Genomic DNA, 230686 nt, shown 5'->3' with positions numbered 1-230686 from the left:
GATACTATCCGCAGCCACTTAAAGGATATCCACTACTATGTTTCCATCTTTTCTCCTGATGCAAAAATTCATTTTTTGGATATATTCTAAGATGCTTTTACCCTTCACTTGGTCCTATAGATATATGTTTAAAGGGGACGCTTCCTGTCCCCCTTGTTTTTATTCTTTTCTCTTTTCCGGCCGGTTTCTGTTTCCGTCAAATCCTGGATTGTTAGGCCCTCCAGGCATAGGATTTCTGCCGGTGGTTACCCCTGCTTCCGACAGCCATGTTACGGAATCTGTAATGGTAAAATCTACGATTTTGCTTCCACCCTGATAAGCACCATTGGTGTATAAACCATCCTTCTCATTTCCGGTTGATGTTCCTCCTGCATAAAGGGTATACGATGAATCTTTCTTTAGTTCCGGTGAACTTATCACAATAGACTGATAGCTCTTCTGCGGCGCAAAAGTTACTATGGTATTCCCTTTACTGTCCTGCAGATGAACAATTCTGCCGGCCTCCTGCATTTGTGAATACATCATATTGATGCTGTACTGCTTTGACTGTTCGGAAGGTGCTTGCACCATTCCTGAGCTTCCTGCAGCTATCAGCATTCCTCCGTTTATCTCAAATACACCGTCATAATCCAGGGCGCCGTTCCCGTTGTTCATTGGACCATTTACAATAACCGTCCCCGCGTTCATATAAATGGACCCGTTTGCATCCAGTCCATCCCCGGCAGCGTCAATCACAACATATCCGCCATCAATATCGAGCCTGTTATTGCCGGAGGAACGGAAATTATTTTGTCCCGGGCGCCCTTGCAGCGCTGATTGGTCTTTTCCTCCAGCAACGTTGATTCCATCATCCTTAGATACAACATAAATCTCGCCGTCTATGATAGATATAAGCGCACTCTCTATACCCTCATAGCTTTTCGTAATATTGATTTTCCCACCTTCTATTTTTATAGACGCGTCTCCATGGATGCCATCATCCCCAGAGGCGATAGAAATATCTCCTCCTGCTATTGTTATACTGTTATTGCTGTGAATGGCATCGTCAGCAGAATCAATATTGAATTTGCCGCCTTTAATTGTGATATCTGCTGAAGCTTTGATTCCTTTTGTACTTTGAGACTCACTTTCATCGGTTTCTGCAGTCAAAGGACTTTCTACGCTTTCAAAGGACCGCTTTCCCATATTTCCAGCTTTCTCACTGGCATTTGCACTGCCGCCGCCAGAAACAATATCAAAATCTCCGCCGGTGATCAGTACCGATGTTTTGGCCTGTATTGCATCAGCTCCGGCCGTTATATCAAAACGACCTGCTTCTATAGCTATAAACCCCTTTAGGGGATCCGTATCATTGGTAGATTTGATTCCGTCTCCTCCAGCTTCTATCCTTATATTTCCCTCTTTAACCAATACTTTGTCTCTTCCCATTAAACCATCATCGGCTGAAGCAATATGGATATTTCCTCCTAGGATTTTTAAATCGTCCTTACTGGAAATTCCATTGTTATAATTTCCCTTAACCCTTAGGGTCCCTGTTCCGTTTATAGTAAGGTCCGCTTTGCTAAAAATTGCGGCATTGGGCTCATCCTCTGAAGCCTCAGAAAAAATATAATTTTCTCCGTCGGTTACCATATTCTCAGTTCCATCCTGCAAAGAGATAATTGCTTTTCCTGCCTTTTTCACGTAAATCGGTGCACTATCCTTATTATGGATTTGCATCTCGTTTAAAACCAGTTTAACGATCCCTTTATTGGCAACCTCAACGACAATCTAGCCATTGTCCAGTTTGCCGCTGATGACATAGACTCCTGCTGCTGTAATAGTAATCACATTATCCTTTACGGAAGCACCTGAACCTTTTATACTGGCTGTACTTCCCTTTAATTCAATATAATTTGGATTTTCACTTTTCCAGTCACTATAGGCATCATTCTGGTCGTAGGTAATCTGATCTGCTGTAACCGTACCGCTATTTGTATGGTCCTGAGTATTTGAATTGGCTTCGGCTTTCTCTGCCTCCTGGGCAACAATATTGGGCTCCAGTGCAGAGTTTGTTCCGCAGGAAGCCAGAAAAGCTACACACAAAAGCATTACCAAAAATTTTGAACGGGTAAATTTTTGATTCACAACAACATCCTCCTTTTGATGACTCATCTTCTTGTATTTATGTTTTTATTCTATAACCGAAACCTTAAACGAATCTTAAAATTTAATATTTTATATTAAAATATTTCTCGTCAAAGGGGTTAATTTTTGCAAAAAAAAGCCCCCTTAAGGGGCAAAATCAGGCTTGCTGAAGACAATTCCATACAGTCATGATCACAATACAAGAGGATTGAAAATATTCACTTTGTTTTCTACTTATAACGAACTACTTCGACTCCTTCATTTTTAACTGCTTTGCATAGTTCCCTTATGTGTTCCGGTGAAGGCCGTTTAAACTGCCTGGAGGGCTTTCTCAAACCAAGGGCTTCATATTTGCTGTCCCCAAATGAATGATAGGACAATAATTCTATTTTCGGTGCATCTACATTTCTTTTCACAAATTCAGCTGTTTTCCGAATATTATCGATGTCCGAATTTACCCCCTCAATCACCGGTATCCGTACGACCACGGGTATTTTTAAGGTCTTGAGCCGGGATATATTCTCTAATATCTTTTCATTTCCAACACCTGTATAAAATCTGTGTTTATGATCCTCCATATGTTTTATGTCTACAAATATGAGATTTAACTTTTCCAAAATGTCCTTCACATCATCAAAATCAAAGTACCCGGATGTTTCAATGGCTAAATCTACAGCTTGATCATAGAACTTATACACAAGGTCCCTCAGCATATCCTTCTGAAGGGTTGCTTCTCCGCCGGAAAAGGTAACCCCGCCGCCGGAATATCTGTAAAATATTCTTTGCTTTTCTATTATTTTTAGCATGTCTTCACTGGTATAGCGGTAAATCAAATTCTTCCTGCTTTTCGTTGGACATGCCTTTACACAGCGTCCACAGGACTTGCACCGGCTCCGTTCACCGGAATTGTTTAAATCAATACCTACCCCATTTGGGCATCCCTGCGCACACCTTCCACATGCAATGCAGGTCTTTTCATAATGTGCAACTTTATTTTCATCCGTATACCCCTCCGGATTGGAACACCAGTGGCACCGGAGCGGACAGCCTGCAAAAAAAATAATTGTTCTGATTCCATTTCCATCATTCACAGAAAAATTTTGTGGTTCCATAAAATATCCGCTTATAGGCTTCATCTAAAGGCCTCCTGGCTGATCATCGATATTGGAAAGGCACAGCCTTCTAAGACTATGCCTTTCCGCCAATGTTAATAGTTTTCGTGAGCCGTTCTTGCAATGATGGCGTCTTGCATGGATCTGGACAGATTCACAAATTGTGTACTGTATCCGGCAACACGAACCAACAAATCTTTATAATCTTCAGGATTCTGTTGTGCTTTGCGCAATGTCTCCGTGGATATGGTATTAAACTGAACATGGAATGCACCTAGGGAAAAGAAGGATTGAATCATCGCCCCTAAGTTGCTCTGCCCTCTTTTTGTATTTACTAAGTCTTCATTCAGCCGTAAGTTTAATAAGGTTCCGCCGGAGTGTACATCCTGATTGAGTTTTGCGGCTGAACGCATGGCTGCCAATGGGGTGGAGGTATCAGAACCTGCAAAGGGGGATACCCCTTCAGACAATGGTTCTCTGGCTTTTCTTCCGCATGGGGTAGCCCCAACCACCTTACCCGTTGGCAGGTAGTTGGAAATTCCCATGAAAGCCGTGTTAAAAGGATTGCCATTGATGTCCTTATATTTGTGCCCTTCTTTGTAATAGTGATTTGCCATTTTAACCGCAATATCATCTACATAATCCATGTCATTCCCATATTTGGGAACTGCAATGGCCAACTGTCTCAATGCTTCATAGCCCTCCCAATTTGCATCCAGCGCCTTTATCAGTGTTTCCATGGTAGTGACCTTATCTTCAAAAACAAGTTTTTTGATGACCGCCAGGGAGTTCGAGGTAACCGCAAGGCCGATCCCTGTAAGCACCGGTCCCAGGTTGTATTTTGCACCGGCATCTACCAAATCTTTGCCCTTTATCATACAATCTTCTATGCAAGAGGATAAAAAGGGCCTTGGAACCATTTCCTTATGAAGTTTTTGCGCCAATAAAGTGGCTATAACGGAATGCTCTATTAAGTTGTCAAATTGCTTGTAAAAGGCTTCTTCAACGTCCTCATAGGATTCAAAGGCAGCAGGATTTTTTTCATCCAGCCCTATTTTTTCACTTGTTATCCGGCTTTTGCCTTGGTTTAGCGCAAATTCCAATGCTGCAGTAAAATTGATATTCACTGCGGAAGTCCATTCTCCGGTTTTGCGGAAATGGGGCACTACACAGCCGCAATTGTTCCAGTCTCTGGCATCTTCCGGCTCATAGCCTGCATTGATCAGCATTTGATAGCCGGCAGTATCATTATGAATAGCCGGAAATCCGGTGCCCTTACTCACCAGATGGGTAACCGCATCCAAAAAGCTGCTGGGACAATCCTGATGAATCCTAACGCTCAGACCTGGTTGGTGGGTTTTTACCCTTTCAGTGGCTTTCAAACACATATAGGAAAGATCATTGGCAGCGTCTTTTCCTTCCCTGGTTTTCCCTCCCACGGTCAGGTTTTGAAACTGGTTGTATCCGGCAAAAAATTCAGCAGTATTTGCGGAGATTGTCCAAACCCACTCGGACAGCTTTATCCAAAGTGCTTCAATAAGCTCTTGGATTTGATCCTTTGTCATCACTCCCTTATCCATATCCGCTTTATAGTAAGGATACATAAATTGGTCAAACCTGCCCACATTTAAGGCCAGGGGATTTTCTGACAGAATTCCGCCAACTTGTGTAAACCAAATAAACTGAATGGCTTCGTAAAAAGTGGTGGGTGGATTTTCCGGTACTTTACTGCATATTTCAGCGATTTTTAGCAATTCACTTTTTCTGGTCGCGTCCTTTTCTCCGGCTGCCATCTCTCTGGCCTTTGCGGCATATCGGTTTGCTAGGGTAATGATTCCTTCTGAGGTAATGATGATTGAATGATAAAATTCCTGCTTTTTTATATCCTCCGCAGCGGTAAGGGAAAGCTTGGCAATATTTTTTCTGGCTTCCCGGATAATCCCGCCAAACCCCTTTTTAAACAGCACATCCTGATAATCAGGGGTGATCTCCCCAACAGCCTGCCTCCATTTTGAATCATTATCAATAATACCGGTATCCACCGCAATCTTTGCAGTCTCTTTCGGCAACTGGGCTAAAAATGCTTCTTCTAAGGATTTTCCCTTCCAGTAGGGAAATATATTTTTTCGGACAAAGGCTCTTTGTTCATCGGTCATAACATATGGATCTTGAACTCTTTTATCGAAATGGTCCATTTCCCTGTCTACCCAGGTCCAGGAGAACTCCGGTGTCAGGATGCCGCATTTTCTGAATTCGCCAATAGCACCCACGATGAACTCTCCCTCAAAAATAGATACCTCAATCTGTTCACAGGTATCCCTGAATGCCTTGGCTCTTCTTATGGCAACAGATTCCCCTTCCGTCTGCTTATGGGATTTCGTCCAAATCCTTGCTCTTTCGTAGGAAATTGCCGGTTTTGCATGGATATAATTTTGTCTTGCCCGTTCAATTTTTTCTGTAAGCATAAATATCCCCCTTCGTTTTCATGTATTATGTTTTAGTATATGTTGTGCGTTATAACATCCAACATTCTTAAAATAAATCCAGCCTATATGGCTGGCAATATGCTGGATTCATTTTAGTATTTAACGATATTTTGGAATATGACTTCGGTGTCGTATGGATTACTATAGGTATGATTTTTATTGGACTTGAATTTTAAGGCCGATGGTGCAGCAAGTTCAAAGGTCTGGTCTTCTACTGTCAGCACCAAGGTCCCTTTGGTTACCACAATATATTCTTCCGTTGAGTTTTGATGGGGTGTAGAAACATGTATCGCACCGGGAATTAATTGAATATAAAAATACTCAAAGCCTGCCATTGGACCGAAAGGAAATACGTTATACAATATCATTTTTCCATCGGATTCATATACCGGATCCAGATCGTCTATGGATATTGCTTCATAACGATTGGTGTCACTGCCTAACAACTCAGAGAATGAAATCCGCAAACCTGTAGAAATCTTCCACAAGGTTGATATGGTAGGATTGGATTCACCTCTTTCGATTTGACCCAGCATGGCTTTACTCACTCCGGTTAGATTCGCCGTCTCCTCTAAAGTCAATCCTCTTTCAAAGCGCACCCTTTTCAATACAGAACCTATATTCAATGTTGGGTCATTCAATTTATATCCGCCTCACTTAATACTTTTTTTCCATCTGCTATACTGCACAGTATGCGTTATAACATATCTTGCCATTAGCATACCACCTGGATCATTTCATGTCAATATTTATTTCATCTATGTCAAGCTCCCCTTGCACAGATTTGGCAATCCCAGTGTCTCTCTTATTTCATAAACATCTTTTAAGATACCCTCCATATCTTCTCTGCAGCCCTTACCATATTCAATCACTAAATCTGCCTTCGGTGTATATTTTTTATAGCTTTCGAAAAAATCATTGATGTTGAATTTTCCGTCTCTTATCCGGTTATGGTGATCTTCTACACCATCATTGTTATGAAGATGATAGGATACTATTTTATCTTTTAATGCACTGATCACATAATCTAAATTCCAGTTGTTTGCAAAGGCATGGCCAATATCGATCAATATCCGGTTATCCATATTTTTTGCCAGCTCAATAAATTGACTTTCATCAAAGAGCATATTGCCCCTGGAAAGAACACCGGCATTTTCTACCACAATCGCCACATGATAATCCTTTGCCAATGCATCTAACTCCAGCAGATTTTCCACTGAATTCTTTAGTATTTCATCTCTATTTTCAGGATTTACCGGGCAGTTGTTATGATGATACACAATGTATTTGCTGTTTAATTCTTTTGCCAGCTCAAGGGTTTTTATAAAATAGGCCTTTGCAGTCTCGTATTCTGTACACCCCTTTTTCTTTGCGTGTTCTGTGTAATAATAGGGCCCATGAAGGGCAGAAGGATATGCTTTAAACCGGTCTAAATTTTTGCTGAGGGTGTCTGCAAACCGGCTGTCATGCCACTCTGGAAAAAGCTCTATGCCTACAGCCTCATCCTGAATTCTTTCCATCAACTGAAAAATCTGCTCCAGCTCGTTGGCCGGGTATAAATTGGTACTAATATAAATGTTCATCCTATCAGCTCCTTTGGATATCCGATTGAATTTGTGGTGCTTCGATCAAATAAATGAATTTTTGCAAAGTCCGGCTGAAAATATACCGTATCATTGGCGCTTAGATCATTTTCATCAGCCATGGCGATAATTTCATTGCCTTCTATTTCAAAATAGATGCCAAACCGGTTTCCATAGTTTTCAATATACTTTACCCGTCCCTTAAAAGCATTTGCTATAGGGGCCTTGCTTAACTGGATGTGTTCCGGCCTTATACCGAAGGCAAATTCATTTGATCTGCTTTTCTTCACTTGCTCTATCCACATTTCCGGCAGCAATAGTTTTTGTTTTCCTACAATAAGACCATTTTCCCAGTAATCCGCATCCAATACATTGGCAGCCGGAGCACCAATAAATTTAGCGGTGAATACATTGGCTGGCCTGTTGTATACATTATCCGGTGTATCCACCATTTGCAAAACCCCTTTATTCATTAAGGCCACTCTGTCCCCAATCGTCATCGCTTCTACCTGATCATGGGTAACATATACAAATGTCTGGCGGTACATTTCATGAATTTTAACCAGTTCTTTTCGCGCATGACCTCTTAGCTGTGCATCCAGATTGGATAAAGGTTCATCCAGTAAAAAAAAGTCACTTCTTTTGACTACAGCACGGGCAAGGGCTACTCTTTGACGCTGGCCTCCCGATAATTCTTTAGGCTTCCGTTTCTCCAACCCTTCCAAACGAAGCATCTGTAAAGCAGATTTTAGCCTTTCTTCAATATCCCCTTTCGGTACCTTATGGACCTTCAAGCCATAGGTGATATTCTCTTCTACGGTCATATGGGGAAAGAGTGCATAATTTTGAAATACCATGGCGATATTTCTGTCGCCACTGGGCACATCGTTGACGCATTTTCCGCCCATATAAAGTTTTCCGGAGCTTATATTTTCCAAGCCTGAAATAATTCTAAGGGTTGTTGATTTGCCGCAGCCCGATGGACCCAACAGTATTAGCCGTTCTCCCGCTCTTATGGTCAGATTTAAATGATTGACGACCAGGTTTTTACCATAGTGTTTGCATACATTTTCAAAGACAATTTCTTTCATTCCAGTCCTCCTACCCTTTTATTCCTGATGATGCAAAGGTGTTGATAATATACTTTTGAAAAATAATATATAAGGTCAATGGTATGATCATCGTCATAACCGACACGGCCATGGCAATGGTAAAGTCTGTTCCTCCTTCTGCACTGATAAACAACTGCAAGGCTAGGGGCAGGGTAAATTTTTCTTTTGATTTTAGGATCAATACAGGCCATACATATTCATTCCATGCGTTAATAAAAAATAGGATGGCTGAAGAAATCACAGCCGGTTTTACCAGCGGTACGACAATATCTTTTAAAGTTTTAAAATGACCCGTCTTTTCTAATTTTGCTACTTCTATCAAAGAGGGTGGGATGGTCCGCATCGCCTGCCGAATGAGAAAAATTCCTGTGGCATCACTGAGCTGGGGTAAAATAACCCCCAATAATTTATCGCTGAAACCCAGCTTTGAAATGGTCAGGTAATTGGGTATCATGGTTACGGTAAATGGGATAAAAATCGTGCTGATGAGGACAAAATATAAAATGTTTTTATATTTAAAATCAAAATATACAAAGGCATAGGCAGCAAAAATAGCTGTTATGGTTTTAAACAGGGTTACAGAGGCTGCAATAAAAAAGGTATTGCCTGTGATTTGCAAAAAGGGCAGCCTTGTAAATACCTGCATATAATTACCTAGGGTAGGATTACGGGGAATTAACCCAAAGGCATGCTGATAGGCTTCATTCAAGTCTTTAAAGGAACTGGATATGGCAAAGACAATGGGAAAAAGGGAAAGAGCCACAAACAGGCCCAGCATCACATGCCACTTGAGCTCCGCTGTACATCTAATTTTCATAGTACACGCCCCTTTCCACAAACTTAAATTCTAAAATAAGCAACAGGACAAATAGTCCCATGGTCACAATGGCAAAGGCCGATGCCGTACCCGTCCGGTATAGTACAAAGGCCTCCTGATAAGCATTATAAATGGCATTGGAGCTGCCATTATCTGGCCCTCCCTGGGTAATCACCTTGATAGGGGTAAATACGTATTGAAGGCCCTGCACAATGGTCATAACGAAAACATAAATTCCCGTTGCACTGCTCATAGGCAGTACAATATCAAGAAATATTCTATGCAAGGGTACATGATCCAGCTTTGCAGCCTCAATCACCTCACTGGATACCCCTGACACCCCTGCAAGGATAACAATAAAGTTATAGCCAAAGATCTTCCAGCTTGTTATGATACTCAATACTACAATGACAAGCCCCTCTGTTTTACTCCATATGGGCAGGGTTATCCCCAGCATCTTCGCAATGATTGCCAAAGGCCCTGAAATAGGATTCAGAATCCATAAGTATAGAATGGACCCTACGACTAAGGAGATTACACTGGGTAAAAAAATCACACTTTTGTAAAATTCTTTCCCCCTTTTGATCACCGCAGAGAGAATAAAGGATAATATGTAGGGTGCAACGCAGTTTACTATGAGCAGAATCAGTATATAGGCCAATGTATTCCCCATAACCTTATAGGTAAGGGGATCTTTGAATAAAGCAGCATAATTATCAAACCCTACAAATGTCTTGGTGGGTTTAATCATATTCCATGAAAAAAAGCTTAAGTAAATGGTTCTTAGCAAAGGCCAAAACATAAATAGGGAAAAAACTGTGAAGGATGGCAAAATAAACAGGTATGCAATTATTTTTTCTTTGGTCCGAAAATCTAGTATTTTTGCTTTCTGGACCCTTTCTTTTTTTCTGTATAGCAGTATTTCTTCTCTGCTTTCCATATATATACGCCCCCTTTAAGTATTGTAAAAGACAGAGGGGAACTCTGCCTTTTACAATGAATCTGTTGGCAACTATTGACTGAGTAGTTGATTGATTTTTTCTTGAGCTGCTACCAATCCGTCTCTAGCAGATACTTTACCACCCAGGATTTGATCCCTGGTATCCAGCAATACTTGTTCTGCTTGAAGACCTGCATCCCCTGGAAATGAGGTCCAGGATACAACCCCATCCATTTGTGTGGTGGCTGCTGCCATCATTTTGTTTTCTTCTAAGAATTGCTTTAACCCATTCTCTGCTGTTGCTACATCTTTTCTTGGCGGTACGTACCCCGTACCCTTTGTCCATTCGGCGATAGACTCGATGCTATATAAATATCTTTCAAATTCCCAAGCGGCTTTTTTCTCCTCTTCTGTTTGGGCCGTTATGGCCAGGAAGCAGCCCCCCGCAGGCAGGCGCTTTGGTTTTCCTTGCCATGAAGGAGCGTTAATGGCTGCAACATCAAAGGCAGCGCCTTTTTGAACATTTGCTCTTTGGGCGATGGTTGTAAAAAGCATGCCCACGTTGCCGTCAATAAAGGATTGAACCCCTTCACCCCAAGAAATATGTAATGCAGATTTTGTTTTTACCACCATATCTGCATAGGCTTCATAGGCCTGAATGCCTTCTTCAGAGGCAAAGCTCGCCTTTCCGTCGGTCATCATTCTGGCACCGTTGCTTTCTAATAGCGCCTGGGTTGCCCAGTTATCTGCCGGTTCTTGCATATAGAAACCGTACTTGCCTGTTTTTTCTTTGATTGTATTTGCGAAAGCTACAAGTTCTTCCCAGGTCTTAGGGCCATTTTCGTCTAAGCCTGCTTCCCTTAAGATATCTCTATTGATATAAAGCACTGGAGTACTCAGGGAATAGGGGATACCCACCTGGATGTTTTCCTTATTTTTTGCAAGGTCCAGTATATTGGGCAAGAAGTTATCCTTTATAAAATTCTTGTCCTCCGGAAAATAGGTATCGATAATTTCCTGGGGTGGTGTATAATCAAAATTATTGGAGAAATAGTCCAAAAATGCCCAGCCAACTTGCACGACCGCTGGAGATTTTCCCGTTGCAACCTCCGCCTGCAGGTTTTGCAGCAATCCCTTATACATATCCGGATTAAATCTGGCCACAACCTCTACGGTTTCGCTTTGTGCATTAAAATCATTTACCAATTTTTCTACCGTTTGTCCCCCTTGGGTTTCTGCATTGGGATGCCAGTATTCAATCCGGATCTTTTCAGTTTTTGCCGCAGATTGTCCTCCATCTGCCTGGGAACCGGGTACAGCCGTTCCACATCCTGCCAGGAACAATGCAAGCATAGTCGTTAGTGAAGCTGCTTTTAGAATGTTTTTTTTCATTTTCTCTCCCCCTAAGTAAATCTATTTTTTATTTTTTTATGGTTAATCTTCCTGTTTACTCACCTGTAAAGCTTCTTTAATTTTTAATAAAACAGCAGCAAAAAAAATGAAGACTGAATAAACGATAGAACACCCTCTTTCTTTGTAACAGAGTTTATAATTCATACACTTTACAAGTATGTTTTATTAAAGAAGATGACTAACGGTTTTCTCAAATCTCCACCACTAACCATGCATGCTTATTCAATTAGATTTATTATGTATGCTGTCTCTAAAAATTTAATTTCTTCAACAGAAAACCTCTATATCAACCTTCACTGCTTATGTCCATATTCCATAAATCAACTTTACTGCTGGATATGCCATAGGAACCGTATTTTATGATATCCAATACCAGCTTTTTATGATTGATTAATCCACCCAATACGATGGGTTTATTGGTTTCTTTTTTTATGCCTTCAGCAATGGGATAGACCCAACCGGGCATAATTTCTACTACATCCGGATTATTTTCTTTTATACTTTCGATAGCGCTTTTTAACGAATTAGAATCGATAAGAAATATCCGCTGAATTGTAGTAAGTCCCTGTTTTTTAGCAGCCCTTAACAGGGTGCTTTTCGTTGAGACAATTCCTGCAGGATTGATATATTCTTTGATAAAGTTTATAGCTTCTCTGTCATTGGACAATCCCTTTATCAAATCGGCATGCAACAATATAGGTTTTTTCTTGTTATACTTTTGAAAATCCCGGCCCATGAGCTCGTTTAGTTTTCCATTCATTAATATGATAGACGATACTTTAGATGCTACAGCAAGTTCTAAAGTATCATGCTGAGCCGCAGCAATTAAAGGATTTTTACTTAACAGTTCTTTTATATCCAAATTTCATCCACCTTTTATACTGAAGTTTTACATTTTAATTGTAATACTACAATGTTAACTCCATATTATATCCAGCTTAAATTTAAGTTAAGGGCATTGGGAATAGGAGCTAACCTGTACACTCTTGAAAAGTGGCAGACAACTTCTAAATCAGAAGTTTAAAATCCCAAAACCTATCTAAATATTCCCATATATAGCGGCGAGATAAGATACCTATTTCTACGACAAAAAATAAAAGCACCCTGAAAAGGATGCAATAGACTTTGTATTTTAAGTTTTAAAGCTCACATTTTTACCGCCCATCCTTTTAAAAAGGTACTTTTTTCAGCAATTCTCAAATAGCCTGCTCATCTGTTCAAGACAAAAGAACCGTCCCCTTGTCTTATCTTATCAAAATCAGTTTTTCAGGACTCAGTTTCAAATGCCATGGCTGCGGCATGTCTTTTATCTTATCCCACTTTTCTTTGGAAATTTCCCACTGAAGATGATACGCTCCACTGTTTAGGAGCTTCTTTTCCACCGATAGGTATACCGTCTGTCTGAAAGGTGTTTCACTGGTAAAGCCCGCCCAGCACTTAAACACATTTTCCGTATCATTATCCTCAGCCAAGTCAATGTGATGACTGCGAATACCGACATACTGGCTGTCCCCTCTGCATTCATGATTTACTTTCAGCTTAATTCCCCAGTCAAGAGCCTCTATTTCAAAGGGAGATAAGTGTTTTATGGAGGAAAAGTTCCTACATCCGGTTAGCTGGGCCGTTTCAATAGTTGGCGGCCTCGTAAATATAACCTCTTTTTCTCCCTTGGCCTCAAGCTTTCCGGAGGAAAGCACCACCAGTTCTTTGCTAATCCTGTATGCTTCCTCCATATTATGGGTTACGAAAAGCGTGACCCCTCTGTAGTTGGAAAGGGTTTCAGACAACTGCTTCAGCAGGTTGTTTCTTAAATGCTCATCCAATGCGGAAAAGGGCTCGTCCAGCAGCAACGCTTCCGGATCTATGGCTAAAGCTCTGGCCAATGCAACCCTTTGCTGCTGTCCACCGGAAAGTTGACTGGGATACCTCTTTTCCAAGCCTTCCAGATGCACCATGGATATCATTTCATCTACCTTTCGCAGTTGTTCTCCGAGCTTCAAATCTCCTAATCCAAACCGGATGTTCTCTTCCACCGTCATATTGGGAAACAGGGCATAGTTTTGGAATAAAAACCCGATTTTACGTTTTCTACAGGGTAGATTGATACCCTTTGCAGAGTCATACAATACTCGTCCGTTCAGTATAATTTTTCCGCTATCCGGTGTTTCAATTCCGGCAATGCAGCGAAGCGTCATGCTTTTTCCCGAACCTGAAGCCCCCAAAAGCCCCATTGTATCGATCTCCGCTTCGAAACACACATTCAAAGAAAAACCGGGAAGCTTCTTTTTAATATCCACATACAGTCCCATATCATTTCCTCCACATAGGTGACAGAACCTTGTGCTGGTATTCCATCCAATAATTCATCAAAACCATGACGGTCAAGGATATGCCGGAAATCAACAATACCCAGATCAATGCCTTGTCCATTTCCCCGCCTTCTGCTGCAAAGAAAATGGCGATGGGAATGGTTTGGGTTTTTCCCGGAATGCCCCCCGCCACCATAAGGGTTGCTCCAAACTCCCCCAGCGCTCTTGCGAAGGCCAGCACAGTCCCCGCTGCAATACCCGGCCAGGCCAGGGGAACCGCTACCTTCCAAAAAACCTTCCATTCTGAGACACCCAGTGTCCTGGCAGCATTGAGAATATTTTCATCGATTTGCTCAAAAGCCCCTCTTGAGGTTTTATACATCAACGGAAATGCAACTACGGCAGCAGCTATGACGGTAGCCGGCCAGGTGAATATAACCGTAGTACCCAATGCAAATAAAAGCTTCCCTATAGGACCATGCTTTCCAAAGATCAAGAGTAAAAAGAAACCTACCACCGTAGGCGGCAATACCATAGGTAAGGTTAAAAATCCATCCATCAGCCCTTTGAATTTCCCATGATAGCCGGCAACAAACCAGGCTGCTGAAATCCCAAAAAAGAATGCCAGCAGGGTAGCGGTCAATGCTGTTTTTAAAGATATCCATAACGGAGAAAAGTCTATCCCCAATGCAATCACTCCACGACTTGTCAGTTATTTTCCTATAAACACAAATCCATACTTTTCGAATATTGACTTTGCCTTATCGCTGCACAAAAAATCTAAATAGTCCTTCGCAGCATCCATATTTCTGCTGTCCTTAATAACAGCCGCCGGATATACCACAGGCTTATGAGATCCCTCCGGCGCCTTTGCCACCACTTTAACCTTATCAGATACCTTCGCATCCGTTTCATATACCAACCCAGCATCTGCATTGCCTGTTTCTACCCATGTTAAAACCGTTTTAACATCTTTGCCGAATACTGCTTTGGGTTTAATCCTATCCATAAGGTTGAGATTTGTCAATACCTCCTCAGAATACTGCCCCACAGGAACACTTGCCGTTTCACCTAAAGCAATTGTCTTTACCTTATCGGTTGCAAGGTCATTAAAGTCGTTAACTGCTTCAGTGCCTTTCGGTACGATCAGAACAATTTTATTTTCTAATAAATTTTTTCTGGTTTCTTCTGCAATAAGCCCCTTTTCCTGCAAGGCATCCATTTGCTTGGCTGCAGCGGAAATAAATACGTCGACCTCTGCTCCCTGCTCGATCTGCTGCTGCAGAGAGCCTGAGGAGCCAAAATTGTATGTAAAGGTCACATGGGGTTTTTCCTCTGCATAGGCCGCTTGGATTTCATCCATTGCTTCTTTAAGACTCGCAGCAGCGGAAATAGTCAATGAAACCGGTGCTTCTCCTTTCTTCGGCTCAGATACGTTGCCTTCCTGCGCATTCCGAGCAGTACCTGTTTGACCACAAGCCGTTGAAAATAAAATGACAGCCAAGATCAAAGCAAGTAATAACATCTTTTGATTATTTTTCATAATGAATCTCCTTCTCTGAACAGGTTGTGTCAAACGCTTCTTTATTTACCTTATTTTTCACTACAAGATTCAATAAGAACCTCCATGATCCCTCCGCAGACCATTCCTTCATCCTCAGCGATTTGGCCGGTCATGTCTATCTGATGAATTCTACAGCCTCCATCCCGGAGGATATCCCGGGCCATATGAATGATCTCTCCTTCACTGCATCCGCCGCCAATACTGCCCAGTGTCCTTCCGCAGGGCCACACCAGCATCTTGGCTCCTGCTTTTCTAGGAACCGAACCTTTTGTAGAAATCACTGTAACCACTGCCTTGGGATCATTCTCTCCTTTGCCCAGTTCTTCCAAAACAGCCCGGTCAAGCTCCGGCCAATTTATTTTGGAAGCGGAGGCATTTCCCGATGCGGCACCAGTGAGCCTTCTATAGCCAATGACTTGTGCAATAATGGAAATGGCGATCTCATCAGGTGTAACTGCACCTATGTCCAGACCGATCGGTGCATTCACCTTGTTTAGTTGCTCTTGAGAATACCCTTCACCAAGCAATTGCTCTTTCACGCTTTTAACCCGCCGTTTAGAGCCAATCATCCCAATATAGGCAGTACGATACTTCAGCACCTGTCTGAGACAATCCAAATCATGCCGGTGCCCTCTGGTTACAATGACAACATAGGCAGATTCATTGACAGACAATAGATCAAAACACCTTTCAAAGCTCTCACAAATCACTCTTTCAGCATCGGGAAATCTTCCCTCGTTGGCAAAAGATGGACGGTCGTCGATAACCGTCACTAGGAATCCTAACCGGGCACCAAACTCAACTAAAGGTTTTGCAATGTGTCCTCCACCTAAGACAATCAAACGCGGCTCCGGAAAGTAAGGCTCCATCAAATGGGTTATGGTATCTTGACCTTTTACAAACTGAATATTCCCGGATTCCAATGCAAGCTGAGCCTTTTGATAGATTATTCCATCCAGGTTATCTATGGAATGACAGACCCGCAGTTTTTCCTCCGTAATCACAATTTTCTCTGGAGAAGCATTCCGCTCATTCTCTTTATCATTCATAATGGTGACCATAACAGCCTTTTTCCCTGCATCCAATTCATTGAGCAGGCTTTTATAGGCATTGGTATTCATTATATTTCACCTCCAAATACAGTATCTATTTATCCACTACACTTCTATCCCATACTTTTTTATCTTGCTGTAAAGTGTATTTCTTCTTATACCCAAGGCCTGAGCCGACTGAGTTATATTCCCGCTAAATTTTTTCAGTACCCTTACCAAATGCTCTTTTTCAACATAATCCATATTTAAACGATCTTGATTGCTGTCTGGGTATGTTGTATCATCGCTTACATCCTGACCGAAGTATCCCGGCGGTACTGATTCTGTATTGATAATAAGCTCCACAACATTTTCCAACTCTCTGATATTTCCGGGCCAGTTGAAATTCATCATCATGTTCAGATATTCTTCCGGTAATTCAACCTCTCTCTTATTGAGGCTTTCAGCTATGTTCTTCATAAAATATTTTATCAGCAGCAATATATCGCTTTTCCTTTCCCTTAATGGCGGAAGGTATAAAGGCAGAACATTGAGCCTGTAAAATAAATCCTTTCTAAATCTCCCTAGTTCCACTTCTTTTTTCAAATCCTTGTTGGTTGCAGCAATGATCCTTACATCTACCGGGATGGATTTCTGACTTCCAATTCTCGTGATAATACCTTCTTGCAGCACTCGTAAAAGCTTTGTCTGCATATCCAGGGGCATTTCTCCGATTTCGTCCAGCATGATGGTGCCGCCATGAGCCAATTCGAATTTACCCAAATTTCCTCCCTTTTTAGCGCCTGTATAGGCACCCTCTTCATACCCAAAAAGCTCAGATTCTATCAGTTGATTCGGTATGGCCCCGCAATTCAATGCAATAAAAGGACCATCCATTCTTTTACTGAAATTATGAATCGACTGTGCAAACACCTCTTTTCCAGTACCACTTTCGCCTAATATCAGTATGGTAGATTTGCTATTCGCAATTTTTTTTGCATACTGTACGATTCGCAAGAAATTCTCATCTTTTCCTATAATTTTATCAAAAGTATAATATGCCTGATATTCAATTTTCTTTTTTACCTTTTTGACTTCTTCAAACACATACACAATCTCAATACTATCATCCTGCGGATTGTAAATAGGGTTAACCGTCAAATAACATGGAAACCTGTTTCTCAATGCCATGATATTTATTTCTCTTGAGACATTTTCACCTGAACATATGGCATCTCTTATGTTATCCCACTCCTCAACAATCTCTTCCATTGTCTTGGCTTTTAACTGATTATCTTTATTCCCCAGTAACTCCAGGGCTTTTTTATTATGAATTTTTATCTTTCCATCGATATCGGAGGTGACGATAGCTACCGGCATGGAATTGAATATGGTTTTGATATGTTTGTTATTCATGTTTTGAAGTCTGTTAAATTCTTTTACCTTCATCATCTCTTCTATTGCATTCGAAGCAGCTATGACCATGCCCAGCGTATGGGGATGGACCAAGTCTGTATATCCAGTGAGATCCAGAACGCCTATAAGATTCCCATGATAGTCTTTGATCGGTGCCCCGGAACAGGTCCATCGATGATATGCCTTGATAAAATGGTCTTTGCCTGACAATTGCACAGGTTCTCCGGTCTTAATCACAACAGCCATCGCATTCGTCCCTATGCTCTCCTCGTTCATATAAGCACCGGGAACCATCTTTAGGTCAAAAGCTTCCGAGAGTATTTTTTCATCTCCGATGGCATTTAATATGCATCCCTCTCCATCGGTAAGCAGTGCAAAAAAATTATGGCCCTTTACAAAATTAATCAGCTGTTCCATATATGGCGATGCAGTTAAGATCATATCCCTGTTTTCAGCAAACTTTTCCTGTAGTTCCGTCTGCCCGATAATCTTACTGCTGAAAACTTGATCTTCTTTGACTCCCAGTTTCCTGCATCTGTCATGAGAAAGTTCTATGACGGATTTATAATCAGCATTCATCATATGATTACCCCTTTACCCTACTGTTTTACACTGCCATCTTTGATAGGTTTGATTCCAGAAAAGTTCATTAACACAGCCATAGGGCTGGTATACATTGAGTATCTCCTGTAAAGGCAAACCTAAAAAATTGCTTAATATAACCCTGTTAACACCAGCATGGGCAATGACAAGAACATTCCCGACAGTGCTTCTGATAATGCTTTCAAAGGCTGGCATCACCCTTTGTTGAAGTTGATAAAAGCTTTCCCCTCCCGGAGGTATGAATGTATCGATATGTTTCCCTCTATTCTCGTACTGCTCAGGAAACCGGTTTTTTATATATGCAAAGGATTTTCCCTCCCAATCCCCCATATTGATTTCTTTTAGCTCCTCAAGCAAAACGCTTTCTATATTTCTACTCCCTACAATAATTTCCGAAGTCTGTACACATCTTATTAAGGGACTTACGTATACTTTTTCTATGCTGATGTGGAAAAAATATTCGCTTAACTGCCCGGCTTGATTGATCCCCTCACTGCTCAACGGCAAATCAGTGATCCCTATGTAACGTTTTTCTTCACCTACGTCGATTTTGCCATGCCTTATCAGGTATATTCGTTTATCCATACATAAAACCTTTCCCCGGTATTTTTTTAATCTTTTTCATGATTTTCTCGGCGGCATCATATCTCTTTTTTATTTTTCTCAAAGCTTCAAGATCGTCGCTGTATACCGTTAAGCACTGCTGCAGCCTTTCTTCCAGCGACATGAATTGATCTTCCTTTGACAGCTTATCTGCCAGGTACAGTATTTCATTTTCCGTAATTTTCTCATGCTCATCTACTTCTATGTCCGTATGTGTAGATATGATATGGCCCACATACCCATATCCAATCTCTTTCAATATCATAGCTCCCGCTTGGGCATGATTTTTTTCCCGCCTTACAACATCATGCAGCAAGGCAGCAGCTTCCAGCGCTGCATCGTCGAGTTCATACCCTGAACCTTTTAGGTTATTTAGAATATCCATGGATATCCTGGCTACTTTTATGCAATGTTTGACGATATGGTCCGGAACGTTATAATGATTTAAAATGGCATAGCATTCCTTCCTGCTTGGTGCGCCCCTGTGAAAATAGCTTAATAATTTTTCATAATCCTCTTGAGTATCCATATCCATTAAAATCGCCTCATCCAATACGGGAACACATAAAGCGTCATGGGAAAAACTTTCAAGAAGTCTCTTCAACCCACGCTCTCCATCGCCGTTTACGATTGCATGCTTATATTTGCAATTAATCAGCGGAGGATGTCCCTGTTTTCCGAAAAACGTGGGATAAAGAATACCAGTACCGCATTCGTGATACTTATTTTTCAGCAGCTCCAGCGTATGTTTTTTAACAAGGGGAATATCCACAGGCTGCATAAAAAATGTCTCAATATCATCATCCAATGCTTCCACACCTTTTACCACAGAAGAATACATACCCTGGGAATAGTTTTCATTCACTACACATACTACACCGGAATGCTTGAGCCTTTCTGTTATTTCAGACCCACGGTGCCCCACCACAAGGATAATGTCCTCCACACCAGCATTCCTATGGGTGTTGATCACGGTCTCCACAACGGTATGTGTACCAAATTTTAAGAGCGGTTTAAAGCTGCCCATTCTGGAGGAATATCCTGCAGCCACAATAATGGAAGCAATTTTACCCTTTTTCATTTTCAGGCCCTCTTTTCACCTTAATCAGTTCTGCCGCAATGCTTACCGCAATCTCCTCCGGCGTATCTGCATAGATGTGAAGCCCGATGGGACAATAAACCCGTTCTAAGTCCTTGTAAGTAAATCCTTCCTCCAAAAGGCTGTTATAGACATATTCCCGTTTATTCCTGCTGCCTATCATCCCGATGTATTTGGCATCGGTTCTGAGGATTTGCGCCAGAGCATCCTTATCATAGGCATGACCTCTTGTTACAATGATAATATAGCTGTTATGATTTATTTTAACATAGTCCGCCAGGTTGTCAAAAGACGGAACCACCTTTACTTCATCTGCAGTATTAAATCTTTCTTTGTTGGCGAATTCCTTACGATCATCCATAACAACAACATGAAATCCCAGATTTTTTGTGATATCTGCAATTTTTTGCGCCACATGTCCGGCCCCTATAATATAGATGGTTTCATAGTTGAAAAAAGGTTCTATCAGATATTTTTCTTTTTCAATGGCCATCTCACGTATTTTAATTCTATTGAAGTTTTCCCTGATTTCTTTTATAACCTTTTGGATCTCTTCATTTTCCAAGCCATAAAACCCTGTTTCCGTACAAATCCATTTATCCAATCCTGTTACCTTCTTCTGGCCTTCCGATATTTTCGTTATCAAAACAAAATCTATGCTGCTTTTCTTTAGTTCTACAGCCTTCTTATAAAGCTCTATCATTGGTTCATCATCACAGTCCACATATTCCAGCAATACACTTACGCTTCCGCCACATACCATCCCCAGCAGCTCAGCATCCTTATTGGCCAAAGCAAAATTCTTTATGGCACATTTTTTCGTATGAAAAACCTTTGCCGATAATTTGATGGTCATTGCTTCCATCAATCCACCGCCAATGGTTCCATCGATGGAAAAGTCTTTTTTTATGATCATTTTTGTTCCTTCTTCTCTAGGCGCAGAACCGGATTTCTTCATGATGGTAGCCAGCACAAAATTTTCTTTTTTATCCAAGGATTCATCGATCCATTCAAATATACCGCCCATCCTTCATCTCACCTTCCTGTAATCATGAATTTTCCTTTTTATCATGCTATTGGCTATTTGATTCGGTTTGTTTTCTCCATTGAATATAAGTTCCATATCCATGCCGTATCCAAGCTTACGATATAGAATATCCTGTAGCCTATGGGCTATTTCACTCTTTAAACTTTGGAAGTCTTCCACATTTTTCGTAGTAATTCCCACGATGAGTATACTTTCGATATCCATATAGGCTTTATAATCCATGACAGCTTTAAAATCCAGAATGATTTCATCCAGTTCCCGCAAATAGAGGGACTGATTTTCCCTTAGTTCAACCCTATTATCCATTCTCCCCTGCGCTTTTTTCATGGTCTTGAGAAAAGTACCACAAGGACAGGTGGTGGATGAGAATGCAGCAATATCTCCTGTTCTATATCTGATCAAAGGCATTGCCTGTCTTGTCAGGGTCGTGAACACGACTTCACCGTACTGTCCGTTTTCAACAGCCTCACCGGTATCAGGATTAATAATTTCAAAATACAGATCTCCCTCCCTCATGTGGTATCCGTTTAAGGCTTCGCATTCCACACCTCCCCCGTATCCCATTTCCGTCATCCCATAGTGGGTAAAGACGCTGCACCCATATTCTTGTGTTAATTCATGGATCAATACTTCCGGCACATAATCCGTACTTAACAGCACCTTTTTAATCCTTTTTTTAAATACCTCGCTTTTCGCCCTGCTTAAATAGAGTACCTGCATGGGAATTCCTACAATACAGGTTATGTTTCTTTCTTCGATACACCGTGCAGCTTCTTCCGGGTCTGCAAGGACACCATGTACCGTACATCCTATGTTGGACAGAGCCAAAGTCTTTTTTAGCAAATCGCCTATACTTCCATAGGCATTGCCCGGGAGAAGGACAAGCACGCGGTCCCCACGGTCTGTCAGACAACTCATGCCATATCTGAAAAAATCAATAGTATCATCAAGATCTTTCTCTGTAAAAAAGATTCTCTTTCCTTCTCCGGTTGTTCCGGAAGTATTCAATGTCACGATCCTTTTGACCGCACGCTGGGGTACACATAAAAAACCATAGGGATTTTGTCTGATATCTTGGGGAAATGTGAATGGCAGGTTCTGTAGATCCTTTAGAGACCGGATGTCTTCTGTTCGAATATCTTTTAGCTGCTTCCTATAAAATAAACTGTTTTTCTTTGCATATTCCACGGTTTCTCTTACTTTCTTTACTTGATATGCCTCTAATGCCCTCCTGCTCCTCTCCTGAATTCCCGTTCTGTCTACAATCCAGCTTTCAAGGGGTGTCAGTTTCATAACGAATCCCTCATTTCAAGACAAGGGGACGGTTCTTTTGTCTCATTTCTTTTTCTGTATAGGTACCTGCCTTCTATATCCGACAGATTGTAAAGACAGAAGGGGATCAATCTTCCATCTGGATTTACCACATGAATACAACAATCCTTCACTCTTTCCAGATCGACGTTCCATACATCTTGAAAAGCCATGGCCGATATACTGAAGGAATGGTTATGAATACGATTGAGTATTTCATCCCACCCCTGCATTTCAACTGTGTTCGACTTCTCTTGCAGATGATCTTCTTTTCTGTAAGACCAGTTCCTGGAGACATACGCCTTTGCTTTTACGGCTCCCTCCTCTGCCTTTCCACCTTCACAGCCGCAGCCTGAACGTTTTGTTATATTCATTAATTTCCTTTTTTCATCCAATAGGTAACTGCCGTGGAATGAACATAAGGCATTTTCGCATCCCGGGGGCTTTAGACTCTCTTTTCTGATTTTCCCTGCCGTTTGCATTTCTATGGCTTCCATGACTTCAGGCAGTGTCACCCTATCTTTGTCACTTGGCGTGGAGGGCGCTCTTCCAAAATAACTGACCGGCTGAAAATGCACGCCCCTTACCGCTGGTGCATGTTCCAATGCAAAATCAATAATACTGCCTATGTTATCCAGATTTATCCCCGGAACCAGTGTAGGAACCAACACAACCCCTATGCCGTATTTTTTACAATTCTCTATGGCTCTGATTTTGACGTCCAGCAGCTCCCTGCCCCGGAGTTTTATGTTTATATCATCATTCGTACCATCGAACTGTAAAAAAATCGAACGAAGTCCGGCATCCTTAAGCGCTTTGACATAGCTTTCATCTTCTCCCATGCGTATCCCGTTGGTATTCACCTGTATGAAAGGAAAACCCAATACTGTGCCCATCTTTATAATGAGGGGCAGGTCCTTTCTTACCGTGGGCTCTCCTCCGGATAACTGGATATTACATCTTCCCGAGGCTTTCAATACGCTTTTATACTGAAGCTCGATCTGTTCCAAATCCGGATCTTTCTCCCTACATCCATTAGAATCTGCAAAACAGAAGCTGCAGTGCAGGTTACAGTTTTGTGTAACCTCGATTAATGCCGTACAGGTATGCTGTCTGTGCCCGCTGCATAACCCACAGTCAAAAGGACATCCCTTTTCTGTTGCCGTAATGGGATTCTTTATATATGCCCTTTCTTTTTTTCGAACCCATTCTTCCATGGGAATGCTGCCCTTCCATACAACGGTCTTAAAGACGCCATGTTCCGAACAGGATTTGACCATATAGGTATTACTGCCCTGGTTATAGATCTGTGCGCCAACCTTTTTAAGACACACAGGACACAGACTTTGCGTCTTTGAAATGATTTTTATACGATCCATCTTCATTCCCTGCTTCCAAATTCATAGTCATGATCCCGCAATATTTCCTGGATCTTTTCGTAGCTCCGCAATAATATGTCACCACATTTTATATTGTAGGCCATATTGCTTGTATCGTCGGTAAAGCTGTACACACCGATAATATCCATACATTCCGTACTCCTAAACACGTTTTCAAACCAGGTCATATATTCTTCCACCATACTTCCATGGTCTTCCCTGGCATATTCCGTTTCCTTACCTTTCCCTGAATAGAGCCCTAGAATTCCGATGCCCCCGGTAAGAACGCCGCATGTTTTCTGACTGCCCCCTATTCCCTTGCACAACCCGCTGACTGCCCTGATCAAATCTGCATTTTCCTTTTCCTCCTCCTCCAATGCCAACTTGATCATGACCTGTGTGCAGCAAAGCCCTGCAGATATCATTCTCAGCATTTTAAAAGCCGTTTCATTCATGATTTGCTCTCCCCTTTCCTTGCCATCATCGTAAAGTATCCGGGTTTACAAACCTTCAATATTTTCTGGAATCTATACCCATCTATGCAACCATCCGTAGTTTTATTCCAGAACCCTCCCATAGATCCATGTAAAAACACAATTTTGACCAACAATGCCTTTAGCAAATCACTGCAGTCTTCTAAAACCATAATCTCAAATCCCATGCTTTCCAGGCTTTCCCTTAACCGGTTCAGATCGTGCAGTCCCCGCATACAGCTCTTAAACGAAAATTTCTCCAGTTCTTTAACAGCGTCTGGATTTCTGGCATATACATCCGTTGCGACAAACCATCCGCCTCTTTTTAATACCCTGAACACTTCTTTTACTGTACGATTGACGTCATCCATAAGGGACAGGGTACATTCTGCAAATACACCTTGAAAGCATTCATCGGCAAAAGGCATATGCTCCCCTGAACCTTGAATAAAATCTGCAAAAGGATATTTCATTTTTGCAATACCCAGTAATTTTTCCGACGGATCGATCCCTACAGCCTTAATATGGTGTTTTTCAAACAGATAACCTACCGTAGCGCCCCGTCCGCAGCCCAAATCAAGTACTGCATCTTCCACCGAAAATTTGCAAAACTGTACGCCTCTTTCTGTCAGGCTAAAGCCTCCCGGCCTCAAGGTTTCCCCCATCATTTCACACATGCTGTTATTTTCATAGGCATTGCAGCACTTCATCTTATTTATCCTCCAATCCCTTTTCTACCTCCAGCATCTTACCAAGGGCCAGTTCCTCATCAATGAATACGATACCGCACATGGGGCATTTCATCAGTTCCACTTCAAAGTTGCCTTCCAGATAACGTACCTTTACCTTGTGAACTGCCAACTTTTTTTGACATTTGTCGCATACCCATGGCATATCCTGTTCTTTCCCTTTATTCATGTTCATTCCTCCACCACTTCCATTCTGTGGCTGTAAACACTGCTTACGACAACACCTTCCTCTTTTTCCTCATACCTTACCCAGTAGGTAACATTATCCAGCCTCAACCTGGCCAGATAGTTTGAATCTTCCGGGTTGAAGAAACGTTCTTTATTCTTTTTTGTATTGTCAATGACCCTTTCGATATCCTCTACCAGAATATACCGCTCTTCCATAACCTTCACGACATCTTCCGGGATGATTACCTTAAAATCATAGTTCCTTTTTAAATCCATATCCTGTATCTCACCCCATATTTTTTTTAAAAGCTTACGCTTCAACCGCGTCCTGTTTTCGTGCCTTTCCGATAAGGTCGGCATTTTCTTAAGGGCAAGCCCCTCCCTATCAACGCCAAATATCAAGTCCAAGATGTGATAGGTTCTTTTTCCACCTTCCACGAACAAGTCCTTGCACATTGCACAATAGACCAGTATATCCTCCGTGCTTTCATTGGTTCTATCTTTTACAAATTCTTTTGCCTGTTCCCGATTGGAATAATACACCAAACCACCGTATCCGCAGCATTTTGTTTTCTCCTTGGTGTACGCAAGCTCTTGTATTTTGTAGCCCAATGATGCTGCAATGTTTCGAATGCTGTCATGAATTTTTGTGTTATATCTTGTGGCACATGCATCATGAATATGTAAGACACGTCTTCCAGGTACTATATTTCTTTCAGGCAATCCATATTTTTCAAATATTTCCCATAAGGATACCACATCTATTTCAGGCAAATATTTTTCAAAAATGGCAACACAGCTGGAACAAGCCAGGATAAAGGTAGGCTTATCCATCTCCTCCCATACCTGCTTGATTTTCAGGACATTTTCTTGCATAAGGTCCTGCCTTCCGGCCCAGTCAGCGGGTGCCCCGCAGCATCCCAGATAAATGCCCACATCCCCTTCAATAGTGGTTTCCTTCATGACACCTACCAAATGTTTATAGATATCTCCCATATGCTCGGAATGCGTTGCTGAAAGCTGGCATCCGGGATAGAACAAATATCCTGTCTTGCCTGAACCTTTATATAGGCCCCTGGCATATTTGGAGTAGGATAAAACCGGATAGTAGAATAAGTGCTTTGATTGCTCTTTACCGGGCTGCTTTCTCACCATTGAAAATCGTTCACTATTGCTGAAGGCCATATCCTTTAAGGCAAAATCGTGGGCAGATACAGGCATTTTCCCTTTTTGCACCATACTCTCCCTGGTTTCTTGTATAACGTCTTTCATGCTTATGTCCAAAAAGCACTGCTCCTTACACAATCCGCAAAGGGTACAGGAGTTGATCATTTTATTTGCATAATGGGTTCCCAGTATAATCCGCTCATTATGATTGATCTGTCTTACATAGGCATTGGGAGATATATTGAATTTTTTCATATGACTGCAGGTTTTGATACATGCCCTGCACTGGCATTTCAAACATCTTTCAGCTTCCTTCACGGCTTCTTCCTTTGTGTATATATCAAAAGCTTTTTCCACTTTTCCTATGGGTTGGATATCATCATCTTCATACTTCAAGGGTGTATCAAATACCCCCTCCCGTTCTCTGGAGGCTGTAAGGGAAACCTTCCCCAGGTACCTGTCAATGGATATGGCGGCTCTTCTGCCTGAGCTTGCAGAATATATAATGGCGTTATCCCTGTTGACAAGGCTCCCTCCGGCGAAAACAGAGGACTTTTCTACCTGGAATGTATCTGGATGTATCTGAAGGTTTTCTTTCCATTCACCGGTTCCCAAGTAAACGGCATCATACTCCTTCACAATTTCTTCCAGGCCCTTTTTATCAATCGTTGTTTTTCGTTTTATCTGAACGCCCTGTTTTTCTATGATTTGGAGTTCTTCCTCTATAACTTCCTTTTTCAGGTCTTTTCCTACATACGACCAAATACGTCCTCCTAATCGATCTGATTTTTCATACAGGGTGACCTGGTAACCCTTTTTATCAAGATCATAGGCTGCTGTCATGCCGCTCATGCCTCCACCTATGATGGCCACCTTTCCTTTATTCTTCGGCAGGGGCAACGTCTTTTTAGAAGGGGTAAATCCATGACTTATCACGGCTTTTTCCAGTTCTGCTATGCTGATGGACCTACCGGATTCATTCCTTACACAAAGGCTTTCACATGGGTGGTCACATATCATACCGACGATCCTTGCAAAGGGGATCCTCTTCTCCATCAGCTTATAGGCTTTTGCGAAGTCACCCTTTTCAATTTCCCTTACGAATGCGATGACATCCATATGAACGGGACAGCTTGCCGTACATGCCGGTGGCTCATCATGAATACACCGGTCACCGGTTTCCAATAACTTATCCAAATCCACTGCCTTCACCTCCTATGTCAAAAATAGGAATTGGGAGCCCTATTTGCTTACATGCAAACTAAGGCTCCTTTCCTAATTCCATATTTCCAGCCAGCTGCTTAACTCATTCTATTGATTCAGTTCCTTTAAACCGGCCAGAACCTTTTCCGGATAGGCAGGCAATTTGGTGATGCGTACGCCACAGGCATTATAAATGGCATTTCCTATGGCTGCATGGGGTGCCGAAAGCGGCATCTCTCCGGCACCGGCTGCACCATAAGGCCCATGGGGTCTTGGAGTCTCTTGATGAATAAGTACCATATTATCCGGTGCATCCTTAATCTGTGGAAATCCACAGCCAGTAAGGGTCGTATGTTTTTCCAAATCTTCAAAGTCCTCGCTCAATGCCAAGCCTATTCCCTGGACAAGACCACCATAAAGCTGACCTTCCAATACCAGTTTATTGATAATGGTTCCACAATCCGATACCAATGTAAGTTTTTCAACCGTAGTTTTTCCTGTAGTAGTGTCCACTGTTACTTCTGCCAGGAGTACACCATACATATAGGTCGAGAATGGATCTCCTTGTCCGGTAGCTACATTGCAATCGGGAGCATTTGGCGAAGTCCATTTCCCTTCATATTTTAACGGTAATCCTTCAGCAACCATTTCATCATAGGTCCTGTATGTACCATCATCTTTTTTAAGGGCAGCCAACAGATTTCTGCATCCAACCACAATGGCATTGCCGGTTACCACATTCTGGCGGCTTCCACCGGAAGGTCCGCTGTTTGGTGTGAATTCCATATCATTCATGATCAATTTAATCTGTTCCGCTTTTAATCCCAAAGGTCTCAAGGTCTCGTAGGCATAGGTTAAAGTCCCCATATCGGCACCTTGACCATGGTCTTCCCATGAATTTCCAACCGTTACACCTTCAGGTGTCAACTCTACCCAACATTCTGAAGAATCCGGACCGTCAAGGCCGCAACCATACATATTCAAGGACACACCTACACCGTATCGAACATTTCCACCTTTTTCATTCTTGGCTTTCGCTCTTTCTTTTGCTTCTTTATACAATGGTCTTATGGTATCAATGGCCTGTGGAAATGCAATAACATCAGGTGCACAGCCTGTCGGTGTGGTAGACCCTTCCCGATATACATTCAGGTATCTGAACTCCAGGGGGTCCATGCCAACCTTTTCTGCCAGCATATCCATCAGTGTTTCTGATGAAAACAAGCTCTGGGGTGATCCGTAAGCTCTAAAAGCAGAGCCCCACGCGTGGTTTGTACATACGGTCCTTCCCTCACCTCTGATATTTGGAATATGATAACCCGCACCGATAAACTGAGTACCCCTCATGGTGACCAGGTCGCCAAACTCGCAGTAAGGACCGTGGTCTACCGACCAATCCGATTCCATGGCTACCAGCTTACCGTCCTTATCAGCGCCAAATCTAAGATGAATAAAGAAAGGAGATCTTTTTCCCGTATAGGTAATCTGCTGATACATATTAAATTCAAGGAATACCGGTCTTTTAGTCACAAGGGCAGCAACACCCAGCAATGCTTCATTGGTCGGACTGAATTTGTATCCGAAGGTTGCTCCCGTAGGATTCTGTACGATGACATATTTATCAGGATCGATGCCAATACCTTCTGCTGTCATTAAGTGGTGGAAATGCATGGCAATACTCTTCGAATGTACGATCAGCTTCCCTTCTTCATCCATATAGGCAAATCCCACGTCCGGTTCCAAAACAAGATGGGGCTGTCTTCCCACATAAAAATCATCCTCGATGACATAGGGCAGACTTTCCATTAAAGGTTTTGTATCTTCTCCCTTTACCATCTGGGTTTCAAAATATACATTGGGCGTTCCCGGATGAATTTCTATGGCATCCTCAGCCATAGCCGCAGGTGCACTCATATATGCCGGTAATACCTCCAGCTCCACCTTTACTTTCTTCGCCGCCTCTTCTGCCTGGTGCGGTGTATCTGCCAGTACCATGGCAATGGCATCACCAAATTGGAACACCTTCTTGTCATTTAATATCGGTCTTTCCTTTCCATCCCCCTTATTTTGCGGGAATGCCAGACCGTTGATTCTGTTTGTACCAGGAACATCCTTGTGGATTATAACCTTAAAAACGCCTGGCATTTTCTCTGCTTCAGAAGTATCAATAGACAATATATTGGCATGGGACACCGTTGCTTGTACCAGCTTAATATGCAGCGTATTTTCCGGAAGCTTCAAGCCTAAATCTGCCCCAAAGTCCCATGTTCCCGTTACCTTCGCCATGGCCGATGGCCGTACCATTGAGCTGCCTAGCATGCTGGCCCCTTCTTTTAACTGGAACCATAAATCTTCTTTGGTGACTTCCCCTCTCATCAACCTGGCAGCATCCATCACTGCATCTACCAGCGGCTTATACCCTGTACACCTGCAAAGATTCCTGTTTTTCTGAAACCAGTTCCTTACGTCTTCCCGTGTTGGATTTACATTTTGATCCAGCAGGGCTTTTGCAGACACGATGAAGCCCGGTGTACAGAATCCGCATTGGGCACCGCCATGAACCATCCACGCAAGCTGTAGGGGATGAAGATTTTCCTCGGTACCTACACCTTCAATAGTGATGATTTCAGCTTCGTCCGGAACCCTTTTCATTTTGACAATACATGACCTTACTACCTTGCCATCCATAATCACAGAGCATGTTCCGCATTCGCCTTTTCCGCATCCCACCTTGGTACCTGTAAGACACATTTGTTTTCTTAATAGCTGTGCCAAGGTTGCTTCCGGGTCAACAACTACCATTCTTTTGATACCGTTAATGATTACTGTTTTCTTAAGCATTTCAAAACCTCCTTTTAAATTCAATCGCTATATTAAGTTTAATACAGCCCACCTTTTCCAAATCCGCAGTTAGGGTATCTGCAGTCACCACAGCTCAAACACAACCCGCCATGACCTAGTTTTGCAATATCTTCTCTGGTCACTTTTTCTCCCGCTGCCAGTTTTGGAACTACCAAATCAAAAATTGTCCGCCTGCTGTACATAACACATCCGGGTAATCCCAGTACTGGTATGTCACCAATATAGGAAAGTAAAAACATAGCACCGGGCAGTGTGGGTGCACCGTAAGTCACAATCTCTGCACCTGATTTTTTTACGCCACCGGGTGTAACGTCGTCTGGGTCTACAGACATTCCCCCTGTTACCGTTATGATGTCTACCCCTTCATCCATCAGATCCTTTATGGATTGTGCTATCATATCCGGATCATCTTTGGAAAATATTTGCCTAACCACTTCAGAACCTAATTCCTTAAATTTATCATAAAGCACCGGACCAAACTTATCTGGAATTCTGCCGTAAAACACTTCATTTCCTGTTGTTACGATACCAGCTTTCAGCTTTCTTAAGGGAACTACCTGTATGACCGGGGCATTGTTCCGGCAAATATTTTCCATACATGCAAGCTTGTCATTTTGTATCACCAGGGGTATGATTCTTGTTCCGGCAACCACCATATCCATACTCACCATCATATCTGTGTGCAGTGCTGCCATCATCAGTTCTCCCATGTTGTTGACCTCATGCAGCGCTTTATAGTTGATTTTCAATAAACCGGAATACGCTGCGATAAGATTGACCTTCCCCTCTGAAGGCTCGGAAAATGTGATTCCCTGCCCCGCTGCTGCCTTGGCCATCCTGATGGCTGCTTTATTTTCATGGATGTCACCTTCTTTATATTCAATAATGCCGATGTGCTCCTTTCCCATGTTCAGTAATCTGGGTATATCTTCTTTTTTAATAATGTGTCCTTTTTTAAAAGCAGGGCCTTTTGATTTTCCGGGAATAATTTCCGTCATATCATGGGCTAACAGCATGCCTACGGATTGTTCCACTGCTATCATTTTCATGTCTTATCCACCTCCGCTATTTTATAACGCTTTTATTCAGTTGAATTTTTTGAAATGTCAGAATGATATTTGTAATTATATAAAGCAAATTTTATACCAAAATATAAAGCATTGATTTTCAAGGGGTGTATGGAAAATCAAATTTAATAGTTGTTCGATTTTTGATCGTTTTTTAAATGGACACTGCTCATTTTTTGAGCAATGTCTATTTTTTTCTAGCCGCTTCGCTTTAATTATTCATCTATAGAAATACCGCCGTTACTTATACTAAGGTTTCCTTTACCTTTGTATCCCAGAATCTCAAAACCTATTGTAAAGGCCTTTCCCCCTCCCTCATATGAAACTGCAGGCAAAACACCTGGCACTTTACTTTTGTAGTAAAAAAAAGCACCCTATATAAGGATGCAATACATTTTGTATTTTAAGTTCTAAAGCTCGCATTTTCTGCCGCTCATCCTTTTTAAAAAAGGTACTTTTTTCAGCAGTTCTCAAACAGTCTCCATCATCTGTGCTTATTCCTTTTCATTCATAAGAATGTCTAACATCTTCTCTGTATTGTTTAAGAAAGATTTCATAACTACATAGTTTTCGGTTTCTTCATATTTAACTTTTTTAAAGCTCTCATCTGTAATCTCATAGATAAGTGCATCCGGATATGCCATGATAATAGGGGAATGGGTTGCAATAATAAATTGCGCTTGTTGTCCGACCAGCTGATGGATTCTACTGATCATGCTCATTTGCCGTAAAGGTGAAAGAGCTGCTTCAGGTTCATCTAATATATACAAACCGTTTCCTCTGAACCGATTCATGAAGACTGCAAAAAATGATTCACCATGGGATTGCTCATGCAGAGAGTAGCCGCCATAAGAATCTATAACCCTTGGTCCTCCTATCCCATTATCTAATTCTTCAATGGTAGTTGCAAGATTATAAAAGCTTTCAGCCCGTAGAAAAAATCCATCTGCTGGTTTTTTAATGCCTTTAACCAATCTTATATAATCATATAATTTTGAGTGGGATGCCCTCGAAACAAAATTGAAATTCTTTGTACCCCCTTCAGGATTAAATCCATAGGCTACGGCAATTGCTTCTAAAATCGTTGACTTTCCCGTTCCATTCTCACCGACGATAAAGGTAACTTTAGGATGAAACTCTAAATTCGAAATATTTTTTATGACAGGCAGAGAGAATGGATACCGGTCATAAGAATCTATTTTTTCCTTATGTAATTGTATACTTCTTAAATATTGGCTTTCTTGCATCATTCATTTTCCTTTTATTTGATATTGTATCATTTTAAAATTAATCGGATTTGCCATTTTTTGAAAATGGCAGGAAGTAAGGGATTTCTCTTCTTACTTATCCCCATGTGACGATTTACTCTTTTATGACAAGTCCAAATAATTTTGAAAAATCTACTGCTTGCATAGGAGAAACGATTGCGCCTTTAATATCTTCAGGTCCCACACCGGCTCCTTCGAAATCGGAATTACTCAAGTCTATTCCTGACAAGCTAGTTCCAGACATTTGACTTAGTTTAAAATTACATTTTCTAAACTCAACCTTATCCAGTTTACTGTGTTGAACATTACTGTTTTCGAATATACAATCCGATAGGATCACATTTTTCATTTGAATATAATTCATTAGAATAAATTGGCCATTACAGTTATTCATATAAATATTCTGGAATGTAGCATCATTGAGATTTAGACCCATCAGCTTACAGTCTAAAAACTCAGCTCTATGTATAATCGCCCCAATAAAATTTGCATTTGATAAATCGCAGTTTTCAAATCTTACATCAGTAAGCTCTAATGCGTTTAATGTAATACCTTTAAAATTTACTTTACTGAAAATCACACCTTCAAAGCTTACTTTGTTAGCTTCCCGTGTCTCAATCGTGTAATCTGATATATGGATATTCTTAATGGTACCTTCATCTTCAAGATCAATATTTTTCACACACGTTTGTTCAATACTCTTTATGAATTTTGGTTTGATTACTTTTGGCAGGACTTGTTTATTATTCATAGTAAAATCTCCTTAAACTTATTTTTATACTTATATGAAAACACAGGATTTTATTAATCACTCATATAAAAACATCATTCCGTAAGGGCATGGAAACAGGTTATTATTCCGCTGCGCTCATTAATGATGTAGTTGAATGATTCTTGATAACTTCATTATATCAGATTCATCTATATACCTGAAAAATTGTTTACATTTATTACTTTGTTCCTTATTATTGTAATAAATGATTGCCTAATGGACAGGGTGCATAAGGAAGCAAAAAGTAAAACGAATATGAAGAAGCCAACAGACGGTAATGCTACTTCAAACGATTTGTCGTATAAAAAGCTTTCACCATATGTAAGGTTAAGTTGACACGAAAATGATATTATGCTAGAATAGTATTGTAAGGTTAGCATGACATGACAGGAGGTTGAGTAACCATAATGAAAAACAGAATTCGACAGTTACGAGAGGCGTTGGGTATGACGCAAGAGCAATTGGGTGAAATGGTCGGAACATCAAGACAGGCCATCAACGCAATTGAAACAGAAAAAAACGAGCCTTCCATATGGCTTGCTTATGACATAGCTCAGGTTTTCAATGAACCAATTGAAAGCGTTTTTCTGTTTGAGGAAAGTGAACGAAAATCCCGTGCAGATATCAGTAGGAGGCATGCCTGTGGCCCTCAGAGAGATTAGAACATTTGATGATGAATTTTTACACAAAGTAAGTAGGCGTGTTGATAAGGTTGATGACCACATCAGAGAAATCCTTAACGACATGGCGGAAACAATGTATAGTACACAGAATGGCGGGGGCTTAGCTGCTTGTCAAGTCGGCATATTGCGCCGCTTAGTTGTTGCCGACATGGGACAAGGCCTATTAAAATTGATAAATCCTCAAATTGTTGAGTCAGAAGGAGAACAACTTGTTATTGAGGGTTGCTTAAGTTATCCCGGTATCTGGGGCAAAGTGTTGAGGCCAAAAAGAGTATTGGTTAAAGCCCTTAACGAAAACGGAGAAAACATTACTATTGAGGCTTTTGATGAACTTGCAAAGTGCCTTTGTCATGAGACTGACCATTTAGATGGAATTTTATTTACGGATAAAGTAATCGAGTATGTGGAAATCAAATAGAGTTCGGCCTGCATTTCAAATGGTGGTCAACATCTAAAATGTAGTAATAACTGCCAATAACATGGCGGTTTGTTAAATGTGCGCTTTTAAAAACCTTCCAATGGCAATTATGTGATTGGAGGGTCTTTTTATGCGCGCAAGTGTTTTGCGTTGGCTGATGGATGAGCCGCCACCTTAGCGTGACAGATTGACATAGCTGATGTTTTAGCTCTACATCATTTTAAAAAATCATATCAATTCATGGGCGGCTACTGCACCCATTTTTCATGAGACACCGTTCGAGGTTTTTCTCGGATAGGTGTCTTTTTGTTTTGCTGGCTTTTGGACCAAGTTGGCCCGAAGTTCCAACCTTACGACTGAAAGGAGATTATCATACCTGAAATCATAAAAGCAGAAAACATCAATATCTTCTCATTTACCGTTTATCTTTAAATACTTATATGCTAAGCCTTCATTATAGAAACCTAATTTCTCAACCAGCTTCAAAGATTGTTTGTTTTTAGGCATAATGTTCGCTTCTATTCTTATGTAGTTTTAAATCATCAAAAATATTATTCACCAAAATTAGATTCAAACAGGGCAATAAGTGACTCAAATGCTTCTCTTTCATCTTCTCCAAGTATTTCTAAAGAGACTTCTTCCCCTTGTTTACCGCCCATACTTAGGATACTCATAATACTCTTACAGTTAAACTTATTTCCTTTCTTTATAACAAAACACTGGGATTTAAATTTGATCGCTTCTTTTGCTAATAAACTAGCTGGTCTTGCATGAATTCCTAATTTATTCTGAATAGTAATTTTTCTTTCTAGCATTTTATCACTCCTATGGGTCTATTTTTATTTGATTTACTGCTCTTGTTATTTTTCTCTACCAATATAGACTTTTAGCAGCTTACAGCCTCCACCAATTTCATATATTGCCATGCAAGCCAACAATAAAGCATTCTCTCCTATCTTCGCTTGTTCTCTATTGCCTTCCCCATAGCGATTCCATACTTTACGACTTGGAGCATCTCAATATCATTCATTCCATCACCGAAAGCACAAGTGTTATCTATGCTTATGCCAAGGTTATATGTTTTAGTAATTTTAATAATATTTTCCGATTATGGAGTACTTCCTATCTCTACAGAATATTTGTACTTATCCGCTCTGTAGTAACAGATAGAATACTCTATTACCTTGCCATTCATGTCATAAGATATCCTTGTTCTTTTTAGGACCGGAGCATAAAGACCTACCTCTAGTAAACTACTTACTTGCTCATCTGCTGCTGCGGCTTCAAAATACTCCTTAGCTCCTACCACTTCTATATTATTATTTTTCTTTAGCAACTCGTATAATGATCCCATGTATTCACTTTCATCAAGGGGAAGGCTCAGCTCTTTGCTTAGGTACGTTGTAAAGAAAACCATAGGGCTATCATCTGCACACCTTAATCTTTCAATTTTATATACTTCGTCCTTTGAGCTCAATTCCAAGTGATTTGCAATGAATTTATTCGCTTTAACGATGCTGACCTTTACAAGTTTTGTTACTGGATTAAACCCCCTTAACTTCATTTCTTCAGTATAGCTCATAATTCTGTTTAAAGGCTCTTCAATTTTACTTGATGCTACTACTGTGCCTTTTCCCCGCATTTTACACACATATCCTTCATTTACAAGGTCGTTTATTGCCTGTCTTACAGTTATTCTACTAACACCAAACATTTTCTGAAGCTCTATCTCTGTAGGTATAGTATCTCCAGAAGAATACTCATCATTTTCAATTTTTTCTTTGATGAATTCTTTGATTTGATAGTATAAGGGAGGCGCCCCTTTGGCATGATTTAATAAACTAATAGTAATCACCCTCTCATATTTTGTTCAATGATCAGAACAAGCAAATTTATAGATATAATTTTCAAATCATATACAAATAGTATTCATATCTGTCTAAATACAGATAGGTTCGTGTAAGAGGTATTCTTATGCTAGAACCGTACATAAGCTTTTATTGTAGCAATTTCTTTTCCTTTACTTGGTCCATACGGTGTAATGGAATATTTTCCAACTGCAGCTGGCACAATAAAAGTTTCTGCATAATTTACAATAAAAGGTTCGAATTTTCCTTCAGGCGATTCAACAATAGCCTGTTCTCCTTCAATTAAATTCAATACATTAAGCTCTCCCTCTGTGTCATGAAGAACTGGTACGCTAAACCAATGTCTTCTCGTCTCAATAAATTCTCTTTCATGTAAACCTGTTTTTTCCTCTCTCCACCCTTTCCCCTCGTTAACCTTTTTCACTTGATTTACTAAATTATTCATTGTCCATTCTGTATCTCTGTCAAATTGTAATACCTTAGAACCATGTTCTATATGAATTGGTCTTGGTTTGCCATCTAATCCTGCTCTTCCCCAATCCCATAATTTAAAGGTAAAAATATATGGTGTAGATGAGATTTCAAGAACCATAGAGTTAACACCTGAGCAATGTGCAGTTCCAGCTGGTATTAAAAAGTGATCATGTTTTTGGGCTGGAATTTTATTAATGTATTTTTCAACAGAGAATTCTATTTCCCCTTCTTGGGCTTTCGCTAAGTCTCCAAAAAACTTCTCTTTTGTTGTTCCTGTCTTGACACCAAGATATACATACGCGTCTTCTTTAGCATCTAATATATAATAAGATTCATCCTGTGTGTAGTGCATTCCAAAGTTTTCTTGGATATATTCTGTTAGCGGATGTACTTGTAAAGATAAGTTTCCTCCCTCTATCGTATCAAGAAAATCAAACCGAATAGGAAACTCTGTACCAAATCTGGCATGTACTTTTTCCCCGAGTAAAGGCCGGGGATATTTAAGCACTATATTAATAGAAGGAACTTCCACAATTACTTCTCCGACCTTCAATAAAAGCGAATTTTCCTCCGGGACACAATTAAAACACCAAGCATAATTCTCTACACTTCGGTCTAAGTCGCAAACTTCCTTCATCCACTGCCCCCCCCATACGCCCGGATCAAAGAAAGGTACTACACTAAACGGTTGCTTTGTTGCACTTTCCAACCCAACTAAGAAGGATTTTGCTGTGATCATCCTAGGTATATCCTTTAAGTTTGTATCTAAAATATAATGGAAATTTTCAAAATGATCTTTTTTATAGCGATCTGCCATTCTCCATTCGAAAAAGAAACCTCTCTTATATTTTCTTAAAATATCATCATTATAGTTATTATGTTTCCAGTTTGGAATCTCTCCCCTTCGATATCTTTTTTGAATTTCCCATCTAGCTAGATCTAAATAAATATGCAAATCCGGTTTGGTAAGAAGACTAGCTGCTACTCCATAAACAAGGATTAAACCTTTTGCTTCTTCTATTTGCTTTCTTGTTGCATGAAGCTTGTCTTGATCAATAAAGTCGATAAACTGGCAAGGACTCATAATACCGAATACTCTGTCTTCTGTCATGTAATCCTTTATCTTATTAGTCACAAACTCATTATCAAAAAAAATCTCTTCATCGGTAAAGATTGAAATTGCTTCCGGAAAATTCTCAATAATATTTTCCCGTATTTCATCTACTCTAACGCCGGGATAAAAATCCATAGCAACAATTTTCTTTTCTTTGTCTATAGCGTCAATCTTTCCTTTTATTTCCTTTATTATTTGCTCATAGCCTTCCCATGAGTGATTCTTTTCATAGCCCTTTACTTCGATCAATGGCTGCTTATTAAACTTTGACTTCATCTTATTTCCCCCATTTACATTTTAAACTACGCTATATCTATTTTCCCATCTTTCTTATAAACTCTATTTGGGAAGGGCTTTTCATCAATTGACTTGTAATCATGGCCTGCAGCTTCTCTCCAACAGGCACCTACTCTTAATGTATCATCCCCGGTATTCACGAGTCTATGGGCGTAATTACCGTGAATGTAGTGTAGAGACCCTTTAAATACTTTTTCTGCAAATATCTTTCCCTGTGAATCCAAGTACAATAATAGACCTTCTCCACTGCATCCAAAATATATTTCGGGTTCTTCCCGATCTTCATGAAAATGTCCTCTTGTCATATTACATTCTCCATTTATCGTGATCGGGTAAATGACCGTAAGTCCCCAAAGCAGTATATTACTGCCTCCTTCATTAAAAGAATATACTTCATACATTACCGTATCAGGAGAAAGCTGATTATCCCTGGTTTTATAAATAAAATCTATTTCCTTATAAAGCTTTTTATAATGCTTTACATTCTCTCCTTGAATCACTCCATTAAAAAAATCATAAATATATTTAGGGCTTTTTATCTGCATTTTTTAACCTCCTATGGAATAAAAGTCTGCCATAACTCATTGTATTGACAAGGTTGAGTAATGAAGCTAAATTTGTCCTTGTGCTCTATAAATTGCTGATAAATAGGTATCCCCTTATCTATTTGAAATTCCTTGTATTCTCTTGGTTCTTTGATAATTAAATTATTTTTCTTATATGCAGTGTTATGAATAAATTCAATTTCATTTCTAGAAAAAATAGGAAAATAGGCTAAACCTCCGTTTTTTCTTACACCAGCATAGTCAAACCCAAAATCTCTTATACACCAAGCCCCAAAAACCATATTTTCATCAGGATTGGTATTGATAGTACAATGGGCCCAACCAGGAGGAACCAGTACCACATCCCCTGGCTTCGCTTTCACTGCAAATACTTTTCCAGGGTCGTATTTTGCTGTCTCTTGCATAAATATAATCGCTTCACCATGCCAGATTTCGTAAAGTTCAGGGGTAGATGAATTGCAGGATTTAGAAACTGCATGGACATGTCCTTGAGATCGTACCGGTTCGTTGCCTAACCTTCCTTTAGCATATATACAGGCACCATATAACAGGCTTCTATTTTCCAAATCCTCTTTATCTTCTTCTCTACCTACATCCATAGCTATTGTATATACTACATCAGGCCCATCACAGTTAGGGTCTTTCAGGCTTTGACGAATATCGTCCAATCTCCGTTTTTCCATCTCTGGCCCGAATACACCTTTACTATAAGTAAATTCTTTATTTTCTAAGTTATAGTGTATATCGAACCCAGGATAAAATGTCATTCCCATACCTCCTCCATCAAATAAAGTATTTAAAAAGAAAAATAAAAACGGATGTGACTAGAATAGGTGCTATTAAAATTGTCAAATATATCATTGCTAGCTTATTTGCAGTTTTATCCCAAAAACTTTGATCAAACCACATGCGCCCATCGGCTTTTACTTTTATAAAATCATCTTTTATTAAATTATTTAATAAAAAGTATTTTTCATTATCAGGTAAAGCTAAATCTATATCCTCATATGAAAGGCTATTATTACTATTTATCGCACCTTTCGATATAAAAGCATCAATAATCATCCTTGTATAGCCTTTTTTATTGACCGGTGTCTTATTTTCAATCATCTTTTTATATACTCCTTAATGATATAAATCCTATAAAATCTATCAATGGATATAAAGATTTAAATATATGAAATATATGAGATTAAGGTAATTATACCTTAATCTCATTATCCCCTCATTTAGAAAAGGTTTAAGAATACTCCCGTCATCGCAAGCAAAACCAAAATTCCCATTACTTTCAATGGGGACATTTGTTTCTTCGCCATTAAACTCCAGCAAAATATAACAAGTAATAATGTCAAGGATTTTGGAAATATGCCATTTAGAACATCGTTAACGATAATTTCTTTTTCCGCCCCTGTGCTTATTCTCAAAGTAGTTTGCAAATTAACATATGAAGCAGCTACTCCACCAACTACTATGGATCCTAATAAATTAAAGGCTTCTCGTGCCCTCTGTGCCGCTTCTCCAACAATCATATCTACAGATTTTGTACCTAATTCATACCCCTTGAAAAACACAAAGTAGCTTAATGCGGTTATTGTTGTCAAATAAGTTACTATGTAGAATATAGGCCCTAATGGGCTCCCTCCCTGGGCAAGACCTATTGCTATAGACAATAGTAAAGGAATATACATTCCCGGTATCATTGCATCGCCTATACCTGCCAATGGCCCCATTAGGCCTACCTTGATCCCATTCATTACCTCATCGTCTATGGGCGCTCCATTAGCCCGTTCCTCTTCCATGCCACACATAATACCATTAACCGCTGCACCTAGTTGGGGCTCTGTATTGTAGAAAACAGAGTGTCTTTTCAGAGCTTTTATTTCCTCTTCTTTATTTCCACCATACAACTTCTTAATTACAGGAATCATTGATACTGCGAAACCAAATGATTCAAGCCATTCAAAGGACATAGAAGACAAGTTGCCTACATACCATGACCACCAGGATCTTCTGAGCGTAGCCTTATCTAGCTTTTTTACGGTTTCCCTATGTTTAGCTTCCATATTATAACTCCTCCTCTTCCTCTACAGAATTCCCGGAAAATGCTGGCTTTACATTCATGTATCTAAAATGTAGAATTGCAAAGAAGCCCCCTATTATTGCTAAAGAAATCATGTTTATGCCCATTGCTGCGACGAAAGTAAATCCTAAAAGGAATTGTATCAGGTCTATATCCCGCTTTGTTACTTGCCTTAGCAAAATTGCAACCCCAACAGCCGGCAACATCCCTCCTAAAGCCGTTAATGTACGCATTACAAATGAATCAACCGGGAAATAGGCTATGATGTTTGTGGCTAAATTACTCCCCAAATATACGATTGCAAATGTTGGAATAAATCTATATAAGAATTGTACAGCCTGTGGTCCTATATAATGATTAAATACTAACCCCTTATAATCGCCCTCATTAATATTTTTAATTGCTCTGTGATTCCAAAATGAATTCGTAACCATCATAAAGTTATGGAATATAGTTCCTACAGCACCTACCGCAGTTGCCACTGCAACTGCCGATTGAACTGAAGACCCTGCCCTAACTGCCAATACTCCCAACGTAACACCTATATATGCTGCAGAATTTAAATCTTGCGGCATTTGTCCGCCAGGCGTAACAAGGGCGATATACACTACTTGCACTGCTACGCCTACAAGTACCCCGGTTTGGACATCCCCTAATACGAATCCTATTAACAAACCCGATACGATGGGTCTAGTTAAAGTGTACCATCCTCCCGTTAAGCCTAAAAACCATGGTACCGAAAGAGATCCTAAATAAGCTAAAGCTGCTATTATGCCTGCCTGTAAAATACTAACTTCCATACTCCGCTCCCCCTACTTGTTAAATTTTTTTCTAGTTTCGCTCCACAATACACTTTTACTATCTGGAACCAATCTGAAATCTATTTCATAACCATGCTGAAAGATTTTCTCAAATGCTTCAGCTTCTTCTAAGGTAATATCTGCATTTTTATTTATGTTAATAGTTCCTTCTCTTGCGCTCTGAGGTCCTACATTTACAACTTTTGTTTCAACTTTCATATTATTGTCTACAAGAATTTTTGCCATCGTCGCAGGATTCTTAGTGATTAAAAAATATCGTTTTTCACTATTACTGGCTTGATCTATCTTTGTTAAAAATTCATCATAACTATAGATAAACGTCTTTCGCGTCGATGCTGCTTTTAATGCAGATTTTAATACGGGTTCTTTTGCTGCTTTATCATCAACTGCTATTATGCCATCACAAGGGTTTTCCATTGCCCATCTAGTTACAACCTGTCCATGAATGATTCGATCATCTATTCTTATAAAGCTTATTGCCACAGGAATACCTCCTTTATAGGTTGTCTTCTCCATCATCTTCCAGCTGGAATTTGCTAATACCCTGCCTTGCTTCGTCAATGATCTCATCTAACCCGTCTTCGCTAAGTTCTTCATTTCTAAATAATGTAGAAAGTAGTAATGTTAGATTTAATCCTGCAATCATTTTAAAATTATGTATCATTCCCATACTAAGAAAAACATTTACCGCTGCTGTATAGGGAGACCCACCGCTTATATCTGTTAACACAATGATTTCATTCGAATGATCTAAGCCTTTAATAAGCTCTTTTAGTTTTTCCTTGAAAGCTTCAATCCCCATTTTTTCTTCTAAACATAAGTAATATACGTTTTCTAAATCACCATATATCATACTTGCAGCTTTATATACTCCCTCTGCCAGCGTACCATGACTCAATAAGATGGTATTTCTCACTGTCTCCCCCCTCTCTCTGTGCGAAAAGTGATTTCAAAATCCAACTTTCTTATTATTCAAGACTTTGATAATATTCTATTTGAAGACCTTCTTTACTAATCTTAGAAATACATTAATGCATTAGGTAATCCATAGCTCTTATTAGTAGAGAAAAAAGAAATCTATACAATTATTTACTGTAATAAAGATTTCCAATAGAATAATTATCATTATTACATCATTACATTATTATGTTATAACGTTATAACCTTTAATGAAATTATATTATTCAGTCTCTGCTATGTCAATACATTTTTTAATTTTCTGAACCTTTTTATATCTCTTGCTAGCTCCCTAAGTATTTCTAATTTATGTTATATTAAAGTTAGGAACAACTTCTACAGATTATTTATTAGAAATTACAATAGTAAAGAATATTTTTAACAAACTAAAATAGAAGGGAGGTTTTATCAATAAAATCTTTATAAATCAGCCTCCCTGCATTCCACGCTCCATAAAAAAATTAAGGCAAGCAGAAACTTCCCCGCTTGCCTCACGCCTGTGCTTTAAGTCCTAGAATCTTGCCAAATAATTGCGATGCTATCATAAAGCAAATAAAAGCACATAGTTCTGAGATCTCCTCATCCGAAAACTCTTCTTTCAACACAGTTATAATTTCATCATCTACTTCCTGTGGATTCTCTGCTACCAACAGAGCAAAGTTTACAGCCAAAGACTCCCTTGCATCTTGATAGATATCTTTGGGTGCACCCTTTGACATTCAATAATCGCACTGATTTTTATAAGCTAAACTTCTTCTAAGCTGTTCTTTTAGTTCACTATTTATCTTTCCCTGGTGGAATAGTGTTTCGGCAAGATTTTCCCAGTTTGTCAATATTCGTTCATTATGTCCTAAAAGGTTTTGAAATGGAGTTATTCCTATTTTAGAAGATTTAATTCTTGGCATATTGTATTCCCTCCTTTATAACCTTCTTTTATTCTACCTTCTATTATCGTGGATAGGCAAAATTCGTTGGTGTTTCTTTGATTCCGCTTATTTTCCAAATTTTATCAATAAATTTTGTTGCGTTTATACAGCTATTACTCCTAATAGCTGGCATGATACACCCCTCAATCAATATAATATCATATTATTATGGATTTATGACTAATAGAAGGTCATTTCCATCAATCCGTTACCCTATTTCAAATAAACATTGATTGATGTTGCACTATATCATTGATTGACAGGTAAACTATATTCAAACGCTTACTATTAGTAATGATGTACTTAGCTTTTAATTAATAAGAACGATGCATTCATGTTAAACCCTCTTTATCATTATTTAAAAGAAATACTTGCATTAAACATCTATTACTATGCTTTTTTAAAACCGCCGTTTTATGATAAGGTTCACTGTACCGTTGTAACTGCGTTTTTTTGTATAGTAAAAGTAAATATTGTATTTTAATGCAATATAATGTATAATTATAAAAAGTTTTAAAATATCTTCTATAGAAAGTAAAAGATTAATACAGTTCATAAAAGTAGTAAATCCTTAAATGCCTTAATCCGGCGTATATTTATGAAAAATAAAATAAATTGAGGTAACAATACATGAATATGATAATTAGGAAAGCCGATATTTCAGATATAAAAGATATATGCATGATTACAAGAGAAGCCTTTAAAAAATATGCCTTGGACCTCGGTCTTCCCCAGAAGGTCTCTGCACTTAAAGAGACGGAAGAAACAATAAAGAATGAGTTTGCCAATAAAAACATACTGATTGCATGTTCAATCAATGAAGCCATTGGTTGTATACGCTACGAAATAATGCCGGGGAACATTGCATATATTAGTCGTTTTGCCGTTAAACCGACAATACAAAACAGTGGCATAGGCAAAGCCCTCTTTCTAGCAGTGGAGGATGCTCTTATAAAAGACAACATGAAAGCTGTAGCCCTCCACACTGCATCAAAGATGACAGCCCTTATGCGCTTTTATTATAGTCTGGGCTTCCATATTCATTCAACCGCTTCAGATAGAGGGTATACAAGAGCATTATTGTGCAAGGAATTCATTCAAGGTGAATCACCGGATTTATCTCATGTGCAAAACATATAATCAGGCAGATAATGGGACAGGAGAAAGTATTTGATTGAAGTGCTGAGGTCTTCCCCAGCACTTCTGTTGTTATATCCATCACTATTTATTTAAAAATATTGTAAATGTCTCTCCAACTTGCTCATAATCATTACTCATCCGACCACTTTCTTCCGGAAGTTTTGCAGCATATGGAGTTAAGGTAATTGATGTAATTTCATCAGAAAAGTCTTTATAGAAATTCTCATATTTAAATACTAAATCTTCATTTGATTTCCTGCTTAAATAAAAGTTTATTTCATTTCCTAAATTGTCATACCCTCTTAAATCTATTTGATAAAAACTCTTAAACTCTCCTTCTACGCTTCCTTCTATTTTTTGATTTACAGGATTGTATCTAAACGCTTCTAAACTGTAGGTTTGATTAGCTATTTGGAATGAATAATCTAATGGAAGCACATGAGTATCTTTCATTAGCTCACTACCATCTGCTGTGAATTCAAATATCCATTTTCCTTTCACCTTCCCTTCTACTATATTATCATTTTGAGTGGTAAAGTAATTCAACTCATTAAAAGCAATTTTTATATCTAAACTTTCTTTAGTATCAATATCTTTAACAACAATATAATCAATTTGGGTAAATATCGTTTTAGAATCGTCAACTTTTCCACATGAACCAGTGCCACCCCAAACTCTAATCTTTTTTCCATTAATAAAAATGTTATAATCCAACCTAACCCCCTCTACAGGCCTATTCGTATTTACAACTGTACAAATAATCAATTCATCTTTATCAATAATGACATCAGTCAATTTTACTTCTACACCTTTATCCTCTATTACTTTGTTAACCACATTGCTATAAATCTCCACATCTCTTTCAACACCTAACGCTCTACCAATAGAATAAGATATTTCTGAAATCATTGATTGGGTGCTGGCATAAACTTCCCTTCCAAAACTTGTTTGACTAAAAATTCCTATAGTTAATACTAGAGCTGCTGCAATGCCTCCAAATTGCTTAATCTTGTACTTTTTTGCCTTATTATTTTTTAAATTATTTTTTATGATATTTTTCAAATGTTTCTTTTCAATATCTGTAAGGTCTTGTTTTTCATAGTCATTAATATCAAAATCCATTTCATTTAAAAATTCATATATGTTGTTAGTATCATTCACTTTTATACCCTCCCTGCATATTAATTTTATCACGTAGCTTCTTCTTTCCCCTAGAAATCCTATTGTAAAGGACCGATTTGCTAAGCCCCATATCTTGAGATACTTCATCTATGTTTTTATCTTGTAAATATAGCTTTTTAAAAATTATTTGATCCTTTTCCGATAAAGTACTTAGGATTTTTTCTGTTTCCTCCCTAACTTCATTTATAAGAACTTCTTTAAGGGACTGATCTTCTACTGCAATAATTGCTTCTTCTATATTTTGATTTTCCATATTTTTTAAATATTTCCTTATATAGTCAATTGACTTATATTTTGCAATTCCACCTACCCAGTTTTTAAAGGTAGATTTTTTAGGATTATAGTAATGAATATTTTCCCAAATTGCAAGCAAACAATCATTCATACATTCCTCATAAAAGTCCATGAGGTGATAGAGGTGCTTTTTTAAAACCGTTTTAATAATCCAAGTATGGTTGTCAATAACATATTCTAAAGCCCTCTCGTTTCTCTTCTTCAATTCATCAATAAAATTTTCCTCTGTTATTTTCAATGTTTCACCTTCTTTGAATTTTATTTCTACATGTAGATCATTTTATATACTTATCTTTTCACTTAATATTTCGTAACAAAAAAGTAAATCTATCAAGGCAGTTTATGCTATTAAGAATTTGACTATATGGAAAAGCTATTGGTATCATAAAGCTAGTTTGAATATGGAAATTTTTACAGGTAGGTGATTCATTGAAGAAGATAATTATTATTACCCTATCAATAACTATATCTATAATTCTGGGTATACTAGCGGTATTTACTTTGCCCTGGGCTATTTTATTTGTTGGATTAAATATGTCACCAAATCCCCCTAAACCCACAATAACACATGGGGAATTTCCGTTTCATTTGGTCTATGAAGTGGATGGTAAGCAATATACTATCGATGATACAATAATTTGCGACTATGCCGGAACTGGTATGAATGAAGCAAGAGGAAAGCACATTAAATGGGAAGAACGCTTAGCGAGCGGAAATAAGATTTCAAAATTCAATTTTTCTTTCACTGAGGATGACCAATATGGAATTAAATTATTCGATGGCATAATTCAAGGTCAAGGTAGTACGACAATTATTTGTGATGTAGGTAATCCTCAATATTACTTAGGGTACAAGAAGTACCCTAAGTACACACTCATACGATGTTTCGCTTTCCACCAGATTCCGTCCACTGACATCAAGAACAAAATTCATCGCCCTATATTGTCCCTCTCCGGTCAATATGGGTCAAAAATCCAGCCAAACCTTCGCAGTTACTTGTGATACGTCTCACCGTACCGTTTAACTAGCGGTTTTTTGTATAGTAAAAGAGTCAAAAAGAACGATCCCTTTTGACTATAAAATCCTTCAATTAACTTGTTTAATTCCTTATAATAGTTATAAGATATACTTGTATTGAACTTTAATATAATCATATTTTTATATGTAGCATTTTTTACTTTTAGCAAATCCTCAAACTCATTAAGATAGGAGTGTAAATAAATGAGGCTTCACAGACTTTTAGGAATTATTATGCTGCTTGATTCACGAGGGATAATAACAGCAAGAAATTTAGCTAAGATACTTGAAGCCTCTGAAAGAACCATATATAGAGATATTGATATATTGTGCGAAGCAGGCATTCCTATTTTTTCAATTCCAGGTCCTAATGGAGGGTATTCCTTTATGGAGGACTATAAAATTAATTCAAATGTCTTGGAAAGTGGAGATGCCGTTCATCTTTTACTTTCAAGCATGGGTATCAGACCGGAAAAAAACACTGAAATGGCCCAACAACTAAAAAATGCGATCATTAAGCTTGAAAATAGTATTTCTAAAGAACATAAAGAAGAAATCATTAAAGCTAAGGAAAGATTCTTTATTGATTCAGAACCATGGTGGCACAAAAGAGTACAGAGCAAAAATATAGACATAATTAAAAAATCAGTACTCAATTTGAAAAAGTTAAAAGTGCGTTATAAAAAATTTAATGGAGAAGTATCAGAAAGAATTCTAAGACCTTATGGTGCTGTAGTTAAAAATTTAGAGTGGTATGTAATAGCTTTTTGTGAACTAAAAAATGATATTAGGGTTTTTATGTGTAACAGAATTGAAAATATTGAAGTTCTAGATGAAAGTTTTAACATAGCAGAGAACTTTTCACTAGAAACGTTTTGGGAAAATAGTAAACAACAATTTGTGAAGCAGGCCTCCTCTAAAATAGAGCATAATGCATATCCTGTTAAGCTTAAATTCTATGAAGAAAAAAAACAAACCCTTCAAGGTTTTTATATACGTTCTTCCAGTAAGGTGGGAGAAACTTGGATTTATGATATAGATATGATAAGTTTTCAAACTGCCTGCAATGTAATATTTCCTTTGAGTGACAGAATGGAGGTTTTAGAACCTGTAGAACTTCGAGAATACATAGTTAAAAAATGTAATAGAATCTTAAATTTATATAAAACTAGATAAATTCCTGACATGCTATTGGCAAGATTTACTTGGTATAATTTAATATATCAAGTAGATGAAGGGAGTTAATAAGATGGAAGGAAAAATTACAAGCATCAAAGAGTTTAAAGCTGTAGGCATAACTTACTTTGGAGACAACAAGAATGGAGAAATTCCTAGTCTTTGGGAGGTATTTAACAAACACTACAAAGACATAAAGCAGAAAAGTAAATCTATGCGGTATTATGGTATATGCGATGGTGAACTAGATTCAGAATGTAGATTTCACTATACTGCATGTGCAGAAGTAGACAGCTTTGAGGATGTGCCTGAAAACATGGAGACAAAGGTCGTCCAATCGGGTAAGTATGTCATGTATACTTATACTGGTGCTATAAAAGATCTAGGGGAATTTTATGATAATATATTTACCAAGTGGATTCCAGCTTCAGGCTATAAAATAGATTGTAGACCTCAATTGGAATTATATGACGAGAGATTTATGCGCAATGGTGAATTTGACATTTATATCCCTATTAAATAAATATATATGCTTTGATGTATTGATGGATCTGAGCCTATGAGTAAATTGGGTGGTTACTCATAGGCTATTTGTTTAAACAAAGATAGATAACCTATCCATGATTCGCATGAATAATACTATATAAGCATAAATGCATCCGTCAAATACAGTAAGTCTTTTAGCTGCTCCCTTCTCTTTTAATATCAGGGATAGAAATCATCCGTTCTTTTATACTTTATATTTCATTTTAGAGCCAACTATTGCAAGGTATTTGCAACTACTGTATAATCTTGCGTCTCATAAACTAAGACTATTCGTTTACCTTAACTGTAAACTCTGTTTTTAGTTCTACCCTTTGTTTTTGCTCTTCATCCAAGGAAAAAGCTGTGCTTGCTATAAAGGAGTATTTTCCCTTAGGTAATTTTAATTCTTTCTCTGAATAATACTGCTTCCAAAATTCAGCCTTTGGATCATCCGCACTATACCCTCCGCTTTTTGAAAATGGGATAGTATATATTTCCCCTTTCTTTAAAACTGTTTCCTTTAACAAGTCTAAGGTTAAGCTCTCATTGAAATATTCTTCCCCGCTAAAAATTATATGGTGAAAATATGGTTCTCCTGACCATATATTAATACTGTCTTCATCTCCGATATATTCGATAGTAGAGTAGATGTTAATTTCTTCATTTTCTGTAAATTGCAGTTTGTTAATAAATGTTTTTACCTTAAAATTCTTATCTTCTGCTAAAAAAACTTGATACTCTGTATTCTCTGCTTCCTGACTGACCGGATTTTGATAACAAGCGGTCAGAAATAGTGCTGCTATTACAATTATTACATATATCTTTGTCCTTTTCAAATAAGTCCCTCCTATAAACCGTATTTACTATTAAGACGATCAAAATTTAGAATAGTTCCAATTGCTTATTTTATTATATGTAAAATACTATTTCTTCACTGAAACTCTGCAAAATCCCCATTGCTTTATATGCAAGCATTTAGTATTCATCACAACTAAGTTTTGAGAAGCCAAATTCATTTGCGGCAGTGAAATATTCTAACCGATCCACTAGTTGTATTTCATCTTTAGCTGGTAAATAGATTCCCCCCTGCTCCGGACTAATCCGCAGATAATCCCCTCCAACTACCCTATCCACTGGAGGCAAAATTATAGGAGGATCCCAGCTTCCTAAGCTTACAATAGCATCAACTTCCGGCTCGCTGTAAAACAAAGAGTCGTCAACGCCTTCAGCTCCACCGTGCTCGAAGGTCATCAGGGCTGTTTTGATTCTTTTCTCTTCACAAGCCTTAAGGCTTAGCATTGTTTCGATAAAGGCATTACCATCTCCCTCCCAAGTAGCCACTACACCATTGGCGTTTAATAACTGAGCTGATGCTGCTACGATATTGGCACAGCGTTTTTTGCCCTCCATTTCCTCGAAACGGCCTCTAAATAATACTACACCAACAAAATTTAGGGATTTCCCGTGTCTTTGATACAATTCCCTAATTAAAGGGTTATTCGTATGAAACCAGGTAGGTGTTTTTACATTGGGGTGGCTCCAATTGCCGTCAACTATAGCCCCATCCAAAATTTCATTGGGGTGAACAATTATAGGCAGTAAATTATCGAAGCGCATGTTATAGAAGAAACTACTTAGATTAAGCCCCACCGAGTGTACCTGATAGATGTAGGCCACATTGGGAAGACCATCCTTTGCTCCTTCCAGGGTATACGGTGTGATGCTGTCCGGTACCTGACCTCGCAGAACCTTACCCAAATATCGGGCCGCCCGAATACCGGCAATTCTTACCGACTGTTCGTACTGGTCCTCATCCATTCCCGTCTGTAATTTCAGAATACATACCACATTAATCGTTGTACTAAATGGCGTGATGGGTCCGGCCGGTCCTACCATATCCAGGACACTGTCTCTCACAATATTCAACCCTCCGTGTCTGGTTAGAGGAAATTCACAGGAGGTGAGCACCGCAACACCCTCCATCCGGTAAGTTGTCCCATCACCCAGTTGTCCGACCGGGGAGTCCACGCCTGCATAAGGTGCTGTATTACCGTCCTTGAACCGAGGCTCAACGGCATCGATCACGTGAACAATCCTAGCATTTTCTCCCGGAAGGACAATTTCAATATCAGCTTCAGAAAAGGTTTTATCTTCCAAAAGATAGGCAATCAACTCTTCCCGATTGATTTCTAATATCCTATTGTTTAAGCATGTTTTATCAGTAAATATAACTTGTTTGATTTTAAAAGTACCCATTTCTAATTTCATGATCCAACCCCCTATCAATCTACTATCACAATTTGAGGTGTTTCCAGTCTTTTCTCCAGTAACCTAAGTGCTGTTAACAATACTTTGCGGCTGATTTCTCGATCACGCTTTGCCGGTAATTCAGGATTACCGCAGGGGTGAGGAATCTTCGTACCTGCAACCACCCGATTGGCCCCTACATTGGAGGCTAAGGTATACATGGCGGTAATAATGCTTGTTGGTATCCCATTTCTCTCTAGTTCTCTGGCAATCGTTGCCCCGCAACGAGTACAGGTACCTCAGGTAGAGGTAAGTATAACGCCATCCACCTTTTCCTGGCGCAATAATGCAGCTATTTCCTGACCGTCTTTTTGGCAGGCGTTAACTGCCGCCCCCACCCCGGAAGTCGAATAAAATCTGTTGTGCAAACGCCCGATTAAGCCTTCGGCTTCCATTTCCCGCATGATGCCAACCGGCACTACATAATTTGGGTTCATATTGATAAAGTTTGGATTGTAGCCCCCGTGAATCGTCTCATATTCCGAGCTATCCAACATCTGTTTTCCGGATATTTCATAGGTTTTCCAAATCTCAGCTCCAAAAGAACGTATCCGATCAGGGTTCCCTCGGGGTACTAGTCCCCCAGTCGTCACAAGGGCAATTGTCGCCTCTTTAAGCGAGGCTACCGGTAGTGCCGGTGCCACTTTATCAATCTTTTGGATTGGCAGCTCAGTAATAAAGGGCTGTCCCTTCAACTTTGCTTCCAACATATCAACCAACCGTTTTGCAGCCTCTTCCTGTCGATAAACCAGTTTCCTGATGCCCCGTGGGATGTAACCTTCTTCCCTGGCAGGGCCCAGGGGTTCATTGGCGGCAATTTTTTGAATAAACTTAGCAATTTTGAAAAGTGCTTCCTTCATCCCTGTTGCTTTTGCAGATGTTGGCAAAATGTAAACCTGTCGGCGGTAGCTTTCTACCATCGGATTATCTTCATACATACCGGTGATCCCAGGTATTTGAAGTTCTTTGGCAGCTGCCTCACATATAGCTCCACAGGCTTGGCCATATCTGCCCGAGTTAAATGCGGGTCCTGCTATAATTATATCCACACGATACTCCTTGGCCTTATCAACTATCCTTCGTAAAACTTCATCTTTATTACTGTTGAAGTAGTTATCTCCGCATACAGCAACAACCGGCACAGTAAACTTTTCATCTAGGAGCGAGCAAAGACCAGCAGCCGGCCCAATTGGCTCTTCCACGAAAAACAGGGAACTATCGGCCTTATCTTCACCACCTATTCCGGCAAAGAATTGATTTATATAATAAAGTATCCTCACAACTACACCCTCCTCCTTAAGCCTCAATTCTAGAAAAGTAGGTTTCTCGATATTCCTGGAAATAGCTTTCATTATTTGCAGGCTTGACCAAACTCCATATGATCGATACAGTCAGGACGACTAAAAGAGTCCCAGGAAGTTCACCCAACCCGGTAATTTTAACCAAATAGATACGCCACAGCATATATATGATTGGTCCTATAGTGGTACAAAAAAGAGCTGCCTCACGGTTTGCCTTATCCCAAAACAATGCAAGAATCATTGGTACTCCAATCACAATAACAAATGCGCCAAAACCAAACGCGTTAAGAATTGTAATCAGCGGCATCTGAATTTTGCTCAAAATTAAAGCCAATATGCCTATAACTACAGTAGCTATCTTTGAATAACGCAACTCCTCACTTTCTGTAAAGCTTTTCCCTTTTATGCGGCCAATAATGTCATGCACAATACTGGATCCGGCCGCCATTAACAAAGTATCTAAAGTCGTAAAAATGGCCGCCAACAGGCAAAGTACCAACAGGATACCAACGATTTCCGGAGCAACATTCGTAGCAAATACAGCAAAAGCTTTGTCTGGAATTTCTATGCCGATGCCTAACGCACGAGGAACCAAACCAATTAAGACTGCTGCAAAAGTCCAATAAAGGGAGATAACAACCCCTATTGGGAAGGCTAATCGTGCAGTCCTGCTGTCTTTCATCCCATAAAAAGTAGGAATAATATGAGGGCCGCTAAATAAGCCAAACAGATATACAAAAGCTAAATTATACCATAGAGAGCGGGGCATTTCTCCAAAAAAGGTGGTCAAGCTGCTATTCTGCTGAGCTAATAAATAGTCCATCCCGGAGATACCGCCAACGGCTTTTAGAGCAACTATAATAGCTACAGTAACGCCAATAATCATAATCATCCCCTGAACAGTGCTTAGATAGGCAATGGCGGAGCGGCCACCAAGAGAAGAGAAAATAACTAACACCGTGCTAAATAGGATTAGTGCCCAAGAATACGATAGACCCAGGTAACTTTCTATTGTTAGTGCTGCTGACCTCATTTGTACGACAAGCATGGGAATGGTAAAAAATACAATCCAAAATGCGACGATAGAGTAAAAGCGGTTTGAGCCATATCTTTTAACAAAAAGTTCTGGGGTCGTAATGGCTTTTGTTTTATGAGATACTTCCCTAATTTTGGGAGCAACTACAAACCAACTGATAAAAACACCAAATGCAGCTCCAATCTGCCATGTACCGCCGCCCCACCCATACTGATATGCCATACCTGCACCACCGACAAACAGACCGGCACTAGTCGCTGCAGTTGCTGCTGTAAAAGCGGATGCCACAGGGCCCAATACACGGCCACCCAAAACATAGCCTTCAACATTTTTTAAACCGCTTCTTGTGTAATATAACGCCCAGCAAGGCAATAATATCAAAAATACAAATAATGCAACTAATTTACTTGTTTCCATAGAGGATTCCCCTTTCACTTAAAAAGATTTAAAATTAGTCAATTGTGTCTAATCAAATTTTTTAAAGAAACTCTCACCAAATACAGATATTCCTATTGCCAATCCACAAAAAAATAATAATATTAAGATAAAAATAGTACTCGTATTCACTTTTTTCTCCCCTTTCAAAGATAATTTTTCATACTTAAATGCTTTAATGTTTTATTCCCCCTAACATAAATAAAAAAATCCACATCCCAATAGGGTGTAGATTTTTCCATCATCTTCACCTAAGCCGGCTTATTCGCGAAGCCGACATAGAAATTTTACAGGCAGGTCTCCTGACTAGGATCACAGCATTTTACGCCCTTCCCCCATAATGGATGGGGTGGTATAAGTAAAAGCTCACCTTCACAGTGGCGGGTCCGTCCGGGAATCTCACCCGGTTCCCTATTCTCCCTAAAATGGGCACCTGTAAAAATTTATTAAATTTTCTCAAATTTAAGATTATCTCAAATAAATGAAAATGTCAATATTCAGAAATAACAATTACTGCGTTATATCCTATTGAAAATAAACACGCTGTACACTGGCTTCTTACACTCTTCTATTGAGGCAAAAGAACTATTCTTTTTTTTACTTACTCCTCAACCTGATTTTTTACCTTGCCTGCGTCAAAGATACTGGGTGATGAAAGCAAGCTCTAGTCTACCGATACCCACCCTTTAGCTATTGAAGAAACACAAGAGAAACTGAAGTTTTAATTTATTGAACCCTTAGGCAAGCATAATCTTTGATTTCTTCAAACACCGTCTTAAGGCCGTATCTAATTTGATCTATAGAAAGATGGGATATGGCTATCCTAAAACTATTCTCATCCAATTGTTTTACTGTTAAGAATTCTTTTGCTGTTGAAATAAGGATGTTTTTCTCCTTAAGCCTTCTGGCCAAGATATTGACATTCAATTCTGGGGGCAGCTTCACCCAAATAAAGAAGCCTGTAGTCGGAACAAAATATTCCATTCCCTCAATACTTTTGGTTTTCAGTAATTCACGTAAACAAGCCATTTTCTTCTCATATTCTCGTTGAATCTTTCTAACGTGATTCTTATACATACCGCTGTTTATAAAAATCTCCAGTGCACCTTGAGCCAATACCGATGTGCTTTGGTCATGACATCTCTTGTGTTCAAAAAATTCATCTTTCAAATGATCATGTAACACAACAGCACCAATTCTAATTCCCGGCATAAAGGTTTTAGAAAAGCTTTTAATATAAATTACCTTTTTAGAGGTATCATAGTAATATAGGGGCAGTGCTTTTCTGTTTGTTTCGATATCAATAAAATAATCATCCTCAACAATATAGACGTCATATTTTTGGGCTAATTCAACAATTTTCATCTTTTCTTTTTCAGAGTAGCTCGTACCCAAAGGATTATGGAATCTTGGAATCGTGTAGAAGAACTTGATGCTTTCTTGTTTAAATAGCTTTTCCAACTCTTTCAGATCAATCCCATGAAAATTTCTCTTTATTCCAATCAGTTTGTTACCATTTAGAAGCGCCATATCTTGCATAAGGCGGTAAGTAGGCTGCTCCACCAGAATATTCTTTTTATCATTGGGAAAAGACATGTTTGATAAAATACTCAATGCCTGCTGTGACCCGGAAGTAATAAAAATCTTCTCTTCTGTAGTAAATACCTGGTATTCGCTGAAATGATCCTGCAATACCTTTCTTAAGGATTGCATTCCCTGTGTTTCTGTACATAAAAACAGACTATCACGATATGTTTCCACAGCCTTGTTAATACAGTGATTAAACTCTTTGTAGGGCAGTAACCTCGGGTCTGGAATTGCTTCAGAAAAATCAATAAGTTTTGATTCCTCTTTACCGGATTTATTTGTCTCTACAAGGTAATAGCCGCTTTTAGGTATAGTATATAACTTATGATTCATTACAAGTTCGTCATAAGCTCTTATGATTGTCGCCTTATTGCATTTAAGCTTATCTGCCATCAATCTTATGGAGGGTAGTCGTTCTCCCTGTTTCAACTGATTTGATTCAATCAGCTTTTCAACATACTTTATAACCCTTTCATATTTTTTTTCCATAGATGCTCCTCGCTTTTCAAATTGCTCGCTGCTATTATATAGATTATTAAAGTGTTGTACTGGTACAGATATGTTTTTTTGATATTGTATCACACGTTTGCAGGATGTACAATTTCATTAATATATGAAATTAAATAAGGGAGAGAAGTATATGAAATTGTCCTATATTCAATTGGCTGTATCAATGTGTTTAGTCGGTATTAATATCGCTGTAGGCAAAGTGATTTCACAAACAGTTCCTGTTTTTTTATTCGCCAATATCCGTTTTTTTATCGCAGCAGTTATATTAGTCCCTATGGTTTTTATGGAAAAAGATACGAAATTCAGTCTTAATCGAAAGGATTGGATGCTGCTTTTTTTACAATCGTTATTCGGTGTCTTTCTATTCAGTATTTTTATGCTCTGCGGTGTCCGGTACACTTCTGCCATTTCCGCCGGTATTATTACAAGTACTACACCAGCATTCATAGCTCTACTAGCCTTCTTTTTTCTTAAAGAAAAATTCAATTTTCATAACTATATGTCTATATTACTTGCTGTTTTAGGAATCACCTTAATTTCAATCGAGACAAGGGGTATTGCATCTTCAAATTCAGCCAATATGTTTGGGAATATCCTTATTCTATGTGCAGTGATTTCAGAGGCACTGTTTACTATTTTTGCAAAACCAGTGTCCACCAAGCTTAAACCTTTGCAAATGACTGCAATAGTAAATGTTTTCGGATTTTTGTTATTCATTCCATTTTCAATATATTCTTTAATGACAACAAGAATAATCATAACATCCCATATATGGCTACTAATGATTTATTACTCTTTGACGGCAAGTATATTCTCATTTTTTCTCTGGTTTAGAGGAATAGCTGATGTTCCTGCTAATATAGCAGGGCTGTTTACAGTATTTATGCCTGTCTGTTCAGCATTTGTAGGTATTGTCTTCTTAAATGAAAGTTTCACAACAAAACAAGCTGTCGGTATGATCTTTGCAATTGCTGCAATTTATTTAGGCATACGCAAGCCTAAAGAATCAACTTCAAATCCTTCACTATTTGATTGACGCTTTTAGCTAAAAGTTTAGAGTCAAATTAGTATATGGATATGCGCTCCTAAACATGAATGTACGTAGAGGAGGATCTGCGTGTCCCCTTGTAAATGAAACGGGCAGACACACAGGCCTGCCCCTACGAAAGAAAATAGATTATATTTTAAAGGCGCATATCTCTATTAGCAGAAACCGCATTCATTTATAATACGATTCACCGTACTGTTGTACTAGCGGTTTTTATAAAAGTTAATATGCTAATACCTCATGTCCATCGCTTGTAACTAATACCATGATTTCCTCTTGAGCTGAAGGCTGACCATCTGCCGTATAAGTAGTCCATCCATTCCTCTTATCTAAAAATATTTCGTCCGTACCTGCATTAATCATTGGTTCTATGGTAAATATCATACCTGGCACCATCAGCATCTCCGTTTTTTTCTTGGAAACATAGCTTACCCATGGTTCTTCATGGAATGCCAATCCAATTCCATGTCCTCCGATTTCTTTTACTACTGAATATCCATTTTTCATCGCATGCTCATGTATTACTTGCCCCATATCTCCAAGAAATCCCCAAGGTTTTACTTGTCTTAACCCTAATTCGATACATTCCCGCACAACGCGAATCAGGCTTCTCTTTTTTTCACATATATCTCCAATGCAGAACATTCTGGATGAGTCTGAGAAATATCCTTGATAGATGGTTGAAACATCAATATTTATAATATCTCCGCTTTTCAATATTATATCTTTTGATGGTATCCCATGACATACCTGTTCATTAATAGAAGTGCATACGCTTTTGGGGAATCCTTCATACCCAAGTTGTGCGGGTATAGCACCAAATTCTATTGTTTTTTTATAGACAAGTTGGTTAATATCCTCTGTAGTTATACCTGCTTGGATATGCTCAGCAATATAATCTAAAACTGCAGTATTAATTTTTCCGCTTTCCCGTATTCCTGCTATCTGCTCAGGTATTTTTATAATATTTTTAGGTGGGACTATATGTCCATGTGTTTTATAAAACTCAATCCTATCGTCAAATTCGGCATGACACTTTTTGTATTTGTTTTGACTGCCACACCAACATAAATCATTTCTACCTAGTTTATTATCCATCCTACACTCCCTTCATTAAACTCCTTTATTTAAATTCATTGTTTGGCACTGGAAGGATATTAGGCTTCATATATAACTGAATGGTAGTCAAAGTCTTTCGGTATTGATTGGGAGTGCATCCATAAGCGTCTACAAAGGCCCTTGTAAAACTTTCTTGACAGGAAAAGCCATATTTTAATGCTATATCCAGAAGTCTATTTTGTGTATTTTTCACTTCTATCGCAGCAAGAGTTAATCTACGCTTTGATAGATATTGTTTAAAAGTAACCCCCACATATTCATGAAATTTATTTGAACAATAAAACTGAGAGTATCCAACATAATTAGACATTTCAGCCAGTGTTGGATTCCTTGTAATATTAACTTCTATCCAGTTAACCATATTTTCTACCGTTTTTATTGACAACCAGAATCCCCTCCCTATAAGAATATTATATCTGACTCTATAATTAAAAACTTGACATGACTTGCAATAATATTTGTATTAGCTTGAATATCTACTTATTTGAATGTCTTATCAAATATTATATACATAAAATGACGGCATAGGTATTGAACGCTAATCGTTTTTAAACTTGTAAAAAATACATTAAAATTAACCGTACCTAAACATTAATTTCATGTCTAACATTTAAGGTACACTTCAATGTAGTTAATAGTATCCTGCTGTTTTTCAATTGACTTTATTGAATCCTTAATTTTACTATATAATATTTTTATAAAGTAGTGCGATATTTTGTCAACTTAATCGTATATATCATGACACTGGTTAAAGGGATGGAGGTGACAGTTTGGAGAATGACATATTTATTAAGATCTATAAAGAGTATTTTCCATATGTTTATAGATACCTTTATGGCCTTACATACAATCACCAAACAGCGGAGGATTTGACGCAAGAGGCCTTTATTAAGGCATTATGCGTTCTTCAATTTCCTAATGAAAGTATTAAATCCTGGCTGTTGGTTGTTGCTCATAACCTTTACGTTGACTATGTTAAAAAAAACAGAAGATTGGATTTTCGCCAGGATAGCTTGTTAAATCAAATTAAGGGACATGATTTTACTGACCAACTAGTACTTGAGGAAAGTACCAGATCAGCTTTTATATTAATTCGGCAACTTCCCGAAAATCAGCGTCATGTAGTACTGTTATGTCTGGTAAATGAACTTTCCTATCAACAAGCAGGCGAAATTTTAGGCATCAGTGTTTCAGCAGTTACGAATTTGATTTACAGGGCTAGAAAAACGCTTAGAGCCTTAAGGAGGAATATTGATGAATAGTGACTTTCAGGAAAAACTACGCCTATATAAAGAAGGTAAATTAAATCAGAATGAAGTCGCAGAAATAGAATGTGAAATAGATAAATTCAATGCAATATGGGATTATCTTAACAACGATGATAATGTATTTTTGGAAGAACTGAAGCAGCAAATACCGGCAGACAATGAAGAGGAAAATAGACTTGCTAAACTTTTAAAACGCAGGATTAATTTAAGGATCATTATGATGACAGCAATTTCGGTTTTTTCCGTTTTAATAATCACTATCTCCTTATATTTTTTGACATCAAATATTGCAACGTCATTATTTGGATTAGACCATAAAGAATCATCCGTAAAGAGAAAAGCAATCGTTCAGTTAGCCCAGATGTTTCATCCGCAATATGAGTCCCATAGAAGTGGTGTGGAAAAATCACTTTTTGCACAACAAAATATACGTGTATCCCTTGATAATACTGTGGGTAATACGATAATAGATGAAACTGAGATAAGCGTCAGATATAGTTTTGGCAAGCCTGTCAAATCAGGAACAACAACAGTAGTACCTCCATTATTAGGAATCGAGGATTTTTCTTTTTTAAGTGGTCATGAATCTGACCCCATATCAGGTTTTAAAATCCTAGAAAAGGCTCCTCAAGGGACAAAGGCAAAAATATTTGTTGAGTTTAATAAAGCTTTAACCCCGCAACAGCTAAAAGAGAGTTTTATAAATCCAATAAGTACTGTAGATACTACCCCTTTAGAGATTACACCATTAACAGCAATCGGCTCGAAATTTGTTTTAGCTAACCCTTCATATTATGAATTTACGCCTGTTTTTCCATATGATAGCAATAATGCAGAGCAGATGGAAGATAGCAGTTTAAAGCAAAATCAATATGAGAGCATGGACGACCAGGCTCACAAGGAGTCTTTAATTGGCAACCTCAATCTTATAAAGAACAACCAAGGGTTGCTGCAGGTAATGTACTATGAAGATATGTTCGCGGATATTAATATTGATGATGTAATTAAACATGTTGAAAATAACGGTGCGGAATATGTGGGTATGTATATTTCTGCAGACAGCAAAGAACTATTAAAGCTTAAAGACATTCCACTGATTCACTGTATTAGGGTGGAGAACATAGTTGTATGGTAAAGTTAATTACGATAGTCTACCCAATAATATATAAAAAGCTTCCAATGAAATTGAACCAAGGAAGCTTTTTATATATTATAATTAAACTTTTTTAGGCGTTTGCATCATCAGTAAGACAAGGGGACGGTTCTCTTGTCTTAATGACCGCTTACCATCAAGTGGAAACTTCTGAGCAGTGTCTGAAAAATTATTGCTGCTCAGCAAATCTCCACCAAGCAAAGGTTCCAACTATTCCAGCTATTCCCGTAGACGCAAGAATAATGATGCTGCTCAGATGAAGGGACCCGGTGCTCAGAAAAACTGAAGGGATTGTCCATGGAAAATAGGGGGCAAATCCCAAAGAGGCCATTACACTTGAGAAAATAACGATTACCAGGATGAGCCCTAATGGCGCTAAGTATCCTTTACTAACATTTGCCAGAAAGGTGCCTGGTGTAGTAACAACAATAAACAATAGCGATGTTATCATAAATCTAAAGAAAATATTCCAAATAAGGTCAGCTGACCAGCCCGTAAGCCCTAAAACACCACCTACGGCGAGGCCGATGGTAAACATATAGAGCGAAAGCAATACGTTCCATGCTAAAATTACTAACAATTTGGATAGTACAATTTGTGATCTGGATACGGGCTTTGCAAGCAAATCCTTAACCGTTTTATCTGTAAACTCCCGGCCAAATACCCATGCAGCGATAAATGTATATCCGATCAGTCCCAGTGCGGCAAGATTATTAAGCAATTCTGTTAAATACATTTGCCAATTAATTTCCCCGCTATTACTGGATAAAATAATTCCAACCCCCATCATGATTGGCCCAAATGCAAAAACCAGAAACACTAGCCAAAACACATTAGCGCGGATAATCTTGCGAAGTTCACAATATAGAATAGAAAAAATATTCATTAGAAATTCCCCCTTCCCATACCAATTGTGCGAAGAAAGTAGCCTTCCAAATCTTCCGTAACTACTCGAAGCAGCGTTGGCGGTTGATTCGATTTAACGAGCAGTTCAGCTAACTGTTCAGGATTCTCTGCTGCGTGGCCATCGGTTAATTTGAGATGCCCATCCATGGTTTCCTCAAATTCATAGCTATGCGCTTTAAGCACACGCTTTATGGCATTTTTGTCGCGCCCATTTAACACTAAGTTTTTCTGCAACGATTGTTCCAGCTTATTCATTTCGATTTCTTGAATAAGGTTACCGTTGTGAATAATCCCAATGCGTGTGGCAACTTTTGAGAGTTCTTCTAACAGATGGCTGGAGATAAAAATCGTTACGCCGAAATTTTTCGCTAAGTCGTATAACATATTCCGTATCTCTGCAACGCCTGCCGGATCAAGACCGTTTATCGGTTCATCCAGAATCAGGATTTCCGGATTGTGTATCATAGCTTTCGCAAGTCCCAAGCGCTGTTTGTTTCCTAAAGAAAGATTCTTCGCTTTTTTCTTTTGGTGCGGTTCAAGCCCCAACTTACAGATAACCTGATTTACGGATTCTTTGTCAGATACCCCTTGCATACGTCGTGCTATGTCAAGATTTTCGATTACGGTTAAATCAGGATAAAAAGTTGCTTCCTCCAAATACCCAACCTTATCCCATAACTTATAGTTTCCGGCATCGACCTTTTCGCCCAACATGTAGAGCTCGCCGGCGGTTGGTCTGAGCATTCCTAAGAGTGTTTTTATGGTCGTTGTCTTTCCGGCACCATTCAGTCCCAGAAATCCAAAAATCTCCCCTCGTTTCACCTCCAGCGACAGATTGTTCAATGCCTTATATTCACCAAAATTTTTGTACAATCCCTCAATTTGTATTGCAGCTGTTCCACTGTTTTTTTGCTTTGAGAATATACTCATCGTCTTCAACTCCTCGTTTTATAGTTGCTTTATTCTAACAATCGAATATCAACTCAATCTCAATTTTTAGTCCCCTTAAATAAATTTTTTAAATCCCATGATTATACTATTTTTGAGAGCCTCTCATATATAGCGGCAAATAAAAAAAGCATACAAATGGCGTGATTTATCCGTCTGCATGCTCTTTTTTACTCAAAGAAATATGATAAAAATAGCTTTTAGCCGCGCATATGATCCATCGGCATCTCCAAAGGTAAGAAAACCGTGAAGGTGCTGCCTTTTCCCAGACTGCTTTCGACTTCTATATGTCCGTTGCAGAGGCTGACAATTTTTTTAACCAACGTCAGTCCAAGTCCATTCCCAATCATTGCATGTGATGTATCACCTTGATAAAACTTGTCAAAGATATGTTGTTTTGTTTCCTCGTCCATTCCATGTCCATTATCCCGCAAACAAAACCGTATCGATGAATGGATGCGTCTTAAACTGACTTGTAATTTCCCACCGTCATCTGTGAATTTGATAGCGTTATCCAATAGATTTACCCATATTTGTTGGAGTAGTGGGGCATTATTATAAATATTTATGCTCTCCAAATCCACATCTATAGAAAGATTTTTAGCGCTCCATTTGGGTTCCAATATAAGTATAGCCCTGCGAATTTGCTCATCTAGGGCATAAACCTCTTTTTCACGAATGATCTCCGTGCTTTCAACCTTCGATAAATTTAGTACATTTGTGGAAAGGTCAGCCAATCTTTGGGATTCCTGAATGATGATATCTAAATATTCCTGCGCTTCTTCACCGATTAAACCGCCTTCTTTCAAAAGTTTCGCAAAACCCTTAATAGAAACAATAGGTGTTTTAAACTCATGTGAAAAATTATTGATAAAATCAGTACGTAACATTTCAATACCTGCAAGCTCCCGCACCATTTTATTAAAACTAGCAGCAAGGCTCTCCAGCTCCGGAATGTTGCTGCCCTTAACCGAAACCGAAAAATCACCTTTCGCTACATCCTCAATGGCTTCAATCAGATTACGGACAGGCTTCACCATCCACCTGCTTAGGAGAGCAGTGATAGAAGTTCCAATAGATACGCTTGTTAAGAGTAAGGCAAAAAATCCTAAAAGACCATTTTCCAATAATCTACCTTCAAAAACAAAACTCAATAAATACGTACATAATCTGCCAATTACAACCGATAAGAGCATAACAAAAAAGACAAATACGACCAGTGAAACAGCAAGACTCATTCTTTTTTTCATGTATGTTTCACCAGCTTATATCCTAGTCCCCGCACAGTAACGATCTCAAAATCAGGGTTGTTTTTAAATTTTTCCCGCAGCCTGCCCATATGGACATTCAGAGTATGCTCATCGGTTTCTGTATCGGGGCCCCATATTTCATCCATTAATTGCACACGGGTAAAAATCTTATTTGGATAACTCGTCAATTTAAAGAGTAAATAAAATTCTTTTTGTGGAAGTGTAATGGTATCTTCACCATAAGTTGCGGTAAGCGTGTTATAATCCAAAGTGGTGCTTCCGATTGTTAATTTGTGCTCATTTACAATTTGCGCCCGACGTAGTAATGCCTTTATGCGAAATAGCATTTCCTGCTCGTCAAAGGGTTTTGTCATGTAATCGTCTGTCCCTACAAGGAAGCCTCTATGTTTATCCTTAATTTCTTGTTGGGCAGTAATCATTAATATAGGAATATTTTCTCCTACATCGCGTAATTCTTTACAAAGCTGATAGCCGTCCATCCTCGGCATCATCAAATCCAAGATAACCAAATCAAAATATTGTCTTTCCATCATACTTAAAGCGTCGAGACCATCTCTTGCCGCAAAAGCATTGTAACCTTCCCTCTTTAGGACAGCACAGATCAGTTTTTGTGTGTTGGCGTCATCTTCGACTACTAAAATATTAAACATAAATTCACCTCCTAGTTAGGCTCTTTAGAATGGTGCATAAGAAATGTTGTATTCCCTTCCATAATTTCGACTGACCTTTCAGGGAAACTCTTGAATGATTCCATTTTACTTTACCACTCTAAAATCAACTGAACCTCAACTTTTAACCCTTAGATTAATTTTTTATAATTAATTTTCCGTAAGACAATTCCCAGTGAAGGATTGTGCCCCTATTTTCAAACAGCAGATGTTAACTAATGTTTAGGTTTTCTTTCATAGGCAAAACTTCCGATTGAGCCCTTTAAGAACCGTTCCCTTGTCTTGCGCTATTTGACTGGAATACGGGTGCCGTTTATAATGACAGCGGTAGCAGTTGCAACATCAAGAGGGTTTTCCGTGTTCCAATGCAAATTAAAAGTCTGTTTTTGAGAGTTATAGCTTCCTCCACCACCTTCCAGCATAATAACGCCATCTACAGTCTCAATTGCCAAAGCCATGCCACCCGCCATGCACTCCTCTCCTTTGTAGGTACCAACGACTTGAAGCCCCAAAGGACTGAGGGTCATATGTTCAAAGAGATAATCTTCAACAACAATGTGGTTTGTCCAGATACGCATCTGTTGGGTGGTGTCGCTTAGGTTTGCCACTACCCTCCAGCGGCCTTCCACACCAGAATGAACTAAGCCGGTAAAGCAGAGGATGTAGTCACTCATTTCTTCCGTATCTACAGTAAAAACAGCTTCATCATATTTGTAAACCGCATCCTTATAACCATTTTCTTCAAGGTCAAACAGGCGATGATTTGCATCACCAAGGAATCTTAATTCATAATCCCATTCAATCAATTCTCCATCCGGGGACATAAGAAAGAGCGTCGCATCACTGCTTCCAAACTCTTTATTCCAATATCCTCCAATCTGTACATGCAACTTCCCGTCCAAAATACCAATATTTGAAATCCACTGATCCTCTTTGCCGTGTGGCATAGGGGCATAATATCCCGGAGTAAGAGCCGCTGCCAGTACGCTAAGGTCATCCGGGACATTCGTACCGCCCCAAACATGATCTTCCCGTACGGATATAGCCTCAGTCTCCCCAATGCCGGACAGCGACAGAGAAATCGGCTCATACTCATATTTTACTTCATCAAAGTATATAAGGAAGCTGCCCAGCTCCAGTGGATCGGAAAGCGGGGAATCCGAATCCGCCTCAATATTAAACTCATAATAAGCAGTATTTCTTTCTTCATCTAAATAAAGCAGTTTTTTCCTCCATGTGATGCTACTGGCGACGGTCTCGACTGGTTGTCCGGATGTCTCTTGTGTCTTCGGATTCATTTTTATGCTGAACCCATCGCGAAAGTCTGTCTGCTCCGTTAGCCGATTCTGTCCGCTTATATCTTGGAGGGACAGGTAGACAACCGCCATATTGCCATACTTTTGTGCTCCGATGACCTCCATGCGGATTCCCTGGTCTTCACAATAGACCTCAACCGGCTCAACGATCTCACGAAAGGAAGGATTGATTTTCTCAATAAACCAATCAAAGCTCCCCAGTGCTGCAGCCGCCACAGTGATAAGCAAAATCGCCGATATTGCTACAGCTACAGCCAGCGACCTGCGCGCCCGCCACAGCACAGTACAGGGAATTTCCTCATTCAGCCGGTTTTTGACCTGCGGGGCAAGCCCGCTTGCGTCAACGGTTATTCGGGAAAGCGCATCGTGTATATTCTGCTCGTCCCGGTCAAATGTATGCATATTTCTCATGTTTGGTTCGACTCCTTTCCATAATATCCGGCGGTCAAATAGCCTGCCAGCTTCTTTTTGGCCCGTTCGTATTGTTTGCGCAGGGTAGCAGGAGAGCGCCCGAAGAGGAGTGCGAGTTCTTCATAACTCTGCCCTTCCATAATCCGTCCATAAATCAGCGCCCGCTCTTTCGGTTTTAGCCGCCTCAGGGCACAGAGAATCTCGTCACTCAGACCTATATCCTCAGCAGTTGAAAGCACCTCATCCCGGATTTCGCTAAAATAGAAAACCCTGCGCCTTTTCAGTTTGTTTAGGCTACGGTTATATGTGATTTTATACAACCATGCGGACAGATTCTCTCCGTCAAAAGTTGCACGGCTTTGATAGGCCGAAAGAAAAACTTCCTGTACCACATCTTCCGCCTCTTGATAGTTGCACAACATGACGGTTGCATACCGAAGCAGTTTTTCCCCGTAGAGATTGATGATCTCTTCTATTTCATCCTCTCCGCCAGTGGCAAACCGCCGTCCTATTTCTGTGTTGCTCATGAGTTTCCTCCTTTGATTGTTTATCAGCCGACTGTACCCTTATAACAATCCAAATAACGGTTTTGTGACATGAAATCTCAATTTAATAAAATTTTTTCATAAACTTTTATTTCATACGCCATTGTATCATATCCCAAGAAATTTTTTCTTTTAATAATCCCTAAAGCACAAAAGCACAAGGCGGGTCTGTTATAACCCAAGCCTTGTGCTTTTGTTTGTAGCTCCTGTTTCATATTTTTTTATATTCTCGTCTAATGTTCTTTATCCCTACCATAAATCGCCTTATATTCCGGATAAATTTCAGCATGCCTGATATGCCCGGTCAAGACTTTCTGCCGCCGTTCGTTATTAAAAATAGATATATTTTTGCCGCTTTTTTCATCCTTTTGTTTCAATGAAGTTTTTTAAAATAAGATTCATTGCTATGATCAGCATTGCCAGCATGAATGATATCCAAAAGCTTGATATGTGTATGCCTCTTATCAGGATATCTGTTAGCATGATCATCCAAGTATGAATGATCAAACTAAAAATACCTAATGTCAGCATATTAATAGGTAGTGTTACTAAGAGTAGCAACGGCCTTAGAAGAAGGTTAATCAACCATAATGTACTGGCAAATATTATAATTTGAACGATTCCATCTGATTCAATCCATGAAAATACTGATGTCATAATATAAACACCTATAAAGTTTGTCAATAGCTTTAATTGTTGCTTTTTCATGGTTTTTCACCCTTTTTAATAGAATTTCACCATTAACTGTAGATTCTTCATATCAACTTCTATGAGCTTTAGACCCTTATGTTTTCGAATTTCATTAAACAGCTCTTTGATCAGCTCAAAGATTACCTCAGAAGATACATTTTCTATAGTTATATGTTTACCTAGCTCATTTAGCTTTTCTTTCATCATTCTATCATTCAATAGAGGAAATACTTTCTGTAAAATCAGTATCAAATCTTTAAAGGCAGATATTAACTCATCAATAGGAAATAGTGCAATAGGAATCGTAAGCCCAATAACGCTTTTATATTTAATTTTTATCAGCATAAGCTGACTTAAATTGGACTTAGTCAACATAAACCTCTACCGTGATTCTACCTTGTTCAGCATCATCTACATCAACATCTACCAGCTTACCATCAGAAAGCCCTTGATCAATTGCTTGAACCAATTCATCAAAATCAATTTTTGAAACATCGATTCCTTTATGCTCCATTTGTTCTTTTGCTTCTTGAGGAATCATTGTCATACCCAGATTAATAAACTTTGAAGCTATTTTCATTAGGCTTAAAGGGATATTTACGTCTACTTTTTTAACTCCTGGATTATTACCAGATACCCGCACTCTTAAAAACCGTTCCTTTTTAGTGTCGCTTTTTTCCAATGATAACCTCTCATCTCTATTATCTACTTCTTGTAATGCATTGAGTAATTCTAGCGCCTCAGAAGATGAAAGTTTTCCCTCCTGAATCATTTCTAAAATCTTAAGCTTTTCATTATCCATTCTAATTCCATCCTTTCATTTAAATGATTAATATTACTTTTTTAACTTATGAAGTCTCCGAGTTGCTTCCTGTGAACTTATTTCTCCTTTTTCCAAAGCATCAAGTATTGCCTGTTTTTCTTGATTAATAGATTGAGAGTTTCTACTTTCCTCAACCTGATCCCCTGCTTTCTCAGTACTATATCCTAGAGCTTGTATTGCTCCCTCAAGTCGGTTTCGAACGGTTGGGTATGAAATCCCCAGCTCCTTTTCCACATCCTTTATGCTTCCCCTACATTTTATAAAAACCTCAATGAATTCAAGCTGTTCTTGAGAAATCTTACAAAATTTACAGCCTGTGAATTGACCTTCTATATTGGTTTTGCACCTTGAACAACTCATTCCGGTTATGATTAATTCGTTTTCACAAATTGGACATTGGCTCGGCGCCTTATAGTTCATTATTATCACCTCTTTTTGGCTTTCGTTTCTCTGTTAATTAAAACATACACCTTTTCATCAGTTTTGTCAATAAAAATATTAATATTTTTAATTTATATATTAATATTTTTAATTTGATATTTAATTATATTGATTTTATTCCATTTTTCTTTAAGATTAATGAAAATTGATTTTTATTGCAAAGAATTTACACCTTTTTATATTTAAATCTGTGTATTTTTTTACTGACTTATATTCTAAAACCTTATCTCCCGTCTCAACATCCACATACTTCTCGAAATCTCCCTGCCTTTAAAAGTATGATTTATCTAACTAAGCATCAATGAAAGAATCTTGTCTTCTATATTCATATAGATATTGATTATAACTGCTTCATGCATAATCTCTTGAAAACTTTATCATCTTTGCTTTCCCAATTCTCCATATCTTAAGTTCATACCAGCCAATATAATAAATCCTGCCCCAAGGCCGATATACAGCGATGTAATTTTTCCATAACCTAAAAGAATCCACAGAATACTGGCAGCAGGTCCTCCAATGATTGCATATATGCCGCTTTCTGCTTTCAGCCTGTTTTTAAAGAACATAGCTGCCGTCAAGGGTAAAAAGATGGGTGTGGCTCGGAAGATCATGGATAAAAAGCCCCAGTCTAATACCATCGAATCTTGATTTTTCATAACGATACCAAATGTCATAAAGCCTATAACAACAATGCTTAGCCGTAGTAAGTAAAGTTGAAGTTTATCGCCAGCCTGTGGATGAATAATCTCCTTATACACATCCCGAACAAACATGGTGGCCATACCAAGGGCCAGTCCCGCTCCAGTGGCAATGGAAGAAATCAGGATAGTGGCAATAGATATGCCGCCGATCACCGGATGCAAATGATTTTGCAGAAACAATGGAAAAGCCTCACTCGGAACGATATTGGGATAATGGATTCTCATATACATACCAATAGACGTACATACAATCCCTATAGGAAACACCAGAAAGGCCGTCAGAAAGGCACTATTTCTCGATACCTTACTATTTCTCCCTGCAATCACAGCTTGAAAATAAGTCTGGGTAGATAGAACCCCTACTACGGTGGCAATACCTGAGGCCAGATCATTGGCAATGCCGCTGCTAAAAAGATTAAACCATGGCTCCTTCGGAAAGTATGCCAGTATTTCCGAACCTCCTTTTAGATGAAAGAAAAGTATATATCCGCTGATTAGGCTGGTACTATACAACAAAACTGTTTTCACAGATCCCACTAAGGTTCCACCCCAAAATCCCCCAAAGATCACATAGACCACCAATAAGCCTATGACAATCACTGCAGACAAGAAGGTACTTAAACCAAATATAGCAGTAAATAGGGCAATCACTGCAATAACCTGCCCATTGATATGAATAAATATTCCCCCTGACAAGAGTAAACTCGCGGCGGTTCTGGCCTTTTTCCCATAGGTTTGACCCAGGATATGGGGAATCGTTTCATGATTCTCCTGCTCTACTTGTTTGGCATACATGAGGCCTAGAAAAATACTCGATATACTCAATCCCAATATAAACCATATTGCCCCTATTCCTCTATTGTATGCCATTTGGGCCGTCCCTACAGTAGACGCACCCCCTATAATGGAACCCATCAGCATACTGGTTACTCCAAGAACGCCAAGCTTGTTGCCTCCCGTGATAAAGTCCTTTGAGGTATTCACTTTCAGCTTACCCAGGTAACCTGCTATCCCTGTGATAATCAATGTAACCAGGGCACTCCATATAAACATTTTGTCCACCTTCTATCCCGTCAATTAAAAGCCTGGCATTTATTTTCCCAGGCACAAGCGATAAACTGCCCTTTTATGCTCAAAGCAGCCTTACACCCACTATACTATCACATTTTTCTATCAAACTTCATTATAATTTTTACGGCTTTCTTCCCCCAAGAAGGTTTAAGACAATGATTAAGCCAGACAAAGGAACCGTCCCCTTGTCTGGAAAGAAAATAGCAGATGGTACTTAACACTATCTGCTATTTTGATTGTATTGCTTTAAATTCGGATTTAAAATAGAAAACTTATAAACTTGATGTTCTTCTTTTAACAGGTTTACTTCTTTCCATTGTCCATTTTCCAGTATATTTTCATGCAATAGGACATCATCACCATTTGTAATTCTTACAAAATCAAACCTGTACTTATGACCACTTCCAGAAGCAAAGACATATACCATTGAATCATCCTTTTCAACCTTTTCTATTTCGTCAATAAGGCCATACCAATTTTGATAGACAATTTTCACCAGAAACTTGGCATCATAATCCCAGTGGTGAAAGGGATGGCACAGAAAATCTTCAGGAACATAATCGATCGATTTAATTTTCCAGCCATTAGAAGGTGTTTTTTCCGTTGTGATAAGCCCATAATAATAAGCAAAAAAACTGGGTTGCAATTGATTATCTTCATGCCCTTTATAAGGCGGACCTGTAATGACTTCAATTTCCACCATATAGAATTTAATGTTATCAGCAGTGCCGGGAGGCTGGTATGCAGGATAGAGCTTAAGTAGAGTCATGTGTCCAATCCCTGCAAAGGATTCTACAAACTTCTCTAAAGGCATTTTCTGTTGGACATCCTTCGTTAGAAGTTCATAAGCATATGGATACGGAATTTTTGCCCACCCTATGGTACCACATCCGCCATGATATCCATTCATATTGGCTGCATCCTTTAAGATGGCATAATAGGCTTGAATTACATCTTCCGGTGTCTGAAAGATTGTTTGAATATAGGGCGGTTCTTCTAAATGATCAATAAAGTCTTTTGCAGTATATTTCAGCTTTAATGCAGGTTCCTTCGAAGGACGCTGGAAGCGTTCCGCATCATCATTTATTTCATCAGAATTAAATACAACTTGTGTAACTTCCCCTTCCGGCTTATTATTGGTATGGATATATCCACCCATTACAGTTTGAACTGTTTTGTTTTTATTCGAAATTATCATCCATACAAACACCGATGCAATTGCTAATACTAAAATTACTATCAAGTAAAATTTAAGCCGTCTTAATAATATTACCATACCAACAATCACCCCTTAATTATCTATGCCAGGGTGAATTTTTTTATTACTGACTGATTTCAGGTTTAAATTGAACATTTCTGGCTTTTTGCCTATAAATCCTTGTTTAATTTTTCCGATAATAAAGAGGTTACCAATATATGTAATTTATTGTTTCAAAATTAAGGAGGAGGTTTATTTGCGTATTCGTGGAGTAAATAGTAATTATCTTTACAGCTACCAGCCTATCCAAAATGATAAGGTAAAAAAAGAGGGTGATTTTCAAATCAACAATATTGAAAAAAGCAGCAAAATCAATGAAAGCAATGATGTTTATAAAGAGCTTAGCGGAAAATATGACATTAGGAATGTTACCTTTAAAGAATTGACAGAAATCACTGACAAATTATTTGAAGCCGTTGAAATTACTCTTTTTGAGCATTCATTATTGACATTAGATCTTTCAAAGCTTCCAGTTCCAGATGGCATGGATAATACCTATTTGCTTAACAAGTATAGCGATACCCATAAACAGGATTGGATAGCAATATTTGAAGATTCAGCGAGGACTTGCTGGGCACATGGAGATATAAACTCCTATAGCAAAGATATGAATATTGTTAAAGTCCTAAACAGACTTGCACGATAAAATAAATTATATAGCTCCTATCACTAGATAGTATGCTCTTTAACTTGGTCAGCTAAGGCAGTTTTTTATCCACCTTCAAACATAATCACGCGACAAAGAAACGGTTTGACTACAAAAAGGAATAATTGCATTAAAAAAGTTGTGGATAAAAACAGAATACTCTGTATTTTATCCACAACTTTCCATTCAACTTCTCACATTTTCGTCTACATAACTCGTATGGGTTCTCATATAGTTTGGGACTATATCTACTAAACTATGGGGTTTTTCAATTAAATTATCAACAAGAATGGGACTGATAATCACAAAGTATGGGACTAGTTTGTTTTTTATCAAAAACTATGGGACTATTTTAAAGAAACTATTATTAATTTTTTTGATTCCTTATTGTCCTTGCCTAGACATTTTTATTTCTCAAAATCATGGTTCTCAAGGAACTAAATACAGGATCGGTCTTCGAATACAGGGACAGGTACCTCGATTTATATCTTTTTACTTGAATCGAAGTACCTGTCCCTGTATTCTAATCACACCCGAGGAACAGGTCAAGATGCATCAAGCTAATATGAAGATAGTGGCCTAAGATAAAAACTACACTGGATATTTTACTATAACCCTTTGAAGAATATTCGTATTATAAAAAGGGCTAATTAGCGTGCCCTTTTTCAGTAAACAATTATTGTGAAAGTTTTCTTGACATCAGTTAGCTGGTCTGCGGTTGTGTAATTTTATTTTTATCCGTTATTTTTCTGAAGATGACTATCGTTGACTCTCGCTATCATAATATCACTAATATCATTTTCTTTAATCATAACAGCATTTTTTGATAAATATATTTTCAATTGATTATTAATTCTGTCATTAATTCTGATAATGTCATCTTGAACGATTTCATTAATATGCTTTAGATTTAGCAACTCTGCTAATATTAAGCTGGCAAAAAAAATCGTTAAAATAGCAACGATTTCAGTATTACTTGTAACTGTTCCATCAAATTTGTTCTCTTTTAAATAATTTTCAATCGAATTAATATCTGGATGTGTGTATTGAGATAAAAACGCGTATATATGATCAAATAATAATATATCTTCATTGTATTTGCTTGAAGAAGCAATATCATATGCAGTAATAAAACCTTTTACTTCTTTTCCAGTAGACTTCTCCTTAATTATTCTTTTATTATCTTCGCCTTTTTTGTTTTTAGCATAAACATAAGTACCCTGATCAAGACCAATTTTGGCTTGAATAAATTCTTGGATTTTTTCTGGTTCATTAAAACTATAAATGATAAATAAGTAATTTTCGTATAATGATCTTACAAGAATAAAAGAATCTTCTTTAAACCCTCTTTCAATATTGCCCATGATGGTTTTTATAGTTTTCAGAGATTTTGCTAAACAGTATAAAACATATTCATTATATGAAAACCTAGTCATCTCTTGTATTGGTAATTCAAATTGTTCTTTTTTATCTAAAACAATACCATATAAAACAATAATTGATACTAATTCGTTATATAATTCTTTTATTTGCATATTATTTGTTTCAGATTCCTTATGTGAAGTGTAGTACTCATTAATAGCCTCGTTCCATTCTTGTATTTCCTTACCAGTAAATAAACTTTTATTATAATCGGTAACAAACATACCGGTTTTTTTTACTGCATAAACCAGCTCAGGGTCAAGACCTATTTCTTTCATTGCATCGCTAATATTATTTAGACTTTCTTCTACGCAATAAGCGTTTTTGTCAAAAAATATATAATCATCATCATAAGGCTCTCTCCCCATTATTTCTCTAAACCTTTGTGCTTGCATATCAAAAGCTAGAGATACTTCTTCTATTGCATCAATGTTATCAGTTAACGAAAATAGTCTATAGTAGCCCCCATTAGAATTAATACCCCACTGAATATTTTGATGAAGACAGCAATTCTTATACTTTAGATTGCTTCCGCATGGGCAAGGAATATTTCTTGGCACTTTAACTTTTTTCATTTATGCCTCCTATTATTTGTGATTATTTATATACGAACTAATGAAATAAAAATTCAAAGATAAATTTAGCTTGAAAATATGAGTTAACATTTAAAAGATATTTAGGAGAGGGTATTTAAATATTTGCACTGCTATTAAATTAACAACATGTCGAAGGGGTGGAGTTACTGACATTCCTGTTGCCACTACCCCCGTCCCTCGTCATTTATATCTACATTCAAATATCCCTCTACAGATAACAATTTATCTGAATGCCTATTGCTAAACTCTTTCATTTTATCGACCACTTCATTCCCAGAACTAAAGAAAGCACGCAAGGGTGGCTTGAAGTGCCCCCCTTGTATTTCATATATTTTCATATACAAGCATATGCACTTAATCATTATTCAATAGCTCATCCAACTTATTCTTTACCTTCGCTTCTTCGCCACTGCCTGTAGTTGCAAGCCTTATAAGGGGCAAGTCATATTTACTTAAAATGCTATTTTTTATTTTATCTCTTTCTAATTGCTCAGGATTATTTTCATGGAAAGTAAATCCATCTACTTCAACTATTAAGATCGGTTGTTTATTTAGTTTATGGTAAACTACAAAATCAACTGATGCATTTCGATTCACATAGTTTAGTTCCGCATTGTTAAGTCTGTCCGTATTGTTTAATAAATTCTTTAGAAATACTTGCGTAGTAAATTCAAGACTATTATATCTATCTTCACTTACAATATCATTTAAAAGTGTCCACATTATATTTTCCGATTGATATTTTGAATTTTGAGTCAATCTACTTTTAAATGATATAAGCTTGTCCGAATATTCTTTATATAACAGATCAAATACAGAAACAATTTCACTGTCTATAATGTTTTCATCCAAGGTATTGTACTCCATATATCGAATTAGATCGCTAACTTCTTTTCCAAATTCATTGAATAACCAGTTATGCGTAACTAATACAAATTGTTTTTGAGCTCTCGATACAGCAACATTTATTTTGCATGGATCATCAACAAATGGAATACCGATCTTGCCAGAACGGGAATTATCTAGAACTGTAGACATAATCATGACAGGTTTTTCGCGACCTTGATATTTATGTATAGTATCACATTCTATTTCATCATCCAGCATGGAATCTGCTTTTTCCACTTGTTTTCTATAAGGAGTAGTAAAGCCAATATCAGAGATTTCTTCAACACAAAGCCTAGGATTTTTCAACACTTCCTCTACTGTAACATCTAATTCCCTTTGATTAAATTTTCCTTTTCTTTCTCCTCTTGTTACATCTCTCATGTGATTGCCTTCGGCGGCACGATAAAGAATTAAAGGCTCATCATCTTCATTTTCCTTAGTAAAAGGGATTAACTCATCATTGTAATATTTTTGATTGCAAAACCCTATTATTTTAGGGTGGCACCTATAATGTTCTTTAAGAATAACCCTAGGTAATGTATCGCCATAAAGCGAAAGCATGGAAGACAATATATTCTGCTTAAAATAGTTATATATATCTTCAATATCTATTGTGCTTATTTTGTCTTGTATCGCTTGATCTACTATTTGCGGTAATTGTTTTATATCTCCTACAATAATAGCATTTTTACAACAAGATAAAGATAAGACGCCTGTCAATAAATCAACCTGCGATGACTCATCGATAATCAGGTAATCGAATAAATAGTTTTCAGGTACACAGTTACGTAGCGAGTGCGTAGTACTCAGCATAATCGGAAAGGTCTCAATGAATTTATCAAAATTCTTTCTATATGTATTAATTTTAAAATCCATTATCTTTTTGCCATGATATTTTTTATATAGTTTGTGCTTAAACAAAACTGTTGAATATTCTTCATGCTGCTCAAGTAAATCATCAAATGATCCTTTATCTAACTTATTTTGTATATCTTCTTTTTCTTTTTCTAACGATTCGATTTTTAGATTGTAGTATTCTCTCTGTAGATTTAATATAATGTCAATTTCTTTTTCTTTTAGACTCTTGAAGTCAGTAAATCCATATTTAACTAATAGTTTTAGTTTATATAAAATGCTGTCCGATTTTCCGTTTTCCTTTGCAAAATAGCTGTCTACCAAAAAAGAAATTATCTTTTCTGGAGCTTTACGATAAAACGACAGCCGTTTAATTCCCTCTAATTTCTGATTACTATAATAGATTTCAAAGTGCTGTTTCTCTACAAGATATGTAGATAATCTTTGTTGTATTTTCGCTTTTTGCCTGTTTAGTTCCAATAAGTTATTTATATGACTATTTAATCCATTTATTTTTTCCAACAATTCACTTTCCTCAATATCACTATTCCAATCCGAAATGTCATATTGCGGTAAATTACTAAAAAAGCTTTCTTTGTTTTTATTGTTTCCTAATGGAGCTACAAAAAAATTATACTTATCCTTTTCCAGCTTGTCCTTAACGTTTTTAACCGCTGCATTATTACCCGATACTACAGCTACTGTTTTATTCTGCATAATCGCTAGGTTAGCTATTATATTTAATATGGTTTGTGTCTTACCCGTTCCCGGAGGGCCTTCTATAACCGATATATTGCTTTTCAATGCATTTTCCATGGCTTGCTTTTGACTTAAGTTAAATTTGAAAGGAAATATGATATTATTTGTATCAAAGGGTAAATTCTTTATGGGTTCTTTGTTTATATAGCAGCCTAATACGCTATTTAGACTCACAAATTTGAGGTTCTCATATTCTTTCCTTAGGAATGCACCTGACTCATCATCAGTATTAGTATACTGTGATATTTCCGTCCAATATTTTAGTATGTCCTTGGCAGCATCTGTATTTATGGAATTGTCCTCAATCCTTAATGATTTAAAATCATATATTTGGCTCTTTTCTTTATTGAATATGATCTTAACTGTTCCACTAAAATCTAACATATATTTAATACCATATATAGGTATATCTTTGCAGTATACCGCTTTGTTAGTTACATCAATGACTGTTGGATTTTCTTTAATCACTACATTTTCAATACTATAGGTATATGGTTCTGCCCCACCTAGAAACTCTATATCCACGCTTGAACCCTCGATATCATATGATACAACCTTTGATGTTTTGTCCTTACCTTTTAATATAATAAGAAATTTGTCTTGATCCATATTTTTCAATCCCTTAACTTCAAATATTATACATACTCAATTTGCCTTTTATTTTCAGAAAACCCTTTGATTTTAGCTTTAAATAAAGGAATTCCAAACAAGTTAGAAGTCAAAATAATCTTCTCAATATATGGATAATGGGAAGTAAACTCCAAGCATTTATACCATGTTATATCTTATATCAAGCCGTATTGAGTTAGCTAAGTTTCTATTTGAACTTATATATGATTTTCTGTTTAAATAATATTTGTTTGTAGATGGAGCAATATCTGCCTGTCGATAATTAACTACATCATCTATAAAACACTTTTGAAATAAAAAATCTTTATAGGTATTATCACATTTTTTGGCTAAAAATGCTACTTGATTAATAACATTATAATTATAATGTAATCCAATAATATGTCTAATGTTTTCAATAGCCTCATCAAATATTGTATTTGTAATTTTTCGATAACAGCTATGAAGCTCTATTATACCATTAAAATATTGACGCACTAATTCAACAACGTTAATCCATTCCAAGTTAGTATCTATCTCATTTATCAACTTAATTTTATTTTTAAAGCCTTTAATTTCTTTAATTCTTTTATAATCTACTTCTGCAAAGAAAAGAAATTCAGTAGATTGATTTCTATTAAAAAATGGCACAATTGCTGTTAACTTTTCAATTATCATTCCTTGATGTTGCATATAATTTCTAATAAACTCCATAATTTGATACCCAATTGATTTATCATACTGATTGTTTGTTTCTTCCTTAAAATCTTTTTCAAGGTTTTCTAATTCTAACATCTTACTTATTGTAGATAAATCATGAGATACTTGATCTCTATACATCCGTATACTGCCTAAAATATTTGCGAGTCTCCGATTTAACATCACTATACTCTTTTTCCCTTGTGTTTTAATTATTTGATCACTTTCTTGTTTATCATTAGTATTTTCTAAAATAAAATTATAAATATCGAAAATTTCCTTCTCCCATTCAAGGTAATTTTCTGAAATAATATTAAATTTTTCTTCAATCCACAAAAATGTTAAACATAATTCATATGCTTTTTTTGCTTTGATAAAATAGTGATCACTCATAAATTGTGATTTACCTGTTGTTAAAATTTCTTCCATTGTTTGGACGTGACACATATCAAGTTCACTCATGAGTTTACTTTTACCTTTCTATATAGTTTATTCCCTTCAAAACATCTCTGTTAATCTACACTAATGCAATAATTTTTTTCATAGCTTCCCATTATTAGCCTAATCCAATGTAGTTGTACTTCCCTAGTTATTTACTAAAACTATTTAAATGATTATGTTTAGTAAATAACCGTTTTTTAATTTTCCAATAATAATTACCTATTTTGCGTTCAAAATATCTAATCTTTCTTTAATACCTCTTGCTATTGTTTTCACATCATATATTCTTCCGTCTATATATCCATCATAGCTTTTTATTCCATCAACCTGTCCATCATCCATTTTAATCAACATAATACGGTCATCTTCTCGTTTATTAAGAATTTCTTTTATTGCTCGAAACTCAATTCCACACCAGTCCTTCAGTTGATATTTCTCCCCAATAAAAATAACGAGAAGTTTTGACCTTTTCCCATAAATATCTTGTAATAATATATCTAAATTTGGCCGTGCCAATTGGGCTAAATAGTTATTATCATAAAAATATGAATTAGGTCCGATTATAGCTTCAATTTCAGCAACTACTGATTCTACAAATTTTCTAACTTCACCTGGAAAAGATAGCGCAACATCAAAATAATGTTTTGATATGTCCACAGCTTTGGAATCCATTTGAACCCAATACGGTAGCTTTATTTTCCTCACTAAAAGTTCCTTAGCCAGATTAACATTCTTTATAGCCCAATGTGTCCTATTCATCTCCCAAGACCCAATATCAAGTTCAAAAGCCATTTCTTTTAAATCTTCGAACGATATAAATTTTTCCAGTTTGATTAATTCATATTCAATCTTAACTTTATCTTTTCTCTTAACAATATCTCTAATCAAACCAAACTTAGGGTCTTGCTTACAATAGTCTTCGTAAGCAAAGACGCACGGAAATCTTTTTATTTCTTGAATATTGGTTTCAGTTAAATCACTATATTTTTCTTGTACTTCTTGATCTGTGTACTCTTTAACACATCGGCTAACGTCCAAAATGATTGGCTCTCCGTTTAGTGCTTCACAATCACCATAAACAATAAGGTTATAATACATAACCCATACTCCCCTTCATAATAGTTTAACTCCACCGACATAGACTGGCTGTTGTATTAATACAACATTAGTAATGTTTTATATACTACCCCAAATTGTCAACGATTTTACCTTGCCGGAATTATTTATGTAAAAATTAGTTGCTGCTAAAACCTGCTGTATTTTATCAGGCATCGGTTTACCTTTACTTATCGATGGTTGAACAATCACTATTTTGCCAATCAATTGTTTGTTCTGTTTCATGGTCAGCTTAAAATGCTCATAATCTCCAACAAAAAAATTGCAATGGCCACTTCTCCTTCTATCCTTTATTTTACTGATAAAGCCTGGTTTAGTTTTTAACCAAATAGTAGACTTAACAGCCTGTCCAGAAACTTCGTATACATCATCAACACTACTATTATAGGTTTGAGCAGACATTTTCTTAACATGATAAAGTGTTGCCTCAAGTGTAAATTCACTTTCTTTAATGGTAATATAGTCCGCTATTTCACTACTTGAATGGTCATATATGATATACTTGTTATCTACATCATCTGTCAGAAGTTGTTCAACAGTTGTTTGAATTGAAATGCCTGTTGGATGGTACACAGGGTCGTTTACCTCAATTCTCCGATTGGTTCCATAATAATCCCAATCAATTCCTTTTATGTTGTCCGAAGAGAATACAATAGCATCAGCATTCCCCCGTAAATACTCGATGCCTTGTATAAGCACATCATCAGTTGTTTTAAAAGACAATGGATACTCATTTAGATATTCAACTAAATGCATTATCTCTCTGCCATCCACAAGCATAATCTGTGGATTTGCCGATGTGTAATTACCGTTTATATCACAAAGAATTTGTTCATACATATCAGCAAAACAGAATTCTACTATAACCGTTCCGTGAGTAATGCTGACAATTTTAGGGCAAATGTCTGTCAGGATATTTTTAAAACCTTCTTCATTAGCTTTTTTTATAACAGGTGGCGAACTATAGGTGTCTGCATCATAATCACAAATAAATATATTGTCTGGATATTTTGTCAGTTGCATCGGCATGGGAAGAAAATCAAAGTTTGTATTTGTCTTCACCTTCATGTCTGGGTTGACAATTTTTTTTCCGTTAAAGTCACACCATTTTACATACTGTGGAATAGTAAAATAGGTGCTACTCCACATCTTTGATCCACTACTATACCCGATAGTAATTTCACTATCTTCAGAGGATGCTTTACAAAATACATGCCCTGGGGAATATAACTTACCCGTAACTGGGTCAATTGCAGCACTCACATCCGACCCTGCAGATATTCGATATGATTCTCCTGACTCAACGTATCTATTTTGCATTCCTGAATTAAATATTTCAAATTCTTTCAAATCACCAAGAACTCTATTCATCTGATACTTCGGTATTTTGTTGAAAGAATCACAAAATGCATTTGCTATTGATTCATATATCGCTTCAGTTTTGGTTTGAGAATAGATATATAGCAGGTTGCATTTAGCTTGGTAATGCACTATGTACAGAACATTATTAATGTTAACCAAATTGTCGTTCATGGTCCATTTGGGTGGAATACATTCTTTTCCGATTCCGACAACAGTGTTGTCGTTTTCATTAATTAAAACATCTTCAGATACGTTGCATGCATCTGGAAATGATGCCGAAATATCAAAGCCAGACACTCTATATATTTTTGCATGTCCATTAGGTCGTATACTATGTAATGATATCTCATCATTAGCGTCCGTACCAGAATTAGCATTTCTTCTAAACCCTTTAAAGTACTCCTTTGACTGCTCTTCTTCCTTTGCTTTGTTTTCACTTAAGTCAATAATAATGTCTTGCCAAATGGCATCATTTGTATACATTGCAGTGTTTTCTATTAGAAGTTCACTATCGTTCATTGCAATAAACTTTGCGGTTCCTATATTTTCAGCATTTGTCCTTGCAAATCTTCCAATAAACTGTAAGGCACTTGCCAAAGATTTGTGCGGGGAGTGAATAGCCGCTATCTTCAAATTCGGAAAGTCAAACCCTTCACCAAGCATATCAACACAAATGATGCCATCTAAGCTTTTATTTCTCAATTCATTTATACATTTTTTTATCGTACTGTTACTCATTGAACTATCAATGCGTTTCAGTGATAAGGCAGTTTCCTGTGAATAAAGCTCTTCTAGCTCTTTTGCCTTTTCTTTTGTATTTGTTCTAACCATTAAATAATGATCATATCCCAATTCCCGGTCAGAGAAAAAGACACGTTCAGCCTTTTTTGCAATTAAATAGTCTTTATTAGGCTCTTCATCTATGGGAATATATTCAATTTCTCCAAAAATACCATCACTATACGCCATAGACAAAGGGTATGTATAAATCATTTCGCCCTTTATTTCTTTTCTATCTAATCTAAATGGTGTAGCCGTAAAGAGAACATGTTTTGCTGCGTTCATATTGACTAGAATCTGTTCCCAAGTTTTTGCAGGTACATGATGAGCTTCGTCAACCAAAATAATATCGAACTTCACACGAACATTTTCTACTGAAGAAAGTGATAACGCACATAGAGGTGTTGCTACAACAACATCAGCTTCATTTATGTCTACTAACATGTCATCACAATAAGTATGCTTCATCTCGTAAACAGTAGGCTTTTTTACACCATCTCTAAATACCACAGCTCTACACAAGGTTTTTAAAGAAGAATAATCTTCAACAATTTGTCCACGTACCATTACACTTGGAGTAACAATAAGTACTTTTTCGCTTCCAACAACGTACGGGGTCATCATTAAAACTGCTGTCTTGCCTGAACCTGTTGGCATTACAATAACAGCCGCTTTGTTTTTATGAAGTGTAAAGAAAGATGAAATTGCATGAATCGCACCAATCTGTGCATTTCTCAACCCAGAAGTCGTGTTTGACTCTTTAGAAAACCTTAAGTTTGTATACTGTTTATTAAAGTAGTTTCCCATACCTCTACCCCCTAAAAGTTGAAACACATAAAGTCCCTACTTAGCTTCCCATTATAGACAAATTGTGCTGTTCTATAGATAATGCTAGGCTATCTTAGAAACAAAATTTAATTTATAAATATCTTTATACAACAAATTTCTCGATTCCATCAATATCAGTTTCATCGTTATAATCATAAACAATACCAACGCTATACTTAGCTCTTGTGATAGCAACGTAGAATTTTGAACGACTTATTGATTTCAACTCATTATTATTATTTTTTACCCAATCAAGAAATGGTTTTGTAGGATAAATAAGAACTCTTTCAAATGTTAATCCTTTAGAGTCACCAAAATTTATTGCTTTATAATCTTTATTAAGTTCTACTTTTATGTTATCTCGTAATTGCACTGGATTATATATCTCCAAATACTTTTCAATATCTTGTTTCTTTACTAAGAAAATACCATCATGTGTTGTAGTTTCTTTTTGATTTGATCTGCAAATTCTAAAATTGGGATAGAGTTTCGATGAAAATTTACAAATTAGTTCGTTATTTCTATGGGATAAATTCAAAGTCTCTTCATCAATTTCACAATTACTTTTATAACATTCATTCTTAATGAAATCCTTTATTTTACCGTCCTTATATTTTGCATGCTTTTTTTCGTTGTGTGTAAGATAAGTCACTTGCCGAGGATCACCGACTAAAAGCACATTTGAAGTACTATTAAGAAGTAGTTTTATTAACTCTAAATCGTAGCCAGCTAAATCTTGAACCTCATCAATAAAAATGTGCGAATAAATTCTACTTAGTCTATCAATAACAGACCCATTACTTTTCTGGTTGCATTTGAATACAAATTTTGAGAGTTTATCTGAATATATTTTAAATGTTTCCGTAAAATAGTGTTTTTCTAAATCATCCTCTTCTTTATAGCAAACTGGGATACCATTCTTGGAGTACTTTACGGCTGATTGGCTGTTAACAAGAACCATTCCATTTATTTTCCTCTCACACAGGCAACCCTGATATGGTCTAACACCATGTTGTAATAAAAAAGAAAACCATGTTTGTATCGTAATATTTTCAGGAATGCACTTATTAATTTCAAAAATCTTCTTGCGTATTTCTTCTTCATTCGCCTGAGTATACGTTGTAATAAGAACATTGCCTTCTCTTTGTTTTAGAGCTTCTTTTACTAGAAATGTTGTTTTTCCAGCTCCAGCTGCTGCAATAATAAGTTTATTTGTTTTCATAATCTTATCTTATTGCCTCCAAAATATATTCTGGTAATCTCAACTCTTCTTCAGTGTCAAATATTTTTAGTGCACATTCTGTTTTATTCTCTTTCATATATTTATGTAAATCATCGACTTTATCATATTGGGTTCCCAAAATTGAATTAAGCTTATCCAAACCATTTATTTTTAAAATCTTAGGCTCCAATGTATTATAATTGAAAGGTTTAGTTCCAAGCATTAAATCACCTCTATCTATCGTTCTATCAAAACAAATTTTAATATGCGATTTTTCGTTGTTTCCAAGATAGTCTTCATATTTTTTATTAACAGCTTCTACATTTCCATCATTGTCTGTAACTACTACAACTGGTTTATTTATCTTTTTTGCTATCTCTAAAAATCTCAAAAATGAAGTACCTACGGAAATGACGTCAATTTCATCTTCAATAGGTAGCTTTCCCTTGTTTTTTAGCATATAGGCCTTTTGCAATACCAATTCGTCAGAATCGCCCTCCACTAAAATGGCTTTTTGGCAAAGAATCAGTCTTAATGTATCATAACCTGATATTTTCTCAAAAAAATTCTTTGTTTCACTTCTTAAATCATTAAGTCGTATTGTCTTACTATCGTTCAATAAAATCAGATTATCTAACCCCAATTTATTAGCTACAAAACTACTGTGAGTTGAAATGATTATTTGTTTGTCTTTATAGTGTTCTTTAATGTGATGTACTAACTGATTGAGTTTTGAATGTGAAAGATGGTTTTCAGGTTCTTCTATAAGAATTACACTAGCTTCTTTTGATTTTTTATGACTCAGTGCCAACTCTGCTTTAACAATACATTGTTCACCCTTACCTATATAATGAAAAGGGACGTCATCCAGATAAGTTACTAAGCTGTTTTCCCAAGCATTCTTTGATAAAAGCTCAACTGATAATTCTACTCTCTTGTCAGTTATTTTAGCACTTTGTCTGATTTTCTCATTTATTGCTTTTATAGAAGTATCACTCATAAAATTTTCTCTCATTTTTCTATGTGCTTGTGAAATATCGATAATATCTTCCGATTCTAAATTATCACGAACTATTCGAGAAATATAAATATCTGAACCATTTTGGTATCGATTACTTGAAGAATTAATCATTGCAGATTTTATTGGAATACTTCTTGATGTAATGCTTTCTCGAGCAAAAGAAGTCCAAAAAATATCATAGTATTCAATCGGTAAGGTTTTTATATTTCCTCTTTTAATCAGTTGTTCATACTCGGCTTGGTATTTATCATCAAAAGCAATTTTTAGTGAAACACCACATTCCCTAGCTTTTTCACTATTACCGTTGCCTTCAAACACGGGTAGATCTTCTCCACAAAAAAATACTTCAATTAAAATATGTGGTGGAATTACATCTTTTTCCTGCTCTAAGCCATCTAAATATTTATCTACAATTTGATTGTTAAAAAGGTATTGTGTCAATTCGTTTTTTAAATACTTTCCGTTGAATAGGCCTGTTAAAGCTAAGTGAATTGCTTCTAAAATTGTAGATTTACCAGCTTCATTGTTTCCAACTAAAATATTAAGTCCTTGATTTAGTTCTAAAGTAAATACCCCATTAAAACATTTGAAGTTTTCGATTTTTATTTTTTTAATTGTCATTTCACTTTCTCCCCCCAATCGTCTCACCAAAATTGCTTATCTATTCTGACATATACTTAGTTAATTTTCCTCAATTTAACACTATATTTAATAATTAATTGAATTCTATATACTCTGAAATTACACCTTCAACGATCGTTCATCAAGTTACTACACATTTCGACAATTGGTTGTACTCACTTTTCTACATAAAAGGAATTAATCAAACAATTAAACCATAGCGCTGCTACATGCGATTTTCCGAAGAAAATGTGGACTCGCTAAATACGAAATATGATCCTAAAACCATTTGCAATATTTTATATTAAACGATTTCTTCAATAACTAAATGTGCAATTATTAACTTAAATCCACTGAAGTTTATATAAGAAGTGAAAGGTAAATTGCCATGTCTGAATCCTTATTGATTTCTAACATATTCACTTATTCAATTTTTCTATTACAGACAAGACCGAGGCAGGTACATCACCTGTCCAGTAACAGATATGAAATATCAGACAACTTACCTGTCTCTTCGTCTGATACAGACAATGAGGTGAAGTGTAAGATACCTTGTAGTGACGACAGCCATCCTTGTTCGACCCTTATGTCACTCCACAAATATCAATATTAAGGAGGGCAACTATAAAATCAGAAAAAGAAAAAGCTGGATTCAACAATTCCAGCAAGTTTACCGAACAAAAGAAATGATAAAAAAAGAATTTTCCACCGATGATTTAAAGAAATTTCAAAACGTAATTGAAAGTATCTGACATAACTGAAGCTTTTTTATTAAGATCCAATATGAATGATAGTTTTGACTGCAAGTACAAGCTTAATCAAAAAAACATGACACTACCTCAATATAGGACATTTCTTATGGATTCCAGTAAACTATACATTCTACTTTGATAGTCAATAAGTTCCTTATAAGTAACATATTCCACTTCTCCTTCAATTAATGAGTTTTTACAATCACACTCCCTATTAACAACAGTGTGTATTTCTATATTTCTTCCACATTTGCTACAGAATTGTATTAATTTCACTTGATGCTCTAAACATATCTCTATATCTCTAAGTTGCCAATTTATCATATGATATTCTTTTTCTCTTAAACATATAGGGCAGTATTTGGAAAACTTCGTATCCATAACATATTCTTCAAAAAAGTATTTATCTACACCTTCATTATTTAAATCAGAAAGGTACTCATACTTATTAAGCGTCATTTGTATCAATATCTCGCTATCTATACTAACTAATTGACTTATTCGCTCTAACAATTTATGATCTTTTATATAATTAAATTCTCTTAAAAACTTACTTTTCCTAACATTTATTTTTTCTCTAACGCAATTCAATTCTATATAATTTTTTTCTGCTGTTCTAACTAGGTAACTGGCCAAACTTTCATCTCGATATGGCTCTAAATGACGAAGCAGTATATTGTTATTCATTTTACCAACCTAAATCTCGTTTAATATTCAATTATTTAATATCATAAGTAAAATTTTGTTTAGATAAGCGATCTTATTATTACTAAAATTCTGGGAATTATTACAAAATTTAAAAACCATAGGCAACTAGTTTCCTATGGTTTTTAACAGTTTAAGCTATTAAAATTATTTGATTGCTTTGCAATAATGAAGCATCTACATAACAAACTAGAGTCTCAAGATCTTGAGTACATTCCCAAACATTTTGATTGGAGTCCCAAACTTTATGAGAACTCATAACTCGGTTATGTAGGCATCCATTCCTACTCTACAGTAACAGACTTCGCCAAGTTCTTCGGCTTATCTACGTCACAGCCTCTTGCTACAGCGATATAGTATGCTAGAAGCTGAAGTGGGATAACGCTCAAGATTGGTGTCAGTTCATCCATGGTATCCGGAATATACAGCACCACGTCTGCAGTCTTTTCGATCTCTTTATTTCCTTCCTTGGCAACCCCTACTACATAGGCCCCTCTTGCTCTTACTTCCTGGATGTTGGACAGCATCTTGTCATAGAGTTTATCTTGTGTTGCCAGGGCAACGACAAGGGTTCCATCCTCGATCAATGCAATAGTACCGTGCTTTAGCTCCCCTGCTGCGATGGCAAAGGAATTGATATAGGAAATTTCCTTTAGCTTCAGTGATCCTTCATGGGCTACATTTACATCTACACCTCTACCCATATAGAAGACACTTTCATTGTTGAACTGGTGGTCTGCCAAGTGTTGGATGGTATCGCAGTTATTTAATACTCGCTGTACTTTCTCCGGCATTGATTTAAGCTCTGCCATGATCTTCTTGTATTCCTCCTGGCTTAATGTACCTTTGGTCATAGCCATGTGCAGTGCTACCAGATACATCGCTACCAGCTGAGTAGTATAGGCTTTTGTAGAAGCCACAGCAATCTCCGGTCCTGCCCAAGTGTAGAATACATCATCAGACTCTCTGGCTACTGAACTGCCTACTACATTAACAATGGAAAGGATTCTTGCACCCTTTCTCTTTGCTTCTCTCAGTGCAGCCAGTGTATCTAATGTTTCACCGGACTGGCTGATGGCAATAAATAGTGTATTTTCATCCACAAATGGATCTCTATATCTGAATTCAGAAGCTACATCCACTTCTACCGGTATCTTCGCAAACTTCTCGATAGCGTATCTGCCTACAAGGCCTGCATGATAAGCAGTACCGCAAGCTACAATATAGATCTTGTTGATCTTATCCAGGTCTTCTTTAGTCAGCTTAATACCGTCTAAAACGATATGGTCCTCTTTATCAAGTCTTCTTAGCAGTGTTTCGGATACACCTTTTGGCTGCTCATGGATTTCCTTGATCATAAAGTGCTCATAACCTTCTTTTTCAGCTGCTTGAGCGTCCCAAGTTACGTGGAATACTTCTCTGTCCATCTGCTGTCCCAACTCGTTAAAGATCTTCACTTCATCCTTTGTAAGCAGTACGATTTCGTCATTTTCGATCAAGTGCATATTTCTTGTATATTTTAACAGTGCAGGAATATCCGATGCGATAAAGTTTTCTCCTTCACCCAAGCCAATGATCAACGGACTGTCTTTTCTAACCGCTATGACTTTATCCGGTTCTTCCTTGCAAATCACACCGAGCGCATAAGCACCTTCCATTTTTTCAATCGTCTTAAATACTGCCTGCAATAAGTCCCCTTCATAGAAATGATCGATTAAGTGAGCAATAACCTCTGTATCTGTCTCAGACTTAAACTCGATTCCTTTTTCTTCGATTAGCCACTCTTTGATTTTCATATAGTTTTCAATGATGCCGTTATGAATTACGGCAATATTTCCTGCTACATTGGTATGGGGATGGGCATTGCGATCAGAAGGCTCTCCATGGGTAGCCCATCTTGTGTGTCCAATCCCAACCTTTCCAGTAAGGATTTCTGCCTCTAAATTATCTGCCAAGACACTAAGTCTTCCCTTATATTTTCTTACTTTAACTTCACCATTATCATATACTGCAATACCTGCAGAGTCATATCCTCTATATTCTAATCTTGATAATCCTTCGATCAATACAGATGTCGCTTCTTTATCACCAATATATCCAACGATTCCACACATAATTTTACACGTCTCCATTCTTATTCATATTATTAACTCTCTTGGAACTGAATTTTGACAATAAAAGACCCTGGCAGTATTTTTTCCGTTAAATTTACTACCCTCTTACTCCCAGATTCAGTTTTTTCACCCAGTCCCATTTGTCCCTCCAATCACTCGGAGTCTTTGTAGGACGTTTAACGTTGGTGAAGTCCGCAGGGCATCCGCCGAATTTTCGATAAACCCTGTTCCTCGTCAACTTGAATCCTGAATTTTCCGATCCGATTCAAGTCCTGGCGCTTTTTGTGTTTTTTGTTTTATTCCTTTCCTATAGGCCTCACCCCTTTCGGAAGTCTTTTTCGGATCGACGAGGGTGTCGATCCCTACAGGTTTTGTTTAACGGGCGGATACACAGATCCGCGCCCTACAATTTGTTGTTTTGTGCGGAACGACCACTGATCGTTCCCTACAGTCTTAATGCTTCTATCATTCATAATAATATACATAAACCTATCTTGCTAATGGTCGAGACATGTTTTAGTCCGGGCCTCTCCTGCGTCCAGGAACTCCTCCATATCTCAACATACAGGATTTGCACGCTGCTTTATTAAAATGCGGTAACATTCAAGACCCGCGGGTCTTATTGCTGTCAATTTAGTATATTCGTTTTCTCTGTTTTCTGTCAACTATATCTTTTTTCAAAAAGAATTGGTAAGTCCGGTTGGTCCGGACTTATAGATATTTGAATGAACAATTTAGCATTCAGCGGGCAGACACAATGCCTGCCCCTGCTATGTTGTACTTAAATAGAGTAGATCTATATATTAGCTATTGCAGCCTTTGTTCTATTACATCCACCAGATTTTGAGCTAGGGTTCTTAGCTCCGTTTCATCCTTGCCTTCCAGCATTACCCTTACCAGTGGTTCTGTACCTGAAGGTCGGATTAGAACTCTTCCTTCTCCGGCCATCAAATCTTCTAGTTTTTTAATTTCAGCTGCTACTACTTCGTCTTCCATATAGCGGTATTTATTGCCATTGGTTACTTTAGCGTTTATCAACACCTGCGGATAGGTAGTCATAGCTCCAGCCAGTTTTGATAATGCTTGTTTTTTCTCTTTCATCACGGATAAAAGCTGTAGTGCTGACAGAAGCCCGTCTCCTGTAGTATTGTGCTCTAGGAAAATCAGATGCCCTGACTGTTCTCCTCCAAGCACATAACCTGACTGCAGCATTTTTTCCAATACATAGCGGTCGCCTACATTGGCTCTCTCCAACCTGCAGCCTGCTTTTTTAAGTGCGATATCCAATCCGATATTGCTCATCACGGTGGCTACTACAGTATCTTTTGCCAGCTTTCCCTGCTCCTTTAAATGAGCTCCACAAATGGTAAGAATTTTATCTCCATCCACAATTTGACCCTTTTCATCAACTGCAATCAGTCGGTCTGCATCTCCATCAAAGGCTAGCCCTGCATCAGCACCCCAATCTACTACCAGCTTTTTTACTTCTTCAGGGTGGGTAGATCCACAGTTATGATTTATGTTTAATCCATCGGGTTTATGGTGGATAATTTTGATTTCAGCACCCAGCGCTGTCAAGATGGATGGAGCTGCTACATAAGCTGCCCCATTGGAGCAGTCTACTGCGATTTTCATTCCCCGTAAATCAACGTTGATAGTACTTTTAAGAAAATTCGCATATTGTTTGATGGCATCATCAATTTCGACTCTTCTGCCTACATCCTTGCCAGTGGGATTTATATTGATTTCTTTATGATTTAAAATAATATCTTCTATTTCCTCTTCCATTTCATCAGGCAGCTTAAAGCCCTCTTGATTAAAAAATTTGATACCATTATATTCAACCGGATTATGGGAAGCCGAAATCACAACTCCCGCATTGGCTCCATAATGTCTTGTTAAATATGCAACCGCAGGCGTCGGCACAATACCCACACTCAATACATCTGCTCCAGTAGAAAGGATTCCCGCTGTCAGTGCTGCTTCCAACATGTCTCCAGATATTCTCGTGTCCCGACCAATCACGATCTTTGCTTTTTTGTGTGCCCTGGTCAGTATGTATGCTCCGATTCTACCCAGCTTATATGCTAATTCTGCTGTTAATTCCGTATTTGCTATGCCTCTCACACCATCAGTACCAAACAGCTTTCCCATGTGTTTAGACTCCTCTCGTAATAACATCTTATGCCTCTTGAATCTATTACGATACTTTTCGATAAAGTTAATCTTTATTATTTTATCATATTCTTAATGCTTATTCAATTTTTCCCCCTTAGCTTTTTGTCGTTCTATTTCGCTGAAAAGTTCCATGATTTTTAAAAATTTTTCTTTAGCTTTGATTTAACAGCCTTTTTATATATAAATTGACCTTTAAATTCATCATTCCATAAAAAATAAATCACCTCTTTTTTCAAAAAAAATCAGTACAAGGAGAGGTGCAGAAGAGAAGCTTTATCAGCTTCTCAAAACACCTCTCCTTGTACCGATTTCTTATATTTTGTGCAAGTTATTGCAGCGGGAGACATCCCCTACGCTGATGTTTTGATTCTTTTCGGGCGAACACATAGGTCCTCACCCTGCAAAACATAATAACCTGTATTCATTTTCTAAATTTACATTTTAGCTAGGCCTAACGGACAGACACAAGGCCCTGCCCATATAAAGAAACCTATATTCCGTCTTAAAAGCACAAATCTAAAAACCTATTTTTTGATAAATGTCTTCGCCAAAGCAGCCGCAGCTGTTCCCAGCTCAACCTCATAGCCTAATTGAACCAATGCCATTTCTAAAGCCCCCATAACAGCATACATGTCCATAAAATGAATCGCACCCATATGTCCTATGCGGAAGATTTGTCCCTGCAGTTTTTGCAGACCTCCGCCGATGACGATATCGTACCGTGTACGCAACAGTTCAGCGAGCTCTTTATACTTTATATTCTCAGGCATCAGAATCGCAGTCACCGTATCCGATGCATATTCCTTTTCGGCAAACAAGGTCAGTCCCATGGCTTCTACCGCATTTCTGACGCCTTTACCAATCACTTGATGTCGCTCCCAAACCTTTTCCATACCTTCCTCTGTTAGCATTCCCAGAGCTTCCTTTAAACCGAAAAGCAGGGTTGTCGCGGGCGTATACGGAAATTGAGAGGTTGTCATTGATTTTTTTACTGCTTTGTAGTCCCAATACCATCTAGGCATCGTAGACTGTTCTACCCTTTTCCAAGCCCGCTCACTGACAGACGCAAGCCCTATGCCCGGTGGAAGCATTAAACCCTTTTGAGAAGCACTGATGACTACATCTACACCCCATGCATCCGTCTCCAAAGGTACACAGGCCAAGGAGCTAATGGCATCTACCACCAATATAGCTTCATGTCCCACTCTTCGCATCATTTTCGATACACCTTCTATATCGATTCCAATGCCTGTAGTAGTTTCATTTTGCGGTAGGCAAACTGCCTTTATTTTTCCTTCCTGATCCTTGTTCAATATCGCCTCTATCTCTTCTACCTTGACGGCTTTTCCCCAGTCCATTGTCAGGCGGATTACATTTAGTCCGTGTTTTTCTCCTATTTCCGCCATTCTATCACTAAATACGCCCAGGCATGCTGCCAAAATTGTATCTCCCGGTGAGAATAGATTAACGATAGCCGATTCTAATGCACCGCTTCCGGAGCTAGGGAAGATTAAAATATCGTTTTCTGTACGAAAAACTTTTTTTAAGCCTACCACACAAGTAGACAGCAAGGCTTCAAATTCTGGTCCTCTATGATTAATCAATGGCTGAGAAAGGCTTCGCAATATACGGTCAGGAATGTTGGTCGGCCCCGGGATATGGAGCATTTGTCTTCTTTCCATCTTCTTGTTCCTCCTATAGTTGGAATACAATATTTTTTACAACGCTAATAACCTCTTGTAAATGGCTTTCTTCGATACCCAGATGGGTAACCATTCGGAAGGAGGTTTTCGAAATCCGTTTGGCTTTGATTCCTTTTTCTAAAAGTCGATTTAAAAATTCTTCTATAGTAATCGGCAGCTGCTCTACTGATGCAGTAACAATATTGGTATGTATTCTGGACACATCGATCTGCAATCCTTCTATAGCTTCAAGTCCTTTTCCCAGCAGTTGGGCATTCTTATGATCTTTCTCGATTTGCGGCATCATAGTTTTTAATGCTACGATTCCAGGGGCAGCAATAAATCCTGCTTGACGAAAACCCCCACCCAGCCGCTGCTTCATCCATCGGGCCTTTTGAATAAATTCTTTTCTTCCTGTTAATACGGCACCAAAGGGCGCACTTAATCCTTTTGTCAGAGCGAACATGACAGCATCCACATTCTTCACAATTTCTTTTGCCTCTACACCGGAAGCAACTGCTGCATTAAAGATTCTTGCCCCGTCCAGATATACGGGAATCCCATGCTTCTTTCCTAATGCACACACTTGGTTAATGTTTTCTAAGGGCACTACCATCCCCGCATTGAGGTTATTGGTATTTTCTATACAAATCAAGGAGGTTTTTGCTCTCTGAATTCCCTCTTCCTGAATCAATTCTTCCATTAGAGCAATCTCATAAATCCCTTTAGGTACTGCCATAGGTCTTGGCTGCACCTGAGATAAAGCCGACAGTCCTCCTACTTCCAAGTTATAAATGTGGGAGGTGTCTCCAAGAATGATTTCTTCTCCTCGCTGGGTATAGGTCATTACCGCTGCTTGATTGGCCAGTGTACCGGAGCTAAAGAACAATCCATCCTCTTTTCCCATAATATCTGCAGCCAGGGTTTCCAATTCTCTTACTGTAGGATCTTCTCCCATGATATCGTCACCTACCACTGCATAGTACATGGCATCCCGCATTTCTTGTGTTGGTTGTGTAACGGTATCAGAACGGAGATCAATAATATTTCGCATGTTCTCACCCTTTCTGTTTTATTGTTCTTCAAGTTTACTGCTGTTATAATCATCTTTGTCGGATATATTTTTCACAGCAATGAGAAAGATCATTCTTTTTTCAGAACAACAGCGCATCGTCTATTTTACCTATATTCTGAGGCAGACATTTATTCGTACAAGATGTTCTCGTGAAAACTTCCCATCTGCATATATTTCGACATACTAAAATTATATCTGTTTTTAACCACTGCTTCAATGAAAAAAGGATATCCCCTCACTAGGATACCCTTTTTTCATTGAAGCATTTATAAAATCTAAGCTTTTACACTTGTTTTCTTTGTTAAAATCTGATAAGCATAAGCTGCAAGTATGAAAGCTAAAACAAGCAGCAGAATTGGGAATACTACTAATACATAGTTTGCTTTTGCCAAGTTTGTTTGAATTAATAGAATCAATGCTACTACAGTTACGACAAACATGAAGCACATTGGGATAACAAACATGCTGTAGTTTTTGCCGGTATTCTTTAACCAAACAGCAATTGCAATCAATGCCAATGCAGCAAGCAGCTGATTCGCAGAACCAAATACAGGCCAGATTGCATTATAACTTCCTAATGCCAACCATCCACCAATTACAACCGTAATGGTAGTTGATACATAACGGTTCGCTAAAATGTTTTGTGTTTCCTTCGTATCGTCTTCAAAGAATTCTTGGAAAATGAATCGTCCAAGCCTTGTTGCAGTATCCAAGCTGGTCAAAGCAAAAGCAGATACAGCAAGGGCAACAAATGATTTACCTACAGTAAAAGGAATACCGAAGCTGGTCATAAAGTTACCGATACCATCGGAAAATACATTAACAGGTCCACCGGCTGCTGCCAATTCAGCAAATTTATCTCCAGTTACATAAGCAGCTGTAATGATGGCAATAACAGCCAGTACGCACTCGATTAACATACCGCCATAACCAATAACCTTCGCGTCTCCTTCGTTATCAATCTGCTTTGAAGTCGTCCCTGATCCTACAAGAGAGTGGAAACCAGAAATAGCACCACAGGCAACCGTTACAAATAGCATTGGAAATAAGAAAGACCCATTTACATTAAAGCCTGTAAATGCCGGCAGCTGAATCGTTGGTCTTGTAATCACCAAGCCTAAAACTGCACCAATAATCATTGCATATAATAGAAATGAGTTCAGATAATCTCTTGGTTGAAGTAGAATCCATACAGGTGTAACAGATGCGATAAATATATATACCATTAAAAATCCAACCCATACATTCTTGCTTAATACCAATGGGAACATGTTTCCTAAGGCAATACAAGTAAACAATACTGCTACCCCGATAATACTGGCGATCGTTAGATTTATACCTTTTCTATATACTGCAAAACCAAATACGATTGCTAAAACAATAAACATCAAAGATGCTGACGCTGCTTCCGGTACACTCACAAATGTGTTTGCAACAATGTTTGTAAAAGCTGCAACAACTAATAGTAGTGTCAACCATGCAAAAATTGCAAATAGTCTTTTACCTTTTTTACCCATATTTGCTTCAATGATTTCACCAATAGAGTTACCATTGTGACGGATGGATGCAAACAGTGATCCAAAGTCCTGTACGCCACCGAAGAAAATACCTCCGATGATGATCCACAGCATTACCGGTACCCATCCGAAAATAGCTGCTTGGATCGGACCTGAAATAGGACCTGCACCTGCTATGGACGCGAAATGGTGTCCCAATAATACAGGAGCTGATGCCGGTACATAGTCTACACCGTCAGCTTTTGTATGGGCAGGTGTTTTTCTGGTTGGATCTACCCCCCATTGTTTTGCTAGCCATGCACCATAGGTTACATAGGCAATACTGAAAATTACAATACTTACTAATACTAATACCAATGAGTTCATAAAGCTCCTCCTTTACTTATAATTTGAATTGCATTTGCTTTTTTAATATAAACATTATGAAAGCTATATATAAAGCTATAACCGGTATGCTTTTTCAACCTCCCTTCCCTTTTTATTGGTTATAACCTCATTTTGTTTTAAGGATACCAAGACCAGTGCTACATCTACCCAGCCCTTAAATCCAAAGGCAAAACTCTTATGAAATTTAAATTTTTTCACCTGCTTAGGAATCTCTGGATCTGGAATCTCATCAACTACGATAACTCCAGTAATCAAAGTCGACATATGCTCGTCATGGCTATTGACGAAATCCCCTACAGCAGATTTTAGCAGTTCTGTATATTGATGCAATCCTTCTGGGTTAATTCGGTGAAAGTGTTTAATCATACAGAGTTCATTATTTTCGAAAGCGTAAATCGTAGCTTTTTTGGTAAAGACATATTTTTCGTTTCGTACATAGTATTTTGCCAGAAGATCAAGCTTCATATCTCGGTAAATATAGTCTCTTTCTAAATCAAAGTTCCTTTGAAGTCGTTCTTCCAACAGACTTTGATAGCTTGCATAATCCATGCTTCATCACCCTTATCTTCTAGTCTTCTTCCTGTTGGTTTACTGGTACCGTTTTCACTATTTTTTATTATCCTAATTATATAAATTCTCTGACTTCTGTAAAAGTAATTCTAGTCTCAGTTGTATAATTTTGAGATTGAATGGTAGAAATGAACGGTTTATTGGTTCACCCACTGCCATCGTAAATTAGATATCATTATAATATAAATTTTTAGAATTACAAATGATTTTTTATTTTGTGTAAATTTTTTCCATAAAATGTTTGATTATGTTTCATTATAGCATCTTTATACAGATATAGATATTAGAATTTTCAGGAAATATGAAAATTAAAAAATAAACCATCTGGCTCAATGCTGCCTGGTGGTTTATAATCAATCGGTTACACAATTACCGTGCTTTTTGCACTGTATTCTATTTCATCATCTGAACAATAAGCTTTTCCAGTCACACACCGGTATAATGCTTTTTATATTTTTCCGCAATTAAGGGCATTCTGCTAAAAAATCCTATTAGTGCACAGTGATGTTTCCGGATGTATTGCGCAGAACAACTTTATTCCTTCCATCCTTAACAACACCCTTTAGCTGGTTTTTCCCGGATTTCCCCTGAATATTAACGTAAAAATCACACTGTATATCCCCTAGCGTCTCTGCATCTAAAGAAAAGGCTGCATCATCGGGCAAATCGATATCAATGGTTCCGGAAACAGCTTTAAAATCGATATCATAGTCATCCTTCAAATAGCTTATCTTTAAATTGCCAGAGGTGGATTCTCCCTTCAAATTCCCCTCAAAATTGTTAATGTGAACATCTCCGGATATAATCCGGATTCTTGTATTTTCGGTAGAAACGTCTTCCATCGTCAAGGTTCCTGAGATGCTTTCGAAGTCTAGGTTTTGGGTTTTCATGTGTTGGATCTTTGTGTCTCCAGAGATTAGGTGGACTGAGCTGTTCCTAAGATTCAACCCCTCTTTTACCTCCACATGGCCTGACACGGAACCAAGCTCCAAATCTCCCCCAAAGGTTTTTGGCACAAATACATCAAGACTTAAATTTGATGAGAAAAAACCTACTTGTGTTTTTCTCGATTCGTCAATCTTGATCATCAAGCGCCCTCCGTTTACCGTAACTTTCATTTTTGGCAAATCAGAAGTATTCGTATTTCCATAGAAATGGGCTTTCACATCTTCCCGCTCATCCGGAATTATATTAATATCTGCGGTAACCCCTTCTATGATCATCTGGGTAATACCATCCATTTTCTCTATTTGTGTATCATCTACGCTAAAAAAAGTTGAATTTTCACTGAAGTCGGGGGAAAATCCACCTGTAAAATATGCAATTGTAAGACCCGTACCTATTCCTACTGCTGCAATAATTGCCAGATAGATCACGATTTTTTTCATATTCATTATTTTTCACTCCTATTTCTTTATGATTTCCGCATTCCATTTTATATACTTTACCGTACCTCGGAACAGCATCTTTCCAATGTAGATATCAAACAGAAAGAAAAGAATACCTAATGCAGTGATCCCTATACCAAGAAAGAAAGCCGCAGCAGGATGCACTCCATTGACAAAGTTTCCTCTAAATATGATTTCTGCAAAAGGAGCCACAAAACCGATAATCCCTCCAAAAATCAGACCTATGGCTGCTGCAAACAATCCCGCTAATACACCCACAACCCCTAAAAATGGTCCCAGCACAAAAATCAGATTAAAGAAGCCTAAGGATACAGCAGCTATAACAGCCTTAAGCACATTGGAAGGTGTCGGATTGGCATGGGCACTTTCGATAACTGCAGATGCTTTGTAAGCTTTTGCTAAGTTTTTGGGGTCACCCAAAGATCTTATAATTTCTTCTTCTGTCTTCCCTTTTTCCAGACCTACATTAAAATGTTCCTCATAATCATAGAGTATTTCATCTACCTCTTCATTGGGCAATTTATGAAGTTCCATCTTTAATACGTTTAAAAAATCAACTTTATTCATGTTTTTCCTCCTTGCAGATGATAAAATTTACACCTTCAACAAAATCAGTCCATTCTTTTACCAGTTCATCTTTCGTACTTTTTCCCAGCCCTGTAATGCGATAATATTTTCTGGGCGGCCCTTCGCTGGACTCCTGAAGATAGGATTCTAAATATCCTTCCTTTTGCAGTCTCCTCAATAATGGATAGATCGTTCCTTCAGATATGTCAACATATTTTGAAATCTCTTCCACCAGTTCATATCCATAATAATCCTGTTTGCTCAACAGCACCAGAACGCATAATTCTAATACGCCTTTCTTAAACTGTATATTCATGCTGACATCCTTTCTTACACCGTATTTTCATCTTGATAGTATTAGTATAATACACGGTATTGTATTATGCAAGGTACTGATTAATATATTTTTATTGCATTTTTGCCATACTTTACCTATAAAACATTTATTGTATCTATTTGATACCTTAACTGCGACTCCATTATTTTTTGGTAAATGGATCATTTCATTCCTCGTTCAAATAAAAAATGAATGACAGATTAAAAATCCGTCATTCATCTTTCTGGTTTGTTATTATTTTATCCTCTTACAGCTTCTGCACCTTTTTCCAGGGCTTCTTTATTCATTGGAATTAGATCTTCCTTTGCCGGTCCAAATACTTTTCTCAACGCAGCAATAATCGAATCGATAGAAACAACCTTCGTTAGTTCAAGAAATGCTCCCAGCATAACCATGTTGGCAACCTTTGCATTTCCGATTTCATTGGCAATCTCATTTGCCGGTACATAGTAAGCCTTTACATCTTCGCGGCTTGCTTTTCTCTGAATTAAAGAACTGTTGACCAATAGTATTCCATCCTGTACAAGATCCTTTTCAAACTTTAACAAAGAGGGTAGATTCATTACGATGGCTGAAGTAGCATGGGTAACGATAGGAGAACCTACCGGACTTTCTGATACAATCACACTGCAGTTAGCTGTTCCGCCTCTCATCTCCGGACCATAGGAAGGAAGCCATGATACATTTTTATCCTCTAGCATGCCTGCATAGGTCAGGAGCTGTCCCATAGACATTACGCCTTGTCCGCCGAACCCTGCACAGATTACTTGTTGTGTTGCCATATTACTTCACCTCCTCAGGAGTTCTGAAATTTCCGAGCGGATAGTAGGGCATCATATTTTCTTCCAGCCATTTAAGCGATTCTGTCGGTGTTAATCCCCAGTTGGTCGGACAGGTAGACAATACTTCTACGATCCCGAATCCTTCTCCAGCCAACTGAACTTCAAAGGCTTTCTTGATGGCTTTTTTCGCTTTGCGGATATTGGCAGGTGTATTTACGGCAACTCTTTCCACAAATACTGCTCCGTCAATGGTTGAGATCATTTCTGATACCTTTAATGGTTTTCCTGTCGTTCCGGCATCTCTTCCATAAGGTGAAGTAGTAGCTTTTTGTCCGATCAAGGTTGTAGGTGCCATTTGTCCGCCTGTCATACCGTAGATGGCATTATTTACGAAAATCGTTGTAATTTTTTCAGCTCTATGCGCTACATGAACAATTTCTCCCGTACCGATAGAAGCAAGGTCTCCATCTCCCTGATAAGTAAATACTACTTTATCAGGAAATACTCTTTTGATCCCTGTTGCTACAGCAGGTGCCCGGCCATGTGCTGCTTCATGCATGTCACAGTTAAAATAATCATAAGCCAAAACAGAACATCCTACAGGTGCTACACCAATTGTATCGCCAAGTACACCTAGTTCCTCCAGTACTTCTGCCACCAATCGGTGTACGACTCCATGGGTACATCCGGGGCAATAATGGAAGGGTTTCTCAGTCAAGCCATTTGTTCTCTCAAAAATTACTGCCATTACTTTACACCCCCTAGAATTTCTTTTACTTTTTCAACCACTGCGTCAGGTGTAGGAATCATACCGCCGGCTCTACCATAAAAATGCACTGGCAATCTGCCATTGTTAGCAATCTTTACATCATCAATCATCTGCCCCATACTCATCTCAACGGATAATAATGCTTTTGCAGTAGAAGGAATTTCATCAAAAGCCCTTATTGGGAATGGCCATAGGGTAATCGGGCGGATTAGACCTGCATTGATTCCAGCTTCTTTTAACATGGCTATCGCATTTTTCACAATCCTTGCAGTTGTACCATAGGCAACCATTACAACTTCCGGATTCTCCATGTTGTACATTTCATAACGTACTTCGTTCTTTTCCATCTCTGCGTATTTCTTCTGCAGATGGAAATTATGCTTTTCCAATTCTGCCGGATCTAGTGCCAGAGAGTTGATGATGTTTGGCTTTCTTGCTCCCTTTGTTCCTGTTGTTGCCCAATCTTTTGGCGGCAGTTCTCTCTTTGCTGCTTCTCTAAACTCGATGGGTTCCATCATCTGACCGATCATGCCATCTCCGATTACCATTACCGGATTTCTATAATAATCAGCTGCTTCGAAAGCTTCCATAGTTAAATCCACAGCTTCCTGAAGTGTAGCCGGTGCATATACCAACAGTCGATAATCTCCGTTTCCCCCGCCTCTGGTGGATTGGAAATAGTCTGCCTGCGATGGTTGGATTCCGCCCAGTCCCGGGCCGCCTCTGGAGATATTTACAATCACACAGGGTAGTTCTGCACCTGCGATATAAGAAATTCCTTCCTGTTTTAAGGCGATTCCAGGTGATGAGGAAGAAGTCATTACTCTAGCTCCGGTTCCTGCTGCACCATATACCATATTGATTGCGGATACTTCGCTCTCTGCCTGTACGAAGCAGCCACCTACTTTTTGCATTTCTCTTGACATATATTCAGGCAGCTCATTTTGTGGTGTGATTGGGTATCCGAAGAAATATCTACATCCCGCTTTGATTGCTGCTGCACCAATCGCTTCGTTTCCCTTCATTAATACTTTTGCCATTTCATTTCCCCTCCTTATTTGTCCATTTCTCTTTCAACATTAATAACCAAATCAGGACAGATTGTCGCACAATTTCCACATCCGATGCATTTATCCATTTCCTTTACAGTTGCCGGATGATAACCCTTTATATTGATTCTGGTTCGATCCATTTCGATGATATTTACTGGACAAACGGTTGTACATAGTTCGCAGCCTTTGCATAGATCTTCTTTGAAGGAAACCTTTCCTTTTGCTTTTGCCATATGATTCAACCCTCCTTATGATCTTCCTAACCCTTTACATTGTTATTGTGTCAATCATCTATACTGTCTTATTTATAAGGACCCCAGAAGCACTACATCCAATCCTCCCGCATATACATTTTGATAGGGAAAATTGCTCCCTCCATGTCTGCCGGAAGCTGTCGGGCAACCTCTTCCAACGTACTTACATAACGAATCGGAATATGAAGCGCTTCTGAGACCTGTTTTACCAATTGCTGTCCTCTCAGAACATCTTCTGCTGATGTTTCTCTGAGAAGATGAGTATTATTAATCAGCCCGGTTACTGAGGCTCTAGCCATCCGTTCAATTGCTTGCAGATGCTGGATAGCATCTTCAACATTCTGTGTTCCGGGTCGATTGGCGTTTAATACGCAAAACATGTCATAGCTGCCTTTTTGAAAATAACTGTGATATCTTGCTAAAGCTCTTGCACCTACAGAGTCGCCACCTACATCCAGGATAACTTCACAAGACGGGTCCTGCATGGGCCCTAAAACTGCTGCTGCAACTGCCGGTAGATCAGAACCTTTAGATTTCTCCAGGGCACTTCCGATAACAGTAATCCCCATAGTCTCTAACATTTCTTGTTTTTCTCTGCTGCGAAAATAGGGATTTACAATATCTAGATCAGCCAGTGCAACTTTTTTCCCCATCTGCGCCAGCTTTATCGCATAGTTTACTGCAAATTCTGTTTTGCCACTGCCATAATGTCCAATGATGACTCTGATTCTTAGATCATTTTGCATGGTATCATCCTCTTGAAAGAGATATAGTCTGTTATTCCTACATTTTACTCATATATTTTCGCTGTTTCTTCCCCTCTAAGTACGCGTAATCCGCCTTCGGCTAAAGCAATCATTTCGTCTTCTCCCGGATATACAATAACTTGAGCGATGAAAGCTACACGATCAGAAACCCATTTCACAAATTTTTTGTCGTAAGCAATACCGCCGGTTAATATCACTGCATCCACTTTTCCCTTTAATACTGCGGCACAGCTGCCGATTTCCTTCGCTACCTGATAAGCCATAGCTTCATAGACCAATGCGGCCTTTTCATTTCCTTCGCTTATCATCTTTTCTACTTCTCTTCCGTCATTAGTTCCCAGGTATGCTACCAAACCGCCCTGTCCTTTGATTTTCTTTTTTATGTCATCGATTGTGTATTTGCCGGAGAAGCACATTTTTGCCAGATCTCCAACAGGCAGTCCGCCTGCTCTTTCCGGCGAGAATGGTCCTTCTCCATCCAATGCATTGTTTACGTCGATAACTCTGCCGTTTTGATGGGCACCTACGGAGATTCCTCCACCTAAGTGGGCAACAATAATATTTACATCCTCGTAAGCCTTGCCCATTTCTGCAGCAGCCCTACGGGCTACCGCTTTTTGGTTTAATGCATGAAAAATACTTTTTCTTGCAAGCTCCGGCATACCGGATATTCTAGCAACTTCATCCATTTCGTCAACGACTACTGGATCAACGATAAATGCAGGAATATTCAGCTGTTTTGCAATTTCATTGGCGAGAATTCCCCCAAGGTTAGAAGCATGTTCTCCCAAAATACCTACTTTTAAATCTTCAATCATGCTATCTGATACGCTGTAGGTACCTCCTTGAATCGGCTTTAACAATCCGCCTCTTCCTACAACTGCACTGAGCTTTGTTAAATTAATGCCATTTTCATTTAAAGTTTCTAAAATAACATTTTTTCTAAATTCATACTGATCAAATATTTTATCAAATTTATTAATTTCCTCTGCCGGATGGCGCAGCGTTGTTTCCAGTACAGGCTTTTCATTATCAAAAATCGCGATCTTTGTTGAAGTAGAGCCTGGGTTGATGGTAAGTACTCTATAAACTTCTGTCATATCAAGGTTCCTCACTTTCGTAGGGGCGGACCTGCGTGTCTGCCGCTTCATTTTCGGGACGACAGGGTCGTCGTCCCCTACATTTTGATCTTTTGCGGGATGACACATAGGTCATCCCCTACAATTCTAATTTCAAGTTTTCCTATATTATTTTCCAGCCTTCACAGCCATAAGCACTGCCAAGGCGATTGAGTTTAACTTCGTTTCATCACTGTCAGCTCTGGAGGTCAATACGATCGGTGCCTTTGCGCCTACAATCACACCGGCATTTTTGCTGTTTGAGAAAAATACCATGGATTTGTACAGTACATTACCAGCTTCAATATTTGGTACCAGCAGAATATCTGCCTTTCCTGCTACCGGATGTTCTATGCCCTTATGAACTGCTGCCTCTTCTGATACGGCATTGTCCAAACCGAAAGGACCGCCCACGATACATCCTGCAATCTCACCTTGTTGATTCATTTCCTCCAGCTGCTTTGCATCTACTGTAGGTGGCATTTTGGGATCTACCTTTTCCTTTGCGCAAACTACGGCTACTTTTGGCAGCTCTATATCCAGTGCATGAGCTACCTGTGCTGCATTTTCAATAATTTGCTTTTTGGTTTTTAAATCTGGTGCAATATTCATGGCAGCATCCGTCACAAAGATAAAACGATCATATCCAGGTACTTCAAATACAGCTGTATGGCTTAATGCATTTCCCGCTCTAAGTCCGATTTCAGGATCTAGTACAGCTTTGAGCACTACAGAGGTATCCACCAGACCTTTCATTACCATATGGGCTTTTCCTTCCGATACCAAGGAGACCGCCTTTCTGGAGGCTTCGTGAATATCTTTGATATCAATGATCTGGTATTGGTTAAGGTCTACATTGATAGCTTTTGCAATTTCTGCGATCTGTTCAGCATCTCCTACTAAAATAGCATCCGCTATCCCCATATCCTTTGCTTGACTCACTGCCAAGAGCACCTCTAAATCTTGTGCTACTGCTACTGCTATGGTTTTGGGCCCTCTTTCTTTTGCACTATTTAAAATTTGTTGGAAATTTTTCATCAATTATTTCACCTCTTCTTCATAAATCTTCGCGGTTTCTCTTCCAGAAAGCACACGATTGACACCTTCATTTAAAGCAAGCATTTCATCTTCACCAGGCTTAACAATGACAGGTGCAATGAAGGATACCCTTTCTTCAATATAAGCCGTTAACATCTTAGAATAAGCAATTCCACCAGTAAGTACAATTGCATCTACTTTACCCTCTAATACGGTGGCCATTGCTCCAATTTCTTTAGCGATTTGGTATCCCATGGCATCGTATACCAGCTTTGCCTGTTTATTACCATTATTGATTTTTTCCTCTACCTCTCTGGCATCATTGGTGCCTAGATAGGCAACGAGCCCACCTTTTCCAGTTATTTTTTTCTTGATCTCTGCCAAAGTATACTTGCCTGAGAAGCATAGTTTTGCCAAATCTCCTACAGGAAGTCCTCCTGATCTTTCTGGAGAAAGTGGCCCCATTTCATTGGCATTATTTGCATCTACCATTTTGCCATTTCTCAAAGGTACGATGGAAATTCCACCGCCTAAATGAGCCATTATTAAATTTAGCTCATTGACTTCTTTTTTCATTTCCTTTGCAACTCGATAGGCTACTGCTTTTATATTTAATGCATGCAGCAAAGAGCGTCTGTTGATTTCCGGCATGCCTGAGATTCCGGCAATATCGTCAAATTCGTCTACTGCCACAGGGTCAACGATGTACGCTTTAATTCCTGCAGCATCTGCGATACTTTTTGCAATGATTCCTCCCAAGTTAGACGCATGTTCTCCTTGGATTCCAATTTTAAGATCTTCTATCATCGTATCGGTTACGATGTAAGTTCCGCTAGGCATCGGTTTAAGCAATCCGCCTCTTCCAACTACTGCCTGGAGCTGTGCTGGTTCAAATCCCTCTGTTCTAAACCAATCTAGTATAATATCTCTACGATATTCGTATTGATCTGTAATCTTCTGAAACTTATCCACTTCTTCTGGAGAATGGCTTAGATTCTTTTGGATAACGTTTTCATCCCCTTTGAAAACCGCAACCTTTGTAGATGTAGAACCGGGATTTATCACCAATGTATATTCTCTTGCCATCGCTTTATCACCTCGTCGATATTCTTGTTCACTTAATTATGCAACTTATATGCCAAAACCTTTCAATTTTACTAATTAAACATCCTGTATTAGGTATTGCACTGAAACCCGGAAATTATACGGATCGTCATAGGTTTTATTCTGAAAATCCTTCTAAAAACAGTTGAAGTTTTGTACTATTTTTTTAGGTTTATGCAAAAAAATGCATGCAAAAAATTGCACAGATCTTTTTCCGTGCAATTTTTTGCATTTATTATTCAATCCCATATTTTTTTAGTTTGTAATAAAGGTTTCGAATCGAAATCCCCAACTGCTCAGAGGCCTTTATTCTATTGTTGCCATAGGCTTGAAGTACCGCCAGTATATAGGTCTTTTCTCTTTCCTCTAATACTTCCTCCAGCGAACGGAAGATATCAGCCTCTACTTCCACACATTCCTGATGTGAATTCTCATGGACATAGATCTTATTCTCCAAAAGAGGTAAATGATTGGAACGAATAACGACTTCATTAAAGCGCATGTTGATCATGGCTCTTCCAATAAAGTTTTCCAATTCCCGCACATTTCCAGGCCAATCATATTGTATCAGGTTTTCTAAAGCTTTAGGAGAAATATCCTGCACAAACCTTCCATATTCTTGATTGAACTTTTTGATGAGTCGAAGAATCAGTGGATAAAGATCTTTTTTACGCTGGCGAAGGGGTACGATAAAGATTGGAATCACATTAAGGCGATAATACAAATCCTCTCGAAAACGGCCTTCCTTCACAGCTTTTTCCAAATCCAGATTGGTGGCAGCAATGACTCTTACATCTATGCCAATAGGCTTGTTTCCTCCTACTCGAACAATTTCTCTCTCCTGCAAAACTCTTAAGAGCTTTGCTTGCGTATTCACACTGATCTCACCAATTTCGTCTAAAAAAATAGTTCCTCCATTGGCTTGCTCAAATAGACCGACTTTTCCGCCCTTCCTTGCACCGGTAAAAGCTCCTTCCTCATATCCAAACAATTCACTTTCCAAAAGGTTTTCATTGATCGCGGCACAATTCACCCGAACAAATTGTCCATATTTCCGCATACTGGCATTATGAATCGCATGGGCAAAGAGCTCTTTGCCGGTTCCGCTCTCTCCCCGAAGTATTACAGTAGCCGGTGTTATTGCAGCCTTCTTCGCTTTTTCTATGGCAGTTAATATTTTTTCATCCTCGGTGATGATATCATCGAAGGTATATTTGGCTTCCAGTTTCCGAATAATTTGTTTTGCCTGATTTAGTTCTTGCGTTAATCTTTTGATTTCTGTAATGTCATGGAGTACCGCTACACTGCCTCGAAGCTCTCCATCTACAATGATTGGTGCAGCATCCGCCACTACTTCTTTTCTGGAGGGACCTACCTTCAATCTTGCATTTTTGATAGGCTCCTTTGTTTTCAGTACCTTTAAGTGAATACTTTCTCCTTCTGCAATATCTACAGTACAGAGTTCTCCGATAATGTCTTTTTCTGTTAGCCCCGTTAGTTTACTGTAAGCAGGATTGACCATTACTCCGATAGCCTTCTGATCTACCACAGAAATAGCATCCTGTGTAGAATGAAAGATTGCTTGAAGCATACTCTGCATCTCCCGCAGATTTGTGATTTCCTCTGCCAGTGCGATCACTTCTGTAATATCTCGAAAAACTGCTACTGCCCCTATAACTTTCTCCTGATCATCCTTAACAGGCATCCGGTTCGTAATAATAGTGATATCTCCTAAAGGTTGTTTCTGATTTAACTCCGATTCGCCCGTTTGCAAGATATACGGCAACCGGGTGTTTTCCACCACATCGGTAATATGCTTTCCAATTACATCTACTTTTTCTAGTTTTGTTAACTTTTTAGCAGCCTTATTAAAAAGTGTGATAATGCCTTGGACATCCACTGCAATCATTGCGTCATGGGTTGAATCCAATATAACCTCTAATTCTCGTTTCATTGGCTTCTTCTCCTTTGAAAACAGCCTGGAGGACGTCCAGGCTGTTGTATGGATTAGTTGGTATCTTGAGTATCCGTTTGCCCACCGCCGCTTGCCTGTGGATCTTTATCCCTTTTTACTTCAAAATCAATCCGGGATGGAATGGCAGTTATTTTTTCTATTTTATGTGCAGTAGATACAGCGATATCTGTAGAATACTTGCCTTCTGTCAAATCATCTGCATTGATATAGAGTTGAAGATCATTTCTCTGAATTGTGTTGATAACGCTCTCCACGGCTTCTACTCTTACCAGAATATTATCAGGAACCTTAATCAAGTCTATACTATGTCCTGCCTCTACATTGTCTATAGCGATTTCGTCTCGTAAATAAGTAAACTCTTTGCTTAATACTCTTTCCACAGTAAGGGTTACCTTGAAATTTTTACTATCATTTAGGAGGGTTACCCCCTCTGGCACTAAAAGATTCATATTCCTTTCTGTAGTTTTATCAATACCTGCAATATCAATCGTTCTTGCCTTTATTTCAGCAACCCCGTCCAATTTTTCTCTTTGACCCTTAATTCGAACGGTTTCAGGATTCATTTTAACAGCTGTTACCTTATAATTATCCTTTGGCTTCCCTTGGAACTCTAAGACAATGGGTACTTCTTTTGTAGGCAGAATGGGAAGTGTTACTTCCACATATCTTTGACTGATCTGCACACCGCTGATGGTTTTTCCATCTTCATTAACTGCTTTTAGCGGTATTCGATCGTTTATTTCTTTAAGTTGGTCGGTAATCGGAATTTCTGCTATCAATTGAGTTATTGAATTTACAATACTTTCTGGTCCTTCTACCATAACTTCTTTTGGTGAAACAACTGCATCTCCTGGTTCAAAGCCTGCTGGCGCATTTCCTATGGTTACCACACTTACCGGCTTTTGCCGCACCACAATTTCATCCAAATTAATTTTAAGTTGTTTTGGTGATACATCTTGAACGGTAATATAGGGCGGCCCGCTGATTTCTACCGGAATGCTGTTGGTCCCTTTATGAAAACCTCTCAGGTCAGCCCGGGCAATGATATCCTGCGGAGAAACCTTATAGACATCATTTCGTCGTCCGGCGATTCTAACACTTACCGTATAATCCTGCTGGCCCATGATGACCAATCCCGATTTGTTCAAATCCTCTACATTCATCAATTGTACACTGATATTATTGAGAGGAATCACCATTTCCGGGTTCACCTCTCCCATGACATACAACCACATTACAAGAGCAAATATAATGGATACCACCTTTGGGGTGGTATTTCTGTTAAAAAAACGGGTTCTTTCTACAAATGTTTTAAATTTATCACTCATCTTTTTGCCTCCATTTCCAATTGAACAAAGGCTTTTGGTCTTCAGGCTTATAAGCATTTTTCAATATTCGTCGCAGTGTTTTTGCATCTAAGAACCGGGAAAGCTTTCCATCAGAAGCTGCAGAAATAGCACCTGTTTCTTCTGATACGATTACGGCCACTGCATCGGAGCGTTCTGTAATGCCAAGACCTGCCCGATGTCTTGTGCCCAAGGTCTTACTTAAATGAGGATTTTCACTTAAAGGCAATACACAACCTGCAGCCATAATTTTATCCTTTCGAACAATCACAGCGCCATCATGCAAGGGTGTATTCGGTATAAAAATATTGATTAAAAGTCCGGTGGAGATATCTCCATTGATTCGCGTTCCTGTTTCCATCAGATCTCCTATGCCCGTTTCTCTTTCAAAGATAATAAGGGCACCAATCTTTTGCTTCGACAACTCTACTACTGCTTCAACAATCTCATTGATCTTCTGGGTAAGATCCTCATCTGCCAGTTCAACAATAGATTTTGTAAGAAACTTGCTTCGACCGATGTATTCCAACGCACGCCGCAATTCTGGCTGGAATACAATCAGTAAAGCGATCATTCCCAGCGTCATGGTATTTCTCAAAATCCAATTGGTTACATAGAGTCTTGACCATTCACTGAGCTTCGTAGCAATCAACAGCACCAACAATCCCTTGATTAACTGTTCTGCTCTCGTTTCTCGAATGAGCATAAACAGTTTATAAAATACAAAAGCTACAATGGTCATGTCAATGACATCTCTAACGCCGATGTTTAAAAACATTTCTATTACTTGTCTCAATATAAGCACCTCTCGCGTCTATAAACAAATTCTTTATATATAGTAATTCTAAGCTTATGTAGAATTTCCTTCCACTATGTTTTTTTTGTATTGCTATTCATGAACATTATCTCCTTTATCTTATTATTTCACACCACTATTCTATTTTCAATGGGTAGGTTTTATTAATTATTTCCATGATATTATATATTTTTAATATTTTTTCTGTCCGCACGAACTTTGCTAAGTATATAGGTTTTTTACATGTTTCTTTGTTTTTATGGAAAAAATATTTGTAGTACAATGGAAAGGATGAAGGTCAGATGGACGAAAAAAGAAAAAATCAAATAAAACATGATAAACTGCCCAGTAAGGATGATTTGATTGTAGATTATATTAAGGATCAATTAGAAGAAAAGATGCAGGCAAGCGCCATGGATATTAATTTATTTTGCAAAGACGGTACGGTTCATATGTATGGCATGGTGGATGTCCTTTCGGAAAAAAAAATGGCCGAATCCATTGCAAAAAATATTGATGGTGTACGGAAAATAGAAAACAAGATCACCATTGCAATGGACAGCAATATTACAGATACGCATATGAAAAAAGAGATCACGGAAAGCTTCATGACAGATCGAGATGCTGACCGTATCCGTGGTGTAGGTGTTCATGTAGAAGACGGAGTTGCTAATCTTGTAGGCAGTGTACACACTTTAGAAGATGCCCATATTGCCATGAAGGTTGCATCTGAATCCAGAGGAATTAAAGATGTGGTCAATAATATCAAGATTGATAGCTTGAATATTCATGATGATGCAGTAATTAACAGTAAGGTTACACAGGCCTTGAGTACCACGGATATCAGCTATCCCGACATTTCTCATCATGTGGATCATGGTCGTGTGGTTTTAAGCGGTCATGTGAACAACCGGCAAGAAATGGAGTTGGCTAAAGAGATTGCCATGGGTATTGAGGGTGTTCGCAAAGTGATTAATCGTTTAAAAATTAGAAGAGATTAACTAATAAAGCCCGATTTTCTCGGGCTTTCCATTTGCTCTACATCAGGTCTCCTGCTGTATCTCCACTTTTTCTGCTGCCTGAAATCTCATCCCGTATACTCATCAAGGTCTCACGAAATTCTTCCATCATTTTGTTAGAACGTTCTCTTTCTTCCTTTAACTCTCTAAGCATTACTTCCATCATACCCATTTGCTCCATTGGGATATGATCCGGTCTAGCCATATTACCCATTTTGCCAACCATGTCTTCTACCCGGTCTTTCCCCTCGTGCATCATACGCATGGTTTTATCCGTCATCATCATCATTCCTTGTGTACTCTTGACTGCCATAGGCCGGATTGTCTCCTTGATCTGCGGTCCTAAGAAATATGCTGCGGCGGCTACCCCCAATCCAACAAAAAAACTTTGAGAACCAAAAGGTTTCAGTAGGTTATCCATTGACCATACCTCCATTTATTTTCCAAAGATTAGCATTTTCGTAATCGCCTTATATATATCACGATTGTTATATTGTTCACTGCTTTGCATTGCATAAGCAGTAAATGCTTGTATATAATCTTTCCAAAGATCTATGACTTCATCCCTATGGGCGGGATTATTTTCAATCATCATAAAGCTTTCATCCATATGACTTTTTAAACGTTGAAAGGTTTGCTCAAAATCCTGTTTCAATTCATGGGCACTACTCAATTAGTTCACCTGCCTATTCAAATATTTCACCGGAACTCTCGATAAACGCATTGCATTTAGTAATACAATCAAACTATTGATATCCTTATAGAAGGATGCAAAAAAAGGACTTATACCATTTGTTAAAACCAGTAAAGCTCCAAATATATTCATGCCTAGTGAGAGGTTATAGCTTTGATTGATATTTTTTATGGTACATCTGCTTAAGTCGATAAATCTAGGAACAGACAGTATATTGTTATTGAAGAGGATCACATCAACACCGCTGAGTATATTTAGGTCTGGTTTTTCCCCCAGCATAATGCCTACATGGGCGCGACTAAGGGCAGGTCCGTCATTTATGCTATCCCCTACCATTATCGTAATATCTCCACGATCCACTGCTGCTTGTATAATCTCTGCTTTATTCTTTGGAGATACTCCCCATTGGTAGCAGTCAATACCTAATTCGGATGCTGTCTTTTCTACAATCTCACGTTTATCCCCTGATAATATTTCAAAATTATGAATACCTTGCGATCTTAGTGCTTCTATCGATAGGCCGCTTTCCATCCTCAAAAGATCTTGAATTCCAGCCGGAGGGTTTCCCATCGTAAGGGTCCCTGTTTTATCAAAGACTACCCGCGTTGCTTTGCTACTCCATTCTATGGCATTTGGATTCCTAATAAAAATACCTTCCGTATAAGCCTTTATGAAAGCAGTCCTGATGGCGATGGGTGTTGCATGATAAGCTGGTTTTGGACAGGCAATTAACAACAGTGTAATCAATACCATGATGTCCCCAGTCAAAATAAAGCTTATAAAGGACATACCCGCCACATAAGGCATCCATCGATGGTAGTGCTGCTCTACCACATTTTGAAGCGAATCTTGATCCTTCCAAGTCCCATCAACAAGAGCAAGAATTTTTCTATATTCCGTTTCCTGTCCTACTTTTTCTACCTTGATCAAAAGGTTTCCTTGGTCTACGATCGTTCCAGCATAGACCTTATCTCCTATTTTCACAATCTGGGGCAAGCTTTCCCCATTTAAAGCTTTTTGATTGAGGATTCCTTCTCCGGCGTAGACGTCTCCATCCACAGGCAAAAAATCTCCCGACCGCAGTTGCAATAGATCTCCTGATTGAATTTCATCATAATCTATTTCTACTGACTCTCCTTCAATAAGCTTATGGACTTTTTCACTTCGATTTTTAAACAGATCCTCGAACATTTTTTTTGAGCACTTGTCTATATAAGTCATGATTGCTTCACTGAGATAAGCGGTGGTGACTACAAAAAGACTGAGTGTACTCTCCCTGAGAAGTATGCAGGCAAAAGCAGTAATACTAAGCATCAGTTCATAGTTTACCTTTCCTTTTTCATTATATCTTCCTATTCCTTTTTTAAATAAGGGATATCCAGTTAGAATGGTAGTAGCTGCAGCTGCAGTAAATATGTCATAATTCTCTGCTAGCGATGTCCGTCCAAAAACAAATTGCTTGATCAATATTCCGGTCAATACAGTGCCTGCTATAAGGGTTCTTCTGAATTCCGGCTGTTTAAAAATCCCTGTTTTCGTTATGACCTGAAGCATATCTTCTTCGTTGCCAATGAAGTGCAGGTCCAAAACCTTGGCTTGAAGTATTTGGGTTTCTATGGTATTTACATCAATTTTCTTTTCATCAAAATAAACCAATACTTTTCCTGTAAAGTGATTGGCTGTTATACTGTGTATACCAATAATCTCAGAAAGCAATCTCTTGATTCTTTCTCCATATGCAGGGTTGTCTTTTAAATCTTTTATATAAATTCTTAATCTTCCTGGCAGGATAAATTTATTTCCTGATGCATTCGCATAGTACAAACCTAATACCCCCAAATCTAGATGGCCATGATCCATCCCATAGCCATAGAGCTAAAATACATTACTACACCAAGTAGCGCTATTTTCAAAAATATCATTCTGTTCACCTCTTTTCTATTAATGATGTTCCGGATGATGCTCATCAAATTGCTGATGCAGTGCTTCAACCTTCTCCATATTTCTTTTCATGTTTTCATACTGAGCCTCTGCGATGATGTCTTCCACTTCTTCTTTTAATCCATAAGCAGTGCTTTTTAGTTGGTTTGTCAATCCCATAGCTTGACTTGCCGTAAATACAGCAGCCTTTCGAATAGGCTTTTTAAATTGGGTTGCCACGCCAAAAGTTAGGACCCCTAATATAAACCCTAGTGGTTCCAAATACAACTCACCTCCTAATGATACTCTTTAGTATATTTTGGTCAAAGGGATATTTATTATTCATACAGATTCGCTGTTTTTTTATTTTTTAACAGGCTAATCCAGTCAAATTCCAAGCATAAACCATTTATATATCTCTCATACTAATTGTATTGTACAAAAAGAGTTTTTTCGATCTAGGAGGTCATCATGCAGGAAAAATTTGTCTCATCATCTTCTATACAAGAATACTCATTAAATATTCCCGGACGCATGCGGGTAAAAATAGAAAGCTTGAAAAATAATGAATCACTCTGTTCAAGACTCATCGAATCGATGACAAAGATGGATGGCATTCAAATGGTTACAGCAAATCCATATACGGGAAAAGTACTTCTAATCTATGATGTATCCAAATGTACTTTATCCCAAATCGAAAAAATGCTATCTGATAGCTTAACAAATAAACCTGGCCATCCACACAAAGGCAAGGTGCTTCACCCTGATTTCCATGCAAAAAGAAAGCTGACACCGCAAGAATTCTATAGTAATAGGGTTCTCTTATCTCATGGCTATTATCAAGAGGGACTAAGAACATTTTCACCGCAACTTCATTGCACCGGATCCCGGAGCACTTGGCATACCCTTTCACTAGAGGTCTTGAGTAAACAACTGGATACAAACCTGTTTGAAGGTTTGTCCTCTATGGAGGCTGCAACACGGTTTAGAACCTATGGACTCAACCAGTTTAAACAAAAAAAGCCTCGCTCTCTCTTATCCATGTTTTTGAATCAATTTGACAGCTTTATCATAAAGCTGCTGCTGGGTGCCAGCGGGGTATCTTTATTATTGGGACAGGTCGTAGATGCAGCTGCCATCTTAGTCATCATCGGTTTAGAATCTGCCCTTGGTGTATGGCAAGAGTACAAAGCAGAAAGGTCTTTGGATGCCTTAAAACAGCTCTCTACCCCTACCGCCTGCGTAATCCGGGACGGCGTAGAGAAAAAAGTTTCCTCTACCCAGCTGGTTCCTGGAGATGTAATCCTCCTAGAATCTGGAAATACAGTTCCTGCGGATGTACGCCTCATTGAAAGTTATGGTATTGAAGTGATGGAAGCTTCCCTTACAGGAGAATCCAACAGTGTCTCAAAAAAAGTCCACAATTTAAATAATAAAGACCTTCCGTTAGGAGACCGTGTCAACATGCTCTATATGGGCACCTCTGTGATAAGAGGAAGAGGAAAAGCCTTGGTCGTATCAACAGGGATGTATACAGAAATGGGTAAAATCGCCGCAATGTTAAATGACGTGAAAGCAGAGTCGACACCACTGCAAAAGGATTTGAATCAACTTGCAAAGATCATTACCTGGGGATGTCTGGGCATTTGCAGTCTTATTACGGTTGGCGGTGTTTTAGGCGGCCACCCTCTGTTAGAAATGCTGCGAACTGGAGTCAGTTTAGCCGTTGGCGCTATTCCAGAAGGTTTAACAACGGTATTAACCATATCCCTAGCCTTTGGTGTACAGCGTATGGCGAAAAAAAATGCCATTGTAAAGACGCTCCCTGCCGTAGAAACACTCAGCTGCACAAAGGTAATCTGCACGGATAAAACAGGTACCCTTACGCAAAATGAAATGACTGTTAAAGAGATTGCTACCCTTGATAAAAAAATAGAGATCACAGGAGAGGGCTATCAAAAAAAGGGCACTCTTCTCTATAATCAAAATGCAATTATTGCCTCAAAATATAGAGATCTTCGGCTTCTGCTTACTTCCGGAGCCCTTTGTAACAATGCAGAAATAGAAAAATTAGCAGGGGAGAAATATGAAATTAAGGGAGATCCAACAGAAGCTGCCTTATTGATTGCTGTTGAAAAGTCGGGCCTCCCTTTAGAAGATTTCTCCTGTTATAGACGAGAACATGAGATTCCTTTTGATGCTGATGTCAAACGGATGACTGCGATTTGCTCCGATGCGCAGAACCATTACCATGTCTTTTCAAAGGGTGCAGTAGACTCTATATTAGAGCAGTGCAGCAGTGTCATGATGGATGATCAGGTACTGGATATTTCACAAGAATATATAGATACAATTGTTTCCATGCATGACAACATGGCTTCCCGTGCTTTGCGTGTCCTTGCTTTAGCTTATAAACCCCTCGATTATAAGTCTGATTCTTTAATAGAGGGTGGCCTTGACAATCAAATGATTTTTTTAGGATTGGTCGGTATGATGGATCCACCCCGTGAAGGTGTTAAAGAAGCTATTGGCAAATGCCATCAAGCAGGCATAAAGGTAGTAATGATTACGGGCGACCATAAGGAAACCGCTGCTGCCATCGCAAAATCTATTGATTTGCTTACAGAAGATGGCATTGTTCTTTCAGGAGAAGAACTGGATGCTTTGGATGCAGATGCTTTATCAAATGAGATTGGTAAGGTCCAGGTATTCGCCCGTACTTGCCCAGAACAAAAGTTAAAGATTGTGCGAGCCTTTAAAAAGAAAGGATATATCGTAGCCATGACTGGAGACGGAGTGAATGATGCCCCTGCCATTAAAGAAGCACATGTTGGTATTGCTATGGGAAAATCAGGCACTGACGTTACCCGAGAAGCTTCTTCTATTATATTAACGGATGATAATTTCAGTACCATCGTCAAAGCAGTAGAGGAAGGAAGAACGATCAATCGAAATATTAAAAAGTTTGTAAAGTATGTACTCTCTGGCAACTTTGCAGAAGTGCTGGCCATATTTCTGGCCTCTATTACAGGCATGCCTGTACCTTTAATCCCAAGCCAAATTTTGATGATCAACCTGGTTACAGAAGGAATTCCGGCACTTTCATTAGGTGTAGATCCACCAGAGAAAGATATCATGCAGGAACCTCCACGAGATGCAATCCATAGTATTTTTGATAGCAGACTAAAAAGGAGAATCATCACAAGAGGAATTGCAACCGGTTTAACTACACTTGGTGTTTTTGGCGGCACATTGTTCTTGACGGGCAATCTTGTAAGAGCCCGTACCATGGCTTTTGCCAATCTAGTATCCTGCCAGATGCTCCATGCCTTTGAGTGTAGTTCTATGTCTATAAGGAGAAACAAGGCATTGCTGCCGGCAGTAGCTATATCTACCGGTTTAATGTTGGCATCTATTTATATCCCTTCACTGGCAGCAGTCTTTAGCATGGGACCTTTAAATATTGAAGATTGGTTGATGATTCTATTATCAACTACGATTCTAAGCCGTCTTGATGATTTCTTTAAAGATGTTCTCTATGTGACGAGAATCCGAAAAACACCTTCCTTCGGTGTAGTAAATTAAACAGCAGCCTACCCATATGAATATGTGATTGAGAAGTTTAATATTCAACGGAACGGTGAAACATCGTTCCCTACGTAAATCTAAAACAGGAATGCAGGGATCGACAAGGGCGTCGATCCCTGCAATATCTTACGCTCTGCTTGCCACTTTTTTATTCACTTGAGTCCACTGCTTTAAAAGAAAATCAATATCAGGTTTCTTATTATGCGTATAAATCTGATGAATCATCTTAACAATTTCATCAGATTGCTTTTTTGCAATTTCTATCCCCATTTCCTGCAAACAGTGGATGACTGCAATACTTCCTGAATGTTTTCCTAATATAACTTCAGTTTTTCTACCTATTTCTTCTGGCGAAAATGCTTCATAACAATTCCGACTTTTTAATAATCCATCTACATGGATGCCTGATTCATGGGAAAAAACCATCTTTCCCACAATTGGTTTTCCATCTCCAATGATTCTACCAGAAGCTTGCTCTACTAGTTGTGACAATGTCATCATTTTTTTTCCTTCAAAGGGATGTTCGCATTCGAATAGAATCTTTAGGACCATTACGATTTCTTCCAAAGCTGTATTGCCTGCTCGCTCTCCTAATCCATTTACACTGCAGCTGATGTACTTCGCTCCCGCCTGAAATGCACTGAGTGTATTAGCAGTTGCCATTCCAAAGTCATTATGTCCATGAAAGTCCAGCTCTCCATCTATATTTTCTTGAATTCGCTTAATTTTTTGATAGCTGCTAGTTGGATTTAACACTCCGAGCGTATCCGCATATCGAAAACGCCGTGCCCCAGCTTGAAATGCCTTTTTATATAACTCAATTAAACAGTCTTCTTCCGTTCTCGATGCATCTTCTGCACCTACAGATACGCTGCATCCCTTTTCTGCAGCATAAGAAACAACCTTCTGCATTTCTTTCATTACCCAACTTCGGTCTTTTTTGAGTTTTTGCCAAATTTGAATATCTGATGCCGGCACCGCAATATGGATGTTCTCTGCACCACATCTTAAAGATGCATCGACATCTCTCTTGTGCATTCGGTTCCATGTCAAAATTTTAGCCTTCCCTTGCATGGCAATGATTTGTTCAATGCACTCCATTTCTTCTTTGCCCATAATTGGTATTCCGGCTTCAATGATGTCTACACCAGCTTCATCCAGCATTTTTGCAATCTTTACCTTCTCTTTTTTAAAGAATGCAACCCCTGGAGCCTGTTCACCATCTCTTAGGGTTGTATCTACAATATAAAAATCTTGCATATACCCACCTCCAATCTTTTTGTCTATGCGGCAGCCAACGTATTAAATCCAAATTACTAATAAATATAAAAAATAAATATAATGTTTTCTCTTTAGTCAGCCATTGGTAAGCAAGATAACTGCAAAACTATGAAGCACAGTTCATAACTTCTACTGACTGAATAATTCCTTTTTCGATCTCTTCATAAATCTCAGCAATATAAATATTTTGATCCTCTAGGTACTTTCTTGGTGTACTGCCAATGCGAAGACAAAGAACTAAATTACAGTCTTGAAGAACTTTTCTCAAACGCTCCATTTTTGTCTCTGAATCCTGACATTCCTCTGCTCCTCTGCAGTATTGATCCACGGAACGCCTCTCTATAAACTTCACACCCGCTTTATCATATTTGTATATGAAGAGCTCTTTTACATGTCCAAAATGCTGATCGATTAACCTTCCTGTTTTAGATGCAACTGCTATGGTATATTCCTCTTTATTTTTTGACCTATTCCAGGAAGCATTACAACAGTTCTTTCTAAAATCAATGGAGATATCCTCTCCTAATACGCCGATGGCATCCGCTCTGCACTGTCGGCAGTGATACATTTGCTTTAAATCTATTGCACATTTTTTTCGCAAATTATTTAACTCTACTTTACTAACAAGGTCTAAATTTTCAAATTTACTGCCTGCAGCGGGAATCAGGGGCATAATATTTGTCATAAAAGCTCCCAGATCCTTTACTTTTTTTACTACCGCTTCAATGTGATGATCATTTATTCCTTTTATCATGACAATATTGACCTTACAGACAATCCCCATTTCTGTCACCAATTTCAATCCTGTCAATTGCTTTTCTATTAACAGAGTCCCTGCGGCTTCTCCTGTATAGATTTTATTTTTATAGACTACTGTACTATAAATCTTTGCAGCAATGATTGGATCAATGGAATTGATTGTAACTGTCAGATGGCTAACACCCCATTTGACAATTTCCTCTGCATATTCCGATAACATTAACCCGTTTGTAGATAAACAAAAAGTTACCTGAGGATCTATAGCTTTTATCAGTTCAATGGATTTTTGTGTTTCCGGGAAATTGGCTAATGCATCTCCCGGTCCGGCAATTCCGACAACCATCAAGTTTTCCAGCTTTGCCTTCACAGCTTTATATTTTTCCAGTGCATTTTCCGGTGTTAATATTTCACTGGTGACACCTGGCCGGCTTTCATTGAGACAATCATACTTTCGGTTGCAGTAGTTACACTGTATGTTGCATTTTGGTGCTACAGGAATATGCATTCTCACATATTTGTGGGCAGTATCACAGTAGCAGGGATGTTTCTCTGTCTTTTCCCTAACTTTAGTGCTCCAACTTTCTTTCATTGTGATCCCTCCCTTCCAAGATTTTTATTTATACAACACTAGCCATAGTATTTATCATACATATGTTGTCTATAGTGATCATATTTTTGCCCTAGCAGTGTATTGGTGATCTCGTCTAATAACTGCATGGACCCTTCATACCCACAATAAAGCTTCCTTTGTGCACCTACCCGGTCATGAATAGGAAAACCAATCCGCACCAGGGGAACCCCCTCTTTTTCCGTAATATACTTGCCATCTGAAGTTCCAATAAGAATATTGATAGCCAATTCCTTTACGTATTCCTGTACCGTTTCTAGGTCCGTATCATCGATAATGTTACAGGGCTCAGTCATTCTTTCTAAATCGCGAGACAGTAAATCCTTTAATTTTGTCGTTCTTGTTCCCGTTGCAATCAGCAGTGGCCGAATTCCATTTTCGATACACAATTTACTAACTGCATAGACCATATCCGGCTCTCCAAAAATGGCTGCACGTCCTTCTCCATTGTACTTATGGGAATCAATCATTCCGTCAAGCATGCGTCCCCGTTCTTCCTTCAAATTTTCCGGTATTTGCACGCTGCTGAAGCACTGTAGCAACTTGATAAAAGCATCTGTATTCTCTAATCCTATAGGTAATGAACAGCGATGCAGCGGAATTCCAAACCGTTCCTCCAGATATTTACCAGGGGAAATATGTTCTGGTACCAGCATCCCCATTTCAATCGTAGCAGCAGCACCAGCCATTCTTCGAATGTCTTCAATCTTGGTGCCCTCTGAGGATAGCTTTTGATATTCCCTTTCAAAGGGTCCATCTAAAGTTTTACTCACATCCGGTAAAATTGTGAAGTTGATTTGAAAAAGACCAAGTACTTCTTTGATTCTTCGAATATCTGCCGGTGTCAGATTCCCTGCAATAATGTTAACCGATTTATTAGGTGTATCATCTACTGCAAGCTTTTCCAATACTTTCCGTAGTGCAAAATAAAAGCCTTCGTAGTGGGTTCCCCCATATCCGGGTGTAGATATGGGAACTAAGTCTATATCCTGAAGATGTGACTCTTCTTCCTTGAATTCTGCAATAATTTGCTGCACATCCTCTCCTATGGTTTCTGCAAGACAAGTAGTGGAAATGCCAATCAATTTAGGTTGATAGTATCGAAATGTATTTTTTATGCCCTTTTTTAGATTGGTAGCACCACCATGAATCGTTTCCTTCTCATTTAGGGAAGAGGATGCAATATCGATGGGTTCATTATAGTGGCGTGCCATATGTCTTCGAATATAGGTACTGCAGCCCTGGGAACCATGGAGCAACACCATTGTACTTTCGATTCCTTTTAATGCAATGGAAGACCCCATTGGCATGCAGCATTTGCAGGGATTTACATTTAAATTAATAAAGTTTCTCTTTTTCATATGTACCCCCCAATTCCCTTTTGATCATTCTCCATACAGGACTATAGATAGAGGTATATACTTCTTTAGCAAAGTTAACAGCTCCCTCAAAACCATTTAGAGGATGTTTTCTTTCATGGTTATGATCACAAAATGCTACACCCAATTTATACGCTAATGGCCTTTCTTTTACGCCACCTACTAGAATATCTGCTCCCTTTTCCTTCATAAATCTTTCCAGTTCTGTAGGATTCGTATCATCTAAAATCATAGTACCCTCATCTGCCAATTCTCGGATCGTTTCATATTCTTCTTCTCTTCCGGTTTGGGTTCCCACCATAACGGTCTTCATACCCAGATCATTAAACTGCTTAATCAAAGAAATCGCCTTAAAACCGCCGCCTACATAGATCGCCGCTTTTTTTCCCCTGAGCCTGTCTCGATAGAATTCAAGATCTGTATTGGCTTTTTCTAATTCTGATCCAATAAGTCGTTTGGTTCTTTCTATGATCTCAGGATCTCCTAATGCATAAGCGATATTTCGAAGGGATTCTGCTACATCATCTAATCCATAAAAGCTGACATTGATAAAAGGTATGCCATAACACATCTTCATCTGTTTTGCTAGATAGGTCATAGAACCTGCGCATTGAACAATATTCAATTTTGCCTGCGGTGCCTTTATCAACTCATCATAGCTGGCATCTCCTGTTATTTTAGAGACCATATCTACCCCCATTTGACGAAAATAGGATTGATTAATCCAAATTTCACCCGCCAGGTTAAAATCACCCAGAAAGTTGATTCCCTCTAGTTTTTCCCCTACAGATCCTTTTCTCATTAGATTCAGTAGTGCATGACAAGCTGCTTTATAACCTGCATTTTTATTGCCGGCAAATCCTGAGGATTGTATAGGGATTATTGGAATGCAATATTTCTCTTCTGCAGTTCTACATACTGCCTCCAAGTCATCACCGATCACGCCCACCACACAGGTAGAGTAAACAAAAACCAATTTTGGGTCATAGTGCTCTGCGATTTCACCAATTGCTGCTGCCAGTTTTTTTTCTCCACCGAAAATAATGTCCTGTTCCTTTAAATCTGTTGAAAAACTGTTTCGATAAATTTCTTCTCCACTACTTAAACTCCCTCGAATATCTAAGGTATAGCTTGCGCATCCGATGGGCCCGTGAACAATATGAAATGCATCCGTAATAGGGTTAAGAACTACCCTTGCACCGCAGTAGACACAAGCACGCTGACTAACAGCACCTGCGATACTATTTTGACTGCATTTAATTTTTTGATTTTGGCTTTTTATTGATTTTTCTACAATGGAAGCATTCCTCTCTTCCAATGCCTCCAAATAGTTTTTGGCATCCATCAGAAATCACCTCGCTTATTAGGTCAAATGTGGCTTTAACAACCACATTTAGTCCCTTATCTATTATTTTTATAATACCAGTTCGAAATCTTCATCTACTGCATCCCGATCCACTCGTTCCAGCAGTGCATTGCTGATCATTTCGATGATACGCATTGCCCCTTTATATCCTACGATTGGGAAATAACTGTGTACGCTGCGATCTAAATTAGGAAAACCAAATCGTACCAATGGAATATCCTCTGCCCTCGCAATATATTTTCCATAGGTATTTCCAATCAACAAATCTACTGGATCTTTTTTTATCCATTGATGAAGTGCAAAGAGGTCTCCCGAGCTTTTCACCATTCCCTGCAAGTGAGAATCCTCCAGCATTTTCTGAACCTGTTTTTCAAAAGAGATACCCGGTGTTCCCGTAACCACATAAACCGGTTTCATTCCTAAACTGAGGGTGAATTCTGTCATGGCAATCACATGATCTGGATCTCCAAAAATAGCTACCCGCTTTCCATGGAAATGGTGATGGGTGTCGGTCATAATATCCACTAACTGACCTCGCTCTTCTTCCAGCTCATAGGGAACATCTTTTCCAGTAATCTTAACTAACTCCATGATCAATTCATCGGTTGCCTTGATACCTATGGGAAGATTCAGGATATGTGCATCTACCTTACATCTTTTTTCCAGTTCATAGGCCGCAGCTTCAGATGCAAAGCTTCCTAATGCCACGGTGGCTATGGAATTACCCGTATCAATCAAGTCTCCTACTCTGGTTCCCCCCTTAGGATACATTTCGTATTTCCCAGTCATGGGTGAGTCCACAACACCGCTGGTATCAGGAAATAAAATACATGGAATATCCATGATCTTTACAATTCTTTTTAATTCCCGCATATCACCAGGTTCTGTATATCCTGGTATAATGTTTACCTTTTTGTTTATACCGTCGCCCTTTCCCTCTGAGAAATTCGTGACCATCGCCTTTACCATATTGGAAAATCCAGTTACATGTGAACCTGCATAACTGGGTGTATTAGCATGAAATACAAATTTGCCTTTTGGTATTTCTGAATCCTTAATTATAGTAGGCAAATCATCTCCAATGGTTTCAGATAGACAGGTAGTATTAATTGCAATTACATCGGGTTTATAAATAGAGAACACATTTTTAATGGATGTTTTTAAATTTGCTCCACCACCAAAGACTGATGCCCCTTCTGTAAAAGAACTGGTGGAAGCAACAACTGGGTCTCGAAAATGTCGTGTCAAATGCATTCTATGAAAAGAACAGCACCCCTGAGAGCCGTGACTATGGGGCAGACAATTGTGAATACCTAGAGCCGCATACATAGCTCCAATGGGCTGACATGTTTTAGCCGGATTTACTACCAATGCTTTTCTTTCCTTGATTTTTTTTGATGTATGATCTAACATGCGCCAACCTCCTTCACAATTTTTCCTTCCAACATAGGTATCTTTTTCCATGGCGGTGTAATAAAACTCCATGTCGGGGTGTTCATACCCATGGAAATATCTTTTGCAAAAACAATTGCACCTTTAAAGCCTGCATAGGGACCGCTGTAATCATATGAATGTAGCTGTTTTGAGAAAATTCCCATTTTTTGAGCTACAAATTTATCTTTTATACCGGAGCAAAATAGGCTCGGCTTCAGCTTCTTTAACAATTCCTCTGTTTCAAAATGATTTAGATCATCAATAATATAACTGCCACCCTTCATTTCTTTGATCATCCCATCATATCTGCTAAGAGGCATTTCTTTCTTTAATGCTTCTATCTTTTCCGGTGACAGGTATAACCGGTAATTTTTTTCATCTTTGGTTACCTGAAGTTCTGGAATGTTTCTACTATCTGCATCCATTTTAATATAGGGGATCACGTCGCGCCCTTCATAATCATCTCGATGTCCAAATTCGTAACCAGCCATAACTGTTTCTATCCCCAGTTCTCTCAATAAACCCTGATAGTGATGAGCCCTGGAGCCTCCCACAAACAAGAGTGCGGTTTTTCCTGCACACATTCTTTTATATATCTTTAATGATTCTTCTATGCTCGCTAGTTCTTCTGTAATTACAACTTCCGTACGATCGATTAATGCTTGATCCCCAAAATATTTGGCCATGTGTCTCAAGGTCTTAATGGTAGATTCTATCCCTATAAAATTGACCTTAAGCCAGGGGGTCCCATATTTCACCTCTATCATTTCGGCAATATAGTTGATGGATCGATGGCATTGAACTAGATTTAAATCTGCTTTATGTGCACTTTTCAACTCTTTATAGGTACCGTCTCCGGTCATAATTGAGACAATATGATAACCAATTTTACTTAAAATTCTAGAAATCTCCCAACCATCACCACCAATGTTATATTCTCCCAAGATATTGATTGAATATTTTCCTGTTTCTGCATCTCCCGTTCCAATGACATCACGCATCAATACATTATTTGCAATATGGTGACCGGCCGATTGACTAACCCCTTTATAACCTTCACAATCAAAGGCTAACACCTGTATTCCAAATTCATTTTGCGCATCCCTAGCTACCGCATGTATATCGTCACCGATCAATCCTACTGGGCAGGTAGCTGAAATGGTAATGGCTTCTGGCTTAAAAAGCTCATATGCTTCTTTCACTGCTTCCCTTAGTTTTTTCTCTCCTCCAAAAACAATGTCACTCTCCTGCATATCCGTCGTGAAGCAGTAGCTTAAGAAATTATCTTCTCCTGCTTCAGATCTTCCCTTATGCCTTCTGGTTCCCCAGGTGTAGTAGGAACATCCCACTGGACCGTGAACAATATGTACCACATCCCGCAAAGGCCCCAATACAACACCCTTGCATCCAGCAAAGCAACAGCCTCTATTGGTAATAATTCCTGGTATTGTACGGGTGTTTGCCTCTATTTCATGTTTTTCATCAAGACCTTTTACAACCATATGTTTCTCTCTATTCTTTTTTACTTTAGGTGGATATTCTTCTAATATTTTCTGTATACTTTTTAACTTAATCATCGCTCCATCATTCCTCCTCTCTAGACAATTGCTTGCTCTCCTGTTTCACCAGTTCTTACTCGTATTGCTTCGCCAATGGACATAACAAATATTTTTCCATCTCCAGGATTACCCGTTTGATTGATATTGATAATCGTATGAATTACCTTTGGTGCATCTTGATCTGCAACCGTAAGGGATATCAATCTCTTTGCCAGCAGCCTTCGCTCTTCTGAAACCGCCTCTGCAACTGCGTTGGGAATATCTTTCTGTTTTAATAAATCCTCTGCTATTTCCTGATAATCTACCTTCTTCTTCCCTCTTCCTGAGACCTTTAAGCAAGTAAAGGCAGGGAATCCTTCTTCTGCTAAAGCATCCTTTGTTTGATTGACTTTATTCATGCGAATTACTGCAATGATTTCTTTCATAAAGATATCCCCTTCCCTATAATTTCTTCTCTCCGCTGCTTATGGTATAAACCTCTTCTACTTCACTAATAAATATTTTCCCATCTCCAAAAGCACCCTTTTCACCGGTTTTTGATTTGCGCATAATGACTTCTACCACATGATCTTTATACTCATCTTCACAAACAAACATCAATAGATTTTTAGGTATTTCATCATAGTAAACATCCCCTACTCGAATCCCTCTTTGCTTTCCTCTTCCTACCACATCTATCTTCGTTACCGCAGGGAATCCTGCGTCATTTAATTCTGTTAAAACACTGATTACTTTCTCCGGTCTAACTATCGCTCTAATTAATTTCATTTTTTATTCCTCCTAGTCATAACTTGTTTAACTTTTAGGCTTATGAATTCAAACACAATGTATTGCTATCGCATCTTCCGATATGTTATGATGGGAGTGGTGTGAGTGTTTGAACTCTTGCGAACCGTTGGGGAAAACGTTGCGCATTCTTAATTTCAAGGGAAAAGCACCCACACCCTATCCTAAAATTCCATACTCCATCATCAATTCTTCTAATCGATCGGTATGCATAGGTTTTGGTGTGACGAACATATCATTTCCATCTATTGCTCTTGCCAGCGTTCTATATTCGTCTGCCTGTTCACACTTTGCATCATACTCGATGACAGTTTTTTTATTGATTTCTGCTCTTTGTACAATGTTGTCTCTGGGTACAAAGTGAATCAACTGACTTTCCAGTTCCTTTGCAAATGCACTTAATAGCTCATATTCATTATCTACCTTTCTGCTGTTGCAAATAATTCCGCCTAATCGCGTGCCTCCGGATTTTGCATATTTCTGAATTCCTTTTGCAATGTTGTTTGCGGCATATAACGCCATTAACTCACCACTGGCTACTATATATATTTCTTGTGCCTTTCCTTCGCGAATCGGCATTGCAAACCCACCACAAACAACATCCCCTAATACATCATAGAATACATAATCTAAATCCCCCTCGTAGGCCCCTAAGCTTTCTAGCATATTGATGGAGGTAATAATTCCTCGTCCTGCACAACCTACACCGGGTTCAGGGCCTCCTGACTCAACACATTTAATACTTAAGTATCCTGGAAGTAAGATATCCTCCAAATCTATGTCTTCACCTTCCTCTCTTAAGGTATCCATAACCGTTTTTTGAGATAAACCTCCTAAGAGCAGTCTTGTAGAATCTGCTTTTGGATCACAGCCAACTACCATGATCTTTTTACCCATCTCTCCCAGTGCTGATGTCAAATTTTGGGTTGTTGTTGATTTCCCAATTCCACCTTTTCCATAAATCGCAATTTGTCTCATAAGTATCAGTCCTTTCTTTTAGTTTTCTATTTATTCATCAGCAGGCATTTAGCTGCTGATAAGATATCATATTGTATATTGTATACTTAGTTGGATTTGATTCTGTTGCTCTCAGTAAATATTTCCCCGCCTTATAATTCCGGACAAACATTTTAATGATTTATTTTAATGTTCGTTATATCATGATTTTAAATAGAATTAATTTTCTTTTTATTCCTATTTTTTTATTTTTACTAATATATCATAGAAAAAATTGCATTACAAATGTTTTTTATTGTATTTTTTTGAATTATTTTAATTTTTAAAAAATTATTTTTGCAGGTAAATGTTCATTTTTCAAAAATGGTAACATTATCACAAAACCAGAAAAAACTCAAAAATTTTTTTTTGTTTTTAGCCCCTTCTAATATAAATTTAAACTGGCCTTCTACTTATTTTAATATTTTATAGTTCTACACCCTTTTTCTCTTTAATCCATCCCGAGAGTAGAGATAAGACCACAAAGAATATAGCACCTAATGTAGCGCTCATAAAGCACCCATCACTGGTCCAAAAGCAAAACCTGCAAGTAATCAATGGGAAGTCCCGGTAAAAAGAACAAGCAAGCAGCTGCATACATAAAAAGTGGCTCGATGTTCATAATAAAAGATATTGAATATCAAATCCCACACATAAGAGGTGACCCCTATGAATTATGATCAAGTGATCAAGGAGACAATAAAGTCAAACAACTCAAAAATTGTAATGTTGGTGATGGATGGTGTTGGCGATCTTCGCAGCCCAAAATTTCACAATAAAACCCCCTTGGAGTATGCACAAACTCCCAATCTCGATAAATTGGCAGCGGTATCGGCCCTTGGCCGCAGCATACCCATTCTGCCTGGAATTACACCAGGAAGTGGTCCCGGACACTTAGGGTTATTTGGCTATGATCCATTGCAGATTGCTATTGGTCGTGGAGTACTAGAATCTATTGGAATTGGTTTTGATCTAAAAAACGGAGATGTTGCTGCCCGATGTAATTTTGCCACAATGAATGAACACGGTAGAATCACTGATCGCCGTGCCGGCAGGATTCCTACTGAGATTACGGAGATTCTTTGTCAAAAATTAAAATCAATCAAAGAAATTGATGGAGTGGAAATTATTATTGAACCAGGTAAGGGACATCGATTTGTAACGGTATTTAGAAGTAAAGAGAAGGAAATCGGAGCTCTAATTAATGATACCGATCCATTAGAAGAAGGTAAAGCGCCCTTAGCTGCTAAGGGCCAGAATTCTCAATCTGAATTTTTGGCTAAGGTAATTAATAAATTTGTTCATCTGGGCTATGATTTATTAAAGAATGAACACTCGGCCAATGCCTTTTTACTTCGGGGGATTGCATCAAAACCTAAAATTCCTACCATGCGGGATAAGTACTTATTAGAGTCTGCTGCAATTGCAGCATATCCTATGTACCGGGGAATCGCTTCACTATTAGGTATGACGCTTCTCCCTGCTGGGGACTCTATTGAAGGACTTTTTCAATCCTATATTGAAAATCGTCATAAGTATGATTTTTTCTTTATCCACGTCAAGGGTACTGACCAAGCTGGGGAAGATGGTGACTTTGATTCAAAGGTAAGCTGTATCGAAAAAGTTGATAAATCACTCCCCATACTTTTAGAGCATATTCCTGATGTTCTCACTATCACGGGAGATCATTCCTCCCCTTGCGCTATGCGCTCCCACAGCTGGCATCCTGTACCTACACTCATTCACGGTCCCTTCACAGGTGCAGATGATGTACAATTCTTCCATGAAAATGCATGCAACCAAGGAAGCTTAGGCTTCTTTGAAAGCAAGTACTTAATGGGAATTTTGTTGTCCAATGCCAAACGATTGGACAAATTTGGTGCATAAAAATAAGCCAGGTATTTGCCTGGCTTATGTATTTTAAAAATTAATAATGAATTTTCCCTTTTCATAAATCAATTCATCATCTGCATAAATTTGCCCATGATCCCGCATATCGCAAATCATATCCCAGTGAATGCTCGATTCATTGCTTCCACCGGTTTCCTCCATTCCAGATCCAACTGCAAGATGAATGGTTCCACCGATTTTTTCGTCAAATAATATATTCTTAGTAAATCTTTGAATGCCGTAGTTTGTTCCGATGGCGATTTCTCCTACATACCGGGCACCTTCATCCGTATCCAGAACCGACAGTAAGAAGTCTTCCCCTTTTTCTGCAGACGCCTTTATAACCTTCCCATTTTCAAAAGTTAGCCGTACATCTTCAACCTCCCTGCTGGAATAGATCGCAGGATAAGTAAATCGGATTGTTCCATTAACACTGTCCCGGACCGGTGTAGTAAATACTTCTCCATCCGGGAAATTTTCTTTTCCGTCGCAGTTAATCCACTTTCGCCCCTCTACGCAAAAGGTAATATCTGTATCTACAGAAACAATCCTAACAACTTTCTTTGTATTTAAATAGTTACAGATTTTTTCCTGTTGTTCAGAGATAATCTTCCATTTTTTCGTAGGATTGTCCTCATTCAACAATCCTGCTCCATAAACAAAATCTTCATATTCTTCTAAAGACATACCTGCTTCCTGGGCATCTGAGTGAGTAGGAAATTGTGTACCACACCATTTTACCTCCCCTTTGGCAGCTCTTTTTAAAAATTTCATTTTCAAGTCTTTACGAACCGCCCGGTGACAAGCAATATTCAGGGGATCAACACCTGTTAGTTCCCTGGTATTATGGTCTCCCCATATGGTAAGAAGCGCATCGTAATTAGTAAGTATAGCAGTATCAATAGGGGATATGTATTCCAGCTGTTCCCTATTTCCTGTTTTCAGAAGCATCTCCTTAAAACCTGGCAGCGTCACATGTAGCTCAGGATTCGCTCCTACATGAAGGGCCTCCCGATAGATTTCTTTTACCAGCGGTAATGCTAAATCTGAAGCTTCTATTAAAAATTTTTCTCCTTTTTTTAACTGGAATGAATAATTCACTAATAAATCTGCAAGTTTTTTTATTCTTAAATCAGCCACTTTCCTCTCCCCCTTCACGATCTCTGATTTAGTATATTATCCGAAAATATTTAAAATCCTTTATTTATATATATATCAATATTTTTTTATGATTGTTATTACTTTCTTATTATTTTTAAAACACAAAAACTTGACGGCTTATCGTCAAGTTTATAAATGGTGCCCAGAGGCGGAATCGAACCACCGACACGGGGATTTTCAGTCCCCTGCTCTACCGACTGAGCTATCTGGGCAAAAAAATGGAGCGGAAGACGAGATTCGAACTCGCGACCCTCGCCTTGGCAAGGCGATGCTCTACCCCTGAGCCACTTCCGCAAAGTTGGTGCGGGTGGAGGGACTTGAACCCCCACGCACGTGGCGCTAGATCCTAAGTCTAGTGCGTCTGCCAATTCCGCCACACCCGCATGTTAAGTTGTAAATGGTGGTCGCAATAGGGATCGAACCTATGACCCCCTGCTTGTAAGGCAGGTGCTCTCCCAGCTGAGCTATGCGACCTTGATATTGGTGACCCATCCGGGAATCGAACCCGGGTTACCGCCGTGAAAGGGCGGTGTCTTGACCGCTTGACCAATGGGCCTTAATGGTTGCGGAGACAGGACTTGAACCTGTGACCTTCGGGTTATGAGCCCGACGAGCTGCCAACTGCTCCACTCCGCGATATCAATGGCTCCAGAGGGGGGACTCGAACCCTCAACCTACCGGTTAACAGCCGGGTGCTCCACCATTGAGCTACTCTGGAATGCCTAAACCAGCAACGACCTACTCTCCCAAGGCGCTTCCGCCTAAGTACCATCAGCGCTGAAGGGCTTAACTGCTGTGTTCGGTATGGGAACAGGTGTGACCCCTTCGCTGTAGTCACTGGATTTTATGAAGTTAGAAGGCATATACCTTCAAAACTGAACCATGAAGTTAGAGAAAAAATACATTTGGTCAAGTCCTCGACCTATTAGTATCGGTCAGCTGAAGACATTACTGCCCTTACACCTCCGACCTATCAACCAGATAGTCTATCTGGGGTCTTACTCCTTGCGGATGGGAAATCTAATCTTGAGGGGGGCTTCGCGCTTAGATGCCTTCAGCGCTTATCCCGTCCGTACATAGCTACTCAGCCGTGCTCCTGGCGGAACAACTGATACACCAGAGGTACGTCCATCCCGGTCCTCTCGTACTAAGGACAGCTCCTCTCAAATTTCCTGCGCCCACAGCGGATAGGGACCGAACTGTCTCACGACGTTCTGAACCCAGCTCGCGTGCCTCTTTAATGGGCGAACAGCCCAACCCTTGGGACCTACTACAGCCCCAGGATGAGACGAGCCGACATCGAGGTGCCAAACCTCCCCGTCGATGTGGACTCTTGGGGGAGATAAGCCTGTTATCCCCGGGGTAGCTTTTATCCGTTGAGCGATGGCCCTTCCACTCGGAACCACCGGATCACTAAGCCCGACTTTCGTCCTTGCTCGACCTGTACGTCTCGCAATCAAGCTCCCTTCTGCCTTTACACTCTACGCGCGATTTCCAACCGCGCTGAGGGAACCTTTGGGCGCCTCCGTTACTTTTTGGGAGGCGACCGCCCCAGTCAAACTGCCCACCTGACAGTGTCCCAAAGCCGGATTCACGGCTTATGGTTAGAACTCCAGTATTACAAGAGTGGTATCCCAAGGTTGACTCCACCTAGACTGGCGTCCAAGCTTCCAAGTCTCCCACCTATCCTGTACATGCAATACCAAAATCCAGTGTCAGGCTACAGTAAAGCTCCACGGGGTCTTTCCGTCCTGCTGCGGGTAACCAGCATCTTCACTGGTACTACAATTTCACCGAGTCTATTGTTGAGACAGTGCCCAAATCGTTACGCCTTTCGTGCGGGTCGGAACTTACCCGACAAGGAATTTCGCTACCTTAGGACCGTTATAGTTACGGCCGCCGTTTACTGGGGCTTAAGTTCAGTGCTTCACCTCGCGGTTAACACGTCCCCTTAACCTTCCAGCACCGGGCAGGCGTCAGCCCCTATACATCGTCTTTCGACTTAGCAGAGACCTGTGTTTTTGTTAAACAGTCGCTTGGGCCTATTCTCTGCGGCCACCTCGGGCTTTAACACCCTACCGTGGCACCCCTTCTCCCGAAGTTACGGGGTCATTTTGCCGAGTTCCTTAACAATAGTTCTCTCGCTCGTCTTAGGATTCTCTCCTCACCTACCTGTGTCGGTTTGCGGTACGGGCACCTAGATCTAACTAGAGGCTTTTCTTGACAGTGTGGAATCAGTCAGTTCGCTACTTAAATTTCACTCCCCATCACCTTTTAGGATTGTTAGAACGGATTTGCCTATCCTAACTCCCTACGGGCTTAGACGCACACGACCAACGGTGCGCATGACCTATCCTCCTGTGTCACCCCATTGCTCAAACAATCTTCGGTGGTACAGGAATTTCAACCTGTTGTCCATCGCCTACGACTTTCGTCCTCGGCTTAGGTCCCGACTAACCCTGAGCGGACGAACCTTCCTCAGGAAACCTTAGGTTTTCGACGGGTGGGATTCTCACCCACCTCTCGCTACTCATGCCAACATTCTCTCTTGTATGCAGTCCACCACTCCTTACGGTGTGACTTCTACCCGCATACAATGCTCCCCTACCCCTGATGTAGAACCAGTACTACCCTCTAGGTTTTAGCTTTTTGGATCTTGGCGTAAGTTTTCTCGCTCTTTTAGGTAAGCTCGAAATCTTTCGCGAAGATGTCCTTCATCCCGTTAGGGATTTTCCTAAAGAATACTATTGGTTCTACATCAAGCCGTAGCTTCGGTGACAGGTTTGAGCCCCGGACATCTTTGGCGCAGGATCACTCGACTAGTGAGCTATTACGCACTCTTTAAATGAGTGGCTGCTTCTAAGCCAACATCCTAGTTGTCTGTGCAATCCCACATCCTTTTCCACTTAACCTGTACTTTGGGACCTTAGCTGACGGTCTGGGCTGTTTCCCTTTTGACCACGAAACTTATCTCACGTAGTCTGACTCCCAAATATAAGAATACGGCATTCGGAGTTTGATAAGCTTTGGTAACCGGTGAGGGCCCCTAGGCTATTCAGTGCTCTACCTCCGCATCTCTTCATTTGAGGCTAGCCCTAAAGCTATTTCGGGGAGAACCAGCTATCTCCGGGTTCGATTGGAATTTCTCCGCTATCCACAAGTCATCCCAGCCTTTTTCAACAGACATGGGTTCGGACCTCCACGAAATTTTACTTCCGCTTCATCCTGCTCATGGATAGGTCACCCGGTTTCGGGTCTACGGCATGCAACTGTATCGCCCTCTTAAGACTCGCTTTCGCTGCGGCTCCGCTGCATAACAGCTTAACCTTGCTGCATACCGTAACTCGTTGGCCCGTTCTACAAAAAGTACGCGATCGTCCGTATAAAGGACTTTCACTGCTTGTAAACATAGGGTTTCAGGTTCTCTTTCACTCCCCTCCCGGGGTTCTTTTCACCTTTCCCTCACGGTACTATACGCTATCGGTCACCAGGTAGTATTTAGCCTTGGGGGGTGGTCCCCCCTGCTTCCCACAAGGTTTCACGTGTCTCGTGGTACTCTGGAGTATACTCAAGACTTTAGTCGTTTCATCTACAGGACTCTTACCTCCTATGGTGGGCCTTTCCAGACCGCTTCGACTACAACTGCCATCTCTTAATGAGTATATCCGCAACCCCAAGAAGAAATCTTCTTGGTTTGGGCTAATCCCCTTTCGCTCGCCGCTACTTAGGGAATCGAGTTTTCTTTCTCTTCCTCAGGGTACTTAGATGTTTCAGTTCCCCTGGTATGCCTCCTCACTACCTATGGATTGAGTAGTGGGTAACTGGGTATTACCCCAGCTGGGTTCCCCCATTCGGAAATCCCCGGATCAATGCCTGCTTGCGGCTTCCCGAGGCTTATCGCAGCTTACCGCGTCCTTCTTCGGCTCCTGGTGCCAAGGCATTCGCCCTATGCTCTTTATAACTTGACCAGAAATTGTATTTTGATTCTCTCTTCATTGTTCAGTTTTCAAGGTACATGTTGGTGGAGATGAGGAGGATCGAACTCCTGACCCCCTGCGTGCAAGGCAGGTGCTCTCCCAGCTGAGCTACATCCCCAACTTTTTGAAAGACTATTAGTCTCTCAAAACTAGACAGTGTAAGAAAAAGCCTTAGCTCCTTAGAAAGGAGGTGATCCAGCCGCACCTTCCGATACGGCTACCTTGTTACGACTTCACCCCAGTCACTCATTTCACCTTCGGCAGCTGCTTCCTTTCGGTTAGCCCACTGACTTCGGGTGCCCTGAGCTCCCATGGTGTGACGGGCGGTGTGTACAAGACCCGGGAACGCATTCACCGCGGCATTCTGATCCACGATTACTAGCAACTCCAGCTTCATGTGGGCGAGTTGCAGCCCACAATCCGAACTGAGACTGGCTTTTAGGATTTGCTCCGGATTACTCCTTCGCTTCCCGTTGTACCAGCCATTGTAGCACGTGTGTAGCCCAGAACATAAGGGGCATGATGATTTGACGTCATCCCCACCTTCCTCCGAGTTATCCCCGGCAGTCTCTCTAGAGTGCCCAGCTTCACCTGCTGGCAACTAAAGACAAGGGTTGCGCTCGTTGCGGGACTTAACCCAACATCTCACGACACGAGCTGACGACAACCATGCACCACCTGTCTCTCCGTCCCCGAAGGGATTTCACCCGTTACGGCTAATGCGGAGGATGTCAAGTCCTGGTAAGGTTCTTCGCGTTGCTTCGAATTAAACCACATGCTCCGCTGCTTGTGCGGGTCCCCGTCAATTCCTTTGAGTTTCACTCTTGCGAGCGTACTCCCCAGGCGGAGTGCTTAATGCGTTAGCTGCGGCACCGAGGGCTGTCGCCCCCGACACCTAGCACTCATCGTTTACGGCGTGGACTACCAGGGTATCTAATCCTGTTCGCTCCCCACGCTTTCGTGCCTCAGCGTCAGTTACAGTCCAGTAAGTCGCCTTCGCCACTGGTGTTCCTCCTAATATCTACGCATTTCACCGCTACACTAGGAATTCCACTTACCTCTCCTGCACTCAAGCCAATAAGTTTCCAAGGCTTACTACGGTTAAGCCGTAGCCTTTCACCCCAGACTTTATCGGCCGCCTACGCACCCTTTACGCCCAGTGATTCCGGATAACGCTTGCCCCCTACGTATTACCGCGGCTGCTGGCACGTAGTTAGCCGGGGCTTCCTCCTAAGGTACCGTCATTCTTCTTCCCTTAGGACAGAGCTTTACGACCCGAAGGCCTTCATCGCTCACGCGGCGTTGCTGCATCAGGGTTTCCCCCATTGTGCAATATTCCCCACTGCTGCCTCCCGTAGGAGTCTGGACCGTGTCTCAGTTCCAGTGTGGCCGATCACCCTCTCAGGTCGGCTACTGATCGTCGCCTTGGTGAGCCTTTACCTCACCAACTAGCTAATCAGACGCGGGCCCATCCTATACCGATAAATCTTTGACCGACTCTCCATGCGAAGCATCGGTGTTATGGGGTATTAGCACACCTTTCGGTGTGTTATCCCCCTGTATAGGGCAGGTTGCCCACGCGTTACTCACCCGTCCGCCGCTAGATTGCTTCGTAGCAAGCTACTCCACAATCCCGCTCGACTTGCATGTGTTAGGCACGCCGCCAGCGTTCATCCTGAGCCAGGATCAAACTCTCAAATAAAAATGCTCGCTTCGTTCAAATTATATTGAACGGGTTTGCGCTTACGCGCTATATTTGCTGGCTTTAATTCTTACACTGTTTAGTTTTCAAAGACCAATTTGGTATCACTTTATACAATTATACATTCTCAACATTCAGTGACATAGACTAGTGTATCATGTTTCACTAAGCTTGTCAAGATCATTTTTTATTTTTCAGCAAGGCCTTCTGCCCCCTGTTAAAGTGACAATAGATAATATATCACATTTTTAACAAATCGTCAATAGCTTTAGCAGATGTAAATTTTTCCAACAAGTCCTGTTTTTATTGCATAATTCATTCATTTTAGACAAAATAAAAATAGCATGAATTTCATCGTGCTATTTTTATTTAATGGTGCCCAGAGGCGGAATCGAACCACCGACACGGGGATTTTCAGTCCCCTGCTCTACCGACTGAGCTATCTGGGCAAGTTATATGGTCGGGGTGGCAGGATTTGAACCCGCGGCCCTCTGGTCCCAAACCAGATGCGCTACCAAACTGCGCTACACCCCGATTCATTATTGCTATACTACACTAAACTGCAGTATTATGGCGGAGAGGGTGGGATTCGAACCCACGGCTCCTTTCGGAGTCACTGGTTTTCAAGACCAGCTCCTTAAACCGCTCGGACACCTCTCCCTATAGAAGTTGGAAGTTAGAGGCCGGAGGTCAGAATTAAGGTAACTTCTTTGAAGCAAACCTAAAAATCTTTTCTCACTTCTCACCTCTGATTCCTCACTTCTCATTTTGGTGACCCATCCGCGGCTCGAACGCGGGACACCTTGATTAAAAGTCAAGTGCTCTACCTGCTGAGCTAATGGGTCATAATATATGGCGTGCCCACAGGGATTCGAACCCCGGACACACGGCTTAGAAGGCCGTTGCTCTATCCTGCTGAGCTATGGGCACATTTTTTTTGGAGCGGAAGACGAGATTCGAACTCGCGACCCTCGCCTTGGCAAGGCGATGCTCTACCCCTGAGCCACTTCCGCAAAATTGGTGCGGGTGGAGGGACTTGAACCCCCACGCACGTGGCGCTAGATCCTAAGTCTAGTGCGTCTGCCAATTCCGCCACACCCGCATGTATATATCAAAATTGGTGGAGGAAGGTGGATTCGAACCACCGAAAGCTCAGCTAACGGATTTACAGTCCGCCCCCTTTGGCCACTCGGGAATTCCTCCGAAAAATGGAGCTAGTGAAGGGAATCGAACCCCCAACCTGCTGATTACAAGTCAGCTGCTCTACCGTTGAGCCACACTAGCATGATATTAAATATAAAATGGCGACCCGGAAGGGGCTCGAACCCTCGACCTCCAGCGTGACAGGCTGGCATTCTAACCAACTGAACTACCGGGCCATTTTAATGGTGGTCGCAATAGGGATCGAACCTATGACCCCCTGCTTGTAAGGCAGGTGCTCTCCCAGCTGAGCTATGCGACCTTAATATTGGTGACCCATCCGGGAATCGAACCCGGGTTACCGCCGTGAAAGGGCGGTGTCTTGACCGCTTGACCAATGGGCCTTAATGGCTCCAGAGGGGGGACTCGAACCCTCAACCTACCGGTTAACAGCCGGGTGCTCCACCATTGAGCTACTCTGGAATGCCTAAACCAGCAACGACCTACTCTCCCAAGGCGCTTCCGCCTAAGTACCATCAGCGCTGAAGGGCTTAACTGCTGTGTTCGGTATGGGAACAGGTGTGACCCCTTCGCTGTAGTCACTGGATTTTATGAAGTTAGAAGGCATATACCTTCAAAACTGAACCATGAAGTTAGAGAAAAAATACATTTGGTCAAGTCCTCGACCTATTAGTATCGGTCAGCTGAAGACATTACTGCCCTTACACCTCCGACCTATCAACCAGATAGTCTATCTGGGGTCTTACTCCTTGCGGATGGGAAATCTAATCTTGAGGGGGGCTTCGCGCTTAGATGCCTTCAGCGCTTATCCCGTCCGTACATAGCTACTCAGCCGTGCTCCTGGCGGAACAACTGATACACCAGAGGTACGTCCATCCCGGTCCTCTCGTACTAAGGACAGCTCCTCTCAAATTTCCTGCGCCCACAGCGGATAGGGACCGAACTGTCTCACGACGTTCTGAACCCAGCTCGCGTGCCTCTTTAATGGGCGAACAGCCCAACCCTTGGGACCTACTACAGCCCCAGGATGAGACGAGCCGACATCGAGGTGCCAAACCTCCCCGTCGATGTGGACTCTTGGGGGAGATAAGCCTGTTATCCCCGGGGTAGCTTTTATCCGTTGAGCGATGGCCCTTCCACTCGGAACCACCGGATCACTAAGCCCGACTTTCGTCCTTGCTCGACCTGTACGTCTCGCAATCAAGCTCCCTTCTGCCTTTACACTCTACGCGCGATTTCCAACCGCGCTGAGGGAACCTTTGGGCGCCTCCGTTACTTTTTGGGAGGCGACCGCCCCAGTCAAACTGCCCACCTGACAGTGTCCCAAAGCCGGATTCACGGCTTATGGTTAGAACTCCAGTATTACAAGAGTGGTATCCCAAGGTTGACTCCACCTAGACTGGCGTCCAAGCTTCCAAGTCTCCCACCTATCCTGTACATGCAATACCAAAATCCAGTGTCAGGCTACAGTAAAGCTCCACGGGGTCTTTCCGTCCTGCTGCGGGTAACCAGCATCTTCACTGGTACTACAATTTCACCGAGTCTATTGTTGAGACAGTGCCCAAATCGTTACGCCTTTCGTGCGGGTCGGAACTTACCCGACAAGGAATTTCGCTACCTTAGGACCGTTATAGTTACGGCCGCCGTTTACTGGGGCTTAAGTTCAGTGCTTCACCTCGCGGTTAACACGTCCCCTTAACCTTCCAGCACCGGGCAGGCGTCAGCCCCTATACATCGTCTTTCGACTTAGCAGAGACCTGTGTTTTTGTTAAACAGTCGCTTGGGCCTATTCTCTGCGGCCACCTCGGGCTTTAACACCCTACCGTGGCACCCCTTCTCCCGAAGTTACGGGGTCATTTTGCCGAGTTCCTTAACAATAGTTCTCTCGCTCGTCTTAGGATTCTCTCCTCACCTACCTGTGTCGGTTTGCGGTACGGGCACCTGGATCTAACTAGAGGCTTTTCTTGACAGTGTGGAATCAGTCAGTTCGCTACTTAAATTTCACTCCCCATCACCTTTTAGGATTGTTAGAACGGATTTGCCTATCCTAACTCCCTACGGGCTTAGACGCACACGACCAACGGTGCGCATGACCTATCCTCCTGTGTCACCCCATTGCTCAAACAATCTTCGGTGGTACAGGAATTTCAACCTGTTGTCCATCGCCTACGACTTTCGTCCTCGGCTTAGGTCCCGACTAACCCTGAGCGGACGAACCTTCCTCAGGAAACCTTAGGTTTTCGACGGGTGGGATTCTCACCCACCTCTCGCTACTCATGCCAACATTCTCTCTTGTATGCAGTCCACCACTCCTTACGGTGTGACTTCTACCCGCATACAATGCTCCCCTACCCCTGATGTAGAACCAGTACTACCCTCTAGGTTTTAGCTTTTTGGATCTTGGCGTAAGTTTTCTCGCTCTTTTAGGTAAGCTCGAAATCTTTCGCGAAGATGTCCTTCATCCCGTTAGGGATTTTCCTAAAGAATACTATTGGTTCTACATCAAGCCGTAGCTTCGGTGACAGGTTTGAGCCCCGGACATCTTTGGCGCAGGATCACTCGACTAGTGAGCTATTACGCACTCTTTAAATGAGTGGCTGCTTCTAAGCCAACATCCTAGTTGTCTGTGCAATCCCACATCCTTTTCCACTTAACCTGTACTTTGGGACCTTAGCTGACGGTCTGGGCTGTTTCCCTTTTGACCACGAAACTTATCTCACGTAGTCTGACTCCCAAATATAAGAATACGGCATTCGGAGTTTGATAAGCTTTGGTAACCGGTGAGGGCCCCTAGGCTATTCAGTGCTCTACCTCCGCATCTCTTCATTTGAGGCTAGCCCTAAAGCTATTTCGGGGAGAACCAGCTATCTCCGGGTTCGATTGGAATTTCTCCGCTATCCACAAGTCATCCCAGCCTTTTTCAACAGACATGGGTTCGGACCTCCACGAAATTTTACTTCCGCTTCATCCTGCTCATGGATAGGTCACCCGGTTTCGGGTCTACGGCATGCAACTGTATCGCCCTCTTAAGACTCGCTTTCGCTGCGGCTCCGCTGCATAACAGCTTAACCTTGCTGCATACCGTAACTCGTTGGCCCGTTCTACAAAAAGTACGCGATCGTCCGTATAAAGGACTTTCACTGCTTGTAAACATAGGGTTTCAGGTTCTCTTTCACTCCCCTCCCGGGGTTCTTTTCACCTTTCCCTCACGGTACTATACGCTATCGGTCACCAGGTAGTATTTAGCCTTGGGGGGTGGTCCCCCCTGCTTCCCACAAGGTTTCACGTGTCTCGTGGTACTCTGGAGTATACTCAAGACTTTAGTCGTTTCATCTACAGGACTCTTACCTCCTATGGTGGGCCTTTCCAGACCGCTTCGACTACAACCGCCATCTCTTAATGAGTATATCCGCAACCCCAAGAAGAAATCTTCTTGGTTTGGGCTAATCCCCTTTCGCTCGCCGCTACTTAGGGAATCGAGTTTTCTTTCTCTTCCTCAGGGTACTTAGATGTTTCAGTTCCCCTGGTATGCCTCCTCACTACCTATGGATTGAGTAGTGGGTAACTGGGTATTACCCCAGCTGGGTTCCCCCATTCGGAAATCCCCGGATCAATGCCTGCTTGCGGCTTCCCGAGGCTTATCGCAGCTTACCGCGTCCTTCTTCGGCTCCTGGTGCCAAGGCATTCGCCCTATGCTCTTTATAACTTGACCAGAAATTGTATTTTGATTCTCTCTTCATTGTTCAGTTTTCAAGGTACATTTACTAGACGCAAGATGCGAGAATAAAAGCCCGTCTCTGCGGGCCGTTCTCTTTTTTTCCCTAAGCTTGAGGTTTTTTCTCACCTCTCGCTTCTGGCCTCTTGCTTCTATTTTGGTGGGCTTAGGAGGACTCGAACCTCCGACCTCACGCTTATCAGGCGTGCGCTCTAACCACCTGAGCTATAAGCCCATATTGAAAGACATTAGTCTCTCAAAACTAGACAGTGTAAGAAAAAGCCTTAGCTCCTTAGAAAGGAGGTGATCCAGCCGCACCTTCCGATACGGCTACCTTGTTACGACTTCACCCCAGTCACTCATTTCACCTTCGGCAGCTGCTCCCTTGCGGTTAGCCCACTGACTTCGGGTGCCCTGAGCTCCCATGGTGTGACGGGCGGTGTGTACAAGACCCGGGAACGCATTCACCGCGGCATTCTGATCCACGATTACTAGCAACTCCAGCTTCATGTGGGCGAGTTGCAGCCCACAATCCGAACTGAGACTGGCTTTTAGGATTTGCTCCGGATTACTCCTTCGCTTCCCGTTGTACCAGCCATTGTAGCACGTGTGTAGCCCAGAACATAAGGGGCATGATGATTTGACGTCATCCCCACCTTCCTCCGAGTTATCCCCGGCAGTCTCTCTAGAGTGCCCAGCTTCACCTGCTGGCAACTAAAGACAAGGGTTGCGCTCGTTGCGGGACTTAACCCAACATCTCACGACACGAGCTGACGACAACCATGCACCACCTGTCTCTCCGTCCCCGAAGGGATTTCACCCGTTACGGCTAATGCGGAGGATGTCAAGTCCTGGTAAGGTTCTTCGCGTTGCTTCGAATTAAACCACATGCTCCGCTGCTTGTGCGGGTCCCCGTCAATTCCTTTGAGTTTCACTCTTGCGAGCGTACTCCCCAGGCGGAGTGCTTAATGCGTTAGCTGCGGCACCGAGGGCTGTCGCCCCCGACACCTAGCACTCATCGTTTACGGCGTGGACTACCAGGGTATCTAATCCTGTTCGCTCCCCACGCTTTCGTGCCTCAGCGTCAGTTACAGTCCAGTAAGTCGCCTTCGCCACTGGTGTTCCTCCTAATATCTACGCATTTCACCGCTACACTAGGAATTCCACTTACCTCTCCTGCACTCAAGCCAATAAGTTTCCAAGGCTTACTACGGTTAAGCCGTAGCCTTTCACCCCAGACTTTATCGGCCGCCTACGCACCCTTTACGCCCAGTGATTCCGGATAACGCTTGCCCCCTACGTATTACCGCGGCTGCTGGCACGTAGTTAGCCGGGGCTTCCTCCTAAGGTACCGTCATTCTTCTTCCCTTAGGACAGAGCTTTACGACCCGAAGGCCTTCATCGCTCACGCGGCGTTGCTGCATCAGGGTTTCCCCCATTGTGCAATATTCCCCACTGCTGCCTCCCGTAGGAGTCTGGACCGTGTCTCAGTTCCAGTGTGGCCGATCACCCTCTCAGGTCGGCTACTGATCGTCGCCTTGGTGAGCCTTTACCTCACCAACTAGCTAATCAGACGCGGGCCCATCCTATACCGATAAATCTTTGACCGGCGCTCCATGCGAAGCATCGGTGTTATGGGGTATTAGCACACCTTTCGGTGTGTTATCCCCCTGTATAGGGCAGGTTGCCCACGCGTTACTCACCCGTCCGCCGCTAGATTGCTTCGTAGCAAGCTACTCCACAATCCCGCTCGACTTGCATGTGTTAGGCACGCCGCCAGCGTTCATCCTGAGCCAGGATCAAACTCTCAAATAAAAATGCTCGCTTCGTTCAAATTATATTGAACGGGTTTGCGCTTACGCGCTATATTTGCTGGCTTTAATTCTTACACTGTTTAGTTTTCAAAGACCAATTTGCTTTGGCGTCTTAGTGACACCGACTTAAATATATTACCACATTTCTCATCTTATGTCAACACCGTTTTTCTTGGTAGTTTTTAGTACCTTTCTTTCGGCGACGACAAAGAATATCTTATCATCTTCTTGCACTTCCGTCAACCACCAGTTTTTGTTAATCTTCGGCAGTGACGACAAGATATATCTTACCATCTTAAAACCCCGTCGTCAACCACCAGTTTTTTCTAAGTCTTCGCGATGACGACAAAAATCATCTTACCATGTAGAATCAATTATGTCAATTGGTATATTATGTAACCCCTTATGGATCACCCCTACATCTGTTCTCTTTACATAATGTAATTATACACCCTTGTTGTAAACAAAAAGTAGACGTGTCCTTCAGGTCATGTCTACTTTTTCTATATTGTTATTTATGAGATGCTACAGGATTCTCTATTCACTCCATCACACTCGACTTCTTCCGTGCTGGATAATATCCTATATATTTTATAAACGACCGCGAGACTTTCATAAAATCTTAAATTATCGTCTTGTGAGTTGAGTAATTGTTTAATTTTCGTTAGTCGATAACGTATTGTGTTTTCGTGCTGGAAAAGTTCCTGCGCCGTTTTCTTAATATCTCCATCATTTTGAGCAAAAGAAATCATCGTATTAAATAATTCACCTTTTTTTCCATGGTCATATTCTTTTATGGGAAGAACAAACTGTTCATAAAATCCCTTTAATGCAGAAAGGTTATTAATCTCGAGCAATAGTCGATAGGTTCCGATTTTTTCATAGCTCTCTACTGTGGAGTTGATAATACGACAAACCCTACAAGCTATCAATGCTTCTTGCATACAGGTTTTAATATATCTCAATCCTTTATAAGCCTCACTTATTCCTATATGGTAATCCGTCATATATTTTGTCACAGTTTGAATAATTTTTTCTCTTATATAATGTATATGCTTTGTATTAAATTCATTTTCAGATGTATGAAAAACAATGATATTGTTGTAGTAATTAACTGCAAACAAGGAATTTTCACTATTGATATTGCTTACTAGCTGATTTGTTTTGTTTGCCAACTGATTTGAGCATTGAATATAATAGACCAGAATATTAGGAGCGAAATTATGATTTAGGGTATAGGCAAGCTTTTCTATTTTTTCTTCAGAATGATGTCCATTTAGAATCTGATCTATCAGTGAAACCGCGGTATAATTACTCTGTTGCGAAAGAATAGCCTTCATAACATCACTGATAACATCTGCATAGGCGGTAGTTCTTTGCAACATAATTAATGGATAATTTACCTCATTTGCATAATCCACTACCTCCTGTGGAAGCAGTTCAAAGTATCTACGCACCACAATTAATCCACTGGAATTGAACTGATAATAAAGCTTTACCGTATCCAACAACAAATCAGGGGTATCTTTAATCGCAAACATGCTAGATATAAAAAAATCACCATTTGAAAATAGTTGATTGTCTTTTCCAGCTGTCTCTATATCAATAGGAAACTCCGGGCACTCAGCAACACTTATACGATAGATTTTTCTATCCAGCCCTCCACTTCCTGCTACTACCTGTGCATTTTGAAATGACGGCAGCTTTAAAGCATCAGCTACTGTAATGTACATTCCTCTCCCCCCAGCCCTAAGACTATAAATCCTATTAGATCGTGCACTGCGGCCTTATCCTTTACAAATGGGTTTCCATTCTACGTCGAAACCAAAGCTCTCGGGGCCAAATACTTCTAAACCTTTTGGCGTGGTCCATTCCTCTGGCGCAGGCAATGCAAATACAGCTACTTTCATTCCTTTTATAAAATACGGATTAATAATAGGTTCATTTCTTTTTACATCCATGATACAAATCAAATCTGGTACTGTCGTGTGAATCTTGCCATTTTTCCAAGCGATGATATTTTCGTTCTTATACCAGATTTTATATTCTTCTCCTTCAAAATCCTCAATTCCTTCTATTATTACATCTCCAACGGTAAAGCCATCCACTGTTCCCCACTCATTAGACCTGATTCTTCCTTTAAACAGCGCTACTCCCTTTCCAGCTTCAATCACTGCCTCTACTACATTCAATTCACTCTCTTTTGCCTCACGGTATGCTTTTCCCAGCTGCCATGCATAGGATATAGCGCCTCTGATAACAGCATTTTTTAATTCTTTTGATTTTTGCACATGATCTACTACTGCTATATTATTTTTACTTACAATTGCCAAAGAACGTACCAGAGCTTCAGCGCGATAATCATCAACCACTTTTGTGATCACAGCAGCTTCTCCAAATTGATTTACCACTGCCATTGGATATATAGGAATATCATTTAGAAAGTAGGTGGAATGCTGTAATTCCGGTACGGATCGTCCAGCAGGATCGCCATCAACAATATACTTGCCGGCCATTGCTCCGCTGTAGAAAGCAATCGCTGTATTTCCTCCGCCTAGTTCTGTAGAAATAACTGCCTTTACATTTTGCCCTAGATATTTCTCCATTTCTCTCAATGCAAGCACCTGCGGTTCTTCTGGGTGAATAGGGAGCCTTTCGTATTTTTTTCTTTCTTCTTCTGTTTCAGGGGAGATTGCACCACAAGCGTAAGGCGTTGCAATTAAATCATCCTCCTGCAATTCATCAAAATCTACCAGTACAAATTCTTTACCTAGTTTCAATGCCTGATCAATCTTATCAATTCCTTTTTCCAGGCTGCCTCCGCCTCCAGTTCCTAAGATTGTACATCCATATAAAATATCAACTAAGTCCTGTCTATTTAATTTTTTCATTCATTAACCCTCCTAAATATAAAATCATTTCTAAAGTATATATGCTTCGACAGCAGTATAGATGTGTGACTGAGAATCCTAATTTTATTCGGGACGACACGAGGCCGTCCCCTACAATATATGACTTTTTCAGGAGAAGACCTTTTGTCTGCCAGCTATATTTCCGGCACTAACGACAGGTTGTCTCCTACCCATTGAAAGCAAGAAAATGAATGACCTTAGATTAAACTTCTGCATCACATACCTACAGTCCCATAATTGTTGTTTTTTATGCTATTTGTACCTTTTGAGGACAATAAAAAGCATGCAGCATAATGCTGTCCTTGGACGCCTTGCATCCCAGGTTCCTCTGTCCTACATATTTCCATGACCCTTGGACAACGGGTATGGAATCGGCATCCTGCCGGAGGATTGATGGCACTAGGTACATTTCCATCAATTGTTGTTAAGGATTCCAGCCCTTCACTGTCGATACCGGGAATCGAATTGAACAGGGCTTGTGTATAAGGATGCTGTGGATTTTGAAACAGTTCTTCCGATTCACCACACTCAACAACTTTTCCTAAATACATCACAATGATTTTGTCAGACATATAATGTACAACGCTCAAATCGTGGGAAATCAAAATATTGGTTAATTTCAATTTTTCTCTCAATTCATCTAAAAGCTTTAATATCTGAGCCTGTGATAAAATATCTATCGAAGAAGTAGGTTCATCCAACACAACCAATTTGGGATTTACAGCCAAAGATCTTGCTATGGCGATCCTTTGTCTTTGCCCTCCGCTAAATTCATGAGGATACTTAAATGCAGCATCCTTCGGCAGCCCGACCATTTCCAACAACTCTTCCACCCTTGTTAAAATCTTACTGCCGCCTAGCTTTTCATGGACGTGGAGCGGCTCTGAGATAATATCCTTAACTAGCCAACGAGGATTTAAAGACCAATATGGATCTTGAAAAACGATTTGGATATTTTTTCGGATTTTTCGCAGATCATTTTTATGAAGTGCAAACATATCTACACCATCAAAAAAAACTTTTCCCGAAGTCGGCCTATGCAGATTTAATATGGTATTAACCAATGTTGATTTTCCACATCCGGATTCACCAACAATCCCTAAAACTTGTCCCTTATGGATCTCAAAATCGACTTCATCAACCGCCTTAACGCAGGCTTCACGATCACTGCCAAATACTTTTTTCACCGGAAAATATTTTTTTAGCCCTTTAACCTCTAATATTACTTCTTGTTCTATAGCTGTATTCTCCCTTTCAAACCTTTCTTTTGTAGCAGACTCAATAAGAAGCTTTGTGTAGTCATGTTTTGGCTGTCTCAGTATTTCTTTAACCTCTCCTTGCTCGACAATCCTTCCATCATACAGAATTCCTATCTCATCGCAAAAAGCGGATACAAGGCTTAGGTTGTTGGCAATAAATAATACCGTAACATGAAACTTATCCTGAAGTTCTTTTAAAGTCTTTAAAATACTGGCTTGAATCGTAACATCAAGATTTCTCGTCGGCTCATCAGCTATAATAAATTCTGCGCCACACGCCAGCGCCATTGCAATGATAATCCGCTGTCTTTGTCCTCCACTTAATTGATGTGGATATTTTCTCATAATGTCTTCGGCATCCGGAAGTTTTACCGTATCAATCATTTCAATTGCCTTTTTATAGGCTTCTTTTTCACGGATTTTCTCCTTCTTTTTTATAACCTGTATAATTTGATAGCCTACTGTAAAAACAGGATTCAATGTAGACATGGGGTCTTGAAAAATCATAGAAATCTTTCTGCCCCTTATTCCTTGCTGCATCACACGTTCCGACTTTTTCAGCAGGTCTTCACCCTCAAACAAAATTTCTCCCCCTTCTATTTCTCCTGGAGGACACTGAAGTAATTTCATTATGGCCAATGCGAATACAGTCTTTCCCGCTCCACTTTCGCCTACGATTCCGTAAGTTTTTCCTTTTTGAATTTTAATGCTATCGATATCTAAAACCCTACGGCTCCCTTCAAAGGTTTTATGATTCACCTTCAGATTATTCACTTCAAAGTATGTATGCAAAGAAACTCCCCCTTAGTTCTTTCTGGTTTTAGGATCTAAAATTTCTCTAAATCCATCACCTAGCAGATTAAAGGACAAAACCGTAATAAAAATGGCTATCCCAGGAAAAACGCTATACCACCATGCATTTAAAAAATAATTGCGACTGGTACTGATCATCAAGCCCCACTCAGGGGTTGGTGATTGAGCTCCTAATCCAAGAAAACTCAGAGATGCAATAGTTAAAATTACACCGCCCATATCCATTGATGCCTGCACAATCACCGGAGATATAGTGTTGGGAATGATATGGCTAAAAATGATCTTGGCTGGGGAGGTTCCGATTGCCTCTGCTGCATGAATAAATTTCCTTTCCTTCAGTGATATCGCCTGCCCTCTTACCAGTCTTGTATACCACGGCCACCAGGATAGGGCGATCGCCAGCATTGCATTCTGAAGACTAGGTCCCATCACAGATACAATGGCAATAGCCAACAGTAATGGGGGGAAGCTTAAAAAAATATCTGTAATCCTCATAATCAATTCGTCAATCCATCCTCCAATCGTACCGGCAATGGCCCCCAGTGGAACCCCTATTAATAGTGCCAATCCAACGGATAGGATAGCCGTATTCAAAGAAATTCTGGTCCCATATAATACTCGGCTGAAAATATCTCTTCCCAATTCATCCGTTCCAAAGTAAAACTGTGCAGATGGTTCAAGCAGCTTTTTCGATGGTATTGCCTCATCACGTATATGACTGGGATAAGGTACGGTATAAGGTGCTATCAATGCCGTAATAAATAACCCGATAACAATAAACAGCGCCATCTGTGTTAGTTTGTTCCTTTGCAGCAAGTAAAGAGAGAATCTTATTTCTTTTATTCTTGGTTTTAATGTCTCAGTGGATATTATTCTCATAAAGTATTATCACCCCTCCTACAGTCTTACTCTAGGATCTAGCGCAATCATAATATCTGCAGCTAAGTTTAGCAGAATATAGCAAATTGCAGAGAAAATCGTTACTCCCATAATAGCAGGATAATCCAGTGTGACAACAGAAGTCGCCACATAGTTGCCCAGCCCCGGCCAACTAAAAATTGCCTCTACCAAAAATGTATTGACTAATGTATATCCTAATGACAATGTAAGCACAATAGCTGTTGGTCCAAGGGTATTTTTCAACGCAAAAATCCACAATATTCTACTTTCCGCTAACCCATAAGAACGTTCAGCTGTGATGTAATCTTCATTAAGAATCTCCAGAAGTGCAGACCGGGTCATTCTTGCTACCAGTCCGATTGGATATAGCGCCACCGTAATACCCGGCAATACAATATGTTTGAATGCATCGATAAAAATATCCCATTGTCCTGTTATCGCACTATCAAACAACAGCATTCCTGTAATTTTGGGCAAGTCATAAAGAATGGTTGTTTGTGTGCTAACTCTTCCCCCAAGTGGGAGTATCCCTAAATAATTGTAAAAAACCAGTTGGAAAAAAAGGGCTACCCAGAACGTAGGCAGAGACACCGCCCCTATAGAAAATAATCTACTGATATGGTCCAGCCATTTATCCTTCATTTTTGCAGAATAAATCCCTAGAGGGATCCCTATTAATACGGCCAACCCGAATGACAACAGCACCAGTTCTAGTGTAGCTGGAATAAAGCCAGCCAGTTCTTTTGTAATCGGCTGATGCGTTCTTAGAGAATAACCGAGATCTCCTTTGATTAACTGCGCTACATATCTTGCAAATTGAATAACTAAAGGTTTGTCTAAGCCTAATTCAACTCTAGCATTTTCAATCTGCTGTTGCGTAGCTCTAGATCCAACCCACTTTGCCGCCGGATCGGAAGGGATGATCCTGGCTATTAAAAAAGTAATCGTTACAACGCCAAATAAAACAATGAATCCAAGCAGTATTCTTTTTCTTATATATGCTCCCATCGCCGCCTCCTCCATTACTTAAGACCACAGATAATAGGCACATTTATGATGTATAAAGAACATAAGACCGATAAGTCAGTCTTATGTTCTTCCAGGGGATTATTCCTCATAATAAGTATCATAGAAGAATACAACGCCTTCATAGGAAGGGTTTGATTCAAATCCCTTAAAGTTCTTATTGGTTACCCAAATGGTTTTATCATCGTACATGAAAATCTGATAAGCCTGCTCAATCACTTCTTTTTGTACTTGTTTAAATAATTCCTCTGATTTTTCTCTGTCAACAGCTGACAATTGGTCGCCTTGCTCAATCATTTCGTCCAGCTTTGGATTATTGATATAAGATAAATTGAATAAAATATTTTCTTCAGAATGAACCAAACTCCATAACCAGCTGATTGGGCTTGGAAAATCCGGCCACCAATACATCACCAGTATATCTTGACGATCATTAGGGCTTTTGCTCTTAGATTTTTCCCATACACTATCCCAATTCATTTCTCTGATTTCTAAATCTATTCCTAACTTTTTCAGATTTACCTGATAGAGCTGCGCCGCATTACGATGGGCTTCAGCACCTGCTGTAAGTGTCATCTCTAATTTTAGTCCCTCTGCCTTTACACCTGATTTTTCCAGCAGTTCTTTTGCCTTATCTAAGTCAAAGTGATATTGAGGCAGAGATGCATCATGTCCCCATAGGCCTTCTGGGATAAGCCCATAGGACTGACTAGCTTGATTCTCCTTAACATTCGTTACGATCTCTTCATAGGGAAATGCATAGCTCAAGGCTTTCCTAAAATCCGCATTGTCTAGCGGCTTTTTCCGTGTATTTAAAAATCCCATTACATTTTTCCATGAAGCTGCCTCTGTTACTACCAAATTTGAATGATTTTTCAGTGCATTTATATCTGTAGTGGATAACGAAGTCGTAATTTGAGCATCACCTTTTTCTACTAATTGTCTTCTTGAAGTGCTTTCACTAATTTTTTTAATAATTACGCGATCATACTGGTTTTCCTTCCATCCTCTCCAGTATTCATCGAATTTTGCCAGTACAACTTCTTCTCCCTTTGTAGCCTTTTGAAGTGTATAAGGCCCTGTTCCGGCTTCATTCCCTTCATTAAACCATGTGCTGTCCTTTTCCGCTACATTTGGTGACATAATAAACGAAGCATATGCCGCACTAGCGATTAAATCTATTGGAGCAGCATAATCTAACTCAAATTCTACAGTATATTCATCAGTTGCTTTAATTTCCTTCACAGAATCCCAAATGTAGGCGGCCCCCATTTTCATTGCAATAGTTCGGTCTAGCGATTTTTTAACAGCTTCTGCATTTAAGATGGCTCCATCATGAAATTTAATGCCTTGTCTTAGCTTGAAATTCCAATGGGTTCCATCTTCACTTGATTCCCAACTCTCTGCTAGCAACGGTTCTACCTTTTGGGTTTTATGGTTATATTTCGTTAAAGTTTCATAAATATTATGTAATGTGACAATCCCATTAGAGTATTCTACGCTAGGGTCTAAATCGATAAATGGCTCTGTTGAGTAAGCATAATATGCTATTTTAGGTTTATCATTTTCTTCTTTAACACCACTCATGCCGGCATTTTTAGGACCACATCCGTTTATCAGCATTAGTATCAACACAAGCATCAAGAGAATTTTAAAGCTTTTATAAATTTTCATAATACTCCTCCTTAACTTTTTAATTATCCACAGCTCAATTCATCCGCCAATTTCTTTAATTCGGCTTGTATAATTCCCCCTTTGTCAAAAATTTGCACATCATCTAGCCACACGGATGCATTCAAGCAAATTCCATCTGTATGAGATTTAGCATCGATACCCGGAGGGGCATCAAGGGCACTAACATATCCGATTCCCCATTCAATACAGCCCCATACCCGCTCATCTTCTAATATGTTTCCCGTTAGCTTAGCCCCTGGATTTAATCCATAGCTGCAGTGCGCCAAGCACATCATATTTGGATCATCAAATGCCTTTAGCCAGCTTTGGAATTCTCCTGCCTGTGTTCCTCCCTTAATTTCAACAATTCTCCCTTTTTCTATTTGCATCTTGACAGGCTCCCTTAGAAGTCCACAGGGAGGAGACAGGGCTCCATCAAATACAAGTGTCCCATTTATCGTCTCAAATTTTGGAAATATACTGATCTGTCCCCCAAGCATATGAATTCCAGGCAGAGAAGCATTCCCATCATCACAGATCACGCTGTAGCTTGGCTCCATTTCAAAAGCTAAATCCGTACCTGCCGGTGTGGTTACTTTCATTCGTTGTACTTGTCTGTTCATGTCTGCCAGCCTGTTTAATAGTTTTGATAGTAGTACTTGATTTACTTTTCCGATCGTACGCACCATCATATTCCTATTCATCCCAACAAGACAGAGATATCTCAAAGCTTTATTTTTCTCAACAGCTATTTCAAAGGGAGTAGAATATAAGAGCCACTGATTATTAAATTCAACCCATGCATCTGCACGACATAAAACTGCTGATAAAGCCTCAACAGGAATCGAAGGATCTGCTGCCTTTCCAACTCCTCCAGGAGCCGGTATCTTTATCACCAATGGTTTTGCACCTACCGCATAGGCTGCTCCTGCTACTGCATCAACAACTTTGTCATCTGACTCCGTATCTGCTGTAATCACAAAAGTCTCGCTCTTTTTAAGATGCAGCATGTCTTCCACTATTCTCCTTGCCGCTAAAGTCAGTTCATATTCATACATAAACAGTCCCCCCTTTGTAAATAGTTATAATTATTTAAATTTTTATATGATTATAACATATTCTTTTAAAGTTGTTTTTGTAATATCTATAAAATAAACCCAATTTCTTTGTTCAATTTACAAACCAATTAGTGATCCGCATTTTATTCGAACCCTTATGATTGCAAAGATTTACAAAATCTCCCTTTCGCCGCCGAAGTATATTAAATTAAATCCCACCCCTGAAAGCAGCGGTATTCAATTCTTTTAAGAGCAGCGACAGCAAATAATTTTTTGCATAAAAATTAATTTTTCTATTTACAAATCCTAGAATTTTTTATAAAATTATGTGTATAAATATACATTTTATGTTTTAGTCTGTATTATCTTATCAGCTAGCATATAATTTGATCTGATCTAAGGGAGGCCTTAATATGAAAAAAGAGCATATTCCTGAGAAAAAGGAAATCTCCTACAAAAAAGATATTGGAAAAAAAGAGTACAAAACGATGAGCAATCATTTCGATGCATATACAAAAGCCTATTCCATCATGGAGAAAAACAGAAACGAAAGAATTAACAGCTATAAGAAAGATTAACAGAATATTTAGTACTGACAACTAATCAAACCCCTTTGAAACTTTCTGGGGTTTTGTTTTATTTTTATTGCAAGAGTACATTGCATAAATTTCATATTTCCTATACAGTATTAATAGTAGTAAAAACTAAGGAGGCTTATTTATGTTATCAGCTAAATTAAAAACGATTACACCTTCCTTTACGATTGGCATCAGCACCAAAGTAAAGGAGTTAAAAAAGCAAGGCGAAGACATTATAAATCTCAGTATTGGGGAGCCTGATTTTTCTACACCAACCGAAGCCAAAGAGGGCGCTTATGAAGCAATCCGTTCAAATCTAACAAAATATGACTCTGCATCAGGTCTTTTAGATCTTAGAAAAGTTATTCAAGAAAAATTACAACGTGAGAACAACCTTTTCTATTCCGTTGACGAAATTGTCGTATCCAATGGTGCAAAACATGCCATCACAAATACATTGATCACATTACTAGATTCCGGTGATGAAGTATTAATTCCCAAACCTTATTGGGTGAGTTATCCGGAAATGGTAAAGCTGACAGGAGGCGTTCCTGTATTCGTCGACACACAGGAAAATAATTCCTTTAAGGCTACCCCTGCGGATATTGAGAAAAAAATCACTTCACGAACAAAGCTCATTATCCTTACGAATCCATCGAATCCTACAGGTGCTATCTATTCAAGCAATGAACTTCTAGCACTGGTTGAACTGTGCCTTAAACATCATATTTATATTCTTTCTGATGAAATCTATGAAAAAATTTGTTATCTTGAAACCTTTACAAGTACCGCTTCTCTCTCAGAAGCCGCCAAAGAGATTACCATAACCGTCAATGGCCTGTCTAAATCCGCTGCGATGACAGGTTGGCGAATTGGTTATACCGCCGCAAGCAAAGAATTGTCAAAAGCAATTAGTACTGTTCAAGGCCATCTGATCTCTCATCCCAGCACCATTTCACAGTGGGCTTCCGTAGCAGCATTAACACAGTCAGAACAAGAAATGGAACACATGGTTTCGGTATATAGAGAGCGAAGGGATACTGCGGTAAGCTTGCTTTCTGAAATAGAGGGTATAGATTTTATATATCCAGAGGGCGCTTTCTATGTTTTTATTGATCTTTCTGCACTAGCTTCTAAATTTCACCGGCAGGACAGCTTTTCTGTAACATTTGCTGACAAACTGTTAGAGGAGGCAAAGGTCGCAGTCGTGCCAGGTATCGCTTTTGGCATGGATCATCATATTCGTATATCCTACGCCTGTGATACAAAAGAATTGGTTGAAGGAATCCGGCGTATCAAAAATTTCATAGAGAAATATTAACAACAGTAATACATCTTTAGCCTTAAAAACATAAAAAGCATATGCCTCATTTAAAGAATGAAGTATATGCTTTCATGTTTTCTGGGTATAATCTAAAATACTTATTTTGTCTGTAACTTGGAACTTCCCAATATGAATATGCGAAACAGGAGGATAAACATATGGAAAAAAGCTTAATAATCATCAAGCCAGATGGCGTTGAACGAAAATTGATAGGAGAAATCATTGGGCGATATGAAAAAAAAGGTTTCCGTATTATTGCAGCTAAAATGCTTCATCCCGAGAGATCGATTCTAGAGATGCATTATGCAGAGCATATCGATAAACCCTATTTTGCAGAACTTATTCGTTATATGGCAGAAGGCTATTTGATGGTCATGGCAATCGAAGGAGAGAACGTAATTGAAATCATCCGTCTTATGAATGGTCATAAGGATCCCAAACAGGCCCTGCCTGGTACGATCCGGGGTGATTTTGCCCACAGCATTACAAAAAACATAATACACGCATCAGATAGTCCTAAAACTGCGGCAAGAGAGATACAAATTTGGTTTCCAGAACTAACTTCTCCTAAAAATTTAAACATCTCTATGTAATATAAAAAACCTCAGAAGAAAATCTTCTGAGGTTTTTTAAAACCAGCAACGACCTACTCTCCCAAGGCGCTTCCGCCTAAGTACCATCAGCGCTGAAGGGCTTAACTGCTGTGTTCGGTATGGGAACAGGTGTGACCCCTTCGCTGTAGTCACTGGATTTTATGAAGTTAGAAGGCATATACCTTCAAAACTGAACCATGAAGTTAGAGAAAAAATACATTTGGTCAAGTCCTCGACCTATTAGTATCGGTCAGCTGAAGACATTACTGCCCTTACACCTCCGACCTATCAACCAGATAGTCTATCTGGGGTCTTACTCCTTGCGGATGGGAAATCTAATCTTGAGGGGGGCTTCGCGCTTAGATGCCTTCAGCGCTTATCCCGTCCGTACATAGCTACTCAGCCGTGCTCCTGGCGGAACAACTGATACACCAGAGGTACGTCCATCCCGGTCCTCTCGTACTAAGGACAGCTCCTCTCAAATTTCCTGCGCCCACAGCGGATAGGGACCGAACTGTCTCACGACGTTCTGAACCCAGCTCGCGTGCCTCTTTAATGGGCGAACAGCCCAACCCTTGGGACCTACTACAGCCCCAGGATGAGACGAGCCGACATCGAGGTGCCAAACCTCCCCGTCGATGTGGACTCTTGGGGGAGATAAGCCTGTTATCCCCGGGGTAGCTTTTATCCGTTGAGCGATGGCCCTTCCACTCGGAACCACCGGATCACTAAGCCCGACTTTCGTCCTTGCTCGACCTGTACGTCTCGCAATCAAGCTCCCTTCTGCCTTTACACTCTACGCGCGATTTCCAACCGCGCTGAGGGAACCTTTGGGCGCCTCCGTTACTTTTTGGGAGGCGACCGCCCCAGTCAAACTGCCCACCTGACAGTGTCCCAAAGCCGGATTCACGGCTTATGGTTAGAACTCCAGTATTACAAGAGTGGTATCCCAAGGTTGACTCCACCTAGACTGGCGTCCAAGCTTCCAAGTCTCCCACCTATCCTGTACATGCAATACCAAAATCCAGTGTCAGGCTACAGTAAAGCTCCACGGGGTCTTTCCGTCCTGCTGCGGGTAACCAGCATCTTCACTGGTACTACAATTTCACCGAGTCTATTGTTGAGACAGTGCCCAAATCGTTACGCCTTTCGTGCGGGTCGGAACTTACCCGACAAGGAATTTCGCTACCTTAGGACCGTTATAGTTACGGCCGCCGTTTACTGGGGCTTAAGTTCAGTGCTTCACCTCGCGGTTAACACGTCCCCTTAACCTTCCAGCACCGGGCAGGCGTCAGCCCCTATACATCGTCTTTCGACTTAGCAGAGACCTGTGTTTTTGTTAAACAGTCGCTTGGGCCTATTCTCTGCGGCCACCTCGGGCTTTAACACCCTACCGTGGCACCCCTTCTCCCGAAGTTACGGGGTCATTTTGCCGAGTTCCTTAACAATAGTTCTCTCGCTCGTCTTAGGATTCTCTCCTCACCTACCTGTGTCGGTTTGCGGTACGGGCACCTGGATCTAACTAGAGGCTTTTCTTGACAGTGTGGAATCAGTCAGTTCGCTACTTAAATTTCACTCCCCATCACCTTTTAGGATTGTTAGAACGGATTTGCCTATCCTAACTCCCTACGGGCTTAGACGCACACGACCAACGGTGCGCATGACCTATCCTCCTGTGTCACCCCATTGCTCAAACAATCTTCGGTGGTACAGGAATTTCAACCTGTTGTCCATCGCCTACGACTTTCGTCCTCGGCTTAGGTCCCGACTAACCCTGAGCGGACGAACCTTCCTCAGGAAACCTTAGGTTTTCGACGGGTGGGATTCTCACCCACCTCTCGCTACTCATGCCAACATTCTCTCTTGTATGCAGTCCACCACTCCTTACGGTGTGACTTCTACCCGCATACAATGCTCCCCTACCCCTGATGTAGAACCAGTACTACCCTCTAGGTTTTAGCTTTTTGGATCTTGGCGTAAGTTTTCTCGCTCTTTTAGGTAAGCTCGAAATCTTTCGCGAAGATGTCCTTCATCCCGTTAGGGATTTTCCTAAAGAATACTATTGGTTCTACATCAAGCCGTAGCTTCGGTGACAGGTTTGAGCCCCGGACATCTTTGGCGCAGGATCACTCGACTAGTGAGCTATTACGCACTCTTTAAATGAGTGGCTGCTTCTAAGCCAACATCCTAGTTGTCTGTGCAATCCCACATCCTTTTCCACTTAACCTGTACTTTGGGACCTTAGCTGACGGTCTGGGCTGTTTCCCTTTTGACCACGAAACTTATCTCACGTAGTCTGACTCCCAAATATAAGAATACGGCATTCGGAGTTTGATAAGCTTTGGTAACCGGTGAGGGCCCCTAGGCTATTCAGTGCTCTACCTCCGCATCTCTTCATTTGAGGCTAGCCCTAAAGCTATTTCGGGGAGAACCAGCTATCTCCGGGTTCGATTGGAATTTCTCCGCTATCCACAAGTCATCCCAGCCTTTTTCAACAGACATGGGTTCGGACCTCCACGAAATTTTACTTCCGCTTCATCCTGCTCATGGATAGGTCACCCGGTTTCGGGTCTACGGCATGCAACTGTATCGCCCTCTTAAGACTCGCTTTCGCTGCGGCTCCGCTGCATAACAGCTTAACCTTGCTGCATACCGTAACTCGTTGGCCCGTTCTACAAAAAGTACGCGATCGTCCGTATAAAGGACTTTCACTGCTTGTAAACATAGGGTTTCAGGTTCTCTTTCACTCCCCTCCCGGGGTTCTTTTCACCTTTCCCTCACGGTACTATACGCTATCGGTCACCAGGTAGTATTTAGCCTTGGGGGGTGGTCCCCCCTGCTTCCCACAAGGTTTCACGTGTCTCGTGGTACTCTGGAGTATACTCAAGACTTTAGTCGTTTCATCTACAGGACTCTTACCTCCTATGGTGGGCCTTTCCAGACCGCTTCGACTACAACTGCCATCTCTTAATGAGTATATCCGCAACCCCAAGAAGAAATCTTCTTGGTTTGGGCTAATCCCCTTTCGCTCGCCGCTACTTAGGGAATCGAGTTTTCTTTCTCTTCCTCAGGGTACTTAGATGTTTCAGTTCCCCTGGTATGCCTCCTCACTACCTATGGATTGAGTAGTGGGTAACTGGGTATTACCCCAGCTGGGTTCCCCCATTCGGAAATCCCCGGATCAATGCCTGCTTGCGGCTTCCCGAGGCTTATCGCAGCTTACCGCGTCCTTCTTCGGCTCCTGGTGCCAAGGCATTCGCCCTATGCTCTTTATAACTTGACCAGAAATTGTATTTTGATTCTCTCTTCATTGTTCAGTTTTCAAGGTACATGTTGGTGGAGATGAGGAGGATCGAACTCCTGACCCCCTGCGTGCAAGGCAGGTGCTCTCCCAGCTGAGCTACATCCCCAACTTTTTGAAAGACTATTAGTCTCTCAAAACTAGACAGTGTAAGAAAAAGCCTTAGCTCCTTAGAAAGGAGGTGATCCAGCCGCACCTTCCGATACGGCTACCTTGTTACGACTTCACCCCAGTCACTCATTTCACCTTCGGCAGCTGCTTCCTTTCGGTTAGCCCACTGACTTCGGGTGCCCTGAGCTCCCATGGTGTGACGGGCGGTGTGTACAAGACCCGGGAACGCATTCACCGCGGCATTCTGATCCACGATTACTAGCAACTCCAGCTTCATGTGGGCGAGTTGCAGCCCACAATCCGAACTGAGACTGGCTTTTAGGATTTGCTCCGGATTACTCCTTCGCTTCCCGTTGTACCAGCCATTGTAGCACGTGTGTAGCCCAGAACATAAGGGGCATGATGATTTGACGTCATCCCCACCTTCCTCCGAGTTATCCCCGGCAGTCTCTCTAGAGTGCCCAGCTTCACCTGCTGGCAACTAAAGACAAGGGTTGCGCTCGTTGCGGGACTTAACCCAACATCTCACGACACGAGCTGACGACAACCATGCACCACCTGTCTCTCCGTCCCCGAAGGGATTTCACCCGTTACGGCTAATGCGGAGGATGTCAAGTCCTGGTAAGGTTCTTCGCGTTGCTTCGAATTAAACCACATGCTCCGCTGCTTGTGCGGGTCCCCGTCAATTCCTTTGAGTTTCACTCTTGCGAGCGTACTCCCCAGGCGGAGTGCTTAATGCGTTAGCTGCGGCACCGAGGGCTGTCGCCCCCGACACCTAGCACTCATCGTTTACGGCGTGGACTACCAGGGTATCTAATCCTGTTCGCTCCCCACGCTTTCGTGCCTCAGCGTCAGTTACAGTCCAGTAAGTCGCCTTCGCCACTGGTGTTCCTCCTAATATCTACGCATTTCACCGCTACACTAGGAATTCCACTTACCTCTCCTGCACTCAAGCCAATAAGTTTCCAAGGCTTACTACGGTTAAGCCGTAGCCTTTCACCCCAGACTTTATCGGCCGCCTACGCACCCTTTACGCCCAGTGATTCCGGATAACGCTTGCCCCCTACGTATTACCGCGGCTGCTGGCACGTAGTTAGCCGGGGCTTCCTCCTAAGGTACCGTCATTCTTCTTCCCTTAGGACAGAGCTTTACGACCCGAAGGCCTTCATCGCTCACGCGGCGTTGCTGCATCAGGGTTTCCCCCATTGTGCAATATTCCCCACTGCTGCCTCCCGTAGGAGTCTGGACCGTGTCTCAGTTCCAGTGTGGCCGATCACCCTCTCAGGTCGGCTACTGATCGTCGCCTTGGTGAGCCTTTACCTCACCAACTAGCTAATCAGACGCGGGCCCATCCTATACCGATAAATCTTTGACCGGCGCTCCATGCGAAGCATCGGTGTTATGGGGTATTAGCACACCTTTCGGTGTGTTATCCCCCTGTATAGGGCAGGTTGCCCACGCGTTACTCACCCGTCCGCCGCTAGATTGCTTCGTAGCAAGCTACTCCACAATCCCGCTCGACTTGCATGTGTTAGGCACGCCGCCAGCGTTCATCCTGAGCCAGGATCAAACTCTCAAATAAAAATAAAAATGCTCGCTTCGTTCAAATTATATTGAACGGGTTTGCGCTTACGCGCTATATTTGCTGGCTTTAATTCTTACACTGTTTAGTTTTCAAAGACCAATTTATTTTGGCGTCTTAGTGACACCGACTTAAACATACTATCATATTTCTCATCTTATGTCAACACCATTTTTCTTGGTAGTTTTTAGTACCTTTCTTTCGGCGACGACAAAGAATATCTTAGCATCTTCTTGTACGCTCGTCAACCACCAGTTTTTGTTAATCTTCGGCAGTAACGACAAGAACTATCTTACCATAGACATAGACTTTGGTCAACTGTTATATCCTACCACATCTACCCTGCCACCCCTGGGAAAATTCCTGCCTTTTTATATTCCATTTAGAGACCAATAGGGCAGGCACAAGGCCTGCCCTATTGATATACCCCTGCACAATCTTCTCTATTAGATCATATAGGTCAGTCCTATTCCTAATATAGCTGAACCTGCAATGGCATACAATGAATTTATTTTATACTTCCAAATCGCTAAAAACCCTATTAGCATAATCATCAATGTCCAAATATCCATTATAGCTGTAGACAGTAGCTGTAGCGTTGCCGCCAAAATAGCACCAATTACCGCAGCATTAATCCCCTTTAAAAAAGCTTTTACCCAAGGTACATTGCGTACTTTTGATAAATAAGGCGCCGCTGCCAATATGAAAAGAAAAGATGGAATAAAAATCCCCGCCGCAGCCACTAGGGCACCTACTATTCCGAGCACCTTATATCCAATAAATGCAGCAGTGATTACTACAGGGCCTGGTGTAACCTGACCCAAGGAAATACCTGCAAGAAATTCCGGTTTTGTCATCCAACCCAGTTTCTCTACTACTTCCTGTTCAATAAAAGGTATAATCACCAAACCACCTCCGTAAATAAATGCACCTACTTTAAAGAAAAATGTAAAAAGTCTTGTAACAGTAGGTTCTACCATCATTAATGGTATTAGTGTTATATATTGCTTTTTAGGCTGTGTAAACTGATGATATGCAAAGATTCCTGCCAAGCCTCCTAAAATTAAGACAATTAGTAAATTTATCTTAAGAAAGTATAACATACCGGTGCTAACCAAGAAAATAGCCGCTGCTTTTCCATCGGTTATCGCCGACTTTCCCATTTTGTGCAAAGAACTGACTATGATTGCAATGACCACTGCGTTAACACCATAAAGCAGTCCCTGTATTTGAGGCAGTGCACCATATTGAAAGTAGATATAGCTTAAAAAGGTAATAATCACAAATGCAGGCAGAATAAAAGATATTCCTGCCAGTACACCTCCTAAAATTCCACCTTTCACATATCCCAGATATATCCCTAGTTGTGTAGAAGCTGGTCCGGGAAGCATTTGGCATACTGCTAAACCTTCAAGAAATTGCTCTTTTGAAGTCCATTTTCTTTTCTCTATCAATTCTTCATCCATCATGGCAATATGCGCCATGGGCCCACCAAAGCCAAGTAAACCAATTTTTAAAAAATATGAAATAATCTCTCTCATCAGCAATCCTCCTCACCTAATTCAAACAACTTATCACGATAGATGTTTTCCAATAGTTCCTCCAGCAACCCCTTGAATTGCATACGCTTTCCATCCTCCAGTGCACCAAAAAAATTTTTTGCAAATGCCTTATCTTCATGAATATGCTGACAAACAAGCTGTTTTCCTAAATCTGTAATCACGACTTCTACTGCTCTTCTATCTTCTTCGTTGCGCACTCTTTGAATAAACCCTTTTTTACAAAGCCGATCAATAATCCCTGTCAATGTAGACGGTGGAATATGATATTTCTTGGCAACATCCATAACCCGCATAGATTCATGAAAATAGATTCGCTCCAGCGTATACATATCTTGTGGCTGTAATTGACTGGTATGATATTGATAGCTTTCCTTGTATTTAAAAACATCTATCACCTGGTGTAGCAGCTTCATTTCATCCATTATTTCTTCCTCCTTTAATACGATATTCGTATTATATGATAATCGTATTATGTACATATATTATTGTCAATAGATTTTAAGAAAATTCATCATATCACTTCTTGAAAACACTCATACTTTCTATCGTGTTGGTTAAAATAAAAAGTATTCTGGATAGTAAAATAATATTATTTTCTATCTTATTTTTTAAGAAAGGAATTTCAAGTATGCTCATTACCTTAATTCGAACCCTCATCTTATATATCGTTGTATTGATTTGCATGCGGTTGATGGGTAAAGGCGAAGTAGCAGAAATGCAACCTTTTGAATTGGTGATTATGCTGATGATTGCAGAACTGGCAGCATTGCCTATGGGGGATACGGGCATCCCTCTTATGAACGGTATCATTGCGATTATCGCCCTCGTATTTGCACAAGTCTCTATCTCAATGATCAATCTAAAAAGCGAAAAAGTCCGCAGTATTATTTGTGGTAAACCTAGTATCCTTATCGATCACGGACAAATTAATGAAAAAGAATTAAAGCGGCTCCGAATTAGTCTTAACGATTTGGTTGAACAAATCCGCGCCAAGGATTATCCTAGTGTTGCCGATGTAGAATTCGCCATTTTGGAAACCAATGGCGATCTGAGTATCATTCCTAAAGCAAATAAACGAACTGTCACATTAGAAGATCTTCACTTGATTGGCAGCTATGAAGGTTTACCTATTTCTCTTGTCATTGATGGTCACATTAATAAAGATAATCTTAAGAAGGCAAGGCTAGATATAGACTGGTTACTTGATCAGCTTTCTTCACATGGGATTGATGGTCCTAAGGATGTTCTCTTTGCCTACGTAGATGCAACCAATCACTTCTATGTTCAAAGAAAACAACAAAAATAAGGATGTGATTCTATGAAGACCTTTATTGCCACATCTGTTGCTGTTTTACTGATTATCACCGGCTGGTTTTTTCTCTACCAATTAGTAGAACGTCAAACAGCAGATTTCGTTGAAAATCTCAATCAGTTAGCTGCCGTACTGAATGTTGAAGATTGGGAAAGTGCCGCCAGAGATTTTAAAGAAATTCGAACCAAATGGCATGGTACAAGAAATACCTGGACAATTTTCCTCCATCATCATGAAATCGATAATATTGATCTCTCCATGGCCAGAACCGTTCAATATATAGAAACAAAAAATAAGCCCCTGTCTCTAGCTGAGATGGAAGCTTTGAAACAACTTTTTCATATTGTTAAAGAAAATGAAGCAGTTACATTGACGAATATATTATGATTCGTCTCTAAACGCACTATTGGTTCATATAATAAAATAACTATCATCGTAGGGCAGGCTTTGTGTCGTTTACTAAAGTACAGCGGGCAGACACAAGGCCTGCCCCTACAAATAATATTAATTTCCAAATCATTTCTCCAAAATGTATTTATACAATATAGTTAAAATTTCACCTTACCTACAATATCTTGAACAGAAGTATATCCCTTACGCGCGAGATACGCCTCTACACCTTCTCTTATATCAGCTGCAGCACTCGGATTTACAAAACTGGCTGTTCCTACAGAAACAGCAGATGCTCCTGCCAATAAGAACTCCACTGCATCCTCTCCTTCCATAATACCACCCATACCAATGATCGGAATCTTCACTGTACGCGCTGCTTCATAAACCATTCGCAGGGCTACTGGTTTTATTGCCGGTCCCGATAATCCTCCAATTCCTCTGGCTAAAACCGGTTTTTGTGTTTCAATATCAATTGCCATGCCTATGAGTGTGTTTATCAATGACAGGCAATCCGCTCCAGCTTCCTCTGCAGACAAAGCGATTTCTTTAATATCTCGAACATTTGGACTTAATTTGACGATCAGATACTTGCCACAATGCTTCCGAACCTTTTTTGTCACTTCAAATACCATCTCCGGCCTAACGCCAAATGCCACGCCCCCTTCTTTTACATTTGGGCAAGATATATTCAACTCTAAAGCATGTACGGAAGTATCTGATAAAATCTCTGCCATTCGGCAATATTCTTCTATGGTATTCCCGTTGATATTCGCAATGATTTTCGTGTCAAACTGTGTTAGATAGGGTAATTCATTCTCGATGAAAGCTTTAACTCCTGGGTTTTGGAGCCCTACACTATTCAGTATGCCCATTGGGGTTTCTGCTACCCTAGGTACGGGATTCCCTTCCCGTGGCTCTAAAGTAAGTCCTTTTACCATAATCCCACCGATTTCATTCAGATTTACGTAAGGCTCGTATTCTCTTCCGAAGCCAAATGTACCGGATGCTACAGTGATGGGGTTTTTCATTTTCAAACCTTTTAAGTCTACGTGCATGTCCACTTTATTCACCAAAGATCACCTCTTTTCCTGAAAAAACCGGACCTTCTTTACAGGTTCTGACAAAATGCCATCCATTTTCCTCTGCTTTTACCTTGCAGCTGCATACAAGGCAAGCTCCAACGCCACATGCCATTCGTTCCTCCAAAGCCAATTGGGTTTCTAATTGATATTGTTTGCCAAGCAGTTGTACTTTTTTTAACATCACTTCTGGGCCACAGGCGTAGATCAAATCCGGCTGCTCTTTTTCGATTTCTTTTTCCAGCAGATCTGTTACATACCCTCTGTATCCCTTATCTCCTTCATCTACCGCAACCAAGACCTCTTTACCGAATCTTTGAAAATCCTCGATCAAATAGGGATCTCTTCGATAGCCTAACAATATCTTTACCTGCATACCTTGCAGTCGTCTCGCCAGTTCCAATAGCGGTGCAACGCCAATGCCCCCGCCTACCAAAGTCACTTTTTGATTCTTCTCGTCAAGGGTAAATCCATTTCCCAGCGGTCCCAGCAGATCTAGATACTCTCCTGCTTTCTTGCCGCATAGGATCTTTGTTCCTTTCCCACTTTTTCGAATCACAAGATGGATTTCATCAGACTCAGCCAGACATATGCTGATAGGTCTTCTTAGAAAAAATTCTTCACCTTCTTTAGGTTTTACTTGAAAAAATTGTCCTGGTTCAATTTCTCCCATCTCTTCTGTTCTTTCCAAACGGATTCTATAGATATCACTACTGATCTGTTCATTGGCTAAAATCTTACTCAATACGCTTGTTTTCATAACGGTCCCTCCTACCAGTAGCATTTTCCCAGTTGTAGCAAATGACTGTTAATATCATCCCGCATACGAAGCGCCGCAGTTCTGGCTGCTTCTCCATATTGATCCTCTCTCCAATGCTGATCCTTCTTTGTGTAAGCAAATATTATATCTCGAGAAGAATTTATTATAGCGCCCAACCCATCCTCATTAAAGCAGCGAACGATGTCTTCTGCCTTGGCTCCTTGTGCACCATATCCCGGTACCAGAAAATAAGTCTTCGGCATTAATGTTCGCAGCCTTTCTCCTTGTTCTGGATAGGTTGCCCCGACCACTGCTCCTACCGAGCTATATCCACACTTTCCTAAAGCTTGATGGCTCCAAGCTGCTACCATTTCCGCTACAACTTCATAAATCTTTTTTCCCCCAGTCTCTAAGTCTTGCAGTTGAATGGAAGATGGATTCGATGTTTTCACCAGTACAAACATCCCCTTATTTGCCTCCTGTATGTCCTCCATAAACTCCTTTAGGCAATCATCCCCCAAATAAGGGTTTACTGTTACTGCATCTACAGCAAATGCTTCTATTCTCTCACCTTCAACCAATGTGCTTCCAATATGTCCATTGGAATAGGCCTTTGAAGTCGTTCCAATATCCCCCCGCTTTATATCTCCGATCACCGATAGTCCTTTTTGCTCAGCATACCGGCAGATACGTCGATATGCTGACATTCCTTCAATACCATACTGCTCATAGAATGCAATCTGCGGTTTTACAGCCGGTACAATCTCCCATACTTGATCGATGATCTCTTTTCCAAAGTCCCATAGGATTTCTTCAACAGCTTTCAATGTTTTGCCTTGCTGCTGAAAATGTCTTTCTTGTAGAAATCTAGGAATAAGCTCTAATCTTGGATCTAATCCTACTACTACATTGCTCTTTTTTTCTTTTATCTGCTGTACCAATCTATCTATAAACATATACTTTCCCCTCCTTTTTAATAAAGCCAAAATAAAAAGACCTTCTCACAGAGGCAGAAGGTCTTTCGTTCCATAGCAAAATAAGTACGCTAAATACGTATCCATATTTTACAGCACCTTACAGGCCTCTCCGGACCAATTTAAAGGCTTTCCTATTCATTTCCATCATGGTACCACAGTTTTTCCTGGCCTGTCAATCTAAATATTTTTATTTTCTACATTGACAGCCTTTTTCGAATATGATAGTCTTAAACAAATAAAATCCCTTTAATTTAACCCCGTGAGGTTAAAAAGGTTGAATAGATCCTATCTACGGATTCTGGTTCTCTATGCCTTTTTGCCTGCGGGTAAAAAGGTATTTTTTATGCACCTTTAACTTAGTCCTGTGAGACTGAAAAGGAGGAATTTCTATGACAACTCAAAAGCTTAGGCATCTTATTGAACCAGAGGACTTTTCTCTAGACGAACTGAATCATTTGATTGCTCTGGGAGAAGAAATCCATGCAGCACCAGAGAAGTATTCTGAAGCTTGTAAGGGAAAAATTCTAGCAACACTATTCTACGAACCCAGTACAAGAACAAAATTCAGTTTTGAAACCGCCATGCTGCGTCTCGGTGGCAGTATCATTGGCTTTAGTGATGCTAACACCAGTTCTGTTTCTAAAGGAGAAAGTATCGCAGATACCATACGTGTTATGTCTGCCTATGCAGATGTTGCTGTTATGCGTCATCCTAAAGAAGGGGCTCCAAAACTGGCCTCTCTATATTCTTCTATCCCCATCATTAATGGCGGCGACGGTGGCCATCAGCATCCTACCCAGACGCTTACCGACTTGCTTACCATTCAAACCTTTAAAGGCTCTATTGACAATCAAGTAGTTGCTTTCTGCGGTGATTTAAAGTTTGGCAGAACGGTCCATTCTTTAATCCGCACCCTCGCTAGATATAACATAAAAAAATTCATTTTGATCTCTCCTGAAGAATTGAAACTTCCCGAGCTATTAAAGCGAACACTGGTAGATGTCTATCAAGTAGAACTAATGGAAGTTAAAACGATTGAGGAAGTGGTTGAAGAAATAGATATCCTCTACATGACACGAATCCAAAAAGAAAGATTCTTTAACGAGGCAGATTATGCACGCTTGAAAGACAGCTATATCATAGATAAGGCAAAAATCCAAAAAGCTAAGCAGGATATGATTATCATGCATCCCTTGCCCAGGGTCAATGAGATCGCCTATGAGGTGGATACAGATCCTAGAGCTGTCTATTTTGAGCAGGCAAAGTTAGGCGTGTATATTCGAATGGCACTGATAATGAAGCTATTGGAGGTGGCATAAATGTTGGAGGTAACGAGTATTAAAAAAGGAATTGTTTTGGATCATATCACTTCTGGCAATGGTCTAAAGATTTTTAACAAGCTTATGCTGGATAAGGTCAATTATCCTGTAGTACTGCTTATGAATGTACCCAGCAAGCAAATGAACCGCAAGGATATCATCAAGATCGAAAATAATATTGATATAGATCTGGATTTTCTAGGCCTAATTGATCACAACATTACTATGAATATCATTGAAGATAATAAGATTGTCCATAAGAAAAAAGTAGAAATACCCCAAAAGGTAAATGGTCTGTTCAAATGTCATAACCCTCGTTGTATTACCAATTTTGATGACTATGTAAAACCAACCTTCCAGCTGGTAGCATCCAAAAATCTGGAATACAAGTGCGATTATTGCGAAGAGCTTACAGCCTATAAGTTATAAAATAAAAGAAGATATCTTATTTTGTAGATATGTGATTGAGAAGTTTAATTTAGCCTGCCTAAATTTCTAAATTCTATGTGTTTACATTTTCCATATTCTGTGCTATAATTGTGTAAACACTTCTACAGACAATTCAATAGTCATTCAATTTGGAACGCTGAGTTCTTTGTAAAAAAGGAACGGGGGAACCAGGTTTTTGGGGTGAATCTCTTTTCGAAGAGTAGGGTTATCTTCTTTCGATCCGAATCCGTCAGCTAACCTCGTAAGCGTGGAAAGAGGAGATTGGTGAAGTGATAATGGGTTAAGCATTAGCTCTATTTTGTATTCTCATTATCCAGCTTCTCAACTATGGTTAATCTCCATAGTTTTTGTTTTCCCTTCTATTCCATAGATTTCCATTTTATCTATTATTTTCAATATTCAACAAGTGCGTTTCAAATCATAATAATACTACTATGTTTTTTATGTGCGCTGAATTCTTTGAAAAAAAGAAGCGGGGGAACCAGTTCTTTGGGGTGAATCTCTTTTTGAAGAGTAGGGTCATCTTCTTTCGATCCGAATCCGTCAGCTAACCTCGTAAGCGTGGAAAGAGGAAGATGCAGTAATGGTCATCCATATGCTCATTTTCCTAATGCTATCTACCATCAAAATTAAGGGAGGATGATTGTTTATGGAATTAATGAATGTGACACAAAGTGTACAACGCAGTCCAATGATCCAAAATGTAGAGACAATCAGTGTTAGAAGGGCAACTGCCAAAGATGTCCAAAATATCTATAAAGTAGCCTGTTCTGTAGGATCTAAGTCAAAGGAATCCTATGCCGGATTTTTAATGGATGATTATGCATCCAAGCCAAAATATTACCAGAAGTTTTTCTTAGAAAGAGTTTTGGAATTGGATCATTTCTACATCGCTGAAAATCAAGGAATATTGGGTTTTCTCATGGCCTATACGAAAGAGCAATGGCTAAAATATAATCCTACTTGGATTGAAGATATTTATTGGAACCCAAAGTTCGATATGCATAATACCGATAATTTTATTGTGGTAGATAAAACAGCCATACTGTCCAACATGACCGGAAAAGGTATTGGCAGTATACTGTATAAGCAATTGATTAAAGACTTAAAAGCTAAAAGAATTAACAATATTTTTGCTGAAACCATCATTAGTCCTACACCAAACTTTGCGTCTCTAGCTTTTAGGGAAAAACAAAAATATACGCTGGCAGGACTGCGCTATGAAGATTATGATGGTATGAATTATACAGACCTGATTTATCATAAGCCTGTAAAGTAATTAATTCTCACCAAAACATATATAGGATAAACGGTAAATAAAAGGCATATTGCCTTTTATTCGCCCCTTTTTTCTACATAAAAAATGGGATTCAAATCAATCCCATTTTTTTATTGCCTTTATGCTAATTTTTCATCCCGATAATCTTTTAAATTGTTCCACCGACCACACTTGTCCCCCCAACGGGCTACAAGGCTGCTGTCTCTATGGAACTGCACAACCTCACATAGATTCGGACAGTGTTCACACTCAAAGCTTTTGACCTGATAATCACTTTGCGCAATCTCAAAGCCTAAAAATTCAGTTTTTCCTTTTCTGGCAACTTCTTCTTTAGCTAGAATACATGCCCCTACAGCGCCCATTACATTGGCATACTGAGGTACAAATATTTCACAATTTAATAGTCTTTCAAATGCTTTTCGAATACCTATGTTCGCCGCTACGCCACCTTGAAAAATCACAGGACCTACTATTTCCTTTCCTTTTCCAAGATTGTTCAAGTAATTTCTTGCCATTGCCTCACAAAGTCCATTGATAATATCTTCTTGATTATGACCTAATTGCTGTTTATGGATCATATCAGATTCTGCAAATACAGCACAGCGTCCCGCAATTCTCACAGGTGCCGTCGATTGCAGTGCCATCGTCCCGAACTCTTCTATAGGAATTCCTAAACGTTCTGCCTGACGATCTAAAAAAGATCCCGTCCCTGCAGCACATACTGTATTCATAGCAAAATCATAAATAATACCATCCCTCAACAAAATGATTTTTGAATCCTGGCCTCCAATTTCAATGATGGTGCGAACATCTGGTATATAGTTTAGAGCGGCTACTCCATGGGCTGTGATTTCATTTTTAATTGCATCAGCACCCACCATGATTCCTGCCAATTGTCTACCACTTCCTGTGGTGCCCACACCTAATACTTCCACATTATTTCCAATCCTGTCTTTTATTTCCTTTAACCCATTTTTAATTGCTTGGATTGGCTTGCCTTGTGTTCTGATATATAGCGTATCTAATATATTTTTCTCATGATCCATGACAACGATATTTGTACTCACAGAGCCAACATCAATGCCTAGATAACATTTTTTCATCTTTTTTATTTTCCCTCCTGTTCCGCAGCAAATCAATGTAAGCTTCGATTCTCGTTAGATACCCCGCTTCACCAGTCAATTCATCAATGATTAATGACAATACGGGTATATGATGATCCTGTTGTACTTTAGGCAGTATACTCATAGAAACAATCTCCGGCATACAAGTAAAGGGAAGAACTTGAATCACCCCATCAAAGCCTCTTTCAGCATAGAGTACTGTATGTCCGATGGTTTCTTTCGCATGGCCTCCAATAAGCGTCTTCATATAAGGGTCTGATGCTTCTTCTATCTTCTTTTCGCTAGTCAGTCCCACACTGCGATAAAACAAATTCTCTGTCAACCATTCTGATGCGCTGTGGGATTTATATACTTCTACACCCATATCGTTTAGTTTTTTGCCAATATCTACGTTGGCTGCATCTTCAATTACAGTGTATATTTCACCTACAATTCCTACTTTCAGTACATCTTCTTTTCTTTTTTGAGGAATATTCTTTATTCGGTTAAAAGCAGTTTCGATATATGCAAGCATTTCCTTTGCTCCATTACTTTTTTCCAAATCCCTAATGAGCTGCTTATAGGTCTGATCGAAGTCTCCTTTTACTGCTTCATGGGGTCTTAGCTGCAAAACATGTCCTTCAAAATCATTCAGTTTTTTCAAAACTTTAGCAGCATTTTTCAGGCTCTTTCCAATCTTAAATGGATTTTTTGTATTGGATATTTTGTGTACTCTTCTTAAAAACTCTGGAATATCTCCTTGGGGAGCATCCAGTACTATCATCTCTACCTTATGACCTAAATCCTTTAAAATCTCTTTTTGTACCTCCGAATAATACCCATACCTGCAGGGTCCACAGCTTCCTGTAACCACAATTGTATCTGCACCTCTTTCGATACTCTCAATATAATTTCCTAAAGTAATCTTTAAGGGCAGACAGATTAACTCTGGTGCATATTTTGTCCCAATCTCCAAGGTTTTTTTGCTGATTTTTGGCGGTATAACCGTTTCTACCCCCAGTTCATCGAAGAGACATTTTATGCCAATGTGGGTATTACCCATGTGAGGAAAAGTTATTTTCATTTTTTTCCCTCCATTGAATCATATCTACAAAAGCTTCTATCCTCGTATCAATTCCAGCTTCACCAGTATGTTCATCTAAGGTTAGCACAGTGAATGGTTTTCTTGATGATCGCCGTACTCTCCGCTCAGCAATATCAGCGATTACTGAGTCCAAACCACATCCAAAGGAGGATAGGTAGATCATACCTGAAACGGTAGGCTCCTCCATAGCGTAGAAAGCTGTACCAATAATTTTTCTTCCAAAACTCCAGAACATTTTTTTGTCCATCTGATTCGCATATTGATTAATAAGTGAAGTATCCATCATTTCAGGTGTGATCACCATCACATCTTTTTCTCGGAGCTTTGCAATAATGTTCATGCTCAGATGGGGATCATATAAGTTGTAAGGGTGCCCTAACAGCACCACTTTTTGTTGATTGACTGTAATTATTTTTCTTTTTTGATGGTATTCCTTGGTCATGTCTATCGGTAAAACCCCTTGTTTCATCAAAGCCCTATATTCATGATAATGCTTTAGGCCATCCTCATAGGCTTTCTCTATTTCTGATACGTTTTTAGTGATAGGACTTCCAATTTCGTAGACAGCTTTAAATAGGTTTTTCCTTGATTTTCTAAAGTTGATTGTTGTATCAATAAGAGGAGGCAGATCTTTTACTGAACTGCTGATCATCTCCGGTAAACCACAAAATTTGGGACAAATATACTCATTTTTATACACACTCATTAACTTGGGCACAAATAAAAAGTCTACTCGATCCTTTAAATCTATTACGTGGCCATGATATACTTTTACAGGTAGACAAGCTTCATCAACCGTGTTTTTTACACCGTTTTCAATAATCTTTTTATTGGTCGGCTGCGAAACAACAACCTCTGCCCCAAGGGTCTCAAAAAACTTATTCCATAAAGGAAAGTAATAATAGTACAGTAGTCCCCTGGGTATACCAACTTTTATATCCACGCTATCACTCCTAGTATTTATGTTTCTGTTTTTCATGGATTCAAAAAGTATTAATAATCCATTTCCATATAAGCTACCTTTTTTATATTTTCCTTTATCCCTTCTATATATTCCTTTTTAACAACCTTTTCAAAGCTTCTCATTCCTGCTAATTTGAAACCGTGTTTTCTCGCAAGCTGTGCGATTTCCTCTACTTTTTCTATGGATAGCTTTTTCCCAATGGAAAAATCTTCGTATTTATTCTCTAATGCTAAAATCATTGTTTCAGCCATACAGGCATAGCTTAAGCCAGGGGGAAATCCAAAATCAAAACCAAAATCTACATCTCCCGGCACTTCAATCACACCGCCTTCTATCACCAAGATGTCCTTGCGCTTTTTTTCAACTTCTCTAGAGACATCCCGGGGCCTTGCCACATCACAAACAATTGCACCGGTTTTTAAATATTCCGGCTGAATAATGGCATCTACAGCACTAGAAACGGTTATGACAATATCAGCTTTTTTTAAAGATTTTTCAAGTGTTGTCTCGATCTCTGCGTTTCCCTTTCCTCTTTGCAATATTTCTTCTGCTACAGTCTCCAACCCCTTTACATCTTGCGCTGCCAAAGTAATTTTATTTACTTCCGGTGCCAGCAGTAGAGCGCATATTCTGCCAATAGATCCTGTAGCCCCAACTACAGCAGCATTACAAAGCTTTAAATCCTTCCCCATATGCATGGCTGCCTCTTTTACGGCTTCTATGGCTGCCGCAACGGTATAGCTATTGCCAGTCGTTACAGGTATTTTTAAATGTTTACGGATAGTAATCCCTCCGTCACCAACGACCGATGTAAAAGCGCCTAAGCCAAATACTTTTGCCCCCAAAGCCTCTGCTTTTTTCCCTGCTTGTATAATCTTATGAATAACAAATTCTTCAGGCAATGTCATTATTTGATCCGTAACCAGAGGAACCCCTACAAACCACCCTTCTGCGCTTCCATAGTTACTGGCAATCCCTGTAATTTTAGATACCTCCATAGGCGGTATCCGTTTTGTCAGCTGATATACCGCTTTTTTAGGTACATATCGAAGGAAACCATATTTTCTTTCTATATCCTTAAGTTCTATCGGATGTATACAGAATGCAAATTTTCCTGTCTTCACAAGTTCTCCCCCTATCGATTGATGATAGAATGAAGGATGGTTTTAGAACCACTCATGGCAAGAGACAAAAAGTTTTTATGCTTTTTGCATATCTCTTCCAACGCATCTATCATTCTATCGATTTCTTCATACTGAATAATCAGTGGTGGTTCCAATCGGATTACGTTTGGATTGTTTAATGTATAGGCTGTGATCATACCATATCGGTTTAAAAGTTCTCCTGCAACCAGCGCACCCAGATACTCCTCCGATACTTTACGCATGAGTCCCTTCCCAGCTAAAAACTCTATGCCAATCATCAGTCCTTTTCCCCGTACTTCACGGATGATAGAATATCGCTGTTGAAGTTCTCTTAGTCTTGAAATGAAATATTCTCCTTTTTCTTCTGCTTGATCGGCTAAATTTTCACGATAAATTTTTTCAGTAGCGGCTATACCAGCGGCAACGGCTAATGTATTTCCGCCAAAGGTAGAAGTATGCAGCAGACATTTATCCATGGACCCATAGGCCATCTTCCACACCTCTTCTTTTGCCATTGTAGCTCCAATTGGCATTACGCCGCCTCCCAAAGATTTTGCCAGACAGAGTAAGTCCGGTATAATTTCTTCATACTCACAAGCAAACATTCTCCCAGTTCTTCCAAATCCCGTTTGCACTTCATCTATAATCAGCAAAGCATCGTACTGGTTGCACAGTGCCCTTACTTGCTTCAAATAGCCTTCCGGAGGTACGATAATCCCCCCTTCCCCTTGAATGGGCTCTAGGATCAATGCTGCAGCAGGATGTTCCCGTAGTGCCGTTTCCAGTGCAGCAGCATCTCCAAAAGGAACTCCTTCCACTTCATTCATTAATAACCCAAATGGAGTTTTGTATTTTTCTCTTCCTGTAACTGACAGTGCCCCTACAGTTTTTCCATGAAAGCTCCCTTCACAATAAAGGATTCGATTCTTCCCCGTAGCTGCTTTCGCCAGTTTAATAGCGCCTTCCACTGCTTCAGCTCCACTATTGCAGAAAAAGGTCATCTGCAAATCTCCAGGTGTCATTGCAGCTAAATTTTTTGCCAACACAGAAGCCATGGGATTTAACGCGGTCTGTAGAATATTGGGCCTAGTCATAACTTTTTTTACTGCCTCCAGTATTTCTCTCGGATTATGTCCAAGATTTAGAGCCCCATATCCTCCCAAAAAGTCCAGATACACCCTCCCCTCACTATCCCATACTTCCATTCCCTCCGCCTTCACAAAGGACTTGTCAAATCCCAACAATCCCAGCATCATGGCGAAATAGGGATTTATGTAACTTTTATAATTTTCTTTCACTTCTTCTTGGCCTAGGGCCAAAGCGTCTTCAAAAGAAGTGATCTCTCCATATAATTGTTCAGTGTAAAGGTTCATCCTTTACCCCTCCTTCCTAGTTATTGCTTCTATCAGTGTTGTCGATTTAAAAAGATTTTAAACCTCTTGAAATGAATCTCAAAATTTGAAAACTGCTAATATAAAAAGCTATTGCGAACTGAGTCCGTAATAGCTTTTTATATTAGCAGTTCAGAGAGATTAATTATAAACTACACTCCTACAAAACTGCTGATTTGTCCTTTTTTTATACCCCTGTGCAAAACAAAACCTCCTAACGGGAGCTACCCCTAGCCTTCTGCTCCAACTATGTTAGGAGGTTCAACTCTGCTTTTCAAGATTTATGACGTTGCTTCACCAACTTAATTAATAGGTAAGTTTAACAGACTTCCACTGCGAATAATGTGAATCTTTTATATTTGCAATTGATGTTCCCAGCGTAGAATAAGTATAGGCATCAGTTTGCATTAGAATAACATATTCATGTCCAGCTTGTAAAGTAGCTGTAATTAGATTAGATTTGTTAAATGTGCCAACTAAACTTGATTCATTTTCCATAGTTACGGTATCTAATGTGATATTTTTTGTAGACACCCATGATTGAGTTGTAGCATTATATAGACGAAACTCATTCGAAAGTTGTGATACATTTCCTCTACCGCCTGAGAGTAGGTATCCTATATAGTCACCTTCAATAGAAAAATAAGCCGTTTTAGAACCAGTACCAGAAATTATAAATCTACGTCCAGTCCAAGCCCATCCTGTAGCATTACCTGTGCCTACGGTTTCTGAATTAGTAAGATTTCGAGCTTTATTTAAATCATAAGAAGATCCATATGTAGTTACAACTCCGGTTTTACTGCCACCATTTTTACCTTCAGCTGCATATGTAAAAGTAAATGGATTACCTAATGATAAAGTTATGGTACTACTTGCACTCGTTTCTAAAAAACCTAATGCTTCCTGTTTTCTGGCAGTTTCTTCATCTATTAAATATTTTTTATTCTTCTTGATTTTTTCCTTTGCTTCTTTATCTGCAACTTTAAGACTTTCTAACACTTGTTTTTCAGTTTCTTTCTTTGCCTTAATCATTTCATTTATAACATTTTTCTCATCTTCAGAGAAATCTTCTGTAGCCAGGTTTTCTTCTAAAATTTCGATAGTTGACTTTTCTTCAGTTTCACCTTTTTCATTTGCATAAGTCGGAACTATACTTAATATTAGAACTAAAACTAAGCCTAAACTTACTAATAATTTGATTTTTTTCATAATATCCTCCTTAATTATGTATTTTTCAAGTTATTTCATCTTTTGTTTGCAAACAGTTTTAGCTAGCTATAACTATATTATATATGGTAATTTTTGTATTTTAAAGGAATATATTGTTTTTTTTGAAAAATGTGTTAAAATATTACTAAAATTATATGTAGATAGGTCAAATGAAAAAGTAAGTTCCGTTTTTAATGCTTAAACTGAAGTTAGTCTTACAAGGTTTCTAGTATACTGTAAAAGATATCTACTCCGAACATCTAGGAGACGACATAATGACTAAACAAGAAACCCAAAAAGACTCTCATTTAACACTGGACGATCGTATCATTATCGAGGAATCTCTCAACAACAATTACAAACTCAAAGACATAGCTGATCGGTTAAAGAAAGATCCAACAACCGTTTCCAAAGAAGTCAAACGAAACAGGAGTGTAACAACTAGAAAAGACCACAGTGGTCCCATTGCTTGCGCAAAGCGTAAAGAGTGTACCAAGAAACACTTGTACAGCGACTCGTGCAACCGTTTATGTAAGAAATGTACAACAGTGAATTGTTATCGAGGTTGTCCGGAATATGTCCCTAAAACGTGTTCTAGACAAAGGCGATTTCCATATGTTTGCAATGGCTGTGACACAAAGGTGGGATGTCGCCTTGAAAAGATTCAGTATCGCGCTACAGTCGCTCACGCCAACTATGAATATGTGTTGAGCTCATCTAGAGAAGGTATTAACATGACGTCCAAACAGCATGAACATCTTGATCAGCTTATCTCGCCACTTATCATGAAAGGTCAATCCATCGCGCATATCTACGCACACCACAAGGAGGAAATAAGTTGTTGTGAACGTTCGCTATACACCTATTTCGACAAATGTGTCTTCACGGCTAGAAACATTGATTTGCCAAGAAAAGTACGTTACAAGCCGCGTAAGAAAGCAAGAAGCACCAAGAAAAATAGCAAGTATCGCCTAGGGCGCACATATGATGATTTCAAAGCCTATCTTGAAGAAAATCCAGGTGTTCCTGTAGTGGAAATGGACACGTTTCATGGTCGAAAAGGAGGCAAAATCCTGCTTATGCTCTTCTTTAGAAACAGCTCGTTGGTGGTGGCGCTTTTACTCGACACCTGTACACAAGCCTGTGTCATAGATGCTTTGAACAAACTGTACGAAACGGTGGGACAGGATGTGTTCAGATCAAGTTTTCCCGTGATTCTTACCGACAATGGCACTGAGTTTCAAGATCCTGAAGCCATTGAATACGATTAAGATGGCAATGCAAGGACAAAGGTTTTTTACTGCGATGCTATGGCTTCTTATCAAAAGTCACACATAGAAAAGAATCATGAATACATAAGATATATCATGTCAAAAAGAAAGTGGTTTGACCATCTGACGCAAGACAAAATAACGCTAATGATCAATCATATCAATAGTGCAGCAAGGAGCAGCCTAAATGACAACACCATTCAAACTGGCCGAGTTGCTTCAGAAACAAGAATTTTTAGATGCATTATCGGTGGCTCTCATCCCAGCTGATGAGATTCATCTCAAGCCGACACTGCTAAAGTAGTAAACTAACATAAAACTCGGGTAGATATCACAAGAATTTAGTTTTACAAATAAATGACCGACGGAAGTTACTCATGCAATAGTAATCTGGGGGTCCCTTTTTCATGCCTAAAAAATCCGTGTATTTTTATTGCTCGGCCCCAATTATAACCGATTTTCATCATATTTGATAGAGAAAACAATACAAAAAAACTGCATTTACCCCTGCAATTACAAGGGATGCAGAAAAACAGAATTTAGCTTTTCAATCAATGTTTGTATAATATAGTTTAAATAAAAGGAGGTACGACCTTGACTACAGATATTTTTGTTCTTTTTATTTCTCTTACAGGTCTTGTTATTTGTCTAAAGCAAAAAAGAAAACAGGATCAAATAGACGGTATATTCAAATATGGATTATTATTTTTTATGCTTAATGTGATTTCAGGTGTAATCGATCAAGTTGTACATTTAATAATAATTCCTTATATAATTCATAAAACCCAATCGATAACGCCAACTTTTATGACATTTTCTCTTACAGTACTACTTTGGCCTTCCAAAATTTTAAATATCACATCACATATTTTACTAGTATTTGGATTTTATAAATTTACAAGTTCTAAAAACAAAGAATTATCTAATTAATTTGCCGGCATACGTTAGTCACATCCATAGTATCTTTAAACACTTCAAATAGAGATTTAAATCAATAAAAACTTCTTATCTGCTTCTCTAAAAAAGCTGCTGTGGTTAAATCCCACAGCAGCTTTTTTATCTTAACAGTTCATCAAGTTTTCTTCTGTCAAAGCCCTGAATAATCTCTTGTTCTACCATGATCACCGGCACACCCATAAATCCTTTGGACATCAGTTCTTTTCTGGCTGATTGATCTTTTGAAATATTTCGTTCTTCAAAATCTACACCGATAGATCTTAAATAATTTTTTGCCTCTTTGCAGTACACGCAAGAATCACTTGAATACACAACAACATTTTTATTCATATTAAAATCCTCCTCATATATAATTTATTTATGCAACCTGGTTTTGATTGGCTTTCTTTTCTCTATTATTTTGATTTTGAAAATCCCGGATCAATCCCGTAGCGTGACCCATAGGGCAAACAATACACCAGCTTCTAGGCTTATAAATAATTCCCATAATCATCCCAAAAATCAAGGAGACGGTCATCAGGCGAAATACAGCAAAGCCGATGGCCCTACTATCAAACCCTGCATGATACAACGATAGGCTAAACATGAAGAGCATCAACCCCAACAGGGTATTCTTTGCTTTTTTTCCCTTCATAAACAAAGGCAGCTCATTTTCAAAACTCAGTCTTTGCAAGAATTTTCCCAGCAATGAACCCCGCGGACAGTATTTTGAACAATGGATTTTGCCCTTCCCCCTTAAGGCATGGTAGATCGGTGCACTCATGCAGATGAAACCCAAAAGCCCAAAGCGAATATCGAGAATCGAAAGCAGTAAGAACATAATCAAAAGAATCCATGACCATCCTTGATGTGATTTTATTTTTGCCATTTTTTACTCCCTTCTATTATCCATGCATATTAACAGGACGCCCCTCCTATACCTGGTATAATACGGAACCCTTTGCTAAACCATCCATCAGAATAATCTATTGTAAATCCCTGGAATTGTTGTAATAATTCCTTATCTACCAAGAACTTAAGTCCATTTACTTCTTCAAAAGAATCCTGCGTATCCTCTTTTGCCTTCTCCAAGGCAATCCCAAATACGGGACCACCTCATCCAAAACCTTTAACAAATATTTTTATATAGGTGTTTTCTCCTGCCTCCTTTGCCAATTGCTTCTTAAGCATTTCTCCGGCCTTTTCAGTGATACGAATCTCCATAAAGATCCTCCTTCTTCCCCCTCCCCCTCGGGGTGGTATTCTTAGTATTATAGTATTCTTTTTTGTTATAAATGTCAATGCTTTATAGTAATTTTTTTAGAAAGTAAATATATCATAGATGGGCGAGCGCTGTTCGTCCCTACCCCTTAAAACCTATCGTGAATTAGACTTTCTGTAGGGGCGACCTGAGGTCGTCCCTACAGGATCATATTCCTTATGTATAGAGCAATCTCTGGATTGCCCGTCACATTAATCTACCCTTATAAACTGCCTTAAAAAAAGAGACACCTTTTTTTACAGTGCCTCTTCAATCATTTTATTCTTTTCTCTTTCCTTTTCAGCCAACTTCTTTCTTGTTTCCTGCAGCTTCTGACGGAGCCTGCCGATAATGTCGTTTATGCGTACAAGCATTTCCTGAACGGTTTCTAAGGATTCACCGATTTTTTGCTGAACTACAAAATCAAAGATTAATCCATCAAAGAAATAATCTGCAAAAGTAGCAAAGCTTCCAATTTCTATGTTGAAATCTATATATTCCCGTATGTCCATCAACTCTCGCTGAAATTTTCGCAACATTGATTGCACAGCATTCATTTGTGCTTTGGCATCGTCAATCTTAGAGTGCTTTGCCATGGTCACAATCAAACCACCTCCTAAGAGATCCCATGTGCCCCAGCCTTTCGCAGCCTGCAGTGATTCCTCTACGCTATATAATAGGCGGACTACTTCAGCACCAGCGGCTTCTGCTTCTTCTAACTCCCTGTTGAAATTTTCCAACTGTGATTTTTCTTCTGAAATCTCAATGAGTTTTACTGCAAAATTATTATCCTCTTTTAACAGTTCTAGCTTTCTGTTGATGATTTTTTTATAATCCATGTCCAAATATCCCATGCTGTGGATATGGTTTTCCAACTCAAAAATATAGACATTTAAATTGGCAATAGCATGATCTACCTCATCATATTTTAGTTTTTGCAATAAGAACTCTTGTCTTTCTTTTTCAACACATTTTTTTTTATCACCCAGCAGGCAGTGTATTAAATTCGTTAGAGATAAACCCTCTATTCTATCAAGATCTTTTTTTTCTTTCTCCAAGCTTTCGTATAGTAGTTCTCTTCTTTTTTTTAGCTCTGACAATTCTTCCAAAGACTTCTCTAATAGTCTTTTCATCCGATCTCTTTCGAGCATCTTCTTCTTGACCTCTATCAACTCATCATTTAACTGTCTTAGCATTTTATCCCTCCCGCAGAACTACTTTTTTGTCCCTTTACAAAGCTATTATAGCATATAATATTTCTTTCTTTGTTATGCTAAAAATATATCCCATATTTTTAGCATAACAAAGAAAGAAATAAAGTTCCTGCTCTAGGCAGAAACTCTATTTGTTATGTTTTGAATATTTCTATCATTTTTTTTGCTTTGAAAAGAACTTGCTTTAGTTCTCTTCCTTTTTCTAGCTGTAAAATTTCCATGATATCTGTAATACTCTCCAAGTCTTCTATTATTTTCTGAGGATGAGCTGTTCTATTTTTTAAACGGTTAATTCGGTCATTTAATATTAATGCCTTATCAATATTTTCTCTACTTTTTCCTCTCATGTGAGGGCGCACAGTTTCCAGTAGTTTTATAGGATTTTTTTCCTGTACTGTCTGTATATATACATCTTCTTTTACGTATTCATTATTAGCGTATCTGCTCAGACCGTGGACGATATCCACCACATTTTCCGTTCTACTCAAGGCTTCTCGATGCGGCTGGCTAAAGTAAGGTTTTACAGACTTTAACAGTGCTGTCATTCTATAAATCTCATCGGAAGAAAGCTTGCCCATTCCCTCTCTATTTAGTAACATAAATAATAATAGAGGAATTAAGATATTGTTTTTTTCCATATCGGCCCTCCATTCTTTCCTTCCGTATTCAGTAATTTTAATATCCTATACTCATAGTATGCTTTGATAATGACAGTGGTGTACAGAAAAAACCTGGAAGGGTCCCTGTAAGCAAAATTAAAATATTGCATATAATGATATTATACCGGTATTGGCAATAAGGCCATTTTAATAAAAATATGCAAAGGAGGGAAATCTACTGTGCTCAAATCTGAATCTCTCTCATTAATCTCTCGAATCAAGGATACATCTTTAATTCGGAAAAAAAGTTCTAAAAATCCAAAAATTGGATTAGCCCTTAGTGGCGGTGCTGTATGGGGCATCTCTCATATTGGAGTGCTAAAAGCTTTTGAAGACAATCACATTCCTATATCCTTTATTGGCGGAACCAGTATTGGTGCCCTTATCGGCGCACTGTACGCAGCAGGCATGACAGTCCCACAGCTAGAAGAGCTTGCATTAACAATTCAATGGAAAGACATATCCAAGATCTCACTTTTATTCCGAGGCTTGCTATCCAACGAGCCCATGGAACAATATATTCATAAACTGATTGGCGATCTCTCTTTTTCTGACTTGAAGATTCCCTTTCAGGCAGTTGCTGCTGATTTGATTAGCGGCGAAGAGGTTATTCTCAAAAGTGGCAAGCTTTCAACTGCCCTTCGTGCGACTACAGCAATTCCCGGAGTCTACCAGCCTGTTCAAATAGACAACAAAACCCTAGTTGATGGGGGTATTGTCAATAACGTCCCCACCCAAATGGTTAGGGCTATGGGTGCAGATCTGGTTGTGGGTGTTAGTCTATCCTCTGTCTTAAATGACTGGATACCTAAGAACAGTCTAGAGGTCATCTTGAAAAGTTATTCCATCATGCAGCAAAAATGTGTTTCAAGGGAGATGATTCATGCGGATATCCCTATCCATGTGGATATGACAAATTGCAGTCCTATTGATTTTTCATGTGCTAAGACTGCCTATAACCGTGGTTTAATTGCAGGTCTCATGGCCGTGGATCAGATTCATTCAAAAAGAAAAGATGGGTAGAACTTAAAAATGTTTCTAAAAAGCACCTAAGTCCTATCCATCTTATTTATGTTGGCGTTACATATTATTGTAATTTGCTTGCACGATACTCCATAGGGGTCATTCCAACGATTTTTTTAAAGACCCTGCAGAAATAATTAGGTTCATTGTAAGATAGCTCTAAGGATATATTCAGCACCGGCATGTCCGTTTCTAAAAGCAATTCTTTAGCCTTTTCGATCTTAAGATTCGTGACATAATTCGAAAAGCCTATACCTAGTTCCTTTTTTACAAGCCTGCTCAAATACTGTGGATTTAAATTTACATAATCAGCTACTTCTTCAAGGCTAATCCTGTTCTGATAATTTTTTTCTACATAATTAACAATGGCATTCATTTCGTCATTTCGATCATAAAGCTTCTTATCAACAATTTCTTCAAAGATTATGTCTAGGATCTCTGTAAGTTCAATCCTAGCTTTTTTGAATTCATAAATCTGTGAAAATTTTTTTGCTGTATCATAGCTGTGTGGGTGTATTTTTTTTAAACCCATGCTTGTAGACATTTCAATCATTTTATCCGCAACCACTGCTGCTTTCTTTATTCTCTCACGCTCATTCTCATCTTGATTTTCTTCAATGTTGTCTAAAACCTCTTTTAGTATTGTCTTTGCATCATTGTACTTTCGTGACAAAATACTATTGCTTAGTTTCTGGACATCAACAATGCTTTCTCTATGCTTCACCTTATGTTCATACTTTTTTATAATCGAAATAATTTCCTCGGGTTTGGCAGGTTTTAGTATATAGTCATCAATGCCAATCTTAACTGCCTTATGGGCAAAGTCAAATTCATCATAGGCTGTAAGAATAAAAATAATTGTTTGAGGATATTTTTCTTTAATAATCTTACTGGCCTCTATTCCATTGATACCTGGGATTTTTATATCCATAAAAATCATATCTGGTTTTAATTCATTGCACAGCTTAACTGCCTCATCTCCAGATTCTGCTTGTCCTATAATAGACGCTTGGCTTATTCCACTTTTTATAATAATTTCTAAAGCTTTTCTTTCTAAATGCTCATCATCAACTAAAAGGATTCTACACATTCGTCATCCATTCTCCTTATATGTCTATTGTTTTAGGAAAAGATATGATGATTGTTGTTCCAGTTCCTGGCTTGCTTGTAATCTGTATATCATAGGCAATCCCAAAGCAATGAATCAATCGTTTTCTTGCATTACGAATACCAATTCCTGTAGATGCTATAGATGCATTGCTGTAATTATTATTTTTCTCCATATTGAAAATATCGTCTAATCGTTCTTCCATTATGCCTATTCCATTATCTGCAATTTTAATAATAACCTTGTCTTCTATAGCATATCCTGTAATGTTAATATGCCCTTGCCCTAGTTTCGGCTCCAATCCATGATTAATGGCATTTTCAACGAAAGGCTGTAGAATCATAAATGGAATCCTATACTTTCGTATGTCCTCATTGATATGCATCTCATACTTTAATCTGCTTCCAAATCTTATGGATTGGATCTTCAAATACCTTTCAATGTGAAGGATTTCTTCTTCTAAGGCAACTAACTGGTTCATATTTTTCTTTAGTGTATATCTCAACATTTCCGCAAAGGCAAAAACGATTTCCTGTGTCTTCTGCGCATCTTCTATTAAAGCCAACCTACCGATTGTATTTAGAACATTGAATAAAAAGTGAGGATTCACTTGAGACTGCAAAGCCCTTAACTCGGAATCCTTTAATGCTTTTTCAAGATCTGTTCTTGCTTTCATTTCCTCCATTAAAGCTAAATTCTTTTTATTTAGTTCTTCCTGTATGATGTTCACACTGCCTCTTTCTGCAATATAATTGGCAATTACAAACATCATGTGGGCTGCTGCTTCAACTTTCTCGTAGGGTTGCGGCGTGATCTCATTATAGGCTTCAACAATCTGTGGATTTGCTTTCCAACTGGTAGTTTGTTTTACGATGTTTTCCAATTCGATATCATTTTCTTCGATAATTTTAGTTTGCCCTGCCATAATGGCACCTCTATAGTGTCCATCAACAATAATCGGCACAGAAAGATCTACTAAACCGGCATGACACCTATAAATATAAGGTTTTGCAATCCTTGCTGCCTCTAGTCCGCCTCGTGCATCACACTGGTAGCAGCCATCTCTGCATTTTGAATCTTCACGAATCAGTTGGCAAAACTTTGAAAAACTACTGTACTTAGTAATGGGGATTCCTTTATAGTCCACAACTACTGCTGCCATACCTGTCGATTGGGCAAATTTATCCTGGATTTCTTGCAATATATCCATATCTATAAAATCGCTTAACAGGAATTGATCCTTCATGGAAATACCCCCTATAATTAATGTAATTTTTCATTAACGGTTTGAATATCATTTTTATACAGATTTATTCTTTATTCCCTTAATTTCCACTAATTATATTAAAATTGGCTATATTACCCCATATTTCTTCAGTGATATAATTAAATCTTATCATATTGAGTAAAATTATACAAATATTCTTATGATAAAATGCAAAATCTCTATTATATGCAAACCTTTATGATTCCCTTTCATTATAGGGAAAAAGAAAAATGGAGCTGCCCCTGCAACTCCGCCCACCATTGAATACCTTTCTATTTTCTATACTGAAGAGCATTCCAATTCCGCTACAAAACTATCCTTTATTTCTTTATATTCGCTGCTGAAAACAAACGTATAATATTCTCAGATGCATTTTTTACTAATCCATACGTATTATCCATTGCTTCTTTAAGGCTCATATCTTTGTTAACAATACTGAAAAGTGCTGTTATTCCATGATCATAGAGCTTCTCTGCACCATCTGTCAAAACTCCGGATAGACAAACAACCGGAACATTGTACTGTTTGGCAATTTGAGCTACTCCAAATGGAACTTTTCCGAAGACTGTCTGCTCGTCAGTTTTACCTTCACCTGTAGTGACGAGATCTGCATTTCTAATTTTTTCTTCAAGCCTGTTCGAGTTTATGACCATCTGAACACCACTTTCCAATTTTCCGTTCAAAAAAGCTACTAATCCTCCGCCGAGACCTCCAGCAGCTCCAGCTCCCGGTAAATCCGCTATTTCTTTACCTAATTGTCTCTGAATGATAAATGAAAAATGCTTTAAGCCTTTATCAAGTCTCTCAACAATTTCACCAGTGGCTCCCTTTTGTGGCCCAAAAACCTTACTATCACTTTATTGATGTCAAAATACTATATGGGAGTCACCACATATATCTTCACTGACTCCCATAGTCAATGCTATTGTTTTAGTATTACATATTCACCTTATTCATGTTATTGATTTACAATGTTAACAGGCTCTCCTGCTAAGAATGCCTTTAAATTGTCTACGGCAATATCCATTAAACGTATTCTAGATTCTCTTGGTGCCCAGGCAATGTGGGGTGTAATGATACAGTTTTTAGCTGTCATTAATGGATTATTTGCTTTGATCGGCTCTGCGGATACTACATCTACTGCTGCCATATATACCTTTCCATTGTTTAATGCTTCTGCCAAATCCTCTTCCATAATCAGCGGCCCTCTAGAGGTATTGATAATAATTACTCCATCTTTCATTTTAGCAATGGTTTCTTTATTGATGATTCCCATTGTGCTTTCAAATAAGGGGCAGTGTAAACTGATTACATCAGATTTAGCCAACAGTTCATCTAACTCTACATATTTTAGCGTATCTGTCTCCAAGTCTCTATTTGGATGCGCATCATGGGCTAATACTTTCATCCCGAATGCCTGGGCGATGGTACCGGTAGCTTGCCCAATTCTTCCAAATCCAATGATTCCCATGGTTTTTCCGTCCAACTCAATCAGTGGATAATTCCAAAAGCACCAATCAGCAGAATGGGTCCATGCACCTTTTTTAACTGCTTCGCTATGTACACCTACATGATGACAGATTTCTAGCAATAGGCCAAAAACAAATTGTGCTACAGCCATGGTTCCATAGGTAGGAATATTCGCCACAAGAATCCCTAGTTCTTTAGCAGCCTCTATATCCACTATATTGTAACCTGTAGCCAATACACCGATAAACTTTAATGCCGGTGCTTTACTGAGGTTTTCCTTTTGAAGGGGTACCTTGTTGACAAAAACGACTTCTGCTCCCTGTATTCTTTCTAAAATTTCTTCCTCTGGCGTTCTGTCATAGACGACCAACTCTCCCAATTTCCCCAGTTCTTCCCAGCTTATATCTCCCGGATTCAAGGTATATCCGTCTAAAACAACGATTTTCATCATCGCACGTTCCTTTCCATTCAATTCTTGCCCACAGGATGCAGGGCGCCATTACCAATAGTTCAAAATAATTATACTCTTTGACAATTTCTTCTGCAAATATTTCTTGTATTAGAAAAGCCGGTTAAATTTTCTTGCCCATATCCTAGGCAAAAACTTCGGGTATTATTCCAGTGAAAGCACGATGATATATCTGCTTCTTTCTTTAAACGATAAGGGAGCAGCCTGCAATGCCAGCAAGGCTGCTCCCTTATCATTCTTTTGTACATACAATTATATCTACTGCTATTTTACGAATCAATAAATGCTGTACTTACAGCAGCTTAGCAATGAAATCCTTTGCTGGCGAAGCAATCACGACTGAGCTAACAATTCCGCCGGTTTCCTTTAAGTTATTTTCACAGGCTTTCACTGCTGATTGTACTGCTGAGACTTCTCCTGTAATAATGGTAAAGCCTTTACCGCCTAACCCTCGTGCAATTCTTATTTCTAAAAGCTCTACGTTTGAAGTTTTTACAGCGATATCTCCTACTAAAATGGAGGTAACTGCTGAAATCGTTTCGATTATTCCCAATGAGGCAATCTTCTCGGGATTTGAAGTAGCTGTAATGGCAGGAAATACTTTCTCGCTTACATTAGGAATAAAGTATTCATCCACAGTAAATATATCTCCAACACTTTTCCCAACTTCAACTGCATTTTTTACTGCGCCAACATTTCCAGTAACGATAGAAATATACTTTCCCGGGCATATGGGTGTAGCTAAGATCAGTTCCACGTCAGCAGCCTTCAGCATTTCATCTGTTGCTTCCATACCTTTTGCTATACTTTTAAATTCTAATAGTCCTATTGCTTTCTTCAATATAATCACCACTTTCTCTTCGGCGCTAGCTATATCCTTATATTAGAAAAGAAGTACTATAAATGTACTGATAAATATGGCCATGGCAGGCGGATCTATATGGGTATCTCCATAAGTATTAAATAGATTTCCTGTCACTTCACACAGAATTGCAGATACCACTGCAAACAATGCCCCCAGCCATATACTTCCTGTCTGCATTGCTGCAACCCCAGCAACCAATGTAATATGATGGGTCGTTGGGAAATCTTTTAACCCAATCAATACGAGTATAAGAGATGCCGCACTAAATCCAAATCCAAGTACAGGATTTTGTATATCTAATACTACTTTTGAAAATACCAAACCTAATCCAAATGCCATCACAATGTTAAATGCAAGATTTTTTGTGTCTAAATAAACTTTTTTACTTGCTTCTCCAGTAGCAGCAATCTCATCAGCAGCATTGCCAGCTGGGCTTAATTTTCCAAATACGCCTGTAGCACCGAATGCCAATCTTGCGATCAATCCTGAAGAAAATACGGACAACGCTACAGTATCTGTCGGTATTGCCAGGATTGTGCCATACACATAATTTAATAAAAGACCAATTACTCCAAATACACCGCCAACCAATAATACACTCATGTCTTTCGTGCTGTTTAAAGGTGTTACAATATCATTTCCGGCACCAATATTTCTTTTCTTCAATCCTGCAAAGGCTGCTGCAGCAACACCACCACCAAATGCGATATGGGGTCCAAACATAGGACCAAATGCTACTAATCCTGTAATATCTACTGTTCCACCGCTGGCCGCTACCGCCACCCCTGCTAATACTAAGAAACCTGTGAAAATAAAGGATTGTAATGCTCCTATGGTAGCACCAAATACCCCTCCACCAAATGCAGCTAATATTAACTCTAAACTCATATTTATCCCTCCTTTTTTATTTAAACCTGGCGAATTACGATTTTATCCGTATCCAGGCTTTCAACAACACCATTGATGCTTGCATGAATCTTTGCACCAAGCTTTCCATCTACTACATCAGCGATTAGTTGACCTTTTGTTACTGAATCTCCTTTGTTTACAACAGGTGTCGATGGTGCTCCGATATGCTGTCTTAAAAGAATATTGACGAATACTGGTTCTATTTTTACAGCTTCATCCAGCGGTGCCTCTACATCATAATGCTGCAGACCCAGTCTAGATACGAGCTTCTTTACCGGAAACTTTTTATATTCTCTGAAGGGATGCGTTTTTTCCGGTCTTTTATGATTTGGATTTTTGACTCCTGCTTTGCCAAGTTCACCCTTTAAAAAGCTGTTGAGCTTCCAAGGTTGTAAATCCATTACACAAGCATACTCGCAGAGGCCACATTCACAGCACAGGAAAGCTTCTGATGCTTTGGTTTCAGTGCTACAGGTACTGTTATAGCTTGCCAGCCGCATAAGTCTGTCAGGATTTAGCGTATGTCCTAGTAAATTTCTAGGACATACTTCTGTACATAAGGAACAATGCATACATGCGGTTCTGGCATTTCTGAGCATACTTTGGACATCTCTGGACTTAGCCTTTAATAGCGGGTGTTCTTCTGGAAGTACGATCAAACCCTTAGTGGTTTTCGTAATGGGCCCATGGATATCTTTAATTACTTTTCCCATCATAGGTCCACCGTCAATGACTTTAAAGGTATCTACAGTTGCTCCTCCAGCTAAAGCAATCGCTTCTTTGATACTAATACCAATAGGAATCTTAATCGTCTTAGGGCTTTTTACAGCCCCAGTGACAGTCAAATACTTCTCTACTACTGGCTTTTCTGACAATGCATGATATAGGTTTAACAGGGTTTCAACATTGATTACGATTACACCCACATCCAGTGGAATACCACCTTCTGGTACAATCCGTTTAAAGACTTCATAAACCGTAACCTGTTCATCCCCTGCTGGATAGAAGTTATCTAAGGTAAACACCTCTAACTTCTCATATGCATTTACAGAAGCTTCCAGCTGTTTTACAGCATCCTTGTATTTTCCTTTAAGTGCGATGATTCCTTTTTGGGCAGATGTGCTCTGGACAAGCAGATTCAGTGCTTTTAATATCTCATCGGTCTTCGCTGCCAATAATTGCTGATCCACTCTTAGCAAAGGTTCACATTCTGCTCCGTTGACAAGAATGTACTCAACCTTCGCATTAATTTTCACATGAGTTGGAAAACCTGCTCCTCCAGCACCTACAATCCCTGCTTCTCTAGCTATGCTTACAAGATCTTTGTCCATATTTTCACCTCAAATCTATCTGATAGAGAATCCATCCACAAGCACACATCTTCTTGATCGGGTAAATGATTTTGCTGTAGTCAACCCTTCTCCTGTAGGGCCAGCGATTGTAAAGGTAGAATAGCCTTCACCGCCAACGCCAATTCCTGCATAGGAAGGACCATTTTTTACGAATATGGTTGTTTGTATTTCCTTAGCCATTTTGCTTAAATTGTCAATGTTCTTAGAGTGTATAATTGCCGTATGTCTATACCCATGTTCTACTTCAACTGCCAATTCGATGGCCTCGTTGACATCTTTCACGCGTACAATCGGCAATATAGGCATCATAAGCTCTTCTTGAACGAAATCATGGTTTTTGTCTGTTTCTACTATAATAGCACGGATCGATGGATCACAATCCACGCCAATTTTTCTCAAGATGTAGTCTGCATCTTTCCCTACTAAATCTCTATTGAGATGTCCTTTATCATTAAAAACTAATTTTTCCAGCTTCTTGATTAGATTCTCGTCGCTTAAAAGATATGCATTATGTTTTTGCATATTAAAGATTAGATAATCTGCTACTGAATCTACTACGATGACTTCTTTTTCTGCAACACAAGGTAGATTATTATCGAAGCTACAGCCATCAATAATATCCTTCGCTGCTTTTTCAATATCTGCGGTCTCATCTACAACAGCTGGAGGATTTCCTGCACCTGCGCCTATGGCTTTTTTACCACTAGAAAGCACTGTTCTTACAACATCAGGTCCCCCAGTAGCTACAAGCATCTTTATCTTTTTATGCTGCATCATAATGTTTGCGCTTTCAATCGTCGGCTCTTTAATCGCTGTAATCAGATTTGCAGGACCACCGGCTTCAATAATTGCTTGGTTTAATATTTCAATCGCTTTACGTGAAGTATTTTTCGCCCGCGGATGTGGCGCGAATACGACTGCATTTCCTGCTGCGATCATTCCAATAGCATTGCAGATTACAGTTTCTGTAGGATTTGTTGTAGGGGTTATCGCTCCAATTACGCCATAGGGAGACAATTCAAACACAGTTAAACCATGATCACCGGAAACTGCATCGGGTTTTAAATCCTCAATGCCAGGTGTTTTTTCGATTGCAACGGTGTTTTTCATTACTTTGTGTTCATATCTTCCCATACCTGTTTCTTCTACAGCCATTTTTGAAAACAACTCTATGTTTTTTCGAGCCGCAGCGCGCATGGCTGCAATAAATTTCCCCCTGCATTCCAAGCTGTATTTTACAAGCTCTTTTTGCGCAATCCAAGCTGCTTCTATGGCTTCTTCCATATGATCAAATATCCCATATGCCGAATCTGTCGCTTCGTTTTTAAGTGTTATTTCAGTTAATATTTTTTTAACAATCATTTCTATTTGATTTGCTTCAATCAACTTTAATCTCTCCTTTCCAGTTCAAATACCTTGAGGACATGGGATGCAATGATCATATCCTCCTCAACAGTTCCTCCACTGACACCGATTCCACCTAAGATATGTTGATTTTCTTTTAGTGGATATCCTCCTCCAAAGGTAACAATTTTATTAGAATTGGTCCATTGGAGTCCATAAAGTACAGCACCAGGCTGAACCAGAGGACTTACTTCATGGGTAGGTATTCTGATGGCTGCAGCAGTATAGGCCTTATTGATAGATATATCAATACTAACTAACAGGGAGTCATCCATTCTATGGAGTAACACTAAATTTCCACTGGCATCCACAACTGAGAATACGATCGGGACACCAATTTCTGCAGCTTTTTTTTCTGCCGCACCTGCCATTTTTTTCGCAAGCTCTAAATTTAAGCATGTTTTATGCTGACCTTGATTCAATTTCTCCAACACCCTGTTCTTCACCTCTTGAACAAAGGCACACCGCGCTTCCTCTCGTGCAAGCATAAACAGTGTGTCTGATAATCGATTCATATATTTTAAAACCTCTTCCCGTACCGGCTCGGTTCTATTTAGACTTACTGTCTGCCTTTCTGCTCTTCTGACAATCGTTCTAGCTACGTGCAGCAGAGAAGAACCAGTAGTCTCTCCCGGTATTAAAAACTCATTAAGGGGTCCATTTATTTCTATATATTTATCAATGATAGACTCTAGCTGCTGTATATCTTCCTTACTTACCTTTTCACGGAGACTGTTACGCCCTTTAGGGTCCGAAGCCAGCTCAGCACCTAAAATGAATAGCTTTTTTTGAATCCCTCGTAGAATTTCTTTTATCTCTTGATGGCAGGTTATGGAATAGGCTACACCGATCATTGAATTGGCCTCATCAATGGTACCATAACAGGACACTTTAATATCATCCTTTAAAATCCGGCTTCCACCTAATAGTCCTGTCTCACCAGAATCACCGGCTTTGGTATAAATACCACTCATCGTATCACTTCCTCTACCCGTTAACTTCCATACTATCTACGATCCCTATGATCGCTGCATCTACTGGTGAATTTTCTTTACCTGAAACGATTCTTGCTGAGCTTCCTTTAGAGACAATTACAATTTCCCCTACCCCAGCACCTACTGAATCAATTGCAACTTCTGTATTCCCTATTTCTTCATATTTTCCATTGATCGGTTGAACAATCAAAATTTTTGAACCTACCAGTGCCTCATCTTTTCTAGTAGCGATGACATTCCCAACTATTTTGGCCAAGTACATATAAACACCTCTTTTAGTTAATTATTGGAGGATACAATCCTTATGCCTAAATCCTTTGCTGCATCCTTTGCAAAAGCTGTCACAATCGCGTCACTTGATACCAACAGGGTTTTACTGCTACCGCAAGCTTGAATGACATCTGCTCGAGAAATAACTTTTTTATGGGATACATCATAAGCAATGTCTTCAAATATAGAATTTTCATCTTTTTTATGGGTAACAGGTTCGTCAGCAATCACTTCATACAGCCTAGAAGCATCAACCAATTGGATACCATAAGACTTCAATGTTTCCAAATGACCTGTCATCTTTTCTACATAAACAGCATTGGCTTTTTTTCTACCATTGTTTTGTCTAGAGAGATGTACGGGGTCACAACCATTCTTTGCTGCAATGATCGGAATTCCACGTAGGAGTCCTTGAGACAAAATACTTGTAACCGTCGTGTCTGCAATCCCTAAAGAAGTCTTGACGGCAGTATTTAGAGTAAGGGTAGGTAATACCACCATATCTGCATGACCATAATATTGCTCTAAATCACTGATTTCGTTTTCAAAGTGAATCTCATCTACCGCTAAAGCTTTTCTCACAGACTCTACTTTTAGCGCTCTTTGTGCTCCTTGAGAAAATAGTACCTTAATCTGCCATCCATCATTCCTTAGCTTTGTTACTTCATGAAGTCCTTCCTCGAAGCCTTCCGTCGCACCAGTAAAAATGACTAAGGCAGTTTTGGGAAGGTTTTGTAGGCGTCTTAAAACTTCTTCAACGATCATGCTGATAAAAAAATTTACATCCAAATTCAATCACCTCACCGTGTGCTGTGCATCGCAATCCCCAGCGGTGTAACCAAAAGCGGTTTGTAAGGTTTTAATGTCTCAATACCGATTTCCTTTGCAAACACACTCTCAAACTCATCAAAACAGCAGGCACCGCCTACCACATAAATCTTATCCACTGGATAGCCAGCTATATGTTTTTTTACAATAGCGGCCATTTTTTCTACTACCGGCTTTATAATTGTAAAGACATTGCGTTGATCTTCTGTTCTTTTCTTCATTCTTTCAGCTTCTTCAAAGGATGTCTTATAAAAACCTGCCAGCACTAAACTCATATGGGTTCCACCGGTAGCTTCATCTGCAGTGTAAATAACCTCGCCACCCTTTAAGATACTTACCCCTGTGGTTCCTCCTCCCACATCAACAACAGCACCATCTTCAATGCCTAGAAAGGTTGCCGCTGCTGTAGGCTCATCTACCACATGGGTTACATTCATATCCGCAGACTCAACCACATTGATGATTCCTTTTACGTTTCCGCCTAATGTGCCTGGAGGAATAGCTGTAGCTGCCTCTGTAAGCGTCATCCCAAGGATTTTTTCTACCTCAGTCTTTAATTCCCTTACAATTCTAACTGCACCCACATAATCTACTACCAATCCGTCTTTTACTACAGAAGCACCATAGGTAGCTCCTGCAATGGGATTTCCTTCCTGATCTACAACGGATAGCACAATATTTGCGGTGCCAAGATCTACCCCAACCTTCAGGGGACCTGTATAGGAATTATAACTTTTTTCTTCAATCAGTCTATTAAATTCTGTAATTTTAGCATTTGCTGCGGTCAGATCCATATCCCTTACTCCTTGGATTTAATGATTTTTACTGTGTCTCCAGTCTTCAAGCCGCTGGCATTTGCTTCATCTGTGTCAACATGCATTTCTAAAACAAATTGGTCAGATACTCTAACCAATACATTGCTAAAGATGGTTTTTCTTATGCCTTCACAAACCACGTCTACAAAATCTTTATCTTTTATGCCGTGTTCTTCAGCAAAAGATGGGGGCATGTGTATATGTCTTAAGGCTGCAATAGCGCCATAGTCTTTTTTAACACGACCTTTGGGCCCTTCAATAATAATGCCGGCAGATCCATCCAATTTTCCTGATTCGCGGATTTCTGGAGTTACACCTAGTTTGAAGCCATCTGTTAATGCAAGTTCAAGTTGTGTTTGATTTCTAACAGGACCTAGGATTCTGACCTTATCAAACTCTCCTTTTGGACCTATGATTTTAACCGTTTCTTTTGCGGAATATTGTCCTGGCTGCTTCAAATCATTTAATTTTGTCAGTTCATATCCCTTGCCAAACAATACATCTAAATCTTCTCTGCTGATATGAATGTGTCGATTGGACACACCCACAGGTATTTCATCGTTACACGATTCCAATCTTTTGTAGATTTCCTCTACAATCTTCTTGATTAGAGCCGGATCTATATTATTCATTGTAAAGCTCCCTTCCAAGTGATCTTCATCAACGTGTTGCATCTATTGAGCTCCCCTGACTCGATCTCGGGTAAAATTATTTCTTCGTGCTGCTATAATGGAGACAAATACTTCTTATATCTCCTTTTCTTCGAATACATTCTGGATCATGACATAGGTTGCAAGTTGCCTTCCTAGAAGGCTTTTCCGGTGCACTATTTAGTTGCTCCTTTTTTTTTTCCTCTTCGTCCCCAACCTCATTTTCTTCTTCTATTATAGGAGCTTCTTCGACTATTTCTTGTACCGGTTCATTTGTAGCAATGCTTTCTTCCTCCACTACGTCTACTGCTTCACTTAGCTTTTTTTTTTCCGTTTCATCAGCAGTTTCCTCGTTTGCTGCAGTTTCAACAGTGGATTCTTCTTTCTCCATTCCAACGGTTTCACTACTATATATTAATTTCTCAAGCTCTTCATGAGGCCTTGGAATAATCTGCTTACTATACACTGTACTGACTTTGCTTGCAGCGGCAACCCCTGCTTCTACTGCAGCCTTTACTGCGCCTACATCACCAGCAAGCTTTATGGTAACCATTCCATCGCCTTTTGTAAGTTCATATCCCAATAAAACTACATTTGCCGATTTTACAGCGGTATCTGCAGCTTCAACAGCAGCCGCAAGTCCAACAGTTTCTATAAGTCCTAAAGCAAGTCTTGACAAGTGCTACACCTCCTCTGAAAATCATTTTTTATATTGCCTTAAAGGGAATTCCTTTCACCAATCTTGCAGCATTGGCGCCTATCTTTCTTAATGTTTCTGCTGAATCCTTCAATTTGATCCTAAAGAGTGGATGATCCTTCTGAAGTTTATTGTAGTGTAAGATAAGAAGGCCATCCTTGCCGATTCCGATCCCTACACCCAAATTGGAGGACTCTGCCCCCAGGCAGGCTAGTTCCAGCGCTGTTTCCTCCTGTTTTCCCTCAATAACATAAGGGATTCCCTCTTCTTCAATGCCCCATATTACATGATTAAAGCTCTCTGCTATAATAGAACCTTTATGATAAAAGACATTTATATGTGGCTTAGTGATTTTCGCATTAATTGCCATGGTAGATCCCTTCTTCCATCGCCAGTATTAATCCTGATGCCACCGCATTTCTAGGACCTTCTGTACCTCGTATATTCGCTCTTCCGGCTACAACCCCAAATTGTGAAAGGGCATCTGTAACCAACTGTGGTACTTCAAAATCCAGTGCTGAACCACCTACCAGTACTACAAATTCGATATCCCTGATATTCCCCGTAGGACATACTCGTCTTAGGGCTCTTAATGCATTTGTAACAAATACCTTTTCTTTGGCTGATCTTCGTACAACCTTGATTTTTTCAAGGAAGTTGTGACCTGGGATCGGTATCATTGCACCTTCTTTTAAAATTACAATCTTAGCGAATACATGGGGATCTAATGGTTCTTGAAAGAATTGAACAGTTCCATCTTCATGACGTATATGGAATAGACTTTCGACTTTTGCCAGAGGATATTTCTTAATATCCTCTGCAAGATCCAAATCCTCTAATCCAAGCTCTGAATTAATCAGCATGGTCACCATATTTCCCGCACCAGCTAGATGGATTGAACAGATTTCGTTGTTTTTATTAATGATTGACGCATCGGTAGAACCTGCACCCATATCTAAGATTGCCAATGGCGTACTGCTTCCCGGTGTAGTCAATGCACCACGAATAGCCATATCCGCTTCTACACCGCCAACTTCTACTTTGATTGATAGTTCTTTTTCCAATTCATCCGCAATCATTTGCATTTGTAGTCGATCTGCTTTTACCATCGCTGCGATTCCAACAGCATTTTCAAGAGAAAACTCCTGTGCAAGTCCTCCCTTTACCATCTGGGGTACAAAGGTATCTACTGCCAATAGGTCTTGAATTTTTATGGTATGTGGATGCTGTCCAGTCAGATTTGCCATTACCTGCCGAACCTTTTCTAACATCCCACCTGCATTGGTGCCCGGTTCCCCTCTCACATCATCTATAGGGGCTACCGCCTGAAGCATCTCCATCATTCTGACGGCCCCTTCATCTACATCTACATGATTGCTCCGTTTTTCACCAATAAAATGGATTTTTCCTGCAGGAATTCTTCTTTCTTGAACATCCCCTTTTGGGGTTTTAATGACTACAGCAGATCGATTTCCAATTAATGCTCTTGCGATTGGGACAATCTGCTTAGTTTCTTCAGCGCTTAAAGCAAAAACAGTAGCAATTCCGTAGGGATTGGATAAAACTTCTACAACACCGCCAGGAGATGCTACTTCTATTGCCGCTTTCATCCCTAAAGGTATCTTTTCGAGAAGTGCGACTTCATCTACGATGGGAATAGGATTTTGCAGCCTATTATTAATCAGTACCCCATCATCTCGTTGTGCGATTGCACCGGTAATCTTTGTCCCGGCACCCATCAGTTGATTAATGGCAGCTGCTGCACTTGCAAAATCTACTTCCTTTGGAATTAATATGATTACGGGTTCTTCCTTGTTTATATGCTCTACATTCTGGATATTTACGGTTACGCCTATACCTAACCCTAGACCCCCTGGGGTTGAGGGATTGTGACCTATCATGGTAGACTCTGTGATAATCGTTTCCGTTATCGTCTCCATAGCCACATCCCCAATCACAGGAGCAGCCTCATTGATTCGAATGAGATCTATGTCTTTTAAAGACAGATTCGCTTTATCTAGCGCTTGTTTCAGGGAGGCAAAGACACCGTGAATATTTTTTCTTGTACCTTTTATTCCAGTTGTCTCGACAATACCACTGGATAAGAATATCACTTCTTTTTTATCAGTAGTTCTTGCCAATGCAACCTCAGTGGTTGCATTTCCAATGTCTACGCCTGCAACAATTTTCATTTTATTACCTCCTGGGTGTTAACCAGTGCCGAATTAGTCTTGTCTTAATCTGTTTCTTTTCTCATATACTTCAGCTGCTTCTCTTACGAATGCCGCATTTACAGCAGCGCCATACTTATTGCCTAATTCATCAGCGATCTCTAATAACTCTTGCTTTGTAGAACGATAAGGTCTTAAGGCATTGTATATTTGAAGAATTCTCTCATCCGGAACTGCAATCAATTCAGCAGCTCTTCTTAGGTTTTTTGCAAATGCATCTCTTCCAACAGACTCAGCAACTTGTGCTTGCAGTTCTAAGGTTTCTGGAGAGATTCTAACGTCAGCGGAATTTACGCTTCCATCAATAACTTTATCTAAGGTAATCTCTTTAAGGCTTTTACCTGTAGGTGATTTTAACAGCTCAGGTCGCTTTTCTCCTAGTGGATAATCTGCTTTTGAAACAGTACCTGCACAACTGCTTTTCACTTCATTGCTTTTACCAGCAGCACCTAAAGAAGCCATTACTTCTTTTACCATTTGTTCAATTAATTGCTGTTGATTCATTGATTTCACCTCCACTATTTGAACTGAACATCTAATTCAACTGGCTTAGCACCTTGTTGAACATGTTCTGTTTCTTTTATGTGTAATAGAGCCGCCTTTGCTTGGAATCTCGGACGTGCCATTTGATCATTTTTTACCGGCACTGGCTTTGGACTCTCGCCTTTAGCATATTTTGCTGCGTTCTTACCAATGGCTCTAAAGGTATCTTCGTCAATCAATGGAGCTTGTGAGAATAACTCCAAATTTCCTAATGGGAATAAGTCCTTCTGATGAATAACAGTTGTTCCCTTAGACTGTACGCCGATTCCAATACCGGAACCGCTTAATTTTGCAGCATCATGGGAAACAAATGCTACGTCAGAAGTTCTTGTGATTCTTACGACTCTTGCTTTTAATCCCTCTTCTTCAATACCCGCGATAATTTCTCTAAGCACTTTATAATGGGGGATATCGATGATTGTTCTATTTTGATGTATTCCAAAAGCTGGAGCAAGACCAATCACTACCTCATCACTCTTTGTACCTTTTAATGCTTCTCCTTTTGCTGTAAGTGTCAAACCTTCGACATTTTCAGGAACGCTTACACTTGCTGGAGCAGCTGTATCTAAATTGAAATCTTTAAGGACCTCTTCAATCACGCTACGAATTAATTGTTCATTTAAATTCATTACCTTGCACCCCTTCCTTTATCAAACTTAAAAGTCTTCCGGATTTACGGCATTTGGAATATTACTCATTTCTTCCCATCTTGCCTCGCTGATTACATAACCTGTCTGTGGTCCGAGGTAAGCGTTCGGATCGTTTACAGCACTAATTACGTTAAAGTCCTTATCTAAGATTGCAGAAGTATGCAGGTAATCCCCAGCTACTCTTTGCTTTAATAGTGAAAGTACGCTGCTTGCTACGTCTTCGTAGCCTCTCTTGTAAAGAGCCTTTACGATATCTATACCGGTTACGCCTTTTGTCATCATTTCTTCTGCAGCTTTAAGATCCTCTACTACATTTCTATCCGGCATGTCTTTGCTACCATGGGCATAAGTAGCAGCTTCAACTTCTTCATCTGTAACGGTAGGAAGTCCTAATTCTTCAAATAAAGCTTGAATTACTTTTGCAGCTTTATTTCTTGCTTTTACCACTACATCTTCTGTTACCGGTCTTAGACCTGCATCGATCTTTAAGTCTCTTTGAATTACATTCCAATCATCATAATCATCTGCATCCCAGTTTGATCCAGCAAACATGTTGTCATAGTTTGGCGTTGCGCTATATCCTGAACAGATAAAGTCAGTTCCAGGTATCATTTGCATTAGGGATCTTGCTACTCTTCTTAGGTCTGAATGTGTAAAGGTTTGGTCATTGCTGGATGCACACTCTAGGTCAAGCATCATTGCAATTAGGTTTTCTGCCAAGATTGCTCTAATACCGCCTGGAACACCTGCTGGAACGCCAACGCAGCTTACAGATCCATTTTGTGTTCCTTGTGATCCTGCTCCCTTTGTTACATAAAGACAACGAGCTTCTAAGTAAAGCATGGATTTTCCTTCTGCATAACCCATTTGTACTTCTGAACCTGTTCCTGAAGTAAATCTCATTTTTAATCCTCTAGATGCATAGGCAGAAGCTAGGAAGGATTTTGACCAAGGTGTATCGTCTCCATCTATGAATACTTGTTCTGTACCATATACGGAAACTGTTTCAGCGTAAGCGGTAAGGCCTCTCATACCAAGAATTAATTCTGTAGCTTCTTCAACCGCACATTGTGTTAAGATTCCAGGTCTTCCAACCTGTGCACCTACCATAAGCGCCAATGCGTTAAATGGTGCAATTCTTGCTACCCCTACTGTTGTTTCTTGTTCATCAAATCCTCTTACAGCAGCTTCTGCAGCGTCAGCAGCGATTTGTATAGGATTATCTTTTACGTTTGTAACGTGGCACTGATTAGATGGAATTCTTCTTGTTCTCATCTTCGTTGCTGCCATCATCATTTCCAATACGTTTAAGTGTCCTACTACCTCTACGATTTTTGCAGGCGTCATAGCCGTAGTATATTTAACAATTTCGCCTCTAGGAATATTGATATCTACAAGCTTTCTAGCAAACTCTAGAGAATTAATATTCATTGCTTCTTCTGCTAGTGATAGGTTGATGGCATGATCTGCAATAAAGCTATCTAGCATATCGAAGTTTTCTCTTTTTTTACCGTCTAGTTCAACAACTTTTCCATTTACAATTTTAATGCTTGGCTTTGGGTCCTGAGGACTGTTCATGGCAATAAGACCCACTTCAGACCATTCTTTAACGAAACCGTCTTTATTTACAGGACGCTCTGCTAATACTTGAAAGCGTTTTGATTTCATCCTTTTTCCCTCCCTTATTTACTGCCGTATTTTATATATATGGAACCGTTGCTGGCTTAGGTTCGTCACCAAGTGTGCCAAGAAGCTTCACGCCCACTTCTCTTGCAGCGATGATCGCTTGTCTAACTGCACCTGAGTCCCCGCTGATGAATAGAATAACCTCGTTGGAGAAGCTTGTTCCGCCCGCTGGAGATGAATAACCAATCACATCTACATTCGCTGCTTTTACAGCTGTATCAGCAATCATTACACCAATCGCTGCCGGAGCACCTACGATGATACCAAAAGCTTTTCCGATTGGCGCATTAAATGCTTTATTGCAGGCATAACTAGCTCTCGCTGTGTATTGGAACTCTAAGTGGCCTGCATCGTTTGCATATACATCACCAAATGTTCTGTCTAACTCTTTTAATGCAACTTCAACAGCTCTTCTTGCATCGGATACATCTTCTGCACCAAATAGGATTAAAGATCCGTGTCCTGCTCCGCCTTTTGTATCTCTTGGAAGCTCTATTTTGATGATCTCAGTATTTGTTGCCTTTACGGCTTCATCTGCAGCAAAGATATGAGGACCTGCTCCTGTACGGGCACCAAGGATTCCTATAGAACGATATTTTTTATCCAATCCCATTGCTTCATGAACTTGGCTGTCTACATTGGCAATTACCAATCCGATTGTATCTCCAATCGCCGTACCAACAAATTCAGTTAATGCGCAAGTTTTCATTTCACTCTTCACCTCTTTTTTCTCTTCTACTTTAGGGCTGTCCACCTTCTTCATTACTTCTTCCATGATCTTTTCAATTAACTGCTCTTTCACCAGCTTACACCTCCTTTATAAATCGACGATTATGCTTTTGGTAATATTTTTTCTACATCTGTGTGAGGTCTTGGGATTACATGTACAGAAACAACTTGACCAACTTTTTCAGCAGCTGCTGCTCCTGCATCTGTAGCTGCCTTTACTGCACCTACATCCCCTCTTACCATGATTGTAATAAGGCCGGAACCAATTTTTTCATATCCTACTAAAACTACGTTTGCAGCTTTAACCATAGCGTCTGCTGCTTCAATGGCTCCTACGAGTCCTTTTGTTTCAATCATTCCTAATGCTTCTTTCATCATTTTGAAATCCTCCTTTAACTTTTATTTATTAAAAGCATTTTGCTTTTTAATAACAAGTGCAGTGGTTGAATCAAAGAATTTTCCCAGCAAGCGTTTTCCGTTTGCGGTAAAAAAATGCAATAAGCTATTCTTATTGATTCAACTTTCTGTAGTTTTAATATATCATTATTTGTCCCTTTTACGTTGACACTATCTTGTGAAGCTACTATAAATACATGACATCCTTTTTTGAATGTTCATGCAAGATTATACTAGGTTTCATATCATATTTTTCAAAATTCTTAGGTTGATGTCACTTTTTTGATTAAAGATGATATTTTTTATATTTTCAAACTATTTTGATAGTTTTTGGCATGGATAATTTTTTCTAGCTAAAAATAAAAATCCAGCTTTTTCTTAGCTGGATTTTTATTGAGCAATTTTTTACTATTTTCCATATGCCTCTTGAAGAATCTTTACTAAATCACCTTTCGAAATCTTCCTAGGATTATTGGCTGTACACAGATCAGTTGATGCATTGTTTGCCATTTCTAATAGACTACTTTCAAATGCTTCTCTTAAAATATCTGCTTCACCAATAGTGACTGGAATACTCATTTCTCTATTTAGAATCTTGATACCTTCTATAAGACTTATGACGCCTTCTTCCGTACTTGAAGCAGGCAATCCTAGTTTTCTAGAGATAGCCGCATATTTTTTTGCCGTTTGATTCTCTATGTCTCCAGCACCTAGTCCTGCATTAAAACGAATCACATGGGGCAAAAAGATTGCATTACTCCTACCATGGGATAAGTGAAATTTTGCACCAAAGGTATGGGCCAAACTATGGTTAATACCTAAGGATGCATTGGTAAAAGCAATACCAGCCATACAGGAAGCCGTGTGCATCTTCTGCCTTGCTTCCATATCATTTCCATCTTTATAAGCTCTTAGCAGATAGTGAAAAACATGATGAATCGCTTTCTCTGCATAAATATCTGTAAAATCATTAGCTAACGATGAAACATAAGCCTCCATTGCGTGGGTGAGTACATCCATCCCTGTATCCGCCGTTACATGGGGCGGCACGGTTTTTGTCAAAGCACAGTCTAGTAATGCTACATCCGGCATCATTAGATCTTCACTCAATGGTATCTTAAGATTGTTTTCCCGGTCGGTAATTACCGCATAGGAAGTAACCTCAGAGCCGGTTCCGCTGGTAGTCGGTATGGCTATATACCATGGCTTTTTGATATTTTCAATATCAATAAACTTCTCCTTGGTGTGAATGCATAACATCATAATCGCCTTACCTGCGTCAATGGCTGAACCCCCACCGATAGAAATCATAAGATCCGGCTTCATTTCTAAAATACGCATAAGGCCTTTTTTGACAGTCTGCAAAGAGGGATCCGGCTCAACCTCCGAAAAAACCTCATAGGATACATGATTTGCATCTAAACGTGCTGTCACTTGGTCTACTAATCCAAGCTTCACCATGAAAGCATCGGTAACAATAAAAGCTCTTTTACCATTTACATGCCGCAGATAGTTTATAGCGTTTTCGCCAAAATAAATCTCTGGTTTAACCATAAATTTTTTCATATATATCCTCCCAATATTTGTAACAGTTGCCTTATCTGCCAATTCATAAATGTACTGGCTGTTCTTTTTACCAGATAAATTTCTATCTGTCTACTATATAAGTCACACTAAGTGCATTACATCCGCTTCGCCAAGGGGACAGTTCCATCGTCTTCCCTCCGGACCTTCTCTATGCTTCGGTGACGCTCGAACTGTCCCCCCAACTCCGCTACTTTGTGACTGACTGTAATATACTTAGTGTTATTTATATAGATGTGTATTCGCCATCCTTTTCTATCGGCCTTGATAAGAATTTGTTTACTGATGATAAAATATTGCACTACATCATTTACTTATTTCATTTTTTTATCTTTTCTACCATTCATTATTTTAAAATTTTTAGATAGATTCCTACATAATAGTAGAACAATGCGACGTAAGGATTTTTCACTCCATTTAGGATGACAATTCATCCTACGGACGACCACAGGTCGCCCCTACTATTTATCCTTGACGGTCCAGCACCGTAGGGGCGACCTGTGGTCGTCCGTGACCCTGCCGGGTCGCATCATTCTTATAAATATGTCATGCATTTTTCATACAATTATCTTAATTTTTTCTAGCTTATTCCTTTCGCTTATAGATCAAGGAAATTGGCCCATCTTCAAAACCTAAGCTTCTATAGAATCCCTCATTCCTCGTACTTCCTCTTAACATGTAAGTAACCTGATTGCTGCTATCTAATATCTTATTGATTAAACCCTTCCCGATACCTTTTCTCCTATACTGCGTATCGACCACTACATTATTAATTTGTCCGTTAAATACATAATCTGTTGTACACCTGGCAAATCCAACCATTACTTCCTCATCCCATGCGGTAACTATGATTTGAGAATTTTCTACCATAGTTTTTAATCGATTCATATCATTCGTTTTATCATTCCATCCTGCCTGATTAAATAAAGTGATTAATCTATCATAATCAACCTTCTTATCTGTATTATACTGAATCATAATAAAGCCTACACCCTTTCATGTCGCTTTCTGCAAATAGCTTCATAAAACGTTTCCAATTAAGTTAAGCAATTCGTGCCATTTGCACTAAAATATTATGAAAGTCAACGAAGGACGAGCTTGCATTATCTAATTTTTAGGGATTATTTCCTGAAGTCTTGTACTCGAACTATTAATATTTTGCATTAATTCATAAATATTTTCTATACTTGCGTTCTGTTCATTAGTAATTGCAAGTATCTCTTCCGTAGCCGCAGAATGTTCCTCCGAAACGCTTGCTATACTTTCTGCCTGGGTACGTATTTGTGTAAAAATAGAACTTACATTTTCAATCATACTAAAGTTATTGGAAATACATTCATCAATGCTGCTGAAAGATAATTTAATTCTTCTAAAACCTTCATTTACCTGCTCTGTAATCACTTCTCCTTCTTTAGTTGCAATACTCCCTTTTTGTACTTTTTCCAAAACAAGTTTAGTTTTATCTTTAATATCACCAATGATCTTATCAATTTCTTTAACCGTATTTGAGCTTTGCTCTGCAAGTTTTCTTACCTCCTCTGCAACAACGGCAAATCCCTTTCCGGACTCCCCTGCCCTTGCTGCTTCGATTGCCGCATTTAAAGCCAGTAAATTAGTCTGTTCCGCTATTTGATTTATTCCTGATAGGAAGTGATTTATATCATCCATACTTTTGTCTAATTCTTGTACGGTTGTAAGCGAGTCGGTGACAGCGGTATTGATAATATCAATCTGTTTTTCCATGTGATTTACTCTCTCAGTACCATCAATAACAATTTGATTTGTATTTAATGAGGTAGCTGCAAGATGTTTTGAGAAATTATTGATTTCTGAAAGCTTATTATCTACATCACTCATCATTTCGCTTATCTGGCTAATGCTCTCCGCTTGACTTACAACTCCCATCGTTACTTCTTGTACGCTAGTTGTCATAGCATTGCTGATATCTTTTAAATTTCCTATATTTTTATTGCAGTTAGCTATATCATCATTTAGAGAGATAGTGTTTTCACCAACTACTTTTACTGCATTGTCAAGAGAATGTAAAAGATCTGTTGCCTGAATTTCCTTCTGTACAGCTGTCTTAATTAACTCATTCCCCCATTTGCATATAAAAAACAACATCAATATAATGAATTCAAGCTTTATTAAAATCGAAATTTCAATTTCGTCCAGCAAAAGTTGGGCAGATATAAAAATAACATTATATATAGCCCCATTAATTAGTAAAACAACTTTATTCAAGTACAATGCCGAAGCAGATACAGCAACCGCTATCGTCATAGATGACTCATAAAGGTTAAAACCAGACGGATCGAAGACATTATTGCTGGTAAGAAAAACTAAATTTAGCAGTAGCATACTGCGCGTAACCTTCGTAGAAACTTTTTTATATATTAGTACTAGTGTTATTATAACGCCAGCACAATATAATACTTTAAAAACAGAAAACCGGTCAGACTCATCCGTTACTCGAAGTAACAGAAGTACTGCTGCACCCAAAAACTCAATAGCAGCAATGATTTTGTTAACCTTTTGTGTATAATCTTGAATACTATTATTCATGTTAGTCCCCCTATGCTTCTCGATGTATTTTTCTACATATAATTTCATTTTTTCTATATGATGATATAGACTGCAGATCTCCCAGCCGCTTGGCAGCGCTTCCCGCAAGATGACGCCACTATAGGGCATGACATCGTGAAGGCGAAAACGCCTCCGATCTTCTCCACCAAAACTAGCTGTAATCCACAATGTAACCTCCTCCTATAGACTTAATCACTTTCATATTTTCTGCATGAAATACTTTTACACGCTTTAATCCACAGGAAATAGTCTGAAAATTAAGATTGATCCCTATCTTTCATTAATTTTCTACAAATTCTCATATCTCTATTCTCTATTAATTAAGATTTTTTGGAATAGAAAAAATCACCGAAATGTTTACTTTTCTATGCATTTATAATATACTACTTTTAGTAATAGTTAAAATACTATATATATTATAATATGTATAGTATTTTAACTATGAACAGACGTCGATATGAAGAACATCTGATGGAATTTACTACATAATTACAGCAGATTGCAATATTTAAGCAGCTATAAAAAACATAGCCTTCACCTCTACGAATGACTTAGATCCATCTTCTCAGTCTACCAATTATCTTACCGTACTCTACTGATCTGCTGGTATTCATACTGCTCAAAAAATTATTTTGCTTACTCTATGATCGTGTAACAGAACTGAGGGATGCTTTTAAGCAAGCATGCTGTACTAATACAAAGGTAAGGTGAGTATAATGAACGATCGTCAGCTCAAATATATCTTAACGATTGCTGAAGAAGGCAACATAACTACTGCCGCACATAAACTTTTTATTAGTCAGCCATCTCTCAGTTCTTTGCTTGCTAATGTAGAGAAGGAGCTCGGAATAGAACTATTTGATCGATGCATCACAGGCATGTCTCTTACCTATGCTGGTGAATGCTATGTTGATGCTGCTAAAAAGATATTAAACATAAAAAGAGAGCTTGAACACCAAATTGATGATATTCAAAATTGTCAAAAGGGCAATCTATTGATTGGATGTGGTCGTCAGCTTTCTTCTTTTTTGTTTCCCATGATCATTCCGGTTTTTAAGAGTGAATATCCTGGCTTTACTGTAAAGCTATTCGAGGAAAAGCTGTCTGTTTTGCATGATATGTTATGTTATGGTAATTTGGATATCGCTTTTACCTATTTAAAAATCAATAATAAAAAGTTAGAACTTCTCCCTCTTTTAGATGAAGAGATCGTTCTGATGACACCGACTTCTTTTGAACCTCCTATTGTAATAAAAAAAAATGAACACAGATTTCCCATTGTTGATTTTTCTGTTACAGAAGAACACCCTTTTGTTTTATTTAAAACTGGTAATCATCTTCGAAGTATTGCAGATAAAATTTTTTCTGATTTTGGCATTCAGCCTAACATCGTTTTAGAAACAGATAACTGGCAGACCTGTATTGGTATGGTAAAAAAAGGAGAAGCCTTTACCATTCTCCCATTCTCTGCCTTGGCAACAAAAGATCTTATCAACAATCTAAACTGTTATAGCATAGAAGGAGACTATTCTCGACATATATATGTTTGTTATAACAAAAGCACACATGTCACAAAAATTATTGGGAAATTTATCAGCTTAACACATAAAACTATAAATGATATTGAAAAATAACTCTTCGACTCCCCCGCTTTTAGTATTGAGTCCATACTAAAGAGAAATTTCTTTTATTTACTCGTAGAATAAACTAAAATACCTTTCCTAGAGCCCTTTCTGAAACATGAAGTTGCGTAATTGTACTTCAATCATTCGGATATCCTCACGTCAAATACTGCACAATACTGTATACGATGGGCTGAAAAGGACCCGTCCTAATGAACGAGTCCCCACTTCGGCATAAATGATGCTTAGAATCCGTCTATATAGCTGCAGGCAGCCAAGGCTGCAACCGCACCGTCAGCAACTGCAGTAGTGAGTTGGCGTACATTCTTTGACCGACAATCTCCTGCTACAAAAAAGCCGGGAGTTCTGGTGAGACAATCCTCACCGGAAGCGAAGTAGCCATAGTCATTCAATTCCGCCAGTTCAGCAAAAACTTCATTTTCTGGCTTCAGACCAACAGCCAGGAATACTCCATCACAACTAATTTCGCTTTTTACCCCATAAGCAGATTCTACCAGTTGTAAGCCACATAACTTATTCCCCTCAGTAATGTAGCGCTCAACGACAGTGCCAAATTTGACGCTTACATTGGGTTTGCCCATTACTGCCTCCCGTAATTTCATTTCGCCAGTGAACTCCGGTAAGTTCTGGATAACAAAGACTTTGCTGCAGATTTCCGAAAGCAGTACAGCTTCCTGAAGGGCACTATTCCCACCGCCGATGATCGCTACGGACTTGTCCTTATAATATGCCCCGTCACATACTGCACAAAAATATACACCATTGCCGATGAGTTGCTCCTCACCCGGCAAGCATAATCTCCTGTGCTTCACCCCCGTAGCAACGATTACAGCCCTACCTTTATGGTAGCCACCATCCTCGGTGACAACCACTTTATATGCACCCTCATTACGGATATCAATAACAGTCTCTATCTCCACATCAACACCTGCAGCTAGTATCTGCTCTGCCATCTGGTTGCCAAAGTCACTACCGCTCATCTGCACTGTGCCTGGCCAATTCTCCACTCTGGGCGAAGAAGTAATTTGCCCGCCAAAGGCGCCTTTTTCTATAATACAAACGCTCTTATTGGCTCTGGAACCGTAAAGCGCAGCGGTCATTCCAGCTGGTCCACCACCTACAATCAGAATATCGTATATCTTCTCGTCAAACATTGCACTTAGTCCTCCAACATCTTCGAAATAATAAAAATAGAATTTAATTTATTACTTGAAATCTAGGAATAGGGTAAGTAATGAAAATTATACTTCACATTGCTCACCCTCGTTCCACAAAATTTCCTATTGACTATTTTGCTTCTTGTAAACGCTGTTTCCAATTATCGGGCAACACAATCTTTTTGGTTGTCGGTGGCCCAAGGTAACCACTTTGTACAAAGCCTTTGCTCTGATTTCTACTAGGATCGCCGCTTACGATGATCTGGATGGACTGAGGATCCGGGAGAACCTTGATCTCTCTTTGCGGATCATCACATTCACAATAGTCCGGTGATATTTGTCCCTTTTTCACTCTATCACACAGATCCATGTATATGCCATTGAAATCCATGAAATGCTTTTCCGTCTCAAAGGCGGTTGTTCGCACATTTTTGAAGAAATATTCCCTTATAGCCTCTTTTGTCCAGCCATCCTTTGCCAATATCTCTGCAACAGCTGGACCGAGCATCAACAGTGGCTCATATCTCAGGGTAGACACAGCCCATACTGCACCAAATCTCCAGAGTCTTCGTCCAATCATCTCGACGAGTGTCTCTAGATGCTCTATTGCTGTACTTCCCGAACTATAGATAGGAAAACTAATCGCAACAGAGCTCATAACAGTAACTGTATTTTCGCCTGCATCAAATCCGCGATCAACGCTATAGGGCTGCCAGCCTATGTTTTTAACGAAATCTTCATTCTCCGCTATTGCTACGTTCATACTTTGACCAATACTTCCCTTATCTCCCATCCCTGGCGGAATTCGGAATCCGCAAACATTCCTCAGAAATAGTTTAAGGAAACGGCCAATGGATGTATTCGCCTGGCGTCCGAACCGCAATGCGCCTTGCCCATAATTAAAATCTAAATCTTTAATAATCGGACCATTAATAATGATTAACGGTTCCCATCCCGGTGTGGTACCTACGTCCTGAACCCGAAATCCGGCATTTTTGGGATTACCAGGCTCTCCAGTATCCGATATGGCTTCCACAACGGCAAGCAGTACCGGCATATACTCCGGCCTACACCCGGCCATCACGCCGTTAACTGCAATATTCCAGATTGTGGCCTCACGATTCTCATGAGGTAGTATAGCTATTACCTCATCCGGCAATCGATCGGTAAAACTTAAAAATTTCTCAACTTCCTCTATGGTTGGTGGAACAATGGGTAGTCCATCTGTCCAAAGTTTTTTGTAGAAATAATCGTTAACTTGTCTCAAATCTCCTTTATATACAATATCTCGAGGCTTTGGCTCAGCAATTACTTCTTCTTTCCCTTCTGCACCTTCCGGCATAGTCGTCAGACTATTGATGACGTTTTCAACAAGGGCGGTATCCACCTTTTCAATAAGCTGTTCCATGGAATCCGTCATCATTGTGCCAGGGTATTCGGCAATCCTTAAATCTTTTAGGCCCTGACTTTTTGCAACAAGGCTAGCTTGCGCCAAGAATCCGGTGATAATAAGTGAAACAGTAGGAATTCCGCATTTTTCTATAGCGGCCGATACCCGCACAACTGCGGGTGCACAAGCCCCTCAGGCCCCCATCCCTGCTATGACTGCATCGCAGTTATGGCTCAACATCAAGTCACGCAGACCCGGTAGCTTCTCCAGTTCAGCACCGTATTTTCTAGGATCGCGGAAGTTCCCAAATGTATCGTACTCTACAAATTTAATATTCTTGTAGCGCTTCCGCAGGGATTCCCTAAGCACCGGAAAAATGTCATCTCCCCTGTAGGAATCGTGTGACAGCTCACAGATTGTTTTGCCTTCCAAGTCTTCAAGGCGAGGTGCAAGAAGTCCTTTCTTAACCCCTGACTTGCCGGAAGGCCAAACTACTTCATATTGATTTTTTTGATCAGCCATTATAAATTCTCCTTTCAGTTCTACTTTTGGTGCTAGCTTGGAAATATATATTCCATACTTTCTGTTGCACTAGAATTATTTTGCTAACTTTGAGGACATGCTGCAATCATACTAATTCAACATCACTTTGTATATCATACCTTCCCTAAGGCCCTTGCCACGATTGGGAAAATGATACTCAAATAAAGAAGCATCATTGCCCCTCCAATTCGGGTAGATATAGTTGCAAAGGAAAAGAGGTTAAGGCGGTCAGATATAATTAGCATTTGTAAATCTCCGGAGAGACCTATGTTACATGAGCAGCTTGCAGCTGTTAGTGCGCCTTCATATCGATAGAGACCGAAAATCTTGCTAGCAAGCATTGCCCCAAGAATAGCACCAATAAAGGTTATAACTATGATAGCCACAGTAGCAGTATTCAGTACAGATCCCATGGAAACACCACCCATAGAACTTAAGCCAAGAGCTGACACAACAATTATAACCAAATTTTTGATAGCAAACTGGCCCCAGTAATTCGCCGCACGGCAAATCGTATCGGGAATTACATTAAGCACTTTTAGGATGATACAGAGAATAACCGCCCATCCTACGTATACGATTACCGGTATAAACCTAGAGACAATCACACCTAATGTCATAATCACTGCACCGGTAAACAATCCGGCTCCCAGCTGGGCATAGTCAAGAGAGGACTCTTCGTAGGGCTGCCAGGTTCTGCGTGCCTCCTTAAGGGCCTCACTTTCCTTTGACAAAAGCTCTCCCTGTCCATTGCCCATAAACTTAGGAAATTTAATCGCCAAAACTTTCATTATTACTACAAAAAGCAAGGATATATTTTCACCCAATACAGCGACAGCCAGCATTTGACCACCTAGCGCACTGGCATTTGTACCTAAAATAGACGAGTAAAGAGCTGGCAATGTAGCAATAGCACCACCAGTTCCGCCAGTCATACAGGGGGCAGCAATTAAGAACACCGCGTCATAAATGCTAGTTCCCGTGAGCTTTGCAGCAAGAAAGGCAGCGCCGAGTGCGAAAAGCTGAGAAAGAATAAGTACGGGTATATAGCGCGCAACGCTGGCAAGCATAAGTCTGCGGTCCATTGCCAGAATTGAACCCACTATAATCCCTGTAACAAAAAACATCTGAAAGCCGCTACCCATTAGAGTCTGTGTATTTACAATGTAAGTTTCTGGAATGAAGCCAATTTTGTTAAGTAAAATTGCACCAATCAGTGGCATAATCAAAAATCCACCGATTTCACGAAGGAGTGGCGTAACCGCACCGATCCATGAAAATACTCCCCCAATAGCCATCAGAAAGGCAAAAGTTCCAACTAACCCCTCCGGCAACAACCCAAATTTCGTTGCTATGCCAACAAGAATTGCCATGGGAAAAAAATACTTGATGTGAATACCAAATACCTTGTCAACTTTACCAAAAGCATACCATTTTGTCCGTGCCTGCAGCTGTGCAGCTACTTTCCCTCCTGCTGCTTGTACCATAATTCTACCCCCTAATTAACGCTTTATACAAAATGCTTCAAATGAAGTATATTTTGTACAAGTAAAGTATATCGGGATCATTATATATAGTAAAATACCAATAACATTATATTAATTATATGTTAAATTCTATTGCTAGCAAAAAACTCTTGAATATTTCACTTTTTTCTCTCTGAAGTAGGCCTAATATACCAGTCAAATCATCCACAACTGCGACTTCTTCATTACCGCGATTTCTACTTCAAAAATAATCAAGAATTTTTGAAGTAGAAAAGTGAATGCATAAAGATAAAAAGAGCTCAGTATCAGCTTTTATCCTGATTGTTGAGCTCTTTTGTATGCAAAACTTCCGATTCTTCCCTCACCAGACCATTCTTCTGGTATTATTTTATAAATTGATAAATAGATGAGATCGAAGCCTTAACTATTTATCAATTTAAAGGTAAACGATTTCATGAAACATACAGTTCAGTTCTATTTTACTGAGGCAATCTAAACAATAAATAGCGTCGCCAAAACCAAAGCAGTACCTAAAAGAATGGACCACTTGAAATTTGCCTTAAATGCTTCCCTGTAATCAAGCCCCATAAGCCCTAAGCCAAGATATACTTGCGGAGTGGTCAGGCATAAAGGTACAGCAATGCAATGGCCAACAATAAACATGGCAGCGACAGTGGCACTCTCCACACCGTATTGGGCGCCAACATTGATAATTACCGGCATGATACCATACATGATGGCATCAGCATTTAGAAGATATCCAAGCGGAGTGATAATAAGACCGATAATAATATGCATAACACTGCTCAATGATTCCGGAATAATCCCTACAAAAGCCTCCGCTAATGCTTCAAACATTCCAAGACCGCCCATGATTCCTAACAGGGCGCCCGCACCAATAATTGTATAAACTGAGATTAATATATGGCCTGCATGTGCTTTCACTCGTGCGTTTTGCTCTTTAAGCGTTCTGTAATTCAAGGGCAGTATAACAGCACAGCCGATCAAAAATGTAATATAGGATGGAACGCCCATAAAAAGTGCTACCAGTACGATCACAGTAATTGCTGCATTTGCCCATAAAAGCTTAGGCCGTTTTAACGACAATTCTTCTTCACATATACTTATCTCGCTTTCACATGTTTGAATGTCAGCGCCGTGGACAAACTCACCACGCTTTTCCTCTGCTTTTGAAGCGAAGTACAGAATTACAAAACTCAAAACCAATCCAAGAATCTGGATAGGAAGCAACTGTCTGTATAACATCATAACATCCGTGCCCAAAACAGCGGCTGCACGAGCAGTAGGACCTCCCCATGGAATCATGTTCATTACAGCGGTAACAGTAGAAAAAACCAATGCCAGAAGAGTGCGACGGATTTTCATTTTATCAAAAATAAGGAGCATAGGTGGTACAGTAATCAAAAGAGTCGTAATACCCTGCCCGTCCAAATGTGATACCATAGCAATCAAACCTGTAGTTGCAACCACGCTAAAAACCGTTTTCCCGATTCTTTTTGTCAGCGCATTAATAATCGGATCAAACAATCCAGCGTCTGACATCGTCCCAAAATAAAGGGTGGCAAGAATAAACAGGGCAGCTATGACCAGAACATTACTGATACCTTTGTGGATAAAAGTCATCGTATCGGTAAAACCAGTTCCGATTGCCAGCGCAATGACAAGTGGGACCATTGCCAAAACATTTCCGGGCATAAACTGGCTTTTCAAAATTAACACCATCATAATACAAATAATAAGAAGTCCTCCAAAAACTAACATTATAATTCCCCCCCATTAATTAACTTTAAAGTATGGTTTATTTTTTTCAATAACTCCGTCAATCTTCTGTTTTCATTTAGAACATAATTAACAGTTTCGTCTTTCATATCGAAAGGGTGGAGTAATAAGCATCTGGACTTTCCGGAAGATTTAATGCAGGGAGCTGAGCGCCTTTAGTGCTTTTAAGCATTTCAAAAGCATTTTTCACTTGTTCATCACTCCCTTCAAAAGCAATAACGACAGACCCTTCGGCCCCACTCAGTCCTCCTGCTGCAATCGGGGTGGCCTCGACGCCGAACAATCGAAACAGTGCATCGATTTCATCAATCTTTTTCCCTGAAACCGGAATTAGTCCGCTAGGGATGCCCATTGCACTTCCAACTTTTTTGAATCCAGCCGCATGACTGGCTTTTTCAATGGTTACAGGTATAAGTTTTTCCATACCGATGGGCAGTATCACATGAAAATTTTTTGTACGCTTAGCCACCATAACTTTTCCAATGGTGCCTCCGCCGCCTGCAGGATTTGCGAAAAGAACTCCCACATTACCATGGGAATCCAATGCATTCGATCCCTTGATATAAACATCCCTTTCGGTCATTTGTTCCAAGATTTCTCCTAATGCCGTCGATTCCTGAAGAATCCCTTTTTTAAAAAACCATGTCTCTTTGGATACTTCAAGAGGATTGTGGGCTCCCGGTCCACGTGATTTGATCATCTCTACCGCCTCATTGGAGCCGCAAAGCCCTTTTTCACCGATCACACCGCATACCCACAAGCCCTGTGGCATATTGCCCATAATCTCTTGATAAAGAAAAACTGTAGAACTGCTCGGATGTATCGCCACTATGCCGTTTTTCAGAGCCTCCTGTACCTCCGGCATGTTAAATACTGCCTTTGCAATAAGCTTTTTTGATTCTGTCGGCGTTAATACAACTTCTGCCTGCACAAAAAATTCCTCCTTTCAGATTCCTACAAATTACCTTTTAATAATCATCTTTGTTTGAATTATTTATAATCATCGATCCACTCTTCATCGAATAGTGATCAACCCTTCGATAGTTATCTTATCTACAATTATGATATTTGCCCGTGATACCACCGTTTCTTGAAAGGAAACAGTGGTCTCCGGGCATAAATAATATTACTAAATCTGTTCTATAGCGCTGTCTCTGCTAATAGGATATATTGCTGTCCGAAATGCATGTCATTTTCATATTTATGGCCTTGTGGTATGCTGCGGGGGAAAGAGAATTTTATTACATTAATATTGTCCACATAAAAGACTTTTACTTTGCTCTCATCGACATTGTACAATTCCGCGATCTTTCTTGCTGTAACTTTTGAATTTTTTATTTTTTCATAGTCTTCTTTTGTATCACAAAAGATTTCCAGGGTGGCCCAAAATGGGCCGGCATTTTTTGAGCGAACATAACGCGCCACATCTCTTACTTTTGTCATTGTTTATCTCTCCATTCTTTTATCCATTTTACATATCTACATATTCGAATTGAACAAGCTCAAGAGGATCATCCACATCGACGACATGGTGCAGACGGAATTCATAGGTACGACCCCTTGGGATGTCAACCGGTGAGAACGGAAACGCAAAGCTGGGCAGTTGATCATTAAAATCAGCCGGAAAATGTAACAAGAAAGGGTTGAAGAATTTAGCAATCTTAGTCGCCTTTTCCTGGGTATCCGAAGTCACAGTCAACAGCATTCCAATTTCTCTCGGTGGCGGTGTGTCCTCTGGCACAGGACCTGGAACCACTGCATTATACCCATACGCCTTGAAGTCAAAAGTATACTCATCCGGTGATATGCCCATTTTACTAAGATATTTAGCCACATGATTGCTGATATTCTTAATCCAAGTTTCTGGATCTGCCATAACTTTTTTGTCTGCAATTCCAACCAGACTGATCGTTTGATAACCCGCAATGGAAGCCCCTTCCAGTTTCATTGTATACTGCTTCGCATGTTCAAATTTTGTGCCAGTTACTCTAACAGTATAATCATCCACCTGGGTATACACCGCATCCTCCGCATGAATGCTGCCGGAAGGTTCGGTCAATTTAAACGGATCACTATTTTCATAAAGGAGGTGGGCTGAAACTGTATAAGGGGTACAATGAACACCTTCCTGAAGCGGAGTTACATAGAAACCCTTCTCATCCACTTCTAAAAAGACTCCGTCTCCTCCGGCACCATCTGTACATTGACTGCCACACTCCACGGTTTTTGCTCCGTGCCAAGCTGCCGCCGGATCCAAACCCATCATAAGGGGCATCGCTGCTATAATAGCTGTATCTGTAGCACGACCGCACAACACCACGTTGGCGCCGTTGTTTAAAGCCTCAATAAAGGGCTCTACGCCCATCAGGGCAACAATGTTTGTACACTCATCAAAGACTTCTTTCGTGATTTCAGGTGCACCTTCCAATGGATGGATTTTTCCCTCGTCCCACTTTTTTTTCAATACTTCTGGATCCTGTTGGGAATAAACTTTGGCAATTTTACCTTTAAAGCCTTCCTTCTTAAAAATCTCCTCCACAACTTCTGCACACTCATCCACTGTAGAATTTGTTCCGCTGGTTCCACAGGTACCTACTAATAACGGAATTCCCGCCTTTATTGCGCCTCTTACGGTTATACCTAAGTCATGTTCCAGCATCGCCCTTGTATACTTACATTCCCCAAGTGCTAATGAGGCAGGACCAGAATCTGTAGATCCGGCATCAACTGCAATAACATCCGGCTTCAAAGCCATTCCTCGATCGAAGGATTCCTGATTGATGCCACCTCCCAAGCTTCCTATAGGCATTAGAATTTTGCAACTTTTCATAATTTAAACTCCTTTCAACATTATAGTAATAGTATAATTAGATATGTTTCAGCCAATAAGAACTAATCTGTTGATCCATTCTATCGGATTATGTTACTAAACAATTGTTTACATCTGTCAACCTATCTAGTAAAATTATAGTAATTAAATTATATAAATCATATTTTTAATAAGTAAATTTCTATATTGAATAGAAACGGAGGCCTACAATGAACGAAAGACAACTCAGATATATTTTAGCTATCTCAGAAGAAAGAAATATTACTGCTGCAGCACAAAAGCTTTTCATCTCTCAGCCATCTCTCAGCTATCTACTATCCCATGTCGAAGAAGAACTGGGCATAAAGCTATTTGATAGAAATGTCACCCCTTTGGTGCCGACCGATGCCGGGGAATGCTATATCGAAACTGCCAAACAAATATTAAGCCTCTATCGTGAATTAAAGAATCAAATTGATGATATTCAGCATCTTCGGAAGGGGCGCCTCACAATCGGGTGCAGTCCTCAGATTTCTTCTTTTTTATTTCCTGCTTTGCTGCCAAACTTTCGCAGAAAACATCCCGACATTCAAATTACACTGTACGAGGAAAGTCTGACTATACTTGAGGAACTGTTGGCCTCCGGTGACCTTGAAGTGGCTTTCACCAATGCCGTTATAAACAACAATGCCTTTGGTCACGTTCCTTTGTTCAAAGAAGAGCTCATATTACTAGCTCCTGATTCTTTCGCACCCTCTAGGATTGAAAAAAGTGAAAACAGCACCTTGCCGATCATCGATTTGTCTTGTCTAAAGGATTGTTCTTTTGTCTTACTGAAGCCAAAACACCGTCTTAGACAGATGATTGACAGGATTTTTAGTGACATTAACATTCAACCAAAAATCATTTTTGAAACAAGCAACTGGGAAACCTGTTACAGTATGGTAACGGAAGGTCTTGCTTTTACGATTCTCCCTTATTCTCCCCTGAACAGATTTTACTGGACTAATAATTTAGTCAAGAGATATGGACTAAATGGTAATCATTATAGGCAGCTGTCCATTTACTATCGGAAAAATACCTATCATCCGGAGTTGATCGAGGCTTTTATCAATTTAACCCAGTCAATCATAAATGACTATCTGAAAGAAACACCTTTATAAGCTTGTTCAATCCTATTTCCTCAGGATTGAGGTTGATTTACTTTTCATACTTCTTTTTGATCAGGTTTTTTATACCGTCATTCTCCAGAATATGAAACATATACTCTGAAATTTGCTCGCCTCTGACTTCGATACCGCTGGTTTCGTTTCGTACTAGACCTGTCTGAATATCTACAGAAAGTCGGTCGCCAGATTTTACCTTTGCAGCAATATCAGGAATTACCAGCACGGGCAGCCCCAAATTAATCGCGTTACGATAGAATATCCGGGAAAAAGATTCTGCTAAAATCGCTCCTACCCCGGCATTTTTAATGGTGATGACTGCATGTTCCCTACTGGAACCACAGCCGAAGTTTTTCGCTGCTACAATGATATCACCGGGCTGTACTTTATTGACAAAATCAGGATCAGCACCCTCCATGACATGCTCTGCAACTAACGCCGGATCGGTCAATGCCAGATACCGTCCCGGATAAATCTGATCTGTATCGATATTACTGCCAAAGACATAGGCCTTTCCCTCAACTATTTTATTCATCGTGATCCTCCCTTTCAACCAGATATCTGGCCGGGTCTGTAATATGGCCGTTCAAGGCCGCCGCCGCCACACTGGCTGGTGATGCCAGAAAAATTTCAGCTTTCGAGTGACCCATTCGACCAGGAAAATTACGGTTAGACGAGGTAATGCAGACTTCACCTTCCGCAATCATCCCCTCATGGGTACCAAGGCAGGCTGCACAACCTGGCGTAACCAGCGTTGCCCCCGCATCGACAAGTGTCTGTATATATCCCTTTTCTATTGACTCAAGAAGGACTTGTGAAGAAGCCGGAACAACGAGTAGTCGCGTAGAAGGGTTTATCCTGCGACCTTTCAGTATATACGCCGCAGCAGCCAAATCCTGAACTCTCCCGCCTGTACAGGTTCCTATAAAAGCCTGGTCAACCGGTTTCCCTTCAAATTCACTAAGGGGGAAGACGTTATCCACGCTGTGGGGAGCGGCTATCTGTGTCCCTAAATCAGTAACATCAAAGGTAAGTTCCGCACTATATTGATAATCTGCATCCGTTTCGAACACTTCATAATCCACAGCTTTATCTTTAAGATAAGAGAAAGTTATTTCGTCAGGCTGGATATAGGAGGTTTTTGCACCCATCTCCGTTGTCATATTGCATAATGCCATGCGCTCTGACATGCTTAGTTGATTAAGTAATGAGCCCGTAAATTCCACAGCTTTATAAACGGCATAATCTGCTCCCATTTTCCCAATGATATATAAAATCACATCCTTTGCATAAACGCCCGGCTTAAGCTCACCTTCAAGATTGATTCGTATCACTTCGGGAACACGAAACCATAATGATCCTGTTCGAAGGATAACCGCCAGCTCTGTTGCCCCTACACCTGTTCCAAAGGCACCGAAAGCGCCATTGGTGGTTGTATGAGAATCAGTAATCACAATCAATTGACCGGGTTTTGAAAAACCTTTATCTGCCATAATCTGATGACATACACCTTGATTGATATCCATCAATTTATCAATACCCTGATCGCGGCAAAAAGCGCGGAACTGCTTTTGATTATCGGCCTGAATAATCGTAGAAGCCGGAGCATAATGGTCAAGGAAAACGATGGTTTTCTGCGGCGCAAAAACCTTTTCTCCCCCCATCTCATAAAATGATCGAATCGTCTGCAGATAAAGGTCATTGACACCGGCCATATCGACCTCACAGTTTACAATTTCACCGGCTCTGACTGAATCTTTTTTTGCTGCTTTTGCAAGAATTTTTTCGAGAGCATGCATATGTTTTCTTCCTTTCAAATTATTGTTTATATCAGTGATTGACAATAACTACTTCTTCATTGCCTATCGGTTTAACACCTCACGGTTAACAATCCCGACAGGAGTCTTCCCTTCCATAATATCCAAAATGTTTTGTGCTGCCATGATTGCCATGTCCCGTCGTGCATCCGGTGTCGCTGTACCGATATGCGGCGTCATCACCACATTATCAAGCTTGAAAAGCTCTTGATTAACATAGGGTTCATTTTCAAACACATCTAGACCTGCACCCCATATGGTACGTGTCTTCAATGCTTCTACCAATGCCTGTTCATCTACAACCGGACCTCGGGAAGTATTGATTAAGATGGATGTAGGTTTCATCATAGCAAACTCTTTTTCTGAAATCAGATGGCGGGTCTCAGGTGTCAGCGGTGTATGTATGGAAATATAGTCCGCTTCCTTTAGTAAGGTTTCCAAATCAACCCGCTTAGCTCCCAATTCCTTCTCCAGCTGCTCATTCACCCTGCCGTCGGCATAGATGATTTCCATGTCGAAGCCGCAGGCTCTTTTCGCCATGCTCATACCGATCCGTCCTGCCCCTATGATCCCTAGTGTTTTCCCTGTAAAATCACGGCCTAAAAAAAATGATGGTGACCAGTTCCAAGGTTCACCGGTTCTTATCAGACGATCTCCTTCAGCTACACGGCGAGCAATACCAAACATGAGCGCCCATGCAATATCTGCAGTGGCGTTATTGACCGCACCCGGCGTATTGGTAACTGCAATTCCCTTTTTTGTTGCAGCTGCAACATCAATATTATTAAAACCTGCGGCATAGTTTGAGATTACCCTCAACTGCGGTCCTGCCGCGTTCATGACTTCTTCATCAACCTTAACCCGGGAATCTGTCACAAGGGCAGTAATCCCCTCTATATTTCTTAAAAATTCCTCTTTGCTTTCTAGATCTTCACTTGGATTGGACTTTACAATAAAAAATGATGCCAGCATCTGTTCAATTGGTTCCGGCAGTTTCCTAGCTATGTAGAGCTTTGCTTTCTTTTTCAATATTCTCACTCCTCTTTGCTTTCTGGATTATTTTTCATCTTGAGAACCGCCCTGACTGCATCAGCTATGTTCGTGTCGATCAGTCCAAATTCCTTCATTAGAATGTCAGGATCACCAGATTCTCCGAATCGGTCATAAACTCCCACCATTTTGGCCGGTACCGGACAGTTTTGCGCTAACAGCTCTAGCACAGCACTTCCCATACCTCCAGCCACCTGATGTTCTTCAGCCGTTACCACGGCTCCAGTTATTCTGGCAGCTTCAATAAGTGTTTTTGCGTCTAAAGGCTTTATCGTGTGATTATTGATTACCATTGCCTGGATTCCTTCTTTTCCCAGTTTCTCTGCGGCAACCAGGCTTTCATATACCATGGCGCCACATGCAATGATTGCAACATCGGTTCCTTTCCGAACGCAGTATGCCTTACCTAGCTCAAATGGAGTATCCTCATTGGTAATAGAGGGCACTTTTTCTCTCCCAAACCGGATATAAACCGGTCCATAGATTTCAGCTGCAGCTAGGGTCGCCTTTTTGGTCTCGTTGGCATCCGCAGGTACAACTACTTTCATATTGGGCAAGCATCTCATGACAGCTATTTCTTCCAAGGCCTGATGGGTCGCTCCGTCTGGTCCCACTGAGATCCCCCCATGAGCACCACCAAGCTTTACATTGAGGTTTGCATAGCAGACAGTCGTTCGTATTTGATCCCAAGCTCTTCCGGCTAAAAACACACCATAATTGGTTACGAAAGGCACCTTTCCTGTGAGGCTGAGTCCTGCAGCTATCCCTACCTGATTTTGTTCTGCAATACCAACGCTGATAAACCGTTCTGGATATTTATCTCTAAACCAATCAACCCGCACTGACGCGGTAATATCCGCACCTAGTGCCACCACATTTAGATCCTTCCTTCCTGCTTCTACCAGCCCCTCTCCGTATCCATCACGAGTTGGTTTTTTCTGAATATTATTGAGGTCTAATTTTAAATCAACCGTAAGCATTTCGTGTTCACCCCTTTTTTGATTCGAGTTCCAATAAGGCCTCTTCAAGCTGTGCATGATTAGGTGCTGTTCCGTGCCAAGCAGGAGAATTTTCCATAAAGGAAACGCCCTTGCCCTTCACCGTATGGGCGATGATAACTGTCGGCTTCCCTTTATAGGCTTCAGCCTGCTTGAAAGCTTCCTCCACTTTCAGCACGTCATGCCCGTCGACCTCAATCACATTCCAATTAAAGGCGATCCACTTGTCCTTACATGGGTTGATCCCCATCACCTCATCCACAACTCCGTCGATTTGCAGTCTATTATAGTCAACGATCCCACAAAGCTGATCCAGCTTATAGTGTCCGGCTGCCATTGCCGCTTCCCAAATTTGTCCCTCCTGGATTTCACCGTCTCCCATGAGGCAATAGACTCGAAAGTCTTTTTGATCCAATCTACCTCCGAGGGCGATACCTGTTGCAATAGAAAGCCCCTGCCCAAGGGATCCTCCTGATACTTCTACCCCCGGCGTTTTGTTCATGCAGGGATGCCCCTGAAGCATAGATCCATATTTTCTTAAGCCCTTCAGTTCATCTTCATGAAAATATTCAAAATCTGCCAAAACAGCATATAAAGCCGGACAAACATGACCTTTGGACAAAATCAGCCGGTCCCTTTCCTCCCAACCCGGGATCTTAGGATCATGCCGTAGAATGTTATTATAAAGTACTGTCAAAATATCAATCGCTGACAAAGAACCGCCGGGATGACCCGATCCTGCTTTTGAAAGCATCTTTAAAATATTGATTCGAAGCTGTCTGGATTTTTCTATCAACTGTTCTTTGTTTAAATTTCTCCGCATGAATATCCCCCCTTATCTTAGCCGGACCATTTGTTCACGCCATTGTCGCAGTTGATCCACAGTCGGCTTTTCCCCTCTTTCAATAGCCTTGAGGCAAGGTTCCAGCACAAACAACTCAGCTTTGGCTACCCTACGGCAGGCCTCAGCCAATCTTGGTGCAACCGCTGCCGGGATTACTGTAGCTCCGTGATGGTCCGCATGAATCAGATCCCCCGGATGAATTGTCAATCCACAGATTTCTACCGGAGTGTTTCGCTCCACTAGATGTGACTCTGCCCTGGCAACCATCATTTCGGTGGAAAAGAAGTAAAACCCCAATGCGTCAACTTCATTTAAATCCCGTATACCACCCTGTGTTAGCGTCCCAACTGCACCTAAAGCTTTAAATGTGGTTGCTTGCACCTCTCCCCAAAACGACCCGATGGGTCGTTCATCAATATCCTGAATGACTGCAACAGTGGGCTCCTCAACATCCCGTACGTCACGAAAATATGAAAACATCATTTCTTTCTGCTCTTCCGTCGGCTTTCCCCAGCCTGAAATCTTCGCTGTTACAGCATAACCTACCATCGGCTTTGTGTCCGAGGTACGCAACACCATGCCAGGATGGCAGAATCCTACCGTATTCGAACGGATTCTAAATCCTTCTAAAGCATTGCAAACAGTAGGAGTATCAAACTCTTTCAACACATTCAGCTGTTCTTTATTTAAACGCTTCATAAAAACCTCCAAGAAATATATTAATAACTTTAACGAATTTTAAACTTTTAGCACTTAGGCTGGATAGATCATTCCAGCAATATAGATCACAAATGGCAGTGTAATGGTACTGAAAAGTGTTGATGCAACAACCGCCTGGATCGTATAATCTTGATTATTATTATATTCGATGGCAATCAACGCGGTAGTCAATCCGATAGGGACAGAGTAGGCAATTAGTATGGTTTGAGCGACTACGCTGTCAAATCTAAATATATATATAAGTAACATCGCAAGAAGTGGACCGATGATCAATCGGATGAATGACGAAATATATACATTCACATCCTTAAAATCAAGCTTGATTGTGGACAAATGAACCCCCATTGCTATCAGGGCTATAGCACCTAATCCATTTTTTAAGAGAATCAGTGCAGACCATATCGGAGTTAATGTGATATCAAAGTGTAACGCTTTAATGATCAGGGCAAGGGTAATAGCATGTATCGCAGGTAATTTTAGCGTATTGATGATGGACTTCTTAAAACTCACAGTGCCTCTTCCGCCGATATAAAAACCAATGGTATTACTGGTAACATTATTAAAAATCATAACCACCACCAGTGCAGCAAGCGCCTCATTTAAGTAAGGTGTTTTTTCCCCTACAACAAATGGGGCGGTGCTGAATGCAAGTGTGATAAGAGGCAATCCAATATTTCCTATATTATTAAACATGATTGAATTCGCGAAGGCGTCTGATAAACGCGCATCATATTTTAAAATATTGCTTATTATTTTTGCCAAAATGTAGTTACTGACCAAATAAACCACAGAGAATAAAAGGATTTTAACCATGCTAAAGTCGAAATTCACTGTAAAGATATTCTCAAAGATAAATGCGGGCACAAGTAAGTAAACAACTATTCTACTGAGCGTAAATATATTCATCTCAAATTTTTTTCCTAATACAAAGCCTAATGAAATTATGATAAAAATAGGCATTATACTATTTAAAAGTATGTATGTAAAAGTATTCATTCCATTCTAACCCTCCGTTAATTGCTCCTAATAAAATAGTTACTTGATTAAAGGCCGTGTTTGCATATATGTTATGATATAAATATAGCTCATGACCCTAGATAAGTAAAATACTATAATACTTATCATTATCATAGAAAAAACATTATAATGATTAAGAATAAAAAGATAATACTAAAAAGCTTGCTGAGATCACCTTCGATGATAAATTTATAAGCAAGCTTCTACCTACATAGCACGATCAACTTGCACTGGGTACTTTCACTCATTAGATTGCAACCATGCTAGGCACACAGAAGAAAAAAAAGTAATCCTGCCTTTTACGGTAGGATTACTTTTTTTATATTGAAGGTAACAACTTCATTAGAGTACAATAACCTATTAAATTTGTTTGCTTTACATCACTGTCATTCTTCAGTTGCCCCAATCTACTACAAAATCTATCATCCGATCAATTCGAATACTCCCGCAGCACCCATTCCGCCGCCGATGCACATACTAACAATCCCACGCTTCTGCCCTCTTCTTCTCAGTTCCTGCAGCAATTTTATGGTAAGGACGGTACCGGTGCAGCCTAAGGGATGACCTAAAGCAATCGCTCCACCATTTACGTTGACCTTGTCAATGTTTAGGCCAAGCTCATTGATGCAGGCAATGGACTGTGAAGCGAAGGCCTCATTTAATTCTATGAGATCAATATCTTTTAGTGTTAATCCATTACGCTGCAACACCTTCGGAATGGCATAAATTGGCCCAATACCCATCAGATCAGGGGGAACTCCAACTACCGAATATCCGATTAATTTTGCAATGGGCTGGTATCCAAACGCTTTGGCATTATCCTCCGACATCATCACAACAAAGGCAGCGCCGTCGCTGGTCTGTGACGAATTTCCAGGCGTGACAGAGCCCTTTACTTTGAAAATCGGCTTGAGCTTTGCCAATGCCTCAATGGAACTGTCAGGGCGAATTCCTTCATCTTTGTCAAAAATAATCTTATTGGTTACAGTTCTGCCATTCTCTGTTTTTTCAATTACATCTGCATAGACAGGAATTATCTCCTCAACAAACTTCCCATTCCCAGCAGCTTCATATGCACGAACATGGCTCCTTACGGAAAACGCGTCTTGATTCTCGCGGCTTATGTGATACTTTGCCGCTACATTTTCTGCCGTAATCCCCATCGAATCATATACATGGGGAGAATTTTTTATCAATCCCGGATCGGGTCGCATCATATTTCCGCCCATGGGAAGAGCACTCATTGATTCAAGGCCTCCCGCAATGACAATATCATTCTGCCTACTTGTGATCGTGTTAGCAGCAATTGCAATGGACTGCAAACCAGAAGCGCAAAATCGATTGATTGTTTGTCCCGGGGTACTTTCTCCCAGGCCGGCTTTCAGAGCGATCATTCGTGCCACATTAAGACCTTGCTCTGCCTCAGGCATTGCACACCCCAAAATCAAATCATCAATCTGCCCCTGGGGCAAATCCGGCAGTTGCGCTAACACCCCTTGCAAAACCTGACTTGCAAGTTCTTCCGGACGTGTATATCTTAAAGTACCTTTCGGCGCCTTTCCAATAGCCGATCGTCCCATGGCAACCAATACAGCGTTATTTTTCATCATTATTATTTCTCCTTTTCAGTTTCTGACGGGACGGCGGTTTTTCACCATTCCGCTGATTCTTTCATGGGTTTTAGCGTTTTGGATCAATTCTGTAAAGCCTTCCTTTTCGAGGCGAAGCAATTCCTGCTCCGTAATTTGGCTTCCATTGGGGACATCTCCACCGGTAAGCACTTTCGCAATCTTTTCAGCGATCTCCGCATCATACCCTGTTATAAATCCGCCTTCCGTCATTCCCATAATGATTGCCCGCAACGTTGCCATCCCTGAATTTCCTGTGACTTGAGTCTGTTTCGGCAATACCTGACGGAAACCGTCCTTTGCAAGACGCAGCACTTCCTCTTTTGCTCTTTCCGTAAGACCATCAATTTGGGCAATAATAATGTCTGTGGGCTGTAAGTAACCCAGCTGCAATGCCTCGTATGCATTTTTGGAGACCTGCGCAGTAGCTACCTGGAATAACAGTTTTTGGATTGTCGGTGTGAAATCGTTGCAGCTCAAGCTTTTCAACAGCTTTTCATTGCGCTGAACCAGCTCTTTTAAACCGCCTCCAGCGGGAATGAGCCCTACACCGACTTCAACCAATCCCATATAGGTATCTACGTGAGCAACGATACGGGATGCCTGTAATGCAAACTCGCATCCTCCACCCAATACCATTCCATGAACAGCAGCGATGACAGGCTTCCTTGCGTATTTAATTCTGAGACTTACCTGCTGAAATTCGGATATTTTATCTCCTACATCATTCAACTGCCCAGCCATGATGCTGGTGATCATTTCCTTTAAATCAGCACCCACCAGAAAATTTCCCCCGCTGTTCAGCAGCACCAATCCTTTATATTGATTTTTATTTTCAACCTGATCAATTGCTGTGACCAATTCTTTTCTGATATTTGCTGTGATGCTATCACCGGGCGACTTGAATTCTAAGCCCAAAACACCATCTCCCAAATCAAGCAGCGTACTGTGATTAAATTTTTTCAGTACCGGATATACGGATTCAAAGGAGTTAAAGTCCGGATCCCTTTCATAAAAGTTTTCTTTCTTAACAAGCCGCTCTTCGACCCATTCGGGCAGCTTCTTTCCGTCTGCCTTCATTCTCAGTGCAGCTTTTTCAAAACCAATTAAATCCCAAAGCTCGAAGGGGCCAACTTCCCAGTTATATCCCCACTTCATGGCATTGTCGATATCCTTATAGTCATCCGCCACTTCATTCTTCACCTTTGCCGAGTAGTAAATTATTTCCGAGATATTCTCCCACAGGAATTTGCTCTCTGCCTCATCCGAATAAATCAATGCACACAGGCGATCCCTTAGCCTGGATATCTTCTTTCCGACTTCTATAAAAGGAACTTCTATCTGATCCGGCATCACATATTCTTGCTTTGCAAAATCCCAAACCAGTTTGATCTTTTTATTATTTTCATCTTTTACACGCTTATAAAATCCAGCATCGGTTTTGTTTCCAAGCTGCCCGTTTTCACACATAGCCCTTATTTCTTCCGGCAATTTAAAATACTCTTTTTCTTCCTCATCTGTCAGGGCGCCCAAAATATTGTTATTCACATGGGCAAGAACATCCAGACCCACTAAGTCAGCTGTCTCGAAAGTTGCACTTTTCGCTCTTCCGATCAGCTTTCCTGTTAATACGTCAATTTTGTCAATTCCGAATCCATACTTCTTCATCTGCCTGAAGGCTAGGGGGGTTACCACCGCTCCGATCCGATTTGCGATAAAGTTTGGTGTATCGTGTGCTTTGACAACGCCTTTGCCCAAAATGTGATATCCAAAATCCGTCATATACTCAATAACATCCGTTTCTGTCTCTGCTGTAGGAATGATTTCCAAAAGACGCATATATCTTGGCGGGTTAAAGAAATGTGTTCCTAAAAAACGCTTCTGTAAATCAACAGGCATGTTTTTAGCGATAGAGGCAACAGGAATGCCTGAAGTATTCGTTGAAAGTATAGCATCCGCTTTTATATGTGGGAGCAGCCTTTCTATCAGTTTATGTTTGATTTCCAGATTCTCCGCAACCACCTCTATGATCCAGTCACAATCCGAAATCAAGGACAGATCGTCCTCCAGATTGCCAGGCGTTATGTATTTGGCCATTTCATCTGTGGCAAAAGCCGGTAGTTTTTTGTCTGCCAAGAGCCTTTCTATAGCCCCCACTGCCAAAGCCGATCTTTTCTTTCCTTCAGCACCTAAAAATTCCTTTGGAACAATATCGAGCAATACTACTGTAATTCCTGCATTTGCCAGTATTGCTGCGATCCCGGCACCCATAACCCCTGCTCCGATTACTGCCGCTTTTTTGATATTATATTTCAAATTTTGCACGCTCCTTTCCAACTATCGTTTGTTACTTCTTCTCCAAATACCAGCCTTCGCCGCTGCCTGTAGAATTTCTTCTCGGAAATCGGGATGGGCAATAGAAACCAATGATTCAACACGTTCCCACATGGAGAGTCCTTTGATATTTACAGCGCCATATTCGGTTACAACGTAATTTGTGGTATTGCAGGCTACTGATATCTGGGTTCCCACAGGCAAGCTAGGAACGATGTTTGAGGTTACGTTTCCCTTATGGTCTTTCTTTGTTGAGGGCATACATACGAAGCCTTTGCCTCCGTTGGAATGCATGGAAGCGTAGTGATAATCCCATTGCCCTCCCGTTGCGGATATTTGTTTATATCCTACAGATTCAGAGGATACGTTGCCCATCATGTCCACTGCGATGCAACTGCAAATAGAGAAAACATTATGGTTTTGAGCAATTATAAAAGGATTGTTTGTATATGAAACGCTGCGGCATTCAACCTCCAAATTGTTGCTCAAGAATTCGTAAAGCTTTCTCGATCCCATTGCAAAGGTAAACACACTCTTCCCCACATCAATATTTTTCCGTTTATTTGTGAGTTTCCCCGCGTTATACAAATCCATATAAGCATCAACAAACATCTCTGTATGGCAGCCCAAATCCTTAAAATCACTGTCCGCCAGCATGCTGCCCACGTAGTTTGGCATTCCTCCAATGCCAAGCTGTAGACAAGCACCATCTACCATTTCCGACATGATGTGCTCCGCGATTTTTTTATCAACCGCTGTAGGTGGTATCTTAGGTATTGCCATCATATCCTCCGGCTCTCCTTCAATGATGCCGTCCACTTGTGAGATATGAACATGATTATCTCCGGGTACACGAGGGAGTTTGGCATTAACTTCCACAAAAATCTTCATGCTTCTTCCAATGCCGCCTCTCTCTTTAATCATATCCACAATATAAGAGCTTGAAGGCCCAAGATTAAAATAACCCTTATCGTCCATGGGTGTTACCGCGAGAAATAGTACATCGTGCTTTAACTGTTCAATCTCATAATTTCTCCCTGCCTCATGATAAAGAGAAGGGATTGCGACAATTGGTATACCCATCTTGCAAAAGCCACGGGTCGCCGCGCTGAAAGAACCATCTCTAAAAATAAAGACTTCACCTTCGGGATCCGCTTTGATTACCTCCGGCATGTAGGTCAGCGTAACAAAATTGATCTTTACATCTTCTAATTCCATCTTTCTCATCGCCAGAGCCTCATCTAGGAGCGGAGTTTTGATAGCAAAATGAGGGTACATTACAAAATCTCCATTTTTCACTGTTCTTGCTGCATCATCTGCTGTCATTAATTTATTTTGGTACTCTTTGATATAGTTCATCCTCTTAACCTCCCTTATGTCTAATGGCCAAGCAATTCGCAAAATGCTTGAATTCGTGTTCTATACTGGCCTGTGGAATCAGACAATTGATCACTCTCCAGATGTAGCAGCGGAATCTGCGCATCCTCACAAGCTTTCTTGATTGATGGGTAATCAAACTCTTCAGGATCGCAAAATTTCATCTGGCAAAATATTACACCGTCAGCCTGATTAGCTTTTGCCAGCGCAGCGATATGCTTCGCACGCTTTTTCTCGCTGTCCAGTATGACGGAACACGCCTCCCTATTCTGCCATTGCCTTGCCAGCCGCTCCAGCGGGTCTTTTCCCTCCGGTACCAAAGTTCTGAATTGCCTGCTTTCCTGAGCAAGTTCATCTGCAACAACCGCAAGACTGAATTCATCGAATATTTCCAACAAACCATTGGGTTCAGCTAAGATTCCTGCAAGAACGATCTTTTTTCCCGGCCAGTCCATTTTCGGTTCAGCTTTTAAGATACTATTCAGTTCTCTAATAAGTTTGGTATGTTCCTCTTTTTCCATATACAAGCCCGATTTTATAACATAATGACGATTTACAGCTGAAAGCACGCCAGGGTTATTGGCAATAATTTCAGTGAATTTCATCAATGCGCTGCGATGATCATTGTATATTTCAATACTCTCGTTGATTACTTGATCGGAGATCGTGGTTCCAGCAACAGCTTCCAATTGTGCCTTAACCTTTGCAAATTCACTTTTGGCAAAGATAACACCAGCCTCCATTTTATTGTTTTGAGGATGGGTTAAAATAATAATTTTCTGATCAGGACATGCATAGATCAGATTTTGAGATATTGCCTTCAATGTATCGCAAGGCG

General features: G+C 39.7%; 196 protein-coding genes, 23 tRNA genes, 9 rRNA genes, 2 pseudogenes and 3 riboswitches (2 of these 233 only partly in view). Of the genes and pseudogenes, 27 read left to right on the top strand and 203 right to left on the bottom strand.

Features of this window, described 5'->3' with window-relative positions; genetic code table 11:
* On the top strand, nt 1-90 hold the end of the coding sequence (locus Gferi_RS19295; RefSeq protein WP_069979372.1) for a phenylalanine--tRNA ligase beta subunit-related protein. The gene continues 579 nt to the left of window position 1, outside the view; the window shows 90 of its 669 coding nt (coding positions 580-669); its start codon lies beyond the left edge, outside the window; it ends in the stop codon at nt 88-90.
* Between the two features lie 69 nt (nt 91-159).
* Here Gferi_RS19295 and Gferi_RS19290 read toward each other — a convergent pair whose 3' ends face one another.
* From Gferi_RS19290 to Gferi_RS19155, 29 genes are all read right to left on the bottom strand, one after another.
* Complete coding sequence (locus Gferi_RS19290; protein WP_257785997.1) at nt 160-1770, bottom strand: carbohydrate-binding domain-containing protein; 1611 nt, start codon at nt 1768-1770, stop codon at nt 160-162.
* Complete coding sequence (locus Gferi_RS28860) at nt 1771-2127, bottom strand: carbohydrate-binding domain-containing protein (protein ID WP_236932626.1); 357 nt, start codon at nt 2125-2127, stop codon at nt 1771-1773.
* A 230-nt stretch (nt 2128-2357) separates the two neighbouring features.
* Nucleotides 2358-3263 (bottom strand): glycyl-radical enzyme activating protein, encoded by a 906-nt coding sequence (locus Gferi_RS19285; protein WP_069979370.1) that lies wholly within the window; start codon nt 3261-3263, stop codon nt 2358-2360.
* Nucleotides 3264-3334: 71 nt separating this feature from the next.
* Entirely contained in the window at nt 3335-5704 is a 2370-nt protein-coding gene (locus Gferi_RS19280) for a glycyl radical protein (protein ID WP_069979368.1), read from the bottom strand.
* Between the two features lie 113 nt (nt 5705-5817).
* Nucleotides 5818-6366, bottom strand: a complete 549-nt coding sequence (locus Gferi_RS19275) for a helix-turn-helix domain-containing protein (protein WP_069979366.1) — start codon at nt 6364-6366, stop codon at nt 5818-5820.
* A gap of 117 nt (nt 6367-6483) precedes the next feature.
* Nucleotides 6484-7308, bottom strand: a complete 825-nt coding sequence (locus tag Gferi_RS19270) for a sugar phosphate isomerase/epimerase family protein (protein ID WP_069979364.1) — start codon at nt 7306-7308, stop codon at nt 6484-6486.
* The gene (locus Gferi_RS19265) at nt 7305-8399 is read right to left on the bottom strand and encodes an ABC transporter ATP-binding protein (RefSeq protein ID WP_069979362.1); all 1095 of its coding nucleotides are present in this window, start codon (nt 8397-8399) and stop codon (nt 7305-7307) included. The genes Gferi_RS19270 and Gferi_RS19265 overlap by 4 nt, the downstream gene beginning before the upstream one ends.
* A gap of 10 nt (nt 8400-8409) precedes the next feature.
* A complete protein-coding gene (locus Gferi_RS19260) occupies nt 8410-9237 on the bottom strand; it encodes a carbohydrate ABC transporter permease (protein ID WP_069979360.1) in 828 nt (275 codons plus the stop codon).
* Nucleotides 9227-10177 carry a carbohydrate ABC transporter permease gene (locus Gferi_RS19255; protein WP_083273643.1) on the bottom strand — a complete coding sequence of 317 codons (951 nt, stop codon included), beginning with the start codon at nt 10175-10177 and terminating at the stop codon, nt 9227-9229. Before Gferi_RS19255 ends, Gferi_RS19260 begins: the two co-directional genes overlap by 11 nt.
* Nucleotides 10178-10249: 72 nt before the next feature.
* Nucleotides 10250-11569, bottom strand: a complete 1320-nt coding sequence (locus Gferi_RS19250) for an ABC transporter substrate-binding protein (protein WP_069979355.1) — start codon at nt 11567-11569, stop codon at nt 10250-10252.
* A 307-nt stretch (nt 11570-11876) separates the two neighbouring features.
* On the bottom strand, nt 11877-12452 hold the full coding sequence (locus Gferi_RS19245; RefSeq protein WP_069979353.1) for a glycerol-3-phosphate responsive antiterminator: 576 nt from the start codon (nt 12450-12452) through the stop codon (nt 11877-11879).
* Between the two features lie 382 nt (nt 12453-12834).
* Nucleotides 12835-13899, bottom strand: coding sequence for a sulfate/molybdate ABC transporter ATP-binding protein (locus tag Gferi_RS19240; protein WP_069979351.1), 1065 nt, complete (start codon nt 13897-13899; stop codon nt 12835-12837).
* A gap of 1 nt (nt 13900) precedes the next feature.
* Complete coding sequence (modB, locus tag Gferi_RS19235) at nt 13901-14587, bottom strand: molybdate ABC transporter permease subunit (protein WP_069979349.1); 687 nt, start codon at nt 14585-14587, stop codon at nt 13901-13903.
* A 24-nt stretch (nt 14588-14611) separates the two neighbouring features.
* A complete protein-coding gene (gene modA / locus Gferi_RS19230; protein WP_069979347.1) occupies nt 14612-15442 on the bottom strand; it encodes a molybdate ABC transporter substrate-binding protein in 831 nt (276 codons plus the stop codon).
* Nucleotides 15443-15492: 50 nt separating this feature from the next.
* Nucleotides 15493-16584 carry an XdhC family protein gene (locus tag Gferi_RS19225; RefSeq protein ID WP_069979345.1) on the bottom strand — a complete coding sequence of 364 codons (1092 nt, stop codon included), beginning with the start codon at nt 16582-16584 and terminating at the stop codon, nt 15493-15495.
* Between the two features lie 36 nt (nt 16585-16620).
* The gene (locus Gferi_RS19220) at nt 16621-18492 is read right to left on the bottom strand and encodes a sigma-54-dependent Fis family transcriptional regulator (RefSeq protein WP_069979343.1); all 1872 of its coding nucleotides are present in this window, start codon (nt 18490-18492) and stop codon (nt 16621-16623) included.
* A gap of 12 nt (nt 18493-18504) precedes the next feature.
* Complete coding sequence (cobC, locus tag Gferi_RS19215) at nt 18505-19098, bottom strand: alpha-ribazole phosphatase (RefSeq protein WP_069979342.1); 594 nt, start codon at nt 19096-19098, stop codon at nt 18505-18507.
* On the bottom strand, nt 19091-20197 hold the full coding sequence (locus tag Gferi_RS19210) for a DVU_1551 family NTP transferase (RefSeq protein WP_069979340.1): 1107 nt from the start codon (nt 20195-20197) through the stop codon (nt 19091-19093). Before Gferi_RS19210 ends, cobC begins: the two co-directional genes overlap by 8 nt.
* Nucleotides 20184-21242 (bottom strand): XdhC family aldehyde oxidoreductase maturation factor, encoded by a 1059-nt coding sequence (locus tag Gferi_RS19205; RefSeq protein ID WP_069979338.1) that lies wholly within the window; start codon nt 21240-21242, stop codon nt 20184-20186. Before Gferi_RS19205 ends, Gferi_RS19210 begins: the two co-directional genes overlap by 14 nt.
* A gap of 3 nt (nt 21243-21245) precedes the next feature.
* Entirely contained in the window at nt 21246-22556 is a 1311-nt protein-coding gene (locus Gferi_RS19200) for a DVU_1553 family AMP-dependent CoA ligase (protein ID WP_069979336.1), read from the bottom strand.
* Nucleotides 22553-23953: a radical SAM (seleno)protein TrsS gene (trsS, locus tag Gferi_RS19195; RefSeq protein WP_069981520.1), complete on the bottom strand. Its 1401-nt coding sequence runs from the start codon at nt 23951-23953 to the stop codon at nt 22553-22555. Before trsS ends, Gferi_RS19200 begins: the two co-directional genes overlap by 4 nt.
* A gap of 2 nt (nt 23954-23955) precedes the next feature.
* Nucleotides 23956-24408, bottom strand: coding sequence for a DVU_1555 family C-GCAxxG-C-C protein (locus Gferi_RS19190; protein WP_069979334.1), 453 nt, complete (start codon nt 24406-24408; stop codon nt 23956-23958).
* Nucleotides 24405-25136 carry a DVU_1556 family methyltransferase gene (gene trsM, locus Gferi_RS19185; RefSeq protein ID WP_069979333.1) on the bottom strand — a complete coding sequence of 244 codons (732 nt, stop codon included), beginning with the start codon at nt 25134-25136 and terminating at the stop codon, nt 24405-24407. The genes Gferi_RS19190 and trsM overlap by 4 nt, the downstream gene beginning before the upstream one ends.
* A gap of 1 nt (nt 25137) precedes the next feature.
* On the bottom strand, nt 25138-25344 hold the full coding sequence (locus tag Gferi_RS19180) for a DVU_1557 family redox protein (RefSeq protein ID WP_069979331.1): 207 nt from the start codon (nt 25342-25344) through the stop codon (nt 25138-25140).
* Between the two features lie 2 nt (nt 25345-25346).
* A complete protein-coding gene (locus Gferi_RS19175) occupies nt 25347-27713 on the bottom strand; it encodes a pyridine nucleotide-disulfide oxidoreductase/dicluster-binding protein (protein ID WP_069979329.1) in 2367 nt (788 codons plus the stop codon).
* 108 nt (nt 27714-27821) lie between these two features.
* A complete protein-coding gene (locus Gferi_RS19170; RefSeq protein WP_069979327.1) occupies nt 27822-30554 on the bottom strand; it encodes a molybdopterin-dependent aldehyde oxidoreductase in 2733 nt (910 codons plus the stop codon).
* Between the two features lie 38 nt (nt 30555-30592).
* A complete protein-coding gene (locus Gferi_RS19165; RefSeq protein ID WP_069979325.1) occupies nt 30593-31624 on the bottom strand; it encodes a molybdopterin-binding protein in 1032 nt (343 codons plus the stop codon).
* A 512-nt stretch (nt 31625-32136) separates the two neighbouring features.
* Entirely contained in the window at nt 32137-32892 is a 756-nt protein-coding gene (locus Gferi_RS19160) for an AAA family ATPase (RefSeq protein ID WP_330389405.1), read from the bottom strand.
* 112 nt (nt 32893-33004) lie between these two features.
* A complete protein-coding gene (locus tag Gferi_RS19155; RefSeq protein ID WP_069979321.1) occupies nt 33005-33661 on the bottom strand; it encodes a pentapeptide repeat-containing protein in 657 nt (218 codons plus the stop codon).
* 428 nt (nt 33662-34089) lie between these two features.
* Here Gferi_RS19155 and Gferi_RS19150 point away from each other — a divergent pair, with 428 nt between their 5' ends.
* Nucleotides 34090-34344 (top strand): helix-turn-helix transcriptional regulator, encoded by a 255-nt coding sequence (locus tag Gferi_RS19150; protein ID WP_069979319.1) that lies wholly within the window; start codon nt 34090-34092, stop codon nt 34342-34344.
* The gene (gene def, locus Gferi_RS19145) at nt 34325-34783 is read left to right on the top strand and encodes a peptide deformylase (RefSeq protein WP_069979317.1); all 459 of its coding nucleotides are present in this window, start codon (nt 34325-34327) and stop codon (nt 34781-34783) included. The genes Gferi_RS19150 and def overlap by 20 nt, the downstream gene beginning before the upstream one ends.
* Nucleotides 34784-35334: 551 nt before the next feature.
* Here the strand turns inward: def and Gferi_RS19140 are convergent.
* The 13 genes from Gferi_RS19140 to Gferi_RS28675 form a co-directional block, all read right to left on the bottom strand.
* Nucleotides 35335-35598 carry an HPr family phosphocarrier protein gene (locus Gferi_RS19140; protein WP_069979315.1) on the bottom strand — a complete coding sequence of 88 codons (264 nt, stop codon included), beginning with the start codon at nt 35596-35598 and terminating at the stop codon, nt 35335-35337.
* A 137-nt stretch (nt 35599-35735) separates the two neighbouring features.
* A complete protein-coding gene (locus tag Gferi_RS29515) occupies nt 35736-35813 on the bottom strand; it encodes an HAD hydrolase family protein (protein WP_408607514.1) in 78 nt (25 codons plus the stop codon).
* 78 nt (nt 35814-35891) lie between these two features.
* Nucleotides 35892-36638, bottom strand: coding sequence for a GntR family transcriptional regulator (locus tag Gferi_RS19135; protein ID WP_083273641.1), 747 nt, complete (start codon nt 36636-36638; stop codon nt 35892-35894).
* A 122-nt stretch (nt 36639-36760) separates the two neighbouring features.
* Nucleotides 36761-38515 carry a class I mannose-6-phosphate isomerase gene (locus Gferi_RS19130; RefSeq protein WP_069979313.1) on the bottom strand — a complete coding sequence of 585 codons (1755 nt, stop codon included), beginning with the start codon at nt 38513-38515 and terminating at the stop codon, nt 36761-36763.
* A gap of 26 nt (nt 38516-38541) precedes the next feature.
* Nucleotides 38542-39081 (bottom strand): glucose-6-phosphate isomerase family protein, encoded by a 540-nt coding sequence (locus Gferi_RS19125; RefSeq protein WP_069979311.1) that lies wholly within the window; start codon nt 39079-39081, stop codon nt 38542-38544.
* A gap of 11 nt (nt 39082-39092) precedes the next feature.
* Nucleotides 39093-39869 (bottom strand): glucose-6-phosphate isomerase family protein, encoded by a 777-nt coding sequence (locus Gferi_RS19120; protein WP_069979309.1) that lies wholly within the window; start codon nt 39867-39869, stop codon nt 39093-39095.
* Between the two features lie 16 nt (nt 39870-39885).
* Nucleotides 39886-40212, bottom strand: a complete 327-nt coding sequence (locus tag Gferi_RS19115) for a hypothetical protein (RefSeq protein ID WP_069979307.1) — start codon at nt 40210-40212, stop codon at nt 39886-39888.
* A 119-nt stretch (nt 40213-40331) separates the two neighbouring features.
* Nucleotides 40332-41165, bottom strand: coding sequence for a PTS system mannose/fructose/sorbose family transporter subunit IID (locus Gferi_RS19110; protein WP_069979300.1), 834 nt, complete (start codon nt 41163-41165; stop codon nt 40332-40334).
* Between the two features lies 1 nt (nt 41166).
* Nucleotides 41167-41982 (bottom strand): PTS mannose/fructose/sorbose/N-acetylgalactosamine transporter subunit IIC, encoded by an 816-nt coding sequence (locus Gferi_RS19105; RefSeq protein ID WP_069979298.1) that lies wholly within the window; start codon nt 41980-41982, stop codon nt 41167-41169.
* A 12-nt stretch (nt 41983-41994) separates the two neighbouring features.
* On the bottom strand, nt 41995-42486 hold the full coding sequence (locus tag Gferi_RS19100) for a PTS system mannose/fructose/N-acetylgalactosamine-transporter subunit IIB (protein WP_069979296.1): 492 nt from the start codon (nt 42484-42486) through the stop codon (nt 41995-41997).
* A 13-nt stretch (nt 42487-42499) separates the two neighbouring features.
* On the bottom strand, nt 42500-42919 hold the full coding sequence (locus Gferi_RS19095) for a PTS sugar transporter subunit IIA (protein ID WP_069979294.1): 420 nt from the start codon (nt 42917-42919) through the stop codon (nt 42500-42502).
* Nucleotides 42920-43451: 532 nt separating this feature from the next.
* On the bottom strand, nt 43452-43679 hold the full coding sequence (locus Gferi_RS28680) for a carboxymuconolactone decarboxylase family protein (RefSeq protein ID WP_207645769.1): 228 nt from the start codon (nt 43677-43679) through the stop codon (nt 43452-43454).
* Nucleotides 43680-43865 (bottom strand): hypothetical protein, encoded by a 186-nt coding sequence (locus Gferi_RS28675; RefSeq protein ID WP_207645768.1) that lies wholly within the window; start codon nt 43863-43865, stop codon nt 43680-43682. It abuts the gene before it with no gap.
* Between the two features lie 651 nt (nt 43866-44516).
* Here Gferi_RS28675 and Gferi_RS19085 point away from each other — a divergent pair.
* The gene (locus Gferi_RS19085; RefSeq protein ID WP_069979292.1) at nt 44517-45026 is read left to right on the top strand and encodes a GNAT family N-acetyltransferase; all 510 of its coding nucleotides are present in this window, start codon (nt 44517-44519) and stop codon (nt 45024-45026) included.
* Nucleotides 45027-45107: 81 nt separating this feature from the next.
* On the opposite strand, the gene Gferi_RS19080 is transcribed toward Gferi_RS19085, so the two are convergent.
* Nucleotides 45108-46187 carry a DUF4179 domain-containing protein gene (locus tag Gferi_RS19080; protein WP_069979290.1) on the bottom strand — a complete coding sequence of 360 codons (1080 nt, stop codon included), beginning with the start codon at nt 46185-46187 and terminating at the stop codon, nt 45108-45110.
* Complete coding sequence (locus tag Gferi_RS19075; protein ID WP_069979288.1) at nt 46180-46740, bottom strand: sigma-70 family RNA polymerase sigma factor; 561 nt, start codon at nt 46738-46740, stop codon at nt 46180-46182. The genes Gferi_RS19080 and Gferi_RS19075 overlap by 8 nt, the downstream gene beginning before the upstream one ends.
* Nucleotides 46741-46931: 191 nt before the next feature.
* On the opposite strand from Gferi_RS19075, the gene Gferi_RS19070 reads away from it, so the two are divergent.
* The 3 genes from Gferi_RS19070 (at nt 46932) to Gferi_RS19060 (ending at nt 49218) form a co-directional block, all read left to right on the top strand.
* On the top strand, nt 46932-47504 hold the full coding sequence (locus Gferi_RS19070) for a hypothetical protein (RefSeq protein WP_069979285.1): 573 nt from the start codon (nt 46932-46934) through the stop codon (nt 47502-47504).
* Nucleotides 47505-47723: 219 nt separating this feature from the next.
* Nucleotides 47724-48695, top strand: a complete 972-nt coding sequence (locus Gferi_RS19065; protein WP_069979283.1) for a helix-turn-helix transcriptional regulator — start codon at nt 47724-47726, stop codon at nt 48693-48695.
* A gap of 73 nt (nt 48696-48768) precedes the next feature.
* Nucleotides 48769-49218 (top strand): GyrI-like domain-containing protein, encoded by a 450-nt coding sequence (locus Gferi_RS19060; RefSeq protein WP_069979281.1) that lies wholly within the window; start codon nt 48769-48771, stop codon nt 49216-49218.
* A 289-nt stretch (nt 49219-49507) separates the two neighbouring features.
* Here Gferi_RS19060 and Gferi_RS19055 read toward each other — a convergent pair whose 3' ends face one another.
* The 5 genes from Gferi_RS19055 to Gferi_RS19035 all read right to left on the bottom strand — a co-directional run bounded on the left by Gferi_RS19055 (nt 49508) and on the right by Gferi_RS19035 (nt 56375).
* The gene (locus tag Gferi_RS19055; RefSeq protein ID WP_069979279.1) at nt 49508-50056 is read right to left on the bottom strand and encodes a hypothetical protein; all 549 of its coding nucleotides are present in this window, start codon (nt 50054-50056) and stop codon (nt 49508-49510) included.
* A gap of 139 nt (nt 50057-50195) precedes the next feature.
* A complete protein-coding gene (locus Gferi_RS19050) occupies nt 50196-51488 on the bottom strand; it encodes a glycine/sarcosine/betaine reductase component B subunit (protein ID WP_069979277.1) in 1293 nt (430 codons plus the stop codon).
* A gap of 14 nt (nt 51489-51502) precedes the next feature.
* Entirely contained in the window at nt 51503-52807 is a 1305-nt protein-coding gene (locus Gferi_RS19045) for a glycine/betaine/sarcosine/D-proline family reductase selenoprotein B (RefSeq protein ID WP_408607477.1), read from the bottom strand.
* Nucleotides 52808-52823: 16 nt separating this feature from the next.
* A complete protein-coding gene (locus Gferi_RS19040; protein WP_069979273.1) occupies nt 52824-54281 on the bottom strand; it encodes a sodium:solute symporter family protein in 1458 nt (485 codons plus the stop codon).
* 293 nt (nt 54282-54574) lie between these two features.
* Nucleotides 54575-54751, bottom strand: a riboswitch (cobalamin riboswitch).
* 274 nt (nt 54752-55025) lie between these two features.
* On the bottom strand, nt 55026-56375 hold the full coding sequence (locus Gferi_RS19035) for an aminotransferase-like domain-containing protein (RefSeq protein ID WP_069979271.1): 1350 nt from the start codon (nt 56373-56375) through the stop codon (nt 55026-55028).
* Nucleotides 56376-56526: 151 nt separating this feature from the next.
* Between Gferi_RS19035 and Gferi_RS19030 the strand changes: the two genes are divergently transcribed.
* A complete protein-coding gene (locus Gferi_RS19030) occupies nt 56527-57432 on the top strand; it encodes a DMT family transporter (protein WP_069979269.1) in 906 nt (301 codons plus the stop codon).
* Between the two features lie 234 nt (nt 57433-57666).
* On the opposite strand, the gene Gferi_RS19025 is transcribed toward Gferi_RS19030, so the two are convergent.
* On the bottom strand, nt 57667-58542 hold the full coding sequence (locus Gferi_RS19025; protein ID WP_069979268.1) for a methionyl aminopeptidase: 876 nt from the start codon (nt 58540-58542) through the stop codon (nt 57667-57669).
* A gap of 25 nt (nt 58543-58567) precedes the next feature.
* The gene (locus Gferi_RS19020) at nt 58568-58948 is read right to left on the bottom strand and encodes a helix-turn-helix transcriptional regulator (RefSeq protein ID WP_069979266.1); all 381 of its coding nucleotides are present in this window, start codon (nt 58946-58948) and stop codon (nt 58568-58570) included.
* Nucleotides 58949-59333: 385 nt separating this feature from the next.
* On the opposite strand from Gferi_RS19020, the gene Gferi_RS19015 reads away from it, so the two are divergent.
* Together Gferi_RS19015 and Gferi_RS19010 are read left to right on the top strand one after the other, a co-directional pair.
* Entirely contained in the window at nt 59334-59825 is a 492-nt protein-coding gene (locus Gferi_RS19015) for an RNA polymerase sigma factor (RefSeq protein WP_069979264.1), read from the top strand.
* Entirely contained in the window at nt 59818-60966 is a 1149-nt protein-coding gene (locus tag Gferi_RS19010) for an anti sigma factor C-terminal domain-containing protein (RefSeq protein WP_069979262.1), read from the top strand. The genes Gferi_RS19015 and Gferi_RS19010 overlap by 8 nt, the downstream gene beginning before the upstream one ends.
* 187 nt (nt 60967-61153) lie before the next feature.
* Here the strand turns inward: Gferi_RS19010 and Gferi_RS19005 are convergent, their stop codons facing one another.
* The 12 genes from Gferi_RS19005 to Gferi_RS18950 all read right to left on the bottom strand — a co-directional run bounded on the left by Gferi_RS19005 (nt 61154) and on the right by Gferi_RS18950 (nt 72051).
* Nucleotides 61154-61870 carry an ABC transporter permease gene (locus Gferi_RS19005; protein WP_069979260.1) on the bottom strand — a complete coding sequence of 239 codons (717 nt, stop codon included), beginning with the start codon at nt 61868-61870 and terminating at the stop codon, nt 61154-61156.
* Entirely contained in the window at nt 61870-62820 is a 951-nt protein-coding gene (locus Gferi_RS19000; RefSeq protein ID WP_069979259.1) for an ABC transporter ATP-binding protein, read from the bottom strand. The genes Gferi_RS19005 and Gferi_RS19000 overlap by 1 nt, the downstream gene beginning before the upstream one ends.
* A 218-nt stretch (nt 62821-63038) precedes the next feature.
* Nucleotides 63039-64088, bottom strand: coding sequence for a HAMP domain-containing sensor histidine kinase (locus tag Gferi_RS18995; protein WP_069979257.1), 1050 nt, complete (start codon nt 64086-64088; stop codon nt 63039-63041).
* Complete coding sequence (locus Gferi_RS18990) at nt 64085-64759, bottom strand: response regulator transcription factor (RefSeq protein WP_069979252.1); 675 nt, start codon at nt 64757-64759, stop codon at nt 64085-64087. Before Gferi_RS18990 ends, Gferi_RS18995 begins: the two co-directional genes overlap by 4 nt.
* Before the next feature lie 305 nt (nt 64760-65064).
* Nucleotides 65065-66504, bottom strand: coding sequence for a hypothetical protein (locus Gferi_RS18985; protein WP_207645767.1), 1440 nt, complete (start codon nt 66502-66504; stop codon nt 65065-65067).
* On the bottom strand, nt 66501-67031 hold the full coding sequence (locus Gferi_RS18980) for an RNA polymerase sigma factor (RefSeq protein ID WP_069979250.1): 531 nt from the start codon (nt 67029-67031) through the stop codon (nt 66501-66503). The genes Gferi_RS18985 and Gferi_RS18980 overlap by 4 nt, the downstream gene beginning before the upstream one ends.
* Before the next feature lie 378 nt (nt 67032-67409).
* On the bottom strand, nt 67410-67757 hold the full coding sequence (locus Gferi_RS18975) for a phage holin family protein (RefSeq protein WP_069979248.1): 348 nt from the start codon (nt 67755-67757) through the stop codon (nt 67410-67412).
* A gap of 15 nt (nt 67758-67772) precedes the next feature.
* Nucleotides 67773-68114: a hypothetical protein gene (locus tag Gferi_RS18970; protein WP_156782435.1), complete on the bottom strand. Its 342-nt coding sequence runs from the start codon at nt 68112-68114 to the stop codon at nt 67773-67775.
* The gene (locus Gferi_RS18965) at nt 68104-68541 is read right to left on the bottom strand and encodes an SHOCT-like domain-containing protein (RefSeq protein WP_069979244.1); all 438 of its coding nucleotides are present in this window, start codon (nt 68539-68541) and stop codon (nt 68104-68106) included. Before Gferi_RS18965 ends, Gferi_RS18970 begins: the two co-directional genes overlap by 11 nt.
* Before the next feature lie 33 nt (nt 68542-68574).
* Nucleotides 68575-68982 (bottom strand): DUF2089 domain-containing protein, encoded by a 408-nt coding sequence (locus Gferi_RS18960; protein ID WP_069979242.1) that lies wholly within the window; start codon nt 68980-68982, stop codon nt 68575-68577.
* A gap of 398 nt (nt 68983-69380) precedes the next feature.
* Nucleotides 69381-70757, bottom strand: a complete 1377-nt coding sequence (locus Gferi_RS18955) for a sodium:solute symporter family protein (RefSeq protein WP_069979240.1) — start codon at nt 70755-70757, stop codon at nt 69381-69383.
* Between the two features lie 238 nt (nt 70758-70995).
* Entirely contained in the window at nt 70996-72051 is a 1056-nt protein-coding gene (locus tag Gferi_RS18950; RefSeq protein ID WP_069979238.1) for a hypothetical protein, read from the bottom strand.
* 178 nt (nt 72052-72229) lie between these two features.
* Between Gferi_RS18950 and Gferi_RS18945 the strand changes: the two genes are divergently transcribed.
* Nucleotides 72230-72679 carry a hypothetical protein gene (locus tag Gferi_RS18945; protein ID WP_069979236.1) on the top strand — a complete coding sequence of 150 codons (450 nt, stop codon included), beginning with the start codon at nt 72230-72232 and terminating at the stop codon, nt 72677-72679.
* A 734-nt stretch (nt 72680-73413) separates the two neighbouring features.
* On the opposite strand, the gene Gferi_RS18940 is transcribed toward Gferi_RS18945, so the two are convergent.
* The 28 genes from Gferi_RS18940 to cdaA form a co-directional block, all read right to left on the bottom strand.
* Entirely contained in the window at nt 73414-74676 is a 1263-nt protein-coding gene (locus tag Gferi_RS18940; protein WP_069979235.1) for a DUF5677 domain-containing protein, read from the bottom strand.
* 375 nt (nt 74677-75051) lie between these two features.
* Complete coding sequence (locus Gferi_RS18930; protein WP_069979230.1) at nt 75052-77808, bottom strand: AAA domain-containing protein; 2757 nt, start codon at nt 77806-77808, stop codon at nt 75052-75054.
* A gap of 159 nt (nt 77809-77967) precedes the next feature.
* Entirely contained in the window at nt 77968-78969 is a 1002-nt protein-coding gene (locus Gferi_RS18925) for a hypothetical protein (RefSeq protein WP_156782434.1), read from the bottom strand.
* A gap of 198 nt (nt 78970-79167) precedes the next feature.
* The gene (locus Gferi_RS18920) at nt 79168-80046 is read right to left on the bottom strand and encodes a hypothetical protein (RefSeq protein WP_069979226.1); all 879 of its coding nucleotides are present in this window, start codon (nt 80044-80046) and stop codon (nt 79168-79170) included.
* 78 nt (nt 80047-80124) lie between these two features.
* Nucleotides 80125-83013: a DEAD/DEAH box helicase gene (locus Gferi_RS18915; RefSeq protein ID WP_083273638.1), complete on the bottom strand. Its 2889-nt coding sequence runs from the start codon at nt 83011-83013 to the stop codon at nt 80125-80127.
* Between the two features lie 124 nt (nt 83014-83137).
* Nucleotides 83138-84256: a UvrD-helicase domain-containing protein gene (locus Gferi_RS18910; protein WP_069979224.1), complete on the bottom strand. Its 1119-nt coding sequence runs from the start codon at nt 84254-84256 to the stop codon at nt 83138-83140.
* Nucleotides 84257-84260: 4 nt separating this feature from the next.
* Nucleotides 84261-85898 carry an ATP-dependent nuclease gene (locus Gferi_RS18905; RefSeq protein WP_069979222.1) on the bottom strand — a complete coding sequence of 546 codons (1638 nt, stop codon included), beginning with the start codon at nt 85896-85898 and terminating at the stop codon, nt 84261-84263.
* An 839-nt stretch (nt 85899-86737) separates the two neighbouring features.
* The gene (locus tag Gferi_RS18895) at nt 86738-87337 is read right to left on the bottom strand and encodes a TniQ family protein (protein ID WP_069979210.1); all 600 of its coding nucleotides are present in this window, start codon (nt 87335-87337) and stop codon (nt 86738-86740) included.
* Between the two features lie 302 nt (nt 87338-87639).
* On the bottom strand, nt 87640-89469 hold the full coding sequence (glmS, locus tag Gferi_RS18890; RefSeq protein WP_069979208.1) for a glutamine--fructose-6-phosphate transaminase (isomerizing): 1830 nt from the start codon (nt 89467-89469) through the stop codon (nt 87640-87642).
* An 807-nt stretch (nt 89470-90276) separates the two neighbouring features.
* Nucleotides 90277-91623, bottom strand: coding sequence for a phosphoglucosamine mutase (glmM, locus tag Gferi_RS18885; RefSeq protein ID WP_069979206.1), 1347 nt, complete (start codon nt 91621-91623; stop codon nt 90277-90279).
* A 548-nt stretch (nt 91624-92171) separates the two neighbouring features.
* Nucleotides 92172-93329, bottom strand: a complete 1158-nt coding sequence (locus tag Gferi_RS18880) for a pyridoxal-phosphate-dependent aminotransferase family protein (protein WP_069979205.1) — start codon at nt 93327-93329, stop codon at nt 92172-92174.
* 13 nt (nt 93330-93342) lie between these two features.
* A complete protein-coding gene (locus Gferi_RS18875) occupies nt 93343-94383 on the bottom strand; it encodes a threonine aldolase family protein (protein WP_069979203.1) in 1041 nt (346 codons plus the stop codon).
* A 296-nt stretch (nt 94384-94679) separates the two neighbouring features.
* The gene (locus Gferi_RS18870; protein WP_069979201.1) at nt 94680-96287 is read right to left on the bottom strand and encodes a carbon starvation CstA family protein; all 1608 of its coding nucleotides are present in this window, start codon (nt 96285-96287) and stop codon (nt 94680-94682) included.
* A gap of 75 nt (nt 96288-96362) precedes the next feature.
* On the bottom strand, nt 96363-96857 hold the full coding sequence (locus Gferi_RS18865) for a hypothetical protein (protein ID WP_069979199.1): 495 nt from the start codon (nt 96855-96857) through the stop codon (nt 96363-96365).
* 512 nt (nt 96858-97369) lie between these two features.
* Nucleotides 97370-98272 carry a DUF4097 family beta strand repeat-containing protein gene (locus Gferi_RS18860; protein ID WP_069979197.1) on the bottom strand — a complete coding sequence of 301 codons (903 nt, stop codon included), beginning with the start codon at nt 98270-98272 and terminating at the stop codon, nt 97370-97372.
* A gap of 12 nt (nt 98273-98284) precedes the next feature.
* Nucleotides 98285-98854 carry an HAAS signaling domain-containing protein gene (locus Gferi_RS18855; protein WP_069979195.1) on the bottom strand — a complete coding sequence of 190 codons (570 nt, stop codon included), beginning with the start codon at nt 98852-98854 and terminating at the stop codon, nt 98285-98287.
* Complete coding sequence (locus Gferi_RS18850) at nt 98847-99170, bottom strand: PadR family transcriptional regulator (protein WP_069979193.1); 324 nt, start codon at nt 99168-99170, stop codon at nt 98847-98849. Before Gferi_RS18850 ends, Gferi_RS18855 begins: the two co-directional genes overlap by 8 nt.
* Before the next feature lie 260 nt (nt 99171-99430).
* Nucleotides 99431-99973, bottom strand: a complete 543-nt coding sequence (locus Gferi_RS18845; RefSeq protein ID WP_069979191.1) for a 2-oxoacid:acceptor oxidoreductase family protein — start codon at nt 99971-99973, stop codon at nt 99431-99433.
* A gap of 1 nt (nt 99974) precedes the next feature.
* Nucleotides 99975-100721 (bottom strand): thiamine pyrophosphate-dependent enzyme, encoded by a 747-nt coding sequence (locus Gferi_RS18840; protein WP_069979189.1) that lies wholly within the window; start codon nt 100719-100721, stop codon nt 99975-99977.
* Nucleotides 100721-101782 (bottom strand): 3-methyl-2-oxobutanoate dehydrogenase subunit VorB, encoded by a 1062-nt coding sequence (locus Gferi_RS18835; RefSeq protein WP_069979188.1) that lies wholly within the window; start codon nt 101780-101782, stop codon nt 100721-100723. Before Gferi_RS18835 ends, Gferi_RS18840 begins: the two co-directional genes overlap by 1 nt.
* 14 nt (nt 101783-101796) lie before the next feature.
* Nucleotides 101797-102027 (bottom strand): 4Fe-4S binding protein, encoded by a 231-nt coding sequence (locus Gferi_RS18830; protein WP_069979187.1) that lies wholly within the window; start codon nt 102025-102027, stop codon nt 101797-101799.
* Between the two features lie 92 nt (nt 102028-102119).
* Nucleotides 102120-102794 (bottom strand): nucleotide-binding protein, encoded by a 675-nt coding sequence (locus tag Gferi_RS18825; RefSeq protein ID WP_069979186.1) that lies wholly within the window; start codon nt 102792-102794, stop codon nt 102120-102122.
* Nucleotides 102795-102838: 44 nt separating this feature from the next.
* A complete protein-coding gene (gene buk / locus Gferi_RS18820; RefSeq protein WP_069981516.1) occupies nt 102839-103915 on the bottom strand; it encodes a butyrate kinase in 1077 nt (358 codons plus the stop codon).
* Nucleotides 103916-104062: 147 nt separating this feature from the next.
* Entirely contained in the window at nt 104063-104971 is a 909-nt protein-coding gene (ptb, locus tag Gferi_RS18815) for a phosphate butyryltransferase (protein ID WP_069981515.1), read from the bottom strand.
* A gap of 3 nt (nt 104972-104974) precedes the next feature.
* A complete protein-coding gene (buk, locus tag Gferi_RS18810; RefSeq protein WP_069979185.1) occupies nt 104975-106057 on the bottom strand; it encodes a butyrate kinase in 1083 nt (360 codons plus the stop codon).
* Between the two features lie 253 nt (nt 106058-106310).
* Nucleotides 106311-108029: a sigma-54 interaction domain-containing protein gene (locus Gferi_RS18805; protein ID WP_069979183.1), complete on the bottom strand. Its 1719-nt coding sequence runs from the start codon at nt 108027-108029 to the stop codon at nt 106311-106313.
* A 53-nt stretch (nt 108030-108082) separates the two neighbouring features.
* A complete protein-coding gene (locus Gferi_RS18800) occupies nt 108083-109378 on the bottom strand; it encodes a CdaR family protein (RefSeq protein ID WP_069979182.1) in 1296 nt (431 codons plus the stop codon).
* The gene (gene cdaA / locus Gferi_RS18795; RefSeq protein ID WP_334292682.1) at nt 109371-110201 is read right to left on the bottom strand and encodes a diadenylate cyclase CdaA; all 831 of its coding nucleotides are present in this window, start codon (nt 110199-110201) and stop codon (nt 109371-109373) included. The genes Gferi_RS18800 and cdaA overlap by 8 nt, the downstream gene beginning before the upstream one ends.
* Nucleotides 110202-110494: 293 nt before the next feature.
* On the opposite strand from cdaA, the gene Gferi_RS18790 reads away from it, so the two are divergent.
* Nucleotides 110495-111193: a BON domain-containing protein gene (locus Gferi_RS18790; RefSeq protein ID WP_069979181.1), complete on the top strand. Its 699-nt coding sequence runs from the start codon at nt 110495-110497 to the stop codon at nt 111191-111193.
* 37 nt (nt 111194-111230) lie between these two features.
* Here the strand turns inward: Gferi_RS18790 and Gferi_RS18785 are convergent, their stop codons facing one another.
* The 4 genes from Gferi_RS18785 to Gferi_RS18770 all read right to left on the bottom strand — a co-directional run bounded on the left by Gferi_RS18785 (nt 111231) and on the right by Gferi_RS18770 (nt 114107).
* Complete coding sequence (locus tag Gferi_RS18785; RefSeq protein ID WP_069979180.1) at nt 111231-111632, bottom strand: hypothetical protein; 402 nt, start codon at nt 111630-111632, stop codon at nt 111231-111233.
* Between the two features lie 15 nt (nt 111633-111647).
* On the bottom strand, nt 111648-111884 hold the full coding sequence (locus Gferi_RS18780) for a lipase chaperone (protein ID WP_069979178.1): 237 nt from the start codon (nt 111882-111884) through the stop codon (nt 111648-111650).
* Nucleotides 111885-113729 (bottom strand): heavy metal translocating P-type ATPase, encoded by a 1845-nt coding sequence (locus Gferi_RS18775; protein WP_069979176.1) that lies wholly within the window; start codon nt 113727-113729, stop codon nt 111885-111887.
* Nucleotides 113730-113846: 117 nt separating this feature from the next.
* Complete coding sequence (locus tag Gferi_RS18770) at nt 113847-114107, bottom strand: hypothetical protein (RefSeq protein ID WP_069979175.1); 261 nt, start codon at nt 114105-114107, stop codon at nt 113847-113849.
* Between the two features lie 189 nt (nt 114108-114296).
* Between Gferi_RS18770 and Gferi_RS18765 the strand changes: the two genes are divergently transcribed.
* Entirely contained in the window at nt 114297-117410 is a 3114-nt protein-coding gene (locus Gferi_RS18765) for a cation-translocating P-type ATPase (RefSeq protein WP_083273635.1), read from the top strand.
* A gap of 129 nt (nt 117411-117539) precedes the next feature.
* Here Gferi_RS18765 and nifV read toward each other — a convergent pair whose 3' ends face one another.
* The 9 genes from nifV to nifH all read right to left on the bottom strand — a co-directional run bounded on the left by nifV (nt 117540) and on the right by nifH (nt 127583).
* Nucleotides 117540-118673 (bottom strand): homocitrate synthase, encoded by a 1134-nt coding sequence (gene nifV, locus Gferi_RS18760; protein ID WP_069979174.1) that lies wholly within the window; start codon nt 118671-118673, stop codon nt 117540-117542.
* Between the two features lie 127 nt (nt 118674-118800).
* Entirely contained in the window at nt 118801-120042 is a 1242-nt protein-coding gene (gene nifB / locus Gferi_RS28850; RefSeq protein WP_069979163.1) for a nitrogenase cofactor biosynthesis protein NifB, read from the bottom strand.
* Between the two features lie 38 nt (nt 120043-120080).
* Complete coding sequence (locus tag Gferi_RS28845; protein ID WP_069979162.1) at nt 120081-121442, bottom strand: nitrogenase component 1; 1362 nt, start codon at nt 121440-121442, stop codon at nt 120081-120083.
* Nucleotides 121420-122805 carry a nitrogenase iron-molybdenum cofactor biosynthesis protein NifE gene (gene nifE / locus Gferi_RS18745; protein ID WP_069979161.1) on the bottom strand — a complete coding sequence of 462 codons (1386 nt, stop codon included), beginning with the start codon at nt 122803-122805 and terminating at the stop codon, nt 121420-121422. Before nifE ends, Gferi_RS28845 begins: the two co-directional genes overlap by 23 nt.
* Nucleotides 122806-122874: 69 nt before the next feature.
* On the bottom strand, nt 122875-124239 hold the full coding sequence (gene nifK, locus Gferi_RS18740) for a nitrogenase molybdenum-iron protein subunit beta (RefSeq protein WP_069979159.1): 1365 nt from the start codon (nt 124237-124239) through the stop codon (nt 122875-122877).
* A complete protein-coding gene (gene nifD / locus Gferi_RS18735) occupies nt 124233-125837 on the bottom strand; it encodes a nitrogenase molybdenum-iron protein alpha chain (RefSeq protein ID WP_069979155.1) in 1605 nt (534 codons plus the stop codon). The genes nifK and nifD overlap by 7 nt, the downstream gene beginning before the upstream one ends.
* Before the next feature lie 20 nt (nt 125838-125857).
* Nucleotides 125858-126244, bottom strand: coding sequence for a P-II family nitrogen regulator (locus Gferi_RS18730; RefSeq protein ID WP_069979153.1), 387 nt, complete (start codon nt 126242-126244; stop codon nt 125858-125860).
* Between the two features lie 16 nt (nt 126245-126260).
* Nucleotides 126261-126587, bottom strand: a complete 327-nt coding sequence (locus Gferi_RS18725; RefSeq protein WP_069979151.1) for a P-II family nitrogen regulator — start codon at nt 126585-126587, stop codon at nt 126261-126263.
* 177 nt (nt 126588-126764) lie between these two features.
* On the bottom strand, nt 126765-127583 hold the full coding sequence (gene nifH, locus Gferi_RS18720) for a nitrogenase iron protein (protein WP_069979150.1): 819 nt from the start codon (nt 127581-127583) through the stop codon (nt 126765-126767).
* Nucleotides 127584-128270: 687 nt separating this feature from the next.
* On the opposite strand from nifH, the gene Gferi_RS18715 reads away from it, so the two are divergent.
* Nucleotides 128271-129488, top strand: coding sequence for a 2,3-bisphosphoglycerate-independent phosphoglycerate mutase (locus Gferi_RS18715; protein ID WP_069979148.1), 1218 nt, complete (start codon nt 128271-128273; stop codon nt 129486-129488).
* A gap of 33 nt (nt 129489-129521) precedes the next feature.
* Here Gferi_RS18715 and Gferi_RS18710 read toward each other — a convergent pair whose 3' ends face one another.
* The 36 genes from Gferi_RS18710 to Gferi_RS18535 all read right to left on the bottom strand — a co-directional run bounded on the left by Gferi_RS18710 (nt 129522) and on the right by Gferi_RS18535 (nt 152663).
* Nucleotides 129522-130631 (bottom strand): aminopeptidase, encoded by a 1110-nt coding sequence (locus tag Gferi_RS18710; RefSeq protein WP_069979142.1) that lies wholly within the window; start codon nt 130629-130631, stop codon nt 129522-129524.
* Between the two features lie 157 nt (nt 130632-130788).
* Nucleotides 130789-130864: transfer RNA gene (locus Gferi_RS18705), tRNA-Phe, on the bottom strand.
* A gap of 7 nt (nt 130865-130871) precedes the next feature.
* Nucleotides 130872-130946 (bottom strand) — tRNA-Gly (locus Gferi_RS18700).
* Nucleotides 130947-130951: 5 nt separating this feature from the next.
* Nucleotides 130952-131035, bottom strand: a tRNA-Leu gene (locus Gferi_RS18695).
* Between the two features lie 15 nt (nt 131036-131050).
* Nucleotides 131051-131126 (bottom strand) — tRNA-Val (locus tag Gferi_RS18690).
* A 7-nt stretch (nt 131127-131133) separates the two neighbouring features.
* Nucleotides 131134-131208 (bottom strand) — tRNA-Glu (locus Gferi_RS18685).
* 4 nt (nt 131209-131212) lie between these two features.
* Nucleotides 131213-131288 (bottom strand) — tRNA-Met (locus Gferi_RS18680).
* 7 nt (nt 131289-131295) lie between these two features.
* A tRNA-Asn gene (locus tag Gferi_RS18675) sits at nt 131296-131370 on the bottom strand.
* A gap of 7 nt (nt 131371-131377) precedes the next feature.
* Nucleotides 131378-131494 (bottom strand): 5S ribosomal RNA (gene rrf, locus Gferi_RS18670).
* A 63-nt stretch (nt 131495-131557) separates the two neighbouring features.
* A 23S ribosomal RNA gene (locus Gferi_RS18665) occupies nt 131558-134620 on the bottom strand.
* Between the two features lie 51 nt (nt 134621-134671).
* A tRNA-Ala gene (locus Gferi_RS18660) sits at nt 134672-134747 on the bottom strand.
* A gap of 65 nt (nt 134748-134812) precedes the next feature.
* Nucleotides 134813-136331, bottom strand: a 16S ribosomal RNA gene (locus tag Gferi_RS18655).
* Between the two features lie 373 nt (nt 136332-136704).
* Nucleotides 136705-136780 (bottom strand) — tRNA-Phe (locus Gferi_RS18650).
* A gap of 8 nt (nt 136781-136788) precedes the next feature.
* Nucleotides 136789-136865, bottom strand: a tRNA-Pro gene (locus tag Gferi_RS18645).
* A gap of 37 nt (nt 136866-136902) precedes the next feature.
* Nucleotides 136903-136991 (bottom strand) — tRNA-Ser (locus Gferi_RS18640).
* 109 nt (nt 136992-137100) lie between these two features.
* A tRNA-Lys gene (locus Gferi_RS18635) sits at nt 137101-137176 on the bottom strand.
* Between the two features lie 8 nt (nt 137177-137184).
* Nucleotides 137185-137261 (bottom strand) — tRNA-Arg (locus Gferi_RS18630).
* 8 nt (nt 137262-137269) lie between these two features.
* A tRNA-Gly gene (locus Gferi_RS18625) sits at nt 137270-137344 on the bottom strand.
* A 5-nt stretch (nt 137345-137349) separates the two neighbouring features.
* Nucleotides 137350-137433: transfer RNA gene (locus tag Gferi_RS18620), tRNA-Leu, on the bottom strand.
* Between the two features lie 16 nt (nt 137434-137449).
* A tRNA-Tyr gene (locus Gferi_RS18615) sits at nt 137450-137534 on the bottom strand.
* 6 nt (nt 137535-137540) lie between these two features.
* Nucleotides 137541-137615 (bottom strand) — tRNA-Thr (locus tag Gferi_RS18610).
* 18 nt (nt 137616-137633) lie between these two features.
* Nucleotides 137634-137710: transfer RNA gene (locus tag Gferi_RS18605), tRNA-Asp, on the bottom strand.
* 7 nt (nt 137711-137717) lie between these two features.
* Nucleotides 137718-137793: transfer RNA gene (locus Gferi_RS18600), tRNA-Val, on the bottom strand.
* Nucleotides 137794-137800: 7 nt separating this feature from the next.
* Nucleotides 137801-137875, bottom strand: a tRNA-Glu gene (locus Gferi_RS18595).
* A gap of 4 nt (nt 137876-137879) precedes the next feature.
* Nucleotides 137880-137954, bottom strand: a tRNA-Asn gene (locus tag Gferi_RS18590).
* Nucleotides 137955-137961: 7 nt separating this feature from the next.
* Nucleotides 137962-138078 (bottom strand): 5S ribosomal RNA (gene rrf, locus Gferi_RS18585).
* Nucleotides 138079-138141: 63 nt separating this feature from the next.
* Nucleotides 138142-141204: ribosomal RNA gene (locus Gferi_RS18580) — 23S ribosomal RNA — on the bottom strand.
* Between the two features lie 161 nt (nt 141205-141365).
* Nucleotides 141366-141442: transfer RNA gene (locus Gferi_RS18575), tRNA-Ile, on the bottom strand.
* A 61-nt stretch (nt 141443-141503) separates the two neighbouring features.
* Nucleotides 141504-143022 (bottom strand): 16S ribosomal RNA (locus Gferi_RS18570).
* The 16S, 23S and 5S rRNA genes sit together here with 22 tRNA genes alongside, the layout of an rRNA operon.
* 514 nt (nt 143023-143536) lie before the next feature.
* Nucleotides 143537-144754, bottom strand: a complete 1218-nt coding sequence (locus Gferi_RS18565) for a PucR family transcriptional regulator (RefSeq protein WP_069979140.1) — start codon at nt 144752-144754, stop codon at nt 143537-143539.
* 54 nt (nt 144755-144808) lie between these two features.
* Complete coding sequence (locus Gferi_RS18560) at nt 144809-145912, bottom strand: DUF917 domain-containing protein (protein WP_069979138.1); 1104 nt, start codon at nt 145910-145912, stop codon at nt 144809-144811.
* Between the two features lie 236 nt (nt 145913-146148).
* Nucleotides 146149-147984: a dipeptide ABC transporter ATP-binding protein gene (locus Gferi_RS18555; protein ID WP_069979136.1), complete on the bottom strand. Its 1836-nt coding sequence runs from the start codon at nt 147982-147984 to the stop codon at nt 146149-146151.
* Between the two features lie 12 nt (nt 147985-147996).
* Entirely contained in the window at nt 147997-148884 is an 888-nt protein-coding gene (nikC, locus tag Gferi_RS18550; protein ID WP_069979134.1) for a nickel transporter permease, read from the bottom strand.
* 18 nt (nt 148885-148902) lie between these two features.
* A complete protein-coding gene (locus Gferi_RS18545; RefSeq protein ID WP_069979132.1) occupies nt 148903-149913 on the bottom strand; it encodes an ABC transporter permease in 1011 nt (336 codons plus the stop codon).
* A gap of 99 nt (nt 149914-150012) precedes the next feature.
* Nucleotides 150013-151605 carry an ABC transporter substrate-binding protein gene (locus tag Gferi_RS18540; RefSeq protein WP_069979130.1) on the bottom strand — a complete coding sequence of 531 codons (1593 nt, stop codon included), beginning with the start codon at nt 151603-151605 and terminating at the stop codon, nt 150013-150015.
* 23 nt (nt 151606-151628) lie between these two features.
* A complete protein-coding gene (locus Gferi_RS18535; protein WP_069979128.1) occupies nt 151629-152663 on the bottom strand; it encodes a M29 family metallopeptidase in 1035 nt (344 codons plus the stop codon).
* Nucleotides 152664-153076: 413 nt separating this feature from the next.
* Between Gferi_RS18535 and Gferi_RS28230 the strand changes: the two genes are divergently transcribed.
* The 3 genes from Gferi_RS28230 (at nt 153077) to ndk (ending at nt 155158) form a co-directional block, all read left to right on the top strand.
* Nucleotides 153077-153241, top strand: coding sequence for a hypothetical protein (locus Gferi_RS28230; protein ID WP_156782433.1), 165 nt, complete (start codon nt 153077-153079; stop codon nt 153239-153241).
* A 142-nt stretch (nt 153242-153383) separates the two neighbouring features.
* A complete protein-coding gene (locus Gferi_RS18530; protein WP_069979126.1) occupies nt 153384-154562 on the top strand; it encodes a pyridoxal phosphate-dependent aminotransferase in 1179 nt (392 codons plus the stop codon).
* A 161-nt stretch (nt 154563-154723) separates the two neighbouring features.
* Complete coding sequence (ndk, locus tag Gferi_RS18525) at nt 154724-155158, top strand: nucleoside-diphosphate kinase (RefSeq protein ID WP_069979123.1); 435 nt, start codon at nt 154724-154726, stop codon at nt 155156-155158.
* A gap of 40 nt (nt 155159-155198) precedes the next feature.
* Here ndk and rrf (Gferi_RS18520) read toward each other — a convergent pair.
* The 6 genes from rrf (Gferi_RS18520) to Gferi_RS18495 form a co-directional block, all read right to left on the bottom strand.
* Nucleotides 155199-155315 (bottom strand): 5S ribosomal RNA (gene rrf / locus Gferi_RS18520).
* A gap of 63 nt (nt 155316-155378) precedes the next feature.
* Nucleotides 155379-158441 (bottom strand): 23S ribosomal RNA (locus Gferi_RS18515).
* A 51-nt stretch (nt 158442-158492) separates the two neighbouring features.
* Nucleotides 158493-158568: transfer RNA gene (locus Gferi_RS18510), tRNA-Ala, on the bottom strand.
* 65 nt (nt 158569-158633) lie between these two features.
* Nucleotides 158634-160152: ribosomal RNA gene (locus tag Gferi_RS18505) — 16S ribosomal RNA — on the bottom strand.
* Nucleotides 160153-160598: 446 nt separating this feature from the next.
* A complete protein-coding gene (gene chrA / locus Gferi_RS18500) occupies nt 160599-161693 on the bottom strand; it encodes a chromate efflux transporter (RefSeq protein ID WP_069979121.1) in 1095 nt (364 codons plus the stop codon).
* Nucleotides 161693-162136 (bottom strand): MarR family winged helix-turn-helix transcriptional regulator, encoded by a 444-nt coding sequence (locus tag Gferi_RS18495; protein WP_069979119.1) that lies wholly within the window; start codon nt 162134-162136, stop codon nt 161693-161695. Before Gferi_RS18495 ends, chrA begins: the two co-directional genes overlap by 1 nt.
* A gap of 206 nt (nt 162137-162342) precedes the next feature.
* Between Gferi_RS18495 and Gferi_RS18490 the strand changes: the two genes are divergently transcribed.
* Both Gferi_RS18490 and Gferi_RS18485 read left to right on the top strand, forming a co-directional pair.
* Nucleotides 162343-163020 carry a YetF domain-containing protein gene (locus Gferi_RS18490; protein WP_069979117.1) on the top strand — a complete coding sequence of 226 codons (678 nt, stop codon included), beginning with the start codon at nt 162343-162345 and terminating at the stop codon, nt 163018-163020.
* Between the two features lie 12 nt (nt 163021-163032).
* Nucleotides 163033-163413, top strand: coding sequence for a DUF4363 family protein (locus Gferi_RS18485; protein ID WP_069979115.1), 381 nt, complete (start codon nt 163033-163035; stop codon nt 163411-163413).
* A 161-nt stretch (nt 163414-163574) separates the two neighbouring features.
* On the opposite strand, the gene Gferi_RS18480 is transcribed toward Gferi_RS18485, so the two are convergent.
* From Gferi_RS18480 to pyrF, 3 genes are read right to left on the bottom strand one after another with little or no spacing between them, the layout of a single operon-like run.
* Entirely contained in the window at nt 163575-164489 is a 915-nt protein-coding gene (locus tag Gferi_RS18480; RefSeq protein ID WP_330389699.1) for a dihydroorotate dehydrogenase, read from the bottom strand.
* Nucleotides 164482-165258 (bottom strand): dihydroorotate dehydrogenase electron transfer subunit, encoded by a 777-nt coding sequence (locus tag Gferi_RS18475; protein ID WP_069979111.1) that lies wholly within the window; start codon nt 165256-165258, stop codon nt 164482-164484. Before Gferi_RS18475 ends, Gferi_RS18480 begins: the two co-directional genes overlap by 8 nt.
* An 11-nt stretch (nt 165259-165269) precedes the next feature.
* Nucleotides 165270-166214: an orotidine-5'-phosphate decarboxylase gene (gene pyrF, locus Gferi_RS18470; protein ID WP_069979109.1), complete on the bottom strand. Its 945-nt coding sequence runs from the start codon at nt 166212-166214 to the stop codon at nt 165270-165272.
* A 410-nt stretch (nt 166215-166624) separates the two neighbouring features.
* On the opposite strand from pyrF, the gene pyrB reads away from it, so the two are divergent.
* The 3 genes from pyrB to Gferi_RS18455 all read left to right on the top strand — a co-directional run bounded on the left by pyrB (nt 166625) and on the right by Gferi_RS18455 (nt 169283).
* Nucleotides 166625-167554: an aspartate carbamoyltransferase gene (gene pyrB, locus Gferi_RS18465; RefSeq protein ID WP_069979107.1), complete on the top strand. Its 930-nt coding sequence runs from the start codon at nt 166625-166627 to the stop codon at nt 167552-167554.
* Nucleotides 167555-167983, top strand: a complete 429-nt coding sequence (locus Gferi_RS18460; protein WP_069979105.1) for an aspartate carbamoyltransferase regulatory subunit — start codon at nt 167555-167557, stop codon at nt 167981-167983. It begins immediately after the preceding gene.
* Nucleotides 167984-168128: 145 nt separating this feature from the next.
* A riboswitch (cyclic di-AMP (ydaO/yuaA leader) is annotated at nt 168129-168266 on the top strand.
* Between the two features lie 176 nt (nt 168267-168442).
* Nucleotides 168443-168580, top strand: a riboswitch (cyclic di-AMP (ydaO/yuaA leader).
* A 73-nt stretch (nt 168581-168653) separates the two neighbouring features.
* Nucleotides 168654-169283 (top strand): GNAT family N-acetyltransferase, encoded by a 630-nt coding sequence (locus tag Gferi_RS18455; RefSeq protein WP_069979103.1) that lies wholly within the window; start codon nt 168654-168656, stop codon nt 169281-169283.
* Nucleotides 169284-169402: 119 nt separating this feature from the next.
* On the opposite strand, the gene Gferi_RS18450 is transcribed toward Gferi_RS18455, so the two are convergent.
* The 6 genes from Gferi_RS18450 to Gferi_RS18425 form a co-directional block, all read right to left on the bottom strand.
* Nucleotides 169403-170386, bottom strand: a complete 984-nt coding sequence (locus Gferi_RS18450) for an acyl-CoA dehydratase activase (RefSeq protein ID WP_069979101.1) — start codon at nt 170384-170386, stop codon at nt 169403-169405.
* Nucleotides 170361-171470 (bottom strand): CoA protein activase, encoded by a 1110-nt coding sequence (locus Gferi_RS18445; protein ID WP_069979099.1) that lies wholly within the window; start codon nt 171468-171470, stop codon nt 170361-170363. Before Gferi_RS18445 ends, Gferi_RS18450 begins: the two co-directional genes overlap by 26 nt.
* Complete coding sequence (locus tag Gferi_RS18440) at nt 171442-172434, bottom strand: acyl-CoA dehydratase activase-related protein (RefSeq protein ID WP_069979097.1); 993 nt, start codon at nt 172432-172434, stop codon at nt 171442-171444. The genes Gferi_RS18445 and Gferi_RS18440 overlap by 29 nt, the downstream gene beginning before the upstream one ends.
* A gap of 50 nt (nt 172435-172484) precedes the next feature.
* Nucleotides 172485-173579: a shikimate dehydrogenase gene (locus Gferi_RS18435; RefSeq protein ID WP_069979095.1), complete on the bottom strand. Its 1095-nt coding sequence runs from the start codon at nt 173577-173579 to the stop codon at nt 172485-172487.
* A gap of 11 nt (nt 173580-173590) precedes the next feature.
* Nucleotides 173591-174973 (bottom strand): aspartate aminotransferase family protein, encoded by a 1383-nt coding sequence (locus Gferi_RS18430; protein ID WP_069979093.1) that lies wholly within the window; start codon nt 174971-174973, stop codon nt 173591-173593.
* A 324-nt stretch (nt 174974-175297) separates the two neighbouring features.
* Entirely contained in the window at nt 175298-176200 is a 903-nt protein-coding gene (locus Gferi_RS18425) for a hypothetical protein (RefSeq protein WP_069979081.1), read from the bottom strand.
* Nucleotides 176201-176475: 275 nt separating this feature from the next.
* Between Gferi_RS18425 and Gferi_RS18420 the strand changes: the two genes are divergently transcribed.
* Together Gferi_RS18420 and Gferi_RS18415 are read left to right on the top strand one after the other, a co-directional pair.
* Entirely contained in the window at nt 176476-177471 is a 996-nt protein-coding gene (locus Gferi_RS18420) for a helix-turn-helix domain-containing protein (RefSeq protein WP_083273633.1), read from the top strand.
* Between the two features lie 594 nt (nt 177472-178065).
* Nucleotides 178066-178401 carry a hypothetical protein gene (locus Gferi_RS18415; RefSeq protein ID WP_069979079.1) on the top strand — a complete coding sequence of 112 codons (336 nt, stop codon included), beginning with the start codon at nt 178066-178068 and terminating at the stop codon, nt 178399-178401.
* A 126-nt stretch (nt 178402-178527) separates the two neighbouring features.
* Here the strand turns inward: Gferi_RS18415 and Gferi_RS18410 are convergent, their stop codons facing one another.
* The 5 genes from Gferi_RS18410 to Gferi_RS18395 form a co-directional block, all read right to left on the bottom strand.
* Nucleotides 178528-178758 carry a glutaredoxin family protein gene (locus tag Gferi_RS18410; protein WP_069979077.1) on the bottom strand — a complete coding sequence of 77 codons (231 nt, stop codon included), beginning with the start codon at nt 178756-178758 and terminating at the stop codon, nt 178528-178530.
* A 28-nt stretch (nt 178759-178786) separates the two neighbouring features.
* Nucleotides 178787-179296 (bottom strand): 4Fe-4S ferredoxin, encoded by a 510-nt coding sequence (locus Gferi_RS18405; protein WP_069979075.1) that lies wholly within the window; start codon nt 179294-179296, stop codon nt 178787-178789.
* A 29-nt stretch (nt 179297-179325) separates the two neighbouring features.
* Nucleotides 179326-179631, bottom strand: a complete 306-nt coding sequence (locus tag Gferi_RS29310) for an iron-sulfur cluster biosynthesis family protein (RefSeq protein WP_334292681.1) — start codon at nt 179629-179631, stop codon at nt 179326-179328.
* A gap of 294 nt (nt 179632-179925) precedes the next feature.
* The gene (locus Gferi_RS18400) at nt 179926-180864 is read right to left on the bottom strand and encodes a hypothetical protein (protein WP_069979073.1); all 939 of its coding nucleotides are present in this window, start codon (nt 180862-180864) and stop codon (nt 179926-179928) included.
* Between the two features lie 152 nt (nt 180865-181016).
* Nucleotides 181017-181520, bottom strand: a complete 504-nt coding sequence (locus Gferi_RS18395) for a hypothetical protein (RefSeq protein WP_069979071.1) — start codon at nt 181518-181520, stop codon at nt 181017-181019.
* A 201-nt stretch (nt 181521-181721) separates the two neighbouring features.
* On the opposite strand from Gferi_RS18395, the gene Gferi_RS18390 reads away from it, so the two are divergent.
* On the top strand, nt 181722-182564 hold the full coding sequence (locus Gferi_RS18390; protein WP_169833016.1) for a patatin-like phospholipase family protein: 843 nt from the start codon (nt 181722-181724) through the stop codon (nt 182562-182564).
* A gap of 64 nt (nt 182565-182628) precedes the next feature.
* On the opposite strand, the gene Gferi_RS18385 is transcribed toward Gferi_RS18390, so the two are convergent.
* From Gferi_RS18385 to Gferi_RS18270, 24 genes and pseudogenes are all read right to left on the bottom strand, one after another.
* Nucleotides 182629-183654 carry a response regulator transcription factor gene (locus Gferi_RS18385; protein ID WP_069979069.1) on the bottom strand — a complete coding sequence of 342 codons (1026 nt, stop codon included), beginning with the start codon at nt 183652-183654 and terminating at the stop codon, nt 182629-182631.
* 16 nt (nt 183655-183670) lie between these two features.
* Nucleotides 183671-184918: a sensor histidine kinase gene (locus Gferi_RS18380; protein ID WP_069979067.1), complete on the bottom strand. Its 1248-nt coding sequence runs from the start codon at nt 184916-184918 to the stop codon at nt 183671-183673.
* Nucleotides 184919-185259: 341 nt separating this feature from the next.
* Nucleotides 185260-185778, bottom strand: a pseudogene (locus Gferi_RS18375) (glycerate kinase); the annotation flags it as partial.
* A gap of 119 nt (nt 185779-185897) precedes the next feature.
* Nucleotides 185898-186860 carry a D-2-hydroxyacid dehydrogenase gene (locus Gferi_RS18370; RefSeq protein WP_330389386.1) on the bottom strand — a complete coding sequence of 321 codons (963 nt, stop codon included), beginning with the start codon at nt 186858-186860 and terminating at the stop codon, nt 185898-185900.
* A 310-nt stretch (nt 186861-187170) separates the two neighbouring features.
* Nucleotides 187171-187719 carry a BMC domain-containing protein gene (locus Gferi_RS18365; protein ID WP_069979061.1) on the bottom strand — a complete coding sequence of 183 codons (549 nt, stop codon included), beginning with the start codon at nt 187717-187719 and terminating at the stop codon, nt 187171-187173.
* 42 nt (nt 187720-187761) lie between these two features.
* Nucleotides 187762-188631, bottom strand: coding sequence for a hypothetical protein (locus Gferi_RS18360; RefSeq protein ID WP_069979059.1), 870 nt, complete (start codon nt 188629-188631; stop codon nt 187762-187764).
* A 20-nt stretch (nt 188632-188651) separates the two neighbouring features.
* Nucleotides 188652-189983 carry a 4Fe-4S dicluster domain-containing protein gene (locus Gferi_RS18355; RefSeq protein WP_069979057.1) on the bottom strand — a complete coding sequence of 444 codons (1332 nt, stop codon included), beginning with the start codon at nt 189981-189983 and terminating at the stop codon, nt 188652-188654.
* A gap of 15 nt (nt 189984-189998) precedes the next feature.
* The gene (locus Gferi_RS18350; RefSeq protein ID WP_273227440.1) at nt 189999-191390 is read right to left on the bottom strand and encodes an aldehyde dehydrogenase family protein; all 1392 of its coding nucleotides are present in this window, start codon (nt 191388-191390) and stop codon (nt 189999-190001) included.
* A 2-nt stretch (nt 191391-191392) separates the two neighbouring features.
* Nucleotides 191393-192382, bottom strand: a complete 990-nt coding sequence (locus Gferi_RS18345; RefSeq protein WP_069979055.1) for a cob(I)yrinic acid a,c-diamide adenosyltransferase — start codon at nt 192380-192382, stop codon at nt 191393-191395.
* A 13-nt stretch (nt 192383-192395) separates the two neighbouring features.
* Nucleotides 192396-192665 (bottom strand): EutN/CcmL family microcompartment protein, encoded by a 270-nt coding sequence (locus Gferi_RS18340; RefSeq protein ID WP_069979053.1) that lies wholly within the window; start codon nt 192663-192665, stop codon nt 192396-192398.
* A 17-nt stretch (nt 192666-192682) separates the two neighbouring features.
* A complete protein-coding gene (locus tag Gferi_RS18335) occupies nt 192683-193462 on the bottom strand; it encodes a flavoprotein (protein ID WP_069979051.1) in 780 nt (259 codons plus the stop codon).
* Nucleotides 193463-193473: 11 nt separating this feature from the next.
* Nucleotides 193474-194295, bottom strand: a complete 822-nt coding sequence (eutJ, locus tag Gferi_RS18330) for an ethanolamine utilization protein EutJ (protein WP_069979049.1) — start codon at nt 194293-194295, stop codon at nt 193474-193476.
* Nucleotides 194296-194300: 5 nt separating this feature from the next.
* The gene (pduL, locus tag Gferi_RS18325; protein ID WP_330389384.1) at nt 194301-194990 is read right to left on the bottom strand and encodes a phosphate propanoyltransferase; all 690 of its coding nucleotides are present in this window, start codon (nt 194988-194990) and stop codon (nt 194301-194303) included.
* A 34-nt stretch (nt 194991-195024) separates the two neighbouring features.
* Nucleotides 195025-195645: a BMC domain-containing protein gene (locus tag Gferi_RS29510; RefSeq protein ID WP_069979046.1), complete on the bottom strand. Its 621-nt coding sequence runs from the start codon at nt 195643-195645 to the stop codon at nt 195025-195027.
* Nucleotides 195646-195673: 28 nt separating this feature from the next.
* A complete protein-coding gene (locus Gferi_RS18315; protein WP_069979044.1) occupies nt 195674-196033 on the bottom strand; it encodes a glycerol dehydratase reactivase beta/small subunit family protein in 360 nt (119 codons plus the stop codon).
* Nucleotides 196023-197855 carry a diol dehydratase reactivase subunit alpha gene (locus Gferi_RS18310; protein ID WP_069979042.1) on the bottom strand — a complete coding sequence of 611 codons (1833 nt, stop codon included), beginning with the start codon at nt 197853-197855 and terminating at the stop codon, nt 196023-196025. The genes Gferi_RS18315 and Gferi_RS18310 overlap by 11 nt, the downstream gene beginning before the upstream one ends.
* Before the next feature lie 33 nt (nt 197856-197888).
* Nucleotides 197889-198398, bottom strand: a complete 510-nt coding sequence (locus Gferi_RS18305; protein ID WP_069979040.1) for a diol dehydratase small subunit — start codon at nt 198396-198398, stop codon at nt 197889-197891.
* 14 nt (nt 198399-198412) lie between these two features.
* Nucleotides 198413-199066 (bottom strand): propanediol/glycerol family dehydratase medium subunit, encoded by a 654-nt coding sequence (locus tag Gferi_RS18300; RefSeq protein ID WP_069979038.1) that lies wholly within the window; start codon nt 199064-199066, stop codon nt 198413-198415.
* Nucleotides 199067-199093: 27 nt separating this feature from the next.
* Nucleotides 199094-200755: a propanediol/glycerol family dehydratase large subunit gene (locus Gferi_RS18295; protein WP_069979036.1), complete on the bottom strand. Its 1662-nt coding sequence runs from the start codon at nt 200753-200755 to the stop codon at nt 199094-199096.
* A gap of 31 nt (nt 200756-200786) precedes the next feature.
* Nucleotides 200787-201575, bottom strand: coding sequence for a propanediol utilization microcompartment protein PduB (gene pduB / locus Gferi_RS18290; protein ID WP_069979034.1), 789 nt, complete (start codon nt 201573-201575; stop codon nt 200787-200789).
* A 29-nt stretch (nt 201576-201604) separates the two neighbouring features.
* A complete protein-coding gene (pduA, locus tag Gferi_RS18285) occupies nt 201605-201880 on the bottom strand; it encodes a propanediol utilization microcompartment protein PduA (RefSeq protein WP_069979032.1) in 276 nt (91 codons plus the stop codon).
* 426 nt (nt 201881-202306) lie between these two features.
* Entirely contained in the window at nt 202307-203464 is a 1158-nt protein-coding gene (locus Gferi_RS18280) for a 1-propanol dehydrogenase PduQ (RefSeq protein WP_069979029.1), read from the bottom strand.
* A 603-nt stretch (nt 203465-204067) separates the two neighbouring features.
* Nucleotides 204068-204460 carry a GNAT family N-acetyltransferase gene (locus tag Gferi_RS18275; protein ID WP_069979027.1) on the bottom strand — a complete coding sequence of 131 codons (393 nt, stop codon included), beginning with the start codon at nt 204458-204460 and terminating at the stop codon, nt 204068-204070.
* Nucleotides 204461-204589: 129 nt separating this feature from the next.
* Nucleotides 204590-206236: a methyl-accepting chemotaxis protein gene (locus Gferi_RS18270; protein ID WP_083273630.1), complete on the bottom strand. Its 1647-nt coding sequence runs from the start codon at nt 206234-206236 to the stop codon at nt 204590-204592.
* 548 nt (nt 206237-206784) lie between these two features.
* Here Gferi_RS18270 and Gferi_RS18265 point away from each other — a divergent pair.
* Nucleotides 206785-207702, top strand: coding sequence for a LysR family transcriptional regulator (locus Gferi_RS18265; protein WP_069979025.1), 918 nt, complete (start codon nt 206785-206787; stop codon nt 207700-207702).
* A gap of 233 nt (nt 207703-207935) precedes the next feature.
* Here Gferi_RS18265 and Gferi_RS18260 read toward each other — a convergent pair whose 3' ends face one another.
* The 8 genes and pseudogenes from Gferi_RS18260 to Gferi_RS18225 form a co-directional block, all read right to left on the bottom strand.
* Nucleotides 207936-208865 (bottom strand): NAD(P)/FAD-dependent oxidoreductase, encoded by a 930-nt coding sequence (locus Gferi_RS18260; RefSeq protein ID WP_236932624.1) that lies wholly within the window; start codon nt 208863-208865, stop codon nt 207936-207938.
* Nucleotides 208866-208998: 133 nt separating this feature from the next.
* Nucleotides 208999-210438, bottom strand: a pseudogene (locus Gferi_RS18255) (UGSC family (seleno)protein); the annotation flags it as partial.
* A gap of 12 nt (nt 210439-210450) precedes the next feature.
* Nucleotides 210451-210780, bottom strand: coding sequence for a hypothetical protein (locus Gferi_RS18250; RefSeq protein ID WP_069979021.1), 330 nt, complete (start codon nt 210778-210780; stop codon nt 210451-210453).
* 134 nt (nt 210781-210914) lie between these two features.
* Nucleotides 210915-212288: a 2-hydroxycarboxylate transporter family protein gene (locus Gferi_RS18245; protein ID WP_069979019.1), complete on the bottom strand. Its 1374-nt coding sequence runs from the start codon at nt 212286-212288 to the stop codon at nt 210915-210917.
* A gap of 492 nt (nt 212289-212780) precedes the next feature.
* Nucleotides 212781-214070 carry an SLC13 family permease gene (locus tag Gferi_RS18240; protein ID WP_069979016.1) on the bottom strand — a complete coding sequence of 430 codons (1290 nt, stop codon included), beginning with the start codon at nt 214068-214070 and terminating at the stop codon, nt 212781-212783.
* Nucleotides 214071-214173: 103 nt separating this feature from the next.
* The gene (locus Gferi_RS18235) at nt 214174-215019 is read right to left on the bottom strand and encodes a hypothetical protein (protein ID WP_069979014.1); all 846 of its coding nucleotides are present in this window, start codon (nt 215017-215019) and stop codon (nt 214174-214176) included.
* Nucleotides 215020-215228: 209 nt separating this feature from the next.
* Nucleotides 215229-215531 (bottom strand): DUF4387 domain-containing protein, encoded by a 303-nt coding sequence (locus Gferi_RS18230; RefSeq protein ID WP_069979012.1) that lies wholly within the window; start codon nt 215529-215531, stop codon nt 215229-215231.
* A gap of 28 nt (nt 215532-215559) precedes the next feature.
* Nucleotides 215560-216918: an acyclic terpene utilization AtuA family protein gene (locus tag Gferi_RS18225; RefSeq protein ID WP_069979010.1), complete on the bottom strand. Its 1359-nt coding sequence runs from the start codon at nt 216916-216918 to the stop codon at nt 215560-215562.
* Nucleotides 216919-217127: 209 nt separating this feature from the next.
* On the opposite strand from Gferi_RS18225, the gene Gferi_RS18220 reads away from it, so the two are divergent.
* Complete coding sequence (locus Gferi_RS18220; RefSeq protein WP_069979008.1) at nt 217128-218060, top strand: LysR family transcriptional regulator; 933 nt, start codon at nt 217128-217130, stop codon at nt 218058-218060.
* A 37-nt stretch (nt 218061-218097) separates the two neighbouring features.
* Here Gferi_RS18220 and Gferi_RS18215 read toward each other — a convergent pair whose 3' ends face one another.
* The 11 genes from Gferi_RS18215 to Gferi_RS18165 all read right to left on the bottom strand — a co-directional run.
* On the bottom strand, nt 218098-218598 hold the full coding sequence (locus Gferi_RS18215; RefSeq protein ID WP_069979006.1) for a 3-isopropylmalate dehydratase small subunit: 501 nt from the start codon (nt 218596-218598) through the stop codon (nt 218098-218100).
* Nucleotides 218591-219862: a 3-isopropylmalate dehydratase large subunit gene (locus tag Gferi_RS18210; protein ID WP_069979005.1), complete on the bottom strand. Its 1272-nt coding sequence runs from the start codon at nt 219860-219862 to the stop codon at nt 218591-218593. Before Gferi_RS18210 ends, Gferi_RS18215 begins: the two co-directional genes overlap by 8 nt.
* 63 nt (nt 219863-219925) lie before the next feature.
* Nucleotides 219926-220909 carry a 2-hydroxyacid dehydrogenase gene (locus tag Gferi_RS18205; protein WP_236932623.1) on the bottom strand — a complete coding sequence of 328 codons (984 nt, stop codon included), beginning with the start codon at nt 220907-220909 and terminating at the stop codon, nt 219926-219928.
* A gap of 5 nt (nt 220910-220914) precedes the next feature.
* Nucleotides 220915-221910, bottom strand: a complete 996-nt coding sequence (locus tag Gferi_RS18200; RefSeq protein ID WP_207645765.1) for a transketolase family protein — start codon at nt 221908-221910, stop codon at nt 220915-220917.
* A gap of 7 nt (nt 221911-221917) precedes the next feature.
* On the bottom strand, nt 221918-222751 hold the full coding sequence (locus tag Gferi_RS18195; RefSeq protein ID WP_069979004.1) for a transketolase: 834 nt from the start codon (nt 222749-222751) through the stop codon (nt 221918-221920).
* A gap of 12 nt (nt 222752-222763) precedes the next feature.
* On the bottom strand, nt 222764-223471 hold the full coding sequence (locus Gferi_RS18190) for an RraA family protein (protein ID WP_069979003.1): 708 nt from the start codon (nt 223469-223471) through the stop codon (nt 222764-222766).
* A 54-nt stretch (nt 223472-223525) separates the two neighbouring features.
* Nucleotides 223526-224488 (bottom strand): AEC family transporter, encoded by a 963-nt coding sequence (locus Gferi_RS18185; protein WP_069979002.1) that lies wholly within the window; start codon nt 224486-224488, stop codon nt 223526-223528.
* 443 nt (nt 224489-224931) lie between these two features.
* Nucleotides 224932-226119, bottom strand: a complete 1188-nt coding sequence (locus tag Gferi_RS18180; RefSeq protein WP_236932622.1) for a thiolase family protein — start codon at nt 226117-226119, stop codon at nt 224932-224934.
* 15 nt (nt 226120-226134) lie between these two features.
* Complete coding sequence (locus Gferi_RS18175; RefSeq protein ID WP_083273629.1) at nt 226135-228453, bottom strand: 3-hydroxyacyl-CoA dehydrogenase/enoyl-CoA hydratase family protein; 2319 nt, start codon at nt 228451-228453, stop codon at nt 226135-226137.
* Between the two features lie 21 nt (nt 228454-228474).
* Nucleotides 228475-229830, bottom strand: coding sequence for an acetyl-CoA hydrolase/transferase family protein (locus tag Gferi_RS18170; RefSeq protein ID WP_069979000.1), 1356 nt, complete (start codon nt 229828-229830; stop codon nt 228475-228477).
* A gap of 20 nt (nt 229831-229850) precedes the next feature.
* Nucleotides 229851-230686, bottom strand: the 3' portion of a protein-coding gene (locus Gferi_RS18165; RefSeq protein ID WP_069978999.1) for a 2-hydroxyacyl-CoA dehydratase subunit D. 295 nt of this gene lie beyond the right edge of the window; only the last 836 of its 1131 coding nucleotides appear in the window; its start codon lies beyond the right edge, outside the window; its stop codon occupies nt 229851-229853.

This window comes from Geosporobacter ferrireducens, assembly GCF_001750685.1.
Lineage (GTDB): Bacteria > Bacillota > Clostridia > Peptostreptococcales > Thermotaleaceae > Geosporobacter > Geosporobacter ferrireducens.
The sequence above is the reverse complement of the archived record's forward strand: the minus strand, read 5'-3'. Positions and strand labels throughout refer to the sequence as shown.

What these genes read in the sequence shown, in the direction of transcription:
- Gferi_RS19285 (WP_069979370.1), bottom strand. Translation starts at nt 3,263, where the DNA reads ATGAAGCCTATAAGCGGATATTTTATGGAACCACAAAATTTTTCTGTG.
- Gferi_RS19280 (WP_069979368.1), bottom strand. Translation starts at nt 5,704, where the DNA reads ATGCTTACAGAAAAAATTGAACGGGCAAGACAAAATTATATCCATGCA.
- Gferi_RS19270 (WP_069979364.1), bottom strand. Translation starts at nt 7,308, where the DNA reads ATGAACATTTATATTAGTACCAATTTATACCCGGCCAACGAGCTGGAG.
- Gferi_RS19265 (WP_069979362.1), bottom strand. Translation starts at nt 8,399, where the DNA reads ATGAAAGAAATTGTCTTTGAAAATGTATGCAAACACTATGGTAAAAAC.
- Gferi_RS19260 (WP_069979360.1), bottom strand. Translation starts at nt 9,237, where the DNA reads ATGAAAATTAGATGTACAGCGGAGCTCAAGTGGCATGTGATGCTGGGC.
- Gferi_RS19255 (WP_083273643.1), bottom strand. Translation starts at nt 10,177, where the DNA reads ATGGAAAGCAGAGAAGAAATACTGCTATACAGAAAAAAAGAAAGGGTC.
- Gferi_RS19250 (WP_069979355.1), bottom strand. Translation starts at nt 11,569, where the DNA reads ATGAAAAAAAACATTCTAAAAGCAGCTTCACTAACGACTATGCTTGCA.
- Gferi_RS19240 (WP_069979351.1), bottom strand. Translation starts at nt 13,899, where the DNA reads ATGGGACTGTATGTGGATATTAAAAAGAAGCTTCCCGGTTTTTCTTTG.
- modA (WP_069979347.1), bottom strand. Translation starts at nt 15,442, where the DNA reads ATGAAAAATAATCAAAAGATGTTATTACTTGCTTTGATCTTGGCTGTC.
- Gferi_RS19225 (WP_069979345.1), bottom strand. Translation starts at nt 16,584, where the DNA reads ATGAATACCAATGCCTATAAAAGCCTGCTCAATGAATTGGATGCAGGG.
- Gferi_RS19220 (WP_069979343.1), bottom strand. Translation starts at nt 18,492, where the DNA reads ATGATGAATGCTGATTATAAATCCGTCATAGAACTTTCTCATGACAGA.
- cobC (WP_069979342.1), bottom strand. Translation starts at nt 19,098, where the DNA reads ATGGATAAACGAATATACCTGATAAGGCATGGCAAAATCGACGTAGGT.
- Gferi_RS19210 (WP_069979340.1), bottom strand. Translation starts at nt 20,197, where the DNA reads ATGAAAAAGGGTAAAATTGCTTCCATTATTGTGGCTGCAGGATATTCC.
- Gferi_RS19205 (WP_069979338.1), bottom strand. Translation starts at nt 21,242, where the DNA reads ATGGGCGGTATATTTGAATGGATCGATGAATCCTTGGATAAAAAAGAA.
- Gferi_RS19200 (WP_069979336.1), bottom strand. Translation starts at nt 22,556, where the DNA reads ATGAAACTGACACCCCTTGAAAGCTGGATTGTAGACAGAACGGGAATT.
- trsS (WP_069981520.1), bottom strand. Translation starts at nt 23,953, where the DNA reads ATGGATCGTATAAAAATCATTTCAAAGACGCAAAGTCTGTGTCCTGTG.
- Gferi_RS19190 (WP_069979334.1), bottom strand. Translation starts at nt 24,408, where the DNA reads ATGAATGAAACGGCTTTTAAAATGCTGAGAATGATATCTGCAGGGCTT.
- trsM (WP_069979333.1), bottom strand. Translation starts at nt 25,136, where the DNA reads ATGAAGTGCTGCAATGCCTATGAAAATAACAGCATGTGTGAAATGATG.
- Gferi_RS19180 (WP_069979331.1), bottom strand. Translation starts at nt 25,344, where the DNA reads ATGAATAAAGGGAAAGAACAGGATATGCCATGGGTATGCGACAAATGT.
- Gferi_RS19170 (WP_069979327.1), bottom strand. Translation starts at nt 30,554, where the DNA reads ATGCTTAAGAAAACAGTAATCATTAACGGTATCAAAAGAATGGTAGTT.
- Gferi_RS19165 (WP_069979325.1), bottom strand. Translation starts at nt 31,624, where the DNA reads ATGAAAATGATAGCAGTGGAACAATCCGTAGGCATGCTGTTAGCCCAT.
- Gferi_RS19160 (WP_330389405.1), bottom strand. Translation starts at nt 32,892, where the DNA reads ATGATGCAAGAAAGCCAATATTTAAGAAGTATACAATTACATAAGGAA.
- Gferi_RS19155 (WP_069979321.1), bottom strand. Translation starts at nt 33,661, where the DNA reads ATGAATAATAAACAAGTCCTGCCAAAAGTAATCAAACCAAAATTCATA.
- Gferi_RS19150 (WP_069979319.1), top strand. Translation starts at nt 34,090, where the DNA reads ATGAAAAACAGAATTCGACAGTTACGAGAGGCGTTGGGTATGACGCAA.
- Gferi_RS19140 (WP_069979315.1), bottom strand. Translation starts at nt 35,598, where the DNA reads ATGCTAGAAAGAAAAATTACTATTCAGAATAAATTAGGAATTCATGCA.
- Gferi_RS29515 (WP_408607514.1), bottom strand. Translation starts at nt 35,813, where the DNA reads ATGAATGATATTGAGATGCTCCAAGTCGTAAAGTATGGAATCGCTATG.
- Gferi_RS19130 (WP_069979313.1), bottom strand. Translation starts at nt 38,515, where the DNA reads ATGAAGTCAAAGTTTAATAAGCAGCCATTGATCGAAGTAAAGGGCTAT.
- Gferi_RS19125 (WP_069979311.1), bottom strand. Translation starts at nt 39,081, where the DNA reads ATGCAGATAAAAAGCCCTAAATATATTTATGATTTTTTTAATGGAGTG.
- Gferi_RS19120 (WP_069979309.1), bottom strand. Translation starts at nt 39,869, where the DNA reads ATGACATTTTATCCTGGGTTCGATATACACTATAACTTAGAAAATAAA.
- Gferi_RS19115 (WP_069979307.1), bottom strand. Translation starts at nt 40,212, where the DNA reads ATGATTGAAAATAAGACACCGGTCAATAAAAAAGGCTATACAAGGATG.
- Gferi_RS19110 (WP_069979300.1), bottom strand. Translation starts at nt 41,165, where the DNA reads ATGGAAGCTAAACATAGGGAAACCGTAAAAAAGCTAGATAAGGCTACG.
- Gferi_RS19105 (WP_069979298.1), bottom strand. Translation starts at nt 41,982, where the DNA reads ATGGAAGTTAGTATTTTACAGGCAGGCATAATAGCAGCTTTAGCTTAT.
- Gferi_RS28680 (WP_207645769.1), bottom strand. Translation starts at nt 43,679, where the DNA reads ATGTCAAAGGGTGCACCCAAAGATATCTATCAAGATGCAAGGGAGTCT.
- Gferi_RS28675 (WP_207645768.1), bottom strand. Translation starts at nt 43,865, where the DNA reads ATGCCAAGAATTAAATCTTCTAAAATAGGAATAACTCCATTTCAAAAC.
- Gferi_RS19085 (WP_069979292.1), top strand. Translation starts at nt 44,517, where the DNA reads ATGAATATGATAATTAGGAAAGCCGATATTTCAGATATAAAAGATATA.
- Gferi_RS19065 (WP_069979283.1), top strand. Translation starts at nt 47,724, where the DNA reads ATGAGGCTTCACAGACTTTTAGGAATTATTATGCTGCTTGATTCACGA.
- Gferi_RS19060 (WP_069979281.1), top strand. Translation starts at nt 48,769, where the DNA reads ATGGAAGGAAAAATTACAAGCATCAAAGAGTTTAAAGCTGTAGGCATA.
- Gferi_RS19050 (WP_069979277.1), bottom strand. Translation starts at nt 51,488, where the DNA reads ATGAAATTAGAAATGGGTACTTTTAAAATCAAACAAGTTATATTTACT.
- Gferi_RS19040 (WP_069979273.1), bottom strand. Translation starts at nt 54,281, where the DNA reads ATGGAAACAAGTAAATTAGTTGCATTATTTGTATTTTTGATATTATTG.
- Gferi_RS19035 (WP_069979271.1), bottom strand. Translation starts at nt 56,375, where the DNA reads ATGGAAAAAAAATATGAAAGGGTTATAAAGTATGTTGAAAAGCTGATT.
- Gferi_RS19030 (WP_069979269.1), top strand. Translation starts at nt 56,527, where the DNA reads ATGAAATTGTCCTATATTCAATTGGCTGTATCAATGTGTTTAGTCGGT.
- Gferi_RS19025 (WP_069979268.1), bottom strand. Translation starts at nt 58,542, where the DNA reads ATGGATAATAAACTAGGTAGAAATGATTTATGTTGGTGTGGCAGTCAA.
- Gferi_RS19010 (WP_069979262.1), top strand. Translation starts at nt 59,818, where the DNA reads ATGAATAGTGACTTTCAGGAAAAACTACGCCTATATAAAGAAGGTAAA.
- Gferi_RS19005 (WP_069979260.1), bottom strand. Translation starts at nt 61,870, where the DNA reads ATGAATATTTTTTCTATTCTATATTGTGAACTTCGCAAGATTATCCGC.
- Gferi_RS19000 (WP_069979259.1), bottom strand. Translation starts at nt 62,820, where the DNA reads ATGAGTATATTCTCAAAGCAAAAAAACAGTGGAACAGCTGCAATACAA.
- Gferi_RS18995 (WP_069979257.1), bottom strand. Translation starts at nt 64,088, where the DNA reads ATGAAAAAAAGAATGAGTCTTGCTGTTTCACTGGTCGTATTTGTCTTT.
- Gferi_RS18990 (WP_069979252.1), bottom strand. Translation starts at nt 64,759, where the DNA reads ATGTTTAATATTTTAGTAGTCGAAGATGACGCCAACACACAAAAACTG.
- Gferi_RS18985 (WP_207645767.1), bottom strand. Translation starts at nt 66,504, where the DNA reads ATGAGAAATATGCATACATTTGACCGGGACGAGCAGAATATACACGAT.
- Gferi_RS18980 (WP_069979250.1), bottom strand. Translation starts at nt 67,031, where the DNA reads ATGAGCAACACAGAAATAGGACGGCGGTTTGCCACTGGCGGAGAGGAT.
- Gferi_RS18975 (WP_069979248.1), bottom strand. Translation starts at nt 67,757, where the DNA reads ATGAAAAAGCAACAATTAAAGCTATTGACAAACTTTATAGGTGTTTAT.
- Gferi_RS18970 (WP_156782435.1), bottom strand. Translation starts at nt 68,114, where the DNA reads ATGTTGACTAAGTCCAATTTAAGTCAGCTTATGCTGATAAAAATTAAA.
- Gferi_RS18965 (WP_069979244.1), bottom strand. Translation starts at nt 68,541, where the DNA reads ATGGATAATGAAAAGCTTAAGATTTTAGAAATGATTCAGGAGGGAAAA.
- Gferi_RS18960 (WP_069979242.1), bottom strand. Translation starts at nt 68,982, where the DNA reads ATGAACTATAAGGCGCCGAGCCAATGTCCAATTTGTGAAAACGAATTA.
- Gferi_RS18955 (WP_069979240.1), bottom strand. Translation starts at nt 70,757, where the DNA reads ATGTTTATATGGAGTGCCCTGGTTACATTGATTATCACAGGGATAGCA.
- Gferi_RS18950 (WP_069979238.1), bottom strand. Translation starts at nt 72,051, where the DNA reads ATGGTAATATTATTAAGACGGCTTAAATTTTACTTGATAGTAATTTTA.
- Gferi_RS18940 (WP_069979235.1), bottom strand. Translation starts at nt 74,676, where the DNA reads ATGAAAAAAGTTAAAGTGCCAAGAAATATTCCTTGCCCATGCGGAAGC.
- Gferi_RS18930 (WP_069979230.1), bottom strand. Translation starts at nt 77,808, where the DNA reads ATGGATCAAGACAAATTTCTTATTATATTAAAAGGTAAGGACAAAACA.
- Gferi_RS18925 (WP_156782434.1), bottom strand. Translation starts at nt 78,969, where the DNA reads ATGAGTGAACTTGATATGTGTCACGTCCAAACAATGGAAGAAATTTTA.
- Gferi_RS18920 (WP_069979226.1), bottom strand. Translation starts at nt 80,046, where the DNA reads ATGTATTATAACCTTATTGTTTATGGTGATTGTGAAGCACTAAACGGA.
- Gferi_RS18915 (WP_083273638.1), bottom strand. Translation starts at nt 83,013, where the DNA reads ATGGGAAACTACTTTAATAAACAGTATACAAACTTAAGGTTTTCTAAA.
- Gferi_RS18910 (WP_069979224.1), bottom strand. Translation starts at nt 84,256, where the DNA reads ATGAAAACAAATAAACTTATTATTGCAGCAGCTGGAGCTGGAAAAACA.
- Gferi_RS18905 (WP_069979222.1), bottom strand. Translation starts at nt 85,898, where the DNA reads ATGACAATTAAAAAAATAAAAATCGAAAACTTCAAATGTTTTAATGGG.
- Gferi_RS18895 (WP_069979210.1), bottom strand. Translation starts at nt 87,337, where the DNA reads ATGAATAACAATATACTGCTTCGTCATTTAGAGCCATATCGAGATGAA.
- glmS (WP_069979208.1), bottom strand. Translation starts at nt 89,469, where the DNA reads ATGTGTGGAATCGTTGGATATATTGGTGATAAAGAAGCGACATCTGTA.
- glmM (WP_069979206.1), bottom strand. Translation starts at nt 91,623, where the DNA reads ATGGGAAAGCTGTTTGGTACTGATGGTGTGAGAGGCATAGCAAATACG.
- Gferi_RS18880 (WP_069979205.1), bottom strand. Translation starts at nt 93,329, where the DNA reads ATGGAAAGAAGACAAATGCTCCATATCCCGGGGCCGACCAACATTCCT.
- Gferi_RS18875 (WP_069979203.1), bottom strand. Translation starts at nt 94,383, where the DNA reads ATGCGAAATATTATTGATCTCCGTTCTGATACCGTTACACAACCAACA.
- Gferi_RS18870 (WP_069979201.1), bottom strand. Translation starts at nt 96,287, where the DNA reads ATGAACTCATTGGTATTAGTATTAGTAAGTATTGTAATTTTCAGTATT.
- Gferi_RS18865 (WP_069979199.1), bottom strand. Translation starts at nt 96,857, where the DNA reads ATGGATTATGCAAGCTATCAAAGTCTGTTGGAAGAACGACTTCAAAGG.
- Gferi_RS18860 (WP_069979197.1), bottom strand. Translation starts at nt 98,272, where the DNA reads ATGAATATGAAAAAAATCGTGATCTATCTGGCAATTATTGCAGCAGTA.
- Gferi_RS18855 (WP_069979195.1), bottom strand. Translation starts at nt 98,854, where the DNA reads ATGAATAAAGTTGATTTTTTAAACGTATTAAAGATGGAACTTCATAAA.
- Gferi_RS18850 (WP_069979193.1), bottom strand. Translation starts at nt 99,170, where the DNA reads ATGAATATACAGTTTAAGAAAGGCGTATTAGAATTATGCGTTCTGGTG.
- Gferi_RS18845 (WP_069979191.1), bottom strand. Translation starts at nt 99,973, where the DNA reads ATGGCAACACAACAAGTAATCTGTGCAGGGTTCGGCGGACAAGGCGTA.
- Gferi_RS18840 (WP_069979189.1), bottom strand. Translation starts at nt 100,721, where the DNA reads ATGGCAGTAATTTTTGAGAGAACAAATGGCTTGACTGAGAAACCCTTC.
- Gferi_RS18835 (WP_069979188.1), bottom strand. Translation starts at nt 101,782, where the DNA reads ATGGCAAAAGTATTAATGAAGGGAAACGAAGCGATTGGTGCAGCAGCA.
- Gferi_RS18830 (WP_069979187.1), bottom strand. Translation starts at nt 102,027, where the DNA reads ATGGCAAAAGCAAAAGGAAAGGTTTCCTTCAAAGAAGATCTATGCAAA.
- Gferi_RS18825 (WP_069979186.1), bottom strand. Translation starts at nt 102,794, where the DNA reads ATGCAAAATGATCTAAGAATCAGAGTCATCATTGGACATTATGGCAGT.
- buk (WP_069981516.1), bottom strand. Translation starts at nt 103,915, where the DNA reads ATGACAGAAGTTTATAGAGTACTTACCATCAACCCAGGCTCTACTTCA.
- ptb (WP_069981515.1), bottom strand. Translation starts at nt 104,971, where the DNA reads ATGAAAAATTTCCAACAAATTTTAAATAGTGCAAAAGAAAGAGGGCCC.
- buk (WP_069979185.1), bottom strand. Translation starts at nt 106,057, where the DNA reads ATGGCAAGAGAATATACATTGGTGATAAATCCCGGTTCTACATCTACA.
- Gferi_RS18805 (WP_069979183.1), bottom strand. Translation starts at nt 108,029, where the DNA reads ATGAAACGAGAATTAGAGGTTATATTGGATTCAACCCATGACGCAATG.
- Gferi_RS18800 (WP_069979182.1), bottom strand. Translation starts at nt 109,378, where the DNA reads ATGAGTGATAAATTTAAAACATTTGTAGAAAGAACCCGTTTTTTTAAC.
- Gferi_RS18790 (WP_069979181.1), top strand. Translation starts at nt 110,495, where the DNA reads ATGGACGAAAAAAGAAAAAATCAAATAAAACATGATAAACTGCCCAGT.
- Gferi_RS18785 (WP_069979180.1), bottom strand. Translation starts at nt 111,632, where the DNA reads ATGGATAACCTACTGAAACCTTTTGGTTCTCAAAGTTTTTTTGTTGGA.
- Gferi_RS18765 (WP_083273635.1), top strand. Translation starts at nt 114,297, where the DNA reads ATGCAGGAAAAATTTGTCTCATCATCTTCTATACAAGAATACTCATTA.
- nifV (WP_069979174.1), bottom strand. Translation starts at nt 118,673, where the DNA reads ATGCAAGATTTTTATATTGTAGATACAACCCTAAGAGATGGTGAACAG.
- nifB (WP_069979163.1), bottom strand. Translation starts at nt 120,042, where the DNA reads ATGAAAGAAAGTTGGAGCACTAAAGTTAGGGAAAAGACAGAGAAACAT.
- Gferi_RS28845 (WP_069979162.1), bottom strand. Translation starts at nt 121,442, where the DNA reads ATGAAAAAGAGAAACTTTATTAATTTAAATGTAAATCCCTGCAAATGC.
- nifE (WP_069979161.1), bottom strand. Translation starts at nt 122,805, where the DNA reads ATGGATGCCAAAAACTATTTGGAGGCATTGGAAGAGAGGAATGCTTCC.
- nifK (WP_069979159.1), bottom strand. Translation starts at nt 124,239, where the DNA reads ATGTTAGATCATACATCAAAAAAAATCAAGGAAAGAAAAGCATTGGTA.
- nifD (WP_069979155.1), bottom strand. Translation starts at nt 125,837, where the DNA reads ATGATTAAGTTAAAAAGTATACAGAAAATATTAGAAGAATATCCACCT.
- Gferi_RS18730 (WP_069979153.1), bottom strand. Translation starts at nt 126,244, where the DNA reads ATGAAAGAAATCATTGCAGTAATTCGCATGAATAAAGTCAATCAAACA.
- Gferi_RS18725 (WP_069979151.1), bottom strand. Translation starts at nt 126,587, where the DNA reads ATGAAATTAATTAGAGCGATAGTTAGACCGGAGAAAGTAATCAGTGTT.
- nifH (WP_069979150.1), bottom strand. Translation starts at nt 127,583, where the DNA reads ATGAGACAAATTGCGATTTATGGAAAAGGTGGAATTGGGAAATCAACA.
- Gferi_RS18715 (WP_069979148.1), top strand. Translation starts at nt 128,271, where the DNA reads ATGAATTATGATCAAGTGATCAAGGAGACAATAAAGTCAAACAACTCA.
- Gferi_RS18565 (WP_069979140.1), bottom strand. Translation starts at nt 144,754, where the DNA reads ATGTACATTACAGTAGCTGATGCTTTAAAGCTGCCGTCATTTCAAAAT.
- Gferi_RS18560 (WP_069979138.1), bottom strand. Translation starts at nt 145,912, where the DNA reads ATGAAAAAATTAAATAGACAGGACTTAGTTGATATTTTATATGGATGT.
- nikC (WP_069979134.1), bottom strand. Translation starts at nt 148,884, where the DNA reads ATGAGAATAATATCCACTGAGACATTAAAACCAAGAATAAAAGAAATA.
- Gferi_RS18545 (WP_069979132.1), bottom strand. Translation starts at nt 149,913, where the DNA reads ATGGGAGCATATATAAGAAAAAGAATACTGCTTGGATTCATTGTTTTA.
- Gferi_RS18540 (WP_069979130.1), bottom strand. Translation starts at nt 151,605, where the DNA reads ATGAAAATTTATAAAAGCTTTAAAATTCTCTTGATGCTTGTGTTGATA.
- Gferi_RS18535 (WP_069979128.1), bottom strand. Translation starts at nt 152,663, where the DNA reads ATGTATGAATATGAACTGACTTTAGCGGCAAGGAGAATAGTGGAAGAC.
- Gferi_RS28230 (WP_156782433.1), top strand. Translation starts at nt 153,077, where the DNA reads ATGAAAAAAGAGCATATTCCTGAGAAAAAGGAAATCTCCTACAAAAAA.
- Gferi_RS18530 (WP_069979126.1), top strand. Translation starts at nt 153,384, where the DNA reads ATGTTATCAGCTAAATTAAAAACGATTACACCTTCCTTTACGATTGGC.
- ndk (WP_069979123.1), top strand. Translation starts at nt 154,724, where the DNA reads ATGGAAAAAAGCTTAATAATCATCAAGCCAGATGGCGTTGAACGAAAA.
- chrA (WP_069979121.1), bottom strand. Translation starts at nt 161,693, where the DNA reads ATGAGAGAGATTATTTCATATTTTTTAAAAATTGGTTTACTTGGCTTT.
- Gferi_RS18495 (WP_069979119.1), bottom strand. Translation starts at nt 162,136, where the DNA reads ATGGATGAAATGAAGCTGCTACACCAGGTGATAGATGTTTTTAAATAC.
- Gferi_RS18490 (WP_069979117.1), top strand. Translation starts at nt 162,343, where the DNA reads ATGCTCATTACCTTAATTCGAACCCTCATCTTATATATCGTTGTATTG.
- Gferi_RS18485 (WP_069979115.1), top strand. Translation starts at nt 163,033, where the DNA reads ATGAAGACCTTTATTGCCACATCTGTTGCTGTTTTACTGATTATCACC.
- Gferi_RS18475 (WP_069979111.1), bottom strand. Translation starts at nt 165,258, where the DNA reads ATGAAAACAAGCGTATTGAGTAAGATTTTAGCCAATGAACAGATCAGT.
- pyrF (WP_069979109.1), bottom strand. Translation starts at nt 166,214, where the DNA reads ATGTTTATAGATAGATTGGTACAGCAGATAAAAGAAAAAAAGAGCAAT.
- pyrB (WP_069979107.1), top strand. Translation starts at nt 166,625, where the DNA reads ATGACAACTCAAAAGCTTAGGCATCTTATTGAACCAGAGGACTTTTCT.
- Gferi_RS18460 (WP_069979105.1), top strand. Translation starts at nt 167,555, where the DNA reads ATGTTGGAGGTAACGAGTATTAAAAAAGGAATTGTTTTGGATCATATC.
- Gferi_RS18455 (WP_069979103.1), top strand. Translation starts at nt 168,654, where the DNA reads ATGGAATTAATGAATGTGACACAAAGTGTACAACGCAGTCCAATGATC.
- Gferi_RS18450 (WP_069979101.1), bottom strand. Translation starts at nt 170,386, where the DNA reads ATGAAAAAATGTTATCTAGGCATTGATGTTGGCTCTGTGAGTACAAAT.
- Gferi_RS18445 (WP_069979099.1), bottom strand. Translation starts at nt 171,470, where the DNA reads ATGAAAATAACTTTTCCTCACATGGGTAATACCCACATTGGCATAAAA.
- Gferi_RS18430 (WP_069979093.1), bottom strand. Translation starts at nt 174,973, where the DNA reads ATGAACCTTTACACTGAACAATTATATGGAGAGATCACTTCTTTTGAA.
- Gferi_RS18425 (WP_069979081.1), bottom strand. Translation starts at nt 176,200, where the DNA reads ATGAAAAAAATCAAATTATTAGTAAGTTTAGGCTTAGTTTTAGTTCTA.
- Gferi_RS18420 (WP_083273633.1), top strand. Translation starts at nt 176,476, where the DNA reads ATGACTAAACAAGAAACCCAAAAAGACTCTCATTTAACACTGGACGAT.
- Gferi_RS18410 (WP_069979077.1), bottom strand. Translation starts at nt 178,758, where the DNA reads ATGAATAAAAATGTTGTTGTGTATTCAAGTGATTCTTGCGTGTACTGC.
- Gferi_RS18405 (WP_069979075.1), bottom strand. Translation starts at nt 179,296, where the DNA reads ATGGCAAAAATAAAATCACATCAAGGATGGTCATGGATTCTTTTGATT.
- Gferi_RS18400 (WP_069979073.1), bottom strand. Translation starts at nt 180,864, where the DNA reads ATGCTAAGACAGTTAAATGATGAGTTGATAGAGGTCAAGAAGAAGATG.
- Gferi_RS18395 (WP_069979071.1), bottom strand. Translation starts at nt 181,520, where the DNA reads ATGGAAAAAAACAATATCTTAATTCCTCTATTATTATTTATGTTACTA.
- Gferi_RS18385 (WP_069979069.1), bottom strand. Translation starts at nt 183,654, where the DNA reads ATGTGTAGAATCCTTTTAGTTGATGATGAGCATTTAGAAAGAAAAGCT.
- Gferi_RS18380 (WP_069979067.1), bottom strand. Translation starts at nt 184,918, where the DNA reads ATGAAGGATCAATTCCTGTTAAGCGATTTTATAGATATGGATATATTG.
- Gferi_RS18370 (WP_330389386.1), bottom strand. Translation starts at nt 186,860, where the DNA reads ATGATGAAAATCGTTGTTTTAGACGGATATACCTTGAATCCGGGAGAT.
- Gferi_RS18360 (WP_069979059.1), bottom strand. Translation starts at nt 188,631, where the DNA reads ATGAGTTTAGAGTTAATATTAGCTGCATTTGGTGGAGGGGTATTTGGT.
- Gferi_RS18355 (WP_069979057.1), bottom strand. Translation starts at nt 189,983, where the DNA reads ATGGACAAAGATCTTGTAAGCATAGCTAGAGAAGCAGGGATTGTAGGT.
- Gferi_RS18345 (WP_069979055.1), bottom strand. Translation starts at nt 192,382, where the DNA reads ATGAGTGGTATTTATACCAAAGCCGGTGATTCTGGTGAGACAGGACTA.
- Gferi_RS18340 (WP_069979053.1), bottom strand. Translation starts at nt 192,665, where the DNA reads ATGTACTTGGCCAAAATAGTTGGGAATGTCATCGCTACTAGAAAAGAT.
- eutJ (WP_069979049.1), bottom strand. Translation starts at nt 194,295, where the DNA reads ATGGATCTGACCGCAGCAAATGCTAAAATTACAGAATTTAATAGACTG.
- pduL (WP_330389384.1), bottom strand. Translation starts at nt 194,990, where the DNA reads ATGCAACACGTTGATGAAGATCACTTGGAAGGGAGCTTTACAATGAAT.
- Gferi_RS18315 (WP_069979044.1), bottom strand. Translation starts at nt 196,033, where the DNA reads ATGGCAATTAATGCGAAAATCACTAAGCCACATATAAATGTCTTTTAT.
- Gferi_RS18310 (WP_069979042.1), bottom strand. Translation starts at nt 197,855, where the DNA reads ATGAAAATTGTTGCAGGCGTAGACATTGGAAATGCAACCACTGAGGTT.
- Gferi_RS18305 (WP_069979040.1), bottom strand. Translation starts at nt 198,398, where the DNA reads ATGAATCAACAGCAATTAATTGAACAAATGGTAAAAGAAGTAATGGCT.
- Gferi_RS18300 (WP_069979038.1), bottom strand. Translation starts at nt 199,066, where the DNA reads ATGAATTTAAATGAACAATTAATTCGTAGCGTGATTGAAGAGGTCCTT.
- Gferi_RS18295 (WP_069979036.1), bottom strand. Translation starts at nt 200,755, where the DNA reads ATGAAATCAAAACGCTTTCAAGTATTAGCAGAGCGTCCTGTAAATAAA.
- pduA (WP_069979032.1), bottom strand. Translation starts at nt 201,880, where the DNA reads ATGATGAAAGAAGCATTAGGAATGATTGAAACAAAAGGACTCGTAGGA.
- Gferi_RS18280 (WP_069979029.1), bottom strand. Translation starts at nt 203,464, where the DNA reads ATGAAAAAATTTATGGTTAAACCAGAGATTTATTTTGGCGAAAACGCT.
- Gferi_RS18275 (WP_069979027.1), bottom strand. Translation starts at nt 204,460, where the DNA reads ATGATTCAGTATAATACAGATAAGAAGGTTGATTATGATAGATTAATC.
- Gferi_RS18265 (WP_069979025.1), top strand. Translation starts at nt 206,785, where the DNA reads ATGAACGATCGTCAGCTCAAATATATCTTAACGATTGCTGAAGAAGGC.
- Gferi_RS18260 (WP_236932624.1), bottom strand. Translation starts at nt 208,865, where the DNA reads ATGTTTGACGAGAAGATATACGATATTCTGATTGTAGGTGGTGGACCA.
- Gferi_RS18250 (WP_069979021.1), bottom strand. Translation starts at nt 210,780, where the DNA reads ATGGCTGATCAAAAAAATCAATATGAAGTAGTTTGGCCTTCCGGCAAG.
- Gferi_RS18245 (WP_069979019.1), bottom strand. Translation starts at nt 212,288, where the DNA reads ATGGTACAAGCAGCAGGAGGGAAAGTAGCTGCACAGCTGCAGGCACGG.
- Gferi_RS18240 (WP_069979016.1), bottom strand. Translation starts at nt 214,070, where the DNA reads ATGTTAGTTTTTGGAGGACTTCTTATTATTTGTATTATGATGGTGTTA.
- Gferi_RS18230 (WP_069979012.1), bottom strand. Translation starts at nt 215,531, where the DNA reads ATGACAAAAGTAAGAGATGTGGCGCGTTATGTTCGCTCAAAAAATGCC.
- Gferi_RS18225 (WP_069979010.1), bottom strand. Translation starts at nt 216,918, where the DNA reads ATGAAAAGTTGCAAAATTCTAATGCCTATAGGAAGCTTGGGAGGTGGC.
- Gferi_RS18220 (WP_069979008.1), top strand. Translation starts at nt 217,128, where the DNA reads ATGAACGAAAGACAACTCAGATATATTTTAGCTATCTCAGAAGAAAGA.
- Gferi_RS18215 (WP_069979006.1), bottom strand. Translation starts at nt 218,598, where the DNA reads ATGAATAAAATAGTTGAGGGAAAGGCCTATGTCTTTGGCAGTAATATC.
- Gferi_RS18210 (WP_069979005.1), bottom strand. Translation starts at nt 219,862, where the DNA reads ATGCATGCTCTCGAAAAAATTCTTGCAAAAGCAGCAAAAAAAGATTCA.
- Gferi_RS18200 (WP_207645765.1), bottom strand. Translation starts at nt 221,910, where the DNA reads ATGCTTACGGTTGATTTAAAATTAGACCTCAATAATATTCAGAAAAAA.
- Gferi_RS18195 (WP_069979004.1), bottom strand. Translation starts at nt 222,751, where the DNA reads ATGCGGAGAAATTTAAACAAAGAACAGTTGATAGAAAAATCCAGACAG.
- Gferi_RS18190 (WP_069979003.1), bottom strand. Translation starts at nt 223,471, where the DNA reads ATGAAGCGTTTAAATAAAGAACAGCTGAATGTGTTGAAAGAGTTTGAT.
- Gferi_RS18185 (WP_069979002.1), bottom strand. Translation starts at nt 224,488, where the DNA reads ATGAATACTTTTACATACATACTTTTAAATAGTATAATGCCTATTTTT.
- Gferi_RS18180 (WP_236932622.1), bottom strand. Translation starts at nt 226,119, where the DNA reads ATGATGAAAAATAACGCTGTATTGGTTGCCATGGGACGATCGGCTATT.
- Gferi_RS18170 (WP_069979000.1), bottom strand. Translation starts at nt 229,830, where the DNA reads ATGAACTATATCAAAGAGTACCAAAATAAATTAATGACAGCAGATGAT.